The sequence below is a fragment of the Methylobacterium sp. Leaf94 genome, assembly GCF_001426045.1.
In the GTDB taxonomy this organism is placed as follows: Bacteria; Pseudomonadota; Alphaproteobacteria; order Rhizobiales; family Beijerinckiaceae; genus Methylobacterium.
The window spans coordinates 1-225491 of sequence record NZ_LMRM01000012.1 but is presented as its reverse complement, the minus strand read 5'-3'; the positions used below and the strand labels follow the sequence as shown (position 1 = coordinate 225491).

Annotated in this window: 215 protein-coding genes, 1 tRNA gene and 1 riboswitch (1 of these 217 running past the window's edge); of the genes, 102 read left to right on the top strand and 114 right to left on the bottom strand. The window is 70.1% G+C overall.

Features of this window, described 5'->3' with window-relative positions; genetic code table 11:
* The 3 genes from ASG63_RS09440 to ASG63_RS09430 form a co-directional block, all read right to left on the bottom strand.
* On the bottom strand, positions 1-127 hold the 5' portion of the coding sequence (locus ASG63_RS09440; RefSeq protein ID WP_055947626.1) for a hypothetical protein. The gene continues 68 nt to the left of window position 1, outside the view; only the first 127 of its 195 coding nucleotides appear in the window; it begins with the start codon at positions 125-127; its stop codon lies beyond the left edge, outside the window.
* Positions 128-301: 174 nt separating this feature from the next.
* Positions 302-664 carry a DUF6481 family protein gene (locus tag ASG63_RS09435; protein ID WP_274534727.1) on the bottom strand — a complete coding sequence of 121 codons (363 nt, stop codon included), beginning with the start codon at positions 662-664 and terminating at the stop codon, positions 302-304.
* A gap of 134 nt (positions 665-798) precedes the next feature.
* Positions 799-1008, bottom strand: a complete 210-nt coding sequence (locus tag ASG63_RS09430; RefSeq protein WP_055947623.1) for a cold-shock protein — start codon at positions 1006-1008, stop codon at positions 799-801.
* A gap of 582 nt (positions 1009-1590) precedes the next feature.
* On the opposite strand from ASG63_RS09430, the gene ASG63_RS09425 reads away from it, so the two are divergent.
* The gene (locus ASG63_RS09425; protein ID WP_056214913.1) at positions 1591-2487 is read left to right on the top strand and encodes a helix-turn-helix domain-containing protein; all 897 of its coding nucleotides are present in this window, start codon (positions 1591-1593) and stop codon (positions 2485-2487) included.
* Between the two features lie 18 nt (positions 2488-2505).
* On the opposite strand, the gene ASG63_RS09420 is transcribed toward ASG63_RS09425, so the two are convergent.
* Positions 2506-5136 (bottom strand): bifunctional acetate--CoA ligase family protein/GNAT family N-acetyltransferase, encoded by a 2631-nt coding sequence (locus ASG63_RS09420; RefSeq protein WP_056214910.1) that lies wholly within the window; start codon positions 5134-5136, stop codon positions 2506-2508.
* 166 nt (positions 5137-5302) lie between these two features.
* Here ASG63_RS09420 and ASG63_RS09415 point away from each other — a divergent pair, with 166 nt between their 5' ends.
* From ASG63_RS09415 to ASG63_RS09405, 3 genes are all read left to right on the top strand, one after another.
* Positions 5303-5986, top strand: coding sequence for a class II aldolase/adducin family protein (locus tag ASG63_RS09415; RefSeq protein WP_056214907.1), 684 nt, complete (start codon positions 5303-5305; stop codon positions 5984-5986).
* A gap of 582 nt (positions 5987-6568) precedes the next feature.
* Positions 6569-7063 carry a MucR family transcriptional regulator gene (locus tag ASG63_RS09410; RefSeq protein WP_056214905.1) on the top strand — a complete coding sequence of 165 codons (495 nt, stop codon included), beginning with the start codon at positions 6569-6571 and terminating at the stop codon, positions 7061-7063.
* A 363-nt stretch (positions 7064-7426) separates the two neighbouring features.
* Positions 7427-8245 carry a restriction endonuclease gene (locus ASG63_RS09405; protein WP_082514003.1) on the top strand — a complete coding sequence of 273 codons (819 nt, stop codon included), beginning with the start codon at positions 7427-7429 and terminating at the stop codon, positions 8243-8245.
* On the opposite strand, the gene zwf is transcribed toward ASG63_RS09405, so the two are convergent.
* From zwf to ASG63_RS09380, 5 genes are all read right to left on the bottom strand, one after another.
* The gene (gene zwf / locus ASG63_RS09400; RefSeq protein WP_082559239.1) at positions 8225-9751 is read right to left on the bottom strand and encodes a glucose-6-phosphate dehydrogenase; all 1527 of its coding nucleotides are present in this window, start codon (positions 9749-9751) and stop codon (positions 8225-8227) included. The two genes, ASG63_RS09405 and zwf, sit on opposite strands and share 21 nt — an antisense overlap.
* 137 nt (positions 9752-9888) lie before the next feature.
* Positions 9889-11385, bottom strand: a complete 1497-nt coding sequence (locus ASG63_RS09395) for an efflux transporter outer membrane subunit (protein WP_156394130.1) — start codon at positions 11383-11385, stop codon at positions 9889-9891.
* Positions 11382-14687: an efflux RND transporter permease subunit gene (locus ASG63_RS09390; protein ID WP_056214902.1), complete on the bottom strand. Its 3306-nt coding sequence runs from the start codon at positions 14685-14687 to the stop codon at positions 11382-11384. Before ASG63_RS09390 ends, ASG63_RS09395 begins: the two co-directional genes overlap by 4 nt.
* The gene (locus ASG63_RS09385; protein ID WP_056214898.1) at positions 14684-17809 is read right to left on the bottom strand and encodes an MdtB/MuxB family multidrug efflux RND transporter permease subunit; all 3126 of its coding nucleotides are present in this window, start codon (positions 17807-17809) and stop codon (positions 14684-14686) included. The genes ASG63_RS09390 and ASG63_RS09385 overlap by 4 nt, the downstream gene beginning before the upstream one ends.
* 4 nt (positions 17810-17813) lie before the next feature.
* Positions 17814-19310, bottom strand: coding sequence for an MdtA/MuxA family multidrug efflux RND transporter periplasmic adaptor subunit (locus ASG63_RS09380; RefSeq protein WP_056214894.1), 1497 nt, complete (start codon positions 19308-19310; stop codon positions 17814-17816).
* Positions 19311-20063: 753 nt separating this feature from the next.
* On the opposite strand from ASG63_RS09380, the gene ASG63_RS09375 reads away from it, so the two are divergent.
* The 3 genes from ASG63_RS09375 (at position 20064) to ASG63_RS09365 (ending at position 22929) form a co-directional block, all read left to right on the top strand.
* Positions 20064-21218 (top strand): aminotransferase, encoded by a 1155-nt coding sequence (locus tag ASG63_RS09375; protein ID WP_056214889.1) that lies wholly within the window; start codon positions 20064-20066, stop codon positions 21216-21218.
* 111 nt (positions 21219-21329) lie between these two features.
* Positions 21330-21770: a DUF4112 domain-containing protein gene (locus ASG63_RS09370; RefSeq protein WP_056214886.1), complete on the top strand. Its 441-nt coding sequence runs from the start codon at positions 21330-21332 to the stop codon at positions 21768-21770.
* A gap of 25 nt (positions 21771-21795) precedes the next feature.
* A complete protein-coding gene (locus ASG63_RS09365; RefSeq protein ID WP_056214883.1) occupies positions 21796-22929 on the top strand; it encodes an ABC transporter permease in 1134 nt (377 codons plus the stop codon).
* Positions 22930-22981: 52 nt separating this feature from the next.
* Here ASG63_RS09365 and ASG63_RS09360 read toward each other — a convergent pair whose 3' ends face one another.
* The 3 genes from ASG63_RS09360 to ASG63_RS25170 form a co-directional block, all read right to left on the bottom strand.
* Positions 22982-23320, bottom strand: a complete 339-nt coding sequence (locus tag ASG63_RS09360) for a hypothetical protein (RefSeq protein ID WP_056214880.1) — start codon at positions 23318-23320, stop codon at positions 22982-22984.
* A gap of 94 nt (positions 23321-23414) precedes the next feature.
* Positions 23415-24074, bottom strand: coding sequence for a transglutaminase-like cysteine peptidase (locus tag ASG63_RS09355; protein WP_056214877.1), 660 nt, complete (start codon positions 24072-24074; stop codon positions 23415-23417).
* Between the two features lie 82 nt (positions 24075-24156).
* Complete coding sequence (locus ASG63_RS25170; RefSeq protein ID WP_156394129.1) at positions 24157-24363, bottom strand: hypothetical protein; 207 nt, start codon at positions 24361-24363, stop codon at positions 24157-24159.
* 130 nt (positions 24364-24493) lie between these two features.
* Here ASG63_RS25170 and ASG63_RS09350 point away from each other — a divergent pair, with 130 nt between their 5' ends.
* Positions 24494-24880, top strand: a complete 387-nt coding sequence (locus ASG63_RS09350; protein WP_056214874.1) for a hypothetical protein — start codon at positions 24494-24496, stop codon at positions 24878-24880.
* 45 nt (positions 24881-24925) lie between these two features.
* On the opposite strand, the gene ASG63_RS09345 is transcribed toward ASG63_RS09350, so the two are convergent.
* Positions 24926-25324, bottom strand: a complete 399-nt coding sequence (locus ASG63_RS09345) for a DUF3775 domain-containing protein (protein WP_056214871.1) — start codon at positions 25322-25324, stop codon at positions 24926-24928.
* A 102-nt stretch (positions 25325-25426) separates the two neighbouring features.
* Here ASG63_RS09345 and ASG63_RS26420 point away from each other — a divergent pair, with 102 nt between their 5' ends.
* Genes ASG63_RS26420 through ASG63_RS09330 form a run of 3 tightly spaced genes read left to right on the top strand, consistent with a single transcriptional unit; the run spans position 25427 to position 27478 of the window.
* Positions 25427-26209 carry a DUF429 domain-containing protein gene (locus ASG63_RS26420; protein WP_056214867.1) on the top strand — a complete coding sequence of 261 codons (783 nt, stop codon included), beginning with the start codon at positions 25427-25429 and terminating at the stop codon, positions 26207-26209.
* 21 nt (positions 26210-26230) lie between these two features.
* Positions 26231-26746: an NUDIX hydrolase gene (locus ASG63_RS26415; protein WP_244479534.1), complete on the top strand. Its 516-nt coding sequence runs from the start codon at positions 26231-26233 to the stop codon at positions 26744-26746.
* 60 nt (positions 26747-26806) lie between these two features.
* Complete coding sequence (locus ASG63_RS09330; RefSeq protein ID WP_056214861.1) at positions 26807-27478, top strand: carbonic anhydrase; 672 nt, start codon at positions 26807-26809, stop codon at positions 27476-27478.
* A gap of 103 nt (positions 27479-27581) precedes the next feature.
* Here ASG63_RS09330 and ASG63_RS09325 read toward each other — a convergent pair whose 3' ends face one another.
* Positions 27582-28289: a DUF4142 domain-containing protein gene (locus tag ASG63_RS09325; RefSeq protein WP_056214857.1), complete on the bottom strand. Its 708-nt coding sequence runs from the start codon at positions 28287-28289 to the stop codon at positions 27582-27584.
* Between the two features lie 328 nt (positions 28290-28617).
* On the opposite strand from ASG63_RS09325, the gene ASG63_RS09320 reads away from it, so the two are divergent.
* The 7 genes from ASG63_RS09320 to nudC all read left to right on the top strand — a co-directional run bounded on the left by ASG63_RS09320 (position 28618) and on the right by nudC (position 33724).
* Complete coding sequence (locus ASG63_RS09320) at positions 28618-29475, top strand: universal stress protein (RefSeq protein ID WP_056214854.1); 858 nt, start codon at positions 28618-28620, stop codon at positions 29473-29475.
* A 94-nt stretch (positions 29476-29569) separates the two neighbouring features.
* Entirely contained in the window at positions 29570-30169 is a 600-nt protein-coding gene (locus tag ASG63_RS09315) for a hypothetical protein (RefSeq protein ID WP_056214851.1), read from the top strand.
* 96 nt (positions 30170-30265) lie between these two features.
* Positions 30266-30865, top strand: a complete 600-nt coding sequence (locus ASG63_RS09310) for a hypothetical protein (RefSeq protein ID WP_056214846.1) — start codon at positions 30266-30268, stop codon at positions 30863-30865.
* Between the two features lie 68 nt (positions 30866-30933).
* Complete coding sequence (locus ASG63_RS09305; protein WP_244479858.1) at positions 30934-31572, top strand: cytochrome b/b6 domain-containing protein; 639 nt, start codon at positions 30934-30936, stop codon at positions 31570-31572.
* A complete protein-coding gene (locus ASG63_RS09300; protein WP_056214839.1) occupies positions 31572-32351 on the top strand; it encodes a molybdopterin-dependent oxidoreductase in 780 nt (259 codons plus the stop codon). The genes ASG63_RS09305 and ASG63_RS09300 overlap by 1 nt, the downstream gene beginning before the upstream one ends.
* A 46-nt stretch (positions 32352-32397) precedes the next feature.
* Positions 32398-32814 (top strand): HIT domain-containing protein, encoded by a 417-nt coding sequence (locus ASG63_RS09295; RefSeq protein ID WP_056214836.1) that lies wholly within the window; start codon positions 32398-32400, stop codon positions 32812-32814.
* Between the two features lie 4 nt (positions 32815-32818).
* The gene (nudC, locus tag ASG63_RS09290; protein ID WP_056214833.1) at positions 32819-33724 is read left to right on the top strand and encodes an NAD(+) diphosphatase; all 906 of its coding nucleotides are present in this window, start codon (positions 32819-32821) and stop codon (positions 33722-33724) included.
* Positions 33725-33742: 18 nt separating this feature from the next.
* Here the strand turns inward: nudC and ASG63_RS09285 are convergent, their stop codons facing one another.
* Positions 33743-34699 carry a D-2-hydroxyacid dehydrogenase family protein gene (locus tag ASG63_RS09285; protein ID WP_056214830.1) on the bottom strand — a complete coding sequence of 319 codons (957 nt, stop codon included), beginning with the start codon at positions 34697-34699 and terminating at the stop codon, positions 33743-33745.
* A 160-nt stretch (positions 34700-34859) separates the two neighbouring features.
* On the opposite strand from ASG63_RS09285, the gene ASG63_RS09280 reads away from it, so the two are divergent.
* From ASG63_RS09280 to ASG63_RS09270, 3 genes are all read left to right on the top strand, one after another.
* Positions 34860-38183 (top strand): error-prone DNA polymerase, encoded by a 3324-nt coding sequence (locus ASG63_RS09280; RefSeq protein ID WP_056214826.1) that lies wholly within the window; start codon positions 34860-34862, stop codon positions 38181-38183.
* A gap of 136 nt (positions 38184-38319) precedes the next feature.
* Positions 38320-39306, top strand: a complete 987-nt coding sequence (locus ASG63_RS09275) for a sensor histidine kinase (protein ID WP_056214823.1) — start codon at positions 38320-38322, stop codon at positions 39304-39306.
* 29 nt (positions 39307-39335) lie between these two features.
* Positions 39336-39791 carry a hypothetical protein gene (locus tag ASG63_RS09270; protein ID WP_056214820.1) on the top strand — a complete coding sequence of 152 codons (456 nt, stop codon included), beginning with the start codon at positions 39336-39338 and terminating at the stop codon, positions 39789-39791.
* Positions 39792-39854: 63 nt separating this feature from the next.
* Here the strand turns inward: ASG63_RS09270 and fae are convergent, their stop codons facing one another.
* A complete protein-coding gene (gene fae / locus ASG63_RS09265; RefSeq protein WP_056214816.1) occupies positions 39855-40394 on the bottom strand; it encodes a formaldehyde-activating enzyme in 540 nt (179 codons plus the stop codon).
* A gap of 232 nt (positions 40395-40626) precedes the next feature.
* On the opposite strand from fae, the gene ASG63_RS09260 reads away from it, so the two are divergent.
* Positions 40627-40842 carry a hypothetical protein gene (locus ASG63_RS09260; RefSeq protein WP_056215381.1) on the top strand — a complete coding sequence of 72 codons (216 nt, stop codon included), beginning with the start codon at positions 40627-40629 and terminating at the stop codon, positions 40840-40842.
* On the opposite strand, the gene ASG63_RS09255 is transcribed toward ASG63_RS09260, so the two are convergent.
* From ASG63_RS09255 to ASG63_RS09215, 9 genes are all read right to left on the bottom strand, one after another.
* Positions 40839-41285 carry a hypothetical protein gene (locus tag ASG63_RS09255; RefSeq protein ID WP_056214814.1) on the bottom strand — a complete coding sequence of 149 codons (447 nt, stop codon included), beginning with the start codon at positions 41283-41285 and terminating at the stop codon, positions 40839-40841. The two genes, ASG63_RS09260 and ASG63_RS09255, sit on opposite strands and share 4 nt — an antisense overlap.
* Before the next feature lie 143 nt (positions 41286-41428).
* Entirely contained in the window at positions 41429-45181 is a 3753-nt protein-coding gene (gene metH, locus ASG63_RS09250) for a methionine synthase (RefSeq protein ID WP_056214812.1), read from the bottom strand.
* A gap of 137 nt (positions 45182-45318) precedes the next feature.
* On the bottom strand, positions 45319-46236 hold the full coding sequence (gene metF / locus ASG63_RS09245; protein WP_056214808.1) for a methylenetetrahydrofolate reductase [NAD(P)H]: 918 nt from the start codon (positions 46234-46236) through the stop codon (positions 45319-45321).
* A 76-nt stretch (positions 46237-46312) separates the two neighbouring features.
* Complete coding sequence (locus ASG63_RS09240) at positions 46313-47338, bottom strand: ArsR/SmtB family transcription factor (RefSeq protein ID WP_056214805.1); 1026 nt, start codon at positions 47336-47338, stop codon at positions 46313-46315.
* A gap of 75 nt (positions 47339-47413) precedes the next feature.
* Positions 47414-48313 (bottom strand): ROK family protein, encoded by a 900-nt coding sequence (locus ASG63_RS09235; RefSeq protein ID WP_056214800.1) that lies wholly within the window; start codon positions 48311-48313, stop codon positions 47414-47416.
* 24 nt (positions 48314-48337) lie between these two features.
* Positions 48338-49741 carry a dicarboxylate/amino acid:cation symporter gene (locus ASG63_RS09230; RefSeq protein WP_056214797.1) on the bottom strand — a complete coding sequence of 468 codons (1404 nt, stop codon included), beginning with the start codon at positions 49739-49741 and terminating at the stop codon, positions 48338-48340.
* 368 nt (positions 49742-50109) lie between these two features.
* Positions 50110-51033, bottom strand: a complete 924-nt coding sequence (locus ASG63_RS09225) for a hypothetical protein (protein WP_056215377.1) — start codon at positions 51031-51033, stop codon at positions 50110-50112.
* Positions 51034-51357: 324 nt separating this feature from the next.
* Positions 51358-51768: a peptide-methionine (R)-S-oxide reductase MsrB gene (gene msrB, locus ASG63_RS09220; protein WP_056214794.1), complete on the bottom strand. Its 411-nt coding sequence runs from the start codon at positions 51766-51768 to the stop codon at positions 51358-51360.
* Between the two features lie 119 nt (positions 51769-51887).
* Positions 51888-53042 (bottom strand): YihY/virulence factor BrkB family protein, encoded by a 1155-nt coding sequence (locus tag ASG63_RS09215; RefSeq protein WP_056214791.1) that lies wholly within the window; start codon positions 53040-53042, stop codon positions 51888-51890.
* Positions 53043-53507: 465 nt separating this feature from the next.
* On the opposite strand from ASG63_RS09215, the gene ASG63_RS09210 reads away from it, so the two are divergent.
* On the top strand, positions 53508-55205 hold the full coding sequence (locus ASG63_RS09210) for a methyl-accepting chemotaxis protein (protein ID WP_056214788.1): 1698 nt from the start codon (positions 53508-53510) through the stop codon (positions 55203-55205).
* Between the two features lie 53 nt (positions 55206-55258).
* Here the strand turns inward: ASG63_RS09210 and ASG63_RS09205 are convergent, their stop codons facing one another.
* From ASG63_RS09205 to ASG63_RS09195, 3 genes are all read right to left on the bottom strand, one after another.
* Positions 55259-56788 carry a malonate--CoA ligase gene (locus ASG63_RS09205; RefSeq protein ID WP_244479536.1) on the bottom strand — a complete coding sequence of 510 codons (1530 nt, stop codon included), beginning with the start codon at positions 56786-56788 and terminating at the stop codon, positions 55259-55261.
* Positions 56789-56910: 122 nt separating this feature from the next.
* Positions 56911-58317, bottom strand: a complete 1407-nt coding sequence (locus tag ASG63_RS09200; RefSeq protein WP_056214782.1) for a malonyl-CoA decarboxylase — start codon at positions 58315-58317, stop codon at positions 56911-56913.
* A 152-nt stretch (positions 58318-58469) separates the two neighbouring features.
* Complete coding sequence (locus tag ASG63_RS09195) at positions 58470-58670, bottom strand: hypothetical protein (RefSeq protein WP_056214779.1); 201 nt, start codon at positions 58668-58670, stop codon at positions 58470-58472.
* Between the two features lie 494 nt (positions 58671-59164).
* On the opposite strand from ASG63_RS09195, the gene ASG63_RS09190 reads away from it, so the two are divergent.
* A complete protein-coding gene (locus ASG63_RS09190) occupies positions 59165-60355 on the top strand; it encodes an MFS transporter (protein ID WP_056214775.1) in 1191 nt (396 codons plus the stop codon).
* 7 nt (positions 60356-60362) lie between these two features.
* Here the strand turns inward: ASG63_RS09190 and cobD are convergent, their stop codons facing one another.
* The gene (gene cobD, locus ASG63_RS09185; protein ID WP_056214771.1) at positions 60363-61367 is read right to left on the bottom strand and encodes a threonine-phosphate decarboxylase CobD; all 1005 of its coding nucleotides are present in this window, start codon (positions 61365-61367) and stop codon (positions 60363-60365) included.
* A 12-nt stretch (positions 61368-61379) separates the two neighbouring features.
* On the opposite strand from cobD, the gene cbiB reads away from it, so the two are divergent.
* Together cbiB and ASG63_RS09175 are read left to right on the top strand one after the other, a co-directional pair.
* Complete coding sequence (gene cbiB, locus ASG63_RS09180) at positions 61380-62381, top strand: adenosylcobinamide-phosphate synthase CbiB (RefSeq protein ID WP_056215374.1); 1002 nt, start codon at positions 61380-61382, stop codon at positions 62379-62381.
* Complete coding sequence (locus tag ASG63_RS09175; protein WP_056214768.1) at positions 62378-63520, top strand: DUF3616 domain-containing protein; 1143 nt, start codon at positions 62378-62380, stop codon at positions 63518-63520. The genes cbiB and ASG63_RS09175 overlap by 4 nt, the downstream gene beginning before the upstream one ends.
* Here the strand turns inward: ASG63_RS09175 and ASG63_RS25165 are convergent.
* The 5 genes from ASG63_RS25165 to cobU form a co-directional block, all read right to left on the bottom strand.
* Positions 63507-63644, bottom strand: coding sequence for a hypothetical protein (locus tag ASG63_RS25165; protein ID WP_156389707.1), 138 nt, complete (start codon positions 63642-63644; stop codon positions 63507-63509). The genes ASG63_RS09175 and ASG63_RS25165 overlap by 14 nt on opposite strands.
* A gap of 67 nt (positions 63645-63711) precedes the next feature.
* Positions 63712-65166 carry a cobyric acid synthase gene (locus ASG63_RS09170; protein ID WP_200957540.1) on the bottom strand — a complete coding sequence of 485 codons (1455 nt, stop codon included), beginning with the start codon at positions 65164-65166 and terminating at the stop codon, positions 63712-63714.
* The gene (locus ASG63_RS09165) at positions 65163-65879 is read right to left on the bottom strand and encodes a hypothetical protein (RefSeq protein ID WP_156394128.1); all 717 of its coding nucleotides are present in this window, start codon (positions 65877-65879) and stop codon (positions 65163-65165) included. Before ASG63_RS09165 ends, ASG63_RS09170 begins: the two co-directional genes overlap by 4 nt.
* Positions 65879-66478, bottom strand: a complete 600-nt coding sequence (cobO, locus tag ASG63_RS09160) for a cob(I)yrinic acid a,c-diamide adenosyltransferase (RefSeq protein WP_056214763.1) — start codon at positions 66476-66478, stop codon at positions 65879-65881. Before cobO ends, ASG63_RS09165 begins: the two co-directional genes overlap by 1 nt.
* Positions 66475-67008, bottom strand: coding sequence for a bifunctional adenosylcobinamide kinase/adenosylcobinamide-phosphate guanylyltransferase (gene cobU / locus ASG63_RS09155; RefSeq protein WP_200957539.1), 534 nt, complete (start codon positions 67006-67008; stop codon positions 66475-66477). The genes cobO and cobU overlap by 4 nt, the downstream gene beginning before the upstream one ends.
* Positions 67009-67093: 85 nt before the next feature.
* Positions 67094-67286, top strand: a riboswitch (cobalamin riboswitch).
* Between the two features lie 38 nt (positions 67287-67324).
* On the opposite strand from cobU, the gene ASG63_RS09150 reads away from it, so the two are divergent.
* From ASG63_RS09150 to cobJ, 9 genes are read left to right on the top strand one after another with little or no spacing between them, the layout of a single operon-like run.
* The gene (locus ASG63_RS09150) at positions 67325-67501 is read left to right on the top strand and encodes a CbtB domain-containing protein (protein WP_055947494.1); all 177 of its coding nucleotides are present in this window, start codon (positions 67325-67327) and stop codon (positions 67499-67501) included.
* A 27-nt stretch (positions 67502-67528) separates the two neighbouring features.
* Positions 67529-68299 carry a CbtA family protein gene (locus ASG63_RS09145; RefSeq protein ID WP_056214759.1) on the top strand — a complete coding sequence of 257 codons (771 nt, stop codon included), beginning with the start codon at positions 67529-67531 and terminating at the stop codon, positions 68297-68299.
* A complete protein-coding gene (locus ASG63_RS09140; protein WP_244479857.1) occupies positions 68292-68732 on the top strand; it encodes a DUF1636 family protein in 441 nt (146 codons plus the stop codon). The genes ASG63_RS09145 and ASG63_RS09140 overlap by 8 nt, the downstream gene beginning before the upstream one ends.
* On the top strand, positions 68729-69763 hold the full coding sequence (gene cobW, locus ASG63_RS09135; protein ID WP_056214751.1) for a cobalamin biosynthesis protein CobW: 1035 nt from the start codon (positions 68729-68731) through the stop codon (positions 69761-69763). The genes ASG63_RS09140 and cobW overlap by 4 nt, the downstream gene beginning before the upstream one ends.
* A gap of 9 nt (positions 69764-69772) precedes the next feature.
* Positions 69773-73126, top strand: a complete 3354-nt coding sequence (gene cobN, locus ASG63_RS09130) for a cobaltochelatase subunit CobN (RefSeq protein ID WP_056214748.1) — start codon at positions 69773-69775, stop codon at positions 73124-73126.
* Entirely contained in the window at positions 73123-74463 is a 1341-nt protein-coding gene (locus ASG63_RS09125) for a hypothetical protein (RefSeq protein ID WP_056214745.1), read from the top strand. Before cobN ends, ASG63_RS09125 begins: the two co-directional genes overlap by 4 nt.
* The gene (locus ASG63_RS09120; RefSeq protein ID WP_056214741.1) at positions 74460-75092 is read left to right on the top strand and encodes a precorrin-8X methylmutase; all 633 of its coding nucleotides are present in this window, start codon (positions 74460-74462) and stop codon (positions 75090-75092) included. The genes ASG63_RS09125 and ASG63_RS09120 overlap by 4 nt, the downstream gene beginning before the upstream one ends.
* The gene (locus ASG63_RS09115; RefSeq protein WP_056214737.1) at positions 75092-75883 is read left to right on the top strand and encodes a precorrin-2 C(20)-methyltransferase; all 792 of its coding nucleotides are present in this window, start codon (positions 75092-75094) and stop codon (positions 75881-75883) included. The genes ASG63_RS09120 and ASG63_RS09115 overlap by 1 nt, the downstream gene beginning before the upstream one ends.
* A complete protein-coding gene (cobJ, locus tag ASG63_RS09110) occupies positions 75880-76656 on the top strand; it encodes a precorrin-3B C(17)-methyltransferase (RefSeq protein WP_056214735.1) in 777 nt (258 codons plus the stop codon). Before ASG63_RS09115 ends, cobJ begins: the two co-directional genes overlap by 4 nt.
* Positions 76657-76676: 20 nt before the next feature.
* Here the strand turns inward: cobJ and ASG63_RS09105 are convergent, their stop codons facing one another.
* A complete protein-coding gene (locus ASG63_RS09105) occupies positions 76677-77408 on the bottom strand; it encodes a cobalt-precorrin-6A reductase (protein WP_156394127.1) in 732 nt (243 codons plus the stop codon).
* Between the two features lie 28 nt (positions 77409-77436).
* Here ASG63_RS09105 and ASG63_RS09100 point away from each other — a divergent pair, with 28 nt between their 5' ends.
* From ASG63_RS09100 to ASG63_RS09085, 4 genes are read left to right on the top strand one after another with little or no spacing between them, the layout of a single operon-like run.
* On the top strand, positions 77437-78675 hold the full coding sequence (locus tag ASG63_RS09100) for a bifunctional cobalt-precorrin-7 (C(5))-methyltransferase/cobalt-precorrin-6B (C(15))-methyltransferase (protein ID WP_056214728.1): 1239 nt from the start codon (positions 77437-77439) through the stop codon (positions 78673-78675).
* Positions 78672-79112: a cobalamin biosynthesis protein gene (locus ASG63_RS09095; protein ID WP_056215358.1), complete on the top strand. Its 441-nt coding sequence runs from the start codon at positions 78672-78674 to the stop codon at positions 79110-79112. Before ASG63_RS09100 ends, ASG63_RS09095 begins: the two co-directional genes overlap by 4 nt.
* Positions 79109-79891, top strand: a complete 783-nt coding sequence (gene cobM / locus ASG63_RS09090; RefSeq protein ID WP_056214725.1) for a precorrin-4 C(11)-methyltransferase — start codon at positions 79109-79111, stop codon at positions 79889-79891. Before ASG63_RS09095 ends, cobM begins: the two co-directional genes overlap by 4 nt.
* Entirely contained in the window at positions 79888-81198 is a 1311-nt protein-coding gene (locus tag ASG63_RS09085; protein WP_056214721.1) for a cobyrinate a,c-diamide synthase, read from the top strand. Before cobM ends, ASG63_RS09085 begins: the two co-directional genes overlap by 4 nt.
* 15 nt (positions 81199-81213) lie before the next feature.
* Here ASG63_RS09085 and ASG63_RS09080 read toward each other — a convergent pair whose 3' ends face one another.
* A complete protein-coding gene (locus ASG63_RS09080; protein WP_056214719.1) occupies positions 81214-81615 on the bottom strand; it encodes a helix-turn-helix domain-containing protein in 402 nt (133 codons plus the stop codon).
* 481 nt (positions 81616-82096) lie between these two features.
* Between ASG63_RS09080 and ASG63_RS09075 the strand changes: the two genes are divergently transcribed.
* Both ASG63_RS09075 and ASG63_RS09070 read left to right on the top strand, forming a co-directional pair.
* On the top strand, positions 82097-82432 hold the full coding sequence (locus ASG63_RS09075; protein WP_056214716.1) for an antibiotic biosynthesis monooxygenase family protein: 336 nt from the start codon (positions 82097-82099) through the stop codon (positions 82430-82432).
* A gap of 487 nt (positions 82433-82919) precedes the next feature.
* A complete protein-coding gene (locus ASG63_RS09070; RefSeq protein ID WP_056214712.1) occupies positions 82920-84422 on the top strand; it encodes an exopolysaccharide biosynthesis polyprenyl glycosylphosphotransferase in 1503 nt (500 codons plus the stop codon).
* A 40-nt stretch (positions 84423-84462) separates the two neighbouring features.
* Here the strand turns inward: ASG63_RS09070 and ASG63_RS09065 are convergent, their stop codons facing one another.
* On the bottom strand, positions 84463-84951 hold the full coding sequence (locus tag ASG63_RS09065) for a Fur family transcriptional regulator (protein WP_056214709.1): 489 nt from the start codon (positions 84949-84951) through the stop codon (positions 84463-84465).
* Positions 84952-85083: 132 nt separating this feature from the next.
* Here ASG63_RS09065 and ASG63_RS26805 point away from each other — a divergent pair, with 132 nt between their 5' ends.
* The 3 genes from ASG63_RS26805 to ASG63_RS09055 are packed head-to-tail and all read left to right on the top strand — an operon-like array spanning position 85084 to position 86960.
* Positions 85084-85215, top strand: coding sequence for a hypothetical protein (locus ASG63_RS26805; RefSeq protein WP_274534726.1), 132 nt, complete (start codon positions 85084-85086; stop codon positions 85213-85215).
* Positions 85216-85224: 9 nt separating this feature from the next.
* A complete protein-coding gene (locus tag ASG63_RS09060) occupies positions 85225-86097 on the top strand; it encodes a metal ABC transporter ATP-binding protein (RefSeq protein ID WP_056214706.1) in 873 nt (290 codons plus the stop codon).
* A 38-nt stretch (positions 86098-86135) separates the two neighbouring features.
* Positions 86136-86960: a metal ABC transporter permease gene (locus tag ASG63_RS09055; RefSeq protein ID WP_156389722.1), complete on the top strand. Its 825-nt coding sequence runs from the start codon at positions 86136-86138 to the stop codon at positions 86958-86960.
* A gap of 49 nt (positions 86961-87009) precedes the next feature.
* Here ASG63_RS09055 and ASG63_RS09050 read toward each other — a convergent pair whose 3' ends face one another.
* Positions 87010-87612 (bottom strand): exopolysaccharide biosynthesis protein, encoded by a 603-nt coding sequence (locus ASG63_RS09050; protein WP_274534725.1) that lies wholly within the window; start codon positions 87610-87612, stop codon positions 87010-87012.
* A 335-nt stretch (positions 87613-87947) separates the two neighbouring features.
* On the opposite strand from ASG63_RS09050, the gene bcsS reads away from it, so the two are divergent.
* A complete protein-coding gene (bcsS, locus tag ASG63_RS09045; protein WP_244479856.1) occupies positions 87948-88667 on the top strand; it encodes a cellulose biosynthesis protein BcsS in 720 nt (239 codons plus the stop codon).
* Here bcsS and ASG63_RS09040 read toward each other — a convergent pair.
* The gene (locus tag ASG63_RS09040; protein ID WP_443189784.1) at positions 88639-90288 is read right to left on the bottom strand and encodes a cryptochrome/photolyase family protein; all 1650 of its coding nucleotides are present in this window, start codon (positions 90286-90288) and stop codon (positions 88639-88641) included. The two genes, bcsS and ASG63_RS09040, sit on opposite strands and share 29 nt — an antisense overlap.
* 225 nt (positions 90289-90513) lie before the next feature.
* Here ASG63_RS09040 and ASG63_RS09035 point away from each other — a divergent pair, with 225 nt between their 5' ends.
* Both ASG63_RS09035 and ASG63_RS24090 read left to right on the top strand, forming a co-directional pair.
* Positions 90514-91380 (top strand): formyltransferase family protein, encoded by an 867-nt coding sequence (locus tag ASG63_RS09035; RefSeq protein ID WP_056214697.1) that lies wholly within the window; start codon positions 90514-90516, stop codon positions 91378-91380.
* Between the two features lie 50 nt (positions 91381-91430).
* Complete coding sequence (locus ASG63_RS24090; RefSeq protein WP_181017229.1) at positions 91431-91601, top strand: DUF2256 domain-containing protein; 171 nt, start codon at positions 91431-91433, stop codon at positions 91599-91601.
* Positions 91602-91712: 111 nt separating this feature from the next.
* On the opposite strand, the gene ASG63_RS25160 is transcribed toward ASG63_RS24090, so the two are convergent.
* From ASG63_RS25160 to ASG63_RS09015, 4 genes are read right to left on the bottom strand one after another with little or no spacing between them, the layout of a single operon-like run.
* Entirely contained in the window at positions 91713-92300 is a 588-nt protein-coding gene (locus ASG63_RS25160) for a nucleotidyltransferase family protein (RefSeq protein WP_056214692.1), read from the bottom strand.
* A gap of 5 nt (positions 92301-92305) precedes the next feature.
* The gene (locus ASG63_RS25155; RefSeq protein WP_056214688.1) at positions 92306-93331 is read right to left on the bottom strand and encodes a molybdopterin-binding protein; all 1026 of its coding nucleotides are present in this window, start codon (positions 93329-93331) and stop codon (positions 92306-92308) included.
* On the bottom strand, positions 93328-94029 hold the full coding sequence (locus tag ASG63_RS09020; protein WP_056214685.1) for an XdhC family protein: 702 nt from the start codon (positions 94027-94029) through the stop codon (positions 93328-93330). Before ASG63_RS09020 ends, ASG63_RS25155 begins: the two co-directional genes overlap by 4 nt.
* 9 nt (positions 94030-94038) lie before the next feature.
* Entirely contained in the window at positions 94039-94362 is a 324-nt protein-coding gene (locus ASG63_RS09015) for an XdhC family protein (protein ID WP_056214682.1), read from the bottom strand.
* Between the two features lie 195 nt (positions 94363-94557).
* Between ASG63_RS09015 and ASG63_RS09010 the strand changes: the two genes are divergently transcribed.
* The 3 genes from ASG63_RS09010 to ASG63_RS09000 all read left to right on the top strand — a co-directional run bounded on the left by ASG63_RS09010 (position 94558) and on the right by ASG63_RS09000 (position 97004).
* Positions 94558-95715 carry a branched-chain amino acid ABC transporter substrate-binding protein gene (locus ASG63_RS09010; RefSeq protein ID WP_200957538.1) on the top strand — a complete coding sequence of 386 codons (1158 nt, stop codon included), beginning with the start codon at positions 94558-94560 and terminating at the stop codon, positions 95713-95715.
* A 300-nt stretch (positions 95716-96015) separates the two neighbouring features.
* On the top strand, positions 96016-96288 hold the full coding sequence (gene infA, locus ASG63_RS09005) for a translation initiation factor IF-1 (protein WP_056178999.1): 273 nt from the start codon (positions 96016-96018) through the stop codon (positions 96286-96288).
* Between the two features lie 428 nt (positions 96289-96716).
* Positions 96717-97004, top strand: a complete 288-nt coding sequence (locus ASG63_RS09000; RefSeq protein WP_056214678.1) for a helix-turn-helix domain-containing protein — start codon at positions 96717-96719, stop codon at positions 97002-97004.
* 36 nt (positions 97005-97040) lie between these two features.
* On the opposite strand, the gene parC is transcribed toward ASG63_RS09000, so the two are convergent.
* Entirely contained in the window at positions 97041-99290 is a 2250-nt protein-coding gene (gene parC, locus ASG63_RS08995; RefSeq protein ID WP_056214674.1) for a DNA topoisomerase IV subunit A, read from the bottom strand.
* A gap of 53 nt (positions 99291-99343) precedes the next feature.
* The gene (gene recO, locus ASG63_RS08990; protein ID WP_056214671.1) at positions 99344-100084 is read right to left on the bottom strand and encodes a DNA repair protein RecO; all 741 of its coding nucleotides are present in this window, start codon (positions 100082-100084) and stop codon (positions 99344-99346) included.
* 129 nt (positions 100085-100213) lie between these two features.
* Here recO and ASG63_RS08985 point away from each other — a divergent pair, with 129 nt between their 5' ends.
* The 3 genes from ASG63_RS08985 (at position 100214) to ASG63_RS08975 (ending at position 103737) form a co-directional block, all read left to right on the top strand.
* On the top strand, positions 100214-100630 hold the full coding sequence (locus ASG63_RS08985) for a hypothetical protein (RefSeq protein WP_056214668.1): 417 nt from the start codon (positions 100214-100216) through the stop codon (positions 100628-100630).
* A gap of 104 nt (positions 100631-100734) precedes the next feature.
* Positions 100735-101454 carry a gamma-glutamylcyclotransferase gene (locus ASG63_RS08980; RefSeq protein ID WP_056214665.1) on the top strand — a complete coding sequence of 240 codons (720 nt, stop codon included), beginning with the start codon at positions 100735-100737 and terminating at the stop codon, positions 101452-101454.
* A gap of 285 nt (positions 101455-101739) precedes the next feature.
* Entirely contained in the window at positions 101740-103737 is a 1998-nt protein-coding gene (locus ASG63_RS08975) for a methyl-accepting chemotaxis protein (protein ID WP_056214662.1), read from the top strand.
* A gap of 403 nt (positions 103738-104140) precedes the next feature.
* Here ASG63_RS08975 and dnaE read toward each other — a convergent pair whose 3' ends face one another.
* The 23 genes from dnaE to ASG63_RS08865 form a co-directional block, all read right to left on the bottom strand.
* On the bottom strand, positions 104141-107650 hold the full coding sequence (dnaE, locus tag ASG63_RS08970; RefSeq protein ID WP_056214657.1) for a DNA polymerase III subunit alpha: 3510 nt from the start codon (positions 107648-107650) through the stop codon (positions 104141-104143).
* A gap of 410 nt (positions 107651-108060) precedes the next feature.
* On the bottom strand, positions 108061-108774 hold the full coding sequence (locus tag ASG63_RS08965; protein ID WP_056214652.1) for an ABC transporter ATP-binding protein: 714 nt from the start codon (positions 108772-108774) through the stop codon (positions 108061-108063).
* A 13-nt stretch (positions 108775-108787) separates the two neighbouring features.
* The gene (locus ASG63_RS08960; RefSeq protein ID WP_056214648.1) at positions 108788-110092 is read right to left on the bottom strand and encodes a lipoprotein-releasing ABC transporter permease subunit; all 1305 of its coding nucleotides are present in this window, start codon (positions 110090-110092) and stop codon (positions 108788-108790) included.
* An 8-nt stretch (positions 110093-110100) separates the two neighbouring features.
* Entirely contained in the window at positions 110101-111426 is a 1326-nt protein-coding gene (gene proS / locus ASG63_RS08955) for a proline--tRNA ligase (protein ID WP_056214644.1), read from the bottom strand.
* A 748-nt stretch (positions 111427-112174) separates the two neighbouring features.
* Positions 112175-112510, bottom strand: a complete 336-nt coding sequence (locus tag ASG63_RS08950) for a DUF1467 family protein (RefSeq protein WP_407067250.1) — start codon at positions 112508-112510, stop codon at positions 112175-112177.
* Between the two features lie 5 nt (positions 112511-112515).
* Positions 112516-112920 (bottom strand): methylmalonyl-CoA epimerase, encoded by a 405-nt coding sequence (mce, locus tag ASG63_RS08945; RefSeq protein WP_056214637.1) that lies wholly within the window; start codon positions 112918-112920, stop codon positions 112516-112518.
* Between the two features lie 273 nt (positions 112921-113193).
* Positions 113194-114867, bottom strand: a complete 1674-nt coding sequence (locus ASG63_RS08940) for a ribonuclease J (protein ID WP_056214634.1) — start codon at positions 114865-114867, stop codon at positions 113194-113196.
* A gap of 14 nt (positions 114868-114881) precedes the next feature.
* The gene (locus tag ASG63_RS08935) at positions 114882-115661 is read right to left on the bottom strand and encodes a biotin--[acetyl-CoA-carboxylase] ligase (RefSeq protein WP_056214630.1); all 780 of its coding nucleotides are present in this window, start codon (positions 115659-115661) and stop codon (positions 114882-114884) included.
* Positions 115662-115665: 4 nt separating this feature from the next.
* Positions 115666-117108, bottom strand: a complete 1443-nt coding sequence (gene nuoN, locus ASG63_RS08930; protein WP_056214627.1) for an NADH-quinone oxidoreductase subunit NuoN — start codon at positions 117106-117108, stop codon at positions 115666-115668.
* Between the two features lie 12 nt (positions 117109-117120).
* Positions 117121-118644, bottom strand: coding sequence for an NADH-quinone oxidoreductase subunit M (locus tag ASG63_RS08925; RefSeq protein WP_056214623.1), 1524 nt, complete (start codon positions 118642-118644; stop codon positions 117121-117123).
* A 31-nt stretch (positions 118645-118675) separates the two neighbouring features.
* Positions 118676-120769: an NADH-quinone oxidoreductase subunit L gene (gene nuoL, locus ASG63_RS08920; protein WP_056214620.1), complete on the bottom strand. Its 2094-nt coding sequence runs from the start codon at positions 120767-120769 to the stop codon at positions 118676-118678.
* Between the two features lie 148 nt (positions 120770-120917).
* Positions 120918-121223: an NADH-quinone oxidoreductase subunit NuoK gene (gene nuoK / locus ASG63_RS08915; protein ID WP_055947368.1), complete on the bottom strand. Its 306-nt coding sequence runs from the start codon at positions 121221-121223 to the stop codon at positions 120918-120920.
* Between the two features lie 43 nt (positions 121224-121266).
* Entirely contained in the window at positions 121267-121887 is a 621-nt protein-coding gene (locus ASG63_RS08910) for an NADH-quinone oxidoreductase subunit J (RefSeq protein WP_056214617.1), read from the bottom strand.
* Positions 121888-122104: 217 nt separating this feature from the next.
* Positions 122105-122593 (bottom strand): NADH-quinone oxidoreductase subunit NuoI, encoded by a 489-nt coding sequence (gene nuoI, locus ASG63_RS08905; protein ID WP_056214614.1) that lies wholly within the window; start codon positions 122591-122593, stop codon positions 122105-122107.
* A gap of 19 nt (positions 122594-122612) precedes the next feature.
* Complete coding sequence (locus ASG63_RS25150; protein WP_156394126.1) at positions 122613-122909, bottom strand: hypothetical protein; 297 nt, start codon at positions 122907-122909, stop codon at positions 122613-122615.
* Positions 122910-123932, bottom strand: coding sequence for an NADH-quinone oxidoreductase subunit NuoH (gene nuoH, locus ASG63_RS08900; protein WP_056214611.1), 1023 nt, complete (start codon positions 123930-123932; stop codon positions 122910-122912).
* Positions 123933-123944: 12 nt separating this feature from the next.
* Positions 123945-126026: an NADH-quinone oxidoreductase subunit NuoG gene (nuoG, locus tag ASG63_RS08895; protein ID WP_056214608.1), complete on the bottom strand. Its 2082-nt coding sequence runs from the start codon at positions 126024-126026 to the stop codon at positions 123945-123947.
* Positions 126027-126071: 45 nt separating this feature from the next.
* Positions 126072-127373 (bottom strand): NADH-quinone oxidoreductase subunit NuoF, encoded by a 1302-nt coding sequence (gene nuoF / locus ASG63_RS08890; RefSeq protein ID WP_056214605.1) that lies wholly within the window; start codon positions 127371-127373, stop codon positions 126072-126074.
* Between the two features lies 1 nt (position 127374).
* Positions 127375-128478: an NADH-quinone oxidoreductase subunit NuoE gene (gene nuoE, locus ASG63_RS08885; protein ID WP_056214601.1), complete on the bottom strand. Its 1104-nt coding sequence runs from the start codon at positions 128476-128478 to the stop codon at positions 127375-127377.
* Positions 128479-128497: 19 nt separating this feature from the next.
* Positions 128498-129688 (bottom strand): NADH-quinone oxidoreductase subunit D, encoded by a 1191-nt coding sequence (locus tag ASG63_RS08880; RefSeq protein ID WP_056214596.1) that lies wholly within the window; start codon positions 129686-129688, stop codon positions 128498-128500.
* Between the two features lie 16 nt (positions 129689-129704).
* Positions 129705-130352 carry an NADH-quinone oxidoreductase subunit C gene (locus ASG63_RS08875; protein WP_056214592.1) on the bottom strand — a complete coding sequence of 216 codons (648 nt, stop codon included), beginning with the start codon at positions 130350-130352 and terminating at the stop codon, positions 129705-129707.
* A gap of 15 nt (positions 130353-130367) precedes the next feature.
* Complete coding sequence (locus ASG63_RS08870) at positions 130368-130955, bottom strand: NuoB/complex I 20 kDa subunit family protein (protein WP_056214588.1); 588 nt, start codon at positions 130953-130955, stop codon at positions 130368-130370.
* A 60-nt stretch (positions 130956-131015) separates the two neighbouring features.
* A complete protein-coding gene (locus tag ASG63_RS08865) occupies positions 131016-131381 on the bottom strand; it encodes an NADH-quinone oxidoreductase subunit A (protein WP_055948771.1) in 366 nt (121 codons plus the stop codon).
* A gap of 425 nt (positions 131382-131806) precedes the next feature.
* Here ASG63_RS08865 and ASG63_RS08860 point away from each other — a divergent pair, with 425 nt between their 5' ends.
* Positions 131807-132940, top strand: coding sequence for a glycosyltransferase family 4 protein (locus ASG63_RS08860; RefSeq protein ID WP_056214584.1), 1134 nt, complete (start codon positions 131807-131809; stop codon positions 132938-132940).
* A gap of 160 nt (positions 132941-133100) precedes the next feature.
* Positions 133101-135431 carry an amylo-alpha-1,6-glucosidase gene (locus ASG63_RS08855; protein ID WP_056214582.1) on the top strand — a complete coding sequence of 777 codons (2331 nt, stop codon included), beginning with the start codon at positions 133101-133103 and terminating at the stop codon, positions 135429-135431.
* A gap of 192 nt (positions 135432-135623) precedes the next feature.
* On the opposite strand, the gene infC is transcribed toward ASG63_RS08855, so the two are convergent.
* Positions 135624-136145: a translation initiation factor IF-3 gene (gene infC / locus ASG63_RS08850; protein ID WP_238280755.1), complete on the bottom strand. Its 522-nt coding sequence runs from the start codon at positions 136143-136145 to the stop codon at positions 135624-135626.
* A gap of 186 nt (positions 136146-136331) precedes the next feature.
* Positions 136332-137564: a glycosyltransferase family 4 protein gene (locus ASG63_RS08845; protein ID WP_056214579.1), complete on the bottom strand. Its 1233-nt coding sequence runs from the start codon at positions 137562-137564 to the stop codon at positions 136332-136334.
* Positions 137565-137747: 183 nt separating this feature from the next.
* Between ASG63_RS08845 and ASG63_RS08840 the strand changes: the two genes are divergently transcribed.
* Entirely contained in the window at positions 137748-138539 is a 792-nt protein-coding gene (locus ASG63_RS08840; RefSeq protein ID WP_056214576.1) for an alpha/beta hydrolase, read from the top strand.
* Here the strand turns inward: ASG63_RS08840 and ASG63_RS08835 are convergent.
* Positions 138526-138810, bottom strand: coding sequence for a DUF1150 family protein (locus tag ASG63_RS08835; protein WP_056214573.1), 285 nt, complete (start codon positions 138808-138810; stop codon positions 138526-138528). The genes ASG63_RS08840 and ASG63_RS08835 overlap by 14 nt on opposite strands.
* Positions 138811-138884: 74 nt before the next feature.
* On the bottom strand, positions 138885-139322 hold the full coding sequence (locus ASG63_RS08830) for an Hsp20 family protein (protein WP_056214570.1): 438 nt from the start codon (positions 139320-139322) through the stop codon (positions 138885-138887).
* Between the two features lie 582 nt (positions 139323-139904).
* Here ASG63_RS08830 and ASG63_RS08825 point away from each other — a divergent pair.
* From ASG63_RS08825 to ASG63_RS25935, 7 genes are all read left to right on the top strand, one after another.
* Positions 139905-140306 carry a Tat pathway signal protein gene (locus tag ASG63_RS08825; RefSeq protein WP_244472724.1) on the top strand — a complete coding sequence of 134 codons (402 nt, stop codon included), beginning with the start codon at positions 139905-139907 and terminating at the stop codon, positions 140304-140306.
* A gap of 60 nt (positions 140307-140366) precedes the next feature.
* Entirely contained in the window at positions 140367-141056 is a 690-nt protein-coding gene (locus ASG63_RS08820; protein WP_056214567.1) for a MotA/TolQ/ExbB proton channel family protein, read from the top strand.
* 118 nt (positions 141057-141174) lie between these two features.
* On the top strand, positions 141175-141669 hold the full coding sequence (gene tolR / locus ASG63_RS08815) for a protein TolR (protein WP_056214562.1): 495 nt from the start codon (positions 141175-141177) through the stop codon (positions 141667-141669).
* Between the two features lie 3 nt (positions 141670-141672).
* A complete protein-coding gene (locus ASG63_RS08810; RefSeq protein WP_056214558.1) occupies positions 141673-142773 on the top strand; it encodes a TonB family protein in 1101 nt (366 codons plus the stop codon).
* A gap of 21 nt (positions 142774-142794) precedes the next feature.
* On the top strand, positions 142795-143325 hold the full coding sequence (locus ASG63_RS08805) for a metallophosphoesterase (protein ID WP_056214555.1): 531 nt from the start codon (positions 142795-142797) through the stop codon (positions 143323-143325).
* Positions 143326-143483: 158 nt separating this feature from the next.
* On the top strand, positions 143484-143795 hold the full coding sequence (locus ASG63_RS24075) for a hypothetical protein (RefSeq protein ID WP_056275209.1): 312 nt from the start codon (positions 143484-143486) through the stop codon (positions 143793-143795).
* 89 nt (positions 143796-143884) lie between these two features.
* Positions 143885-144025, top strand: a complete 141-nt coding sequence (locus ASG63_RS25935) for a hypothetical protein (RefSeq protein ID WP_181259622.1) — start codon at positions 143885-143887, stop codon at positions 144023-144025.
* Positions 144026-144043: 18 nt separating this feature from the next.
* On the opposite strand, the gene ASG63_RS08795 is transcribed toward ASG63_RS25935, so the two are convergent.
* On the bottom strand, positions 144044-144289 hold the full coding sequence (locus ASG63_RS08795) for a hypothetical protein (protein WP_056214547.1): 246 nt from the start codon (positions 144287-144289) through the stop codon (positions 144044-144046).
* A gap of 173 nt (positions 144290-144462) precedes the next feature.
* Between ASG63_RS08795 and flaF the strand changes: the two genes are divergently transcribed.
* Entirely contained in the window at positions 144463-144822 is a 360-nt protein-coding gene (flaF, locus tag ASG63_RS08790) for a flagellar biosynthesis regulator FlaF (RefSeq protein ID WP_056214542.1), read from the top strand.
* A gap of 82 nt (positions 144823-144904) precedes the next feature.
* On the opposite strand, the gene ASG63_RS08785 is transcribed toward flaF, so the two are convergent.
* A complete protein-coding gene (locus ASG63_RS08785; RefSeq protein ID WP_056214538.1) occupies positions 144905-145312 on the bottom strand; it encodes a flagellar biosynthesis repressor FlbT in 408 nt (135 codons plus the stop codon).
* Positions 145313-145555: 243 nt separating this feature from the next.
* Between ASG63_RS08785 and ASG63_RS08780 the strand changes: the two genes are divergently transcribed.
* Positions 145556-147220, top strand: a complete 1665-nt coding sequence (locus ASG63_RS08780; protein WP_056214534.1) for a flagellin N-terminal helical domain-containing protein — start codon at positions 145556-145558, stop codon at positions 147218-147220.
* 115 nt (positions 147221-147335) lie between these two features.
* Here the strand turns inward: ASG63_RS08780 and ASG63_RS08775 are convergent, their stop codons facing one another.
* The 5 genes from ASG63_RS08775 to ASG63_RS08755 all read right to left on the bottom strand — a co-directional run bounded on the left by ASG63_RS08775 (position 147336) and on the right by ASG63_RS08755 (position 150832).
* The gene (locus ASG63_RS08775) at positions 147336-147731 is read right to left on the bottom strand and encodes a hypothetical protein (RefSeq protein WP_056214531.1); all 396 of its coding nucleotides are present in this window, start codon (positions 147729-147731) and stop codon (positions 147336-147338) included.
* 148 nt (positions 147732-147879) lie between these two features.
* The gene (modC, locus tag ASG63_RS08770) at positions 147880-148992 is read right to left on the bottom strand and encodes a molybdenum ABC transporter ATP-binding protein (RefSeq protein WP_056214526.1); all 1113 of its coding nucleotides are present in this window, start codon (positions 148990-148992) and stop codon (positions 147880-147882) included.
* A gap of 4 nt (positions 148993-148996) precedes the next feature.
* Entirely contained in the window at positions 148997-149710 is a 714-nt protein-coding gene (modB, locus tag ASG63_RS08765; RefSeq protein ID WP_443189783.1) for a molybdate ABC transporter permease subunit, read from the bottom strand.
* A gap of 10 nt (positions 149711-149720) precedes the next feature.
* Entirely contained in the window at positions 149721-150542 is an 822-nt protein-coding gene (gene modA, locus ASG63_RS08760) for a molybdate ABC transporter substrate-binding protein (protein WP_056214523.1), read from the bottom strand.
* Between the two features lie 86 nt (positions 150543-150628).
* Positions 150629-150832, bottom strand: a complete 204-nt coding sequence (locus ASG63_RS08755) for a hypothetical protein (RefSeq protein ID WP_156389705.1) — start codon at positions 150830-150832, stop codon at positions 150629-150631.
* A 131-nt stretch (positions 150833-150963) separates the two neighbouring features.
* Here ASG63_RS08755 and ASG63_RS08750 point away from each other — a divergent pair, with 131 nt between their 5' ends.
* The 5 genes from ASG63_RS08750 to ASG63_RS08730 all read left to right on the top strand — a co-directional run bounded on the left by ASG63_RS08750 (position 150964) and on the right by ASG63_RS08730 (position 158227).
* Positions 150964-151902 carry a 50S ribosomal protein L11 methyltransferase gene (locus tag ASG63_RS08750; RefSeq protein ID WP_056214520.1) on the top strand — a complete coding sequence of 313 codons (939 nt, stop codon included), beginning with the start codon at positions 150964-150966 and terminating at the stop codon, positions 151900-151902.
* A 22-nt stretch (positions 151903-151924) separates the two neighbouring features.
* Entirely contained in the window at positions 151925-153751 is a 1827-nt protein-coding gene (locus ASG63_RS08745) for an aminopeptidase P family protein (protein WP_056214516.1), read from the top strand.
* A 154-nt stretch (positions 153752-153905) separates the two neighbouring features.
* The gene (locus tag ASG63_RS08740; protein WP_056214513.1) at positions 153906-156083 is read left to right on the top strand and encodes a protein-disulfide reductase DsbD family protein; all 2178 of its coding nucleotides are present in this window, start codon (positions 153906-153908) and stop codon (positions 156081-156083) included.
* Positions 156084-156238: 155 nt separating this feature from the next.
* On the top strand, positions 156239-157471 hold the full coding sequence (locus ASG63_RS08735) for an MFS transporter (RefSeq protein ID WP_056214508.1): 1233 nt from the start codon (positions 156239-156241) through the stop codon (positions 157469-157471).
* Between the two features lie 177 nt (positions 157472-157648).
* Positions 157649-158227 (top strand): hypothetical protein, encoded by a 579-nt coding sequence (locus ASG63_RS08730; RefSeq protein WP_056214504.1) that lies wholly within the window; start codon positions 157649-157651, stop codon positions 158225-158227.
* Positions 158228-158251: 24 nt separating this feature from the next.
* Here the strand turns inward: ASG63_RS08730 and tolB are convergent, their stop codons facing one another.
* From tolB to tolQ, 4 genes are all read right to left on the bottom strand, one after another.
* On the bottom strand, positions 158252-159571 hold the full coding sequence (gene tolB, locus ASG63_RS08725; protein WP_056214500.1) for a Tol-Pal system beta propeller repeat protein TolB: 1320 nt from the start codon (positions 159569-159571) through the stop codon (positions 158252-158254).
* Positions 159572-159736: 165 nt separating this feature from the next.
* A complete protein-coding gene (gene tolA, locus ASG63_RS08720) occupies positions 159737-161131 on the bottom strand; it encodes a cell envelope integrity protein TolA (RefSeq protein ID WP_056214498.1) in 1395 nt (464 codons plus the stop codon).
* An 11-nt stretch (positions 161132-161142) separates the two neighbouring features.
* The gene (locus ASG63_RS08715) at positions 161143-161589 is read right to left on the bottom strand and encodes an ExbD/TolR family protein (RefSeq protein ID WP_056214495.1); all 447 of its coding nucleotides are present in this window, start codon (positions 161587-161589) and stop codon (positions 161143-161145) included.
* Positions 161590-161616: 27 nt separating this feature from the next.
* Positions 161617-162333 carry a protein TolQ gene (gene tolQ / locus ASG63_RS08710; protein ID WP_056214491.1) on the bottom strand — a complete coding sequence of 239 codons (717 nt, stop codon included), beginning with the start codon at positions 162331-162333 and terminating at the stop codon, positions 161617-161619.
* A 394-nt stretch (positions 162334-162727) separates the two neighbouring features.
* On the opposite strand from tolQ, the gene ASG63_RS08705 reads away from it, so the two are divergent.
* Positions 162728-163981, top strand: a complete 1254-nt coding sequence (locus ASG63_RS08705; RefSeq protein WP_200957537.1) for a methyl-accepting chemotaxis protein — start codon at positions 162728-162730, stop codon at positions 163979-163981.
* 51 nt (positions 163982-164032) lie between these two features.
* Here ASG63_RS08705 and ybgC read toward each other — a convergent pair whose 3' ends face one another.
* Positions 164033-164479: a tol-pal system-associated acyl-CoA thioesterase gene (gene ybgC / locus ASG63_RS08700; protein ID WP_056214484.1), complete on the bottom strand. Its 447-nt coding sequence runs from the start codon at positions 164477-164479 to the stop codon at positions 164033-164035.
* A gap of 343 nt (positions 164480-164822) precedes the next feature.
* Between ybgC and ASG63_RS08695 the strand changes: the two genes are divergently transcribed.
* Complete coding sequence (locus tag ASG63_RS08695; RefSeq protein ID WP_056214479.1) at positions 164823-167576, top strand: bifunctional diguanylate cyclase/phosphodiesterase; 2754 nt, start codon at positions 164823-164825, stop codon at positions 167574-167576.
* A 123-nt stretch (positions 167577-167699) separates the two neighbouring features.
* Here ASG63_RS08695 and ruvB read toward each other — a convergent pair whose 3' ends face one another.
* Entirely contained in the window at positions 167700-168701 is a 1002-nt protein-coding gene (gene ruvB / locus ASG63_RS08690) for a Holliday junction branch migration DNA helicase RuvB (protein WP_056215338.1), read from the bottom strand.
* Between the two features lie 276 nt (positions 168702-168977).
* Between ruvB and ASG63_RS08685 the strand changes: the two genes are divergently transcribed.
* Positions 168978-169532, top strand: coding sequence for a Uma2 family endonuclease (locus tag ASG63_RS08685; RefSeq protein WP_056215333.1), 555 nt, complete (start codon positions 168978-168980; stop codon positions 169530-169532).
* Positions 169533-169572: 40 nt separating this feature from the next.
* Here the strand turns inward: ASG63_RS08685 and bfr are convergent, their stop codons facing one another.
* The 3 genes from bfr to ruvA all read right to left on the bottom strand — a co-directional run bounded on the left by bfr (position 169573) and on the right by ruvA (position 171279).
* The gene (gene bfr, locus ASG63_RS08680) at positions 169573-170070 is read right to left on the bottom strand and encodes a bacterioferritin (protein ID WP_056214475.1); all 498 of its coding nucleotides are present in this window, start codon (positions 170068-170070) and stop codon (positions 169573-169575) included.
* 62 nt (positions 170071-170132) lie between these two features.
* Positions 170133-170402 carry a (2Fe-2S)-binding protein gene (locus ASG63_RS08675; protein ID WP_056214472.1) on the bottom strand — a complete coding sequence of 90 codons (270 nt, stop codon included), beginning with the start codon at positions 170400-170402 and terminating at the stop codon, positions 170133-170135.
* 259 nt (positions 170403-170661) lie between these two features.
* The gene (ruvA, locus tag ASG63_RS08670) at positions 170662-171279 is read right to left on the bottom strand and encodes a Holliday junction branch migration protein RuvA (RefSeq protein ID WP_056215331.1); all 618 of its coding nucleotides are present in this window, start codon (positions 171277-171279) and stop codon (positions 170662-170664) included.
* 160 nt (positions 171280-171439) lie between these two features.
* Here ruvA and ASG63_RS08665 point away from each other — a divergent pair, with 160 nt between their 5' ends.
* Positions 171440-172123 (top strand): YceI family protein, encoded by a 684-nt coding sequence (locus ASG63_RS08665; RefSeq protein WP_244479855.1) that lies wholly within the window; start codon positions 171440-171442, stop codon positions 172121-172123.
* On the opposite strand, the gene ASG63_RS08660 is transcribed toward ASG63_RS08665, so the two are convergent.
* Together ASG63_RS08660 and ruvC are read right to left on the bottom strand one after the other, a co-directional pair.
* Positions 172107-172877 carry a hypothetical protein gene (locus ASG63_RS08660; RefSeq protein WP_056214467.1) on the bottom strand — a complete coding sequence of 257 codons (771 nt, stop codon included), beginning with the start codon at positions 172875-172877 and terminating at the stop codon, positions 172107-172109. The two genes, ASG63_RS08665 and ASG63_RS08660, sit on opposite strands and share 17 nt — an antisense overlap.
* An 80-nt stretch (positions 172878-172957) precedes the next feature.
* Positions 172958-173524, bottom strand: a complete 567-nt coding sequence (gene ruvC / locus ASG63_RS08655; protein ID WP_056214464.1) for a crossover junction endodeoxyribonuclease RuvC — start codon at positions 173522-173524, stop codon at positions 172958-172960.
* A 345-nt stretch (positions 173525-173869) separates the two neighbouring features.
* Between ruvC and ASG63_RS08650 the strand changes: the two genes are divergently transcribed.
* Together ASG63_RS08650 and ASG63_RS08645 are read left to right on the top strand one after the other, a co-directional pair.
* Complete coding sequence (locus tag ASG63_RS08650; protein WP_056214460.1) at positions 173870-174064, top strand: hypothetical protein; 195 nt, start codon at positions 173870-173872, stop codon at positions 174062-174064.
* A gap of 49 nt (positions 174065-174113) precedes the next feature.
* Positions 174114-175580 (top strand): methyl-accepting chemotaxis protein, encoded by a 1467-nt coding sequence (locus ASG63_RS08645; RefSeq protein ID WP_056214455.1) that lies wholly within the window; start codon positions 174114-174116, stop codon positions 175578-175580.
* A gap of 14 nt (positions 175581-175594) precedes the next feature.
* Here ASG63_RS08645 and ASG63_RS08640 read toward each other — a convergent pair whose 3' ends face one another.
* A complete protein-coding gene (locus ASG63_RS08640; protein ID WP_056214451.1) occupies positions 175595-176341 on the bottom strand; it encodes a YebC/PmpR family DNA-binding transcriptional regulator in 747 nt (248 codons plus the stop codon).
* Between the two features lie 227 nt (positions 176342-176568).
* On the opposite strand from ASG63_RS08640, the gene ASG63_RS26410 reads away from it, so the two are divergent.
* Entirely contained in the window at positions 176569-176796 is a 228-nt protein-coding gene (locus tag ASG63_RS26410) for a hypothetical protein (protein ID WP_056214448.1), read from the top strand.
* Positions 176797-176805: 9 nt separating this feature from the next.
* On the opposite strand, the gene ASG63_RS08630 is transcribed toward ASG63_RS26410, so the two are convergent.
* From ASG63_RS08630 to ASG63_RS08615, 4 genes are read right to left on the bottom strand one after another with little or no spacing between them, the layout of a single operon-like run.
* The gene (locus tag ASG63_RS08630; RefSeq protein WP_056214443.1) at positions 176806-177558 is read right to left on the bottom strand and encodes an HAD-IA family hydrolase; all 753 of its coding nucleotides are present in this window, start codon (positions 177556-177558) and stop codon (positions 176806-176808) included.
* Positions 177552-178238, bottom strand: coding sequence for a ribulose-phosphate 3-epimerase (gene rpe, locus ASG63_RS08625; RefSeq protein ID WP_056214440.1), 687 nt, complete (start codon positions 178236-178238; stop codon positions 177552-177554). The genes ASG63_RS08630 and rpe overlap by 7 nt, the downstream gene beginning before the upstream one ends.
* Positions 178239-178269: 31 nt before the next feature.
* On the bottom strand, positions 178270-179130 hold the full coding sequence (locus tag ASG63_RS08620) for a phosphoribulokinase (protein ID WP_056214436.1): 861 nt from the start codon (positions 179128-179130) through the stop codon (positions 178270-178272).
* A gap of 29 nt (positions 179131-179159) precedes the next feature.
* Positions 179160-180221, bottom strand: coding sequence for a class 1 fructose-bisphosphatase (locus tag ASG63_RS08615; RefSeq protein WP_200957536.1), 1062 nt, complete (start codon positions 180219-180221; stop codon positions 179160-179162).
* Between the two features lie 307 nt (positions 180222-180528).
* Between ASG63_RS08615 and ASG63_RS08610 the strand changes: the two genes are divergently transcribed.
* Together ASG63_RS08610 and ASG63_RS08605 are read left to right on the top strand one after the other, a co-directional pair.
* Positions 180529-181485 (top strand): LysR family transcriptional regulator, encoded by a 957-nt coding sequence (locus ASG63_RS08610; RefSeq protein WP_056214432.1) that lies wholly within the window; start codon positions 180529-180531, stop codon positions 181483-181485.
* Complete coding sequence (locus ASG63_RS08605) at positions 181482-182705, top strand: NAD(P)/FAD-dependent oxidoreductase (protein WP_056214429.1); 1224 nt, start codon at positions 181482-181484, stop codon at positions 182703-182705. Before ASG63_RS08610 ends, ASG63_RS08605 begins: the two co-directional genes overlap by 4 nt.
* On the opposite strand, the gene ASG63_RS08600 is transcribed toward ASG63_RS08605, so the two are convergent.
* On the bottom strand, positions 182702-183040 hold the full coding sequence (locus ASG63_RS08600) for a helix-turn-helix domain-containing protein (protein WP_056214425.1): 339 nt from the start codon (positions 183038-183040) through the stop codon (positions 182702-182704). The genes ASG63_RS08605 and ASG63_RS08600 overlap by 4 nt on opposite strands.
* Before the next feature lie 285 nt (positions 183041-183325).
* Here ASG63_RS08600 and ASG63_RS08595 point away from each other — a divergent pair, with 285 nt between their 5' ends.
* The 7 genes from ASG63_RS08595 (at position 183326) to ASG63_RS08570 (ending at position 188071) form a co-directional block, all read left to right on the top strand.
* Positions 183326-183835, top strand: a complete 510-nt coding sequence (locus tag ASG63_RS08595) for an META domain-containing protein (protein WP_056214419.1) — start codon at positions 183326-183328, stop codon at positions 183833-183835.
* A gap of 129 nt (positions 183836-183964) precedes the next feature.
* Positions 183965-184138 (top strand): hypothetical protein, encoded by a 174-nt coding sequence (locus tag ASG63_RS25140; protein ID WP_156389704.1) that lies wholly within the window; start codon positions 183965-183967, stop codon positions 184136-184138.
* A gap of 255 nt (positions 184139-184393) precedes the next feature.
* The gene (gene cysK / locus ASG63_RS08590; protein WP_056214417.1) at positions 184394-185371 is read left to right on the top strand and encodes a cysteine synthase A; all 978 of its coding nucleotides are present in this window, start codon (positions 184394-184396) and stop codon (positions 185369-185371) included.
* A gap of 206 nt (positions 185372-185577) precedes the next feature.
* Positions 185578-186846 carry a DUF2254 domain-containing protein gene (locus tag ASG63_RS08585; RefSeq protein ID WP_056214413.1) on the top strand — a complete coding sequence of 423 codons (1269 nt, stop codon included), beginning with the start codon at positions 185578-185580 and terminating at the stop codon, positions 186844-186846.
* A 23-nt stretch (positions 186847-186869) separates the two neighbouring features.
* Positions 186870-187106, top strand: a complete 237-nt coding sequence (locus ASG63_RS08580; protein WP_156394125.1) for a hypothetical protein — start codon at positions 186870-186872, stop codon at positions 187104-187106.
* 2 nt (positions 187107-187108) lie between these two features.
* Entirely contained in the window at positions 187109-187534 is a 426-nt protein-coding gene (locus ASG63_RS25930; protein WP_200957544.1) for a hypothetical protein, read from the top strand.
* Between the two features lie 198 nt (positions 187535-187732).
* Positions 187733-188071, top strand: a complete 339-nt coding sequence (locus ASG63_RS08570; protein WP_244479854.1) for a hypothetical protein — start codon at positions 187733-187735, stop codon at positions 188069-188071.
* A 10-nt stretch (positions 188072-188081) separates the two neighbouring features.
* On the opposite strand, the gene ASG63_RS08565 is transcribed toward ASG63_RS08570, so the two are convergent.
* Positions 188082-188312 (bottom strand): tautomerase family protein, encoded by a 231-nt coding sequence (locus ASG63_RS08565; RefSeq protein WP_056214407.1) that lies wholly within the window; start codon positions 188310-188312, stop codon positions 188082-188084.
* 359 nt (positions 188313-188671) lie between these two features.
* On the opposite strand from ASG63_RS08565, the gene ASG63_RS08560 reads away from it, so the two are divergent.
* Entirely contained in the window at positions 188672-189583 is a 912-nt protein-coding gene (locus ASG63_RS08560; protein ID WP_056214402.1) for a methyltransferase domain-containing protein, read from the top strand.
* Between the two features lie 128 nt (positions 189584-189711).
* Here ASG63_RS08560 and ASG63_RS08555 read toward each other — a convergent pair whose 3' ends face one another.
* On the bottom strand, positions 189712-190839 hold the full coding sequence (locus ASG63_RS08555; RefSeq protein WP_056214399.1) for an acyltransferase family protein: 1128 nt from the start codon (positions 190837-190839) through the stop codon (positions 189712-189714).
* Positions 190840-191258: 419 nt separating this feature from the next.
* Between ASG63_RS08555 and nhaA the strand changes: the two genes are divergently transcribed.
* A complete protein-coding gene (gene nhaA / locus ASG63_RS08550; protein ID WP_056214395.1) occupies positions 191259-192473 on the top strand; it encodes a Na+/H+ antiporter NhaA in 1215 nt (404 codons plus the stop codon).
* A gap of 275 nt (positions 192474-192748) precedes the next feature.
* Here the strand turns inward: nhaA and ASG63_RS08545 are convergent.
* The 5 genes from ASG63_RS08545 to ASG63_RS08525 form a co-directional block, all read right to left on the bottom strand.
* Positions 192749-192823 (bottom strand) — tRNA-Val (locus ASG63_RS08545).
* A gap of 14 nt (positions 192824-192837) precedes the next feature.
* Positions 192838-194574, bottom strand: a complete 1737-nt coding sequence (locus tag ASG63_RS08540) for an ABC transporter permease (protein WP_056214392.1) — start codon at positions 194572-194574, stop codon at positions 192838-192840.
* A 202-nt stretch (positions 194575-194776) separates the two neighbouring features.
* Entirely contained in the window at positions 194777-195814 is a 1038-nt protein-coding gene (locus ASG63_RS08535) for an extracellular solute-binding protein (protein WP_056214388.1), read from the bottom strand.
* Positions 195815-195950: 136 nt separating this feature from the next.
* Entirely contained in the window at positions 195951-197042 is a 1092-nt protein-coding gene (locus ASG63_RS08530; protein ID WP_056214383.1) for an ABC transporter ATP-binding protein, read from the bottom strand.
* Positions 197039-197755 (bottom strand): alpha/beta fold hydrolase, encoded by a 717-nt coding sequence (locus tag ASG63_RS08525; RefSeq protein ID WP_056214378.1) that lies wholly within the window; start codon positions 197753-197755, stop codon positions 197039-197041. Before ASG63_RS08525 ends, ASG63_RS08530 begins: the two co-directional genes overlap by 4 nt.
* A 96-nt stretch (positions 197756-197851) precedes the next feature.
* Between ASG63_RS08525 and ASG63_RS08520 the strand changes: the two genes are divergently transcribed.
* Positions 197852-200098 carry a primosomal protein N' gene (locus ASG63_RS08520; RefSeq protein ID WP_056214374.1) on the top strand — a complete coding sequence of 749 codons (2247 nt, stop codon included), beginning with the start codon at positions 197852-197854 and terminating at the stop codon, positions 200096-200098.
* Between the two features lie 53 nt (positions 200099-200151).
* A complete protein-coding gene (locus tag ASG63_RS08515) occupies positions 200152-200511 on the top strand; it encodes an STAS/SEC14 domain-containing protein (protein ID WP_056214370.1) in 360 nt (119 codons plus the stop codon).
* 194 nt (positions 200512-200705) lie between these two features.
* Here ASG63_RS08515 and ASG63_RS08510 read toward each other — a convergent pair whose 3' ends face one another.
* From ASG63_RS08510 to ASG63_RS08475, 8 genes are all read right to left on the bottom strand, one after another.
* Positions 200706-201101: a hypothetical protein gene (locus ASG63_RS08510; protein ID WP_056214366.1), complete on the bottom strand. Its 396-nt coding sequence runs from the start codon at positions 201099-201101 to the stop codon at positions 200706-200708.
* A 211-nt stretch (positions 201102-201312) separates the two neighbouring features.
* A complete protein-coding gene (locus ASG63_RS08505) occupies positions 201313-202308 on the bottom strand; it encodes an asparaginase (RefSeq protein WP_056214363.1) in 996 nt (331 codons plus the stop codon).
* Positions 202309-202322: 14 nt separating this feature from the next.
* Positions 202323-202529, bottom strand: coding sequence for a Trm112 family protein (locus tag ASG63_RS08500; RefSeq protein WP_056214359.1), 207 nt, complete (start codon positions 202527-202529; stop codon positions 202323-202325).
* Positions 202530-202556: 27 nt separating this feature from the next.
* A complete protein-coding gene (locus ASG63_RS08495; RefSeq protein WP_056214355.1) occupies positions 202557-203225 on the bottom strand; it encodes an LON peptidase substrate-binding domain-containing protein in 669 nt (222 codons plus the stop codon).
* Positions 203226-203253: 28 nt separating this feature from the next.
* Complete coding sequence (gene trxA / locus ASG63_RS08490; protein ID WP_056214352.1) at positions 203254-204153, bottom strand: thioredoxin; 900 nt, start codon at positions 204151-204153, stop codon at positions 203254-203256.
* Between the two features lie 184 nt (positions 204154-204337).
* A complete protein-coding gene (locus tag ASG63_RS08485) occupies positions 204338-204823 on the bottom strand; it encodes a hypothetical protein (protein WP_056215316.1) in 486 nt (161 codons plus the stop codon).
* Positions 204824-204888: 65 nt separating this feature from the next.
* Positions 204889-205866: a glutathione S-transferase family protein gene (locus ASG63_RS08480; RefSeq protein ID WP_056214349.1), complete on the bottom strand. Its 978-nt coding sequence runs from the start codon at positions 205864-205866 to the stop codon at positions 204889-204891.
* A gap of 44 nt (positions 205867-205910) precedes the next feature.
* Positions 205911-206891, bottom strand: coding sequence for an alginate O-acetyltransferase AlgX-related protein (locus ASG63_RS08475; RefSeq protein ID WP_082559237.1), 981 nt, complete (start codon positions 206889-206891; stop codon positions 205911-205913).
* Positions 206892-207024: 133 nt separating this feature from the next.
* Between ASG63_RS08475 and ASG63_RS08470 the strand changes: the two genes are divergently transcribed.
* The 4 genes from ASG63_RS08470 (at position 207025) to ASG63_RS08455 (ending at position 210328) form a co-directional block, all read left to right on the top strand.
* Complete coding sequence (locus tag ASG63_RS08470) at positions 207025-207555, top strand: 2'-5' RNA ligase family protein (RefSeq protein ID WP_056214345.1); 531 nt, start codon at positions 207025-207027, stop codon at positions 207553-207555.
* A 90-nt stretch (positions 207556-207645) separates the two neighbouring features.
* Positions 207646-208419: a phosphatase PAP2 family protein gene (locus tag ASG63_RS08465; protein ID WP_056214342.1), complete on the top strand. Its 774-nt coding sequence runs from the start codon at positions 207646-207648 to the stop codon at positions 208417-208419.
* 94 nt (positions 208420-208513) lie between these two features.
* Positions 208514-208885 (top strand): hypothetical protein, encoded by a 372-nt coding sequence (locus tag ASG63_RS08460; RefSeq protein ID WP_056214337.1) that lies wholly within the window; start codon positions 208514-208516, stop codon positions 208883-208885.
* A gap of 132 nt (positions 208886-209017) precedes the next feature.
* On the top strand, positions 209018-210328 hold the full coding sequence (locus tag ASG63_RS08455) for a Gfo/Idh/MocA family protein (RefSeq protein ID WP_056214333.1): 1311 nt from the start codon (positions 209018-209020) through the stop codon (positions 210326-210328).
* Positions 210329-210367: 39 nt separating this feature from the next.
* Here the strand turns inward: ASG63_RS08455 and ASG63_RS08450 are convergent, their stop codons facing one another.
* A complete protein-coding gene (locus tag ASG63_RS08450; RefSeq protein ID WP_056214330.1) occupies positions 210368-211798 on the bottom strand; it encodes a TAXI family TRAP transporter solute-binding subunit in 1431 nt (476 codons plus the stop codon).
* Positions 211799-211879: 81 nt separating this feature from the next.
* On the opposite strand from ASG63_RS08450, the gene ASG63_RS08445 reads away from it, so the two are divergent.
* The 3 genes from ASG63_RS08445 to ASG63_RS08435 all read left to right on the top strand — a co-directional run bounded on the left by ASG63_RS08445 (position 211880) and on the right by ASG63_RS08435 (position 215318).
* Positions 211880-212497: a regulatory protein RecX gene (locus ASG63_RS08445; RefSeq protein WP_056214326.1), complete on the top strand. Its 618-nt coding sequence runs from the start codon at positions 211880-211882 to the stop codon at positions 212495-212497.
* A 123-nt stretch (positions 212498-212620) separates the two neighbouring features.
* Positions 212621-213835, top strand: a complete 1215-nt coding sequence (locus ASG63_RS08440) for a putative DNA modification/repair radical SAM protein (RefSeq protein WP_056214321.1) — start codon at positions 212621-212623, stop codon at positions 213833-213835.
* Between the two features lies 1 nt (position 213836).
* Positions 213837-215318, top strand: a complete 1482-nt coding sequence (locus ASG63_RS08435; protein ID WP_056214318.1) for a UdgX family uracil-DNA binding protein — start codon at positions 213837-213839, stop codon at positions 215316-215318.
* A gap of 4 nt (positions 215319-215322) precedes the next feature.
* Here ASG63_RS08435 and ybaL read toward each other — a convergent pair whose 3' ends face one another.
* Positions 215323-217137 (bottom strand): YbaL family putative K(+) efflux transporter, encoded by a 1815-nt coding sequence (gene ybaL, locus ASG63_RS08430; RefSeq protein ID WP_056214315.1) that lies wholly within the window; start codon positions 217135-217137, stop codon positions 215323-215325.
* A 416-nt stretch (positions 217138-217553) separates the two neighbouring features.
* Between ybaL and ASG63_RS08425 the strand changes: the two genes are divergently transcribed.
* The 5 genes from ASG63_RS08425 (at position 217554) to ASG63_RS08405 (ending at position 223669) form a co-directional block, all read left to right on the top strand.
* Positions 217554-218711 carry a YihY/virulence factor BrkB family protein gene (locus tag ASG63_RS08425; protein WP_056214310.1) on the top strand — a complete coding sequence of 386 codons (1158 nt, stop codon included), beginning with the start codon at positions 217554-217556 and terminating at the stop codon, positions 218709-218711.
* 45 nt (positions 218712-218756) lie between these two features.
* Positions 218757-219053 carry a nucleotidyltransferase family protein gene (locus ASG63_RS08420; RefSeq protein WP_056214307.1) on the top strand — a complete coding sequence of 99 codons (297 nt, stop codon included), beginning with the start codon at positions 218757-218759 and terminating at the stop codon, positions 219051-219053.
* Positions 219043-219333 (top strand): HepT-like ribonuclease domain-containing protein, encoded by a 291-nt coding sequence (locus ASG63_RS08415; protein WP_244479853.1) that lies wholly within the window; start codon positions 219043-219045, stop codon positions 219331-219333. The genes ASG63_RS08420 and ASG63_RS08415 overlap by 11 nt, the downstream gene beginning before the upstream one ends.
* Before the next feature lie 103 nt (positions 219334-219436).
* Positions 219437-222529 (top strand): DNA polymerase I, encoded by a 3093-nt coding sequence (gene polA / locus ASG63_RS08410; RefSeq protein ID WP_056214303.1) that lies wholly within the window; start codon positions 219437-219439, stop codon positions 222527-222529.
* A gap of 423 nt (positions 222530-222952) precedes the next feature.
* The gene (locus tag ASG63_RS08405; RefSeq protein ID WP_056214300.1) at positions 222953-223669 is read left to right on the top strand and encodes a DUF4142 domain-containing protein; all 717 of its coding nucleotides are present in this window, start codon (positions 222953-222955) and stop codon (positions 223667-223669) included.
* 683 nt (positions 223670-224352) lie between these two features.
* On the opposite strand, the gene ASG63_RS08400 is transcribed toward ASG63_RS08405, so the two are convergent.
* Positions 224353-225378, bottom strand: a complete 1026-nt coding sequence (locus ASG63_RS08400) for an IS110 family transposase (RefSeq protein ID WP_056214297.1) — start codon at positions 225376-225378, stop codon at positions 224353-224355.
* Positions 225379-225491 lie beyond the last annotated feature (113 nt).

Here is a 225491-nt window from a genome sequence, read left to right as displayed (position 1 = left end):
GCTCGCCGGTCTGATCCTCGGGGACGAGGCGGACGATCTCGAAGACGTCGGAGATATCGCTCTTCGGGGCGGTGTAGCCGATCTGGGCGCGACGCACGCGCTGGCCGATCTTGAACTTGTGGGACATGGCGCTTGTCTCCTCAGTGGAGGTTCGGCGGACTGACGTCGCGCCTGAGGTGGGCCCGCCCGTCGCGGCGGCCCCGGTGATGCGGTCTCGTCCCGAGGGACGGAACCGTCGGGCGGATCCGCGCCGAATCCGCCGTGGGGTCGCGGGATCGAACGATCCCGGCGACGGAAACCGTCAGCGGCGCGCCTTGGCCTTGCGGGCGGCGTAGCGCGCATCGCGCTGAGCCTTCTGCTCCAGGCGTGCGGCAGCGGCCTGCGCCACCTTCTCCTCGGCGGCGCGAATTTCCTCGGCGGCCTGACGCTCGCGCTCGGCCTCGGCCTCCGCGGCGCGCTGCGCCTCGGCCTCGAGCCGGGCCTGCTCGCGGGCCGCGACGCGAATCTCGCGCTCCCGGGCGATCTGAGCCCGCTCGGCCTTGCGGGCGACCACGACCGGATCATCCGCGGCCGGGCGGTCACGGAAGCGGGCCAGCGCCGCGGCACGGGCTTCGGTCGCGGCCTTGAGGCGGTCGGTCATCGAGTTCGGGTTGAATTGGCTCACACAGGATCCTGTCATGCGGGAGGCCGCCGACGGCGCGCTCCCCTGGAATCGGGTCTCAGAACACAAGCAAGCCGCCTCCCATCCGGGAAGCGGCTCTCGAAACAGGTTGGGCTCCACACGGGAGCCCGCCGTGATCAAACGGTCTGGAGGCTGCCGGCGGACTGCTTGCCGCTGCGCTTGTCGGTTTCCATCTCGTAGGAGACCTTCTGGCCTTCCGCGAGGCCGCGCATGCCGGCGCGCTCGACGGCCGAGATGTGCACGAACACGTCGCTTCCGCCGTTATCCGGCTGGATGAAACCGAAACCCTTTGTCTCGTTGAACCACTTAACAGTACCGACAGCCATCGTATTCCTTCGCCCTTGCGGGCTTCATCTACCGGAGGTCCACGCGATCATGCGCGGCCGTCTCCGTCATCAGTTCAAGACAGAGTTCTCTGGCACACGATTTCATAACGAAACCGCGCCATCGAGGTTCAGCCGTTGAATTGATGGCTAATCTCTACGCGCTTCGCGGCCGATTAGCAAATCGAATTTCAAATCCCGCGGTACGGGACGCAAATTCCGCGGCCGAAATATCTGTGCCGGCCGGGTGTATCTCTCGCTTTCTTCGCGGAATATCCCCTCGAGATTCTGGTCCCGGGGCATCGTTCGCATGGGGTCCGTGGGGTCCAGATCCGTGGGCGCGGGTCGTGCCGACCGCAGCGCCTCCGGCAGGGCCGCGGCCCGCCGTAGGATCCGGTCGCCGGGGCGGAACCAGATGACGCCATTCCTATTAACGACATCGATCCCGCGCCCAACAGTCGTGACCCGGCCTTGCACGCTTCGCCATCCGTCCAACACCCTCCAGACGGGACTTTCCCACTCCGGAGCGTGCAGTTCTCAAGCGGCGATCACCCTCAGGAAGACGCCGCTCAGATCTATCAATTGATGTTTGCCAGCTCTGCGCTGGTGACGCCCCTGGCGACGCCCTTCCACGTGGAAATCACCAGTTTCTGGTCGGAACACCTGCGGTTTCATTTCATGGACGGCGTTCCGTTCCTCTTTCACCGGACGGCGCAGAAGCTCGGCTTCGATGGCCTCGACGCGATCGTTCTCCAACATGTCGAGACCGGCGACATCGTCGCCAACTTCGATGGCCGTGACGTGCGGACCGGGGCCGGGTCCGTCTACGCCATCGACTTCTCCCGGCCCGTGCTCATCCGCGACGCTCCGGACATCCCTCGGCAACGCCGCAATTTCGTCGGTATGCCGCGCGCCTTCGCCCGCCGCTGGTTCGGCCCCCTGGATGCGATCCACGGCCTCGTCATTCCGCCGGACATCGCCGCGCCCTACACCGCCCATCTCCTGCGCTTGCGCGACCGCCTGCCGCACTGGACCGCCCTCGACGCCGAGGCCGTCGCCCAGACCGCGACTCTGATGGCCCAGGCCATCACCGCCGCCCTGGGTCACGGCACGTCCCTCAGCGATCCGGCGCGGCTGCACCAGAAGGCCCGTCTCTATATCGAGGCGAATCTGGGCAATCCCGACCTGAGCGCCGCGGAGGTCGCGCGCAGCATCGGCGCCTCGCGCTCCAGGCTCTTCGCGATGTTCCAGCCCGTCGGCGGCGTCGAGTGCTTCATCCGCTCCGCCCGGCTGGAGCGCATCAAGGCGGCGCTCAGCGCGCCGGCGCAACCGCACCCCATCGCCGTGCTCGCCGAGGCGGTTGGGTTTCGCAGCTCGGCCCAGCTCAGCCGGCTTTTCCGGCAGCATTACGGGATGACGCCGTCGCAGTTCAGCGCCAGGGCCGATCCCGGCGGCGTCCGGCGGATCAGCGAGCGGGCGTGAAGCGGATCGGCGGACGCGCTACAAGGCGAGGGCGACCTTGACCACGGCGCCATCCTCCGTGTCGGGCCGGACCGTGAAGCCGAGCTGGCGACAGACCGCGAGCATGGGTCGGTTCTCGCGCAGGACCGTCCCCTCGACCCGGGAGAGCCCCTCAACCCGGGCCCAGTCGATCATCAGGCTCATCAGGGCGTGGCCGAGGCCTGTTCCCTTCCGGTCGCCGTGGATCAGGATGGCGTATTCGCCGCTCTCATGGTTGGCATCGGCGTGGAGACGGACGGCGCCGAGCATCATTCCGGTGGCCGCGTCGATCGCCACGAAGGCGATGGCGCGGGCGTAGTCGAGCTGCGTGAGCTTGGCGAGGAAGGCGTGGTTGAAGTCCCGCACCGGTGCGAAAAAGCGCAGGCGCAGGTCCTCGGCGCTGACCGACTGGAAGAAGGTGAGGAACAGCGCCTCGTCCTCCGGCCGCACCGGCCTTACCGTGACGGTCTCGCCCCGGAGGTGGAGGGTGCGCTCCCACTCCACCGGATAGGGTCGGATCGCGAAGCGCGGATGGTAGGCGCCCCGGGCGCGGCGGCCGGCCGCGGTCTCGGCCGCCACCATCACGCGGGCATCGAGGGCGAGGGCGCCGGTCTCATCGGCGAGGAGCGGATTGATGTCGAGCTCGCGTACCTCGGGACAGTCGGCCGCCAGTTGAGCCAGCTTCACCAGGACCAGCGCCACCGCGTGGCGGTTCACCGCCGGCACGTCGCGATAGGCGGCGAGACGCCGGGCGACGCGGGTCCGGTCGATCAGCTCCGAGGCGAGGCGCAGGTCGAGGGGGGGCAGGCCGAGGGCCCGGTCGTCGATGACCTCCACCGCCGTGCCGCCCCGCCCGAACACCACCACCGGCCCGAAGGTCGGGTCCTCGGCGAGCCCGGCGATCAGCTCGCGCTGCTTGCCGCGCCGGATCATCGGCTGGACCGCGAAACCGGTGATCCGCGCCTCCGGCGCCAGCCGCCGGGCCCGGGCGAGGATGTCGGCGGCGGCCGCCCGCACGTCGGCCTCGCTGGTGAGATCGAGGCGCACGCCGCCGACGTCGGACTTGTGCACGATGTCGGGCGAGACGACCTTGAGCGCCACGGCGCCGCCCTGCGCGATGATGGGCCATGCGGCCGTCGCGGCCGCATCGATGTCGGGCGCCAGCGCCAGCGGCACACTGTCGATGCGGTAGGCGGCGAGGAGGTCGGCCACGGCGACGGGGTCGAGCCAGGTCTGCCCCTGGGCCACGGCGCGTGCGACGACGGCGCGGGCCGCCTCGACGTCCGGCGAGAAGTCGCGCGGCAGCGAATCCGGCGTGCGCATCAGGTCGTCCTGCGCCTCGCGATAGCGCACGAGGTGCAGGAAACCCTCGACGGCGGCGTCCTCGGTGGAGAAGCGTGGAATGCCCGCGGCGGCGAGGCGTCCGACCGCCTCGGCCTCCTCACCGATCGTCACGGCGAAGACCGGCTTCTTGCGTGCGCCGTTCCGACGGATCCGGGTCACGGTGTCGGCGATCGCTCCGGCGACCTCCGTGCCGTCCGAGCGGGCCGTGGGCACGTGGACGGCGAGCACCGCGTCGTTGCCCGGATCCGCCAGCAGCGGCGCAAGGGCGTCGGCATAGGCCTCCGGTCCGGCGGCGACGCCGAGATCGACGGGATTGCCGAGCGTCCCGGCCGCCGCCAGGGTGCCGCCGCGATCCGCGAGCCGGTCGGCCGCCAGGGCGCCGATCCCGCGTCCGTTGCCCAGGATCGCGAGGCGATGCCCCGGGAAGGGACGCTGGCGCCCGAGCGTCTCCACCGCGGAGAACATCGCATCCAGGCTCTCCACCGCGAGCAGTCCGGCGCGGCGGAAGGCCGCCTCGTAGACGGTGTCGGGCCGGGCGAGCGCGCCCGTATGGGTTGCGGCGTGCCGGGCCGGAGCCCGGTGGCGCCCCGCTCGGAGCACCACGACCGGCTTGGCGCGCGCGGCCGCCCGCGCCGCCGACATGAACTTGCGCGCATCCACGACCGCATCGAGGGAAAGCAGGATCGCCCGGGTGCGGATGTCGGCCGCGAAGTGGTCGAGGCAATCCGCGACGTCGATATCGCAGGCGATGCCGAGGGACAGCACCGCCGAGAAGCCCACGTCCCGGCGGGCCGCCCATTCGACGATGCCGGCGGCGACGGTGCCCGACTGCGAGACCAGCGCCAGGTCGCCGGCCTTGGGGGGCCGGGCCAGGAGACTCGCATCGAGGTGGGCGCCGGGAACGGAGAGGCCGATGCTGCCGGGCCCGAGGAGGCGCAGGCCGTGGCGGCGCGCCTCCGCCCGAGCCGCCTCGCAGACCGCATCGCCGACATCCGGCGTCAGGATGACGGCACCGGCCGCGCCGCGCAGCCCGGCCTCCGCGATCTGCTCAGGAATCGCTTCGGCCGGGGTCGCCAGGATGACGAGGTCCGGCGCAACGGGAAGGTCGGCGAAGCGTGGAATCTGACCGGCGGCCGCATCGGAGCCGAGGCAATGGATCGGCCCCGGAAAGCCGCCGCGACGGAGATTGGCCAGGGCCGCCTCGGCCAGCCCATCCGGCCCGGCATCGAGACCGACCAGGGCGATCGCGCGCGGGGCGACCAACGCCTCGAAGCGGTACGTACTCATCGGCCGACCTGCCTCTGCTCGGGTGACGGGGCGGTCGCTCCTGAACCGTCCCGGCAGCAGGAGCGTCGCCGGCTTGGTAACCGGGTCGGATCGCGAACGCGTCCGGCAGGCGGTGTTATAGACCGCCTGCGCCCGACCGGTAGGGCGTTCGCGTCCGGAGACCCGCATGCCGTCCCAGCCTCACTCTCCCGCCACCGAATCGACGGACGGAGCGATCCGTGCCGACATCGTCGCCGCGATGCGCGACCTTCTCACGCTCGGTCTGAGCCAGGGCACTTCCGGCAACGTGTCGGTGCGGGCGGGCGACGGCTTCCTCGTCACGCCGTCCGGCATTCCGGCCGAGACGCTGCGGCCGGAGGATCTCGTGGCGATGCGGTTCGACGGCGGTTTCGCGCACCCGCTCGCCCCCTCCTCCGAGTGGCGCTTCCACCGCGACATCCTCGCGGCACGTCCGGAGGTGAACGCGGTGGTCCACGCGCATCCGACCCACTGCACCGCCTTCGCGATCTGCGGGCAGGACATTCCGGCGGTGCACTACATGATCGCGGCGGCCGGCGGACCGACCGTGCGCTGTGCCCCCTACGCGCCCTACGGCACCGAAGCCCTGTCGGCGGCGGCCCTCAACGCCCTGGAGGGACGGATGGCCTGCCTCCTGGCCAATCACGGCATGATTGCCGTCGGAACCGATCTTCGAAAGGCCCTCTGGCTCGCGGTGGAGGTGGAAGCGCTCTGCCGCCAATATGCGGTGGCGCTTCAGGTCGGAAATCCCGTGGTGCTGCCAGACGACGAGATCTGGAGAACGGTGGAACGGTTCAAATCTTACGGTCCGCGCAGCCGAACGGACGGGTGATCAGGTCTCGCACGGCCCGGGACAGGTGTCGAAATCGTCCGTTCCGGACCTTTCCGCGCGGACCTGCGTAAATTTTTACGCAGGTCCGCGCGTGGCCGCGGATAAAAACACGCGGCCTCCACAGTCTGTACGAGCCGGTTCGCGTCTAGATTTTGTATTCAAGAGCCATTTTAGCGCTCCGGCCGACTCTGCCGGTAATCGGCCCTAGAGGTCCGCTTTAGCTCAAATTTCGATGCAGACCTGGTCTGTAAGAGATCATATTTCCTCCCGTAGAAAATATTTTTCCGGTTCCCCGATCTGAACCGTGAGGCATTAGGGCACCCTGTCGCCCAGTCCGTGCAGGAACAGGCAAAATCGCGCAAATTTAGTCCAGTTCGTCGGAATGGCAGTGGTTGCTGGTCTATTCCAGTTCACCAGACATCGACCGGATGCGACCTATACGAGACCTGATGAGGCTCTTGCCTTTTGCTTTGCTTCATCATAGCAAGCAGCAAGTCACAACCATGACGCGGCAGCCAAACCTCCCAACCGGCACGACGCCCTCAGGGTGGGTGGTATTCAGAACGCAACGAGAGATTCAGAATGAGCACCGAGAACGGAATCCTGCCGGACTACATCGAACTCGCAGCCGACATCGTGTCCGCATTCGTGAGCAACAACTCGGTTCCGATCGCTGACCTGCCGGCGCTGATCGGCTCGGTGCACGCCACCCTGAGCAAGCTCAACCAGGTCGGGACCGAGGAGAAGGCGGAGCCTCTGACTCCGGCCGTGTCCATCAAGCGCTCGATCACGCCGGACTACGTCGTCTGCCTCGAGGATGGAAAGAAGTTCAAGTCTCTCAAGCGTCACCTGCGGACGCGCTACGAGATGACGCCCGAGCAGTATCGCACCAAGTGGAACCTCCCGAGCGACTATCCGATGGTCGCCCCGAACTACGCGGCCGCCCGTTCGGAGCTGGCCAAGAACATGGGTCTCGGCCAGCAGCGTCGGAAGCAGGAGAGCGTGGCCGTCGAGACCGAGGCCAAGGCGGAGTCGGCTCCGCGCGGGCGTCGGCCCAAGGTGGCGGCTCAGGCCTGACGCCAGGACGCGCAGGCTTGGCGCCGGATCGCGATTGACGCCGGAGGGATGACGAACGAGGCCGAGGCGCATCGCCTCGGCCTCGTTCGTCTTGTCCACAGTTTGTCGACTGCTCCTGCACTGATCTTGGCAGATCCGGTGAAACGACGCGTTTTACAGATCGGGTCGGTATTCGAACCGGCACGATGCCGCGGGAAGGTCGATCCGGCGCGCTAACCCGCAAGATCTCCGGGCATCCGGAGCACTTTCTCCCCTCCGCGACCCGGACGGCGTTAGAGAACGCGCAACCCTCCGCTGCCACGGTCGGGTCCACCGCGGTCGAGGGTCGAACGATCCCGGCCCTCTTCCGGTTGGGACCACCACATGTCGGGTCGATCGCAGCTCGTGGCGCGCCTGTTCTGGACGTCCGTGCTCGGAGGGGGCTGCGCCCTCTGGTTCGGGCAGCCCGGCGCCATCGGAGCCGGACTGGCATGGGCCGGTGTCGTCCTTCACCATCTCGACCGGCCGCGGCGCCTGCGCCGGCTGATCCGGAGGATCGCACGCCCCCATGCGCCGACCCTGGCCCTGCGGCGGCGACAGGAATGCTTCGTCGATGCCTACGGCAACCTGATCAGCGACGGCTGGGAGCGCGAGCGAACCTACTTCGCCGAGCGCACGGTGGTGCCGCAGTTGGAGGCCCGTGGCCGCGGCGACGAGATCGACGGAGCCTGGGACGACATCCTCGCCATCATCGAACGGGTGGCGGATGGAGTGCAATTGCCGGACGAGAGCGAGGCGCCCGAGGAGGGCATCGCCTACGAGCGTTACTGCGCGGGACGTCTGCGCGAGGCAGGCTGGAACGCGCGCGCCACCCAGGCCAGCGGCGATCAGGGCGCAGACATCGTCGCGGAGCAGGCCGGGACGCGTCTCGTGGTCCAGTGCAAGCGCTACGGGCGTCCGGTGGGCAACGGCGCCGTGCAGGAGATCGCTGCGGCGATGCGCTACTGGTCCGCCGACATGGCGGCGGTCGTCTCGAATGCCGGGTTCACCCCAGCGGCGCGCAAGCTCGCCGCCGCCACCGGCGTCCGGCTGCTGCACCACGACGCCCTCGCCGAATTGCAGCCCGCGCCGCCGGTCGCCCCGCCGCCCGGCGCCAAGCGACGCGCGGTTCGTCCCCCGCGATCATCCCTCGCCGAGCGGTAGCCAGCGATGGCTCTGCGCGGCCAGGAGCGCGGTGGCGCCCTCCGGCCCGTCGCTTCCGGCGGCGTAGGGCTCCACCGGCGCATCGGTCCAGGCCTTGAGCAGCGGATCCACCACCGCCCAGGCTGCCTCGATGCTGTCGGCCCGCTGGAACAGGGTCGCGTCGCCGATGAGGCAATCGTAGAGCAGCGTCTCGTAACCGACGCTCGGCGTCTCCCGGAAGAAATCCCCGTAGTCGAAGGCGGCGGTGACCCGGCCGAGATCCAGGCGTGGCCCGGGCCGCTTCGCGTTCATCTCGATGTCCATCCCCTGCTCGGGGTCGATGCGAAAGCGCAGGACGTCGGGGGTTACGGGCGCATCCGGCGTCGCGAAGGGCGAGTGCGCCGGCGGCCGGAAATGAAGGGCGATCTCGGTGACGCGGTCGGTCATCCGCTTGCCGGTGCGCAGGTAGAACGGAACGTCCTTCCAGCGCGGGTTGTCGATGGCGAGCTTCAGGGCGACGTAGGTCTCGGTGTGGGAATCGCGGGCGACGTCGGGCTCATTGCGATAGGCCGGCACCGCGTGCCCGTGCTCCTGACCCGCCCCGTATTGGCCGCGAACCGCCTGCGCGGGCTGGACCGGTTGCACCGCCTGGATGAGCCGGGCTTTCTCGTCGCGGACATCCTCGGCGTCGAGACTCTTGGGCGGCTCCATCGCCACCATGCAAAGCAGCTGGAACAGGTGGTTCGGCACCATGTCGCGCAAGGCGCCCGTGGGCTCGTAGAAGGCGCCGCGCGCCTCGACCCCAATGGTCTCCGCCGCGGTGATCTCAACGTGATCGACGTGGTCGCGATGCCAGACCGGCCCCAGCAGGCCGTTGCCGAAACGGATCGCCAGGATGCTCTGAACCGTCTCCTTTCCGAGGAAGTGGTCGATGCGGAAGAACTGGCTTTCGGTGCCCTGCTCGAGGATGCGTGCGTTCAGGGCGCGGGCCGATGCAAAGTCGCTGCCGAACGGCTTCTCGATGACGACGCGGCGGAAGACGCCCGCCTGCTCCTTCAGCAGGCCCACCTCCCCCAGGGCATCGACGATCGGGCCGAAGAAGCGGGCCGAGACCGCGAGATAGAAGATGACGTTGCCGGACAGCGCCTGAGCGAGGCCCGTGAAGGTCTCGGCGGCGGTGAAGTCCCCTTGGCGGAAGCTGAGGCGTTCGCTGACGAAGCCCCAGACCTTGGGATCGATGTGGTCGGGGTGGAATTCCGACGTCCGGTCCGTGGTGAAGGACTGCATCGTCTCGGAGAGGGCATCGCGCCAACCCTCGTCGGTGTTGGCGTTGTGGTCGACACCGATGATGCGGAACGCCGGGTCGAGCAGGCCGCCGGCCGCGAGGTTGTAGAGCGCCGGCATCAGCAGCCGCTTCGTGAGGTCGCCGGCGGCCCCGAAGATCACCAGCGTGCAGGGGGGGGCCGCCGGAACGGGCTGATGCTCGGGTGTCGCGGCGGGTGCTTTGGCGGGGGGTGTCTGGTCCATGGCCCACGGCCTCCACTCACGGTTGCGGCGCGGCGCGCCGGCAAAATCCGCTCGTCAACCTGCGGCGCCCGGCGACGTTCCGGCCAAGGTCGTGCCGGATCGCATGGGCTGACCCGACCGGGACGCGGGGCCGGTCCCTATTCGTCGGTGCGGACGGCCTGGCCCGAATCCACCGGCAGGCGGGCTTCCTTGAGGTCCTCCCCGCTCGGCAGGCTGCGCACGTCCCAGCCGCCGCCCAGCGCGCGGATCAGCGAGACCGCGGTGGTGAAACGGTTGAGGCGGATCTGCAGGGCGGCGACCTCGTTGTTCAGGGCGAGCGCCTGGGCCGTGACCACGGTGGTGAAGTTCTGCGTTCCGGCCCGGTACTCGTTCAGGGTGATCTCCACGGCGCGGCGGGCCGAGGCCACGGCCTCGTCCTGGGCCACCTGCTGCCGGGCAAGGATGCGCACGCCGGCAAGGCCGTTCTCGACCTCCGAGAAGGCGGTGAGCACGGTCTGGCGGTAATTGGCCACGCTGGCGTCATAGGCCGCGCGGGTGATGCGCAGGGCCGCCGCGCGGGCGCCCCCGTCGTAGAACACCTCCGTGCCGGCGGCCGCCACCGACCAGACCTGGTTGACGGCGGAGAGCAGGCCGTTGGCCGGGTTGCCCGAGATGCCGCCGGAGGCCGAGAGCGTCACGGTGGGGTAGAAAGCCGCCACGGCGACGCCGATCTGCTCGCTCTGGGCCTGGACGTTGCGCTCGGCCTGCGCGACGTCGGGGCGCCGCTCGAGAAGCGTCGAGGGAATGCCGACCGGCACGGCGGGCGGGCGCGCGGCGAGCGGCGCCACCGGCAGGCTCAGCTCCGACGGCGGCCGACCCACGAGGAGTGCGATGGCGTGCTCGAAGGTGGCGCGCTGCAGGCCGATGGCGATGGCCTGGGCCTGCGTGGTCTGGAGCTGCGTCTGGGCCGTGATCACGTCCGAGCGTGCGGCGACGCCGGCATTGTACTGGTTCTCGGTGATCGCGAGGCTCTTCTTGTAGCCTTCGATGTTCTCGTTGAGCACGCGCTGGAGCGAATCCTGGTAGCGCAGCGTCAGGTAATTGGTCGCAACTTCGGACTGGAGCGTCAGGCGCACCAGGGCGAGTTCGGCGGCGCTGGCCTGGGCCGTGGCGACCTCGCTCTCGATGTTGCGGCGGATGCGGCCGAACAGGTCGAGTTCCCAGCTGGCCTGACCCTGGAGCGAGACGTTGGTGCGCTCGATCCCGAGGGAGCGGGACCGCGAGACACTGGGGGCGCCGGTGACCGTGGGGAACAGGGCGGCGCGGGCCTGGGCGACGAAGGCGCGCGCCTGCTCGTAGGCGGCCACCTGGACCCGCAGGCTCTGGTTGTCGACATCCACGAGGCGGATCAGGCGGTCGAGGGTGGGGTCGCGGAACACCCGCCACCAGTCGCCGCGCTCGGCCCCGTCATTGGGCGCGGCCGGACGCCAGCCCTTGCGGCTCGCCACGTAGGCGGCGCTGTCCTCGCGGGTGCCCCCCTGCTTGAACGCCAGGGGCGTCTCCACCGAAGGACGCGCGTAGTCCGGCCCGACCATGCAGCCGGACACGAGCCCGGGCAGGCCCAAGAGGGCGAAGAGTCCGGGGCGCAGCCTCATTCGGCCGGGCTCAGGGCCGCGCCGGCCGCCGGCGCGCGGCGGCGCAGCCGGTCGAGATACAGGTACACGACGGGGGTGGTGTAGAGGGTCAGGATCTGGCTCACGATCAGGCCGCCGACGATGGCGATACCGAGGGGCCGCCGCAGTTCGGAGCCCTCCCCGCCGGCGAGGATGAGGGGCAAGGCGCCGAGCATCGCGGCGAGCGTTGTCATCATGATCGGGCGGAAGCGCAAGAGGCAGGCCTCGAAGATCGCCTCCTTCGGGGAGGCTCCGCGCGTGCGCTCGGCATCCAGGGCGAAGTCAATCATCATGATGGCGTTCTTCTTGACGATGCCGATGAGCAGGAAGACCGCGATCAGCGCGATGACGGTGAATTCGGTGCCGGATACGAGAAGCGCCAGCAGCGCGCCGATGCCGGCCGAGGGCAGCGTCGAGAGGATCGTGACGGGGTGGATGAAGCTCTCGTAGAGGATGCCGAGGATCGTGTAGACCGCCAGCAGCGCGGCCAGGATCAGCAAGGGCTGACGTGAGGACGATTCCTGGAAACTCTTGGCCGAACCCGCGAATTCGCCGTGGATGGTGGCGGGCAGGCGCAGGTCGGTGATGGCTTGTTCGATGGCGGCGGTGGCATCGGACAGGCTCTTGCCGGGCACGAGATTGAACGAGATCGTGGTGGCGACGAACAGGCCCTGGTGACTGACCTGCACGGGCGCGTTGCCGGTCTCCAGGCGGGCGAAGGCCGAGAGCGGAATCATCGTCTCCTTGGCGCTCGACACCGGCGCGCTCGACGAGGCGCCGCCCTTGCCGCCCGCGATGGCGTTGGCGGCGGCGTTGCGGGCCGAATCGGTGGCGATGGAGGCGGCACTGGCGTCGGCGGCCGCCGTCGCGCCGACGGCGCCGGTCGCCGCGGCTCCGGTCGGGGCGCCCGCCACCGTGCCGGCCACCGCGTTGGTGGTGGCCGAGCCCCGCGCCTTGCCGCCCGAGGTCGAGACGTAGAGCATCTTCAGGGTGTCGGGGCTCTGGAGGTAGCGCGGCGCGATCTCCATCACGACGTGATACTGATTCAGAGGGTTGTAGATCGTCGAGACCTGGCGCTGGCCGAAGGCGTCGTAGAGCGTGTTGTCGATCTTGTCCGGGGTCAGGCCGTAGCGGAAGGCGCTGGCCCGGTCGATCACGAGGCGGCTCTCGAGGCCGCCCTCCTGCTGGTCGGAGGTGACGTCGGCGAAGATCGGGTTCTTCTGCAGCGCCTGCACCAGCTTCGGCGCGGCGGCGTAGAGCTCCTCCGCCGTGTCGCCCTGGAGGGTATACTGATACTGGGCGAAGCTCTGCCGGCCGCCCATGCGCAGGTCCTGGCGCGGGAACAGGTAGAGGCGGGCGCCGGCGACCTGCGACAGCTTCGGGCGCAGGCGTGCCATCACGGCGGTGATCGACTCACGCTCACCCCGGGGCTTGAGGCCCACGAAGACGTTGGCCGAGTTGGTGCCGCGCCCGCCCGTGAAGCCCACGACGCTGTCGACGGCGGGATCGGCCTGCACGATGGCGGTGGCCTGTTCCAGCTTCTGCTTCATCGACTGGAACGAGATGCGCTGGTCGGCCTGGATGCCGCCCATCATCTGTCCCGTATCCTGCTCGGGAAAGAAGCCCTTCGGCACGATGACGTAGAGGTAGACGTTCAGGCCCACGGTCGCGAGCAGCGAGAGGGCGACCAGCCGACGATGGCGCAGGGCGATGCGCAGGGTGCGCTCGTAGCCCCTCAGCATCCCGTCGAACCCGGCCTCCAGGACGCGCACGAACCCGTTCGGCCGCACGGTCTCGTGGGGGGCCTCGCGCCGCAGGAGCAGTGCGCACATCATCGGCGTGGTGGTGAGCGAGAGCACCAGCGAGATCAGGATCGCCAGCGAGAGCGTGACGGCGAATTCCTGGAACAGGCGCCCGACGATGCCGCCCATCAGGAGGATCGGCAGGAACACCGCTACGAGCGACAGGCTCATGGAGATGACGGTGAAGCCGACCTCGCGCGAGCCGAGGAGCGCCGCCTCGACCCGGGGCCTGCCCTTCTCGATGTGGCGCTGGATGTTCTCCAGGACCACGATGGCGTCGTCCACGACGAAGCCCGTGGCGATGATGAGCGCCATCAGCGACAGGATGTTGAGGCTGTAATCGAGCAGGTACATCGCCGAGTAGGTCCCGACGATGGAGATCGGCACCGCGACGGCCGGGATCAGCGTGGCCCGTCCCGAGCGCAGGAACAGGAACACCACGAAGACGACGAGCACGACGGCGATGAGCAGCGTCTCCTCGGTTTCGGCCAGGGAGGCCCGGATGGTGGCGCTGCGGTCTCCCGTGACCATGAGGTCGATGTCGCCCGGGAGCGCCGCCGTCACCTGCGGAATCGCCGCCTTCAGCCCCCGGATCGTGTCGACGACGTTGGAGCCGGGCTGCTTGTAGATGAACAGGATCACGCCCGGCTTGCCGTTCACCAGGCCGAGGTTGCGCCGGTCCTCCACCGAATCCTCGATCGCGCCCACATCGGTCAGGCGTACGGCGGCGCCGTTGCGATAGGCCACCACGAGGTCGCGGTAATCGGCCGCCACCCGGCCCTGGTCGTTGGCGTAGAGCTGGTAGTGGCGCGTCTCCGTCTCGATGGCGCCCTTCGGCGAGTTGGCGTTGGCCGACGCGAGCGCCGCACGGATGCCCTCGAGGCCGATGCCGTAGTTGAAGAGCGCCGTGGGATCGAGTTCGACCCGCACGGCCGGCAGCGACGAGCCGCCGATGTCGACGTTCCCGACCCCGGGGAGCTGGGACATCTTCTGCTGCACCACCGTGGCGGCGGAATCGTAGAGTTGGCCCGGCGTCAGGGTGTTCGAGGTGAGGCCCAGGATGAGGATCGGCGCGTCGGCCGGGTTGAACTTCCGGTAGGTGGGATTCGACCGGAGGGCCGTCGGCAGATCGGCCCGCGCGGCGTTGATCGCGGCCTGGACGTCCCGGGCCGCGCCATCGATGTCGCGGTTGAGCCCGAACATCAGCACGAGGCGGACCGAGCCGAGCGAACTCGTCGAGGTCATCTCGGTGACGTCCGCGATGGCGCCGAGGCGGCGTTCCAGGGGCGCCGCCACCGTGGTGGCCATGGTCTCCGGCGAGGCGCCGGCCATCTGCGCCTGGACCAGGATGACGGGGAAATCCACCTGCGGCAGCGGCGCCACCGGCAGCTTCAGGAAGGCGAAGATGCCCGCGAGCAGCACGCCGATGGTCAGCAGCGTGGTGGCGACGGGCCGCCGGATGAACGGCTCGGAGACGTTCACGGCAGCGCCTCGACGCTGTCGGCGCCGCCGGCGCGGCGGCCGGAGAGGCGGCGCTCCAGGCGATCGAAGGCGAGGTAGATCACCGGGGTGGTGAACAGGGTCAGCACCTGGCTGACGATGAGGCCGCCCGCGATGACGATGCCGAGCGGCTGGCGCAGTTCGGATCCGACGCCGGTTCCGACGATGAGTGGCACCGCCGCGAACAGGGCCGCCAGCGTGGTCATCAGGATCGGCCGGAAGCGCAGGATGCAGGCCTCGTAGATCGCGTCGCGCGGGCTCATGCCCTCCTCGCGCTCCGCCTGGAGCGCGAAGTCGATCATCATGATCGCGTTCTTCTTCACGATGCCGATGAGCAGCACGATGCCGATGATCGCGATGATGTCGAGGGAGAGCCCGAACAGCATGAGCCCGATCAGCGCCCCGATGCCGGCCGAGGGCAGCGTCGACAGGATGGTGATCGGGTGGATGAAGCTTTCGTAGAGCACGCCGAGGACGATGTAGACGGTGACGATGGCGGCCAGCACCAGGAAGAGCTGGTTCGAGAGCGCCGACTGGAAGGCGAAGACCGAGCCCTGCGGCACCACGCGGAAGCTCGGCGGCAGGTCGATCGACCGGCGTGCCGCCTCCACCGCCCCCACCGCATCGCCGAGCGCCACGCCGGGCGCGAGATTGAACGACACGGTGGTGGCGGGGAACTGACCGAGATGGCTGATCAGCAGCGGCGCCCGCCGCTCGCTCACCTGGGCCACGGCCGAGAGCGGAACCTGGCCGGAGGCGACCGTGGAGGACGGCAGGTAGATGTGGTCCAGGCTCTCGATGGTCTTGTGCAGGTCCGGGTCGGCCTCGAGGATGACCCGGTACTGGTTCGACTGGGTGAAGATCGTCGAGATGATGCGCTGACCGAAGGCGTCGTAGAGGGCGTTGTCGACGGTGGCTGGCGTGATGCCGTAGCGCCCGGCGGTCGGGCGATCGATGGTGATGTAGGCGGCCAGACCGCTCGCCTGAAGGTCGCTCGCCACGTCCATCAGCAGCGGGGAGGCCTGCAGCGCTCGCACGAAGCGCGGCACCCAGGTCTCGAACTCGGTCAGGTTCGGGTTCTCCAGGATGACCTGGTACTGGGTCGCGCCCACCGCCGTATCGATGGTGAGGTCCTGCACCGACTGCAGGTAGAGGCGGATGCCCGCGACATCGGTGGTGGCCGCTTTGAGTCGTTCGATGATCTCGGGCGCGCGGGCGATGCGCTGATCCTGCGGCTTCAGGTTGATGAGGAAGCGGCCGGAATTCAGGGTGACGTTCTGGCCGTCGACCCCGATGAAGGAGGACAGGCTCTGCACGTCCGGGTCCTTGAGCACGACGGCGGCGAGCTTCTGCTGGCGCTCGGCCATGGCGGCGTAGGAGACGGTCTGGTCGGCCTGGGTGACGCCCTGGATGACGCCGGTATCCTGCACCGGGAAGAACCCCTTCGGGATCACCACGAACAGGTAGGCGGTGAGCGCGATCGTGCCGAGGGTCACGATCAGGGTCAGCGTCTGGTGGCGAAGCACCACCCGCAGCATGCGGCCGTAGGCGGCGATGATGCCGTCCATGCCCCGGCGCGCGGTGCGGGCGACGATCCCCTCGCGCCGGTCCGGGGCACCGGGCACGTGCGCCTTCAGCAGGCGGGCGCACAGCATCGGCACGAGGGTGAGCGAGACCACCGCCGAGATGATGATGGTGGCCGCCAGCGTGATCGCGAATTCGTGGAACAGGCGCCCCACCACGTCCCCCATGAACAGCAGCGGGATCAGCACGGCGATCAGCGAGACGGTGAGCGAGATGATGGTGAAGCCGATCTCGCGGCTGCCCTTCAGCGCGGCCTCGAGGGGGGAATCGCCCTCCTCCACGTGGCGGGCGATGTTCTCGATCACCACGATGGCATCGTCGACCACGAAGCCGGTGGCGATGGTGAGCGCCATCAGCGACAGGTTGTCGAGGGAGAAGCCGTAGAGGTCCATGACCGCCAGGGCGCCGATCAGGGAGAGCGGCACCGACAGGCTCGGGATCAGGGTCGCGGAGACGCTGCGCAGGAACAGGAAGATCACCAGCACCACGAGGCCGATGGCCAGCGCCAGCTCCACCTGCACGTCGTGCACCGAGGCGCGGATGGTGGTGGTGCGGTCGGTGAGCACGGTGACGCCGATGGCGGCCGGCAGGGTCGCCTGGAGCTGGGGCAGCAGCGCCTTGATCTTGTCGACGGTGCTGATGACGTTGGCGCCGGGCTGGCGCTGGATGTTCAGGATGACGGCGGGCGTCTCGTCCATCCAGGCGCCGAGCTTGGTGTTCTCGGGACCGTTGACCACGTCGGCCACGTCCGAGAGCCGGACCGGCGCGCCGTTCTTGTAGGCGATGATCGCGTCGTCATAGGCCTTCGGGTCGCGGATTTGATCATTGGCGTTGATGGAATAGGACTGCGTCGGCCCGTCGATGGTGCCCTTCGGCGTGTTGACGTTGAGGTTGGTGACCGTGGTGCGCAGGTCGTCGATGTTGAGGCCGTAGGCGGCCAGGGCGCGGGCGTTGAAGCGGATGCGCACGGCGGGGCGCTGTCCGCCGCCGGTGCTGACGAGGCCGACGCCGGCCACCTGGGAGATCTTCTGGGCCAGTCGCGTCTCGGCCAGATCGCGCACTTCGGTGAGCGGCAGGGTCTTCGACGTCAGAGCCAGGGTCAGGATCGGCGCATCGGCCGGGTTCACCTTGGCGTAGATCGGCGGGGCCGGCAGGTCCGAGGGCAAGAGGTTGCCCGCCGCGTTGATCGCGGCCTGGACCTGCTGCTCGGCGATGTCGAGGGCGAGATCCAGGCTGAACTGCAGGGTGATGACGGAGGCGCCGGCCGAGCTCTGCGACGTCATCTGGTTGAGGTTGGCGAGCTGTCCGAACTGCCGCTCCAGCGGCGCCGTCACCGCCGAGGTCATCACCTCGGGGCTGGCGCCCGGATAGAAGGTCTGGATCTGGATCGTCGGGTAGTCGACCGACGGCAGGGCCGAGACCGGCAGGTTCAGGTACGACACCATCCCGACGAGCAGGATCGCCAGCATGAACAGCGTGGTGGCGACGGGCCGCAGGATGAAGAGGCGGGACGGATTCATCGGCTCATTGCGCCTCGGCCGGCCGCTGCCGGCGGCGCTCGCGCTTCTGGCTCTCGGGCGCGACGGCATCCGCCTTGGCGGCGTCGGGCTTGGCCCCCTCCGTCACCGGCGCGGCGGCCGGCGTGCTCTGAGCCTCCGCCGGCGCGCCCCGACCACCGGCCGACTTGCCCTGCGCATCGGCCGCATGATCGCGGTGCGGGGCGCTCCGGGCCTTGCCGGCCTCCTCGGTGATGCGCACCGGTGCGCCGTCGCGCAGGCGGTCGGTCCCGTCCACGACCACGCGGTCGCCGATGTTCAGTCCCTCGGTCACCACCGTACGGGGGCCATCCGCCTCGCCGAGCTTGATCGGGCGGACGACGACCTTGTCGTCGCCCTGCAGCAGGTAGACGTAGGTGCCCGGCGTCCCGCGCAGGATCGCCGCCGTGGGGACGATCGGGGCGTCGCGCACGGTATCGACGACGAGCTTGGCGTTGACGAACTGGTTCGGAAAGAGGGCGTCGTCCTGGTTCTCGAAGATCGCGCGCAGCTTCACCGTTCCGGTGGTGGTGTCGATCTGGTTGTCCACCGTGTCGAGGACGCCGGTGGCGATCACGTTGGTGTCGCCCCGGTCGTAGGCCGTGACGATGAGCTTGGCGCCCGACCGCAAGCGGCGCATCACCCGCGCGACGTCGTCCTCCGGCAGGGTGAAGACCACCGAGATCGGATGCAGTTGGGTCACAACCACGATGCTGGTCGAGGCCGCCGTGATGTAGTTGCCCTGGTCGATCTGCCGCAGGCCGACGCGGCCTTCCACCGGCGAGACGATGCGGGTGTAGGTGATGTTGAGCTTCTGCTGGTCGACCAGGGCCTGATCGGCCGCCACCGTGCCCTCGTTCTGCTTCACGAGGGCCCCTTGCGTGTCGACGTTCTGCTTCGAAATCGAATCCTGCTGGGAAAGCCGCTGAAAACGGGCGAGATCGAGCTTCGAGTTCTGCAGCAGGGCCTGATCGCGCATCAACTGGCCCTGATACTGGGCGAGCTGGGCCTCGTAGGGGCGCGAATCGATCTGGGCGAGGAAATCGCCTTTCTTCACGGTCTGGCCCTCGCGAAAGCCGATCTCCGTGAGGTAGCCGCTGATCTGCGAGCGCACCGTGACGGTGGCGAGGGGCGTGACCGTGCCGAGGCCGGCCAGCACGATCGGGACGTCGCCCGCCGCGACCGTGGCGATGCCCACCGCCTGAGCCGGCTCGCCATGGCCGCCGCGCCCACCCGCTCCCTTGCCGCGCCCGGACGTGGCGGCGACCTGGGTCTCCGTTTTCGGCGCGAGGTAGAAGCGGTATCCGGCGTATCCGCCCCCCGCCAGGATCAGGAGAAGGACGAACCAGAGCCCCGCCCGGCTGCGACGGGCCGGTGGTGCGGTGCGCGACTCGCGCGGCAGCACATCGCCCGGACGCGCGTCGTCCCGGAGCGTCCCGGGGTATTCGCGCGCTGTCTCGGTGCGGATGGGAGAGGTTTCGTTCATGGCCTGACGATCATGGCGTGTTGCGGACGGCGTTGCGAGCGGAAGAACCGGCAGGCTCTCACGAGACCAACGGCCGCCGGCGCAACGCAATCCCGGTCCCCATGCCCGGTCGGCGCATGTCCGATCGACGCTTGGCCAGCCGGTGCTCGGCCAGTCGATGCTTGGCCGGATCGGCAGGAGCTGCCGATGGGGAGGACATAAGGTCCATGGGCGCTCCGGGACAGGATCGAGCGACGTCGCACCCTGCGCCCCGCATCGGCGGGTCTCGCCCGACCCTGGATCTGCTCCAAGCGAAACTCGACCCCGGCCGGTCCCAGGTCTCGAAGGCGGTCGCGGCACGGCATGGGAGACGCTCTAGGGAACCAATGCGACTCCAGTGCGGCCTTCGCGTTTCCACCGTATTGCTGTCGCGCCGGCACCCGGAAATCCCTGCCGAGACGCGCCCGGTTACGCGGCCAGCCCTCCGACAGACGAGAAAAGGCCGCCGCTGGGGGAAGCGACGACCTCTTCTTGGGAAGGACCGGAGCGGCGACGACACGTGTACGGAACGAGGGGGCGAAGTCCCGCGCTGGCAATCACCGCTCCAGCCGTGAGTCGAGAGTTACGTGATGGCTGATGAAAGTCAACAATCGTCAGGCCACCCGCCCGGAGGTGGTTCGGGCCGCGTGCGAGGACGCACATTTCACCGGGGCGAAGGGGCGTGCTACGCCACGGCTTGCCGCGCCCTTCCCCTTCCCCGAACCCCCGCTCTCCATGAATCCCGTCCTCGCCGATCTGCCGACGACCATCTTCACGGTGATGTCGGGCCTCGCCCGCGACCTCGGCGCGATCAATCTGGGTCAGGGCTTCCCGGACGATCCGGGACCGGAGGATGTCCGGCGCAGGGCCGCCGAGGCCGTGCTGCACGGCGACAATCAATACCCGCCGATGATGGGCTTGCCCAACCTGCGCCGGGCGATCGCGGCGCATTACGCGCACCACCAGGGGCTGGATCTCGAGCCGATGGCGGAGGTGATGGTGACGTCGGGGGCCACCGAGGCCATCGCCGCCGCCCTGTTCGCCCTGATCGCGCCGGGTGACGAGGTCGTGCTGTTCGCCCCCCTCTACGACGCCTACCTGCCGCTGGTGCGCCGGGCCGGCGGCGTCGTGCGCATCGTGCCGCTCCAGCCCCCGCAGTTCCGCCTCGACGCGGACGCCCTGGCGGACGCCTTCTCGGATCGGACGAAGCTCGTCGTCCTGAACAATCCGCTCAATCCCAGCGCCACGGTCTTCGGACGGGAGGATCTGGCGCTCCTCGCCTCCTTCTGTACCCGGCACGACGTGGTGGCGGTCTGTGACGAGGTCTGGGAGCATATCGTCTTCGACGGCGCACGACATTGCCCGCTGATGGCGCTCCCGGGCATGCGCGACCGGACCGTGAAGATCGGCTCGGCCGGCAAGATCTTCGGCCTGACCGGCTGGAAGGTCGGCTTCGTGATGGCGGCGCCGGCCCTGCTGCGGGTGGTGGCCAACGCCCACCAGTTCCTCACCTTCACGACGCCGCCCGCCCTGCAGGAGGCGGTGGCCTACGGGCTCGCCAAGGACGACGCCTACTTCACCGGCATGCGCGCGCGCTTCGCCGCCTCCCGCGACCGCCTGTCGGCGGGCCTCGCCGAACGCGGCTTCCGGGTGCTGCCTTCCCACGGCACCTACTTCCTCACCGTCGACCTCGCGCCCCTCGGCTGCGACGACGACGTCGCATTCTGCGACGACCTGGTGCGCCGGCACGGCGTCGCCGCGATTCCGATCAGCGCCTTCTATCCGGATGCGTCCGTGCGCCACCTCGTGCGGCTGTGTTTCGCCAAGGCCGACGACGTCCTCGACCGGGCCCTCGACCGGCTCTCCACCGTCGCGCGGCAGGCGGCCTGATGGGCGGGTTCGCAGGGGCGGCGCTTGCGGGCGCACGGGACCGGGGCCACATCCCGACGCATGACCACGCCGCGCCCTTCCCCCAGGCTGGACTTGCCCCGGAGCCCGACCATGGACTTCACCCAGACCGCCGGTGCCACGACCCGCTTCCGACCCAAGGCGGACGACCGCGAGGCAACGCTGCTGCGCCTGGAGGCGTTCGCACACCTCATGGATTCGGCCTTCGTGATCCCCGGCATCAACCGGCGGGTGGGCCTCGACGCCCTGGTGGGTCTCGTCCCGGTGGTGGGCGACGTCGCCGGCATGCTGCTGGCCTCCTACATCGTGGTGGAGGCGCGCCGGCTCGGGGCGCCGCGCTGGCTCATCGCCCGGATGGCCTTGAACATCGCGGCCGACGGGGCGCTCGGGGCCGTGCCCCTGGCAGGCGACCTGTTCGATGCGGCGTTCAAGGCCAACCGCCGCAACGTGCGCCTGCTGCGGCGTCACCTCGAGCGGCATGGCGGCTTGCGCCCGAACGAGATCGAAGGCACGGCGACGCACATCGACGGCTGAGATCCGACGCACGGGGGGGCGCCCGATGAACGAGGTCGCGCGTCCCGACAGCGCCTGGGCAGTCGCCCTGCCCCCGCCGGGGCGGGGCCTCTCGCCCTTGAACCGGCGGCGGCTCGCCAATTTCCGGCGCAATCGATTGGGCTACTGGTCGTTCCTGATCTTCACGGCCCTGTTCGTCACGAGCCTGTTCGCCGAGTTCATCGCCAATGACCGGCCGCTGGTGGTCTCGTACAAGGGCGAGATCCTGTTCCCGGTGGTCATCGACTACCCGGACGAGAAGTTCGGCGGCTTCTATGCCCGGCCCAACTACCGCTCGGCGGAGACGCGCAAGGAGATCGCCGACAACGGCTGGGCGATCTGGCCGCCGATCCCCTATTCCTACGACACGATCATCGACGGCCTGCCGACCCCCTCCCCCTCGCCCCCGACCTGGATGCTGACGGAGGCCCAGTGCCAGAGCGTCGGCAAGTCCTGCTCCGAACTCGAGACGCACTGGCTCGGGACCGACAACACCACCCGCGACGTGCTGGCGCGCATCATCTACGGCTTCCGCATCTCGGTGCTGTTCGGGCTGATCCTCGCCCTGATCTCCTCGGTGATCGGGGTGATCGCCGGGGCGGTGCAGGGCTATTTCGGTGGCTGGGTCGACCTCGCCCTGCAGCGCTTCATCGAGGTCTGGAGCGGCATCCCGACCCTCTACCTGATCATCATCATCTCGGCCTTCATCGAGCCGGGCTTCTTCGTGCTGCTGGGCATCCTACTGCTGTTCTCGTGGGTGTCCCTCGTCGGAGTCGTGCGCGCGGAGTTCCTGCGGGCCCGCAACTTCGAGTACGTGCGCGCCGCCCGGGCGCTGGGCCTCTCGAACATCCGCATCATGAGCCGCCACCTCCTGCCCAACGCGATGGTGGCGACGCTGACCTTCCTGCCCTTCATCCTCAACGGATCGATCGGGACGCTGACCTCCCTCGACTTCCTCGGCTTCGGCCTGCCCCCCGGCTCGGCCTCGCTGGGCGAATTGCTGGCCCAGGGCAAGGACAACATCCAGGCCCCCTGGCTCGGACTGAGCGGCTTCTTCGTGGTGGCGGTGATGCTGAGCCTGCTGGTCTTCGCCGGCGAGGCCGTGCGCGATGCCTTCGACCCGCGAAAATACTTCGCCTGACAGCCGTTTGCCGCCGCGGCGGGGAGCCTTGGGGGAGCCTTGAGAGAGCACTTCAGAGCGGGCGCTGGCGACCGCCGTCGAGCAGCCAGCCCCTGGCACGGAGGAGCAGGGCCGGCCGGACCCGGGCGACGTCGTCGCCATCGACAAGGGGGGAGGCCGCGAGGGCGGTGAGGTAGGCCTGTTCGCTGGGCCGGCAGGTGCGCAGGGCCGCGTCGGCGGCGATGACCCGGCGGGAGAGGACGACCTCAAGGGCGAAGTTGCGGTTGAGGCAGGCGCGCCAGGAGGCGTGGCGCTCGGCCACACTCGGAGCCTCCTGCGCCGCCGCGGACGCGACGAGCAGCATCAGCAGAGCGGGCGCAGCGGCGGTGCGGAGGTGATGGCGGAACGTCATGGCGGGGTATCCCGGAGCGGGATCACCCTCGCGTCGCCACGCTTAACCGCCCCTTAAAGGATCGGATTGTCCACGATCCCGCACGGGGACAGCGTCAGCGGTTGGCGGTGGTGACGGGCGAGGCGGCCCGGCCCAGGGACACCCAGGCGACGGCATCCTGGCTCTCGCGCTTAATGAAGGTGTAGCCGGTCTGACGCCAGGGCAGGATCGTGCTGGTCTTGTTGTCGAGGATGAGGTCGCCGCGATCCGTGATCAGGGTCAGAACGGCGTGCCCCTCGCCCTTCTCGTCGATCACGACCGTCATCCGCATCGCCCGGCGCGGCAGCCCGGCCTCGGCCAGGAGCTTGCGCTTGAGGAGCTGGAAATCCTCGCAATCGCCCGAGCCGTCCTCGGCGAGGTCCCAGCGGTCCGCGACGCGCAGGTGGTCCATGTCGGTGACGGCGACGAGGGACTTGTTTACCCGGCGGTTGACCGAGACGATGGTGTTCCAGATCGTCGGCGTCAGGGTGATCTGAGCCGGCTCGGCGCCGTTCACCGCACACTCCGTCGCGTAGGCGGCGCAGAAATCGACCCAGGCGGCGATCGGGCGGGTCTGGGCGCCGGCGCTGATGGCGCTCGGGACGGTGGGCAGGGCTGCCAAGGTCTGCGCCTCCGCCCCCGACAGGGCGGCGAGGCCCGCGAACAGCGTCGCGGCGCCGAAGGCGGCGAAGCGGGTCGTCAGAGCCGAGAACCGCTGGGAAAACCCGTACCGCATGACCGCCCTTGGCCCCGTTAAGCTTCTGTTAACGAATGTCCCACGGCCGGCGTTGCACCACAATCGGCGGGTTAAGAAAAGGTTAACGGTGTGGATGGCGGCGCTTCGGTTCGCCGTCATGGCGTTCGGTCGACGCACCGATCCACCGCGACACGCCCGAGATCGGCGGCGGGAACGACACCGTCCCCGTACGGCCGCGCAGCATTGCCGGACTGAATTTCATCGCGTGTCCGTGTTGCGGTCGAGGATTGTTTTGCCGGACGCCGAACAATCTCGGGTCGATCTGCATGCGACGGAGTCTCGGCTGGGCTCGCACGCCGCAAGTGTCCCGGGGTCGGGCGGAGGGACGCTTGTCACCGGATGAGGAGGCCCCATTTCCACCCGCGATGGCGCAATCAGACCGAGACGACGAGACTTCGATGATTGAGGCAGATCGACCCTTCCGGACCGCCCGGCTGGCCACGGCGCGGCTGGCGCTCGCCGCAGCCCTGGCGGCCGTGATGATCCCCGCCGCTCGGGCGCAGGAGATGCCCTACGTGAACCCGGAGAGCGGGACGTTCCTAATCCATGGCAATTACTGCGGACCGGGCAATCGCAGCCCGCGCCCGCCCATCGATGCCCTCGACCTCGCCTGCATGCACCACGACATCTGCTCGCCACCACGTGGGCAGATTGCCACCTGTGCCTGCAACGACCGCCTGCACGCGGAGGCCGAGGCGGTGTCGGCGGATTCGCGTCAGCCGCAGGGCCTGCGCGACACGGCCGGCTTCGTCGCCGACACCGCCCTCGCCCTGCCCTGCCGCTGACGCCACGCCCCGGGGCGCACCGCCCGCCTCGGGTTCCTGTTGGCCTTAGGCCTGGGGCAGGTCCGGCGTGATGCCGAGGTTGGACAGGCCCTCTTCGAGAAGGTCGCCCGCATTGGGGATGCCGAGGATCTCGTGGGCGGCCCCTTCGCCGACAGCCTCGCGCTCGCGGGCGAAGCGTACCGCCTCGGACCATTCCTCGGGCTCCATGTCGCCGCGCCCGATATAGAGGAGCGCCAGGAGGTCGGCGCGCTCGTCGTCGTTGAGGGCGCCGATCATCGACCGCAATTCTTCCTCAGTGGCGTCGTCCGTGCCCGAGACGAGCACGTCGGTGGCCCCGTCATCGGTGGGGTTGGAGCCGGAATCGGGGTCGGTCGCCCCTTCCTTCACATCGACGGCGCGCACGCGCAGGATGATCTCGGTGACCTTGTCGACGGCGATGTCCATGAACGCATTCCCGCTTCGGCGGCCGCCGGCAGCGGCGGTCCTGAGCAGCGACAACGGGCCAAGCCCGATCCGGTTCGCGCCGACCGCGTCCGGCCGACACCGATGACGCGCTGGATCGGGGGTCTCGACGGTTGCCGTGGGGCCTGGGCCGGGGTCCTTCTCGACCTCGACGACCCCGCCCGCTTCCGCGCCGTACGCGTCGCTCGGCCGGTCGACCTCCTCGACGGTCCCGAGGCGCCGATCCGCGTGGGGATCGACTGTCCCATCGGTCTGGAGGCACACGTGACCGGCGGTGGACGAAGTGCCGATCGGGCCGCACGCGCCGACCTGGGTGCCGGACGGGCCAGCGTGTTTCCGGTGCCGGCCCGCGCAGCGGTCTATGCGGCGACCTACGAGGACGCGAAGGCGCTGTCGCGGGCGCACAGCACGCCGCCCTTCGCGCCCTCGATCCAGTGCTGGAACATCCTGCCTGCCATCCGGGCGGTCGATGGGCTGCTGCGCGCCCGCCCGGATCTCATGGCGCGCCTTCACGAGGTCCATCCCGAGATCGTGTTCCGCTGCCTCAACGGCGGACGTCCCCTGGCGGCGGGCAAGAAGGGCCCGGCACGCCAGGCGGGCCTTTCCGAACGCCGCGCCCTGCTCGGACGCGCCGGCCTGCCCGAGGGCCTGATCGCGGGACGGCCATCCGGGGTCGGTGCCGACGACCACCTCGATGCGCTGGCCGCCCTCGTGGTCGCCCGCGATCTCGCCGAGTGCCGTGCCCGCCCCCTGCCCGATCCGCCCGACCGGGACGGCGAGGGCCTTCCCGTCGCGATCTGGATGCCGGCCGATCCGCCGGGCCACCCCCTGGCCGCCAGCGAAATCCCTGCTAGATCGGGGAGCTGAAGCGGGGCGGCGGGAATGGACATGAGGCAGGATCTGACCGTTCGCGACATCGCCCGGGCGCTGGTGTTCGATCCCGATCACCGCCTGTTGCTCATCGCCTACGAGTCCGTGCGCCCGATCGATCCGAGCAAGCCGGAAGACCGCACCTTCTGGTTCATGCCCGGGGGCGGGCTGGAGGCCGGCGAGACGCATGTGGAGGCCTGCCGACGCGAACTGTCCGAGGAAATCGGCGTGGCGGATGCCGAAATCGGGCCGCAGGTCGCGTCCTGCGACGGCCCCTTCCACCTGTTCCGGACCTCCCGCTACGCCCGCGAGCGCTACTTCGTCGTCCGCCTGCCCAACGCGACCGTGGACACGAGCCGCCTGGCCGAGACCGAGGACAACCCCGTCCTCGGCACCCGCTGGTGGACGCTGGCCGAACTCGCGTCCACCTCCGAGCGCATCGAGCCGAGGGGGCTGGTCGAGGTCGCCCGCGACATCGTTGCCGGGACGATACCGGCGGCGCCAGTCGTCCTAAACTGGCGGGAGCAACCGTAGCCATCCGGCGCGCCACGCGTTGGCGCGCCTTCCACGACACCCATGAGCGAGGATCAACCCATGTTTCCAGAGACGCTGAAGGCCGGCTACCGCTCCTTCATCGACGGACGCCTGACCGACGAGGCCAAGCGCTACGCCAAGCTCGCCGAGGGCCAGAGCCCCGAGGTCCTGATGATCAGCTGCTGCGACAGCCGCGTCTCGCCGGAGGTGATCTTCGATACCGGACCGGGTGAACTCTTCGTGATCCGCAACGTCGCCAACATCGTCCCCCCGCACGAGACCGGCGGCGATTATCACGGCACTTCGGCGGCGATCGAGTTCGCGGTGGAGGGCCTGGAGGTCAAGCACATCGTGGTGCTGGGGCACGCCACCTGCGGCGGCATCAAGGCCTACGCCAACCCCGCCAAGCCCCTCTCGAAAGGTGACTTCATCGGCAAGTGGGTCTCCCTGGTCGAGCCCGCCGCCAGCAAGGCCGGCGACACGGAGGCCCCGGACTACCTGACCCGCCTCGAATACGCGATGGTCGCGCAGAGCCTCGAGAACCTGATGACATTCCCGTTCGTGCGCAAACGTGTGGAAGGCGGGCAGCTGACCCTGCACGGAGCCCACTTCGGCATCGCGCGCGGTGAATTGCTCCTGCGCGACCCCGAGACCGGCGCGTTCAAACCCGCCATCGACCAGGCGGGACGCAGCCTGAGCCCGGCTTCGATGATCGGCTGCGCCGAGGCGTAAGCCCGCCCTGGAACGAAAAAGGACGCCAAGTCCCGAGGCTTGGCGTCCTTCTCGATCGTCGCACCACGCCGGGCGATGAAGCCCGACGTGGCACTGGTACGGTTCAGCGGGCGCCCGGGAGGCTCTGCGCCATCTGGTAATGGGCCTGCAGGACCGGCAGGGCCTGCTCCGCATGGGCGCGCAGGGCCGGGTTCGGGCCCGAAGCGGCGTAGGAGCGGAACATGCCGATGGTCATTTCGTGCGACTGGACCTGCATGCGGCCGTAGAGACGGTCGAAGCGCGGACCGGCGGGCGTCTGCGACAGCTCGGCGAGCATGGCCTGCTGCTGCGGGTTCGGCTGGATGATGGTGGTGCCGGCCGTGGTGTCCACGTCGCCGCGCAGGGCTTGGCTGCCCGTCGCCGCGCCGCGGGCCGCGCCCGAACCGATCCCCTCGACGCCCCCGATGGGACCGCCGCTCAGGGTGCCGCCCACTGCGCCGGCGGCGGCGCCCGTGGCCGCACCGACCGCACCACCCGCGACCGCGAGCGGGGCGGTGATCAGGCCGCCGAGACCCTCGTTGCCGCGCACCGCGGCGTAGTTGTTCTCGCCACCGGCCAGCGCGACGTTGGCGGCGCGGTGGTCACGGATTGCATCGCGGGCGAAGCGCAGCACCTGCGGGTTGCGGCTCTTGTTGATCGCAATCTGGCTCGACTGAATCTCGAAGGCGTTGGCCTGCATGGCGTCCATACGGAAATCGCCCATGCTCTGCGCGAAGGCGGGAGCGGACAGGGCGGTCATCAGGGCGGTGAGAGCGAGAGTTTTCTTGATCATGTGTTCCTCAAATCCGGCGAGACAGTGCAGCTCGAACGCACCAAGGCTATTTCTTCCCGACGCGAAGCCCGCCTGTCACGATTGGGGGGCCAACGAGGAAGTTCCGAAGGGGTTCCCAACTTGGACAAAGTCTTTTCTGAGCTTTTTCCGAAAGCGACTGACCTTTGAAATGGCCAAGCTTATCGATCGATTAGTCGGTGTGCCGTGCCTCTTGGTTTGGCGACGCAGAGGCCTCGGGAAAACTTCAGGCGGCCTCGGCCATCCTGTTTTCCGGGACCGCGTTTCGCACTAGCTTGGGCCCATCGTGCCGCTGCGAGGAAGGCTCCCGATGAAGACCCTGCTCGTTCCCGTCGCGTCCCACGACGCCCTGCCCTCGGTCTTCGAGACCGCGATCCTCACCGCCCGCCGGTTCGGCAGCCTCATCGAGGGCGTCTCCCTGCGGCCGGCCCTGGCCGAGTACGTTCCCGTCGACATGGTCGGCGGCATGACCTGGCTCCGTGACGAGGAGGCCGACAAGGTCGAGGCTGAGCGCGCCGGGCGGCAGTTCATCGACTTCATGACCCGGGCCGGCCTGCCGCTCGCGGCCGAGGGCCCGTGCAACCCGGAGGCCCTGGCCGCCGGTCCGCGCTACCGCTGGCGGGCCGACGTGCCGGCCGGCGACGGCTTCCTGGGCCAGTACGCGCGCCTGTTCACCGCCACGGTGGTGGGCCGGCCCGGCACGGAGGACGGCGCCCCGCGTATGACCACCTTCGAGACTGCCCTGTTCGAGAGCGGCCGTCCGATCCTGTTGGCGCCGCCGATCGCCCCGGCTACCCTGGGCGAGGCGATCCTGATCGCCTGGAACGGCTCCACCGAGACCGCCCGCGCCGTGGCCTTCGCAATGCCGTTCCTGCGGCAAGCCAAACGGATCCGCGTTATCAGCGTCGAGGGTGGGACGGTGCCGGGCCCGACCGCCGAGGAACTGGCCCGCGCCCTGGCCTGCGAGGGCATCGGCGCCGACTTCCGGGCCCATTCGGCCGGCCGGCGGACCCCGGGAGAGGTCTACCTAGCCGAGGCCGAAACCTTCGGGTGCGACCTCCTGATCAAGGGCGCCTACACCCAGAGCCGCCTGCGCCAGATGATCTTCGGCGGCCCGACGAGCCACCTCCTCGCCCATGCGGCGATCCCGATGCTGATGGCCCACTGATCGATCCGCATCGCGCGCAATTGACTTGCGCACGTAGAAGATCGGGAGCACCGTTCCGGCGGCCGGTTCGAACCGGTCGCCAGGAATCCTCTGCATGAAGTCGCTGACCCTTGTCCTCGCCCTGTCCGGCCTCGCTCTCGGCCTGCCGGCCATGGCCGACTCCCCCGTCGTCCGCATCCGAGGCACGATCGAGGCGGTGGACGGCACCAGCGTCACCATCAAGCCGCGCCTCGGCGCCCCGGTGCAGGTGAAGCTGGGCGACTCCGTCCGGGTCGCCACCGCCAACAGCGCCAAGATCAGCGACATCCAGCCCGACAGCTACATCGGGACCGCGGCCACGCCGCAGCCGGACGGAACCCTGAAGGCTCTCGAGGTCGCGGTGTTCGCGCCGAGCATGCGCGGGACCGGCGACGGCCACTATCCGTGGGATCTCGAGAAGGAAAACACCATGACCAACGGCGCGGTGGGGGCCCTCTCGGGGACCACCGACCGAACGATCCGGGTGACCTACAAGGGCGGCGAGAAGACCATCACGGTGCCGGAGGGCGTGCCGGTCGTGGCCCTCGCCCCCGGGGATGCCAGCAAGATCAAGCCGGGCGCCCGCGTGGTCGCCTTCACCAAAGCGGATGCCGGCGGCGTCGCGGTGGCCGATCGGATGATCGTGGGCGAGAACGGCACCGTCCCGCCGATGTGAGTGGAGGCGCAGCCAGCCCCATCGCCTGAAGACGCCCGGAACACCGGGTGGGGCGGGCGCCCCGCGCCCGCCCTCCAACACCTTAGGGAGAACGCCATGATGAAGACGCTGCTCACCGGCCTCACCGTCGGCCTCGCGCTCGCCGCCGCACCGGCGCGTGCCGCCGACGTGGTGCGCTACCGCGGCACCATCGAGTCGGTCGATGGTTCGACCGTCACGATCAAGCCCCGCATGGGCGAGACCAAGACCGTGGTCTTCGGGGACGACACCAAGATCCTGGCCGCCAGCACGGGCCAGCTCTCCGACATCAAGTCCGAGAGCTACATCGGCACCGCCGCGATCCCCCAGCCCGACGGCACCCAGAAAGCCCTGCAAGTGACGGTGTTCGCCTCCTCCCTGCGCGGCACCGCCGACGGCCACTATCCGTGGGATCTCGGCTCCAACTCCACCATGACCAACGGTGCCATCGGCAGCCTGTCCGGCACCGAGGGCCGGACCCTGCTGGTCAAGTATCAGGGCGGCGAGAAGAAGGTCGTGGTGCCGCAGGACGTGCCCGTGACCCTGGTCGATCCGGGCGAGAAGAGCATCGTGGTTCCGGGCGCCAAGGTGGTGGCCTTCACCAAGGCGGGCGCGGACGGCAAGCTCAACGCCGCCGTCCTGATCGTTGGCCGCAACGGCACCGTCCCGTCGATGTGATCCCCTCCCCGGCCCCTCCGCGATCGCGGATGGGGCCGGGATTTCCATCCCTAAATCTCGAGGTCCCGTTGGCGATCGTCCCCGAAACACCGTCGCGCCTCGTGGTGATTCACCCGCTCGTGGTGCGGATCACCCACTGGATCAACGCCGTCGCGGTGTTCTGCATGCTGTTCAGCGGCTGGGCGATCTACAACGCCTCGCCGCTCTTTCCCTTCGTATTTCCCAAATGGGCCACTCTCGGCGGCTGGCTCGGCGGCGCCCTCGCCTGGCACTTCGCCGCGATGTGGCTCTTCGCCCTCAACGGCCTCGCCTACCTCGCCTACGGACTCCTGGCCCGGCACTTCGCCACCAGCTTCCTGCCCCTGAGCCCGGGCGCGATCTGGCGCGACGCCCGCGCGGCCTTGCGACTGCGGTTGAGCCACCGGATCGGGCGCTACAACGCCGTCCAGCGCCTCGCCTACCTGATCGCCATCGTGCTCGGCCTCCTCCTCGTCGCCTCCGGCTGCGCCCTGTGGAAGCCCGTGCAGTGGCAGACCCTGGCCAACCTGTTCGGTGGGTATGAATGGGCGCGGCGGGTCCATTTCGGCGCCATGGCGGGTCTCGCCGGCTTCATCCTCCTGCACCTCGCCCTCGTGGTCATCGTGCCGAGCACGCTGCTGGCGATGATCACCGGGCGTGCCCGCATCACCGAGGAGACCTCCGCCTGATGTCCCGCGATCCCGAAACCGCCGCCCGCCTGAAGGCCCTGCGCAGGGACATCGCCCCGGACCTCGCCAGCCTGGAACGACGCATGCTCCTGCGGGGCAGCCTCTCGGTCGGCGCCCTGACGCTCCTGTCCGGCTGCGATCTCTCCACGGGGAGCAACGGCACCCTGGCCGACCGGGTGCTCTGGGCGATGTCGCGGGCCAACGACCAGGTCCAGCAATGGCTGTTCGACCCCACGACCCTGGCCCCCACCTACCCGGCCTCGATGATCGATACGCCGTTCCGCTTCAACGCCTTCTACCCGCCGGACAACATCCCGGAGATCGACGAGTCGACTTGGACGCTCGAGGTCTCCGGCCGGGTCGCCGACAAGACGCCCTGGACGCTGGCGAAGCTGCGCGCCCTGCCGCAGGAGAGCCAGATCACCCGGCACATCTGCATCGAGGGCTGGAGCCAGATCGGGCAGTGGAGCGGCGTGCCGCTGCGGACCTTCCTGGAACGGAGCGGCGCCGACCTGACCGCCAAGTATGTCGGCTTCAAATGTGCCGACCGCTATTACGGCAGCCTCGACATGCCGAGCGCCCTGCATCCCCAGACGATCCTGGCCCTCGATTTCGCCGGCCAGCCTCTCGCGCCCGAGTACGGCTATCCGCTCCGCGTCCGGGTGCCGACGAAGCTCGGCTTCAAGAGCCCGAAGCACATCGCGGCGATCTTCGTGACCAACGATTATCCAGGCGGCTACTGGGAGGACCAGGGCTACAATTGGTTCAGCGGGATCTGAAGCCGGCCCTCGCATCGGCCACGGTTGCGCGCTACATCGCAGCGGCATGGAACCCGACTTCGCCCTCGACCCGCAGCTCGCCGCCGACACCGTGCACGTGGGCGACCTCGCCCTCTGCAGCGTCCTCCTCATGGACGATGCCCGCTTCCCCTGGCTGATCCTGGTGCCGCGCCGGGCCGGCGCCAGCGAGATCACGGACCTCGCGCCGGAGGATGCCCGAAGCCTGATGGATGAGATGCGGATCGCCACCGGGGTGATGCTGGCGCTGGCCAAGCCCGACAAGGTCAATGTCGCGGCCCTCGGCAACGTGGTGGCCCAGCTCCATGTCCACGTGATCGGGCGCTTCCACTCCGATCCGGCCTGGCCGAAGCCCATTTGGGGCATCGGCACCGCGACCCCCTACCCGCACCATGCCCGCGCCCAGATGATCGAGCGCATCGGCGCCCTTTTCGCGGCGGCCTGAGGCGATGGTCGATGCCTCGGGCCAGCTCGGCTACGTCCACAGCCGCCTCGTGCGCCACTCCGCCGAGAGCGCGTCCGCGATCCCCGACCTCGACGCGCCCGGCGCGCGGATCGTCGTCCTGGCCGGCGACCGCGTCGTACTGGCCGGCGACACGGCACTCCTGACGCCGGAGGTGGCCGCCCGGACGGGCCCGCGCAGCCTGACGCTCTATCTCGGCCGCCTGGACGGCGACCCGGTCTTCGCCGCCGCCGTTCCGGCGGAGCTGGCCGAGGGCCTCGAGGCCGATCCGGGATTCCGGACCAACGACCTGCGCAGCCTCGCCGGCGAGGGCCGGATCGCGCCCCATGAACTCGGGCTCCTCGCCACGGCGAAGTCGCTGCTCGGCTGGCATGCGCGTCACGGCTTCTGCGCCCAGTGCGGAGCGCCGACGACCCTCGCGGCCGGCGGCTACCGCCGCGAATGCACGGCCTGCGGGACGCATCACTTTCCCCGCACCGACCCCGTGGTGATCATGCTGATCACCCGGGGCGATGCCTGCCTGCTCGGGCGCTCGCCGCGTTTCCATGAGGGCATGTATTCCTGCCTCGCCGGCTTCCTGGAGCCCGGCGAGACCGTCGAGGACGCCGTGCGGCGCGAGACCTTCGAGGAGGTCGGCCTGACCATCGGCACGGTGCGCTACCACGCCTCGCAGCCGTGGCCATTCCCGTCCTCGCTGATGATCGGCTGCGTGGCCGAGAGCCTCGACGCGACCATCACCCTCGATCCGGAGGAACTCGCCGACGCGCAATGGTTCTCGCGGGACACCGTCGCGGCGATGCTCGAGGGCCGCCATCCCGACGGCCTGACCACGCCGCCACCCCTGGCGATCGCCAACCTCTTGATGCGGGCCTTCGTCGCAGGGCGGGCCTGAGGCCCCGACCCGGCCGGCTCATCCCAGGACGCGGATCGGCGCCCCATCGAGGAAAGCACGGATGTCCTCCACGATCTCGGGGAAATAGGTGCGGTAGTTCCGCTCGGTCACGTAGCCGAGATGCGGCGTCGCCAACACGTTGGGCAGGGTGCGCCAGGGCGAATCCGGCGGCAGCGGTTCGATCTCGAAGACGTCGAGGCCGGCACCGGCGATCCGGTTTTCGGTGAGGGCGGCCAGGAGGGCGGCCTCGTCCACGATCGCGGCGCGGGAGGTGTTGATCAGGAACGCCTCGGGCCGCATCCGGCGCAGGGCCGCGTCGTCGACGAGGCCGCGGGTGTGCGCGCCGAGGACGAGGTGGATCGAGACCACGTCGCTCGCCGCCAGCAGCGCCGCCAGCGAGGGCGCGAGGGCGACGCCCTCGGCCGCGGCCCGCTCGGCCGTGAGATGGGGACTCCAGGCGCTGACCTCCATGCCGAAGGCCTGGCCGATCCGGGCGACCCGGGCGCCCGTCTTGCCGAGACCGACGAGGCCGAGACGGCGGCCGGCCAGGTCGCTGCCGACGCTCGACTGCCAGGGTCCGCCCGTCCGCAGGGCCTGCACCTCCGGCACGAGGTGGCGGGCGAGCCCGAGGATCAGCGCCCAGGTCAGCTCCACCGGCGGCTCGGGGTGGCTGGCGGTGCCGCAGACCGTGACGCCGTGCGCCCGCGCAGCGGCCAGATCGATCGAGGCGTTGCGCATGCCGCTGGTGAGGAGGAGCTTCAGCTTCGGCAGCTGCGCGAAGAGGTCGGCCGGGAACGGCGTGCGCTCGCGCATCATCACGACGATCTCGCAGTCCCGGATCGCGTCGACCAGCGCCTCCCGCGACGCGAAGGTGGTCCGCAGGTCGCGCAGGGTGAGGCGGTCCGACAGCCCAGACCAGTCGGCCATGGTGGGGCCGACGCCCTGGTAATCGTCGAGGATCGCACAAGTGAGCATGGGACATCCTGTCAGGGGAGGACCGGGCTAACGCACAGCGAACAGCTTGGCCAGCCGCCCTCGAGACTTTGACTCCGCGACGCGAAACCGGCACCCCGGGATCCGAAACGATCACGATTCGTTCTCGACTGCAGACGGGTGCAGCGGAGCCGGGAGGAAGATGGGGTCGATATTCGAACCGCCCGCCTATGCCGAGCTCGCCGTCACCACGAACTTCTCCTTCCTGCGCGGGGCCTCGCATCCCGGCGAGATGGTGGGGCAGGCCGCCGAACTCGGGCTCCACGCCATCGGCATCGCCGACCGCAACACCCTGGCGGGCGTGGTGCGGGGCCATGCCGAGGCGAAACGGCGTGCCGCCGCCGGCGAGCCCGGCATCCGCTTCCTGCCCGGCGTGCGCCTCGTGACCGAGGAGGGCTTCGAGGTCGTGGCCTACCCGATGGACCGGGCCGCCTATGGCCGCCTGTGCCGGCTGCTGACCCTCGGCAACCGCCGCTCCGAGAAGGGCCAGTGCCGGTTCGATTTTTCGGAGCTCCTGGCTGCCAGCGAAGGCCAGATGCTCATCGCGGTTCCGCCGGAGCGGCTCGGCGAGGACGACCCCTTCCTCGGCCATGTCCGCCAGCTCGCCGCCGAGGCCCCCGGCCGGGTCACCCTGGCGGGGAGCCACCGCCGGCGCGGCGACGAGCGTCGCCGCCTCGGCCGCCTGGCCGCCTGGGGCGAACGCCTGGGCGCCCCCCTGGTGGCGGTCTCGGACGCGCTCTACCACCACCCGGACCGGCGTCCCCTGCAGGACATCGTCGCCTGCATCCGCGAGGGCTGCACCCTGGCGGCTGCGGGCTATCGCCTGGAGGCCAATGCGGAGCGCCACCTGCGGCCGGCGGCCGAGATGGCGCGCCTCTTCGCCGATCATCCCGAGGCCCTGGCCCGCACGATCGAGATCGCGGAGACCTGCAGCTTCTCCCTCGACGAACTGACCTACGAATACCCCGACGAGCCGGTGCCGCCGGGTTTCACCGCACAGGGCTATCTGACCGACCAGGTGATGAAGCGCGCCCAATGGCGCTATCCCAACGGCATTCCCGAACAAATCGTGAACAGGATCCAGGATGAGCTGCGGCTCATCGAGAAGATGAACTATGCGCGCTACTTCCTCACCCTGTTCGACATCGTCGAGTTCGCGCGCAAGCGGGGCATCCTGTGCCAGGGGCGCGGCTCGGCGGCCAATTCCGTGGTCTGCTACTGCCTCGGCATCACGGCGGTCGACCCCACCGAGATCCGGCTGCTGTTCGCCCGCTTCATCTCGGAGAACCGGGCCGAGCCCCCCGACATCGACGTCGACTTCGAGCACGAGCGTCGCGAGGAGGTGATCCAGTACCTCTACGACCGCTACGGCCGCGACAGGGCTGCGATCTGCGCCACGGTGATCCACTACCGCCCGCGCAGTGCCATCCGGGAGGTCGGCAAGGTCCTCGGGCTGCCCCCCGACATCACCGGTGTGATGGCCGACACGGTCTGGGGCTCCTGGGGCAAGGACCTGCCCGACGCGCATATCCGGCAGGCCGGGCTCGACCCGGACAATCCGCGTATCCGGCAGGCGCTGGAACTCGCCCACGCGCTGATCGGCTTCCCGCGCCACCTGTCGCAGCATGTGGGCGGCTTCGTACTGACGCGCGGACGCCTCGACGAGACCGTGCCGGTGGGCAACGCCGCCATGGCGGACCGCACCTTCATCGAATGGGACAAGGACGACATCGACGTCCTCGGCCTGATGAAGGTCGACGTGCTGGCGCTCGGCATGCTGAGCTGCCTGCGCCGGGGCGTGGATTTCCTGGCACGCGATTACGGGCACGACTATCCGACGCTGGCCGACCTGCCGCGCGCGGACGAAGCCACCTACGCGATGCTGGCCAGGGCCGATTCGGTGGGCGTGTTCCAGGTCGAGAGCCGGGCGCAGATGTCGATGCTCCCGCGCCTGAAGCCGCGGGAATTCTACGACCTCGTGGTGCAGGTGGCGATCGTCCGGCCGGGGCCGATCCAGGGCGACATGGTCCACCCGTACCTGCGCCGCCGCCAGGGGATCGAACCGGTCGAATACCCCTCCCCCCATCCCGATCACGGGCCGGCGAACGAACTCGAGAGCGTGCTCAAGCGGACCTATGGCGTGCCCCTGTTCCAAGAGCACGCCATGCAGATCGCCATCACCGCCGCCGGCTTCGAGCCGCACGAGGCCGACGGCCTGCGCCGAGCCATGGCCACCTTCCGGCACAACGGCCAAATCGTGAACTTCCGCACCAAGTTCGTCGAGGGCATGGTGACGCGCGGATACCCGCGCGACTTCACCGAACGCTGCTTCAAGCAGATCGAGGGCTTCTCCACCTACGGCTTCCCCGAGAGCCATGCGGCGAGCTTCGCCCTGCTGGTCTACGCCTCGGCCTGGATGAAGTGCCGGCATCCCGACGTCTTCCTCGCCGCGATCCTCAACTCCCAGCCGATGGGCTTCTACCAGCCGGCGCAGCTCGTGCGCGACGCTCGCGCCCACGGGGTCGAGGTGCGCGGCGTCGACGTCAATGCGAGCGATTGGGACTGCACCCTCGAGCCGGCCCTGGAGCCCCCGCCCCCCGGCATCCCGCGGCGCTTCGCCGTGCGCCTCGGCCTGCGCCAGGTGAGCGGGGTGCCGCAGGCCGCCATGCACCGCCTCGTGGCTCTGCGGGGCAACGGCTATGCCAGCATCGAGGGCCTGCAGGCGGCCCTCGCCCTGCCCCGCAATGCCCTGGAGCGGCTGGCGGAGGCGGATGCGTTCCGCTCCCTCGATCTCGACCGGCGGGCCGCCCTCTGGGCGGTGCGGACCCTGGAGGGCACCTCCGCCCGCAAGGCGGCCCTGCGGACCGACGGCGACCGGCGGGCGCATCTCCTTGACACGCCGATGCCGCTCTTCGCCTTCCATGCCGATGACGGGCTGTTCCGGGCCGAACCCGCCGTGGCCCTGCCCGCCCTGGCGGCCTCGGAGCACGTGGCGGAGGACTACGCCGCCACCGGCCTCTCCCTGAAGGGCCACCCGGTGGCGTTCTTCCGGACGCGGCTCGCCCGGATCGGCGCGATCCCGGCTCGCGACCACCACGACGGGTCCCGCGTGGCGAACAATGCCCGCGTCACCGTGGCGGGGCTCGTCCTCACCCGGCAGCGGCCGGGCACGGCGCGCGGGACGGTGTTCCTGACCCTGGAGGACGAGACCGGGATCGCCAACGTCATCGTCTGGCGCGACGTGTTCGAGGCCAACCGCGCGACCGCCATGGGCGCCCGCTTCCTGGCGGTGCGCGGCCGGGTTCAGCGCCAGGGCCTCGTGGTGCACCTCCTGGCCGAACAGTTCCGCGACCTCTCGTCCGCCTTGCGCGACCTGCGCGCCGGCGGCCTGCGGCTACCGCCCGAGACCACCGATTTCGGCGCCCCGGAGGATCGACGAATTTACCGCAGCCGCGATTTTCATTGAGGCCGAATCGCGACTACGGGCCGAACCCGCTGGCCACTCGGCCTGCCCAAGACTAGAGCTGTTCCAAACCTCGACGAGACCCACGACGCTGCCCCACTCATCGACACACGCCCCCTGGTGGAAAGGCTGGCAGGTCGTGCATGCGACCGAGCGCCTGCGCGCGCGCGCATGGCTGGGCGAGGGGGCCGCCCTGACCGCTTCGGCCCTCGCCCTCGGCCTGCGCTTCGCCCTCGACGACATCCTGCCGCCGGGCTTTCCCTACCTGACGTTCTTCCCGGCCGTGATCCTCACGACCTTCTTCTTCGGCCTGCGGCCCGGCATCACCTGCGCGGCCCTGAGCGGCTTCGCCGCCTGGTACTTCTTCATCCCGCCCGCCAGCACCTTCCTCATCGACGGGCCGACCGCCCTGGCCCTGTGCTTCTACGTGTTCATCGTCGCGGTCGACATCGCGCTGATCCACGTCATGCACCGGGCGGGCGAGCGGCTGCGCACCGAACGGCAGGTCTCGGCGGGGCTCTACGAGCAGCAGCGCACGATGTTCCAGGAGCTGCAGCACCGGGTCGCCAACAACATGCAGTTCGTGGCCGCCCTGCTGACCCTGCAGAAGCGCAAGGTCGGCAACGATCCGAAGGCGGCGCTCACCGCCCTCGACGAGGCCCGGGTGCGGCTGGAGACGATCTCGCGGATCCATCGGCGCCTGTACGACCCGAGCAGCATCGAGCGCCCGGTGGGGCAGTACCTCAAGGAGCTCTGCACCGATCTCCTCGACGCCACGGGCGCCCAGAACATCGTCTGCCTCGTCGACACGCCGCCCCTGCGGTTCGATCTCACCCAGCTCACCACCCTGTCGCTCCTCGTGGTCGAGGTGGTGACCAACGCCCTGAAGCACGCCTTCCCGGACGGGCGGCGGGGCACCATCACGATCCAACTCGAGCAGCTCGATGCGGAGCGCCTGCAGCTCGTCATCGCCGATGACGGGCGCGGCATGCCCGCGGATTTCGACCCGGACGCCACGCGTAGCCTCGGCTTCCGCATCGCACAGGGCCTCGCCGGACAGCTCGGCGGCCAGCTCACCTACAGCAATGAGGGCGGCACGGTGGTCCGCCTGGCCTTCACGCCCTGAGGGGCCTCACCTCCCCGGACAGCCCGACCATGCGATTGCGCAGCGCCCTCCTCCCCCTCCTCCTCGGCGCGAGCCTGCTCGGACCCGGCCTCGCATGGGCCGACGCGTGCGACGACCTCGCCGCCCGGATCGCCAGCGCCATGGGTGGAAAGGTCGGCCGGCGCACCGGCCCTAGCATCGACCTGCGGGTCCCCGGCGGCCTGAAGCTCGACCTGACCTGCCGGGCGGAGCCCATCGTGCAGGCCGCCTCCTCCGACCCGACGCCCTCGGCCGCCTACTTCGCCGATCTCGCCCTGGCGGCCGAGATCGTGGTCGGCGAGGGTGCCGGTGCGGTCCAGGCCGCCATCGCCGCGGCGCACGCCACCGCCCTGAAGGAACGGCGCAAATCCTTCATCCAGCAGAACGGCTGGTCGGCGAGCTGCTACACCGACGCCAGCGGCTCGATCCGCACCCTGTGCTCGGTGGGACGGATCCCGCCGGGTTAGGAGGCTCCTTCTCCGGATGCGCGGATCACCCTGGATCCGCGCCCCGTCGCAGCTCCGAAAGGATCAGTACTCGATCACGTCTTCCAGGGCGTAGTGCTTCACCGTCTTCCGGTTGGCGATGAGCTCGTCGATGGTCGGCTCGCCCTTCATGGCGCGGCTGATCGCGAGCTTCGTCGCCTCGTAATTCGTCCGGTAGAGATCCTTGCGATCGACGTCCGGGTCGGATCCGCAGCGCTCGTCCAGCCAGATCATGATGATCATGCAAAGCTCGTCGAGCCCGTCCTTGGGCAGGACGCCCTCGATCACGCAGTCGATGATGGCATCCCCCGTGGCGGCCTGGACAACACCGCCGAGCAATTCGGCATACTCGGCGGTATGAATCGTGACCTTCGTGGTCATCATCGTGGCCGGGCGTACGAGCTGGTTGAGATCGCGCACCACGAACATCCGGGTGTGGCCCTGGACCTGGCCCATCATGCCGGCGAAGGCCTGGCCCACCGGGCCGCGGGTGGAACCGATCAGCACCTCCGGCATCGCGTCGGTGTACTGCCCTTCCGCCGCGAGCACGGTCGCCTCGCCGGTACGGAACCAGATCTCGGACATGGGGTCTTCCTTCCCTGAATGATCGCCGTGCCCCGGGGGCCGGGATGGGTCGGGGCGCACAAACACCAGAGGGCGGCACGGCGTCAATCGCGGGGCGGATCTTCCGGCCCCTGGCCTCACGCCATCGGATCGGTCATGCAGGATCAGTCATGCAGGATCGGTTATGCAAGATCGGCTATGCAGGACCGCCGGCGACCGGGAGGGTCGGGGGCACGGGAGAGGCGCAAAGCCCATGAGCGGAGAACGGGACTGGAGTATCGCGGTGGCGGCCGCGCCTGACGGGGTTCGGGTCGAGATCGGCCTGCCCGGTACGAACGGCGCCCCGGTCACGGCAATCCTCGCCCTCGACCGCGAGGAGGCCCGAACCCTGGCGCGGGCGCTGCTGGCGGCATCGGGCGACGCGATGGAGCGGACGTTTCCCCGCGCCTCGGGCTCCGGGGAACGCTAGAGACCGACGCGGTTGCTGCGGCCCGGCAGGGTCTGCACCTTGGCGTCGCGGGGCTCGATCGGCGCCGCGCAGGTGTAGGTGAACTCGGTCTGCAGGTCGGTGAACACGGTCTCGCCGCGGACCCGGCAATCCTCGCGCCCCGTCTCGTTCAGGTAGGTGCGCGCCGCATCGCGGAAGCGCTTGACCCGGGTCAGGGCCGGATCGCCGCCGGCGAACGCATCGTCGATGCCGCAGCCGGTGGTCTCGCGCAGGGCGTTGGAGACGATCAGCATCTTGCGGACCCGGCGCTGGTCGTAGACCTCGTAGGGGTCCTTGCAGCCGATGGTGACGACCTGGGGCGTCAGGCTGACATAGGTCTTGGAGATGTAGGCGAAGCCGGTGCAGCCCGAGGCGATCAGCCCGAGCGCGACGGTGGCGACGAGGGAGCCGGTGAGCCGGTACACGATTCAGACGCCCTTCGCTGGTCTCGGGCCATGGTCGGTCCGGATCGGCATTGAAGCGCAGGCGCGCCCACGGTCAAGCCTCCGCCGGCCACATCCCGGTGTGATTCGATCCCGCCCCGGCTTCCGGGACGGGATCGCGCATCCTACTCGGCGGCGGCCGCGAGGTAGCGGGCCGGATCGTAGTTCAGGATGGGGCCGAGCCAGCGCTCGACCTCGCGCACATCCATGTCCTTGCGGACGGCATAGTCCTCGACCTGGTCGCGCTCCACCTTGGCGACGCCGAAGTAATGCGCCTCCGGATGGGCGATGTAGAGGCCCGAGACCGAGGAGCCCGGCCACATGGCGTAGGACTCGGTGAGCTTCACGCCGATGCGCGATTCCGCCTTGAGGAGATCGAACAGCGTGACCTTCTCGGTGTGGTCGGGCTGCGAGGGATAGCCGGGCGCGGGACGGATACCGGCATATTCCTCGCGCACGAGGTCTGCCGGCGTGAAGGTCTCGTCGGCGGCGTAGCCCCAGAACTCGCGGCGGACCCGCTCGTGCATGCGCTCGGCCAACGCCTCGGCGATGCGGTCGGCGAGCGCCTTGACCAGGATCGAGCGATAATCGTCGTTGGCCCGCTCGAAGCGCTCGGCGATGCGCACCTCCTCCAGGCCCGCCGTGACGACGAAGCCGCCGACATAGTCGGCGATCCCCGTCTCGGCCGGCGCGACGAAGTCGGACAGGCAGGTGTTGGCGCGCCCGTCGCGCTTCGTCAGCTGCTGGCGCAGGCCAAAGAAGGTCGCGAGGGTCTCCGAGCGGCTCTCGCCGGTGAAGAGCGTGATGTCGTCGCCCAGGCTGTTCGCCGGCCAGAAGCCGATGATCGCCTTCGGGTTGAACCAGCGCTCGGAGACGATCTGGGCCAGCATCTCCTGGGCGTCGTCGAACAGGGCCTTGGCGGCCGGCCCCTGGTTGGGATCCTCGAAGATCGCCGGGTAGCGGCCCTTGAACTCGTAGGTCTGCAGGAACGGCGTCCAGTCGATGTAGGGCACGAGGTCCGCGACCTCGTAGGAGCTGTAGACCCGCACGCCGGTGAAGCTCGGCTTCTTCGGCTGGTAGCCCGACCAGTCGATCCGGAACGGGTTGGCGCGGGCTTTCGCCAGCGGTAGGCGCTGCTTGTCGAGCTCCGAGCGGGCATGGGCGTCCGAGACCTTGCGGTACTCGGCGCGGATGTTGGCGATGGTCGAATCCCGCGTCTCCTTCGAGAGCAGGCTGGAGACCACGCCGACGGCGCGGCTCGCATCGGTGACGTAGACGGTCTGGCCGCGATTGTAGGAGGGATGGATCTTCACCGCCGTGTGGACGCGGCTCGTGGTGGCGCCGCCGATGAGGAGCGGCACGTCGAAGCCCTCGCGCTCCATCTCGGCCGCGACGTGCACCATCTCGTCCAGCGACGGGGTGATGAGGCCGGACAGGCCGACGATGTCGACGTTCTCGCGCTTGGCGACGTCGAGGATCTTGGCCGCCGGCACCATCACGCCGAGGTCGATGATCTCGTAGTTGTTGCAGGCGAGCACGACGCCGACGATGTTCTTGCCGATGTCGTGGACATCGCCCTTCACGGTCGCCATCAGGATCTTGCCGGCGGCCTGGCGCTTGCCGTCGCCGCCGTTGGCGAGCTTCTCCGCCTCCATGAAGGGCTCGAGATAGGCGACCGCCTGCTTCATCACGCGGGCCGACTTCACCACCTGCGGCAGGAACATCTTGCCCGAGCCGAACAGGTCGCCCACCACGTTCATGCCGGCCATGAGCGGGCCCTCGATGACGTGGAGCGGACGCTCCACCCCGAGGCGGGCCTCCTCCGTGTCGGCGACGATGTATTCGGTGATCCCGTTGACGAGCGCGTGCTCGATGCGCTTCTCGACAGGCGCCTCGCGCCAGGACAGGTCGGCGGTCTTGGCCTGGACGCCGCCGCCGGACTTGAAGCGTTCGGCCGCCTCCAGCAGGCGATCGGTGGCGTCGTCGCGCCGGTTGAGGACGACGTCCTCGCAGAGTTCGCGCAGCTCGGGCGGCAGCTCGTCGTAGATCGCGAGCTGGCCGGCATTCACGATGCCCATATCCATGCCGACCTGGATCGCATGGTAAAGGAACACCGCGTGCATGGCCTCGCGCACCGGCTCGTTGCCGCGGAAGGCGAAGCTGAGGTTCGAGATGCCGCCCGAGATGTGGGCGTGGGGCAGGGTCTCGCGGATGGTCTTGGTCGCCTCGATGAAGGCGACGCCGTAGCCGTTGTGCTCCTCGATGCCGGTGGCGACGGCGAACACGTTCGGGTCGAAGATGATGTCTTCCGGCGGGAAGCCGACCTCTTCGGTCAGGACCCTGTAGGCCTTGGTGCAGATCTCGACCTTGCGCTCCAGCGTGTCGGCCTGGCCCTGCTCGTCGAAGGCCATCACCACGATCGCCGCGCCGTAGGAGCGGCACACCCGGGCGTCGTGGACGAACTTCTCGACGCCCTCCTTCATGGAGATCGAGTTCACGATCGCCTTGCCCTGGACGCACTTCAGCCCGGCCTCGATGACGTGGAACTTCGAGGAATCGATCATCACCGGCACGCGGGCGATGTCGGGCTCGGCGGCGACGAGGTTGAGAAACTCCACCATCGCCTTCTCGGAATCCAGCAGACCCTCGTCCATGTTGACGTCGATGATGCTGGCGCCCGCCGCCACCTGGTCGCGGGCGACGTCGAGGGCGGCGGCGTAGTCGCCGGCGGTGATGAGCTTCCTGAACTTGGCCGAGCCGGTGACGTTGGTGCGCTCGCCGACGTTCACGAAGGGGATCTCCTTCGTCAGCGTGAACGGCTCCAGGCCCGACAGGCGCATCAGGCGCGGCACTTCGGGAATGGCGCGGGGCTTCACGCCCTCTACGGCCTGCGCGATGGCGCGGATGTGGTCCGGCGTGGTGCCGCAGCAGCCGCCGACCATGTTGACGAGGCCGGCGGTGGCGAACTCGCCCACCAGCTTGCCCATGGCCTCGGGGCTCTCGTCGTAGAGGCCGAACTCGTTGGGCAGGCCGGCATTCGGGTAGGCGCAGACCAGGGTGTCGGCGATGCGCGACAGCTCCGAGATATGGCCGCGCATCTCCTTGGCGCCCAGCGCGCAGTTCAGCCCGATGGTGAGCGGGCCGGCGTGGCGGAGCGCGTTCCAGAATGCCTCCGGGGTCTGGCCCGAGAGGGTGCGGCCGGAGAGATCGGTGATCGTGCCCGAGATCATGATCGGCAGGGCCATGCCCCGCTCCTCGAACACCGCCCAGGCGGCGGCGACCGCCGCTTTGGCGTTCAGCGTGTCGAAGATGGTCTCGATCAGGATGAGCTCGGCGCCGCCATCCATCAGGCCGCGCACCTGCTCCTCGTAGGCCTGTTTGACCTCGTCGAAGGTCACGGCCCGGTAGCCGGGATTGTTGACGTCCGGCGAGATCGACAGGGTGCGGTTGGTCGGGCCGATGGCGCCGGCCACGAAGCGGCGGCGGCCGTCTTGGCGCTCGGCGAGCTGGGCGGCCTCGCGGGCAAGGCGCGCGCCTTGCGCGTTCAGCTCGTGGATGATCGATTCCATGCCGTAATCGGCCTGGGCGATCGTGGTGCCCGAGAAGGTGTTGGTCTCGCAGACGTCGGCCCCGGCCAGGAAGTAATCGAGGTGGATCTGCCGGATCGCGTCGGGCTGGGTCAGGATCAGGAGGTCGTTGTTGCCCTTCTGGTCGTGCGCATGGTCGCCGAAGCGGTCACCGCGGAAGTCCGCCTCGCCGTAGCCCAGGCGCTGGATCACAGTTCCCATCGCCCCGTCGAGGACGAGGATTTTCTCGCCAGCGCGCTGGCGCAGGGCGGCTTCGATCTCTTTTCCGTCGACGGGGCGCAGGTCGGTCATGGGTTTCTCACGCGTCGTTCCGGGACCGCGGCGCGGCACCCGGAACCCGGAACCGCGACGGGTCCGGACAGTGAAGTTCGACAGGGTCGGCGTGTCGGATCCCGGACTCGCCTTCGGCGCCCCGGGATGACGTTTGCTTATGCCGCCTTGGCGGCGACCTTGGGTGCCTGCGCCCGCAGGCCGAGCACGTGACAGATGGCGTAGACGAGGTCGGACCGGTTCATCGAGTAGAAGTGGAAGTCGTTGACGCCGTGGTCGACGAGGTCGAGCACCTGCTCGGCCGCCACCGCCGCCGCCACGAGGCGCCGGGTCTCAACGTCGTTGTCCAGCCCCTCGAACCGGGCCGCGAGCCAGTACGGCACCGAGGCGCCGGTCCGGCGGGCGAAGTTCGCCGCCTGCTTAAAGTTCTGCACCGGCAGGATGCCGGGGATGATCGGGATGTCGATGCCGGCGGCGCGCACCTTGTCGACGTAACGCAGGTAGATGTCGTTCTCGAAGAAGAACTGCGTGATCGCCTGGTCGGCGCCGGCATCGACCTTGGCTTTCAAGGCGTCGATGTCGGCATCGAGGGAGGAGGCCTCCGGGTGCTTCTCCGGATAGGCCGAGACCGAGACCTTGAAGTCGCCGATGCGCTTGATGCCGGCGACGAGATCGGAGGTCTGGGCGTAGCCGCCCGGATGCGGCCGGTAGGCCGTTCCGATTCCGTCCTGCGGGTCGCCGCGCAGGGCCACGATGTGGCGTACGCCGGCATCCCAGTAGGATTGCACGACGGCGTCGATCTCCTCGCGGGTGGCGTCGACGCAGGTGAGGTGGGCGGCCGGCTGGAGGCTCGTCTCCTTGACCATCCGCGCGACGGTGTTGTGGGTGCGCTCGCGGGTGGAGCCGCCCGCACCGTAGGTCACCGAGACGAATTTCGGCTGCAGCGGCGCGAGGCGCTCGATCGAGGACCAGAGGATCTTCTCCATCTCCTCGGTCTTCGGGGGGAAGAACTCGATGGAGACACGGATCGGACGATAGCTGTCGCGGCTGGCGCGATGGTGGGAGGCGGAAGGCATCGGGTCGTCCTCTCTGTCGATCGGTTCAGACGGTCGTCGATCAAGTTCGGGTGCAGGTGGAAACGGGCCGTCGCCCTCAGGCGACGGCCCGCTCCGGGATCATCTCGGGCGCGGGGGCCGCCCTCTCGGCCGCATCGGTGGCCAGCCAGAGGGTCACGGTCAACTGGTCCTCGACCTCGCCGGTGGGGGCGAGGTCCCGGGTGGTGACGGTGGGCAGGCCCGCATCGTTGAGCCAGCCCGTCACCTGCTCGGGCGCGAAGCCGAGACGGCGATGGGCCTGGGCCTCGCGCAGGAACTCGAGGTCGTGGGGGGCGAAGTCCACCACTAGCAGGCGCCCGCCGGGGGCGACGAGACGCGCGGCCTCGCGCAGGGCCCGGGTCGGATCGTCGAGGTAGTGCAGCACCTGATGGACGACGACGAGGTCGAACCCGCCGCGCCCGAAGGGCGGCGCGTGGATGTCGCCCTGGCGCAGGTCGACCCGCGACAGGCCGAGGCGTTCCAGGTTCGCCCGCGCCACCGAGAGCATCGCGTGGTTGGAATCGAGCCCGACCGCCCGGGCGGCGCGGCCCGCCAGGAGCCCGAGCATGCGCCCGGTGCCGGTGCCGAGATCGACGAGGTTCTGGATCGGCCGGTCGCCGAGCACGTCCAGGACCGCGGCCTCGACGATGGCCTCCGGCACGTGCAGCGAGCGCAGATGGTCCCATTTGGGGGCGAGACGGGCGAAGAAGGCCTGGGCGGCCTCGGCCCGCTGGGTGCGCACGGCCTCCAGGCGGGCGAAATCCTCCGAGAGCGGCGCCCGGGCGGCATCGAGCCCGGCCACCAGCGGCTCGACCAGGGAGGCCCGATCCTCCACGAGGCGGAAGAAGGCCCAGGCCCCCTCGCGGTGCCGCTCCACCAGACCCGCCTCCACGAGCAGCTTGAGATGGCGCGAGATGCGCGGCTGCGACTGGCCCAGAATGTCGGTCAGATCGGAAACCGAGAGCTCTCCGGCGGCCAGAAGTGCGAGGATGCGCAGGCGCGTCTCCTCGGCCGCCGCCCGCAGGATGGCGAGGGCGTCCGGAAACGGTAGGGCCGTGGCCGAGGAAGGTCCTGCGTTAGACATAAAGATATCTTTATGTGAAAACGAAAGCCCTGACAAGCGCCTCGGGCACCCCATTGGGATCGATCGCGCGGTCGTTCAGGGCCCGTTCCAGAGCCAGGCCGCCCCGCGGACACCGGAGGCGTCGCCGTGCCGGCTCGGGCGGATCGGCGTGTCGAACGCATCCGAGAAGACGTGCGGCGCCACGCGTTCGGGGAGGCCCGCGAGGATCTCCGGCACCCGCGAGAGGCCGCCGCCGATGACGATGACGTCCGGGTCGATCAGGTTGACCCCGTGGGCGATGCCGCGCCCGAGGCGATCCAGGTAGCGGTCGACGGTCGCCCGGGCCTCCGCGTCGCCCGCCCGCAGGGCCGCGATCACGCCCTCGCCCCGGGTCGCCGTACCGGTGCGGCGGGCGTGGTCGGCGGCCAGCGCCGGACCGGAGACCCAGGTCTCGAGGCATCCGTGCCGGCCGCAATAGCAGGCGGGGCCGGGACGCTCGTCGTCGCGGGGGGATGGCAGCGGGTTGTGGCCCCACTCGCCGGCGATCCGGTCACGTCCCGAGAGGGCACGGCCCCGAAGGGCGATCCCGGAGCCGACGCCGGTCCCCAGGATGATGGCCCAGACGACGGGCAGGCCGGCGCCGGCGCCGTCCACGGCCTCGGAGACCGCGAGGCAGTTGGCATCGTTCTCGAGACGCACCGGGCGGGCGAGACCTCGCTCGAGATCCTGCGCGAAGGGCCGGCCGTTCAGCCAGACCGAGTTCGCGTTCTTGACGAGTCCGGTCCGCGGCGAGATCGCGCCGGGCATGCCGATGCCGACCGTGCCGGGGGCTCCCGCTCGCGCCTCCAGGTCGCAGACCAGTCCCGCGATGGCCGTCAGCGTCGCGGCGTAATCGTCTCGCGGCGTGGCGATCCGCTGCTCGGCCCGCGTCGTGCCATCGGACGCGAGGGCGATCCCGGCGATCTTGGTACCGCCGAGATCGATGCCGATGCGCAGAGGTTCGGACAGGTCCGGGTCCCGTCAGCGCGCCGCGGCCGGGATCGGGGACGCCGCCGCGGCGGTAGCGCTCGACTCCATCTCGGGTGCGTGGTCGGAGATGTCGGTGCCGATGGAAACCGGGTGCGCCATGACCTGGCGCAGCTTCTCCGTGTCGAGCTCGCCCTCCCAGCGGCTGACCACCACGGTGGCGACGCCGTTGCCGATCAGGTTCGTGATGGCGCGGCACTCCGACATGAACTTGTCGACGCCGAGGATCAGGGTCATGGCCGCCACCGGCACGGGGTTGTTGGGGATGGCGCTGAGCGTGGCCGCCAGGGTGATGAAGCCCGCGCCGGTGACGCCGGACGCGCCCTTGGAGGTCAGCATCGCCACCAGGATGATCGTGGCGTACTGGCCGAAGGACAGGTCGGCCCCCACGGCCTGGGCCAGGAACAGCGAGGCCAGGGTCATGTAGATGTTGGTGCCGTCAAGGTTGAACGAGTAGCCCGTCGGGATCACGAGGCCCACCACCGAGTCCGACGCGCCGAGGCGGCGCATCTTCGTCATCATGTGCGGCAGCACCGTCTCGGAAGACGACGTGCCGAGGACGATCAGGAGCTCGTCCTTGATGTAGGCGAGGAACTTGAAGATCGAGAATCCGGCGACCCGGGCGATACCGCCGAGCACCAGAATCACGAACAGGAAGGCGGTGACGTAGAAGGTGCCGACGAGCCAGGCGAGGTCGATCACCTTGCCGATGCCGTACTGGCCGATGGTAAAGGCCATGGCGCCGAAGGCCCCGATGGGGGCGAGCTTCACCACCAGGCCGATGATGCGGAAGAAGATCTGCCCGGCCGTGTCGATGGCGTGGGTGATGGCCTCGCCGCGCTGGCCCATCCCGGTGACGACGACGCCGGTGAGGATCGAAATCAGCAGCACCTGCAGCAGGTCGCCGGTGGCGAAGGCGTCGAAGAAGCTCTTCGGGATCAGCGCCATGATGTGGCCGGTCACCGAATCGTCGGCGGCCATCTTGGCGTATTTCTCCACGGCCTTGGCATCGAGCTTGGTGACGTCGGCATTGAAGCCGGCACCCGGCCTGACGACCTCGCCCACGAGAACGCCGATGAGCAGCGCGATGGTGGAGACCACCTCGAAGTAGATGAGCGCCTTCAACCCGACGCGGCCGACCTTCTTCAGGTCGCCGATCGAGGCGATGCCGTGCACGATGGTACAGAAGATGATCGGCGCGATCATCATCTTGATCAGGGCGATGAAAGCGTCCCCGAGCCACTTGACCGACTTGCCCCATTCGGGCTGCAGCCAGCCGAGGAGCACGCCGAGGGCGATCGCGATCAGCACCTGGATGTAGAGCACCTTGTACCAGGGCTCCTTGACCGGACGTGGGACCGCGGCCGGTGCCGTTCCGTACGTCGTCGCCTGGGCCATGATCCCTCCCGCTGCGCTCTGCGCAACCCACCGATTGTTAATCCCGACGCTAGCCAGTTTATTCGCGTCGCTCAATCGCGGGCGGTGGGCTGCAATGACAAACCACGAGCGCTTACATGCCCTTCGCGGGAAAAAGTCCCGGCGGCGGGCAGGCAGACTGGCGCCGGGAGATCGCCAGTTTCGGCTCTCGGCGCGGATGCGGATCTTCGGCACGGGTGCGTGCCGGCGCTCGCGCGAGGGCCGGCTGGGTGGGACAGGCCTCGCCCCACGCGTCGCTGGCCGCGCGCGCCCATCGCACCGCGCCGACGCCCGTTCCGGCCCGGATCACCCGGAGGGCGGGGCGAACCGCCCTGTCCGGCGACGGTCGCTCAGGTCTGCTGCGTGCGACGGGGACGAACGGTCCAGCGCTCGAACTCGGCGGCGATGTCGTCCTCGCCGCGCGCGGCGCCCTTCGGCTGCGGGTTGCCGAGCGCCTGCGACAGGCTCTCGATCACGTCGTCGATGCGGGAGTCGATGGCTGGCGCGCCCTCGGCGGCAGGCTCGCTCGCGGGGTCCGGCTGTGCGTGCGCATCCCCCGCCTCGGGGACCGCGGCCGCCTGCGCCTCGACCGGAGCAGGCTCCTCGGCCGGAGGAGCGGGCGCGGGTGCTGCCTCGGCGGCGACCGGTGCCGCCGCCGCGCTTCCGCCCGCGACCCGGCGCAGCGCCTTCATCATCCCGTCGCCGTCACCGGCATTGGTCTTCGGGGCGCCGTAGCGGCCGAAGCCAAAGCGCGGCTCGATCAGGTCGAGAACGGCGTCGAGGGCGGCATTGGACAGGCCGATCTCGCTGGGATGCGGCACGCCCTGCAGGGCCACCGCGTGCCGGTCGTAGCTCGGATCGCCGGTGACCTCGGGACCGAACCAGGCCGGCACCGGGAAACCCTGGCCCTCGTCGGCGCCGTCGAAGGACACGCTCACGAGGTCGAACTCGCCGGGCGCCACGTAGCGGTCGATCAGCGCCTCGCGGCCGCCGCCGAGGGCGAGCGCCGTGCGGTCATAGGCGGCCTTGCCCGAGCAGACATCCATCAGCGCATCGCCGTGCGCGCGCGGCACATCGGTGCGCTCTTCGCTGGACGTTCCGTCCGGTGCGGTGGTCACCAGGACGAGGTGGCAGGCCTGCCCGTCGACCCGGACGTAGGAGACGCGGCCGGCCTGGGGGGCGAAGTAGCCCTCTGTGATCCGGGAACCTCCGCGCTCCTTGCGGATGAGGCGGACCAGGGCGGGGGCCACGAGAAACCGGCGTACGAGGCTCATCGACATTCTCCGCGATGTCGGTCGACCCGGCGATAGAGATCCGGGCGGACACTGACGTCAGGGCCGCCGACCTCCCGCGACGCGAGGTGGACAGACCGGCTTTCAGGTGGTTCCCCGCGCCGAGCCCGGCGGCCCTCCACGTGGAACAATGACATAGGATATGATCTGCGTTCGTTCCCCGCGTAGCCGGGGCAGATCGGTTAATAATTCTCGTTCCGGACTAAGCAAAACGACGGCGAAATCAAGACCATCCCCGCCGTCGCTCCCCCTCATCCGTCGATCCGTCCCCATCGAAACCCGATCCGTCCCTCGTGCCGATGCCCGTCAGGCCTCCGGCTCGAAGCGCAGGGAGAGGCCGTTCATGCAGTAGCGCAGTCCGGTGGGCGGCGGACCGTCATCGAAGACGTGGCCGAGATGGCCCTTGCAGTGGGCACAATGCACCTCGGTGCGGGTCATCCAGTGGCTGCGGTCGACGGTCGTCTCCACCGCGTCGTCGAGGGGATCGAAGAAGCTCGGCCAGCCGGTCCCGCTCTCGAACTTGGTACCGGTGACGAAGAGCGGGGCGTCGCAGCCGGCGCAGTGGAACACGCCCGGACGCTTCTCGGCGTTGAGGCAACTGGTCCCGGCCCGCTCGGTGCCGTGCTCGCGCAGCACGCGATACTGGTCCGGCGTGAGGATCTCGCGCCATTCGGCCTCGCTGCGGGTCTGGATCTCGTCCGCGGTGGCCGAAGACATGGAGGAAGAGGACGTGGGGGAAGAGGACGTGGGAGGCGAAGACATCGGGCCTGTGCTCCTCAGAGGCGGGGACGATGCCACTTAGATAGGCCCCCGACGCCCCCGTGGGGAGGCCGCCCTCAGGCGACGGCGCCGAGGGTGTCGGCCATGCGCGCCCGGCGGGCGCCCATGGGCCGCTCGGGGCCGGTGGTGGTGTCGCGCGCGGTCTGGTGCTCCATCTCGGCGTTGATCTCGCCACCCAGGAGGACGATCGTCGTGGAGATCCAGATCCAGGTCATGAAGCCGATCGCGGCGCCGAGGGAACCGTAGGTCTCGTTGTAGTTGCCGAAGCTGGAGACGTACCAGGAGAACAGGATCGACGCGAGGAGCCACAGCAGGCCCGCCACCGCGCCGCCGACCCCGACCCAGCGCCAGCGCGGCCGCTGGCGGCTCGGACCGTAGCGATAAAGCAGGGACAGGCCTCCGAGGAGGACGACCAGGAGCGCGGGCCAACGCAGCAGGGCGACGAGCCAGGCGGTGTCGCTCAGGCCCACGAACGTGAACACCACCGGCAACACGACGATGCCCGTGAGGGCCAGGATGGTGAAGACGAGCGCCCCGATGGTAAAGGTGAGTGAGCGCAGGTTCAGCATGATGAAGGAGCGCTTCTCCTCCTCCTCGTAGACCACGTTCAGGGCGTCGAACATCGCCTTCATGGCGGCATTGGCGCTCCAGAGGGAGAGCAGAAGGCTGGTGAAGAAGGTCAGGCCGAGGGTACCGTTGCCCTTGGCGGCGATGCGCTTGACCTGGTCGCCGATGATCTCGATGGCGCCGGAGGGCAGCACGCCCTGCATGCTCGCGAGATGCTCGTTGATCGAGCCGACATCCGCCACGAGGCCGTAGCAGGAGACGAGCGCGGCGATGGCGGGGAACAGTGAGAGCAGCGAGTAGAAGGTCACGCCCGCCGCCACCGACAGGACCCGGTCCTGATTGAACTCGAGATAGACCCGGTAGAGGATGTCCTTCCAGCCCGAGGCGGTGATCTCGGTGGGCGAGCCCGCGGCGCGCCCGCGCGCGACCTGCGTCGCCGCGACGTAGGCCGCCGCCGCTCCCTCGTGGGAGCGGGCGCCCGGCTCCGTGGAGGGCTGGGCGGGCTCGGCGGCGGGACGCGTCCGGGTCGCGCGCCGGGGTGCGGCGGCGAGCGCGATCAGCGCAGTCCCGAGCAGCAGCGTCCACAGGATGGAATTCGCCGCCTCACCATCGGGTACGGGACTGCGGCGGAAGGGAGATGGCATGGCAGGACCGGAACGGGATGGACGGTGCTTCGGCGCCGCGTCGTCTCGGCGCCCGGGATCAACGTGACGCAGGCTTGACCGTTCCGGCTCCGGCCACGCCTCCTCGGGCTTCCGCATCGCGCCCGATTTCGCAAGTTGATCGTCTCACGGCCCAATCTCGGCGCAACTAAAGCGACGGCGGACATGACCGAAACAAGCGGTGCGCTTCCCCGACCGCATCAGCACACCGCCTTGAACCTTAAAGACATCTCGACCGGACGCAGGCACGCCTCAGATCTCGCACAACCAATCGAACAAAACCTTGAAAGACAACATTTCTAGATCAATGATTGCTATACCGCGCATCTCTATTATTTTCGTCAAATATTAGAAGATCATAAAGGGTGTTTTAACCAAACAATACCAGTCTCCCGCATCACGGAAGCTCTCATATTCGATGGCTTTTCAACCCGCGGAGCCAAGCACGTGCGTTTCGTCAATCAAGCCAGCGTCCTGGCGAAGATCGCCCTTCCCCTGTTCGCTCTGGGCGCCCTCAGCATCGGGCTCGTCCTCTACGCCCGCGCGTCGCTGAACAACATCGCCGACCAGTCGCGGCAAGTGATCGAAGTTCTCAGCGCGCGGCAGGAAGCTTACCTCAAGGCGCAGCTGAAAATCGCGGAAGCGGCCCTGCTGACCCGGAACATCATCCTGGAAACCGAAGAAGTCCCGATGGCGCAATACAAGGCGCAGTATGCGTCGGCCACGGCCGGGGCGCTTGAGGTCATCGATACGCTGATCGCACTGGCCGAAACGCCGGAACGCCGCAAGATCGGTAAGGATCTGCGAAGCTTGGCTGAGGCCTATTTCGCGGTCCTGGCGCGGTCCATCGAGCACGGGCTCCGGAATGAGAATGCAGTCGCAGCCCAGATCGTCCAGCACGATGCGCAACCCGCCCGGCTCAATCTGAACAGGCTGGTAGAGCAGCGTGCGCAGCGGGTCGCCGAGGAGATGAAGGCCGGCAAGCAGGCGCTCGAAGCGGACATGTCGATCGCGATCGAACGGCTGATCACCGTCACCGCCATCGGTCTCGTTCTGGCTGCCCTCCTGTGCGGCACCATCGTGGTCTTCGGAATCACCCGGCCGCTGGGCCGTCTGGTCGTGATCCTGAACCGCATGGCCCAGGGCGAGATCGATGCAGACATTCCTGAGGCCCGGCGCGGCGACGAGATCGGCGCCGTCGGCAAGGCGGTGGACGGCATCAAGGCGATGGTCGCCCGGAAGAGTGCCGAGGAAGCGCAGATCCGCCGCATTGCCGACGAAGCCGCAGTGGCCGCACGCCGCGCAACGATGATCGAACTCGCCGACAGCTTCGAGGGTGCCGTGGGCGGCATCATCGGCATGGTCTCCGCGTCGTCGACCGAACTGCAGGCGACGGCGGGGACCCTGACCACCACCGCCCGCGAGACCGCATCGCAATCCATCACCGTGGCGACGGCCGCCGAGGAAGCCTCCGTCAACGTGAGCACCGTGGCGGCGGCCGCCGAGGAACTCGGCAACTCTGTGCAGGAGATCGGCCGCCAGGTCTCGAACTCCTCCCAGATGGCGCAGTCGGCCGTGACCGAGGCCGACACCACCTCGGCCCTGGTCCAGGAGCTGAGCGCCGCCGTGTCCCGGATCGGCGACGTGGTGAGCCTGATCTCGACGATCGCCGGCCAGACCAATCTGCTGGCCCTCAACGCCACCATCGAGGCGGCCCGCGCCGGGGAGGCGGGACGCGGCTTCGCCGTGGTGGCGGCGGAAGTGAAGGAACTCGCCAACCAGACCGCCCGGGCCACCGACGAAATCGGAAGCCAGATCGGGCATATCCAGGGTGCCACGGGCCACGCGGTCACGGCGATCGGCTCGATCACGACGCGCATCCGCGACATCAACACGGTGGCGACGGCGATCGCGGCGGCAGTGGAACAGCAGAGCGCCGCGACGCAGGAGATCGTCCGCAACGTGGCCCAGGCCTCGGTGGGGACCACGGACGTCACCAGCACCATCACGGGCGTCGCCCAGGCGGCCGAGGAGACCGGCGCAGCCGCCGCCCAGGTGCTCGGGGCCGCTGGGGAATTGTCGCGTCAGTCGGAGCACCTCAGCGCCGAGGTCCAGAACTTCCTCGGCACCGTCCGGGCGGCGTAGCGGACGGACCCAGCGAAGGCCGTCCCGCGCTGGGGCCCGCCGGCGGTGCCGCCTCAGGCGCCGCCGGGCGCGTAGAGGCCCGCATGGGCGTCCCGCAGCAGGTTCTTCTGGACCTTGCCCATGGTGTTGCGCGGCAATTCCTCGACGAAGAGGACGCGCTTGGGGCACTTGTAGCGGGCGAGCCGGCCTTCGAGCGTGCGCAGGATCGCGGCCTCGTCTGGCACGTCGGCCCGGCCGACCACCACCGCCGTGACGCCCTCGCCGAAATCGGCATGGGGCAGGCCGATCACCGCGGACTCGACCACGCCCGGGAGGGCGTCGATCTCGTTCTCGATCTCCTTCGGGTAGACGTTGTAGCCCCCCGTGATGATGAGGTCCTTGCCGCGCCCGACGATGTGGACGTAGCCGTCCGGGTCGATCTTGCCGAGGTCGCCGGTGATGAAGAAGCCGTCGGCCTTGAACTCGGCCGCCGTCTTCTCCGGCATCCGCCAGTAGCCCTGGAAGACGTTCGGACCCTTCACCTCGATCATGCCGACGGCATCGGCCGCCAGGACCGCCCCGGTCTCCGGGTCGACCACCCGCACGGCCACGCCCGGCAGGGCCGGGCCGACGGTGCCCGCCACCCGCGCGCCCGCGTAGGGGTTCGAGGTGTTCATGTTGGTCTCGGTCATGCCGTAGCGCTCGAGGATGGCGTGGCCCGTGCGGGCCTGCCAGTCGCGGTGCGTCTCGGCCAGCAGCGGCGCCGACCCCGACACGAACAGACGGATTCCGGCGGTGGCGTCCGGCGTCAGGCCGGCCTCCTTCAGCAGGCGGGTGTAGAAGGTCGGCACGCCCATCATGGCGGTGGCGCGCGGGAGAAGGGCGAGGACCTGGGTCGGATCGAACCGCCCCAGGAACAGCATCGTTCCGCCGCTGGCCAGCACCGTGTTGGTGGCGACGAACAGGCCGTGGGTGTGGAATACCGGCAGCGCGTGGAGCAGCACGTCCTCCGCCGTGAAGCGCCAGGCCTGGACGAGGGTGCGGGCGTTCGAGGCGAGGTTCTCGTGGCTCAGCATGGCGCCCTTGGAGCGCCCCGTGGTGCCCGAGGTGTACAGGATGGCCGCGAGGTCGTCCGGGCCGCGCGCCACGTCGGAGAAGGCTTCCGTCTCGGCATCGGCGGCCTCGGCCAGGGTGCCGTGGCCCCGCGCGTCGAGGGTGTGCACCACCGGCACGCCGGCATCCCGTGCCACGGGCGCGAGGGCCTCGTGCTTGGCCGGATCGCAGACGAACAAGGCCGGCTCGGCGTCGCCCAGGAAGTAGGCGATCTCGGTGGGGGTGTAGGCGGTGTTCAGGGGCAGGAACACCGCCCCGGCCCGAACCGCGCCGAGATACAGGAACAGGAATTCCGGGCTCTTCTCGGCCTGCACCGCCACCCGGTCCCCGGGCTTCACCCCGGCGGCCGCCAGGGCCGCGGCGTAGGCGCCCGAGCGCACGATAAGGTCCGCGTAGGAGTAGCGGGCGCCCTCGCCGGTCTCCAGGAACAGCTTGGCGGCGGGATCGGCCGGCAGGCTCTGGCGAACGAGGTCGAAGAGGTGATTGGTCATCGGCGTTTCGGACATGACGGGGACGGATACGCTGTCGATCGTCGGTTTCCTACGATCTTCGCTTCGCTCCATCGAGGTGGCGGGAAATGCGACGTCGCCCGAGGGCGGCGTGGGCGGACGGCTCAGGCCTCGGCCAGGGCCACCGCCCGCATCGGCGGCAGGTTGCTCCGGAGCTCGCGGCTCACCGCGCTGGAGGCGGCGACGGTGCCGAGATTGGCATAGGTCTCGTGGTTCTTCTCGATGGCTGAGAGGTCGTAGAGATAGTTGACCATCAGGCCGCGCGATTGGGCGAGCCCCTTGGGGGAGACGTCACCGAGGAAGTTCAGCCGCTCCAGCCGGGCGCCGTTGCCAAGATGGAACCGGGCGACGGGGTCGAGGGGCCGCCCGCGCTCGTTCTTGGCGCGCAGGAAATAGGCGGCCGCCGCCGGGATCATCGCCTTGCGCACGGCCTCGCACTTGGCCTTGTCGGTCTGCCAGTCCGGTTCGTCGATGATGCGCAGGGCCTCGACGTCGTCGCGGGTCAGCCCCTGCGGCGCGTCGGAGCGGCGCTCGCGGTCGAGCCAGGCGGAGAAGCCTGGGACCGGCGAGAGGGTGACGAAGGTCTTCAGGCTCGGGATCTCCCGGGCGAGGTCTTCGACCACCTGCTTGATCAGGAAGTTGCCGAAGGTGACGCCGGCCAGCCCCTTCTGGCAGTTTGAGATCGAGTAGAAAATCGCCGTGGTGGCGGCCTTCAGCGGCAGGGGTTCGCGCTCATGGGCCAGGATCGGCGCGATGGCGGGGGCGATGCCGGCGGTGAGCGCGACCTCGACGAAGATCAGCGGCTCGTCGACCAGGGCGGGATGGAAGAACGCGAAGCAGCGCCGATCCGTCGGCTCGATCCGCCGGCGCAAGTCGTCCCACCCGGTGATCTCGTGCACCGCCTCGTAGCGGATGATCTTCTCGAGGATGTGGGCCGGGGTCGTCCAGTCGATGTGGCGCAGGACCAGGAAGCCTCGGTTGAACCACGAGGCGAACAGGTGCTCGAAATCGCTGTCGAGGCTGTCGGCGGCGTCGATGAGGTCGGGGTCGGCCTCCTCCTGACGGAGCTCGCGGCGCAGCCCGAACAGGTCCTCGCGCATCCGCACCAGGGCGCGGGTCCCGTCCTTGGCGAGGTTCAGGCGGCGGATGAGTTCCTGGCTCCGCGGCTCGGCCGCATCGTGGAGAGCGCCCAGGGCCGCCCGGGTTGGATCGGCCCGGTAGGCCGCGATCGCCTCGTCCACGGCGGCATGGTCGGCGGCGAACTCGGTGGCGACGAGGCGCAGGAAACCGGTACGCTCGGGCCGGGCCAGGGCGGCGTAGCGTTCGAGGATCAGCCGGGCCAGGGCCACCCCGGAGGCCTCGCCGCGCCGGGAGATCAGATCCTCGCAGAGCTTGACCAGTTCCTGGGCGGTGGCACGGGCCGCCAAGTCACCCCGCCCGATGCCGATGAGATCCCGGCCCCGGTCGCTGATGGTCTGGAGCAGATCGCCGAAGAAAGAGATCGCCGCCATGGCACGCCGCCTGCCCCCTCACTGGCGCCCGACCTGGGCGCACCGGCGGCCCCACGCGTCGTGGGGTCCCGGCTTGGCCGCTACCTTAGGGCGGCTCCACGCGCAGGACCAGAGACCGTGGCCGTAAAGACGCGCAGGGCGGGGGCGCGGCCCTAATCCTGGCCGGAAGCCGGGGCGATCTCCGCCTGGTCCGCCCGCTCGCGCCAATCCACGACCCCGTGCTGCCGTGCGAAGCGCAGTTCGGCGGCGCGCAGCGCGCGCATCGGATCCCGGGCGCGGGTGATGTCCACCGAGCCGACCGTGAACGGCACACCCAGGATCTGCTTGGCAAAGTTGACGCGGTAGGTCGCCATTCGAAACTCCCTGGACGATGAGCGCGGCCTTGCAGGAGCGCCGACTTGACCTCCGCGAACGCCGCGACTCACCGGGTCCGATTTCAATCAGAGCGCAAGTTGCGCAGAATTCCAAGTGCAGGGTGCAGGAAGGAAAGCCGCAACACAGGTCGCCCATAACATTCGGTATATGGGACGACTGAAATTCCGCGCACATACCCCGCGACGACGTGGCCGAGCGGGTGGCGGCAAGACAAAGCCTCCGTGCGCGAAAGAGTAGGGTCCAGGTCGGGCCGGACGATCAGGGGCGACGAAGACCGATTCCCATCCCTCGTCCGACCGTTCCGGGTTGCCGAAGCCAGTGCGCAGGCCTAACCGGGCAGCGGATGCCCCCGTCGGCGCCCGGATCCCATCGCGGCCCCGGCTCCGCCGCCCCCCGAGATCCCGCGCATGACCCTCCAAGCCTGTCCGCCCCCCTGCCTGTCCGCGCGCGGAGTCGCCGGGGGCCGCCCCGCATGAGTGGCGGAGCACAGGCCGATCCGGCCGGACGCCACGGGTTCACGCCGCGGGCCCGGCTCGGGCTGACCCTGATCGCGGGCGGGGCCGTCGCCAACATCTACTACAACCAGCCCCTCCTCGGGCTCCTCGTCGGGGAGTTCGGCGAGCGTGCCGCCCTCTGGGTCCCGACCGCCTCCCTCGTCGGCTATGGGCTCGGCATCCTCGGCCTGGTGCCGCTGGGGGACAGCCTGTCCCGCCGGCGCCTGATCATCGGCCAGACCCTCGGCCTCGCCGTGGCGCTCCTGGCCGCGGCGCTGAGCCCGAACCTCACCTGCCTGGCCCTGTCCAGCCTCGTCATCGGCATCCTCGCCTCGGCGGCGCAGCAGGCGGTGCCCTTCGCCGCCGAGCTGGCGCCGGACGCCACCCGCGGCAGCGTGGTGGGCCAGGTGATGACCGGCCTCCTCACCGGCATCCTGCTGGCGCGCACGGCCAGCGGCCTCGTGGGCGCGCAGTACGGCTGGCGGGCGGTGTTCTTCGCCGCGGCGGTCGTGGCGCTGGGGATGACCGGCATCGCCGCCGCCACGCTGCCGAAGATTCCGCAGACCCGGCCCCTGCGCTACCGCGCCCTGATGCTGTCGATCCTCCACCTCGTGCGCAGCCAGCCGGTGCTGCGCCGGTCGAGCCTGTCGCAGGGGCTGCTCTTCGCCAGCTTCAACGCCTTCTGGGCGACCCTGGCCCTGCTGGTCGAGGCGCCGCCCTTCAACCTGACGGCGGCCGGGGCGGGGATGTTCGGCGTCATCGGCGTCGCGGGCGCCTTCGTGGCCCCGCTCTCGGGCCGCTTCACGGACCGGCGCGGCCCGCGCCCGATGGTGGTGGCCGGCGCCCTCTTCGTGGTCGCGGCCTTCGCGGTGCTGTGGGCGGGCGGCGCCTGGTCCCTGATCGCGGTGGGCCTCGGGGTCCTCCTGATCGACATCGGCCTCAACGCCGCCCTCATCGCCAACCAGACCCGGGTCTACGCCCTCGTTCCGAGCGCCCGCGGGCGGATCAACACCGTGCTGTTCACGGTGATGTTCGTATTCGGGGCGTTCGGGGCCTTCGCCGGTTCCCAGGCCTTCCTCATGGCCGGCTGGTCCGGCGTCTGCGCCGTCGGCATCCTCCTGGCGGGCGCGGGCTTCCTCGTGAACGTGCTGGAGCCGAGGGGCGCCTGATCGTCCCTTACCGGAGGATCCGCGACAGCCGGCACCAGGCCGCCTTGTCCGGCGGCAAGCCGAAGCGCAGGCGCGCGGGGGTCCCGGCGAAGCGCCGGACATAGATCCCGGCCGCGCCGAGGCGGTCGAACAGGCCGGGCGCGTCGGGAAAGTCGGCGGTGCGGAACAGGCAAGTGCCGCCGATGGGCGTCCCGCCGGCCCGCAGGATCATCCGGTCGAGGCGCGCGGCATCCGCGGCCCGGGCGATGGCGGCCTCCCGCCGCCAGGGCGCGTCGGACAGGGCGGCGCGCCCGATGGCCAGCGCCGGGCCCGAGACCGCCCAGGGCCCGAGCGCCTCCGCGAGGGCGGCGGCGAGGCCCGGTTCGCCGAGGGCGAAGCCGAGCCGGATGCCGGCGAGACCATAGGTCTTTCCGAAAGAGCGCAGGACCACGAGGCCCGGGCCGAGGGAGGGCCCCAGGGTCTCGATCGGCTCCAGGTCGGCGAAGGCCTCGTCGACGACGAGCAGGCCCCCGCGGCCCGCCAGGTCGTTGGCGAGCGCCCGCAGCGTTCCGGCCTCCCAGGTCCGTCCGTCCGGATTGTTGGGGTTCACGACGACGACCACGTCCGTGTCCCGGGCCGCCCCGAGCCCCGGTACGGTCACGACGGCGTGGCCGGCCCGGGCCCAGGCGGCGGCGTGCTCGGCATAGGTGGGCCCCACCACGGCAACGCGGGCGCGTGTCACGAGGCGCGGCAGGGTCTCGATCAGGATCTGGGTTCCGGGCGCGGCGACGATCCGGTCCGGATCGGCCACCCCGTAGGCGTCGGCGGCGGCCGCGCGCAGGGCGCCGAGGTCGGCGGCCGAAGGCAGGCGCCGGAAGGCGCTGGCGTCGAGGGCCAGACACGGATAGGGCACCGGATTGATCCCCGTGGAGAGATCCAGCCAGGGCTCGAGCGCTTGCGGGAAGAGGCGTCGAGCGGCATCGAGATCGCCGCCATGGGCGATTCCGTCACCCATCCCCGGGCCGCGCGCCATCACCGAGACCGCATGTCCTGGACCGCCCTCACCCATCCGCCCGATACGCTCATCGTCCTAGTGCTCGCCCTCGCCGTCGAGGCGACAGCCGGCTATCCGGACCGGCTCTACAGGGCGCTCGGCCATCCTGTCACCTGGATCGGCGCGCTGATCGCGACCCTCGACCGCCACTGGAACCGGGGGGCGCCGGTTCGCCGCCGGCTCGCGGGCGTGGCCGGGCTCCTCGTGCTTCTGGGGGTCGTCGGCAGCCTCGCCCTGGCCCTCACCGCCCTGGCCGGCGCCGCCGGCCTCCTGCCCGCGCTCCTCGTCCTCGCCCTGCTGGCGGCGAGCCTGCCGGCCCAGCGCAGTCTGCACAGCCACGTCGCCCGCGTGGCGGCCGATCTGCGGTGCGAGGGCCTCGCGGGCGGACGCCGCGCGGTGTCGATGATCGTCGGGCGCGATCCCGAGACCCTGGACGAGGCCGGCATCTGCCGGGCGGCCATCGAGAGCCTCTCCGAGAACTTCTCCGACGGCATCGTGGCGCCGGCCTTCTGGATCGGGGTCGGCGGCCTGCCCGGCGGCGCGCTCTACAAGGCGATCAACACCGCCGACAGCATGATCGGCCACCGCACCCCGCGCCACGAGGCCTATGGCTGGGCCGCCGCCCGCCTCGACGATCTTGTGAACCTTCCGGCCTCGCGGCTGACCGCCCTGCTCCTCGTCGCGGCCGCGGCCGTCCATGCCGGCGCTTCGCCCGGCCAAGCCTGGCGGGCGGTGCGGCGGGATGCCGGCCGCCACCGCTCGCCCAATGCCGGCTGGCCGGAGGCCGCCATGGCGGGGGCTCTCGGCTTGGCGCTCGCCGGCCCCCGAACCTACGGCACCACCCGCGTCGCGGATAGCTGGATGGGCGACGGGCGCACGGAGGCGACCCCGGCCGACGTGGAACGGGCGCTTGCGCTCTACCGCACGGCATGCGGATTCCTGTTCGGGCTCGCCCTCCTCCTCTTGGTCCTCCTCAAGGTCGCCCTCGCATGATCCGGTCGAAGACGACACGCCTCGGGCGACGGGGAGCCCTGGCGCTGGCCGCCCTCGGCCTCGCCGCTCCGACCCCCGGCCGCACCGCCGAGGGCCTGCCGACGCCCTACACCGTCACCCGCGATTTCGACGGCGAGACGAAGGGCGACGGGGCCTACGACCTCAGCGGCATGGCCTGCCGCCCGACCGACGCGGACGGCAGCCGCCTCTGCGTCGTGGTCAACGACGAGAACCGCGGCGCGCAGTTCGCCCGCCTCGCCGGCACCACGCTGACGCCCGGCGCCACCGCCTACGACCTCGGCACGGCGCCCTCGCCGGCCATCCGGGGCACGCCCCCCGCGCAGTCCCGATGCAGCGGCGGTCCGGGCAGGTTCGATCAGCTCGACGGCGAGGCCGTGGCCTATGCCGAGCCCTTCTTCTACGTCACCGGGTCGCACGGCTGCACCCGGGGCAAGCGCAGGTACAAACTGTCGTCGATGATCCTCACGCGCCTGCGGCCGAACGCCGACGGCACCGCCGCCGCGGAGACAGTGAGCACCTACCGCCTGTTCGACGCCCTGATGGCCTCCGCGCCCGTGCGCGACTCCGTGCTGCGCGACCTGGAATTCGATTGGAACGCCTTGCCGCCGGAGGGCACGCCGCAGCCGAACGGCCTGAACGTCGAAGGGCTCGCGGTCGTGGGCGGGCGCCTTTACGCGGGCCTGCGGGCACCGAGCCTCGCGGGCAAGGCCTTCCTCGTCTCCGTACCGGTCGAGGCGCTGTTCGCGGATGGAAACGCCGCCCTGTCGGCCGAAATCGGCACGATCCCCCTGGAGGCCGGACCCGATGCGGGCGTCCGCGACCTCACGATCCTGCCCGACGGACGGATGCTGGTGCTCACGGGCTCGTCCCGCAACGGCCTGCCCGTTCCCTTTCGGCTGTCCCTCGTCGACCTGCCCTCCGGCGCCCTGACCCCCGTCGCCACCCTCGCGCCGGTCCGCGGCGAGAACCAGAAGGGCAAGGTCATCGACGGCAAGGCCGAGGCCGTGGTCCCGCTCGGATCGGGCCGGGTCCTCGTCCTGTTCGACAGCCTTCGGAACGGGGCGCCGCACGCCTACGCGGTGCCGATCCCGGAGAGGGGCGCGCCTACGCCCCCCTGAGGCTCGGGCCGGCTTCCGCCGCGCCCCGGCGCGCGGCGTCGCGGCGGAGCGCCGAGAGCACGACGAACATCAGGCTCGCGCCGAGGCCGAGGCAGGGGTCGATCCGGGGCGGGGACGGGATCATGGAGGCTTCCTCGCCGCACCCGTCGCGAGGCAGGCGTTCCGGCGCCAAGCCTAAAACCGTCGGGACGCTACGAGGCCAGGGCGAGCAGCGCGTCGCAGGCGACATGCGCCTCGCAATGATCCGCGAGCCGGTCGAGTACCGCCTCGATGCCGGCCTCGTAGGCCAGCCCGCTCGGGGCCGCCCCCAGGCGGCCGAGCCAGGCGCCCCGCTGGCGGTCGTCGGCGAACAGGCCGTGCACGTAGGTGCCGGTGACGCGGCCGTCGGCCGAGACCGCGCCGTCGAGGCGCCCGTCCGCGAGCCGGATCGCCGGACGCGCGGTGTCCGGCCCGGTGGTGTCGCCCACATGCATCTCGTAGCCCGAGAACGGCACGCCGTCCGGCTGGCTCGTGCCGGTCACGGCGGCCAGATGCTTCACCGGCGTCATCACGGTCTCGACGTCGAGGAGCCCGAGACCCGGCACGGAGCGGGGCGCACCCTCGATGCCGTGCAGGTCGTCGATGCGCCGGCCGAGCATCTGGTAGCCGCCGCACAGCCCGAGCACCCGCCCGCCGCGCCGGACATGGGCGCGCAGGTCGATGTCCCAGCCCTCCGCGCGAAAGGCGTCGAGGTCGTCGATGGTGGTCTTCGAGCCCGGCAGGAGCACGAGGTCGGCCACCGGGATCGGCTCGCCCGGGCGCACCAGCACCACCGCCACGTCGGGCTCGGCCCGAAGCGGGTCGAGGTCGTCGAAATTGGCGATGCGCGGCAGCACCGGCACGGCAACGACCCTGCGCCGGGCCGATCCGGTGTCCGAGCCCGCGAGGCCGAGGGCGTCCTCCGCCGGCAGGCGCGCCGCGTCGGGAAAGTGCGGGATCAGCCCGAAGCTCGGCCAGCCGGTCGCCTGCGCGATGGTGGCCATGCCGTCGGCGAACAGGCTGGGATCGCCGCGGAAGCGGTTGACGAGGAAGCCCCGGATCATCGCGGCGTCCTCCGGGTCGATCACCGCCTTGGTGCCCACGAGGCTGGCGATGACGCCGCCCCGGTCGATGTCGCCGAGCAGGATCACCGGCGTGCCGGTGGCGCGGGCGAATCCCATATTCGCGATGTCGCCGGCCCGCAGGTTGACCTCGGACGCCGAGCCCGCCCCCTCCACCACCACGAGGTCGGCTTGCGCCTTCAGGTACGAGAAGCTCTCCAGCACGGAGGCGAGGAGACGCGGCTTCCAGGCCTGATAGTCCCGCGCCCTGGCGGTGCCGACCATGCGGCCCTGGACCACGACCTGGCTGCCGGTCTCGCTCTGGGGCTTCAGCAGCACCGGGTTCATGTGCACCGAGAGCGCCACCCCCGCCGCCCGCGCCTGCAACGCCTGGGCCCGCCCGATCTCGCCGCCATCGGCGGTGACGGCGGCATTGTTCGACATGTTCTGCGGCTTGAAGGGCCGCACGGCGAGCCCGCGCCGCGAGAAGACCCGGCACAGCCCGGCCACGATCAGCGACTTGCCGACATCCGAGCCGGTGCCCTGGATCATGAGGGCGCGGGTCATGGCTGCGGCCCGTCCGACGGGGATGCGGCGCAGGCCGGATCGGCGGGCCGCGCGGCGCGACGAAAGGCCAGGATGGCGGCCCCGTAGGTCTCGACCACCTCCGAGAACGGCACGCGCTCCGCCGTGAACAGCACGGCCCGGTGCCGGAACAGATGGTCGGGAATCGCGAGGTCGCCGCAGGTCGACGCCGGGGGCGGCGCCTGCTCCCACCCTTGCGGCAGGGGCTGCCACAGGAGTTCCGCCCCGATGGTCTGCCGCGTCGTGCCGAGGGCCTGGACCGCCCGGCCGAACGGCGTGTCGGTGGTCTCGAGCAGGCGGTTCATCTCCGGGGTCAGGCGCTCGGGCACGTACCAGTTGTCCGCCTCCGACAGGACGTGGTCGCCGCAGGCGAGCCGCACCTGACGGTAGCGGAGGACGGTGTCGGGGACGGCATTCAGGCGCCGGCGCGTCTCCTCCGAGGCGGGCTTGTCCGCGCCGCGCTGCCGATTCGCCGCGAGCCGCGGCGTCGCGGCCATGCCGTGCTCGGCGCACCAGCCTTCGAGGGTCGCGGTGGCGGAGCGGCTGGCGAGCAGCCGGGCGTTCAGGCCCTCCACCACCGCCAGGGCCTCGACGCGGCCGAGATAGCTGGCCGGCCAGGCCAGCGCGGTTTCAGCGTAGGCCGGATGGATGCCCGACAGGACAAGGAGCCCGACCGGGCCGAGGACGAAGCGCATCAGAATTCGATGCCCACCTGCGCCTTCACCCCGGCGGCGAAGTGATGCTTCACGACCGCCATCTCGGTGACGAGGTCGGCGGCCTCGATCAGGGCCGGCTTGGCGTTGCGGCCGGTGACCACGACGTGGAGGTCCGGTCGGCGCGCCCGGAAGGCCGCCACCACGGCCTCGAGATCCAAGTAGTCGTAGCGCAGGGCGATGTTGAGCTCGTCCAGCACCACGAGGCGGATCGTCGGATCGGCCATAAGGTCAAGGGCCTTGGCCCAGGCGTGCTCGGCGGCGGCGATGTCGCGAGCCTTGTCCTGGGTTTCCCAGGTGAAGCCCTCGCCGAGGGTGTGCCAGTCGATCCGGTCGCCGAAGGCCGTGAGGGCGTGCTTCTCGCCGGTGTCCCAGGCGCCCTTGATGAACTGCACCACGCCGACGCGCCAGCCGTGGCCCAGCGCCCGCAGGATCAGCCCGAGGGCCGCCGTGGTCTTGCCCTTCCCGGGCCCGGTGTTGACGATGAGGAGCCCCTTCTCGATCGTCTTCTCCGCCACCTCGGCATCCTGGACGGCCTTGCGCTTCTCCATCTTTTCGCGATGGCGGTCGGCGTCGGTCATGGGGTGGCTCCGGGTTGGGGTTTCACGACCAGGGGCAGGCCCGCCACCGTGAGGACGACGCGGTCCGCCTGGGCCGCGAGGCGCTGGTGCAGGCGCCCCGCCGCATCGCGGAAACGGCGGGCCAGCGCGTTGTCCGGCACGATCCCGAGGCCGACCTCGTTGCCCACCAGGACCACCGGGCCGGGGGCCGCCGTGCAGGCCGCGAGCAGCGCGGCGGTGGCGGCGTCCACGTCGGCCTCCGCCAGGATCAGGTTGGTGAGCCAGAGGGTGAGGCAATCGACCAGCACCGGCCCGGTCGCGGCGGCGACCGCCTCGGGCAGGGCGAGCGGCACGTCCTGCGTGATCCAGCCGTCCGGGCGGCGGGCGCGGTGGAGCGCGATGCGCTCGCGCATCTCGTCGTCCCAGGCCTGGGCGGTGGCGAGGTAGAGCCAGGGCCGAGGCTGCGCCTCGATCAGCCCCTCGGCATGGGCGCTCTTGCCGGAGCGCGCGCCGCCGAGCACGAGGGTCAGTCTGGGTGGAGGATGCGGCATGCGGCCTGCTGTGCCCGAAATCGAGGTCCCGGGTCAAAGGCGGGAATCCGATCCGGGCCGCGTTGTCAGCGGATCGGCAACCGCGTAGAAGCGTGGATCGGACGGTGCCCCGGCGACGGGGTGAAAAGGGAATGCGGTGAGGGGGCGACCTCGAAACCGCAGCTGCCCCCGCAACTGTGAGCGGAGACGGGACTGCCATCAGCCACTGGAGCGATCCGGGAAGGCGGCAGGACCAGCGACCCGCGAGCCAGGAGACCTGCCGTCCTCCCGCTCGATGCTTGACGGCCGCCGGCGGGGCGGCCAGGAGATGAACCCGATGTCGACCAACACCCTCGTCCTGACCGGCACCCGCACCAACGAGCGCCTCGGCGCCGTGCTCGTGGCCGCCTTCCTCGGCCTCGGCCTCGTGTTCATGGCGGGCTTCGCCCCCGCCATGGCGCTGCACAACGCGGCGCACGACTTCCGCCACAGCCAGAACTTCCCCTGCCACTGAGCGTCTCCGCTTAAGGCAGACAATCCCATGATCATCCGGCTCGTGTCGGCGGCCCTGGTCGCCGGCTTCCTCGCGGCCGTCGTCGCGACGGGCCTGCAGCTCGCGCTCACCTCGCCGCTCATCATCGCGGCCGAGCGCTACGAGACGCAGGCCTCCGCCGCCCCCGTTCGGCCGACCCCCGCCTCGCTGATCGTCCGCGTCCATGGCGGTCACGATCACGGCACCAAGGATCCCTCGGTGGCGGGCGGCGAGGTCGCGCCCGACTGGCAGCCCGGCCCCGGCCTGCCGCGCATGGCCTTCACCGCGCTCGCCACCCTGGTGGGCGGCGTCGGCTACGCGTTCCTGCTCGGTGCCGTGCTCCTGGCCTGCAACCGCGAGCCCAGCCCCGAGACCGGCCTGCGCTTCGCCATCGGCGGCTTCCTCGCGGTGGCGCTGGCCCCCGCCCTCGGCCTCGCGCCGGAACTCCCCGGGATGGAGGCCGCGCCGCTGGCCGACCGCCAGTTCTGGTGGGTGATGACCGCCGCGGCCACCGCCATGGGGCTCTACCTCATCGCGATCCGGCGGGCGCCGATCACCATCGCGGGCGGCATTGTGCTCCTCGTCGCGCCCCATCTCGCGGGTGCGCCGGAGGCGAGCCACGCCGCCTCGAACCTGCCGGCCTCCTACGCCGCGCAGTTCGCGGCGCGCTCGCTGGGCATCGCCTTCGTGTTCTGGGCGGTGATCGGGTTGGCCTATGGCTGGGCCTGGGGGCTGTTCGGCAAGACCCGGCCGACCCACGCGCGGCCGACCCATGCCTGACCACATGCCCGACCCGCGGCCTGACACGGACCACGCCGCCGTCACCCTCTACGTCTGCGCCACCTGCCGGACGGCCGGCGACGCCTCGGAGCCGCGGGCGGGCGCCCGCCTGCTCGCCGCGCTTCAGGACGCCGTGAGCGCCGGCGGCCACCCGGGCATCACGGTCGAGAGCGTCGAATGCCTCTCGGTTTGCAAGCGCCCCTGCACGGTGGCGGTGGCCTCGCAAGGCCGCTGGACCTACGTCTACGGCGATCTCGACCCGGTCGCGTCGGCCGGCACCATCCTGGACGGCGTGGCGCTCTATGCCGAGACGCCGGACGGCATCGTGCCGTGGAAGGCCCGGCCGCAGGAATTCCGCAAGGGCGTCGTCGCCCGCCTTCCCCCATTCCCGCCGCCCGTCGCGGCGCCCCCCCTTCCGGACGCCGCCGAATGACCCTCGTCGCCAAGATCCCCTGCACCATCGTCACGGGCTTCCTCGGGGCCGGCAAGACCACCCTGGTGCGCCACCTCGTGGAGAACGCGAACGGCCGGCGCCTCGCCATCATCGTCAACGAGTTCGGCGACATCGGCTTCGACGGCTCGTTCCTGGCCGCCTGCGGCATCGAGGGCTGCGGCGACGAGGACATCGTCGAGCTCGCCAACGGCTGCATCTGCTGCACCGTGGCCGACGATTTCGTGCCGGCTCTGAACAAGCTCCTCGACCGGGCCGATCCGCCCGAGCACATCCTGATCGAGACCTCGGGCCTCGCCCTGCCCAAACCCCTGGTCCAGGCCTTCCAGTGGCCGGCGATCCGCTCGCGGGTGACGGTGGACGGCGTGGTCGCGGTCATCGACGGCCCGGCCGTGGCCGCCGGCTTCTTCGCCGACGATCCGGCGGCGCTCGCCGCCCAGCGCGCGGACGACGCCAGCGTCGACCACGACAATCCCCTCGAGGAGGTGTTCGAGGACCAGCTCCTCTGCGCCGACCTCGTGGTGATGAACAAGGCCGACCTCCTCGACGAGGCCGGGCGCGCCAAGGTCCGGGCCGAGGTCACCGAACACCTGCCCCGCGCGGTGAAGATGGTGGAGGCCGAGCACGGCCGCCTCGACCCGCGCGTGATCCTGGGGATCCAGGCGGCGGCCGAGGACGACCTCGACGCGCGTCCGTCCCACCACGGCGAGGGCGAGGACCACGACCACGACGACTTCGATTCGGTGGCGCTGCCGGTGGCGGCCACGGCCTCGGCCGAGGACCTGGCCATCCGCGTCGCCCGCGCCGCCGAGACGGAGGGCGTGCTGCGCATCAAGGGCTTCGCCGAGGTTACCGGCAAGCCGATGCGCCTCGTGGTCCAGGGCGTCGGTGCCCGCATCGCCCACCATTACGACCGCCCCTGGAAGTCCAGCGAGCCCCGCGACGGCCGCCTCGTGGTGATCGGCCTCAAGGGGTTCGACCAGGCCGCCGTCGCCGCCGCCTTGGCGGGATAAGCGCCCGCCATGCACCTGATCCGCATCGATACGGTCTCCCTCGACGAGGGCGAAGCCGCGATCGATCTCGGTCAGGCGCCGGGGGACATCGTCTTCCTGTCCTTCACCGATTCGGATCTCTTCGGCATGGCTGGCGCCCACGCGGCGGTCTTCCCGCCGGGTTCGGCCGGAGGCCCGACCCTGCGGCTCGCCAAGCTCGCGAAACTTCGCCACCCGATGTCGGTCGACCTCTACGTCGAGTCGGTGATCGCCCAGGCGCGGATGGTGGTGATCCGCTGTCTCGGCGGCCTCGATTACTGGCGCTACGGCATCGAGCGCGCCAGCGCGGCCGCCCGCGCCGCCGGGGTGGCGCTCGTGGTGCTGCCGGGCGACGACCGGCCCGACCCGCGCCTCGACGCCTATTCGACGAAGCCGGAGCTCGCCCCCGACTTCGACGCCTATTTCCGGGCCGGAGGCACGGCGAACCTGCGCCGCCTGGTCGGGCGCATGGCCGCCGCGATCGGATATCCCGCGGCGGTCGAGGCGCCCCTGCCCCTACCCCGCGGCTTCGTCTGCTGCCCGGGCTGCGGCCCCGTCGCGGACGGGCAGGCCCGCGCCGCCGGACGACCGTTCCAGACCGCCCCGGCCGAGGCGCCGCTGGCGCTGGTCGTGGTCTACCGGTCCAGCGTGCTCTCGGGCGACACCGCGCCGATCGCCGCGTTGGGCGCCGCGCTCCAGGCGCGCGGCCTTGCGGTGCTGGCCGTGGCGGTGTCGAGCCTGAAGGACCCCGCCGCGATCGCGCCCCTCCGGGCGGCCATCGCGGCGCATCGGCCCGCCATCGTCATCGCCGCCACCGCCTTCTCGGCGCGGGAGGATGCCGGGTTCGTCCTCGATGCCGCCGATTGCCCGGTCCTACAGGCCTTCAGCATCGGCGCGGCGCGGGACGCCTGGGCCGCCTCCGCCCGGGGCATGGGTGCGGCCGACCTCGCAATGCAGGTCGCCCTGCCGGAATTCGACGGCCGGCTCTCCGGGTTTCCGATCTCGTTCAAGGAGGAGGGTCCGGAAACCGAGGGCTTCGCCGAGCGCCGTGCCGTGCCGCACCCGGAGGGCATCGCGGCCCTGGCCGAGCGTGCCGCCGCCTGGATCCGCCTTGCCCGGCTCCCCCGGGCCGAGCGCCGCCTCGCCCTGGTGCTTTCGGACTATCCCGCCCGCGGCGGCCGCGCGGGCTTTGCCGTCGGCCTCGACACGCCGGAGAGCGCGCGGGCGATCGTCGCGGACTTGGCGCAGGCCGGCTACGGCATCGGCGCATTGCCGGACGCCGAGGCACTGATGCGGGGTCTGACGCAGGGGCCGAAGGACTTCGCGGTCGACCTCGATGCCTACCGGGACTGGTTCGGCACGCTGCCCGAGACCGCGCGCGCGGCCCTCGACGCCGAATGGGGTCCGCCCGAGGCCGACCCGGTCTGCCGGGACGGCGCGTTCCGCTTCGCGAGCGTGGCCCCTGCGGGCGGGCGCCTCGCGGTCTTCCTGCAGCCCGATCGCGGGCGGTCGACGGACCGCAAGGCCGCCTATCACGACCCAGACGCGGTGCCGACCCACGCCTATCTGGCCTTCCACCTCGGGCTGCGCAGCCGGTTCGACGCCCTCGTTCACCTCGGCACCCACGGCACCGCCGAGTGGCTGCCGGGCAAGGCCGTCGCCCTTTCGCCGGATTGCTGGCCGGCCCGCGCCGTCGGGGCGCTCCCGGTGGTCTATCCCTTCATCGTCGACGATCCGGGCGAGGCCGCGCCCCTGAAGCGGCGCCTCGGGGGCGTCGCCCTCGGACACCTGACGCCGCAGACCGGCGTGACGGGGCTCGACCCCGACGCGGCGCGCCTGCGCGCGCTCGTGGAGGAATACTCCGCCGCCAGCGTCCTCGACCCGCGCCGCGCCGCGATCCTGGCGCGCACCATCCTGGACGAGGCGATGTCGGCCGGGCTGCTCGCCGGTGCCGGGATCGACGCCGACACGCCGATGCCGGACGCGCTCGCGGCCCTCGACGCGCATCTCTGCGACCTCGGCGAGGTGACCGCGCGCGACGGGCTGCACGTGTTCGGCCGGGCCGGGGCCGAGGCCTCGGAGGCGGTGGCCGCCTGCGCGGAGGGCGAGCGCCTCGGCCTGCTGCGTGGCCTCGACGGCCGCTTCGTGGCGCCCGGTCCCGCCGGCTCGCCGTCGCGCGGGCGCACCGACGTGATGCCCACGGGCCGCAACCTCGCCACCCTCGACCCGCGCAGCCTGCCGACCCGGGCCGCCACCACCCTGGGGGCCAGGGCCGCCGACGCCGTGGTCCTGCGCTACCTGCAGGACGAGGGCGAGTACCCGGCCCGGATCGTCATGGATCTCTGGGCTTCGCCCACCCTGCGCACCGGTGGCGAAGACATCGCCCACGCCCTGGCCCTGATGGGCGTGCGCCCGGTCTGGGACCACGCCTCCACCCGGGTCACCGGTTTCGAGGTGCTGCCGCTGGCGCTCCTCGACCGGCCGCGCATCGACGTGACGGTGCGGGTCTCGGGCGCCTTTCGCGATACCTTTCCCGAGACCCTGTCGCTCCTCGCCCGGGCCGCCGAGGCAGTGGCAGCGCGGGAGGAAGAGGATGACGAGAATCCGCTGGCCGCCGCCCGCCGCCGGGGCGAGGCGCCGGCCCGAGTCTACGGCGCGGCGCCCGGGCGCTACGGCGCGGGGGCCGGCGGCCTCGCCCTCGACGGGGCTTGGGACAGCCGCGACGATCTCGGGCGGGCCTATCTCGCCGCCACGTCGCACGCCTATGGGGGCGCGGCGGACAGCGAGGATGCGGGCTTCGCCGCCCGGGTGGCCGGCGCCGACGCCTACGTGCACGCCTTCGACGTCGCCGAGCGCGACCTTCTCGACGGCGACGCCGCCGTGGAGGCGATGGGCGGCTTCTCGGCCGCCGCCGCCCTGACGGGGGCGAGCCCCGCCCTCTACAGCCTCGACGTCGCCACGCCCGAGAGCCCGAAGGCGCGCACCGCCCGCGAGGACGCCGCCCGTCTGATCCGGGGCCGCCTCGCCCATCCGCGCTGGATCGCGGCGCAGCTCCGGCACGGCTATCGCGGCGCCCAGGAACTGGCACAGGGGATCGACGCGGTCTTCGTCCTCGCCGCCACCACGGACGCGGTCTGCGACGCCGACCTCGACCGGCTCTACGGGGCGATGATCGCCGACCTCGAGACCTTCGAGACCCTGCGGGCGGCCAATCCGGAGGCGGCCCGCGCCATCCTCGAGCGCTTCGACGAGGCCCGCCGGCGCGGCCTCTGGACCACCCGGCGCAACGCCATGGCGGCCGACGAAATGGCGGCCGACGAGCTGCTGCGCGAGGCGGCGGAATGACCGCGCCCCGCCGCGTCGCCCCGGAGGCGCCGAGCCGGCGCGGCTGGTGCCCCAGCCTCGCCCGGCCGATGCCCACCGGCGACGGCCTGCTCGCCCGCGTCCACCCGCCCCTCGGGCGCCTCACCCCGGCCCAGGCCCGGGCGGTGGCGGCGGGCGCGCGCCGCTTCGGCAACGGCCATGTCGACGTCACAGCGCGGGCCAACCTGCAGATCCGCGGGGTCACCGAGGCGACCCGCTGCGACCTCGCCGAGGCGCTGGCGGCCATCGGTCTCGGGGATGTCCGCCACGACGGGGGCCCGCAACGCCTGACCCTGACCACGCCGCTGGCCGGGCTCGAACCCGAGGCGGTCCCGGCCCTGGCCCAGGCCATCGAGGCGATCGGGCGGGTGATCCCGGGCCTGCCGCCGAAGTCGCTGGTGGCCGTCGAGGCGGCCACGCACGGGATCAGCCTCGGTTCGGCGGAGGCCGACCTTCACGCCGTCGTCACGCGCGCGGGTTTTGCCCTGCGCCTCGCCGGCGACGCGGCCTGGTGGCGCCTGCCCGACGGTGCGGCGCCGACCATCATCGAGGCGGCCCTGCGCCTGCTGGCGGCGAGCGGGCAACGGCGGATCCGCGATGTTCCGGCAGCGGCCCGGGCAGAGACCCTGGCTCGCTTCGGCCTGCAGCGCATCGCCGGGCCGGCCGAGTCGGCCGCCCTGAGCCCGGGCTTGCTGGCCCTGCCACCCCTAACTCTCCCGGACAGCGAGTCCCGGCGATCCCCGCCCCCGAGGGCGGAGGGGCGCGTCGCCCTCCTCGTCGACGCCCCCTTCGGCCGCTGCACCGCCGACGCCCTCAACGCGCTCGCCGACACGGCGGACGCCGTCGGCGGCGCGGACCTGCGCCTCTCGCCGACCCGCGGCCTCCTCCTCGTCTGCGCCGCCGCCGCCGTTGCCGAAGCCGCGCGGGAAACCCTGGCCGGGGCCGGCTTCCTGACGCGGGCCGACGATCCGCGCGGGGCGGTGGCGGCCTGCCCAGGCGCGCCGGCCTGCGCGTCGGGCTCGACCCCGACCCTGCACGACGCGGCCCGCCTGGCCGAGGCGTTCCGGCCCTTCGCGGCGCGCGGCCTGCGCGCCCATGTCTCGGGCTGCCCCAAGGGCTGCGCCCATCCGGGCGCCGCCGACCTCACCCTCGTCGGGCGGGACGGGTGGTACGACGTGGTGCTGTCCGGGCGGCCGGATGCCTCGCCGGCGACGCGCCTCCCTTTCGAGGCCGCGCTGGAGCGCGTAAGGAGGGCGGATTCGGCACATTCCCTCGCCCGTATCTTCCCAGAACACCCGCCAGGACCGCGACCGTCATGAGTTCCCGCCTCGACTACCTGCGCGACGGAGGGGCGATCTATGCCCGCTCCTTCGCGATGATCCGGGCCGAGGCCGATCTCGCGCGCTTCCAGGGCGCCGCCGAACGGGTCGTGGTGCGGATGATCCACGCCTGCGGCATGACCGACCTGCCGCGCGACGTGGAGGCCTCCCCCGACTTCGCGCAAGCCGGCGAGGCGGCCCTGAAGGCCGGCGCGCCGATCCTGTGCGACGTCCGCATGGTCGCCGACGGCGTCACGCGGGCGCGGCTGCCCGCCGACAACCGGGTGATCTGCACCTTGAGCGATCCGCGCGTGCCGGACCTCGCCGCCGCCATGAACACCACCCGCTCGGCCGCCGCCATGGAGCTCTGGCGCGAGCACCTGCCCGGCAGCGTCGTGGCGGTAGGCAACGCCCCGACCTCGCTGTTCCGCCTCCTCGAGCTTCTCGACGAGGGCGTGCCGCCCCCCGCCGCCGTCATCGGCATCCCGGTCGGGTTCGTCGGCGCCGCAGAGTCGAAGGAAGCCCTCGCCCGCGACGGTCGGGTGCCCTTCATCGTGGTCCATGGCCGGCGCGGCGGCAGCGCCATGACGGCCGCGGCCATCAACGCGCTCGCGCAAGAGATCGAGTGATGGATTCCGGCGAGCGCCTTCCCCCCGATGCGGCGGAGCGGACCGAGATCCCGCGCGCGGTGAGCACCGGCACCCTGTTCGGCGTCGGCATGGGCCCGGGCGAGCCGGACTACCTCACCGTGCGCGCCATGCGGGTGCTGGAGCGGGCCCCGGTGCTGGTGCATTTCTGCAAGAAGGGCCGGCGCGGCAACGCCCGCACCATCGCGGACGCCGTGCTCGCCGCCGAGCCGGGGCGCGAATGCCCCCTGGTCTACCCCTACACCACCGAGCTCCACCCGGAGCACCCGGACTACGTCGCGGCCCTCGCCGCCTTCTACGACGACGCGGCCGGGCGCCTTGCCGACCATCTCGGTGCGGGCCGGGACGTCGCCATCCTGTCGGAGGGCGATCCGTTCTTCTACGGCTCGTTCATGCACCTGTGGCGGCGCCTGAAGGACCGCTTCCCCGTGGAGGTCGTGCCCGGCGTCACCGGGATGTCCGGCTGCTGGACCCGCGCCGGCACCCCGATCACCTGGGGCGACGACGTGCTGACCGTGCTGCCCGCCACCCTGCCGCACGCCGCCCTGGTGGAGCGCCTGCGCGCCACCGACGCCGCCGTGCTGATGAAGCTCGGCCGCCACCTGCCGAAGGTGCGGGCGGCGCTCGCCGAGGCCGGCGTGCTGGAGCGCGCGGTCTATGTGGAGCGCGGCACCATGGCGGGCGAGCGGGTGATCGCCCTCAAGGACAAGCCCGACGACGAGGCGCCCTACTTCTCGATGGTGCTCCTGCCCGGCGAGGGACGCCGGCCGTGAGCGGCCCGACCTCGGCTTCCGGGTCCGTCGCGATCGTCGGCCTCGGCCCCGGCGATCCGCGCCTGCTGACGGCGGCCGCACAGGAGGCCCTGGCCCAGGCGCAGGATCTCATCGGCTACATTCCCTACGTCGCCCGCGTGCCCGAGCGGCCGGATCTCGTCCGCCACGCCAGCGACAACCGGGTGGAGGTCGACCGGGCCCGCCACGCCCTCGAACTCGCCGCCTCCGGCCGGCGCGTCGCGGTGGTCTCCGGCGGCGATCCCGGCGTGTTCGCCATGGCGGCGGCGGTGTTCGAGGCGGTGGAGGCCGGCGATCCGGCCTGGGCCCGGCTCCCCATCACGGTAGAGCCCGGCATCACCGCGATGCTGGCGGCCGCCGCCCGCCTCGGCGCGCCCCTGGGCGGCGATTTCTGCGCGATGTCCCTCTCGGACAACCTCAAGCCATGGGAGGTCATCACCGCCCGGCTGGAGGCGGTGCTGCGGGCGGATTTCGTGATCTCCCTCTACAACCCGATCTCCTCCGCCCGGCCCTGGCAGCTCGGCAAGGCCCTCGATCTGGCCGCCGAGATCCGGCGCGGCGACACGCCGGTGATCTTCGCCCGCGCCGTCTCGCGGCCCGACGAGGCGATCCGAGTGCTCACCCTCGACGAAGCGCGGACGACCACGGCCGACATGGCCACAATGGTGATCATCGGCGCCTCGGCCACCCGCCTGATCCCGCGCGGCGACGCCACGCCGTTCGTCTACACGCCGCGCAGCGTGCCGGCGGCGTGATGCGCGGGTCGGCGCGGGCCTCAGAGGGCGGCGATCCCCGCGAGGGCCGCCGCGACGTCCGGCACGCTCGGCACGTCCGGCTTCTCCGGGCGGTCGACCATCACGACCGGCAGCCCCAGCGCCCGCGCCGCGGCGATCTTGCCGTAGGTGGCGCCGCCCCCGGAATTCTTGCTGACCAGGACCTCGATCGCGCCCTCGGCCAGGAACGCCGCCTCGGCGGCCGCGTCGAAGGGGCCGCGCGCCTGGACCGAAGTCAGCCGCGGGACCGCCAGGGCGATGTCCTCGATGGCGCGCACGACGTAGTCGTGCTGCGGCGCGCCGGCGAAGGCCCCGACCTCCTGCCGGCCGATGGTGAGGAAGACCCGGCGCGGCGCGCGGCCGAGCGCCCGGGCGGCCGCCGCCATGTCGGGCACCGTCGTCCAGCGGTCGCCGGCCACCGGCCTCCAGGCCGGACGGCGGATCGCCAGCAGGCGCGTGCCGGTCCGGGTGCAGGCCTCGGCGGCGTTGGCGCTCATCCGGGCCGCGAAGGGATGCGTCGCATCAACCACGAGGTCGGTGCGGTCCTGGGCCAGCCACGCGGCGAGCCCCTCCACGCCGCCGAACCCGCCGATCCGCGTCGGCACGGGTTCCGGCTTCGGCCGGCTGGTGCGGCCGGCGAGCGACAGGGTGACGGCATCGCGCCGGCCCATGGCCAGGAGCCCGCGCACCAGGGCGCTCGCCTCGCCGGTGCCGCCCAGGATCAGTATCCGCATGCTCCCCCCACCCTCGGGGCCGTTCTCCATGACCGGTAACGCCGTGTCCACCAGCCCGCCGGCCGCCCCCTGGCTCACCATCGTGGGCATCGGCGAGGACGGACGCGCGGGCCTGAGCCCCGCCGCCGCCGCCGCCCTCGACGGCGCGCGCCTCGTCTATGGCGGACGCCGGCACCTGGCGCTGGCCGCGCCGCTCGCCGCCGAGACGCGGATCTGGCCGAGCCCCATGGCGGACGCCTATCCGGGACTCTTCGCCCGGCGCGGCACGCCCACCTGCATCCTGGCGACCGGCGATCCGTTCCACTACGGCATCGGGGCCGAGATCGCCCGCCTCGTCCCGGCCGCGGAGATGCGGGTCTTCTCCCAACCCTCCGCCTTCAGCCTCGCCTGCGCCCGCCTCGGCTGGCCCCTGGCGGAGACAGGCTGCCTCACCCTGCACGGCCGGGCGCTGCCCCGGCTGATCCCGCATCTCCAGCCCGGCGCCCGCCTCCTGGTCCTGACCTGGGACGAGACGACGCCGGCGGCGGTCGCCGCGCTCCTGGCCGAGCGCGGCCTCGGCGCATCCCGTCTCACCGTCCTGGAGGCCATGGGGGGCCCGCGCGAGCGCCGGCGCAGCGCGACGGCCGCGGGCTTCGACCTCGTGGGGATCGACCCCCTGAACACCCTCGGCATCGAGGTCGTCGGCGCGGCCGCGGCCCAGGTGGTCACCGTGAGCCCCGGCCTCGACGACGCCTGGTTCGAACATGACGGCCAGCTGACCAAGGCCGACATCCGGGCGGTGACGCTGGCAGCCCTGCGCCCCCGCGCCGGCCAGACCCTGTGGGACATCGGCGCCGGGGCCGGCTCCATCTCCATCGAGTGGATGCTGCGCCACCCGAGCCTGCGGGCCATCGCCGTCGAGGGCAACCCGGCCCGGGCCACCCGCATCGCCCGCAACGCGGCCCGCCTCGGGGTGCCCGACCTGCGCGTGGTGGAGGGTCCCGCCCCGGCGGCGCTGGCCGGCCTGCCGGCCCCCGACACCGTCTTCATCGGCGGAGGCGTCACCGCGCCGGGCGTCCTCGACGCGGCCGTCGCCGCCCTGCCCCCGGGAGGCCGCCTCGTCGCCAACGTGGTGACCCTGGAGGGCGAAGCCGTGCTGCTCGCGGCCTTCGCGCAGCAGGGCGGGAGCCTCAAGCGCCTGACGGTCGCCCATGCGGATCCGGTCGGGCACCTGCACGGCTGGCGCGGGGCGATGCCGGTGACGCAATGGGCCTGGGTGAAGGCATGAGGGGGGATGGCACGGCGCCGGTGGAACCCGGACCGGGCGACCTCGTCGCAGGAATCGGGTTTCGCCATGCGACCGCGCCCGCCGAGATCCTCGCCCTGGTCGCGCAGGCCTGCGACGCCGCCGGCCTGCCGCGCGCCCGCGTCGTCCGCCTCGCCACCGCCGGCGACCGGGCCGGGGAGCCGGCGATCCGCGCCGTCGCCCAGACGCTCGGCTGTCCCCTGGAGGCCGTCCCGCCCGAGGCCCTGATCGCCGTGGACGCCGAAGTGGCCACCCGCTCGCACCGGATCGAGGCCTCGCGCCGGGTCGGCTCGGTGGCGGAGGCCGCCGCCCTCGCCGCCGCCGGACCGGGTGCGACGCTGCTGCTGCGGCGAATCGCCAGTGCCGGGGCGACCTGCGCCCTTGCGCTTCGCGCACAATCCGTCACGCAGGAGCCATGACCGTACACTTCATCGGCGCCGGCCCGGGCGCCGCCGACCTCATCACCGTCCGTGGCCGAGACCTCATCGCGCGCTGCCCCGTCTGCCTGCATGCCGGGTCCCTCGTCGCGCCCGAGATCCTGGGCTGGTGCCCGCCGGGCGCCCGCATCGTCGACACGGCCCCCCTCGACCTCGACGCCATCGTGGCCGAATGCGCGGCCGCCCACGCGGCGGGCCAGGACGTGGCGCGCCTGCATTCGGGGGACCTCTCGATCTGGAGCGCCCTCGCCGAACAGACCCGCCGCCTCACCCAGGCCGGCATCCCCTTCACGGTGACGCCGGGCGTGCCGTCCTTCGCCGCCGCCGCCGCGCTCCTGCGGCGCGAGCTCACCGTTCCGGGCCTCGCCCAGTCCGTCGTCCTCACCCGCACCTCCGGGCGCGCCAGCGCCATGCCGGCGCGCGAGACCCTGGCGGCCTTCGCGGGCACCGGCGCCACCCTCGCCCTGCACCTCTCGATCCACGTCGTCGACGCGGTGGTCTCCGAGCTGACGCCGTTCTACGGCGCCGATTGCCCCGTCGCGGTGGTGTTCCGCGCCACCTGGCCCGACGAGCGGGTGCTCACCGGAACCCTGGCGACGATCGCCGGCCAGGTGGCCGAGGCTGGGCTGGAGCGCACGGCGCTGATCCTGGTGGGGCCCGCCCTCGACCCGGCGGAGTTCCGGGAGAGCGCCCTCTATTCCACCGATTACGACCGGCGCTTCCGGCCGACGGGCGAGCGCGCAAACGGAGACCGACCGTGAGCGTGCCCGGTCTCCTCGTCGCCGCGCCCCGTTCGAGCTCGGGCAAGACCACCGTGACCCTGGCGCTGATGCGGGCGCTGGCCCGGCGGGGCCTGGCCGTGCGCGGCGCCAAGTGCGGGCCGGACTACATCGACCCCGCTTTCCACCAGGCGGCCACCGGCCATCCGAGCTTCAACCTCGACAGCTTCGCCATGCCGGGGCCGATGCTCGACGCCGTGGCGGCCCTCTCGGCTCTGGGCGCCGACCTCGTGATCGCCGAGGGCTCGATGGGGCTGTTCGACGGCATCGTGGCACCGGAGGGGCGCACGGGCGCCAATGCCGACATTGCCGCGCGCTACGGCTGGCCGGTGATCCTCGTCCTCGACGTCTCCGGCGCCGCGCAATCGGCCGCCGCCCTCGCCCTCGGGTGCCGATCCTACGATCCGCGCATCCGCATCGCCGGGGTGATCCTCAACAAGGTCGCGAGTGCCCGCCATCGCCGCCTCGTGGAGGCAGGCCTCAGCCGCATCGGCATGCCGGTGCTCGGGGCGCTGATGCGGGATGCGAGCCTCGTCCTGCCCGAGCGCCATCTCGGCCTCGTCCAGGCCCGCGAGACCAACGACCTCGAGGCCCGGCTCGACCGGCTCGCCGACCTCGCCGAGGCCGGCCTCGACCTCGACGCGATCCTGGCCGCCGCGGCCGGCGCGGCCCCCGCCCCGGGCGCCGGCATCCTGCCCCGGCCGCCGGGCCAGCGCATCGCCATCGCGTCGGATGCGGCCTTCTCGTTCCTGTACCCGCACATGGCGGAGGGCTGGCGGGCGGCGGGCGCCGAACTCGTGCCCTTCTCGCCCCTGGCCGACGAGCCGCCCCCGGCCGATTGCGATGCCGGCTGGCTGCCCGGCGGCTATCCCGAGCTCCATGCCGGCGCCCTGGCGCAGGCCAGGCGCTTCCTCGACGGATTGCGGGTGTTCGCCCGGGGAAAGCCGGTGCACGGGGAGTGCGGCGGCTACATGGTCCTGGGCGAAAGCCTGGAGGATGCGCAGGGCGTCACCCACGCCATGGCGGGCCTGCTGCCGGTGGCGACCTCCTACAAGACCCGCCGCCTGCACCTCGGCTACCGCGTCGCGACGCTGCTGGCCGAGGGCCCCCTCGGGGGCGCGGGCGCACGCCTCGTCGGGCACGAGTTCCACTATGCCAGCGAGACGAGTGCGCCGCCGACCCCCGAGACGGGGCTCGCGGCGGTGACCGATGCGGAGGGCGTACCCCTCGGCCACGCCGGACACCGGCGCGGCGCCGTGACGGGCAGCTTCTTCCACTGGATCGGTTAGGGGCTCGGCGAGCCCCTAACCGGCGGCGGCGGGCTCGGGTGCCTGCTTGCCCATCTTCGCGGCCGTCCGCACGATGGCGAGCACGTCGCGGCGCAGTTGATCGTCCTCAATCAGCGCGTAGGCCCGCAGCAACTCGATCGCGCCCTGCGCGCTGAGGAAGCCGAAGACATCGGACTGGGTGCCGCCAACCTCGTCTTCCTCGAAGAAGGCCGAGACCGGAACTTCGAGAAGACGGGCGATCTCGCGCAGGCGCCCGGCACCGACGCGGTTCTGCCCCTTCTCGTACTTCTGGACCTGCTGGAAGGTCACGCCCACGGCGGTCCCGAGCGCGGTCTGGCTCAGGCCGCGCGCCTTGCGCAAAGCGGTGATCCTCAATCCGACGAGGCGATCGACGTCGGTAGTCTGCTTAGGCATCATCTCTCGATTCAGTCCCTATAGAAATTTTCAGCCCCCGCCCGGACCAGCCCCGGGGACGATGAGGTTGGAGCGCTTTCGTACGAAGGCGTGCAGGATTCCTTAAGTTCATTCGCCACGAAACCAAGGCAGTCGATCAACGATTGAACGTGGTGGTAGAGACTATCCTTGTCTGCAGTCGAACGCCACTAGATGTTTACTCCGCATGAGCATCGGAGGTGACCGTTCTGAGAGCTTGACCACAAAGCTGGCACGGATTGCAAGCGCGACGTTGCGATCGTCCCTCGCGAGTTTCGCTGCACCGCGAACGCACCCACGGCTCCGAATGCCTGACGAACCGGGCGCGGCCCGGCTTTCATCGGGCGGTCCGCGCCGGGCCGGAGCGCGGCGCATCCGCCGCACCGGATGGCTTTTCGTGCCCCTATGCCCCAGGTTAGAGGTGTCGCACGGGATCGTCCGAGACGCCGAAAAACCCAGGTGGATCATGTATATCGCAATGAATCGCTTCAAAGTCGTCAAGGACGCGACGGAAGACTTCGAGCAGGTTTGGCTCGGCCGCGACAGTCATCTCGGCGAGATGCCGGGCTTCGTCGAGTTCCATCTCCTCCGCGGTCCTGAAGGCGAGGACCACGTGCTGTACGCCTCCCACACCATCTGGTCGTCGAAGGCGGATTTCGAGGCCTGGACTCGTTCGGAGCAATTCCGGAAGGCCCACGGCCGCGTGCCGTCGACCAAGCCCCTCTACCTGGGCCATCCGCAGTTCGAGGGGTTCGAGACGATCCAGACCGTCGCACGGCCCGATTCGGACGCCGCCGCCTGATGCGTGGGGACCTCTCGCGGCAGCCGCGAGGCCGATCGGATCGACCCGGCGTGACGTGTCCCGGGTCGAGACGTGACGGGACAACCCGGCGAGGCGAGGCGAGGCCGGCCCGCCGCGCCGGCCGCGCCTGAACCAGGGGCGTCGGGCGGAGGCCGGGATCGATCCCCAGCGCCAGGGCGCTCCGGGTCGAACGATAGTCGTGCGCAACCCTCTGCGCGGGACCGACGTTGTGGGGCGGTATGCGCGACCGGACGGATCCGCAGGTCGCGGGACGACGCCTCAAGGGTCCACCGGAAGAGGTCCTTCGCGAAGCAACCTGTCGAACGCGCGACCCCGTCGCGGTCGAGACCCCGCGCCGCGCCGTCGGACGAGAGCAACGGACTCCGGGCCCGTGTCTTGCACCGATCGTCTCGGCATCCCTAACTGATCCGTGATTTCGGTTTAGTTTCGGACAGTCTTCGCATCAGGACGGGACAGAGCGCTCCAGATGTTTCATGACCGAATCCCAGCCGCTCTCGATAAGCTTCCGGTGTCGCGGGCGCGCCACGATGTCTGGGCGGCGCTTCTCCCCCGACGCAGCCGCACCGCGTTTCGGATCGGGCTCTCGGCCGCGACCGCCATTGCCGATATCCTCGTCATCGTCAGCGTCGCCGCGGGGATCGACGCCGCCTACCGGACGGCCTTCGACGTCACCGGGCCGGTGGCGGGACACAGCGGCAGCTTCGAGCTCGCCGCCCTGGTCGCCCTGTTCGTGCTGCTGACGAACCTCGTCCGCGAGGACTACCATATCGAGACGCTGCTCGCCCGCCGGCCGCACCTGCGGCGGGCGACGACGGTCTGGATCGGGGCCTGGGCCGTCGTGCTGCTGATCGGCTTCGCCACGAAGACCACCCATGAGTATTCGCGCCTGGTGTCCCTGGGGATGTTCGCCGGCGGCCTCCCGGCGATGCTGTTCGCCCGCGCGACGATGCTGCGCCTCGTCCGCAGCGCGGCGACATCGACATCAGGCAACACCAACCGGGTCCATCTGGTCGGCTACGAGGAGGATATCGCGCGCTTCTATGCCCACAACGACCCCGAGGCCCTCGGCCTGCGCGTGATCGGCACGAGTTATCTGCGTCAGGTCGACCCGACCGGCGACGCGGCGGCCCGGCACGCCCAGAGATCGGAGGATCTCGATCTCGCGGTCTCCGTGGTGCGCTTCCTGCGCCCGGACGATGTGTTCATCCTCCTGCCCTGGTCGGACGCCTCGGACATCGAGCGCTGCATCGACGCCTTCCTGCGGGTGCCGGCGGCCCTGCACCTGCGCCCCGGCTCGGTGATGGATCGCTTTCCGGACCTCGCCCTCGCCCGGGTCGGCCGCCTCTCAGGCATCAATATCGGGCGTCGCCCGCTCCAGGCCGGCGAGTTGTTCCTGAAGCGCAGCCTGGACCTGACCCTGGCCCTGATCGCCCTGGTGCTGCTGAGCCCGCTCTTCCTCGTGGTGGCGGCGCTGATCAAGCTCGACAGCCCGGGGCCGGTGTTCTTCCGGCAGAGGCGGTACGGCTTCAACCAGCAGCCCTTCGGCGTCTTCAAGTTCCGCAGCATGAAGGCCGCTCCGGAGGAGGTCTTCAAGCAGGCGACCCGCAACGACAGCCGCATCACGCCGATCGGCCGCGTCCTGCGGCGCTCGAACATCGACGAGCTGCCTCAGCTCATCAACGTGGTGCTCGGCGAGATGTCCCTCGTGGGGCCGCGCCCCCACGCCCTGGCGCATGACCGCAGCTTCGAGAACCGCATCGCCCTCTACGCGCGACGCCACAACGTGATGCCGGGCATCACCGGCTGGGCGCAGGTGAACGGCCTCCGGGGCGAAACCCTCACCGACCTCGACATGCAGCGGCGGGTCCAGCACGACCTGCACTACATCGACAACTGGTCGATCTGGTTCGACCTGCGGATCCTGTTCATGACCGTGTTCTCGCCCCGCGCCTACGAGAACGCGTGCTGAGCCGACGGGCGGCCCGGCGCGAGGCCGCGGGCGTGCCCGCTCACTCCGCGGTAGTCCGGCCGAGGCAGGCACCGCACTCGCCCTCGACCTCAAGGATGCGGCTCGTCGGCTTGAAGCCGGCCTTGGCCAGGGTCCGGCCGAGCTGATCCTCCACTTCCGGCGAGGTGGTCTCGTCGATGGTGCCGCAGTTCCGGCAGATCAGGAAGACGAGGCCGGCGCCCTCGGTGTGGGCGTGGCCGCAGGACACGAAGGCGTTGCGGCTGGCGATCCGGTGCACGAGTCCGTGCTCGGTGAGGAAATCCAGGGCGCGGTAGACCGAGACCGCCGCCACGCGCCGCCCCGGCTCGCTCAGGGTCTCGGCGATGTCGTAGGCGCCCATCGGCCGCGTCTGCCCCGCCACGGCCGCCAGCACGTCGCGACGCAGGCGGGTGAATTGCAGGTCGCGCTCGCGACACAGGCGCTCCGCCCGGGCGATCGCTTCTTCCGCCCCGCCGCAACCGTGGTCATGCGTCGCCGCATGGTCGTGCATGATCTGCCCCGTGAACCCGGCCCGTTGAACTGCCCGAGTGTTACAGTGTATCACCGCCAACATAAGCCGGCGCTCCCGTTCGGGCAAATGATCCATCGGTGACCCGAGCCCCGCCGTGACCCAAGCCCCGCCGTGATCCAAGCCCCGCGCCCCCCTGCCGCCCTCCGCCGCTCGCTGTTCCAGGCCGGCGCGTCCTTGCGCTTCGCGGTGGCGCTGGTCCTGACCCTCCTGCTCTGGGCCGCCATCCTGTGGGCCTCCCGATGAGTCGTGACCATGAGCTGTGATCTGCCCGGCGCCATCACGCTCCACGGGCTGACCCTGGGCTACGACCGCCACCCGGCGGTCCACCACCTCGACGGGGTCATTCCGCCCGGGGCCCTCCTCGCCCTGGTCGGGCCGAACGGGGCCGGCAAGTCGACCCTCCTGAAGGGCATCGTCGGTGAGATTCCGTGTCTCGAGGGCCGGATCGCCCGTCCGGGTCTCGAGGAGGCCATCGCCTACCTGCCGCAGGCGGCGGAGATCGACCGCAGCTTCCCCCTCAGCGTCCTCGATCTCGTGGCCATGGGCCTGTGGCGGCGCCTCGGCCCCTGGCGGAGCGCGCGCCGGCATCGGGCGACGCTGCTGGACGCCCTCGCCGCCGTCGGCCTCGCCGGATTCGAGGCGCGCCTGATCGGCACCCTGTCGGGCGGCCAGTTCCAGCGGGCCCTGTTCGCGCGCCTGATCGTGCAGGAGGCCCGCGTCCTCCTCCTCGACGAGCCGTTCACGGGGGTCGACGGACGCACCACGGCCGACCTCCTGGCCCTGGTCCGCGCCTGGCACCGGCAGGGCCGCACCATCGTGGCCGCCCTCCACGATCTCGGACAGGTGCGGAGCCACTTCCCGCACACGCTCCTGCTCGCGCGGGAGCGCGTGGCCTGGGGACCGACCGAGCGGGTGCTCACGCCCCAGAACCTCGCCCGCGCCCAGAGCCTGTCGGAGGCCTGGGACGAGGATGCCGCGGTTTGCGGCCGGCACGAGGAGCCGGGCCCGCCCCACGACCACGACCACGACCACAGTTCCGACCATGACCACGGCCCCGATGGGCGCCATGCGCATCCGCATGCCCACGACCATGGGGCGGTACGCGACCGGGGGCACGCCGCGTGATCGACCTCCTCTTCGGTCCCTTCGTCGAATTCGGCTTCATGCGCCGGGCCCTGGTCGGCTGTCTCGCCCTGTCGCTCTCGGCCCCGCCCGTCGGCGTGTTCCTGATGCTGCGGCGCATGAGCCTGATGAGCGACGCCATGAGCCACGCGATCCTGCCCGGGGCGGCGGCGGGCTTCCTGGTGGCGGGGCTGTCCCTGCCGGCCATGACCCTGGGCGGCTTGGCCGCCGGCCTCGCGGTGGCGCTGCTGGCCGGCTTCGTGACCCGATCCACCGTGATCAAGGAGGATGCGAGCCTCGCGGCCTTCTACCTGATCTCGCTGGCCGGCGGCGTCCTGCTGGTCTCCCTGCGCGGCTCGCAGATCGACCTGCTGCACATCCTGTTCGGCAGCGTCCTCGCCCTCGACGACCCGGCCCTCTGGCTCCTCGGCGGCATCGCCACCGTGACGCTGTTCGGGCTGGCGGCGATCTATCGGCCCCTGGTGATGGAATGCGTCGATCCGCTGTTCCTGCGCACGGTCAGCCGGGCCGGCGGCCCGGTGCACTACGCCTTTCTCGGCCTCGTGGTGATGAACCTCGTCGGAGGCTTCCAGGCCCTCGGCACACTGCTGGCGGTGGGGCTGATGCTGCTGCCGGCCATTGCGGCGCGGTTTTGGGCGGCGGACCTGTCGGGCATGATCCCGGTCTCGGTCCTGATCGCGATGCTGTCGAGCGTGGTCGGGCTCAGCGTGTCCTACCAGGCCGATCTCCCGACCGGGCCCGCGATCGTACTCGCGGCGGGCGGCTTCTACCTGGTCTCGATGCTGATCGGGCGCCGGGGCGGCCTGGTCCGCCGACTGGTGCGGGCGCGCCATCTCGAAGCCTGACGGGCGCAGCGACCCTCGGAGCGCGGCGATCCTCGGCGCGGTCCGTCCGTCAGAGAGCGAACAGGCTCATGAGGCCGGAGATGATCGCATAGACGAAGCCGGCATTGAGGAGGACACCCACGGCGCCGATGGCGAGGCCCCCCAGAACCACGACGCCGTCGCGCTCGACGAGGCCGAGGCCGACGAGGCAGATGGCGAGGCCGAGGGGGATCTGTCCCACGATCGGCGCGGCCACGATCAGGGCCAGCGACAGGGTGAGCAGGATGAGGCCGACGCCGCGCATGCCGAGGGCGGTCTCGAACAGGCTCATGCGCGGGCGCGACCAGTGCTCGAGGCGGCGCAGCAGCGGCACGGCCCGGCTGGCGGCCCGCTCGACGTCGCTGCGGGCGACGGACCGGCGCAGCAGCGCGCGGGGCAGCCAGGGCGAGGCCATGCCGGCTGTGATCTGAATCGCAACCAGCAGCAGCAGAAGACCGCAGACCAGGGGGATCGGCGGCGGCATCGGCAGGCAATTGGGCAATCCGAGTATGACGATGAGGAGCGCGAAGGCGCGATCCTTCAGGACGGCGACGATCTCGCCGACGGTCAGCCGTTCCCCTTCCTGCTCGGCGAGCACGGTGAGAACCTCGGAAGTTCTGGCAGCTGGTGACAAGAAAGCTCGGCCATTGGCGACGGTCCTGAGCCGGGCTGTAGCCGAGATGGGCGCCGAGGCCAAGCGGCGCATCCGCGCGCCGGGAAGGCCCCGAAATGCGGTCCTCGAACGGATCCACCCGGTCCTGGAAATCGACTCGCACCCAGATAATCAATCTCAGGTTGCGAAAGATCTCTATAGTTTCGATGAGGTATCTTGACCGGGATGTGTTCTGTGCAATGGGTCGAGAATACAATCAGAAGCTTATAATTTCTGTGATATGTCGATTCTAGATTGATTCCGGGGCCCGGCGCCATGACCGCCAGGGTGTCCTCGGGGTCGAACCTGGGACGCCCGTGCGCGCGACGACCACAGCCCTGTCCGAGGCGAAGCGAAAGCCCAGGCGGTTCGTCGTGCCGGCCGCCTGCGCCGCCGGTCTCCTCGGCACGCCGGCCCTGTCCTCCTCGCCGGCCTCGCTCGTCCTGTTCGGAAGCCTGGAGGCGAGCCCCTCCGTCTTCGTGACCACCGGGGCGAAGCTGGCGCTGGACCGGGTCGACCGGGAGGGATTCGTGGCCCTGGGGAGCCTCGGCGGCCAGCGCCGCCGCGAGGGCGCCGCCACGCGCGACACCGCGATCGGCGCCGTTGTGCTCGGCTACCAGTGGTTTCGCGACTGGGGTGTCGTGGCGGCCTATGCGGGGCCGGAGGGATCGATGGAGGTGGTGTCGGGCTGCGGCTGCGTGCAGGCCCTGCCGCCCCGCTTCGGCCTGCGCCTCCACGGCGAGGTGTGGGCCCACCCCACCGACGCGACCCTGTTCGCCGCCACGCTGGTCACCGGCACCACCCGCATGAGGACCTGGGGTCGCCTCGCCTGGGGCTATCGGCACTGGGGCGCCTATCTCGGACCCGAGATCGCCTTCTCCGGGGACGGGACCGGCTACCGGAAGTGGAACGTCGGCCTGCACGCGACGGATTTCGCCCTCGGCCGCTTCAGCCTGCGCCTCTCGGCCGGGCTGCAGCTCGCCGACGATCAGGACCCCGGCCCCTATCTCAGCCTTTCCGTCTGGACGCCCTGGTAACCGTGTCCCGGGCCGGATGGCGGGCCGGCTTCGACCGGGGCGGCGCCAGGGCGAGGGTGCCCTGGTCGGCCGGGGCGGCCGGCGGCGCCGCATCGAGCCCGTCGAGGAAGCGCGCCGCGTCGTCGACGATCGCGGCGCGCTTCGTCGGGTCCATCCGCGCCAGGGTACGGTAGGGCATGGCGAGGCGCGGATTGCCCGCCAGGCGCTCCGCGTGCCGGATGAGGAAGTTCCAGTAGAGATAGTTGAACGGGCAGGCCGATGGACCGGTCTTCTTGGCCACGTCGTAGGCGCAGCCACGGCAGTAATCCGACATGCGGTTGATGTAGGCGCCCGAGGCCGCGTAGGGCTTCGAGCCCATCACGCCGCCATCGGCCCAGAGCACCATGCCGTGGACGTTGGGCAGCTCGACCCATTCGTAGGCATCGGCGTAGACGACGAGGTACCATTCCTCCACCTGCTCGGGGGCCAGGCCGGCGAGCAGGGCGAAGTTGCCCGTCACCATCAGGCGCTGGATGTGATGGGCGTAGGCGTGGGTGCGGGTGGCGCCGATGCACTGCGCCAGGCAGTTCATCGCGGTCTCGCCGGACCAGTAGAACCACGGCAGATCGCGGGTGGCCTCGAGGGCGTTCGACGCCGCGTAGTCCGGCATCCGGGCCCAGTACAGGCCGCGCACGTATTCGCGCCAGCCGAGGATCTGGCGGATGAACCCCTCGACGCAGTGAAGCGGGGCCTCCCCGGCGCGATAGGCGCGCTCCGCCGCCCGGCAGACCTCCTCCGGCGTCAGCAGCCCGGCATTCAGCGCCGGCGCGATCAGCGCGTGGTACAGGAACGGCGCGTCCGCGCGCATCGCGTCCTGATAGTCGCCGAAGGCCGGAAGGCCGACGGCAAGGAAGTGCTTGAAGGCGGCGATGGCCTCGGCCCGGGTGACCGGCCAGGCGAAGGCGTCGGTCTCGCCGAAGTGATCCGCGAAGTCGCGCTCGACCAGGGCGATGACCTCCCGGGTCACGGCATCGGGCGGGAAGCCGACGCGCTCGGGCACGCCGTGGCCCTTCGGCAGCCCCTTGCGGTTCTCGGGGTCGAAGTTCCAGCGGCCGCCGGTCGGCTCGGTCCCCTCCATCAGCAGGCCGGTGCGGCGGCGCATGCCGCGGTAGAACGTCTCCATGCGCAGGCTCCGGCGGTCGCCGGCCCAGGCGGCGAAGTCGGCGCGGGGGCAGAGGAAGCGGTTGTCGTCGCGAATCTCCACGGGCGGGCCGAGATCGGCGCGCCAGCCCTCCATCATGGTCCAGACCCGCCACTCCCCGGGTTCGGTGACGACGACGCGGTCGACCGCGTGGCGCGCGACGGCGCGTTCCAGCTCGCCGGTGAAGCTGCCGGTGTTGCCCGGGGCATCGAGGCGGACATAGTCGACGGTGATGCCCTCCGCCTCCAGCTCCGCCGCGAAGTGGCGCATCGCCGAGAACAGGAAGGCGATCTTCTGCTTGTGGTGGCGCACGTAGGTGGCCTCGGCCCGCACCTCGACCATCAGGACGACGTCGTGGTCCGGATCGAGATCGGTGAGGGTGGCGATGCGGCGGGTGAGCTGGTCGCCGAGGAGGAAGCGGAGCGTGCGGATGGCGATCAGCCCTCGGCCTGCCGAAGGGCCCGCAGGGCGTCCCGCGGCGGGCGCCGGCCGGGCGCTCGTCCGCCCGCGTCGCCGATGACGATCTCCCGCCTCCTGCGCGCTCCCATATTCATGCCCGCTCCCAATTCGCTCCCGATGCGGTAGGTATGGCGGATGCCGGGGACGGGGAGCCGTCCCCGCGCGGGATCGACCGATCCGTGACGTCGCAGGACCGTCGGGAGCCGCATGAAGTTCGCCTTTGCCGGAATCGATTTCCTCGGCGGCGTGTTCGAGGCCCTGATCGGGGCGGGCTGGACGCCGATCAAGCTGTTCACCCGGCCCTGCGACGGGATCTACGACCACAACGAGGCGGTGGTGACGCAGGCCCGCCGCCACCGCGTGCCGATCCAGATCTCGCGGATGCGGCCGGAGGACCTCGCCGGGCTCGCGGAGGCGCAGGGCGGGGACTGGGCCCTGGTGGTGGCGGGCTATCCCTGGCTGATCCGGGGCTGGCGCGGGCGGTGCACCTACGCGCTCAATTTCCACCCCTCCCCGCTTCCCCTGGGCCGCGGACCCTACCCGCTCTTCAAGGCGATCTCCGACGGGCAGCCGGACTGGGGCGTCACCGCCCACGTGCTGGCCGAGGACGGCTTCGACACCGGCGACATCCTGGCCCAGGAGCGCTTCCCGCTCGCCGCCCTGGAATCGCACGAGACCCTGCTGGCCAAGTGCCAGATGGCGGCGCGCCGCATCGCCGCCGGCCCGATCGCCCGGGACCTGCCCGCCCTGTGGCGGACGCCCGCTCCCCAGGGCACCGGCTCCTACTGGCCGCGGGTGACGGATGCGGATCGCACCCTCGACTTCCGCGCCGAGGTCGAGGCGATCCTGCGCCGGGTCCGCGCCTTCGGCACGATCGAGACGATCGCCCGGGTCGGCGAGTCCCGGGTCTACGTGGCGGCGGCCGAGGGCTGGCGCGAGGCGCATCGGCATGCGCCGGGGACGGTGGTGCAGCGCTACCGCCGCCACGTCGTCATCGCCGCCCGCGACGGCTACATCCAGCTCACCCGCTGGAGCCCGGTCCCGGTCAGCGAGGCCGGACAGCTGGGGCGGTAGGCTGCCCTATATCGGAGCGACCCCTCCACGAAAGCGATCGAGCAGACCCCATGGCGCGGATGCGCAAGAAGGCCGATCTTCCCACCAAGATCTGCGTCCAGTGCGGCAAGCCCTTCGCGTGGCGCAAGAAGTGGGAGCGGGTCTGGGACGAGGTCCGCTACTGCTCGGACCGCTGCCGGGCCGAGGCCAAGCGCGCGCCGGCACGGGCGGCGCAGGACTGATACGGGCTCCGCCCGATCGGAGCGGTGCCCGTCTCGGCCAGCCTGCGCGGCGCTTGAGCGAGGCCCAAATCCGCCATCCCGAAGGGATCAAACGGATTTGTAGGAGCCCCCTCAGCGGAGGGCCGCGAGACCATCCGGCGTGTCGACGTCCAGGCGCACACCCGCATCCATCGCGCATTCGAGCACGTCGGCGCGTCCGGCGAGCAGCCGTCCGGCGCCCTGGTCACCCGAGAGACCGGCGAGGGCGGGAGCCAGGAGACCCAGGTTCAGGAGGACCGGGTTGCCACGCACGCCCGCATGGATCGGCACCACCGCCGCGGGGGCCGGCTCCGCCCGGCGGAAGGCGTCGGCCAAATCCTGGAGGTGGCGGGCGGTCACCCGCGGCATGTCGCCCAGCAGCACGAGCGCGCCGCCAACCCCCGCCGGCAGGGCCGCGAGTCCGGCCTGGAGCGAGGTGGCGAGACCGTCCGCATAGGCCGGGTTCACGACCCGGGCGAGGTCGAGCCCGTCGAGGGCGGCGCCGACCCGGCCGGCATGGGCGCCGAGGACCGCAACCACCGGGCCAAGCCCGGAGGCGATCGCGGCCTCCGCGGCGTGGCGAACGAGCGGCCGCCCGGCCAGCGGCTGCAGCAGCTTCGGCTCCGCGCCGAAGCGCGTCCCGCGCCCGGCCGCCAGGAGGATGAGACCGAGTTCAGGCATCGTTCTCAGGCATCGTCTTCGGCCGGGTCGCCGCCGGAGCGGGGCTGGGGCCGCGACCCGATCTCCATGAGGAGCCCGCCGACACCGAGGGCGACGATGTCGGCCCGGGTCACTTCGAGGCCGGCGAGCAGCCGGTGCAGCACCCAGTCAAAGCCGTTCTCCTTGGGCGAGCGCGCACAGCCCGGCGCGCCGATGACCGGCACCGCGGCGACCCGTCCGACCAGGAGGAGGTTGCCCGGGTCCACCGGCATGCCGAGATGCGCGACGTGGCCGCCCGCCGCCTCGATCCCGGCGGGGATCACGTCGCGCCGGTCGGCGATGGCCGAGGCGCCGAACACCACCACCAGCTCGGCGCGATCCTCCGTGACCGCGGCCCGGATCGCCTCGGCCACGGCCTCGCGGCGATGGGGCACCCGGGCTTCGGTGACGAGGGCGGCGCCCGTCGGGGCGAGGCGGTGGCGCAGGTTGGCGAGGGTCTTGTCGATGGTCGTGGGCTTCAGGCCGGGCAGCAGGGTCGAGACGACGGCGACCCGGGTCAACCGGTAGGGCGCCACCGCGAGCGCCCCCGCGGGCGCGGCACGGCAGGCCCGGTCGAGGGCCGCGCCCGGAACCGCATAGGGGATGATCTTGACCGTGGCGACCATCTCGCCGGCCACCACGGGCTTGTAGGGCGCGAGCGTCGCCACCGTGATCGCCTCGTCCACACCGTTGACGGCGTCGACGGCGGCCCGGTCGATGTGCAGGAGCCCGGCGGTCGCCGCATGGAGGTTGCAGCGGCCGGTGAAGGGCAATTCGCGGCGCAGGTGCGGACCGGCGAGATGCGCGGCGAGGCGTTCGGCCGCCGGATCCTCGGCCACGTCGCCCGGCTCGAGGGTGACGGCCACGAGTTCGGACAGCCCGGCGGCCGCGAGGCGCGCGGCGTCCTCGGCCGGGATGACCCGGCCCTTGCGCAGGGTCACGTCGTGGGAGCGCACCGTATGGGCGGCGATCAGCCCGGCAGCCTCGCGCGTCGGGACGGCCCCGAACTTCACGCGGCGGCTCCGGTGCGGGGGGTGCGCTGCGCGGCGATGATCTGCGCCAGGATCGAGACCGCGATCTCGGCCGGGCTGACGGCCTGGATGGAAAGGCCGATCGGCGCCGCGATCCGGCCGATCTCGGCCTCCGCGAACCCCGCCTGGGTCAGCCGGCCGACGCGGGCCGCGTGGGTTTTGCGCGAGCCGAGGGCTCCCACATAGAAGCACCCCGCCCGGAGGGCTGCGGCCAAGGCCGGATCGTCGATCTTCGGATCGTGGGTCAGGGCCGCCACGGCGCAGTAGCGGTCCAGGGGCGGGACCGGACCGGCCAGGGCGTCGTCCGGCCATTCGGCCACGAGGTCGATGCCGGGGAAGCGTTCCGGCGTCGCGAAGGCGGTGCGCGGATCGATGACGGTGACGGCGAGATCGAGGGCGCGCGCCATCGGGCACAGCGCCTGGCTGATGTGCACGGCGCCGATCACCACCAGGCGCACCGGGGGCGCCTGCACGGTGAGGAAGACCGAGCGGCCGCCCGCCTCGGCGAGGCCGCTCTTGCCGGAGGCGAGGTGGCGGGCGAGGAGGTCGCCCAGGGGATCGCCGGCGATCTCGGCCTCGCGCACCACCCGCTGGGCCCCGCCGTCGAGGTCGGTCACGAGGATGGCGGCGCGGCGCGCGGCGCGCTCGGCGTTGAGGATGGCGAGGGTCTCGAGCTGCATGCCGGCGCCTCAGGCCACGGACTCGACGAAGACGCGGATGCGCCCGCCGCAGGACAGTCCGACCCGCCAGGCGGTCTCGTCGGCCACGCCGAATTCGATGATGCGCGCCTGCCCGTCGGCAATCGCCTCCAGGCCCTCGGTGATCACCGCGCCCTCGACGCAGCCGCCCGAGACCGAGCCGAGGAAGTTGCCCTCGCCGTCGACCACGAGGTGACTTCCCACCGGCCGCGGCGCCGAGCCCCAGGTCTCGATGACGGTGGCGAGCGCCACCGCGCGCCCCTCGCGACGCCAGGCTTCGGCCGCGCCGAGAATGTCGTTGTCGGTGGAAAGCATGGTCCTGGCGAACTCCGGCGCGGGATCCGGCCCGCTGCGTGGAACTGAAATGAAAACCCGATAGACCGAGGTAAGGTCCCGCGCCGCCGTGGCAATGCGCACCGGGCGGCGCGGCCACCGGGGCGTGTCTTCCCGCACCGACCGGGCGCCCCTATCGTGGGGCCGCCTCACCCGCCTCGATGGAGCCCTGCCCCGATGCCCAGCCTCCGCGCCACCGCCTTCGCCTTCGCCTTCGCCGGCCTGCTGATGGGTTCGGCCTCCGGCTCCGCGGAAGCCCAGGTCCGCATCGGGCTGTCGGCGCCGCTGACCGGCCCGGATGCCGCCTTCGGACAGGGCCTGCGCCTCGGCGCCGAGCAGGCGGTGGCCGATCTCAACCGGGCCGGCGGTGTCGACGGGCAGCGCCTGGTCTTGGTGGTCGCCGACGATGGCGGCGAGGGCAAGCAGGGTCTCGCCGTCGCCCGGCGGTTCGCCGCCGAGCGGGTCGGCCTGGTGGTCGGCCCCTTCAATGCCGGCGTCGCGGGGCTGGCGATGCCGGTCTACGAGGAGGCCGGCATCGTCGCCGTGACGCCGGGCACCGGCTCTGCCGCGCTGACGGCCAAGGGCCTCTGGAACGTGTTCCGCACCGTGCCGAACGAGGCCGAGCAGGGGCGGCTCGCCGGCGCCTACCTCCTCGGCCGTCACGGCGGCCAGCGCATCGGCCTCGTGCACGACAAGAGCCCGTTCGGGCGCGGCCTCGCGGAGGGCGTGAGCCGCGTGCTCAAGGCCGCGGACCAGCCGGAGGCGGCCTTCGAGACCCTGACCCGCGGCGAGCGCGACGTCTCCGGACTGGTGGCGCGCCTGAAGCGGGCGCGGGTCGAGGTGGTGTATTTCGGGGGCCTCGCGCCGGAGGCGGCCGTGCTCCTGCGCGGCCTGCGCGACGCCGGCGTGACCGCGCCGCTGGTGGGCAGCGACGGCCTCCTCGATCCGGCCTTTCCCCAGGCGGCCGGCCCGGCGGCCGAGGGCACGGTGATGACCCTCACCGCCGACCCGCCGCGGCTGCCCGAGCCGAAGACACCCGATGCGAAGGCGACGAAGGGTCCCCGCAGCCCGGACGCGAACGCGGTGGCCGCCCAGGCCTATGCGGCCGTCGAGGTCCTGCGCCAGGGCGTCCTCGGCGCCGGATCGGCGGAGGGCCGGGCGGTGGCGGCCTACCTGCATGAGGGCCGGGCCCTGCGGACGGTTCTCGGCGACCTCGCCTACGATGCCCGGGGCGACCTGAAGCCCGATCCCCGCCGCCCGGCCACGGTCCTGCAGGCCTGGAAGCGGATGCCGGATGGGCGGATCGACTTTGCGGGCAACGACGTCACCCCGTGAGTCGAGTCTGCCCGCCGCCGCCGTCGCGCGTCCGGCCGGAAGCGCGACGGAGCGAAATCGCGGGCCAAATCTTGATCTTTCCGAATCCACGTCGGATCCGCGCGCGACTTGTGCCGGGTTCATCACCGGCCTGCATCGGGAAAAGCTTGCTTCCGGCCGATCCGGACATTATGTCGGGGCAACGCTCGCCGGTGTTGCGCATCCGATGGGATCGGACCCGCCGCCCGCCGCGTTTTGCCGAACGGCTTCGTTTTGTGTCCCGGGTCGCCCCTTTTCAGGCCGTCCGGCTGGAGAGTGTGGATGGCGAAAGAAGAGTTGATGCAGTTCGACGGTCTCGTGATCGAGATCCTGCCGGACGCGCGCTACCGCGTGCAGCTCGACCAAGGGCACGAGATCGTGGCCTACACGGCCGGCAAGATGAAGAAGAACCGCATCAAGACTCTGGCCGGCGACCGCGTCACCGTCGAGATGTCGCCCTACGACCTGGAGAAGGGCCGCCTCGTGTTCCGGCACAAGGACGAGCGCTCCTCCGGTCCGCGCCCGCCCATGCGGGGTCAGTTCCGCCGCCGCTGACTCAAGCGGCGCGACCCGGCTTCTCGACTTGTAGGGATTCCTGTGCGGCAAGACTCGGTTTCCCGGGCCTTGCCGTCTGTGTTTGGCCCGGTTGACGACTGTCTGCCGGTCCTTGACGGATCTCCACCGAGCTCCTCGACCTGTCTCCTGCCATTGACGGACATGCGCCAACGGCGCGGTCTTGGGCATGGCCAGCGTGCTCCCTACGGTCATCGAGACGAGGTCTATCTGCGCTCTGCCGAACGCGTCATGACCGACGTCGCGCGAAGTGCGGTGGTGGATTTCCTCGCGGCCCATCCGCAGGCGCGCGAGGTGATTCCGGGACCTAGCGGCCTTCGAAAGGTTCGCGTTCCCTTGACCGGGCGCGGCAAGCGCGGCGGCGCCCGCGTGATCTCGTTCTCTGGGGGCGATGAGCGAGGGACGACGCGATGTTCGCCGAGTTGACGCTGAGCCTGAAACAGGCGGTCGCCCATGCGCGCGGGGACATCGGAGCCGGGTTCGGCATCCACGTCCCGCAGGACATCGACGTCGCCGCGATACGAAAGGCGACGGATCTCTCACAGGATGCCTTCGCCCGTCGGATCGGTGTCGCCGTCGGCACCCTGCGGAACTGGGAACAGCGCCGTCGCCAGCCCGAAGGACCGGCCCGCATGCTCCTGGCGCTCCTCCAGCGAAACCCGCGCCTCGTCGAGGAAACGCTCGGCCAGACGCCCTGAAATTCGCGTCCAGGCGCCAGGGGCCGACCGCGCCTTCTACTTCCCGAACCGCTCGAACTTCGGGAAGCTCCGGGTCATCAGGGCGCCGGCGTCCGAGCGGTGGCCCAGCCATTTCTCCAGAATCCCCGCATTGGCGAGGCGCGCCTCGCCGCCCGCCTCGCGCCAGGGCAGCCCTTCGGCCAGGGGGAAGACATGGGCGTCGGTGAGCGTGGTCTGGCGGCAGCGCTGCAGGCGCACGCCCTTGCCGCGCACCATCTCGGGCAATTCGCTCAAGGGGAAGACCAGCATCAGCCGGTCGGCACTGCACACCGCCACGTGGTCGCCGGTGGCCGGCACCAGCACGGCGGCCGTCGCCGGCGCGTCGAGGCCCATGATGCCCTTGCCCTTGCGGGTGTTGGCCACGAGCGCATCGGCCGGCGCCAGGAAGCCGCGCCCGTCGGTGGCCGCGACCAGGACCTTGGCGCCCGGCTGGTAGGGGATGGCCGCGACGATCTCGGTGCCGTCGTCGAAATCCACCATCAGGCGGATCGGGTCGCCGAAGCCGCGCCCGCCCGGAAGCTTGGCCGCCTCCAGGGTGAAGACCTTGCCGTTCGAGGCCAGCACCAGGATCTTGGCCGTGGTCTCGCTGGGAAAGGCGAGCTTGAGGCCGTCGTCGCCCTTGAAGGCGACGCCCGAGAGGTCGGCCACGTGGCCCTTGAGGGCCCGGATCCAGCCCTTGTTGGAGACGATGACGGTGATCGGCTCGCGCTCCACCAGGGCGGCGGCGAAGTCGATGCCGGCGGTGTCGGGCGGGTTCTCCAGGGTGGTGCGCCGGGCGCCGATCTTGGTCTCGGGACCGAAGGTCTTCTTCACCGCGCGGATCTGCTTGGTGATGTCGGCCCATTGCAGCTTGTCGGAGCCGAGCAGCCCCTCGATCCCCTCCTTCTCCAGGGTCAGGGCGTCGAGCTCGCGCTTCATCTCCATCTCCTCGAGCTTGCGCAGCGAGCGCAGGCGCGTGTCGAGGATGGCGTTGGCCTGCACCTCGGTGAGTTCGAAGCGCTTCATCAGGGCGGGCTTCGGCTCGTCCTCCTCGCGGATGATGCGGATCACCTCGTCGAGGTCGAGATAGACGATGAGCAGGCCGCCCAGGATCTCCAGGCGGCGGTCGATCTGGCCGAGGCGGTGGCGCGACCGGCGCTGGAGCACGACGCGGCGGTGGTCGAGCCACTCGCGCAGGGCCTCGGCGAGGCCGATGACGCGGGGCACCAGCCCGCCCACCAGCACGTTCATGTTGAGCGAGATGCGGGATTCGAGCTCGGTGAGCCGGAACAGCGATTCCATCAGGATGACGGGATCGACGTTGCGGGCGCGCGGCTCCAGCACGATGCGGACGTCCTCGGCCGATTCGTCGCGCACGTCGGCGAGCAGGGGCAGCTTGCGCTCCTGCAGGAGCTCGGCGAGCTTCTCGATCAGGCGGGCCTTCTGCACGCCGTAGGGGATCTCCGTGACCACGATGGTCCAGGTGCCCCGCCCCAGATCCTCCTTGGCCCAGCGCGCCCGCACGCGGAAGCCGCCGCGCCCGGTGCGGTAGGCCTCGGTGATCGATTCGGCGCTGTCGATCAGGATGCCGCCGGTGGGGAAGTCCGGTCCCTTCACGAAGGTGAGGAGCTGGGCGGAGGTCGCCTCGGGATGGCCGATCAGGTAGAGCGCCGCGTCGCAGAGCTCGGCCGCGTTGTGGGGCGGGATCGAGGTCGCCATGCCCACCGCGATGCCCTGGGAGCCGTTGGCCAGCAGGTTCGGGAAGGCGGCGGGGAGCACCACCGGCTCCTCCTCCTGCCCGTCGTAGTTCGGGCGGAAATCCACCGAATCGTCGTCGAGGCCTTCGAGGAGGAGGCGCGCCACCTCCGTCATCCGGGCCTCGGTGTAGCGCTGGGCGGCGGCGTTATCGCCGTCGATGTTGCCGAAATTGCCCTGCCCGTCGACCAGCGGGTAGCGCTGCGCGAAGTCCTGCGCCATGCGCACCAGGGCGTCGTAGGCCGCCGTGTCGCCGTGCGGATGGTACTTGCCGATGACGTCGCCCACGATGCGGGCGCATTTCTTGAAGGCCGAGGTCGGATCGAGCTTCAGGAGCCGCATGGCGAACAGGATGCGGCGGTGGACGGGTTTGAGCCCGTCGCGGGCATCGGGCAGCGCCCGGTGCATGATCGTCGACAGCGCGTAGGCGAGGTAGCGATCCTCGAGCGCGGTCTTCAGCTCGACGCTCTCGATGCCATCGGGACTCGATGGCGGCTCGAAGGGCTGGCCCATCACGAACTCCCGGGCCTCAGACGACCCAATTCAGAACAAAACACGAACGGAATTTAGGCGCTTCCCGTGCCCAATGCAACGAAGCGCGCGCGCTCCTCGGGCACGGGGATCGCGCGCGGTCCCCAGATGTGCTGGTCGAGGAAATACCCCGTCAAGGTAAACCCCGCGGTAACGTCCCGGACGTCCGGCGTCATCGGCAGGGACGCACCCGGCGCCCGGGCCCGCAGGAAGTCCGGCAGCGCCAGGAGCCGGTCGCGATAGGGCTCGCCGGCCGAGGCGCTCACCGCCCGCCCGCTGCGGGGCGAGACGTAGATCAGCGCGTCGTTGCCCCCCGTGGCGGCGCAGGCCGCCAGGTCGAGCCCGAAGCCGAGCTCGGCCAGGATGGCGAGTTCGAAGCGGACCATCAGCGGCGGGGCGATGTCCGGGTCGTGCAGGTGCGCCACCAGGAGGCCGGCCGCCTCGAACAGTTCGGGATGGGGGTCGCGCTCGGGCAGCAGGCGGAGCAGGCCCGCGAGATGGCTCATGCCGTAGAGGGCGAGCCCCGACCCCATCAGCCGGGCGGCGACGGATTCGACGGGCTCCACCGCGAAGGCGCCCAGGCTCTCGTCGAGGCGCGCCCGCCAGGTGGCCTGCACCCGGTTGCCGGCCTGCAGCACCGGCTGCATCCGGCGCGAGCGCCCGCCATGCACGAGCCCGAGGTGGCGGCCGTGGGTCCGGGTCATGAGTTCGAGGATGACGCTGGTCTCGCCCTGGCGGCGCAGGCCGAGCACCAGGGCCTCGTCGGTCCATTGCATGCCCGTGTCTTACGGCGCCGTCGAGGCGATGCAAGCGCGCTGCGTCCATTCCGGTTGCAAGTGAACGCGGTTTCCCTCGAAGCGGGGAATCCGATAGGCTTGCAATTACTCCGAATCGAGCCTGCCCCGATGTCCCTGCCCGTGCGCGCGGCCCGCCGCCGCCCCGCCCTGGTCCTCGCCGCCCTGCTGCCCCTCGCGGCCTGCGGGCCGCGGGCGGGCATCCCGACGCCCGCCGCGACCGCGCCCCTGCGGGAACGGCTCGCCGCCTTCGCCCTCGGGCAGGCCGCGTTCGGCGCGGTCTCGCTGATCCCGGTGCGGTTCGCGCACAGCCGGGTCTCGCAGCCGTTCCAAGACGCCGGCCGCACGCTCTACTGCCTCTCGAGCCGGATGACGGGACGCACCTTCGGCCGCGCCGAGCGGCCGAAGATCGTCGTGCAGGAGGCCGGCGGCGTCCTTACCCGCGTCGACGAGGATCCGGAGATCTGCGAGGGGCACCGGACCGAGCCGTTGCCGGAACTGGAGGCTTTGGCGGCCGGCCGGGGCTGAGGCACGCCCCCCGGCGCGGCCGGTCTTGCGCTTCGGCGCGGCCGGTCTGGCGCTTCGGCGCAGCCGGTCTTGCGCCCCGGCCTGCCCGGTGGTTCGCTGGCCCCATGCCCGACCAGCCCCTCGCCCTGACCCTCGCCCTCATCGCCCGTGCCCATCCGACGCCGGTGGCGGACGACGCGACGGCCCTCGCGCTGCTGAGCGATGCCGAACTGGCCCCGGGCCTCGCCGCCGCCCTCGCCGCCCGGCCGATGCCCGCGGAGGGCTTGTGGGTGTTCGGCTACGGCTCGCTGATCTGGCAGCCGGAATTCGCCTATTCCGAGCGCCGGGTCGGCACCGTGCACGGCTATCACCGGCGCTTCTGCCTCCTCCAGCGCCGGTTCCGCGGCAGCGTGGACAATCCCGGCCTCGTCCTGGCCCTCGATGCGGGCGGCTCCTGCGAGGGGGTCGCCTTCCGGCTGACCGGTGCGGAGGCCGCCGAGACCCTGCTGCCGGTCTGGCGCCGCGAGATGCGCGGCAACGGCTATCTCGGGCGCTGGGTCCCGGTGGAGACGGCCGCCGGCACGATCCAGGCGCTGACCTTCCTGGTGAACCCCGAGAGTGACCGCTACACCGGCCCGATCCCGGACGACGCGATCGCGGACCAGATCGCCGCCGGGGCCGGCCATCTCGGGCCGAGCGCCGAGTACCTGTTTCGCACGGTGGCCGCCTGCCTCGAGGCGGGCATCCGCTGCCCGCACCTCCTCACCCTGCAGGCGATGGTGGCGGAGCGCCTGCGGGCGCGAGTCCGGGCCGGCACCGCCGGCCCGTCGGCGGCCGGCGCCTGACGCGCCCTTCGGACCCTCGACGCGCGGGTTCCGCCGGAACGACGGGGCGTGGCGCGCGGGTGGGACGTCGGGCGGTCCGTTCGTTCGACCCCGATCGACCGGACATGCCCGCGATCGGTGATCCGCGTGACGTTGCTGGCCCAAAAATGCTCACCTCGATTGTATAGATGGACAATATTAGTTCAGATAGATCTGACGATTTAGATAGATAATGTAATTTAAGACATTTTTATTGGTCAACACCTAGGAGACATGCACAAACCACGCAACGGATCAGGCCTCTCGATGACATACGGTATCCGCGCTCGCCTCTACGCCGGATTCGGCAGCCTGATCCTGATCACCGGCGGAATTGGCCTGACCGCGCAGTATCAACTCGGCTCCATCGTGGCCGAATACGCACGGGTCGCTCGCCTCGAGGAGGGGGCACGCAACGTCTTCGCGATGAACGGCCTCGCGGAGCGGCTGTCCGGGCAGGCTCTGGATCTGCAGTCGAGCCAGACGCCCGATCAGATCGAGCAGGTCGAGCAGACACGCCAGGCCATCACCACGGTGCTCCAGCGCCAGGTCGACATCGCGGTGTCGGAGGAGCGGCGCGCGATCTACGCCAGCATGCGGGACCAGTCTGCCGCCCTGAAGGACGATATCCAGCGCCTCGGACAAGCCGGTCTGGCGCTGACGGACAGCAAGACCAAGCTGTTCCGGACCGGCGACGAGCTGACGCGCGTGGCCGGCCTCCTGATCTCCGACATCCGTCAGAACGGCTCTGCGGCGCAGATCGCTCAGGTCGCGACGGTCGATAGCGCGGTGCTGCTGATGCGGGTCGCGAACTGGCGTTTCCTGGCCACCCGCGATCCCCAGGGTCCCGCGACCTTCGCCACGAACAGCCTCAAGGCCGACACCGCCATCAGGACGCTGAAGGAGCTCGACACGGGCGGCGCGTTCACGCGTCCGATCAAGCGGTTGCAGGACACGGTCGCCGCCTACATCGACGCCTTCAACGCGGCGGCAGCCGCCATCGAGGCGACGCGGGCGGCCCATGACGACACGCTCAAACCGCATGCGGCGGCCCTGATGCAGGCTGGCCTGGGAGTCCGGGCGAAGATCGAGTCGGCCGTGAGCGAGATCATCGCCGGCACGGACGCGAGCGTGAGCCGGGCCCGCGTCCTGCAGATGGCCTTCGTCGGCCTGGCGCTGGCGCTCGGCGGCGCCCTCGCCGTCCTGATCGCCCGCAGCATCATCCGGCCGATCTCCGGCATGACGGATGCGATGAGCCGCCTGGCCGCCGGCGAGACGGCCGTCACGGTCCCCTCGCAGACGGCGGGGGACGAGATGGGCGCGATGGCCAAGGCCGTCGACGTGTTTCGCCAGAACGCCATCGCGCGCATCGAACTGGAGGCGCAGCAGGTCGCCGCGCTGTCGGCGCGCCAGCGCCGGGCGGACCGGGTCGACGAGCTCGTCCAGAGCTTCGAGCAGACCATCTCGGGCAACATCGGCATCGTCACCTCCGCGGCGACCGAACTCGACGCCACGGCCCGGTCGATGACCCAGGTGGCGGAGAGCACCAGCGGGCAGGCGCTCGCCTCGAGCGCGGCCGCGCGGGAAACCGCGACGAACGTGCAGACCGTGGCCGCGGCCGCCGAGGAGATGGTCGCCTCCCTGCAGGAGATCGAACGCCAAGTTCAGCAATCGAACGCCGCCGCCGGTGCCGCGGCCCGCGAGGCGGAAGCGACGGACGCCAGCATGGGCAGCCTGATCCAGGCCGCCGACCGGATCGGAGAGGCCGTGACGATGATCTCCGGCATCGCCAGCCAGACCAACCTGCTGGCGCTCAACGCCACCATCGAGGCGGCGCGGGCCGGCGAGGCGGGACGCGGCTTCGCGGTGGTCGCCGCAGAGGTCAAGGAGCTCGCCGGCCAGACCGCCCGGGCCACCGACCAGATCGGCGGGCAGATCGCGGCGATCCAGCAGGCCACCGCCCAGGCCGTCGCGGCCATCCGCCAGATCGGCCAGACCATCGTGTCGGTGAACGCGATCACGGAAAGCATCGCCGCGACGGTGGTGGAGCAGACGGCGGCCACCGGCGAGATCTCCCGCAACGCGGCCGAAGCGGCCCGCGGAACCCAGGACGTCTCGACGAACGTCGCCCAGGTCCTCGCCTCCTCCGGCGACACCGGCTCCGCGGCCCAGCAGGTGCTGATGGCGGCGGGCGAACTCTCGGTCCAGTCGGTCACCGTGCGCCAGGAGGTCGAGGGCTTCCTCGCCGCCATCCGCGCGGCGTGAGACGGCTCCGCTTACTCAAACCGGGGCCTCGATCGGGCTAAGTCGGAGGCGCGCAGGACAGGCCCGCGCACCCCCTGATCGGAGCCCGGATCCGGCCTCCCGAAGCCCGGCATGCCGAAGGGATCGATCGGGTCCGATGCGAGAGGGCGTCCGCGCGATCCCTCAGGTGGGGTGGGTCGAAACAGGCCCCCGCTTTCATCCGGGAGAGGGTTGGGGTGAGGGGTTCGCCCCTCCGACGTGGTCACGCGCCTTACCCTGTTCCTCTCCCTCCAGGAGGGGGACCTGCGCGAGAGGCGCCGGAGGAATCCACCGAAGACCGTCCAAGACCGGATGAGCGGAAGCGTCGGTCGGGCTCCCGGCCCGGCCGATGCGAGGCCCCGTGCCCGAGGGCCGGGCCGGCGCCTCAGTTCACCTCGACCTGCACCACGCCCGGCACCGCCCGGAGCGCTCCGGCGATCTGGGGCGTCGCCTGGTACCGGCCCGGCAGCTTGACCTCGACCTCGCGGGCGCCGTCGAGGAGGAGGATCAGGGAGACCTCGCCCTCCCCCCGCACCTGCAGGCGCTGCTGCACGGATGGGATCGGGCGCTCGTCCTGCAGGTAGACGCGCATGCCCTTCTGGTGGCGGGCCACCGCCACGTCGAGGGGCTCGGCGGTCATGATGCGGGCGCGCACGTCCTCGCCCTCGAGGTTGGCCTGGAGCTGGAGCACCAGCGGCCGGCCCGGCTCGAGGATCTCGCGGTACTGGCCGAGGCCCTCCGAGAAGATGATCGCCTCGAAATGCCCGGTCTGGTCGGACAGGATGACGATGCCGAGCTTGTTGCCGGTCTTGGTCCGGCGCTCCGAGCGGTCGAGCACCGAGGCCGCCACGCGGCCGACGCTGGTGGTGCCGGCCCGGACGGCGCGGCAGAACTCGGCCCAGGTCTGGACCCGGAGCTTGCCGAGGAGGTCGCCGTACTCGTCGAGGGGATGGCCCGACAGGAAGAAGCCGATCGCCTCGTATTCCTTCTTCAGCTTGTCGGCCATCGGCCAGGGGTCGTAGGGCGGCACCCGCAGGGTGACGTCGGCGGCGGTGATGCCGCCGAACATGTCCTCGATGCCGGTGCTGGCCGCCTCGGCCGCCCCTTGCGCCAGCTTCATCATCGGTTCGATGGCGGCGCAGGCCCGGGCGCGATCCGGCTCGATGGTGTCCATGGCGCCGGCCGCCACGAGGTTCTCCAGGGTGCGCTTGTTGAGCATGCGCGGGTTGAGGCGGCGGGCGAGGCAGGCGAGATCCTTGAAGGGCCGGTCCCCCCGGGCCTCGATCAGGGCCTCGACCGCCCCCCGGCCCACGCCCTTGATCGCCGCGAGCGCGTAGTGGATGCGGCCCTCGCGCACCTCGAAGCCGACGCCCGAGGTGTTGATCGAGGGCGGCTCGACGGTGATCTTCAGGCGCTGGGCGTCCTGGCGGAACTCCGCCAGCTTGTCGGTGACGTCGATGTCGAGCTGCATCGCGGCGGCCAGGAACTCCACCGGATGGTTCGCCTTGAGGTAGGCGGTCTGGTAGGTCAGCAGGGCGTAGGCGGCGGCGTGCGACTTGTTGAAGCCGTAATCGGCGAACTTGGCGAGCAGGTCGAAGATCTCGTTGGCCTTGGCCTTGGTGAGGTCGCGCTCGATGCAGCCCTTCACGAAGCGGTCGCGCTGGGCGTCCATCTCGGCCTTGATCTTCTTGCCCATGGCGCGGCGGAGCATGTCGGCCTCGCCGAGCGAGTAGCCGGCCAGGACCTTGGCCACCTCCATCACCTGTTCCTGGTAGACGATGATGCCGAAGGTCTCCTTGAGGATCGGCTCCAGCTTCTCGTGCGGGTACCAGCTCGCCTCGTTGCCGGCATCGCGGCCGAGCTTGCGCTCGCAATAGACCGGGATGTTGGCCATGGGGCCCGGGCGGTAGAGCGCCACCAGGGCGATGATGTCCTCGAAGCGGTCGGCCTGCATCTCGACCAGGGCCTTGCGCATGCCGGCCGATTCCACCTGGAACACGCCCACCGTCTCGCCGCGCTTCATCGGCGCGTAGGTCGCCGGGTCGTCGAGGGGCAGCGAGGCGAGATCCACGATGATGCCGCGCCGGGCCAGGAAGTCCGTGCAGCAGCGCAGCAGCGTCAGGGTCTTCAGGCCGAGGAAGTCGAACTTCACCAGGCCCGCGGCCTCGACCCACTTCATGTTGAACTGGGTCACCCGCATGCCGGTCTTCGGGTCGCGGTAGAGCGGCACCAGCTGTTCGAGGGGACGGTCGCCGATGACCACGCCGGCGGCGTGGGTCGAGGCGTGCCGGTGCAAGCCCTCGAGCTTCTTCGAGATTTCCATGAGCCGGGCGACGATCGGCTCCTCCTCGATCGCCTGCTGGAGCTTCGGCTCGCCCTCGATGGCCTGGACCAGAGTGACGGGATTGGCCGGGTTCTGCGGCACGAGCTTGGTCAGCTTGTCGACCTGCCCGTAGGGCATCTCCAGCACGCGGCCAACGTCGCGCAGCACGCCGCGGGCCAGCAGGGTGCCGAAGGTGATGATCTGCGCCACCTGCCGCTCGCCGTAGCGCTGCTGCACGTAATTGATCACCCGCTCGCGGCCCTCGACGCAGAAGTCGATGTCGAAATCCGGCATCGAGACGCGCTCGGGGTTGAGGAAGCGCTCGAACAGCAGGCCGAAGCGCAGCGGGTCGAGGTCGGTGATGAGGAGCGACCAGGCCACCAGGGAGCCGGCGCCGGAGCCGCGGCCCGGCCCCACCGGGATGTCGTGGTCCTTGGCCCACTTGATGAAGTCCGACACGATCAGGAAGTAGCCGGGAAACTTCATGCCGACGATGACGTCGAGCTCGAAGGCGAGGCGGTCGCGATAGACCTGCTCGGACATGCCGGGCGCGGTGCCGTGCTGGGCGAGGCGCCGTTCGAGGCCGGCCTCCGCCTGCCGGCGCAGCTCCGCCGGCTCGTCGAGGGGGGGCGCCGCCGCGACTTCGGGGGTGCCCTCGGGGGCGGCGGCGTCGAGGGCGGCGACCACGCCGAAATTCGGCAGGATCGGCTTGCGGGTGCGCACGCGGTAGGCGCAGCGCATGGCGATCTCGACGGTGGCGTTCAGGGCGTCCGGCAGGTCGGCGAAGAGCGCGGCCATCTCGGCGCGGGTCTTGAAGCCGTGGCGCGGGGTCAGCTTGCGGCGGCGGTCGTCCGAGACGAGGCGGCCGTCCGCGATGGCCAGCAGCGCGTCGTGGGCGTCGTAGTCGCCCTCCCGGGCGAAGAACGGCTCGTTGGCGGCCACCACCGAGAGGCCGTTCGTGTCGGCGAGCCGCAGCAATTCCCGCTCGACCATGCGCTCGTCGGGCAGCCCGTGGCGCAGGATCTCGACGTAGAGGCCATCCTCGCCGAAGGCCGCGCGCAGCTGCGCCAGGCGGCCGGCGGCGAGTTCGGCCCGGCCCTGCCGCAGGGCGCTGTCGAGGGGCCCGGTGGAACCGCCCGTCAGGGCGATCAGGCCGGCGCTCGACTCGGCCAGGGCCTCGACGCCGACCCGGGGGGCGTCGCCCAGCGCCCCGTCGAAATAGGCGCGGCTCGCCAGACGCAGCAGGTTGCCGTAGCCGGTCTCGTCCTTCGCCAGCACGACGATGTTGGCGCAGCCGGCCTGGCCCTGCCCGACGCGCGCCATCGGATCGGGCGCCTCGAAGGCGACGGTGAGCTGGAGGCCCGGGATCGGCTGGAGGCCGGCGCCGGCGGCCTTCTCGGAGAATTCCAGCGCCCCGAACAGGTTGTTGGTGTCGGTGAGCGCCAGGGCCGGCTGCCGGTCGGCGAGCGCCGCCTTCACGATGTCCCCGACCTTCAGGGCCCCTTCCAGTAGGGAGAACGACGAGTGAACGTGGAGGTGGACGTAAGCCGGGTCTTTCAGGATGCGCGCCATGAGACCACCAGCCCGAGTCGTGGTTTCCAATCCATGAGAATTCGGGGCCCGGACGCGTTTCCCTGTGGACCGCGCGACCCCTGTGACCTCGTCGCAACGCTAACGCAAGGGCGCCAGTGCGACAGCCCAGGCGGCGATGGACATCGCCAGGAGCCCGAAGGCCGTGAACTCGACCGCACCCGTCAGGATCATCCGCTTGAACATGGGCCTCGCCTTTCGTTGACGCCCCGAGTTTTGTTCTTGTTTTGTTCTATGTAAAGCGAAACTGGTCGGCGCACCGCATCGTGGTTACGGCCCGGTAAATCCCGTCGCCTTGGCCAGCGGTCGCGGACCGGCTCCGCGTGCTCACGCGAAGGCGTCGGACCTCCGCGGCCCAGCGATCCGCCGCCATTGATACCCGTGCCCGGCCCTCAGGGCAGCTGCTCGATCAGCCCGTCCCGGATCGTCACGCGCCGGTCCATGCGGGCGGCGAGATCCATGTTGTGGGTGGCGATCAGCGCGGCGAGGCCGGAGGCGCGCACCAGCGCCACCAGGATGCCGAAGACGTGGGCGGCGGTGTGCGGATCGAGGTTGCCGGTGGGCTCGTCGGCCAGGAGCAGGCGCGGGCCGTTGGCGACCGCGCGGGCGATGGCGACGCGCTGCTGCTCGCCGCCCGAGAGTTCGGCCGGCCGGTGCTGGAGGCGCTCCTTGAGGCCGAGGAAGCTCAGGAGTTCGTCCGCCCGCGCCCGCGCCTCGCGCTGCGAGAGCCCGCGGATCAGCTGCGGCATCACCACGTTCTCCAGGGCCGAGAATTCCGGCAGGAGGTGGTGGAACTGGTAGACGAAGCCCATCTCCTCGCGCCGCAGGCGGGTGCGCTCGGCATCCACCATCGCGGCGGTCGGACGGCCGCCGATGTAGATCTCGCCGCCGTCGGGGCGCTCCAGCAGGCCGGCGAGGTGCAGCAGCGTGCTCTTGCCGGCCCCCGAGGGCGCCACCAGGGCGACGAGCTCGCCCGGCCAGATCGCGAAATCCGCCTGGCGCAGGATCTCGAGGGCGCCGGCCCCTTGGGCGTAGCGCCGCTCCACCTTGGCGAAGAACAGGGCCGGGACCGGCTGCGCGCCGGGCGCCTCGGCTGTCGTGGTCATGGATGCTCGGGCCTCAACCGTAGCGCAGGGCCTGCACCGGATCGAGCCGGGCGGCGCGCCACGAGGGATACAGCGTCGCGATCAGCGACAGGGCGATGGAGGTGACGACCACCACGGTGATCTCGTTGGCGTTCATCTCGGCCGGAATTTCGGCCAGGAAGCGCACCGTGGGGTCCCAGGCGGAGGGGAACAGCACCCGCTGGATCCCCTTGATGTTCATCGTGATCAGGATGCCGAGGGCCAGCCCGCTCAGGGTCCCCACCACGCCGATCAGCGCGCCGTTGATGAGGAACACCCGCATGATGGTGCCGGGGGTCGCCCCCATGGTGCGCAGGATGGCGATGTCGCTGGACTTGTCGCGCACGAGCAGGATCAGTCCCGAAATGATGTTCAGGGTCGCGACCACGACGATCAGGCTGAGGATCAGGAACATCACGTTCCGCTCCACCTCCAGGGCGCCGAAGAAGGTCCGGTTGCGCTGGCGCCAGTCGGTGAGGAGTACCGGGCGCTCGGCCGCCATCTCGAGGTCGGGCCGCATCGTGCCCACCGCCTCGGCATTGTCGAGGTAGATCTCGATCAGGCTGACATCGGCGTCCCGGTTGAAGAAGGCCTGGGACTCCGTCAGGGGCATGAACACGAAGGTCGAGTCGAACTCGGTCATGCCGATCTCGAAGATCGCCTTGATGGTGTAGCCCTTGGTGCGCGGCGCCGTGCCGAACGGCGTCGAGGCGCCCTTCGGCGTCAGCAGGTTGATCTGGTCGCCGGCCTGGACGCCGAGGGATTCGGCCAGGCGCCGGCCGATGGCGACGCCCGACCCGTCGTCGAAGCCCTCCAGGCTGCCGCCCTTGATGTTGCTCGCGATGGCGCCGATCTTGTCGAGGTCCTCGCCCCGGATGCCGCGGACCAGCACGCCGCTGCCGGCGCCGCCATAGGGCGAGGAGGCGAAGGCCTGCCCCTCCACCAGGGGGATCGCCGCCCGCACCCCGGCGACCTTCGACAGGCGCTCGGACAGGTCGGCATAGTCGGTGAAGAGCTTGTCGATCGGGGCGACGAAGACGTGGCCGTTGATGCCGACGATCTTCGACAGGAGCTCGGTGCGGAAACCGTTCATCACCGAGAGCACGATGATCAGCGTGGCGACGCCCAGGGCGATGCCGAGGAGCGAGAAGAACGCCACCACGGAGACGCCGCCGCCCCGGCGCCGGGCCCGCAGGTAGCGCCCGGCGATGATCCACTCGAACCCGGCGAAGGGGGGCGTGCTCCCGCGCCGGAACCGGGCGCGAAGGCCCGCAAGCCTGTCCGTGAGGGTCGCCGCCATGGGGCGCCTCAGAGCCGCTTCAGGCGGGCGAGCAGATCGATCGGGGCGATGCTTTCGCGCTCGCCGCCGGCCCGACGCTTCAGCTCCACCTTGCCCTCCGCGAGGCCGCGGGGGCCGACGATGACCTGCCAGGGCAGGCCGATGAGGTCGGCCGTGGCGAACTTGGCGCCCGGGCGCTCGTCGCGGTCGTCGTAGAGCACGCTGAGGCCGGCCGCCTCGAGGGTGGCCTGGATCTCGCCGCAGGCGGCGTCGGTGGCGGCATCGCCCGTCTTGAGGTTGATCAGCGCCACGTCGAAGGGCGCCACCGCGTCGGGCCAGATGATCCCGGCCTCGTCGTGGGAAGCCTCGATGATCGCCGCCACGAGGCGGCTCGGGCCGATCCCGTAGGAGCCCATGTGGACCGGGCGCTCGACGCCGTCGGGACCGGTGACCTTGGCGCCCATGGGCTCGGAATACTTGGTGCCGAAGTAGAAGATGTGCCCGACCTCGATGCCGCGCGCGGCCATCTGCTTGTCGGCCTGCACCTCGGCGAAGGCCGCCGGCTCGTGCATCTCGGAGGTGGCGGCGTAGAGCGAGGTCCAGCGGTCGACGGTGCCCTGGAGCGCGGCGACGTCCTCGAAGTCGGTGGTCACCGGCGGGACCTCGAAATCGAGGTACTGGCTGTCGCAGTAGACCTCGCTCTCGCCGGTCTGGGCCAGGATGATGAACTCGTGGCTGAGGTCGCCGCCGATCGGACCCGTGTCGGCCCGCATCGGGATCGCCTTCAGGCCGAGGCCCGCGAAGGTGCGCAGGTAGGCCACGAACATCCGGTTGTAGGCGTGGCGGGCGGCGGCCTGGTCGATGTCGAAGGAATAGGCGTCCTTCATGAGGAACTCGCGCGAGCGCATGGTGCCGAAGCGCGGCCGGACCTCGTCGCGGAACTTCCAGGAGATCTGGTAGAGGTTCTTCGGAAGGTCCTTGTAGGAGCGCACGCTGCCGCGGAAGATCTCGGTGACGACCTCTTCGGCGGTGGGGCCGAACAGCATCTCGCGGTCGTGGCGGTCGGAGATGCGGAGCATTTCCTTGCCGTAGGCCTCGTAGCGGCCGGATTCCCGCCAGAGCTCGGCCGACTGGATTGCCGGCATCAGGATCTCGATGGCGCCCGCCCGGTCCTGCTCCTCGCGGATCACCGCGCAGACCCTGTTCAGGACGCGCAGGCCCAGCGGCAGCCAGGCATAGATGCCGGCGGCCTCCTGGCGCACGAGCCCGGCGCGCAGCATGAGGCGGTGGGAGACGATCTCGGCCTCCTTGGGCGTCTCGCGCAAGGTCGGCAGGAAGTAGCGGGAGAGACGCATGAAAGGCCCTGGAAACAGCGTGCCAGCGGGTCGGCGGTACGCCGGGGCACACAACACATTGCATCGGGAAAACACAAGCGCGGAGGGGTGACACGGGTCCGCCGCGTGGCGTTTCGCCCTCAGGAGGCAGGGTGGTCCGGCCGAACGTTGCCCGCGAGCCAGGCTCCGCCCGCAAGCGCCACCTCCCATTCCGGTAGAAAAGCGCAGGAATGTCTCACGAAGCAGGTGACAATGAGAATTGTTGTTCCTATAAGCGCGTCCGTGATGGATGCGCCGCCCAAGCAGTGGCGCCACACGGTCCGAGTCTCGGGAGGAATTTCAGCCGCCACGCCGTCAGCAATGCGTGAGACAATCGAGGCTGAGCAAACGACCATCTTCATAAAAGCAAGGCTTAGGCCTTGCTTTTTTTATGTCTCGACGCTTGCGCGAGGCTGTCGCCACTGCGTCGCGGTCCGACCGACGTCTCACGCCGACGCGCCGTCATCCCGGGGCCGCGCAGCGGAACGCGGGATCCAGAAACACAGGTGGCGCAAGACCTTGCACCGTCGGCGGTTCTGGATTCCGGGCTCGCCTGCGGCGCCCCGGAATGACGCGGTGCTGTCACTGCGGCCGTGGTTCGATGTCCCGCGTGCGCGACGTCCGTTCTTCGCGGGGGCAGCGACGCGCCCGGTCTGGAAGACGACGGCGGCGTGACCTTACGTCCGTGCGCGGGCTCACGTCCGGTTCGACCGGACCACGCCGAACCCCCTCAGAGGCCGGCCAGCTCGAAGACCTGGATCGCCACCAGGAAGACGACGCTCGCCAGAAGCGAGGTCAAGATCGCCTTCTCGCGCAGGCGCGGGACGGCGGGCGCCCCGGGATCCTGGCCGGGCACGATCCGCTCCGGGTCGGTCTCCACCTGGTTGCGGAGGGGCAGGATGACGAAGAGCAGGGTCCACCAGACCACGAAGTAGAGGGCGAGCGCGCCGAACACCGAGAGCTTGAACAGGCCCACCGCGAGGGCGACCACCCCGGCGAGCACCACCACCATCACGCCGACGGTGCGCAGGGTGGAGGCTGCCAGGGCCTGGAGGACGGCGCCCATCCGGCTCAGACCTGTTCCAGCTCGACGAGGGTGCCGAGGAAGTCCTTCGGGTGGAGGAAGAGAACGGGCTTGCCGTGGGCGCCGATCTTCGGCTCGCCGGTGCCGAGGACGCGCGCGCCCTGGGCCTTGAGCTTGTCGCGGGCGGCGATGATGTCGTCGACCTCGTAGCAGACGTGATGGACGCCGCCGTTAGGGTTGCGCTCGACGAAGCTCTCGATGGGCGAGCCCGCGCCCAGCGGCGCCATCAGCTCGACCTTGCTGTTGGGCAGGTTGACGAACACCACGGTGACGCCGTGCTCGGGCTGCGGCAGCGGCTCCGTCACGGTGGCCCCGAGGGTGTCTCGGTAGATGGCGCAGGCAGCGTCGAGATCGCGGACCGCGATGGCGACATGGTTCAGGCGTCCGATCATGGTGTCCTCCCCTTCCTTCCCTCAATCCCGACCGCCACCCCTCCCCCGTCGAAGCGGGCGATATCGATGGCACCGCGGCGTCATTCCGGGGCGCCGCAGGCGAGCCCGGGAATCCAGAGCCGCCGACGGTGCCGGACGCGACGAAACCTATGGTTCTGGATCCCGGGCTCCGCTGCGCGTCCCCGGGATGACGGTGTGCTGCGCGCCGACGTCCCGCGCAACCCACCCGCATCGGCGACACCCCTCCCCCGCAGAGGGGGGAAGGTTCGCCCATTAGACCTCGACCACCTGCACGTGGCAGGCGGGCTTCTTGCCCCAGACCTCGTTCACCGCGGAGCGGATCGCGCGGTCGACGGCCTTCTCGACGCCCTCGGCGTCCTTGCGCTTGGGCTTCGACAGCCCCGAGAGCGTGCGCGACACGCACTCCACGACGACGTCGAGCATCGCCTGGCCGGTCCGGCCGCGATTGGGCAGGCCGATGATGTCGATCGCGGGCTCGCCCAGGATCTCGCCCTGGACGTCGATGGCGATGGCCACCGAGACGAGGCCGGCCTGCGAGAGCTTGCGGCGCTCGGGGATGGCCCGGTCCTTGGCGTCGATCAGGACGTTGCCGTCCTTGAACAGGCGCCCGGCCTTGACGTGGTCGACGATCTCCGGCGTGCCGGGCGCGAGGCGCACGACGCTGCCGTTGCGGGCCTTGACGATGTTCGGAACGCCCTGGTCCCGGGCGAAGCGGGCGTGCTCGTCGAGGTGCAGCGCCTCGCCGTGGACCGGGATCGCGGTCTGCGGCCGGGTCCAGGCATACATCTCCGCCATCTCGTCGCGCCGGGGGTGGCCCGAGACGTGGACGAGCTTGGTGCGGTCGGTGACCACCTCGATGCCGGCATTGACGAGGTCGTTGATGATCGCGCCCACCGCCCGCTCGTTGCCGGGGATCGCCCGCGAGGAGAAGATGACGCGGTCGCCGGCGGCGAGGGTGATGTCCGGATGGTCGTCGCGCGAGACGCGGGCGAGCGCGGCCCGCTCCTCACCCTGCGAGCCGGTGAGCAGGGCCACGACCTTGTCGCGCGGCAGGTAGCCGTAGCTGTCCGACGACCGGAACTCGGGCAGCCCGTCGAGGAAGCCGCACTCGCGGGCGACCGCGATGACCCGGTCCATGGCGCGGCCGACCGCGACGACCTCGCGGCCGCAGGCCTGGGCGGCCTCGGCCACGGCCCGCATGCGCGCGACATTGGAGGCGAAGGTCGTCACCGCGACCCGGTGGGGGGCGTCGGCGATGAGCTCGCGCAGGGTGGCGGCGACCTCCGCCTCGCTCGGGGAACGCCCCTCGCGCACGACGTTGGTCGAATCGCTGATCATCGCCAGGATGCCCTCGTCGCCGAGCGCCCGGAAGGCGGTCTCCGAGGTCACGTCGCCGAGGATCGGGGTTGGATCGAGCTTCCAGTCGCCGGTGTGGAGCAGGAGGCCGTGCGGCGTCCGGATGGCGACCGCGTTCGACTCGGGGATCGAGTGCGAGACCGGCACGTACTCGATCTCGAACGGACCGACCTGCACCCGGCGGCCGGCCTGGATCTCCTTGAGGATCACCTTGGGCGCGCCCGGCTCGCTGAGGCGGCGGGCCTCCAGAAGGTTCTTGGCGAAGCGCGTCGCGTAGACGGGCGCCTTGAGCTTGGGCCACAGCTCACCGATCGCGCCGATATGGTCCTCGTGCGCGTGGGTGATGAAGATGGCGAGGAGGTCGTCCTTGCGCTCCTCGATGAAGCTGAGATCCGGGAACATCAGGTCGATGCCGGGGAATCCCTCCTCGCCGGCGAAGCCCATGCCGCAATCGACCATGATCCATTTGCGCCGCTTCGGGGGGCCGAAGCCGTAGAGCGCCGCGTTCATGCCGATCTCGCCCACGCCGCCGAGCGGCACGAAGACGAGTTCGTCTTGCCCTGTCGTCATTGTCCGTCCAAACCTCAAGCCGCCGTCGCGGCCGTTCCCAGATGCACCTCGCCCGCCGTCACGGTCCGTCGCGTCCCATCCTCCGATCGGACCACGAGCCGCCCTGCCTCGTCGATCGTCTCGAAAATTCCTTGTACGGACGTGTCGCCCAGGCGCACCGAAACCGGCGCGCCGATTCCGGCCGCGTCCGCGATCCAGCGCTCGCGGATCCTCGCGAATCCGTGGCCACACGCCCAAAGCCGCGCGGCGTCGACGATTCCGTCCGTCAGGTGGACGAACAGATCCTCGGCGCGCGTGTCGTACCGCATCTGCCTGAGGCACGTGGCGCGATAAGGCAAGCCCTGCGGCGTCGCAGCGACATTGACACCGAAGCCCATCACCACCGCACGGCGCCCGCCGGGCCGGCTCTCGGCCTCCAGCAGGAGCCCCGCCAGCTTGGCGCCCGAGGCCAGGACGTCGTTCGGCCACTTCAGGCGGCACCCGGTGACGCCGGCCGCCGCGAGGGCGGAGACCAGGGCGAGGCCGGCGACGAAGCCGAGGGTCGGCACCTGGCCGGGTTCCACGTCGTCCACGGGCCAGAGCAGGCTCGCGGTCAGGTTTCCGGGCTCGGACAGCCAGCTGTTGCCGCGCCGGCCCCGTCCGGCCTCCTGCCGCCGCGCCACCACCCAGAGCGGGCCGGCCTCGCCGTCGCGGAAGCGCGCCAGCGCCTCGGTGTTGGTGGAGCCGAGGCTTTCGTGGACGTGGAGGCGGTGCCCCTCCCCCCGCGCCCGGGTGCCGAGGACGTAGCCGCTCAAGGACCTAGAACAGCGACTTGGCGGCGGCACCCGCGGCGCCGACGATGGGACCCGGCACGATCCCGAGCAGCACCACGACCAGGCTCGCCAGGGCGAGGACGATGCGGGCCCCCGGCGGCATCGGCTCGTAGGCGGCGACCGGCTCGTCGAAATACATCACCTTGACGAGGCGCAGGTAGTAGAACGCGCCCACCACGCTGGTGACCACGCCGATGATCGCCAGGGCGACGAGGCCCGATTTGATGGCCGCGAGGAAGACGTAGTACTTGGCGAAGAACCCGGCCAGCGGCGGGATGCCGGCTAGCGAGAACATCATCGCGGCCAGGCAGAAGGCCATGACCGGATGGGTGCGCGACAGCCCGGCGAGGTCGTCGACGGATTCGAACATCCGGCCGCCGCGGCGCAGCGACAGCAGCACCGCGAAGGCCCCCAGCGTCATCGCCAGGTAGATGATCATGTAGACGACGACGCCGCTGATGCCCTCCTGCGAGCCGGCGGCGAGGCCCACCAGGGCGTAGCCGACATTGCCGATGGAGGAATAGGCCATCAGGCGCTTGAGCGAGCGCTGGCCGATGGCGGCGAAGGAGCCCAGCGCCATCGAGGCGATCGCCACGAAGACGATGATCTGCTGCCAGATCGCGGTCACGTCCGGGAAGGCGCCGATGAAGAGGCGCACCGTCATCGCCATGGCGGCCATCTTGGGCGCCGAGGCGAAGAAGGCGGTCACGGGGGTCGGCGAGCCCTCGTAGACGTCGGGCGTCCACATGTGGAACGGCACCGCCGCGAGCTTGAAGGCGACGCCGGCCGCCACGAAGACGATGCCGAGCACGATGCCGAAGCCCGCGGTGCCGTCCAGCGCCGCGACGATGCCGGGGAACGAGACGGTGCCGGTGAAGCCGTAGACCAGGGAGGCGCCGTAGAGCAGCATGCCCGAGGAGAGCGCGCCGAGGACGAAGTACTTCAGCCCGGCTTCCGTCGACTTCAGGTTGTCGCGATGGAAGGCCGCGATGACGTAGGCGGCGAGCGACTGCAGCTCCAGGCCGAGATAGAGCGCGATCAGGTCGTTGGCCGAGGCCATGACCATCATGCCGATGGTGCAGAGGATCAGCAGGATCGGGAACTCGAACCGGTCGATGCGCTCCCGCTGGAAATAGTCGCGCGAGAGCAGGATCGTGGCCGCAGAGCCCAGCAGGATCAGGGCCTTCATCACCTTGGAGAAGTTGTCGACGATGAAGGAGCCGTTCAGGGTCGTGACCTTGGCGCCCGACTGGGACATGACCGCGAACAGCGCCACCACCAGCAGGATCAGGGCCCCGACGTTGACGCCCTCGGCGGAGCGCTCGCCCCGGAACGCACCGTAGAGGATCAGCACCAGCACGCCGACGCTGAGGATCAGCTCCGGCAGGGCGGGCCCGAGCGCGGGCAGGACGATCTGAGCGGCGTTCATCGGGTCAAGCCTTCAGCGCGACGCGGGCGGCAGGGTGGCCGCGGCGGTCTGCGTGTTCGAGAGCGCGGTCCGCATGCTCTGCATCAACGCGTCCGTGGAGGGCGCGAAGGTGTCGAGCACGGGGGCCGGGTGGACGCCGTAATAGATCGTCAGGGCGACGAGCGGCGCGATGATGATCTTCTCGCGCAGGTCCAGGTCGAGGATGCCCTGCAGGTTGGGCTTCTCGAGCTTGCCGTAGATCACGCGGGCATAGAGCCAGAGGGCGTAGCCGGCCGACAGGATGATGCCGAAGACCGAGAAGAACGCCACCGTCGGGTTGGCCCGGAAGGCGCCCATCATGGCGAGGAACTCGCCCACGAAGCCGGAAGTGCCGGGCAGGCCGACATTGGCCATGGTGAAGACCATCATGGCCGCCGCGTAGAGGGGCATCCGCTTCACGAGGCCGCCATAGGCCGCGATCTCGCGGGTGTGCATCCGGTCGTAGACCACGCCGACGCAGAGGAAGAGCGCGCCCGACACGATGCCGTGCGAGATCATCAGGAACAGCGCGCCCTGGATGCCCTGCTCGTTCATCGTAAAGAGACCCAGCGTCACGAAGCCCATATGCGCCACCGAGGAGTAGGCGATGAGCTTCTTGATGTCGGTCTGCATCAGGGCGATCAGCGAGGTGAAGATGATCGCGATCACCGAGAGGGCGAACACCATCGGGGCGAAGGCGTGGCTCGCGTCCGGGAACATCGGCAGCGAGATCCGGATGAAGCCGTAGCCGCCCATCTTCAGGAGGATGCCCGCCAGGATCACCGAGCCGGCGGTGGGCGCCTCCACGTGCGCGTCGGGCAGCCAGGTATGGACCGGCCACATCGGCATCTTCACCGCGAAGGAGGCGAAGAAAGCCAGCCAGAGCCAAGTCTGCAGTTCCACGGGGAAGCGGGTGTGCAGCAGGGTCGGGATGTCGGTGGTGCCGGCGTGCCAGTACATCGCCATGATGGCGAGCAGCATCAGCACCGAGCCGAGCAGGGTGTAGAGGAAGAACTTGAAGCTGGCGTAGATGCGCCGCTTGCCGCCCCAGATGCCGATGATGAGGAACATCGGGATCAGGCCGGCCTCGAAGAACAGGTAGAACAGCACCAGATCGAGGGCGCAGAACACGCCGATCATCGTCGTCTCAAGGACGAGGAAGGCGACGAAGTACTCCTTCACCCGGACGTTCACCGAGAGCCACGAGGCGCCGATGCAGAACGGCATCAGGAAGGTGGTCAGCAGGATCAGCGGCATCGAGAAGCCGTCGACGCCGAGCTTGAACCGGGTGGCCTCGCTCAGCCAGGCATGGGTCTCGACGAGCTGGAAGTTCGCCGTGGTCGCGTCGTAGCGGCCCCAGGCCACCAGCGAGAGCAGGAAGGTGGCGAGCGTGGTGATGAGTGCGGCCCAGCGCGCGTTGCGCTTCGCGGCTTCCGTCTCCTCGCCCAGGGTGAGGATGAAGGCCGCGCCGCAGAGCGGCACGATGAGCAGGCCGGACAGGATTCCGAGGCCTAACATGAGCGGGCGCTCCGATACGTGACGGCGGCCATCAATGGGCGACCTTGGGCAAGCCGGTCAGCATGTACCAGCTGATGAGGGCGGCGACGCCGACGAGCATGACGAAGGCGTAATGGTAGACGTAGCCGGTCTGGAAGCGGACCACGCCGCGGGTCACGTCGAGGACGCGGGTGGCGATGCCGTCCGGGCCCATGCCGTCGATGACGCGGCCGTCGGCCTCCTTCCAGAGGAACTTGCCGAAGTCCTTGGCCGGGCGGACGAAGATCCGGTCGTAGAGCTCGTCGAAGTACCACTTGTTGAGGAGGAACCGGTACAGGCTCGGCTGCTGGGCGGCGAGCTGGCCCGGCAGTTCCGGCCGGCGGATATACATCCAGTAGGCCAGCACGAAGCCGATCAGCATCATGATGAAGGGCGAATAGACCACCAGCGCCGGCACCGCGTGGATGTCGTGCATGATGTGGTTGTCGGGGCCGTGGCCGAGGGCGTGGCCCCAGAACGAGTCCATGCCCTCACCGATGAACCGGTTCTTGAAGATCAGGCCGGCGAAGAGCGCGCCGAAGGCCAGGATGCCGAGGGGGATCGTCATCACCAGCGGGCTCTCATGCGGGGTGTGCGCATGGTCGTGGTGCTCGATGGCGCTGTGCGAGGCCGGCTCGACGTCGTGGCCGTGATCGTCGTGGGCGACGCCCTCGTGGTGGCCCGGGGCGCCGTCGGCCTGGGTCGAGGCGGCGGCATGCGCCACCGCGTGGGCGTCGTCGTGGTGCGCCCCGTGGCCGGCCCAGCGGGCCGGTCCCTCGAAGGTCATGAAGAACAGGCGCCAGGAATAGAACGAGGTCATCAGCGCGGCGACGACGGTGCAGATGAAGGCCAGGGTGTGCCCGGGCCGCGTCGAGGCGTAGGCCGCCTCGATGATGGCGTCCTTCGAATAGTAACCCGCGGTGAAGGGGAAGCCGATCAGCGCCAGGGTGCCGATGGTCATCATCGCCGAGGTGAAGGGAATGTAGCGGCGCAGGTTCCCCATGTTCCGCATGTCCTGCTCGTGGTGCATCGCGTGGATGACCGAGCCGGCCCCGAGGAACAGCAGCGCCTTGAAGAAGGCGTGGGTGAAGAGGTGGAAGACGGCCGCCGAGTAGGCGCCGACGCCGAGCGCCACGAACATGTAGCCCAGCTGCGAGCAGGTCGAGTAGGCGATCACGCGCTTGATGTCGTTCTGCACGAGGCCGATCGTGGCCGCGAAGAACGCCGTGATGCCGCCGATGACCGTGACCACGACGAGGGCGTTGGGGGCGAGCTCGAACAGCGGCGACAGGCGCGCCACCATGAAGACACCGGCCGTCACCATGGTGGCGGCGTGGATCAGCGCGGAGACGGGGGTCGGCCCCTCCATCGCGTCCGGCAGCCAGGTGTGCAGCAGGAACTGGGCCGACTTGCCCATGGCGCCCATGAACAGCAGCAGGCAAGCGAGGGTCAGGGCGTTCCAGTCGTAGCCCAGGAAGTGGAAGGTCGCGTCCTTGATCTCGGGCGCGCGGGCGAAGATGCCGTCGAAGGCGATCGAGCCCGTCAGCACGAAGACGAGGAAGATGCCAAGCGAGAACCCGAAATCGCCGACGCGGTTGACGATGAAGGCCTTCATGGCCGCGGCGTTGGCGGAAGGCTTCTCGTACCAGAACCCGATCAGCAGGTAGGAGGCGAGGCCGACGCCCTCCCAGCCGAAGAACATCTGCACGAGGTTGTCGGCCGTCACCAGCATCAGCATGGCGAAGGTGAAGAGCGACAGGTAGGCGAAGAAGCGCGGCCGGTGCGGATCCTCCTCCATGTAGCCGATGGAATAGAGGTGCACGAGGGTCGAGACCGAGGTCACCACCACCAGCATGATCACCGTCAGGGTGTCGATGCGGAAGGCCCAGTCGACCACGAGGTCGCCGGCGGTGAACCAGGTCGCCACCTGCACGCGGGTGGCGTGCTCGGTGCCGGGCACCTCCAGGAAGGCGCCCCAGGACAGCAGCGCCGAGAAGGCGAGGAGGCCGGTGGTGATGCCCTCGCTGAGCTTCGGGCCGAGCTGGCGGCCGAACAGGCCGGCGAGCAGCGCGCCGACGAGCGGGAGGAAGACGATCGCGTGATACATCGCTGGCTTGTCCGGCCTCCTGGGTGCGCCCGGTCCCCGCGCGCTGCGCGGGGAGCCCGAGCGGCGCCCTGTGGGGTTCGTGTCACCGCCCCGGCGGCGCGCGCACCGCGCTGCCGGGCGTCGAATCGGGTGGCGTCGCGGTCCCGCGTCAGCCCTTCATCATGTTGACGTCCTCCACCGCGATCGAACCACGGTTTCGGAAGAACACGACGAGGATGGCGAGGCCGATGGCCGCCTCCGCCGCCGCGACCGTCAGCACGAACAGGGCGAAGACCTGGCCGGTGATGTCGTTGAGGTGGGTGGAGAAGGCGACGAGATTGATGTTCACCGCCAGCAGGATCAGCTCAACGGACATCAGGATGACGATGACGTTCTTGCGGTTCACGAAGATGCCGAGCACCCCCAGCGTGAACAGGATCGCGGCGACCGTCAGGTAATGGCTCAGGCCGATCATCGGATGTGGCTCCCGGTCTCTGCCGTTCGAGGTCCGCCGGCCATCAGACTTCCACGCCCTGGCGCGAGGGCACCTTGCGGGTTTCCACCGCCATGGTCTGCGTGCGCGCGTTCTGGACGGCGATGTTCTGGCGCTTGACGCCCGGTCGGTCGCGCAGGGTCAGCACGATGGCGCCGATCATCGCGACGAGCAGGATCAGGCCGGCGAGCTGGAAGAAGAAGACGTAGTCCGTGTAGAGCACCCGGCCCAGCGCTTGGGTGTTGGTCACCGCCTCGGCGCTGGCGACCGGACCGAGGGGCGCCTGCACGAGGCCCGGATCGATGGTCCAGGAGCCCACCACGAGCAGCAGCTCGATCAGGAAAACCGCGCCGATCAGCGCGCCGATGGGCAGGTATTGCTGGAAGCCCTGGCGCAGCTGGGCGAAATCCACGTCGAGCATCATCACGACGAACAGGAACAGCACCGCCACCGCGCCGACGTAGACGACCACCAGGATCATCGCCAGGAACTCGGCGCCCATCATCACGAACAGCCCGGCGGCGTTCACGAAGGCCAGGATGAGGAAGAGCACGGAGGCCACGGGATTGCGCGAGGCGATCACCATGAAGCCCGAGGCGATGGTCACACCTGCGAACAGGTAGAAGAAGGCAGCGGCTGCACTCATGCGATTCTAGAGATCAGCCGTCCCGAGGACGGCCCCTTCTGCCGAAATTGTGCCACGGCCCACCGGCCGCCCGTCTATAGAACCCGCCCCTGCGGCGCACAACCGCCTCGGCGGGGTCCGGCCGACTCCGTGGGAACGGAATCGCCCCTGATGTCTCATCCACGGGCCGCGCGAAGGATGCGCCCGGCAAGAGGATCCGCCCGGCGGGAGCGCGCGCTCAGCGGTAGGGCGCGTCCACCGCGAGGTTGCGGGCGATCTCGCGCTCCCAGCGGTCGCCGTTGAGGAGGAGCTTCTCCTTGTCGTAGAGGAGCTCCTCGCGGGTCTCGACCGAGAACTCGAGATTCGGCCCTTCCACGATGGCGTCCACCGGGCAGGCCTCCTGGCACATGCCGCAATAGATGCACTTGACCATGTCGAGGTCGTAGCGGGTCGTGCGGCGGGTGCCGTCGTTGCGGCGCGGACCGGCCTCGATGGTGATGGCCTGGGCGGGGCAGATCGCCTCGCACAGCTTGCAGGCGATGCAGCGCTCCTCGCCGTTGGGGTAGCGGCGCAGGGCGTGCTCCCCCCGGAAGCGCGGGCCGCGATGGCCCATCTCGAAGGGGTAGTTGATCGTGGCCTTCGGCTTGAAGAAGTACTTCATCGCCAGGATGAACCCGGACGCGAACTCCTTCAGCAGCAGACCCTGAGCGACCTGATCGAGCTTCATGGTCGTTACATGCCTGTCATCATGACTTGGTGGTCGGATACGTGAAAGCTAACGCAAATGACACAAGGAGAACGAGTCCTGCAGACACCCACATCAACCAACGCTTGAAGAATTCGATTTCGCGGACGTCCGTGCTGGTTTCACGCATCTTATGCTGCGTGGCGGCCCGGACTGCGAACAAGAGAGCACCACTGACAATCAATCCGATGAGAAATCCCGTCAGAGAAAAACTTCCAGTCCAGCGCTCGCGAATCTGAATTGCGATCGCCACGAAGGCCAGAAGCGGAAAGACCAGACGCCCGAATTTCTTCCACATTCAGGCGCCCGGCGCGAGGCCGGTGAGCTTGAGGACAAAGGCGACGACGATGACCGAGACGAGCGAGAGCGGCAGGAACACCTTCCAGCCGAGGCGCATGAGCTGGTCATAGCGGTAGCGCGGCACCATGGCCTTCACCATGGCGATCATGAAGAAGAGGAAGCTGGCCTTCAGGGCGAACCAGATCAGGCCCGGCACCCAGGTGAAGGGCGCGAACGGGATCGGCGAGAGCCAGCCGCCGAGGAACAGCACCGTGCCCAGCGCGCACATGGTCATGATGGCCACGTACTCGCCCAGCATGAACAGCAGGTACGGCGTCGACGAATACTCGACCATGTAGCCGGCCACGAGTTCCGATTCGGCCTCCGGCAGGTCGAAGGGCGGGCGGTTCGTCTCGGCCAGGGCCGAGATGAAGAACACCACGAACATCGGGAACAGCCAGAGCCAGTACCAGCCCAGGATGCCGAGGCTGGTGTCCTGCGCCATGACGATGCGCGAGAGGTTCAGGGAGCCGGCGCACAGGAGCACGCAGATGATGACGAAGCCGAGGGAGACCTCGTAGGAGATCATCTGCGCCGCCGAGCGCAGCGCCCCCAGGAAGGCGTATTTCGAGTTCGAGGCCCAGCCGCCCATCAGGACGCCGTAGACGCCCAGCGACGAGATCGCGAAGATGTAGGTGATGCCGACGTTGAGGTCGGCGATGGCCCAGCCCTCGGCCAGGGGAATCACCGCCCAAGCGGCCAGCGCCAGGGTGGCGAAGACCAGGGGCGCCAGCAGGAACAGCGCCTTGTTGGCGCCGGCCGGGATGACCGGTTCCTTCAGGACGAACTTCAGGAGATCGGCGAAGGACTGGAACAGGCCCCAGGGCCCGACCACGTTCGGGCCGCGCCGGAGCTGAACCGCCGCCCAGATCTTGCGGTCGGCCAGCAGCGCATAGGCGATGAAGACGAGCAGCAGCGCCAGGAGCACGAAGCTCTTGAGCGCCAGCAGCAGGACGGTGCCGAGGATTTCCCAGAAGGTCATCGCAGGAGATCCTTATTCGGCCGCTTCGAGGCCGCGCACCCGGGCGAGGCTCGAACACTCGGCGAGCACCCGCGAGGCGCGGGCGATCGCGTTGCTGAGGTAGAAGTCCGGCACCGCCGACGCGAAGGCCGCGCGGGTCGGCTCGCCGCCCAAGGTCGACAAGGTCTCCAGGGTGGCGACCGCATCGTTCGGGGCGATGGCGTCGAGGGCCGCGAAATGCGGATGCTCGGCATAGAGCGCCCGGCGCAGGGCCCCCAGCGAATCGAAGGCCAGGCGCTTGCCCAGCACGTCGGACAGGGCGCGCAGGATCGCCCAATCCTCGCGGGCATCCCCCGGCGGGAAGCCGGCGCGATTCGTGGTCTGGACCCGTCCCTCGAGGTTAACGTAGGTGGCGCTCTTCTCGGTATAGGCCGCCCCCGGCAGGACGACGTCGGCCCGGGTGGCGCCCTGGTCGCCGTGGGTGCCCTGGTAGATCACGAACGCACCCGGTCCCACCGCGACCTCGTCGGCACCGAGGTTGTATACCACGTCGAGATTGCCGCCGTTCGCGATCCCGGCGAAGTCGAACCCGCCCTCCCCCGGCACGAAGCCGAGATCGAGGGCGCCGACCCGGGCCGCCGCGGTCTGGAGCACGCCGAAGCCGCTCCACTCGGGCGTCACGGCGCCGATGTCCCGGGCGAGCGCCGCCGCCGCCGCGAGGATCGCGGCGCCGTCCGGCCGCGCCAGCGCGCCGGTGCCTACGATGACGAGCGGCCGGCTCGCCGCCTTCAGCGCCTGGGCAAAGCTGTGCTGGCCGGAGGCGAGGTCGGCCAGGGTCTCGGGTCCGGCGCCCAGGTAGGTATGCGGATAGGTCAGGTCGACGGGCTCGCCGATGAGGCCGACCGCCAGGGGGCCCATGCGCCAGCGCTTGCGGATGCGCACGTTGAGCAGCGAGGCCTCCAGGCGCGGATTGGTGCCGATGAGGAGGATCGCGTCCGCCTCCTCGATCCCGGCGATGCCGGTGCCGAGGGTGTAGGCGGCCCGGCCCCAGGCCGGGTCGATCGCCTCGCCGGTCTGGCGGCAGTCGAGGCTCGTCACCCCGAGGGAGGTCATCAGCGCCTTCAGCGCGTAGATCTCCTCGACGCCGGCGAGATCGCCCACCACCGCGCCGATGCGCTTGGGGTCGGTGCCCTTCACCTTCGCCGCGATGGCGGCGAACGCCTCACCCCAGGACGCAGGGCGCAGGCGGCCGTTCTCCCGCAGGTAGGGCCGGTCGAGGCGCTGGGTGCGCAGACCATCCACCGCGTGGCGGGTCTTGTCGGAAATCCACTCCTCGTTGATTTCCTCGTGCACGCGCGGCTCGATCTGCATGACCTCGCGCCCGCGGGCATCGACCCGGATGGCGCAACCGACGGCGTCCATCACGTCGACGGATTCGGTCTTCGACAGCTCCCACGGCCGCACCTCGTAGCTCTGCGGCTTGTGGACGAGGGCGCCCACGGGGCAGAGGTCGGCGACGTTGCCCTGAAGCTCCGAGCCCATGGCGGATTCGAGGTAGCTCGTGATCTCCATGTCCTCGCCGCGCCCGATGGCGCCGAGATCCGGCACGCCGGCGACCTCCGCCAGGAAGCGGACGCAGCGGGTGCAGTGGATGCAGCGGTTCATGGCGGTCCGCACCAGCGGGCCGATGTACTTCTCCTCGACGGCGCGCTTGTTCTCCCCGTAGCGGGTCGAGTCGACGCCGTAGGCCATTGCCTGGTCCTGCAGGTCGCAATGGCCGCCCTGGTCGCAGATCGGGCAGTCGAGCGGGTGGTTGATGAGGAGGAACTCCATAACCCCCTCGCGGGCCTTCTTCGTCTGGCCCGAGCGCGTCAGCACCTCCGGCGGCTCGCCGTTGGGTCCGGGCCGGCAATCCTTCACCGCATAGGCGCAGGAGGCCACCGGCTTCGGAGCGCCCTTGAGCTCCACAAGGCACATCCGGCAATTGCCCGCGATGGACAGCCGCTCGTGGAAGCAGAAGCGCGGAATTTCCGCGCCTGCGGCCTCGCAGGCCTGGAGCAGCGTGTACTCCGCCGGAACATCGACCTCGGTGCCGTCGACGACGATCTTGGTCATGCGTGGGTCTCGGTCTCGAAACTTAAGGGCGGCGCGAGGGGCGGATCACTCCGCCGCCATCGGCACCGGATCGGAATGCGGGTTGGCGCTGTAGCGGTCGATGCGCTTCTCGATCTCAGGACGGAAGTGCCGGATCAGACCCTGGATCGGCCAGGCGGCCGCGTCGCCGAGCGCGCAGATGGTGTGACCCTCGATCTGCTTCGTCACGTCGAGGAGCATGTCGATCTCGCGGCGCTGGGCCCGGCCCTCCGCCATGCGCAGCATCACGCGCCACATCCAGCCCGTTCCTTCGCGGCAGGGCGTGCACTGGCCGCAGGACTCGTGCTTGTAGAAGTAGGCGATACGGGCGATTGCCGAGACGATGTCGGTGGACTTGTCGAGCACGATGACCGCCGCCGTGCCGAGGCCGGAGCCGAGGTTCTTAAGCGTGTCGAAGTCCATCTTGGCATCGATGATCTGCTCGGCCGGGACCAGGGGCACCGAGGAGCCGCCGGGAATCGAGCAGAGCAGGTTGTCCCACCCGCCACGCATGCCGCCGCAATGCTTGTCGATGAGTTCGCGGAAGGTGATCCCGAGTTCCTCCTCGACGTTGCAGGGTTTGTTGACGTGGCCCGAGACGCAGAACAGCTTGGTGCCGGTGTTGTTCTTGCCACCGAGGCCGGCGAACCAGGCGCCGCCGCGGCGCAGGATGGTGCCCGCCACCGCAATGGATTCGACGTTGTTGACCGTCGTGGGGCAACCATAAAGACCCATATTGGCGGGGAATGGAGGCTTCAGGCGCGGCATCCCCTTCTTGCCTTCGAGGCTCTCCAGCAGCGCCGTTTCCTCGCCGCAGATATAGGCGCCGGCGCCGTGGTGGACGTAGATGTCGAAGGGATAGCCGTGGACATTGTCCTTGCCGACGAGGCGGGCCTCGTAAGCCTCGTCCACCGCCCGCTGGAGGGCGTGCTTCTCGGCGACGTACTCGCCGCGGATGTAGATGTAGCAGACATGCGCGGCCATCGCGAAGGATGCCAGCATGCAGCCCTCGATCAGGAGATGCGGATCGTGCCGCATGATCTCCCGGTCCTTGCAGGTGCCCGGCTCGGACTCGTCGGCATTGACCACGAGGTAGTGCGGACGCCCGTCGGACTTCTTGGGCATGAATGACCACTTAAGGCCTGTGGGGAAGCCAGCGCCGCCACGGCCCCGCAGGCCCGACTGCTTCATCTCGTCGATGATCCAGTCGCGGCCCATTTCCAGCAGGAATTTGGTGCCATCCCAGGCGCCGCGCTGCTTGGCGGCCTCGAGCCCGGGAGAATGCAGGCCGTAGAGGTTCGTGAAGATGCGATCCTGATCGGCGAGCATGTCAGTTCCCCTTCTTTGGGGCGGAAAACCCGGGTGTCTCCGGCCTCGTCGTTGAAGCCTTCGTCGATGAGGCCTCGGTGCCGGCCGACTGAGGGTCTTTGACGTCCGCGCTGGCACCCGTGGCCGCTGGCTGGGGCGGTGGCTCGTTGCGCGGCAGGCTCGACTGGGTACCGGCTTCCGCACCTGCGGCTTCCGACTTCGCGATCATCTCCGGAGCCGGCGCGGTCGGCGAGGCTGGCTGCGCCGTTGAGTTCGTCCCGTCGGCGGCATCCATCTTATCGCTCGCCTTCACGGGAGACTCTCCGGCCGCAGCCCGCTGGGCAGGCCCGTCGGTCGCCGACGTCCCAACGGCCCGACCCGCATCGGGACGGGCGGGCTTCGGGTCCCCGGCGGCGCGCTGTTCGGACGAAGCCGCCTCGGCCTTGCCCTGCTCGCTGCCACCTTCGGCCTCTTTCTGCTCGAAGCGCTTGCGCCAGGTTCCCACGCGCGATCCGTCGAATAGGTTCGCATCGGTGAGTGTATCGGCGCCCCCGAGCGGCTCGGACGAGGTCCGTCCGACTTGCGAGCCGACCTTCACCGGCCGGCCAGCGGCGAGGTCGTCCATCAGCTTGCCGAGGAGGTCGGGTGTCAGGTCCTCGTAGTAATCCTGATTGATCTGCGCCATCGGAGCATTGCAGCAGGCGCCCAGGCACTCGACCTCGAGCCAAGAGAAGTCACCGTCAGCACTCACGTGGCCGGGCGCTCCGAGACGGTGGTGCAGGTAGTCTTTCAACTCGCGCGCGCCACAGGAATCACACGGCACGGTTCCGCAAAGCTGGATCCAGAACTTACCGACAGGCTCCAAGGCGAACATCGTGTAGAAGGTCGCGACTTCGAGCACGCGGATATGGGGCATGCCAAGTTCGTCGGCCACCGCCTCAATGGCCTTCTGCGGCAGCCAGCCGCCATTCTGCTCCTGCGCCTTCCAGAGCAGCGGGATTACCGCCGAGGCCTGACGGCCCTCAGGATACTTCTCGATTTGGCCCTTCGCCCAATCGGCGTTCTCGGACGAGAACGTGAAGGTGGCGGGCTGCTCGGCAGCGGAGGCGAGTCTGCGGTTGGCCATCAGTTTCGAACCTTGATCCTCACCGGTCCACTTCGCCGAACACGATGTCCAGCGTGCCAAGCACGCAGGACACGTCGGCCAGCATGTGGCCGCGGCACATCCAGTCCATCGCCTGAAGGTGGGCGAAACCCGGAGCGCGGATCTTGCAGCGGTAGGGCTTGTTGGTGCCGTCGGCGACGAGATAGACGCCGAACTCGCCCTTGGGTGCCTCGACGGCGGCGTAGACCTCGCCGGCCGGCACGTGGAAGCCCTCAGTGTAGAGCTTGAAGTGGTGGATCAGCGCTTCCATCGAGCGCTTCATCTCGCGGCGTGGCGGCGGAGCAATCTTGCCGTCCGTAGCTGAAATCGGCCCCTGGCCCGCCGGCTGGCGCAGCTTGATGCAGCACTGCTTCATGATCTTGGCCGATTCGCGCATCTCTTCCATGCGGATGACCTGGCGATCGTAGGTGTCGCCGTTCCTCCCCACGGGGATATCGAAATCCATCTCCTCGTAGGCCTCGTAGGGCTGCGACTTGCGCAGGTCCCACGGGATGCCGGAACCACGGACCATCACGCCGGAGAAGCCCCAGGCCATCGCCTCGTCCACGGTGACGATGCCGATGTCGACGTTGCGCTGCTTGAAGATGCGGTTGCCCATGACGAGGTTGTCGAGATCATCGACAACCTGCAGGAACGGATCGATGAACGCTTCGATATCGTCGATCAGTGCGGGCGGCAGGTCCTGATGGACGCCACCGGGCCGGAAGTAGTTGGCGTGGAGCCTTGCGCCCGATGCACGCTCGTAGAAGATCATCAGCTTCTCACGCTCTTCGAAGCCCCAGAGCGGCGGCGTCAGGGCGCCGACATCCATGGCCTGCGTGGTGACGTTGAGAAGGTGGGAGAGAATGCGCCCGATCTCGCAGAACAGCGTGCGGATCAGCTGCGCCCGCCGCGGCACCTCGAGCCCGAGCAGCTTCTCAATGCCGAGGCAGAAGGCGTGCTCCTGGTTCATCGGCGAAACATAGTCGAGCCGGTCGAAGTAGGGCGTCGCCTGGAGGTAGGTCTTGTGCTCGATGAGTTTTTCGGTGCCGCGATGGAGCAGGCCGATGTGGGGATCGACCCGCTCGACGATCTCCCCGTCGAGTTCCAGCACGAGACGCAGCACGCCGTGAGCCGCCGGATGCTGCGGTCCAAAATTGATCGCGAAGTTGCGGATGTTGTGCTCGGTCATGGCCTCGCTCCGCTGCTCAAGCCGACGTCTTCTCATCGCCCAGGAGCACGTACTCGGTGCCCTCCCACGGCGAAAGGAAGTCGAAGTTTCGGAATTCCTGGGTGAGCTTGACCGGCTCGTAGACCACGCGCGCCTCGTCCTGGTCGTAGCGGACCTCGACAAAGCCGGTGAGCGGAAAGTCCTTGCGCAGGGGGTGCCCTTCGAAGCCGTAATCAGTGAGCAGCCGACGCAGGTCCGGGTGGCCCGAGAACAGGATGCCGTAGAGGTCGTAGGTCTCGCGTTCGAACCAGTTCGCGGCCGGAAAGACCTCGATTACGGAGGGCACCGGCGTCTGGTCGTCGGTCTGCACCTTCAAGCGGATCCGGGAATTATGGCGCAGCGAGAGCAGGTGATAGACCACGTCGAACCGCTTCTCCCGGGCCGGATAATCGGCGCCGCAGATGTCGATGAAGCAGCGAAAGGCGCAGGTTGGGTCGTCGCGCAGGTAGGTCAGCGCGTAGACGATGTCGCTGGCCTGCACCACGAGGGTGAGTTCGCCGAAGGCGATGGTGCGGGAGACGATCGCGGGCCCGAGCGCACAGGCGACATGGTCGCTGATCCGCTGCAGGGCGCCGACGCCGGACTCCGGCGCGGTATGGGCAAGGATGCTGATGCCATTGGTCATGCCGGGCGTCCTTCCTCAGCGCTCGATCGTACCAGTGCGGCGGATCTTCTTCTGGAGCAGGAGCACGCCATACAGCAGCGCCTCGGCCGTGGGCGGGCAGCCCGGGACGTAAATATCCACCGGCACCACCCGGTCGCAGCCGCGGACCACCGAGTAGGAATAGTGGTAGTAGCCTCCGCCGTTGGCGCAGGAACCCATCGAGATGACGTAGCGAGGCTCCGGCATCTGGTCGTAGACCTTGCGCAAAGCCGGAGCCATCTTGTTGGTCAGCGTGCCGGCGACGATCATCACATCGGACTGACGCGGGCTCCCGCGTGGCGCAAATCCGAAGCGCTCGCAGTCGTAGCGCGGCATTGACATCTGCATCATCTCAACGGCGCAGCAGGCGAGGCCGAAGGTCATCCACATCAGCGAGCCGGTGCGGGCCCAGTTGATCAGATCATCCGTGGACGTGACGAGAAATCCGCGATCGGCGAGTTCGTCGTTGATCGACAGGAAGGTCGGATCATTGGCGCCGATCGGAAGGCCCGTGCTGGGATCGATGATGCCCTTGGGGGCCTGGGCGATCGCCGGGGCGCGGGAGAGGTCGGGGCTGAAGGCCATCGGTTTCTCGGGATCAGGCTTCGGATGGGCGGACTTCGTGGACGGCGCGATTCGGGAACACTAGTCCCATTCGAGGGCGCCCTTGCGCCACTCGTAGACGAAGCCGACGGTCAGAACGCCGAGGAAAGCCATCATCGACCACATGCCGAACCATCCAAGCTCACCGAAGGAGATTGCCCACGGGAACAGAAACGCGACCTCGAGGTCGAAGATGATAAAGAGGATCGCGACGAGGTAGAAGCGCACGTCGAACTTCATGCGCGCGTCGTCGAAAGCATTGAAGCCACACTCGTAGGCCGACAGCTTTTCCGGATCGGGGCTATTGTAGGCGACCAGGAAGGGCGCAACCAGCAGGGCCGCAGCAATGAACACAGAGACGCCGATAAAGACGATGAGGGGCAGATAGTCTGCCATCAGGCCGGACATGCGGGACCTCTCGTATTGGCAGGCGATTGGGACGCCTTCGACGCCTTAGGCCACATGGAATTGCTCCAATGCCAGACTGCGCCGGCGCGAGGCTTAGACGACCCCCCGGAGTGAAACAAGGGCATCGTGCGTCGCACAAAATCGGCCATGCGCCTGAGGTAGTTCTTCCCCCGTTCCGAACAACACGACCGATGCGCGCAGGGGGTCGTTCGGCCGGTTTCCTACAATTCCTGCCATGGACTTGTCTGGCATGCCAGACGGCATCGAACGCGGGGATAGCGGGGACATCTTAGTCCGTTTGTCAGAGAGTTCTGGCGTAGCTCAAGGGCCGGGAACCATAACCTTGGCCGTCCGTTTCGTTCATGTCCCACTCAGGCCGGATCGCGTTAGGTCGGCGCAACATTCGACCTCATAGGAGACGCTTCGTGCGCATTGCCCAGATTGCTCCGCTTTCGGAGGCCGTACCCCCGAAGTTCTATGGTGGTACCGAGCGCGTGGTGTCATGGATCACCGAGGAACTGGTCCGCCAGGGCCACGATGTGACTTTGTTCGCTAGCGGTGATTCGGAGACCTCGGCCAAGCTTGCAGCCTGCACGCCCGAGGGCCTGCGCCTCCTCGGCTATCGGGATCACACTGCGAGCCACCTTGCCATGTTGCACCACGTGCACAAGCGAGCGCACGAGTTCGATATCCTCCACTTCCACATCGATCTGCTTCAGTATCCGATGTTCGAAGATCTAAATCACAAATGCCTCACAACGATGCACGGGCGCCTCGACGTGCCGGACTTCATGCCGGTCTACCGCACCTTCACGGGTATGCCTCTGGTGTCGATCTCGGACAATCAGCGTGATCCGATGCCCGAGAACGTCAACTGGCTCTCGACCATCCACCACGGTCTTCCGGCCCAGAACTGCCCGTTCTATCCGGAGTCGAAAGGCGGCTACCTTGCCTTCCTCGGCCGCATCTCCCCGGAAAAGCGTCCCGACCGTGCGATCGAGATGGCGATCCGTTCCGGCATACCGCTGAAAATCGCCGCAAAAGTCGACAAGGCCGACCAAGATTATTGGGACGAGGTCATCGAGCCGATGATCCACCATCCCCTCGTCGAGTTCATCGGCGAGATCAACGAGGAGCAGAAGAAGGACTTCCTCGGCAACGCCCTCGCCCTTGCCTTCCCGATCGACTGGCCGGAGCCCTTCGGCCTCGTGATGATCGAGGCGATGTCGGCCGGCACGCCGGTCATCGCTTTCCGGAACGGTTCCGTGCCGGAGGTGATCGCGGATGGTGTCTCTGGCGTCCTGTGCGACTCGATGGATGACGCGGTGGCGGCGGTCCACGCAGTGAAGTCGATGAGCCGTACTGGCGTGCGCAGGCACTTCGAAGGTAATTTCACCGCCGAGTGCATGGTGCGTAAGTACGTTGCCGCCTACGAGCGATTGCTCGCCGGCGCGAACTCGGTGATCAAGCTACCGCATGCCGGCGCTTTCTCCTCGCACTATGGCGAGATGAACGGCTCCGCCCTGCCCCAGATCTCCGTCGCTGCGATGCCTGCCTGATACTGTCCGAGCCGGGCCCCGCCCGGCATCGGATTTGCTCGCCGCCGAGCAGGCTGGCGCCGCAAGATTGCCGCACTACCTCTGCCACTGAGGGCCGCCGCGCCGCATCATGCGACCGGCGGCCCTTTTGATTCGACACCCATTTCGGAGACGCTCAGGCATGGCAGCGGATACACTGAAGGCGACCTCCGAGCCCGCGACCGAAACGCGGATTCCCCGGGGCTTCCAGGATGCCGACGAAGTCCTGCCGCAATATCACATCGAGGCGCAGACCTCACTTGTCGAGCGCCCGCTGCGCTCGCTGAAATACGGCGAGGCTTTCGCGGTTCTCGACAGCTACGGCGATATCGGCGTGCTCCCCGGTCCCGAGGGCCTCTACTTCCAAGACACGCGCTACCTCTCACGTCTGCATGTCACCATCGAGGACCAGCGACCGCTGCTGCTGTCCTCGGTGATGCAGGACGACAACGGCGCGCTCAGCGTCGACATGACGACGCCCGACATCCGCATCGACGCTCATGACGAGACCACGATCCCCCGCGAACTGATCGCGATCGAACGCACCAAGTTTCTCTTCAAGGGCGCGTGCTACGATAGGATCGGCCTCCGCAACTATGATTCCCGGCACTGGCATCTGAAGGTTGCCGTCACCTTCGACGCCGATTTCCGGGATCTCTTCGAAGTGCGCGGCATGGACCGCCCTGTGCGCGGCAAGCGCAGCGTTCAGGTGGCGAGCGAATCCGAGATCCAGTTTCGCTACGCCGGCCTCGACGAGGTCGTGCGCACCACGAGCCTGTATTTCGGGCCGACGCCCAAGCACATCGAGCCGGGCCGCGCCGAGTTCGTCGTCTCCCTGCCGCCAGGCGGACGCGCTTCGCTGTTCCTGAGAGCGGTCTTCGAATCACACCGCGCCTTCACCAGCGCTCCCGCTGCCGAGCGGGTCGGCGAGGATGCAGCAGCCGGCCTGTCGCGCGCCGCAGGGAGTTCCGCTGCTCCGCGCCACCCGAAGGGTCTCGCCGAGGGTGTCATTTTCGCTCGGGCCTATCGCGACTCCCGTCGCGACCTGCGCCAGCTCACTGCCGGCATCACGACGATCATTTCGTCGAACGACCAGTTCAACGAAGCCGCCTGTCGCGCCACCGCTGACCTCTACATGCTGGCAAGCCGGACGCCGGAAGGCATCTACCCCTTCGCGGGCATTCCCTGGTACTCCACGGTATTCGGGCGCGACGGGATCATCACCGCCATGATGGCGCTTTGGATCGACCCGAACTTCGGGAAGGGCGTCTTGCGCTACCTCGCCTCGACCCAGGCCCAGGCCGTCGACCCGGCCGCCGACGCGCAGCCCGGCAAGGTTCTGCACGAAACCCGGCGCGGTGAGATGGCCATGCTCGGCGAGGTGCCGTTCCGGCACTACTACGGCACCATCGACGGCACGCCGCTCTTCGTGATGCTGGCCTGGGAGTACTATGCCGTCACCGGTGACCTGGAGACAATCTCGGGGATCTGGCCTGCTCTGGAACTCGCCCTTACCTGGATGGACGAGTACGGCGACCGGGACGGCGATGGGTTCGTTGAGTATGCCCGCGACACCGACAAGGGCCTTGAGAACCAGGGCTGGAAGGACAGTCACGACTCCATCTTCCACACCGACGGCGATCTGGCGAAGGGCCCTATCGCTCTCTGCGAAGTCCAGGGCTACGTCTATGCCGCCAAGAACGGGGCGGCCAAGCTCGCCTCGCTTCTGGGCCATGACACCCTGGCGCAGCGTCTCGGCGAGGAGGCGCAGACCCTGCGCGACAATTTCGACAAGGCATTCTGGTGCGAGGCGATCGGCACCTACGCCCTCGCCCTCGATGGCGAGAAGCGGCAATGCGCCGTACGCTCGTCCAACGCCGGCCATGCGCTTTTCACCGGCATCGCGCGGCCGGAGCGCGCAGCGAGCGTCGCCGCAAACCTCCTGTCGAAGGACGGCTTCAACGGCTGGGGCGTGCGCACGATCGCCCGCGGCGAAGCTCGCTACAATCCGATGTCGTACCACAACGGCTCGATCTGGCCGCACGACAACGCACTGATCGCCCTCGGACTGGCGCGTTACAACCTGAAGCCGGAAGCGTCGCGGATCTTCGAGGGCATGTTCGACACGGCTCTCTATCAGGATCAGAAGCGGCTGCCGGAGCTGTTCTGTGGTTTCATGCGACGCCACCAGCGCGGCCCCGTCTCCTACCCCGTGGCCTGCTCACCACAGGCCTGGGCCGCAGCGGCGCCGTTCGCCTTCCTGGCGGCCTGCCTCGGGTTGGAGATCGACCACGACCGTAACCGGGTCCGCTTCCGCAATCCGACCTTGCCGCCGTTCCTCGATGGCGTCTCGATCTTCAACCTGAAGATTGGCACCTCACGCGTGGACCTGCGCCTGCAGCGCTACGGCGAGGACGTCACGGTTAATGTCCTCCGGCGGACCGGCGATGCGCAGATCTCTCTGCTGAAGTAGGCCTCGAAGAGCGGGCAGCATTCGCGCGCGGGATGCTGCCCGTTGGGCGAAAACGCCCTCTACTTGAAAGACCACCGGTCGACACACCGACGCGTCGTCGACCGGGTCCATGCAGATGTGGAAAGTGAAAAACACCGCCTGCCGAGAGGAAGGCGGTGCATTTTCTGCGTCAGGCGCTCAACCGGGAGCGGCTCAGCGCGGAGCCAGAATCATGATCATCTGGCGGCCTTCGAGCATCGGCTCGCTCTCAACCTTAGCGATCTCCTGGGTCTCGTTCTTCACCCGCTCGAGCAGGCGCAGGCCGATGTCCTGGTGGGCCATCTCACGACCGCGGAAGCGCAGAGTCACTTTGACCTTGTCGCCTTCCTCGAAGAACCGGATTACGGCCTTCATCTTTGTATCGTAGTCGTGCTTGTCGATCCCGGGGCGGAGTTTGATCTCCTTGACCTCGACCGTCTTCTGCTTCTTGCGCGCTTCGTTCTGCTTCTTCTGTTCGTTGAAGCGAAAACGGCCGTAGTCAAGAAGCTTACAGACGGGAGGGACGGAGTTCGGTGCGATCTCGACGAGGTCGAGACCCGCCTCCTCGGCCATTGCGATGGCGTCGAAGAAGGCGACGACGCCACGGTTCTGTCCGGTGTCGTCGATGAGCTGCACTTCGCGGACGCCGCGGATGTCCCGGTTGGCGCGCGGCCCGTCCTTCTGCGGGGCCGGCATAGCTCTCATAGGTCTACGAATGGCTTTGGTCTCCTAATGAAACGACGAAACGGCAGCCCGCGAACTCAAACCCCGTTTGGGGTCGATCCTGGCCACCCATCGCTCGCGAAATTCGGTGCGACACCTTGGCTAAACTCTCGTGCAAGTCAACACGGTCGTCGCAGTTTGGTTCATTGGACGCAGCGATCACCCGCGTGCGGCCACGGCCCGGCTGACGATGAGGTCGGCATAGACGGCAAGTGTGTCGCCGACCATGCCTTCGAGGGAGAAGTGCGCCTCGACATGCGCTCGGCCGCGCCGGGTCATCGCATCGCGTGCGCTGGCCCCAAGGGACAGCGCGTCCGACAGAGCGTCGGCCAGAGCACCGGCATCACCCGGCGGAACCCGCCATCCCGTCCGCTGGGACGGCGGAACTTCGGGAGGCGCCAACACCGTTTCCGGCACGGCTCCAAGATCCGACACCACCACAGGGGTGCCCAGGGCCTGGGCCTCCACGGCGGAACGGCCGAAAGCTTCGGGCTCCACGGATGGTACCGCCACGACGGAGGCCGCCCGGAAGGCCGCCGGCATATCGGTGCAGTGCCCGACCCGGTGCACGATCGCCTGAAGGCCGCGCGCCGCGACTAACGCGTCGAGTTCGCGCTCGTAGGCGACGCGTCCCTGCGGATCGCCGGCGAGGACAATGGCAACGTCGGTGATGCCGCGATCGCGCATCAGCGCCGCCGCCTCGATCAGGACCCGCTGACCCTTCCAGCCCGTCAGCCGCGCGGCGAGCAGCACCACGCGCTCATGCGGGGCGACGCCCCAGGCACGGCGCAGGGCTTCGACCCGCGTCGGCAAGACCGCCGCGGGCGTGAACTGCGCCAGATCGGTGCCGCGATGGATGACCCGAACCCGGTCGCCCGCCTGTTCCGGGTGCAGGGTGCGGATCAGGTCGGCCGTGTAGTGCGAGTTGGCGATGACCACGTCACCCCGTGCCATCACGGAGTTGTAGAGGACTTTTACCCCCGTACGGCCGGAATAGCTGCCGTGATACGTCGTCACGAAGGGAAGCTTCACGCGGCGCGCGGCACCCAGGGCGACCCAGGCCGGGGCCCGCGAGCGAGCGTGGACGACGTGCACGCCCTCGCGTCGGCACAGGCGGGCGAGGCGCCCCACATTTAAGGCCATGGCAAGCGGATTCTTCGAAGCCGCCGGAAACGGGAGCCAGATGCCGCCCTTGGCCTGCAATTCGCCGATCAAGCGGCCGCCCTCGGTGGCCACCAGCGCCCGGGCGCCGGCCGCAGCCAAGGCGGCGGCGACATCGACGGTGGTGCGTTCGGCGCCGCCGGCATCGAGCTCCGGAATGATCTGCAAGATGGTCGCCCCTGCGAGCGGCGCACGCTCGGACGGAAAGCTGCCGCGCACGTCGCCGTTCATGACGGGCAAGCCGGAATGGCCCACGGCCCGGGATCGAAGCTCGGGTCGCGTACCCAAGGAAAACAGCGTCCGTCTTGCGTGTCGGTCATGGCCGTGAGCTTGAACGCCGCGCTTTACGGCCCGGTAAACGAAATGCAAAGGCGATGCATTCAGTTCGATGCATCCCAGGGTGAGGGTTAACGAATGACGTCTGCGCAGGATGGGGCGCTGGAGTTCCTTGAGGTCGGGACCGGATCGGCGGCACGGCAGATCGCAGTGCGACGGAGAGCCGGCGAAGGCCCTCCACTGGTCTGGCTCGGCGGCTTCCGCTCAGATATGGGCGCCACCAAGGCGATGACGCTCGATGCCTGGGCCAAGCGGCAGGGCCGACCTCTGGTTCGGTTCGACTACACTGGCCATGGCGAATCGACCGGCGTGTTCGCCGAGGCCACGATCTCAACTTGGCTCGCGGATGCACAGGCGGTCGTTGCTGCCTACGCGCCCGAGAACCCGATCCTGGTGGGTTCGTCGATGGGCGGCTGGATCGCATGCCTGGTGGCCTGTGCGCGCGCAGGCAACCGCCGGACGGCGCCGTCAGGCCTTGTCCTCATCGCGCCGGCCCTGGATTTCACCCAAAGCCTCCTCTGGGACCGGTTCACGCCAGAAATCCGGGCGCAGATCGAACGGGACGGCGCCTGGCTTCGGCCAAGCGCCTATGATCCGACGCCGGTCCCGATCACTCACGCGCTCATCCAGGACGGTCAGCGCCATTGTCTGCTCGGAGCGAACTTCGATCCCGGCTGCCCAGTCCATATCCTGCAGGGCATGGACGACCCCGACGTTCCCTATATGCACGCCTTGCGCGTGGTGGAGAGACTTCCGAAGGCCGGCACCCTCCTCACCCTCATCGCGGACGGCGACCATCGTCTGTCCCGGCCGCAGGATCTGCAACGGCTTCTGACGACGGTCACCGAATTCCAGGTCAGTGCAGACTGACCGTGTAGAGGTCGTTGGCGGCCGCATTGGCCACCACGGCATCCCGAGAGTCGGCGAGCAGGATCGGTGCACCGCTGGCCGAGAGAAGCGCGAACAGGTCAAGACCAGGCGTCAGGTCAGGTGCCTGCGGAAAGATGCGCTTTACCTCGTCGGAGCGGATCGCGCGCACATAGGCGATATGTCCTTCGCCGAGCGCAGCGAGATCAGCCACATTGAAGTCGGCCGGGTCGAGATCGGCCTGGGTGAGCGGATTGGTGTTGAACTCGGTCATGGACTGCCCTCCTTCTTGGCAGAGCGGAACACCGGGAACGGGCCCGGCGGTCGATGTGAGCCGAAGCCCTGGCATCAGGCCTCGTCGCGGGACGCGATGGCAATCTTGCGGACGATTCTGTCCGGCTCCGGCCGAGTCAGGTCGATCGACAAGAGACCGTTCGAGAGATCGGCGCCCATCACCTCCATGCCGTCCGCGAGCAGAAATGCGCGCTGGAACTGACGCGCAGCGATACCGCGGTGGAGGAACTGCCGGGTCTTGTCGTCCACCTGCCGGCCACGCACCACCAGTTGGCTCTCCTCGAGCATCACGTCGAGCTGATCGCGGGTGAACCCCGCGACAGCCAGAGTGATGCGAAGGCGCTCCGGCTGATGCTCGGTCCGCGCCAGACGCTCGATATTGTAAGGCGGATACCCATCGTTGGCGGCCTTCGACACCCGGTCGAGAGCCTGTTCGATCTCATCGAATCCGAGGAGAAAGGGATGTCCAAACGGAGAGGGCCGAGTCGTCACGAACGCATATCCTTCCAGCGAAGCCCGAAACAGAGTTTCATGAGGCACTTCGGTGATCGGGGCCCGCCTTCGCAGCACCCCTCCCGGCATTCGATCGCCAGTCATCGCGATATGGAGGCGGGCTCGGAACGCATCAAGGGCGAGGCCGCCCCGACACATTGCCCCATCAGCCTCCGAGCACCCGTTAGCCCCTGAGGGCTCAGGCGCTTTCGGCATCCAAAGGCGGGACGGTTCGGCAGATCGCAAGCTAGACCGCTTCTGTGTCCCGAGTAACAGTTTGGAATTCCTCTGATATTCCGCCCTGCGCTTGATCTGCGGTCGCGTCCTCGGATATGCCCACCCCGCGTAGGGCAGTCCCTGGATCGTGGTTCTCAGACCGCGCGCTGGGGTGCTCACCGAAATCGATGCCGGGCCAAGCAGGGCTGTCGAGACATCCTGTCGAGACACGCGATCGCGCTGGAATCCGGTTGCGTCGCGCTGAGCGACGGTACTTTAGCGGGAGTGCGCGGCGTGAGCGAAGACGGGTCCTTGCGTAGGAATAAGACCATCGTGGCGAAGCATGTCGTTGCCGGCCTCGCGTCCCTGGCGATACTCACGAGCCTTGCCGCACCGGTCACCGCGCAGGACGGCAAGACCGCGCCGATCAAGCTGGAACTCAATCGCCTGGAACCCGCCGGCGACGCCTGCCGCACCTATCTTCTCGTGGACAACAGCCGCGGCCCAGCGTTGAAATCCCTGAAGGTCGACCTGTTCGCCTTTGATACCGAAGGCATCGCCCAGAAGCGCTTGTCCGTGGAGCTGGGACCGGTGCAAGACCGCAAGACGATGGTCCGCCTCTTCGACTTCCCGGGGATCGCCTGCCCAAAGATCGGTCGCCTGCTCCTCAACGACGTCCTGGCCTGCGAGGGCGGCGAGGCCAGCCGTGAGACCTGCCTCGACCGCATTGAGACCGAGAGTAAGACCTCCGCGGCCTTCGTGCGCTGATCAGCGCATTCGAGATCCGATATCGAAGCCCGCACACCGTACGCACTGAGAGAGACCATCATGGACCCGACCGCAGCGCAGGCCGAAGTCACGCACGACTTTTCCTTCATCGGACTGTTCCTGCAGGCGGATCCGATCGTGAAGGGCGTGATGATCCTCCTCGTGATCGCCTCGATCGCGTGCTGGACCGTCGTCTTCGAAAAGATCGTCCGGATTGCCGCCGCCAAGCGTCAAGCCAAGGCGTTCGACGTGCTGGTGCGGTCCGGTGGAGCGCTCGAATCATCCGGCGGCGGCATGGACGCTCAGATCATGGGAGCGGCCGCAGAGGCTTGGCGGGATCAGGATTCCAGCGAGACCCGGGCCGAGCGGCGCGACCGCATCGAGCGCGCGATGCGCGCGGCCCTGACCAGCCGGATCAAGCGTCTGCAAACCGGCCTGCCTCTCCTGGCCACCGCTGGCTCGACGGCGCCCTTCATCGGGCTGTTCGGGACGGTCTGGGGCATCATGAATTCCTTCTCGTCCATCGCCAAGAGCCAGGACACCTCGCTGGCGGTGGTCGCCCCAGGGATCGCCGAAGCCCTGTTCGCCACGGCCATCGGCCTCATCGTCGCGATCCCTGCCGTGATGGCCTACAACAAGCTTATCAACGATGTCAGTCGGATCCAGTCCAGTTTCGTCTCCAGCATCGGCATTCTCGGCAATCGCCTCGCCCGCGACCGAGCCGTGCATGGCCGTGCCGCCGCCGAGTGAACGCTCCTATCTGACCAAGGCACGCTCCGGCGCCGCGCGAGCGCCGATTCCTGACAGCAACCTGTGCGGCGGACCGGCCTGATCGCCCTTCGCCCTGGCCCTGGAGGGCCGCTTCACGATGGCAATGGGTTCGATCCGCGCCGGCGGCGGCGATGACGATGATGGTCTCGACGCAGCGCCGATGTCCGAGATCAACGTCACCCCGATGGTCGACGTTATGCTCGTGCTGCTGATCATCTTCATGGTGGCCGCTCCCCTGATGACCACGGGCGTGCCTGTGCAGTTGCCCAAGACCACCGCCCAGAAAGTCGCCCAGGCCAAGAAGCCGCTCGAGATCTCCATCGACAAGGACGGCAGGCCCTACCTCGCCAAGGAAGAACTCACGCCGGATGCGATCCTGCCCCGCCTGCGCGCATTGGCGGCCCAGGACCCGACCCAGGTGATGCTGGTGCGTGGCGACCGCGACGTGCCCTATGGCAAGATCATGGAGGTGATGGGCCTCGTCGGCCAAGCCGGCTTCACGAAGGTCTCGTTGATCGCCCAATCGCCCGGCGGTGCGCTGCCCGCTTCGCCGGCCGCCGCTCCGGCCCCTGTCAGCGGAACGCCGCAGTAATCCATGAACGCCCTGCATCCCAACAGCGCCTTCGCGACACCGGTCGAACCGGAACAGCGCGGTCCGTCCGGGCTCGCCGCGGCGTTCCTCGTTGCGCTGGCCCTGCACCTCGCAGCGCTGGTCGGCATGGCACTGTTCGGCACGGCGCCAACCGCGCCTCCGGGCGAGAATATCGTGACGATCGATCTCGCCCCGCAGATGACAGAGGCGAACACCCAGGCGCCCGCCGAGCAGGCAGCCCAGGCACCCGCCCCGCCTGAAGCGAATCCGGTGGAAACGCCAGAGGCGGTTCCGGTCACGAAACCTCTTGAGACGACCGAGGTGGCGCCGCCCGAAGCCACCGTCCCGCCGCCGCCGGACGCGGCACCGATCGCCCCCGAAGCCACCACCATGGCCGAGCCGCCTGAGGCACCGGTCACGCCTCCGACCGAAGCGGTCGTCGAACCGCCGCCCGAGGATCAGGTCATCACCTCGACGGGACAGGAAGCGCCCGCCCTGGCGCCGCCCCCGCCCACGATCGCGGAGGCTCCCAAGCCTTTAGAGGTGGAGAAGCCGAAGCCGGATATGGCCAAGATCCTCGAGGCCAAGCGTGAGGCGAAGCGGAAGGCCGATCGCGAGGCCCGCCTGAAGGTCGAACAGGAGGAGCGCCGCGAGGCCATCGCCGAGGCCCGTCGCGAAGCTGCCAAGGAAGCCAAGGCAAAGGCTGCCAAGGAGGCTGCACGCCGCGCGGCGGCCGCGGCGAGCGAAGGGCGTGCCCAGCAGAATTCGGCTTCCGCTTCGCGGCAGAGCAGTGCGGGCTCAGCCGCTGGCGGGAACGATCCGAATGCGCTCAGGGCATGGCAAGGCATGCTGAGCTCGGCGATCCGGGGGCGAATGAACGCGAATGCGGCGGCTGGCACCAGCGGCGGCGTGGCCGTCGTTCGGTTCACGGTGTCCCGCTCCGGTCAGGTGCTGAGTTCGGGGCTGGCGAGCAGCAGCGGCGTCGGCGCCATCGATAGCGCGGCCTTGGCGACCGTTCGTGGCTCACTCCCCGCAGCACCCGCCGGGATTAGTCTGAGCAGCCTCGCCGTTACCGTGCCGCTGCGCTTCAGTCCCGGACGCTGATCGCGGCGCGGGCAGCCAACTGTGGCCGTGTGGTTCACCAGCGACACGCATTTCGGCGATCCGCGCATCCTGCGGATCGACAAGCGGCCCTACGCCGATCTAGCGACACACGACGCCGCACTCATCACCGCCTGGAATGCGGTCGTCGGGCCCGAGGACGACGTCTGGCACCTCGGCGACTTCGCCCTCGGTTCCTCCGACAGCCGCATTGCCGCGATCCTGGGAAGCCTGTCAGGCACCAAGCACCTCATCATCGGAAACAATGACGGGGCCGGGACACTGCATGCGCCCGGATGGGCTACGATCGCCCATTATGCCGAGATTACCGTCGATGCGCGGCGCTTGGTACTCTGTCACTACGCGTTCCGGACTTGGAACGGAATCGGTCGCGGTGCCGTCAACCTGCACGGTCACTCGCACAACAAGTTGAAACCGATTCCCCGGCAGTACGATGTCGGTGTCGATGCGCAGGGCCCCGCCCCGATTTCTCTGGCCGCAATTCTGGTTTCCCGGCGCCGGCGGACGACGCCATGGGCCAGCGTGGAACCTTAACGACAGGTTCGCCGTTTCTGGAACCTGCACGCAATATGAGTGCTGCTCCTCCGATGCATTATCGGAGAGTTCAGTACTGATCTTGCGGACACTTTCGAACGCTCGATGAATTCTGTTCACCGGCGGCACGTCCAAGTGTCCCCATCTCAGGTGTCCCCATGCGTCAACCCCTTCAACTGACTCTTGCCGCCGGCCTCGTGATGGCTCTCGTGACGCCAGCCCTCGCCGCCCCCGCCTGTCTCGACGCGCAACGCAAGATCGATGAGGCCAATGCCCTCCGCTACCAGTTCCGTCAGGAGGCGCGGATCGGCCATCACGACCGTGCCTGTGACACTCTTGACGAGATCGGTGACCGTTATGCCGATGCGCGTGATGCCTTCGAGGATTGCGGCGCTGGCGTCGTCGCCATCGATCTGCGCAGCGAGTCGCGGGCTCTTCGGGCGGCCAAGCGCGCCAATCGTTGCGATTGATGGGGTGTGGGCCCGCACGCCCGCCCGCCAAGCTTCGTTTCACTGTCAACCCGCACGCGACAGATGAGTCGCCGCTAAGGTCAGCCATCATGAACACCACCGCCGCCCTCGACCTGAAGACCACAGATCGCAGCTTCTCCACCGGCCCCTCCTTCGCGGCCGCCCTCTGCGGGTTCGTCAGCACCACCGTGGCGACCACGATGGTGATGTTCCTGATCAGCAGCCTCTGAGTCTTACGGATCGTTCGCTCAGGGAGCGACGAACCAGAACCGTCGCTTTGAGAACAGCATGTCCGGTTGTCCTACCGTCGCGGTCTGACGGCATGGCGGATCTAGGCGAGATGCCTCCGGCGTCTTCGCCGATGGCATCAACAGCGCAGTGGACACGGGAAAAAGGCCCAGCTTGGCCTGCACGACCGGTTGGCGGACGGCGGAAATCGTGACGAGCCCGACCAGCAATCCGCCCGCGACAGTGCCCAGAATGAAATTCATCATGGTGGCGGTAATCCAACACCCTGCGCGTGATCCGCGTGGGCGCGCGCTCTCCGTCGTCGCATATCCGGGCATGATTACGGCACGGCGTGATATTACGGTCCCTTAACAATCGGATGCCTAAGTTCGGCCCGCGCCCCGAATCGGGTCTGCACACCTTGAGGGAGGATCGAGCGATGTCGTACGGGGCCAGCGCCTATGCCCGGGTTGCACAGACTGCACTGTCGCCGCGCGAGGCAGAGGCTGCCGTCTTGATCAAGGCTGCGACACGTCTGCAGGCGATCCAGACCGATTGGACCAATCAGTCCCCTGCCCTGAACGACGCCCTGAACTTCAATCAGAAGGTCTGGACCATCATCGCCGGAGCGGCCACGGCTCCCGAGAGCCCGTTGCCGGTCGAGATCAAGAACAACATCGCGGAACTCTCGACCTTCGTCTTCAAGCGGATGATCGACACGCTGATCGAACCGAGAGCCGAGAAGCTATCCGCCCTCATCAGCATCAATCAGAACATCGCCGCCGGCCTGCGCATGTAGCTTCCGAACCACAAGCCTCCATCGAAAGAGCCCGCCGCTGGGAAGCGGCGGGCTCTTTCGATTCAGCCTCGGTATCCCTGCATCAACCGCGGGACGCCGTGGGCGGTGCCAGCCGCTCGGCCAGCGATTGCTCGTAGTGGATCAACTCCTTGCAGCGCTTCAGAGCACGATAAAGTTCGCGCTCGGCGATGAAATCATGGATGTCGCGCAGGTAGGGCGCCATGCTGGGCGCTGCCGCGATCAGGGCATTGGCCTGCGTGATGAAGAGATCCTCTGTCTCCGAGGTCACCTCGGCGAGGTACATTACCGTGAGGGTGAGATAGAGGCGCTTGCAGGCGGTGTCCGCCTCGCTCTCCAGGATGATGTCGCTCTCGCGCAGAAACTTCGTCACGGTCTCGATGACGAAGCTGGAACGCCGTGAGCCGTTGCGAATCGCGGTGCCCCCGATCAGCAGACGTTCGAACGGCTTCAGTTCGATCTTCAGGGGCATGGCGATCCTCGTTGCTAACCTCACAGGCATATTGGCCGGCCTTGGTTAACAGGATCTCAATAACGATCCCGACCCACACCGTCAACATATTGATAAAAAACATCTTTTTCAAAATCGATGGCAATTGATCTTTCCCGTCAAGCTTTCGTACGACGCGTGTCTTAAGTCGATCGCAACGGATGGGTGCTCATGTGACCTTGCCTCCAAAAACGGAGGCGCACCGATCAGAATGGATCGAACAGCATGTCCTCAGGCATCACCCTTACCGCCGCGACCCGCCAGAACCTGCTCTCGCTGCAGGGCACGGCCGACCTTCTCTCCAGCACCCAGAACCGGCTCTCGACCGGCAAGAAGGTCAACTCGGCCCTCGATGACCCGACGAGCTTCTTCACCTCGCAGTCGCTGTCCGGCCGCTCGGGCGATCTCGGCTCTCTCCTCAACGGCATTTCGAACGGCGTCCAGACCATCCAGGCCGCCAACCAGGGTATCACCTCGATCCAGAAGCTGGTCGACTCCGCAAAGTCCACCGCCAACCAGGCACTGGCCGACAAGAGTGCTGTCTCCAGTGGAACCCCTGCTACTGCCGCAATCCTCACAGCGGTGACTGGCTTTCAGGGCACCACCACGGCTGCCACCGATGGTACGCAAGACTTTTCGGGCACCCGCAACGCCACTTTCACTCTTGGTGACGGGACCAACGCCACCACGATCACGCTTGATGCGACGACTCTGAGCGGTGTTACCAGCAATGTCGCGAAAGCGACTGCCGACGACGTCGTGAAGGCGATCAACAATCAGCTTGCCAACGATACGACCAATCCGGCAGCGGTCTCCGCGTCCAAGACCACCGACGGTCGTATTGTCTTCACCTCGACGGCAACGGGTTCGGCAGCCTCCGCGGTTGTCACCAACACCGCTGGCAACGAAGTGGATATTGGGTTCGGCACGGCGGTCGCTGCGCAGACTGCCACGGGTGCCGCTGCTAAGAGCACGGCAACCGCTGCGATCGCAGTTGCCAATACGGCTGTAGCGACGACCCTTGATCTCTCCGGCGCCAACACGGCTGCGTTCAACATCCAGTTGGGCAGCGGTCCGACCAAGACTATCACGGTGGCGGCAGGTGCGACACCCGCTGCGACGACGAAGACCGAGATCCTTGCCTCGATCAACAGCCAGCTTTCATCTGATACTGGCTTCAAGGGCCAAGTCACTGCAAGCTTCGACACCAACAACAAATTGACCTTCACGTCGACTGCGACCGGCTCATCTCAGAAGATCACCATCGACAACTCCGCCGGCGGCAACACGGACCTCGGCTTCGGCGTTGCCGGTACCACGACCAAGGCTGTCGTCGCCTCGGGCTCTGGTTCGGCCAGTGGTACGAACTCTACCCGGACTGCGCTGGCCAAGCAGTTCAACGACCTGTTGACCCAGATCACGCAGCAGGCCCAGGACTCCAGCTACAACGGTATCAATCTGCTGTCCCGCTCGGGCAGCGATCCAAGTGAGAACTCGCTGAAGGTTACTTTCAATGAGACCGGTTCTTCGAGTATCACGATTGCCGGCGCGAAGCTCGACGCCGATGGTCTAGGTCTCAACTCCATCACCGGCGGCTTCCAGTCGGATGATGAGATCAACTCGGCCCTGACGGCCATCACTGCCGCCACCAGCCAGCTTCGCGCCCAGTCCTCGACCTTCGGCTCGAATCTCACGGTGGTGCAGAACCGTCAGGATTTCTCGAAGAACCTGATCAACATCCTCGACACCGGCTCGGCCAACCTGACGAACGCGGACCTCAACGAGGAAGCCGCCAACTCGCAGGCCCTGTCGACCCGCCAGTCGATCGGCATCTCGGCCCTCTCGCTCGCCAACACCGCGCAGCAGGGCATCCTGCAGCTCCTCCGCTAAGGGGAAGCCGGCCGCCGGCCTTCGGGCCGGCGGCTTTTTTCAGGTTCGAGTGGACGTCAAAAAAGAAGGCCGGGGCGCACCGCCCCGGCCTTCTCTTCGTTTCGCTCGCTGCAGCTTAGGCGGTACGGTCGAAGGGGCGGGCCACGGGCTTGGCGCGGGCCTCGGCGGCCTCCGCATAGGCGCGGGCCTTGAGTACCACCGGGTCGGGCAGCTGCACCACGACGTCGCCCGAATTCGGATCCACCTCCTGGTAGACCACCGCCTTGGTGTCCTGGTCGATCCGGATGCGTGGCTCCATCACGGTCTGGGTCGCCTTCGCGTCCTGCTCGGGCGTGGGTGTCCGGACGGTGCCTGCACGCGGATCGGCTCCCGGGTCCTGGCTGCGAATCTCCACCCGCACGGCCGGTGCGAGGGGCGCCGGGGCCTGAACGGGCTGAACCGGGGGACTGGGAGCCGGCGTGGCGCCGGTGACGCGGGCCGGAAGCACGGCGCCGAGGCTAGTGATCGACATGGCACGCTCCTGTTCGCGGCTTTCGCGGTCTCCAGCCAGACAAGGCTTGCGGCGTGAATGGGATCTTAAGGAATCGGTTCCGCCACCGGCTTCTTGGCCGACAGGCTCAAGGCAATGCCAAGGCGATGCATCGAATCTTAACGATCGGTCAGATCTCGACGGCGCCGGCCGCCCGTCCCATCCCGTGCGGATCGAAGGCGACGCTCTTGACGATGGCGAAGACCGGCCGTCCGGGGACGAGGCCGAGTTCGTGCACGGAGGCGCGGGTCAGGCGTGCGGAGAGCACGGCGCCGCCGCAATCCACCTCCACCAGCACCGTGCCGTCCGCCTGAGGATGCAGGGCAAGGACTTGCCCGCTCAGGCGATTTCGGGCGCTCAAGCCGATGGGCTCGTCGAGGGAGAGCAGGACGTCGCGGGCGGGAACGTGGACGCGGATGCCGGTGCCGACCGCCCGATTGAGGCGCGGCACGAGGAGGCGCCCGGCCCGCCCGGAGAGGAGCGTCAGGCCGGAATTCGGGGCGTCGGCCTCCACCACCATGTCGAGGAGGGCGCCGGCTTCGGCCGCGTGGAAGGCCCCGAGATCGCCCCGGCGCAGGATGCCCTCGGCGGGTCCGGCGGCAGCGACGCGGCCCCCTTCGAGCACCACGATGGTGTCGGCGAGGCGCGCCACCTCGGGCACCGCATGGCTGACGTATACCAAGGGGATCGCGGCCACGTCACGCAGGCGCTCGATCAGCGGCAGGATCTCGGCCTTGCGCTCGGCATCGAGGGCGGCGAGCGGCTCGTCCAGGAGCAGGAGGCGGGGCCGCGACAGCAGCGCCCGGCCGATCGCCACGCGCTGGCCCTCGCCGCCGGAGAGTCCGGCCGGCCGCCGGTCGAGGAGGTGGCCGATGCCCAGGAGCGCGATGACCGCCTCCGGTTCCAGGCCGGCTCTGTCCCGGCGGCCGCGGGCGAACCAGCGCCCGTAGGCGAGGTTCTGCCGGACCGAGAGGTGGGGCATCAGCCGCGCCTCCTGGAAGACGGTGCCGATGCGGCGGCGATGGGCGGGTACCGCGCGGCCGCGCTCGGTGTCGAGCAGGGTCTCGCCGTCGAGGGCGATCCGGCCCCGGTCGGGCCGGGCCAGACCGGCGAGGCAGGCGATCACCGTGCTCTTGCCCGAGCCCGAGCGGCCGAACAGGGCGGTGAGGCCCGGCGGAGCGGTGAAGGCCACGTCGAGGCGGAAGGCGCCGCGCGCCAGGGCGAGATCGACCGCGAGCGTCATCGGCTCACCCCGCCCCGATCCGGCGCCCGACCCGGCGGGCCAGGAGTTCGGAGACCAGCAGCGCCGCCATCGAGATCGCCACGGAGACCAGGGTGAGGCGCAGGGCCCCCGCCTCCCCGCCGGGCACCTGGGTCAGGGTGTAGATCGCCGAAGGCAGGGTCTGGGTCTCCCCGGGAATGTTCGACACGAACGTGATGGTGGCGCCGAATTCGCCCATCGCCTTCGCGAAGGCCAGCACCGCGCCGGCCAGGACCCCCGGCAGGGCGAGGGGCAGCGTCACGGTGAGGAAGACCGCGCAGGGTCCGGCGCCGAGGGTCGCGGCGGCCTGCTCGACGCGGGCATCGACGGCCTCCAGGGAGAGGCGCATCGCCCGCACCATCAGGGGAAAGCCCATCACCGCGCAGGCGAGCGCCGCCCCGGTCCAGCGGAACGAGAGGACGATGCCGAGATCGGCCAGGACGGCCCCGAAGGTCCCGCGCCGGCCGAAGGCCAGGAGCAGGAGGTAGCCCGTCACCACCGGGGGCAGGATGAGGGGGAGATGGACCAGCCCGTCGAGGAGCGCCCGGCCGGGGAAGCGCCGACGCGCCAGCACCCAGGCGACGGCCAGCCCCGGGCCGAGGCTCGCCAGGGTGGCGACCCCGGCCACGCGCAGGCTGAGGGCGATGGCGGACCATTCCTCCGGCGAGAGGCCGAGCCGGTCCAGGATCGCGGGACTCAAGGCCGGACGATCAGGTCCGGTCCTCGGCGCCGATCACCGAGAAGCCCTGGCGCTCGAAGAACACCCGGGCGGCGGGGCTGCGCAGGTAGGCGAGAAGCGCGGCCGCATCCGGGTTGGTCGACTCCTTCGTGAGCGCCACCGGATAGATCACCGGCGGGTGGCTCGCGGCCGGGAAGGTGGCGACCACCCGGACGCTGGGGTCGGAGACCGCGTCGGTGGCGTAGACGATGCCGAGCGGCGCCTCGCCGCGGGCCACGAGCAGGAGGGCCGCCCGCACGTTCTCGGCCTGGGCGAGGCGGTCCTTCACGCCCTCCCAGGCGCCGAGGCTCTCCAGCGCCGCCTTGCCGTACTTGCCGGCCGGGACCGCCGCGACGTTGCCCATGGCGATGCGACCGTCGCCCAGCGCCTTGGCGAAGGTCGCGGCGAGGTCGGGGCCGGGCTTGAGCGCCAGGGCAACGGCCGAATCCTTGGGGGCGATCAGCACGAGGGCGTTGCGCAGGAGGTTCGAGCGGGTGCCCGGCTTGAGGCCGTCCTTGCCCGCCACGTCGTCCATCCAGGCGAGATCGGCCGAGAGGAACAGGTCGGCCGGCGCCCCGGCCTCGATCTGTTTGGCCAGCGCGCTGGAGGCCGCGTAGGAGATCCGGGCGGTCTTGCCCGTCTCCGTCGTCCAGGCGGCGGTGGCCGCGTCGAGGGCGTTCTTCAGGCTGGCAGCGGCGAAGACCACCACGGGCGTCTCGGCCCGCACGGGCGTCTCGGCCCGCGCCGGCGTCACGCCGGCCCAGATCGCCAATCCCAGCACCGCCCCGAGCCACGTCCGCCGCGTCGGAATCATCGATCAGCCCTTCGTCTGCGGCCGGCACGACCCGGGAGAGGCCGCCGGCGCCGGAGCCGCCATAGCACGGATCGGGGCGGGGCTCGTCAGGCGCCCCGCTCCTCATCCTCGACGGGCGGACGCTCCGAGCGGTGCAGACGGCTCAGGAGCACCAGCATCGGTCCGGGCAAGGGTCCCGTCAGCGTCTCGGCATCGGTGAAGCCCCCGCGATCGCGCACGAGGCGACGGCGGGCCTTGGACTTTTCCGCGAGAACGACCGGCGTTCGTCCGCCGGCTCTTCTGATTTTCATACGCACAACGCACGCTCCGACATCGACGCGAGCCTGGAGAAGCCACAGCAAACGCGGATCCGGCGGTTCCGTTCCGGCCAAGCTTGCGCGCGAGGTGGCGGCGGGACGTCGCGGGTGATAGAGCCCCGATCATGCTCGAAGGCCTGCCTCCCCACCGTCCGACCCATGTGCTGCGCCTCCTCACCGACGAGGGGTCGGCGCGCGCGATGACCGACCTCCTCGGCGAGATGTTCGACCCGACCCAGACGGCCGTGGCCGCCTTCGAGGCCGAGGACGGCCGGACCTGGCGGCTCGAGGCCTACTTCGCGGATGCGCCCGACGAGGCGATGATCCGCGACCTGATCCGCCCCGTGGTCGGCGCGCAGGCGGACGTTGCCACCTTCGAGACCATCGACCAGCAGGATTGGGTGCGCGCCTCCCTGGAGGGCCTGAAGCCCGTGCGGGCCGGCCGCTTCCTCGTCCACGGCAGCCACGACCGCGACACGGTCCGGGCCAACGACCTCGCCATCGAGATCGAGGCGGCGCTGGCCTTCGGCACCGGCCATCACGGCACGACGCTGGGCTGCCTCCGGGCCTTCGCGGGGATCCTCAAGCGCGGGCGCCCGGCCCACGTGCTCGACGTCGGCACCGGCACCGGCATCCTCGCCTTCGCGGCGGCGAAATACCTGCACACGCCCGTCATCGCCGGCGACCTCGACCCGGAGGCGGTGACCACCGCCATCGGCAATGCCCGTCTCAACGGCCTCGGGCCGGTCCTGCGGCTCTACCAGGGGCCGGGGGTGCGCCACGCCCTTGCCGACCGGCCGCGCCGCTTCGACGTGGTCTTCGCCAACATCCTGGCGCGGCCCCTGAAGGGGCTGGCGCCCTCGCTGACGGCGGTCGTCGCCGACCGCGGGGTGCTGATCCTCTCCGGCCTCATCGAGCGCGACGTGCCGGGCGTCCTCTCCACCTATCGGCACCGGGGCTTCCACCTCGCCCGGCACGGGCTGATCGAGGGCTGGGCGACGCTGGTGCTCACGCGCGGCGGCGCGGCGGCGCGCCCGCGCCGGACGCGGTTGCGGCCCCTCTGAGCCCGGCGTAACCCTGGGCGCCATGACCCGCGCCCGCTTCCAGACCTTCGACGATCCGAGCCACCGCCACGGGGCCGACCGCATCCGGGCCCTGCGCGCGGCCCTGCGCGACGCCGGCCTCGACGGCTTCGTGGTGCCCCGCGCCGACGAGCACCAGTCCGAATACGTGCCGCCCCAGGCCGAGCGCCTGGCCTGGCTCACGGGCTTCACCGGCTCGGCCGGCACCGCCGTGATCCTGTCCGAAGAAGCCGCCCTCGTCGTCGACGGGCGCTACACCCTGCAGGCGCCGGCCCAGGTCGACACCGCCCTCATCACCCCGGTGCCCCTGGCCGAGACCAGCGTCGCGGCCTGGATCGGCGCCCACATCAAGGCCGGCCAGGTGCTGGCCTACGATCCCTGGCTGCACACCCCCGACAGCGTGGCACGCCTGGAGCGCGCGGTGGCCAGGGCCGGCGCGCGCCTGCAGGCGGTGGACCGGAACCCCGTCGACGCGGTCTGGACCGACCGGCCGGGGCCGCCGGCGGGGCCCGTCGTCGCCCATCCGCCGGAGCTCGCCGGCGCGTCCGCCGCGGACAAGCTCGCCCGCATCCGCACGGCCCTGGCCGAGGCGGACGACGCCGCCCTGGTGATCTCCGATCCGCACAACCTCGCCTGGGCGTTCAACCTGCGCGGCAGCGACGTGGCCCACACCCCCCTGGCGCTGGGCTACGCCCTGGTGCCGCGGGACGGCCGCGCGGCCCTCTACCTGACCTCGCCCGCCGTGAGCCCGGAGCTGCGCGCCGCCCTCGCGCCGCTCGCCGACCTCCACCCGCGCGCGGCCTTCGCGGACGGCCTCGCGGCGCAGGCGGCGAACGCCGCGCGCCTGCGCCTCGACGCCGCCACCGCCGCATACGCCCTCAAGCAGCGGGTCGAGGCGGCCGGAGGCGTCGCCGATCTCGGCCCCGACCCGATCACGGCCATGAAGGCGGTGAAGAACGCAGCGGAGATCGTCGGCACCCGGGCGGCGCATCTGCGCGACGGCGTCGCCGTGACCCGCTTCCTCGCCTGGCTCGCGGACCAGGGCGAGACGCTGACCGAGATCGCCGCCGTGGAGGCCCTGGAGGATTTCCGCGCCGCGGGCGGCCTGCTGCGCGACGTCTCGTTCCCGACGATCTCCGGCAGCGGCCCCAACGGCGCCATCGTCCATTACCGGGTCAGCCGCGAGACCGACCGGCGCATCCGGCCCGGGGAGCTGTTCCTGGTGGATTCCGGGGCGCAATACCGCGACGGCACCACCGACATCACCCGGACGGTGGCGATCGGCACGCCCTCCGAGGCGATGCGCGACCACTTCACCCGCGTGCTCCGGGGGCATATCGGCATCGCCCGGGCGGTGTTTCCGAAGGGCACGACGGGCGCGCAGATCGATGCCTTCGCCCGCCTGCCCCTCTGGGAGGCCGGCCTCGACTTCGACCACGGCACCGGCCACGGCGTGGGGTCCTTCCTGTCGGTGCACGAGGGGCCGCAGCGCATCGCCAAGACCGGAACGGTCGCCCTCGAGCCCGGCATGATCCTCTCCAACGAACCGGGCTACTACCGGCCCGGCGCCTACGGCATCCGCCTGGAGAACCTCGTCCTGGTCGAGGCCCGCGACGTGCCCGGCGGCGAGCGCCCGATGCTCGGCTTCGAGACCCTGACGCTGGCGCCCTTCGACCGTCGCCTGATCCGCCCCGAGCTCCTGAGCCCGGAGGAGACGGCCTGGATCGACGCCTATCACGCCCGCGTGCGGGAGGCGCTGGAACCGGACCTCGACGGGGCGACGCGGGCCTGGCTGGCGGCGGCGACCCGGCCGATGGCGGCGTCGGTCTGACCCCGGCCCGGCCGGAGCGCCGGACGGCCCTTGCGACCATCCTGCGCCTTTCGGCGGCGCGGAAAGGCGGGGACAAGGGATCTCGCGGCTTCGGGATTTTGCGCTCCGGCCGAACGGACGTAACCTGCCCGCCTCCATCTCCGAACAGGATTCTATGATCCGGCTTCTCGCCCTGGCGCTCGCGCTGTTCGGCCTCGCTCTGCCCATCGCCTCCGCGCAGGGCTTCAAGGTGCCGGCCGACCTCGTGAAGGCGAGCCTCGTCGGGGAGCCCGCCGCGATCCGGCCGGGCGAGCCCTTCACGGTGGGGATCCGCCTGGTGATGCGGCCGCACTGGCACGTCTACTGGCGCAATCCCGGCGATTCCGGCCTGGCTCCGGAGGTCGCCTGGACGCTGCCGCCCGGGTTCTCGGCGGGGCCGATCCAGTGGCCGAGCCCGAGCCGCATCCCGGTCGCCCACCTGATGAACTACGGCTACGAGGACGAGGCCGTCCTCCTGGCGCAGGTGACCCCGCCGGCCACGCTGGCCTCGGCCAAGCCGGTGACGCTCCAGGCCAAGCTGACCTACCTCGTCTGCGAGCGCGAATGCGTGCCGGGCTCGGCCGAGCTGCGCCTGACCCTGCCGGTGGCGCAGACCGGCACCAGCACCGGCGTCGCGCCCGGATCGATGATGCTGTTCGAGGCCGCCCGCGCGGCCCTGCCCGCGCCCGCCCCCTGGCCGGTGCGCTACGGCGCCGAGAACGGGCGTCTGCAGGTGCACCTCGCCGCGCCGGCCGGGCTCGCGGCGTCCGACGTCGCCTATTTCCCCTATGCGGAGACCGCCATCGAGAACGCGGCGCCCCAAGAGGCGCGCAGCGACGCGGATGGGCTGCACATCGACTTGGCCCGCGGCGACACCTCCGCAGCGGCCCCCGCGACCCTGCCGGGGGTGCTGACCTTCGCGGAGGCGACGCCGGACGGACCCGTGCGCCGCGCCTACGCCGTCGGGGAGGCCCCGGACGTCACCGCCGTCGCGACGGCCTCGGCCGCGACCACGAACGCGGCGATGGCGCCCACACCCGCGCAGGCCCCGGCCGAGAGCCTGACCCTCTGGAGCGCGGCCGGCCTCGCCTTCCTGGGCGGCCTCCTCCTCAACCTGATGCCCTGCGTCTTCCCGGTCCTGTCCATCAAGGTCCTGAGCCTCGTGCGGCATTCCGGCGAGCCGGCGGGCCGGGTCCGGCTGCACGGCCTCGCCTACACGGCGGGCGTGCTCGCGTCCTTCCTGGCCCTCGCCGGCCTGCTGATCGCCCTGAAGGGGGCCGGCGCCGGCATCGGCTGGGGCTTCCAGCTGCAATCGCCCCTGGTGGTGGCGGGCCTCGCCTACCTGCTGCTCGCCATGGGACTCAGCCTGTCGGGCGTCGTCCATCTCGGCGCCGGCATCGCGGGCCTCGGGGACGGCCTGACCCGGCGGGCCGGCCTGGAAGGCTCGTTCTTCACCGGAATCCTCGCCACCGTGGTGGCCACCCCCTGCACCGCCCCCTTCATGGGCTCGGCGGTGGGCTTCGCCCTGACCCAGGAGGCCGGCGTGAGCCTCGCGGTCTTCGCGAGCCTCGGCCTCGGCCTCGCCCTGCCCTTCCTCGCGCTGACGATCTGGCCCGCGGCCCTGCGGCGGCTGCCCCGCCCCGGCGCCTGGATGGACACCCTGAAGGGGGCGCTGGCCTTCCCGATCTACGCCACCGTGGCCTGGCTGGTCTGGGTGCTGTCGCAGCAGGTGGGCTCGGCCGGGCTCCTCGCCGCCCTGGTCGGCCTCGTCCTCGTGGGCCTCGCCGCCTGGGCCTGGGAGCGCGGGCACGGGGCCGGCCCGGCCGGCACCTGGGTCGCGCGCGGCACCGCCGTGGCGGCGCTCGCCGCCCTCGCGATCCTCACCCTCGGCCTCGACCGGGACCGGGCGGGGGCCGACGCCGCGCAGGCCGATGGTAGCGCCTTCACCCAGGCGCGCCTCGACGGGCTCCTGGCCCAGGGCAAGCCGGTCTTCGTGAACATGACGGCGGCCTGGTGCATCACCTGCCAGGTGAACGAGCGCGTGGCCCTGCGCGCCGAGGCGGTCCAGGCCGGGCTGAAGGCGCGGGGCATCACCGCCCTCAAGGGCGACTGGACCAACCAGAACCCCGAGATCACCCGCCTGCTGGAGCGCCACGGCCGCAGCGGCGTCCCGCTCTACCTCCTCTACGCCGGTGCGGGCGAGCCCACGGTCCTGCCCCAGATCCTCACGCCCGGCCTGGTGCTGGAGGCCCTGCAGGCGGTGCCCCTCGCGGCCGCGGACCGGAGTGCGGCCCTGACCGAAGTGCGGCCCTGACCGAAGTGCGACCCTGACCGAAGTGCGGCGCTGACGAAGGTCTCCGCCGGCGGGCCGGTCGCGCCGCGGACGGTCGAGCCCCGCGGCTGCACGGTTCAGTCCGCCCCGTCATCCTTGCGCTTGACGCGCAAACCGCCCTGCCCCAGCACGGCCGCATGAGCACCGATGCCGCGCCGCGCTGGGACGTCTTCCGCAACGGCGATTTCCGCCTCTTCGGAGCGGCCCGCTTCCTCACCGGCCTCGCCTTCCAGATGCAGGCGGTGGCGGTGGGGTGGTTCGTCTACGACATCACCCGCTCGGCCCTGGCCCTGGGCCTCGTGGGCCTGGCGAGCTTCCTGCCCGCCATGCTGTCGGCCCTGGTGACGGGCCACGTCGCCGACACCTACGACCGCCGCCGCGTGGCGGCCCTGGCCTACGCGACCCTTGCGTCAGCGGATCTCGGCCTGCTCCTGGCGGCCTGGCTCGGCACCACGACCCTGTGGCCGATCTACGGGCTCGTCGTCGTGATCGGCACCTGTCGCGCCTTCGCCAACCCGGCCCTGCAGGCCCTGCTGCCGACCCTGGTGCCCCGCCCCCTGTTCGGCTCGGCCATCGCCTGGAACGCCTCGCTCTGGCAGAGCGCCTCGATCCTCGGCCCGGCCACCGGCGGCTTCCTCTACGCCCTCGGACCAGCGGTGGTCTTCGGGGCGGCCGCCGTGAGCTTCGCGCTCGCCAGCGCCCTCATCCTGGCGATCCGGTTCCGGCCCGCCCCCATCGCCGAGCGCCCGCCCGTGACCTGGGAGACCCTCTCGGCCGGCCTGACCTACATCCGCACGCATCCGGTGGTGCTCGGCGCCATCAGCCTCGACCTCGTGGCGGTGCTCCTCGGGGGCGCCACCGCCCTCCTGCCGATCTTCGCGGCGGAAGTGCTGCATGTGGGCCCCCTCGGCCTCGGCGTCCTGCGCAGCATGCCGGCGGCCGGCGCCGTGCTCACCGCGATCGCCCTCGCCTACCGGCCGCTGCAGCGCCGGGCCGGCCTGCGCATGCTCCAGGCCGTGGGGATCTTCGGCCTCGCCACGGTGGGCTTCGGCCTCTCGACCTCCCTGCCCCTCTCCATGGCCTGCCTGTTCGTCACGGGGGCGGCCGACATGATCAGCGTGTTCGTGCGCCAGACCTTCGTGCAGGGCGAGACGCCCGATTCCATGCGCGGCCGGGTCTCGGCAGTGAACTCGGTCTTCATCGGCGCCTCGAACGAACTCGGCGAGTTCGAATCCGGCACCCTGGCGGCCCTGATCGGGGCCGTCCCGGCCGTGGTGGCGGGCGGCCTCGCCACCCTCCTCGTCGCGGCGCTCTGGGGCCGGGTGTTTCCCGCGCTGCGGGCCCGGGACCGGCTCGTGCCGGCGGAATGAAGGGCGGATTTATCCCTTAGCCGCCCGATTCGCTGCACACCAGGGATAAAGCCTGCGTAAACAGTGCCTTACACGATGTCTCGGAGCCCCGTTGCCGATCCATCGCGCCGGCACGGCCGAGCTTTTCGACATGACAGCGGCCTGCACGCAGGCGTAGAAATCCTGCAGGAGGCTGCAATGGCTGACATCAAGGTGGTTGCCGGAAATTGCGGAAGAGGCAGAGGCACCTATGAGTCGGGCGTTCTGACCAGCCCGGACGGTATCGAGCGCTCCGTCGAGAGCATCCTCGCCGTCGAGGCGCACGGAGAAATCGCGGGCAACCGGAACTGGGGCGGGCAACTTCTCGAAGGTCTGAAGGGAAGTCTCGCCCTCGCATCGAACATCGATCTGAGCGGCACGGCGCTGCTCGCCGCGACCGCCCTGACCTCGGTGTCGGCCGAGGAATCCCAACCTCAGACGCTGCTGGAAATCACGTTCCAGGACGCAGGCCTGCTGATCGCCCTGGCCGACCCGCGGCTTCCGGCGCTGATCAGCAACGATCGGGAAGTACTGCGACGGGGGTTCGCTCGGGCCTCACAGCGGATGACCCAGACGGTCGACGGACCGGGACACGCGGATTCGTCCCTGGCGACGACAGCGAGCGAGGCAGCTCAGGCGGCAGTCGGTGCCGTTCAGGCCGTGACCGGCGCCGCCGGCGCATCGCTGAGCTCGGCTTTCAGCTTCGTGCGCCGAACCACGGGCTACGAGCGCGGCTGACACGGCCGCCGCGCGCGTCCCGTCCTACTTCCCCGACAGCAGCGGCGACCAGGTCGGGTCCGAGGCGTAGGACGGGGTCGGGACCGGCTGCTCCACCTTGCCGGTGATGTCGACCATGTAGAGCTTGCCGCCGCCCTGGCCGCCCGGATCGCGGAAGAACAGCACGTACTGGCCGTTCGGCGCGAAGGTCGGGCCCTCGTTGTGGAAGCCTTCCGTGAGCACGCGCTCGCCCGTTCCGTCCGGCTTCATCACGCAGATGGCGAAGCCGCCCTTGCGCTGGCGCGTGAAGGCGATGAGGTCGCCGCGCGGCGACCAGGCCGGCTGCGAGGCGGAGCCCTCGCCGAAGGAGAGGCGGGTGGGCGTCCCCCCCGAGGCGCTCATGACGTAGATCTGCTGCGAGCCGCCGCGATCGGACTCGAACACGATCTGGCTGCCGTCGGGCGAGAAGGTCGGCGAGGTGTCGATGGCATTGCCGTTGGTGACCGGCGTCTGCGCCTTCGAGGCGAGGTCCATGATGACGATGTCGGCGTTGCCGCCCTCCTGGACGCTCATCACGAGACGACGGCCGTCGGGGGAGAAGCGCGGGCTGGTGCTCATCGAGCCGGACTTGCCGAGGGCCTGCCGGCTGCCGGTCTCGAGGTTGATGACCTGGATGCGCGGCTGCTGGCCGGTGGTCTGGGTCATGAAGGCGATGTCCTGGGTCGCCGGCGAGTAGCGCGGCGCGACCACGGCGTTGTCGCCATTGGTGAGCGCCCGCACGTTGGCGCCGTCCTGGTCCATCACCATCAGGCGCTTGCGCCGGTTTTCCTTCGAGCCGGACTCGTCCACGAAGGCGATGCGGCTGTCGAACCAGGGGCCGAGGCCGGTGATCTTGGTGTAGACCGCGTCCGAGATGAGGTGGCCGGTGCGGCGCGCATTGGCCGGATCGGTGCCGTATTGCTGGCCGGTCATCTGCTGGCCCGAGGTGACGTCCCAGAGGCGGAACTCGACCTTGAGCTTGCCCGAGGCGTCACGGGCCACCCGCCCGGTGATCAGGGCCTGAACGCCCGCCGCCTTCCACTTCTCGAAACCCGGGACCGCATCGAAGCCCGGGGCCTCGGGGAACTTCGCTTTCTCGACGGGCGTGAAGTAGCCCGACCGGCGCAGGTTGTTCGTGACCACGCTGGAGACGAGGAGGCCCAGGCTCGGATCCCCCGAGAAATCCGTGACCGCGATCGGCATCGGCTGGAACGACCCGCCGCCGATGCGCAGGTTGAGCTGCGCCGCAGCCGGGTTCAGGCCGCACAGGACGAGGGCCAGGAGGGCGAGGAGCGACGTCAGGCCCTTGGGAAGACTGGGATGCATGATCGATTCCGTGGTCGTGGGAATGCGAGGATCGTCGATGTGGTCGGAGGGGAGCGTGGCTGCGGATCTGCGCCTGTCCTGGCGGATCGGGCCGAGGGCTTGCCTCGACCCCCGTGAACGCCGGGCATCCGCACGCTTCGACGCGGTCACGCTCCGACGGGCCTATCACACCCGCGAGAACTCGAACTCCGCGTTGATGGCTTTCCAGTCGTTGTAATACGGCGCGTACTGGGCCGGGATCTTGTAGGGCGCGCAGCGACGCACGGCGCGCTGAGCCGCCTCGGCGATCGACCGATCGACCGCGTTGGCGCCGCCCCGCATGATGCGCGGTTCGGAGGTCAGCGTGCCGTCCGGATTGAGCCGGATGTCGAGCATCGGCAGCACCACGCCTTGGGTGGCACCGGGCGGCGCCACGTAGCAGCGCTCGATCTGCTGCTGGAGCATGCCCACGAGGGCATCGCGCAGGGAGGGCGACAGGCGCTGGGCGTTGCCGGAGGCCGCGCCCAGGGATGCGGTGCGCTGCACCTCGCGGCCGGTGGCGCCGGTGGATTGCGAGGGCGCCTTCGAGGCGAGGAGCGAACGGATGTCGCCCGCGCTGAACTTGTCGGCGAGTTCGGCCTGCTTCTTGGCCTTCGCTTCCCCATCCGCCTTCGCCTTGGCGTCGGCCATCGCCTTGGCCTTCGCCTTGGCGGCGGCCTCGGCCTTGGCCTTCGCGGCGGCCTCGGCCTTGGCCTCGGCGTCCGCCTCCGCCTTGGCTTTCGCCTCCGCGACCGCCTTCGCCTTGGCCTCGGCTTCCTTCTCGGCCTTCGCCTCGGCGTCGGCCTTCGCCTTGGCCTCTGCCCGTGCTTTGCGGGCCGCCTCCGCCTTCGCCTCGGCCTTCGCAGCCTCGACCTTGGCGGCGGCTTCGGCCTTGGCCTCGGCTTCCGCCTCCTGCTTCTCGATGAGTTCGGCGAGTTGCTCGCGCTTGACGGCCTCGGCCTTGGCCTTCGCGGCGGCGGCTGCCTTGGCTTCGGCCGCCGCGGCTTTGGCCTCGGCAGCGGCGGCAGCCTTCGCCTCGGCAGCGGCGGCAGCCTTCGCCTCGGCGGCGGCGGCGGCCTTGGCTTCGGCGGCGGCCGCAGCCTTCGCGGCGTCCGCCTTCGCGGCCTTTTCCGCCGCTTCGGCCTTGGCCGCTTCCGCCTTGGCGGCTTCGGCCTTGGCGTCCTGCGGATCGGGCTCGCTGGAGCGCAGCGGCATCTCTTCGGCGCTCGCCACCTTCATGTCGGCGGGGCGCTTCGGCGGGGCCGGGGCATCGACCTTGGCGTTCTCGGGCTCGCGCTCCTCGAACTTTTCGGCGACGCGGTCGGCACGCGGCTTGGCGTTGGGCTGGGGCGCATCGGCGTTGCGCTCGCCCTTGGTCAGTTCCGAATATTGCTGCTCGGTCATCACCTCGACGGGCACGCCCTCCTGCGCGTCCGGTAGGGCGGGCGCCGCCACCGAGAGCAGGGCGACCGTCAGCAGGCCGACATGCGTCGCCGCCGAGACCCAGACGCCCGGTTCACTGCGCTTGAAGGGAATCCGCACCGCCGGGCCCGCTACTTCTGGTCCGGCTCGGTGACCAGGGCGACCTTCTTGAAGCCGCCGCCGGTCACGATCGCCATCACCTGGGCGACGCGGCCATAATCGACCCGCTTGTCGCCACGCACGAACACGCGCTCCTCGAAGCCGGCCTTCGAGCTCTCGGTGAGCTTCGGGACGATGGTGTCGTCGGAGAGTTCGCTCTCCCCGAGGAAGACCTGGCCCGACTGCCGGATCGACAGGGTCACGGGCTTGGTGTCGGAATTGAGCGGGCTCGCCTTGGATTGCGGCAGGTCGAGGGGCACGCCCACCGTCATCATCGGCGCCGCGACCATGAAGACGATCAGCAGCACGAGCACGACGTCGATGAACGGCGTCATGTTGATCTCGTTGATGGCCGCGTGCCGGCGTCCCCGCCGACGCCGTCCGCCGCCACCCTGCGCTGCTCCGTGGGCCATGCCCATGATCGTTCCTCGGGTGTGGGGGTGGGGTCAGGCGACGAGCGAGAGGCGCTCGTCGATCTGCCGCGAGAGGATGGCGGAGAACTCGTCGGCGAAGCCTTCGAGGCGCGACTGGTTCTTGGCCACCGTGGACTGCAGCTTGTTGTAGGCGAGCACCGCCGGAATGGCGGCGAACAGGCCGATGGCGGTGGCGAACAGCGCCTCGGCGATGCCCGGCGCCACCACGGCCAGCGAGGTGTTCTTGGAGGCGGCGATCGACGTGAAGGCGGTCATGATGCCCCAGACCGTGCCGAACAGGCCGATATAGGGACCGGCCGACCCGATGGAGGCGAGGAAGAGCAGGCGCGACTCGAGGCGCTCGACCTCGCGCTGGATCGTCACGTCCAGCACCTTGTCGATGCGCTGGGACAGGCTCTGGATCTGGCGCCCGGAGCCCTCGAAGGAGCGCTTCCACTCGCGCATCGCGGCCACGAACAGGGCGCCCTGCCCCACCGGCTGCCGGTCGTTGAACGAGCGATAGAGCTCCTCCAGGGAGCGGCCGGACCAGAAGGCCTCCTCGAAGGCGTCCATCTCAGCCTTGGTGCGGCGGAACAGGAGGGTCTTGTCGACGATGATCGACCAGCACCAGATCGAGGCCCCGATCAGCCCGAGCATCACGATCTTGACGACGAAATGCGCCTGCAGGAACAGGCCGAGCAGGGTCATGTCGGGGGCCGGCATCGCCTGCATGGCATCGGCTGGGTTCATGACATGATCCTCGAAAAACCCCGCGCGGAGCCGTCACGGAACCGGTGGTCCGTCCTGCGCGCTTCAACCGGAACTTTGAGCGATTTCAAGGCTCAATGGCCCGCGAATCTGTCGAAAGTATGAGCCGGCCGTGTGCAGTGCACCCGTCCGGCCCGAGGGCAGTTAAGCACCCGGCAGGGTTAACATTCCCTTGCGGCCCGCGCGGGCGGAGCCCCGGAGGGGGCCGAGGGATCGGGATGTCCGCCGCGCGTCCTCGGCGAAGGCCGCCGGAGAACAACATTTGTCCAGAGGCTGAACACGAACGGCTCAACTGCGCTTTAACGAAATTTTAAGCATCATCACAGATAAAACTAGATCATTGCTATCGAAGACCGAATTCCGGCGGGTCGCTACGATGAAAACCCAGAGAACGATACTGGACGCATGGCGCCGCCCCCACGCCGAGAACCGGGCCAAGGTCTCGCCGCAGATGGATCTGGAAGCGGTCCTCGATGCGCTGCCGGTCAACGTGCTCGTCGTCGATCCCGTGAGCGCGAACATCACGTTCGCCAACCGGCGCAGCATCGAGACCATGCACGCGCTGCGGCGAGACCTGCCCCAGGACGTCGATCCCGACCGCATGGTCGGAACCTCGATGGATGTGTTTCACAAGACCCCCCAGCACCAGCGCAGCATCGTGGCGGACCCGTCGCGCCTGCCCTGGCACACGAAGATCCGCCTCGGCCCCAAGACGCTCGACCTGCATGTCTCGGCGGTGATGGCGCAGGGCGCCTACATCGCCGCCGTCCTGTCCTGGGCCGACGTGACACCGTTCGCCGACGCGATCACGGCCTTCGACGGGGCCATCCGGGCGGCCCTCGACGGCGCCGGCGGTGCCACCGACACCCTGCGCCACGCGGCCAACCAGGTCCTGGAGAAGACGGGCGAAACCTCCGCGGCCGCCGCGACGGCGTCGCGCGGCGCGTCCGGCACCTCTGCCAACGTCCGGACGGTGGCCCGCGCCGTCGAGGAACTCAACACCGCCAATGCCGAGATCACGCAGCAGATGGACCGCTCCCGCTCCGTGACGGGCGAGGCGGTGGAGGAGGCCCGCGAGGCGGTGACGCGCGTGCGCGCCCTCACCGAGAATTCCGGCCATATCGGCCAGGTCGTCGGGATGATCGGGCAGATCGCCAGCCAGACCAACCTCCTCGCCCTCAACGCGACCATCGAGGCGGCCCGCGCCGGGCCGGCCGGACGCGGCTTCGCCGTCGTGGCCAGCGAGGTCAAGGAGCTCGCGGCCCAGACCGCCCGGGCGACGGACGACGTGTCCCGTCAGGTCGCGATGATCCAGGCCGCGACGACGTCCACGGCCTCCACCATCGAGCGCATCGCCGGCATCATCGGGAGGATCGACGAGAGCGCCATCTCCATCGGCTCGGCCGTCGAGGAGCAGTCGGCCACCGCCACCGAGATCCGCCGCAGCGTCGAGGAGGCCTCGGGCCGGACCGAGACGGTGAGTTCCAGCGTCGCCGCCGTCGCCACGAGCGCGACGGATTCGGCCGACGCGGCCCAGAGCATGCTGCGCGCGACCGCGGATCTCAATCGCGAGATCGAGGCGGTGGCGGGCGCGGTCAAGCTCTTCCTGGGCGAAGTCCGCAAGATCTGACGCGGACGCGGCCACCTCCGGGCGCGGGACCGGACGTCGGCACAGGCCCCGCTACGATGACCGGGGCGTGGGATCGGGGTCGTCGCGCTCCGGGGACAGGAGCCGCCGCAGGCTGTCGGGCAGGCGGATCGCGCGACCGTCGCGCACGCAGGCGACGACGACCTCGGCCTTCACCAGCACCGCGCCGTCCCGCCGGACCTCCTGGGCGAGGTGCATCGAGGCGCCCTTCATCGCGGTCGTCCAGGTCCGGACCTCGAGGAGGTCGTCCATCCGCGCCGGCTTGGCATAGTCGATCACCATGCGGCGCACGACGAAGTGCAGGCCGGCCGCGTCCCGGTGCAGGTCGGACTGGTCGCCCGCGAGCCCGCGCAGGAGTTCGGTGCGTCCCCGCTCCATGAAACGCAGGTAGCTCGCGTGGTAGACGAAGCCCGAGAAGTCGGTGTCCTCGTAATAGACGCGCACCGCGAGGGCGTGCACGCCGGGTTCGGGCTGGGTCAACGTGGCGGCTCCCGGATTCGTGATGAACGCCCCCCCCGCGGCCCGCAGACCGCCCGCCGAGGCCTCCGCGACGGGGTGCGCAGCGTCCGCGAGCGATGGGCCGCTCTAGCAGATTCCGAGGGGCGAGCAACGCGGTCCCGCGGGAGGCCGCGCGTCGACGGCACGGGTTTCGGCGCGGGCGGAGCAAAGATTCCGCCGGAAAGCACGGACGGAAAATTAAGGCGTTCCCACGTTGATCCACCGGAAGGCGCTGGAGCGCCGAGCACTTGGCGCCCCCCGGGAAGCAACGCCGAGTCGCTCCGGGGCGATGTCTGTGCCGCCGTGGCGGTACAAGGATAGGAACATGCTTACGGCCAGCGTTCGGAAGCGATCGGCTCATCTGATCGCCCTGGCGAAAACCCTTCACGCCGGCTCCATCGTGCTGCTCGCATCCGCGGGTGGCGTTCTCGGCCTGGCGATCGCCGCGGGGGCGGGGCTCTTCATCGCGGACCTGCACGGCCGGGCCGTCGCCGATACCGAGCAGAACCTCGTCAGCCTCGCCACCGTCCTGGCGGACCAGGCCGACCGGGCCCTGCAGGCGATCGAGCTCGTGCAGGACGCCCTCATCGACGAGATCCGCGCCGCCGAGATCGCCACGCCCGCGGCCTTCGCGGCCCAGGTCTCGACGCGCGCCATGCACGAGTCCCTGCGCGCCCGCACGGCGGCCCTGCCCCAGGTCAACGCCGTCACGGTGGTCGATCACACCGGGACCCTGCGCAACTTCACCCGGTTCTGGCCCATCCCGGACGTCAACATCGCCGACCGGGCCTACTTCAAGGCTCTGGCCTCGGACCCGCTGCTCCAGCGCTTCGTCAGCGAGCCGGTGCAGAACCGCGGCAACGGAACCTGGACCCTGTACATCGCCCGCAAGATCTCCGCCCCGGACGGGACGTTCCTCGGGCTCGTGCTCGGCGCGGTCGAGCTGGAGTACTTCGCCGGCCTCTACGGCCAGATCGCGCCACAGCCCGATTACGTGATCTCGCTGTTCCGCACCGACGGCGTGCTGCTGGTGCGCCATCCGCACCGGGACAACGCGATCGGACGCGGGTACACCACGACCGGGGCCGCCCTGATCGCCCTGCAGAACAAGGCCGGCGGCGTCACCCGGACCGTCAGCCCGATCGACCAGCAGGACCGGCTCATCGCGACCCGGGCCCTCTCGACCTATCCGGCGACCCTGAGCGTCAGCCGCACCACCGCGGCGGCCCTGGCGCCCTGGCGCCGCCAGGCCACGGTGCTGGGCGCGGCCGCCGGCCTCCTCGACCTCGGGCTCGTCGGGCTCTTCGTGCTCGGCCGGCGCCAGGCCGGCGGCCAGGAACGGCTCCTGCGCGCGGAGGAGCGGGCCCGCAGCGAGCACGCGCTGCGCACGCAATATGCCCGCTTCGGGGTCGCCCTCGACACCATGACCCAAGGGCTCTGCCTGTTCGACCAGGACAACCGGCTGATCGTGATGAACGCGCGCTACGTCGCGCTGCACGGCGTCCCGCCGGACCTGCGCCAGCCCGGCACGACGCTGGCGGCCATCCGGTCCTATCTCACGGCGAGCAACGGCGATCGCGCTCCGCCCTGGCCCGCCCCGGAGGAGGCCGCGCGATCGCCGGCCTCCTTCACCTGGGATCTCGCCGATGGGCGAGCCATCGCCGTCAAGCACGTTCCGATCCGGGGCGGCTGGCAATGCACGCACGAGGACGTCACGGAGCGCCGCCGGAGCGAGGCGCAGATCGTCCGGATGGCGCGCCACGATGCGCTGACCGGATTGCCCAACCGGGCCTTCCTGCGCGAGCACATGGCGGGCGTGCTCGCCGGCCGCGGCGGCAGGCGGACGGCGGTGCTCTACCTCGACCTCGACGGCTTCAAGGGGGTCAACGACACCCTGGGTCATCCGGCCGGGGATGCCCTCCTGTGCCTGGCGGGGCAGCGCCTGCGGGAATGCCTGCGCCCGTCCGATTTCGTCGCGCGCCTGGGGGGCGACGAGTTCGCCATCGTGCAGTCCGGGATCGTCGCGCCCGGGGAGGCGGCCGATCTCGCCGCGCGCCTCGTCGCGATGCTCCAGATGCCCTTCGCGGTCCAGGACCGGGAGATCGTCATCGGCACCAGCATCGGCATCGCCCTCGTGGAGCCGACGGACACCGAGAGCGACGCCGTCCTGCGCCGTGCCGACGTGGCCCTGTACCAGGCCAAGGCGGCGGGTCGGGGCACCTGGCGCTTCTTCGAGACCGACATGGACGTGGACATCCAGCGCCGGCACCAGCTCGGGACCGAGCTGCGGCGCGCCCTGGCGGCCGGGCAGTTCGAGCTGCACTACCAGCCCCTCGTCGCGGCCGGGACCCGGACCCTCAAGGGCTTCGAGGCGCTGCTGCGCTGGCGCCATCCCCAGGAAGGCCTGATCGGTCCGGCGACCTTCATTCCCCTGGCCGAGGAGATGGGCCTGATCCGGTCGATCGGCGCCTGGGTCCTCGCCCAGGCCTGCCGCGACGCGGCGACCTGGCCGGACACGCTCACGATCGCCGTCAACCTCTCCTCCGTGCAGTTCCTCCGCGGCGACCTCGTCGAGGACGTGACGCGGGCGCTGATCGGCGCCGGACTCGTGGCGAGCCGGCTGGAACTGGAGATCACCGAATCCGTGCTCCTGCGCGACCACGCCGACACCTTCCGGATCCTGCATCGCCTGAAGAGCCTCGGTGTCCGGATCGCGATGGACGATTTCGGCACGGGCTATTCGAGCGTCAGCTACCTGCGCCGGTTTCCCTTCGACACGCTCAAGATCGATCAGTCCTTCGTCCGCACCCTCGGGCAGGACGGGGGCGCCATCGCCATCGTCCGGGCCCTGGTGGGCCTCGGCAAGGCCTGCAACATGGGCGTCGTCGCCGAGGGCGTCGAGACGGCCGAGCAGGCCGCCCTCCTCGAGGCGGAAGGCTGCGACGCGCTGCAGGGCTTCCTCTTCAGTCGGGCCCGGCCGGCGCCCGACCTCACGGACATCCTGACCCGCCGGACCTTCGCCCTGCCGGATCGCGCGGACGCGCGGTCCGACCGGACGCACCAGCGCGACGCGGCCTGATACGGGGTCCGCTCGAGCGAAGCGGGCCCGGATCGGCAAGCCCGCGCGGCGCTCGAGCGAAGCCCAAATCCGCCATCCCGTAGGGATCGGAAGGATTTGGTACGTTCCCCGGCCGCACGCCGTTCAGGCGTCCGGGTCGCCGGCGTTGAACAGGCCGAACTGCCCGCTCGGTTCGCGCCGGGGCTCGGGAAAGCCCATGTGGCGGAAGGCGTGGGGCGTGAGCATGCGCCCGCGCGGGGTGCGCTGGACGAACCCCTTCTGGATCAGGAACGGCTCGATGATGTCCTCGATCGCGTCGCGGGGCTCCGACAGCGCGGCCGCGATGGTCTCGATCCCGACCGGCCCGCCGTTGAAGGAGCTCGCGATCATCGTCAGGTACTTGCGGTCCATCACGTCGAGGCCCGCCGGATCGACGTCGAGGAGTTGCAGCGCCCGGTCGGCGATGGCGCGAGTCACCGTGGGCGCATCGGCCACGATGGCGAAGTCGCGCACCCGGCGCAGCAGCCGCCCGGCGATGCGGGGCGTCCCCCGGGCGCGCTTGGCGATCTCGTTGGCGCCCTCCGGCGACATGCCGAGGCCGAGCACCCGGGCGCCCCGGCTGACGATGAGCTCGAGCTCGTCGACGTCGTAGAATTCCAGCCGGATCGGAATGCCGAACCGGTCGCGCAGGGGCGTGGTCAGCAGGCCGGCGCGGGTGGTGGCCCCGACCAGGGTGAACTTGGGCAGCTCGATCTTCACCGAGCGGGCGGCCGGCCCCTCGCCGATGATGAGGTCGAGCTGGTAATCCTCCATCGCCGGATAGAGGATCTCCTCCACCGCCGGATTGAGGCGGTGGATCTCGTCGATGAAGAGCACGTCGCGCTCTTCCAGGTTCGTCAGCTGGGCGGCGAGGTCGCCCGCCTTGGCGATGACCGGGCCGGAGGTGGAGCGGAAGTTCACCCCGAGTTCGCGGGCGACGATCTGCGCCAGCGTCGTCTTGCCGAGGCCGGGCGGCCCGACGAACAGCACGTGGTCCAGGGCCGAACCGGTCTTCTTGGCCGACTCGATGAAGATGCTCATGTTGGCGCGCGCCGCCCGCTGTCCGATGAATTCGGACAGGCTCAAGGGCCGGATCGACTGCTCCAGGTCGTCCTCGCGCCGCTCGGGCGTGAGGAGCGATTCGGGAAGCGGATGGAGGGTCGGCGATTTGGGCGCCGATGCCTTCGAGGTGGGTCTCGCAGGTTTGCTCACACGGATTCTCGGTGGGGGCCGGGGCCAGCGTCCATCATCTGTTCTCCTGGCGGATGTCGCATAACGGCGCCGTTCGCGCTACATTCCCGTCGCGGCGCAGGGTGTGTGGGGCGCTGGTTCGTCGCAGCCGGAGAGCTTCCCGTGGGCGGTGCGTCGCAGGAATTCGAACGGATGGCCCTCGACGACTTCGAGGAGTTGCTGGCCGACAAGCCCCGTAACGAGCGCTGGGAGCTGATCGGGGGACGCGTGGTCCGGATGATGGTCGGCGCGCGCTGGGAGCATGCGCGGATCGTCCAGAACATCGCCCTGGGCCTGGAAGTCGGTTTTCGCGCGAAGGGATCGTCCTGCCAGACCTTCACCGAAACATTCTACATGAAGAGCAAAACCCTGGAGGCCGCGATGCTTCCGGATGTGCTCGTCGTCTGCGGCGACATCGAACCAGGCGCAACGTCTGTTGAGAATCCCACGGTCCTGGTCGAGGTGCTCTCACCTGGGACCGAGGCCCGGGATCGCTTCGAGAAGTGGGCCGTCTATCAGCAGCTCGCCTCACTTCAGCACTATGTGCTGGTGGCGCGGGACCGGCCGCATCTCGAGATCTTCGACCGCATCGAAGGACGCTGGAGCGGGTATCGGGTGATCGATGGCCTCGATGAGGTCCTCGATCTTTCGACGATCCAGGCGGTGCTGCCCCTGCGCGATATCTACTTTCGGGTCCTATCCGTTTGAGCGCCGGGCCTCGAAGCCCGGCGCCCCATCATTCCTACCTTTATTCGGCTTCGGGAGCGATCGGCTCCAGGCCGCCGATGTGCTTCTGGGCGTAGAGCGGCAGGCCGATCTGGCCGATCAGCTCCAGCTGCGTCTCGAGGAAGTCGATATGGCCCTCCTCGTCCTCGGCCAGATCCTCGAACAGGCGCTTCGACACCCGGTCGTTGATCGAATCACAGTACTTGGCCGCCTCGAGGTACAGCGCGCGCGCCTCGTTTTCGGCGGCGAGATCGCACTCGATGATCTCCTGGACATTCTGACCGATCCGCAGGGGATCGAGTTCCTGCAGGTTCGGGAAGCCGTCGAGGAACAGGATCCGGTCGACGAACCGATCCGCGTGGTTCATCTCCTCGATGGATTCCTTGCGCCAGAACTTGGCGAGCTCGATGTAACCCCAGTCGTTGAGCATGCGGAAATGGAGCCAGTACTGGCTGACCGCCGTGAGCTCGCTGCGCAGTCCCCGATTGAGGTACTCGACGACCTTCGCATCACCCTTCATCCGCCCAATCTCCCTTGAGGCACGTTCAGCCGGAGGGGAGCTTCAGCACCCGGAATGGGCGCTCAGGCGGCGATCCCCTCCTCCGCAGCCTGGACCTTGACCAAACTACAGGAGCTCGCGCAAGTCGCCGTGCACGCATGCGCGGCCTCATCGCGGGCATTTTCGAGGGCGTTCTGCAGGATGCCGCGGATGGTCCGGGCGCAGCGCCCGCATTTCGGGCTGCACCCGAGGCAGGCCTGGACCTGGGCCGGCGTGCGCGGACAATCCGGGCCGCGATGCAGGCAGGCGCGCACCGCGCGATCGGACAGGACGTTGCAGGAACAGACGATCATGCGGGACCGTGACTCGTGCGTGGCTCGCGTGTCGGGTAGAGGCCGCCGGGTGGGGGTTTCACCCGGCTACTTCGTCGAATCTGAGGCGGTGCTGACGCCAGAGCGCAAAAGCTGAGCCCGTGCATCGGATTGGCGCGTAGATTAGAACAATTGAAAACTGCTTTACTTTCAGCAGGTTAGCTGTCTCCTTCCAAACTGGCAACGGGAATGGCGAGCGTCAAGGGCACAATTCCGTCGCGCCCCAACGATCGACGGGCCGTCACCGGGCGAGTTCGCGCAATCCCAGCCGGATGAGGGTCTTGGCCTCGGCGCCCTCGCCCGCGTTCTTGAGGGCCTCGGCGATCGCCGCGGAGGCCTGGACCGGGGCGTAGCCCAGATTGACGAGGGCCGAGATGGCGTCGGCGACGGGCTGCGGCGCCGTGCGGGCTTCCACCGCACCGGACAGGGCGATCACCGCGGGATCGATGGGCGCGAAGGCCGGCGCCTTGTCCTTCAGCTCCGCCACGAGGCGGGCAGCGAGGCGCGGGCCGACACCGGGGGCCCGCGCCACCGCGCCCTTGTCGCCCATGGCGATGGCCGAGGCGAGAGCCCCGGGCTCGAGCACCGAGAGCAGGCCGAGGGCGACCTTGCTGCCCACGCCCTGCACGGTCTGGAGCAGGCGGAACCACTCGCGCTCGGCATCCGAGCGGAAGCCGTAGAGCCGGATCATGTCCTCCCGGACATGGGTCTCGATGGCGAGGTCCGCCGCCTCGCCGATGCCGGGCAGGCGCTGGAGCGTCCGGGCGGAGCAGTGGACCACGTAGCCGACGCCCTGCACGTCGAGGATCACGAAATCCTCGCCATAGGAATCCACCACGCCCTTCAGCTTGCCGATCATCGCCTCGCCCATCCCTCGCGCCGCCGGATGCCCATCCGTCGGCGGATTGCCTACAGGCCGGCGCGCCCGAGCGCCATGTGCTCCGTCGCGACGGCGGCCGGCCCGCCTTGAGGCCGCGCGGCGTTCGTGAAATCAAAGGCGCCCTGCCCGACACACACGGATGACCGTCTCGATGCGCCAGACCGCGCTGCTCCTCGCCTCCGGGCTCCTGTTCACCGCCGGCGCGGCCCGGGCGGCCGAGACGCCGGCACCGGCACCGACCCCGCCGGCACCGGCCACGCCGGCACCGGTCATGCCGGCCGCGCCCTCCAGCGATCCGACCCAGGTGCGTCCGGGCGCCTACGTGCTCGATTCCGCCCACGGCAAGATCACCTGGTCGGTGAGCCACCTCGGCTTCTCGACCTATTACGGCCAGATCACCGACGTGACCGCGCAGGCGGTGCTCGACCCGAAGGAGCCGGCCAAATCCACCCTCACGGTCACCATCGGCACCGACAGCGTCAACGGCCTCGACGACCGGCTCAACCAGCACCTCAAGGCGCCGGATTTCTTCGACACCGCAAAGTTCCCCAAGGCCACGTTCACCGCGACCAGCATCGAGCCGACGAGCCCCGCCACCGCGCGGGTCAACGGCGACCTGACGCTCAAGGGGGTGACGCGGCCGGTGGCCTTCGACGCCACCTTCAACCAGGCCGGGACCAACCCGGTGAACCAGGCCTACACGGTCGGCTTCGACGGACGGGCGGTGATCAAGCGCTCGGATTTCGGCATCAACGCCTTCCTGCCGCTCCTCGGCGACGAGGTGTCCCTGCGGCTCGAGGGCGAGTTCAAGGCCGTGGAGTGAGGCCGCGCCCCGACGGCCCCAGGCGCCGGTAGATCGCGGCGAGGAGGGCCGTCACCAGGACGAGCAGCGCCATGTCGATCAGGCTGGAGGCGAGGATCCGGACGGCCAGGACGACGGGGGGCAGGTCGGCCCCGGAGCGCTCGGGCGCTTGCAGCATCCGGTCCACGAGGCCGAGCGGCAGGATCGTGGCCACGAGGATCACGCCGATCCGGGCGGCCGATCCGCGGGTCATCGCGAGCACGCCGCGCAGGGTCGCCTCGGGAGCGCCGACCGCCAGGGCCGGCGCGAGCAGGCTGGTCCAGATCTGCAGGAGCAGGAGGGCGATCCAGGCGAGCAGGCCGACGATCAGCGGACCCGGACCGAGCCGCTCCGGCGAGAGGCCCCGGTCCAGCACCCCGCTGACCAGGAGCCAGAACAGCTCGAGGGCGAGGAAGTCCTGGAACGGCCCCGCCCGGCCCGCCACGACCGCCCGCACGGAGCCGTCGGCCCCGAGGAGGAGCCGGAATATCGCCATCCAGTAGGGGGCGAGCAGGATCGTGCAGAGGCCGTCGACCAGGAAGAGGTCGTCCTGGAAGCGCGCGGGCCGCGTCGGGTCGCCCATCAGCGTGTGGGCCGCCTCCTTGGCCAGGACGACGAGGAACGCCGCGGTGGTCGCCGAGCCGAGGGCGCGGATCGCCGGAAGCGCGGACCGCACGCCCTCCCGCAGCGTCTCGCCGACCGGCAGCGCCGGCCGCGTCGTTCCCTGGTGGGCCATTCCGTTCGATCTCCGCCCCGCGCGCGTCGCGCACAGAGGCACTGCACAAGCGCCCGGGCGGAGTCCAGGGCGCGGCGCGGTCAGGTGCGCGCCAGGGCCGCCGCGATGCGGGCCGCCGCCAGGCTGCTCGTCCCGGCCACGGGGGCGTGCTGGCGCTTGAGGGCATGGGCGCCCCGGTGGCTGTTGTGGGTGATGGCGATGGCGAGCGCATCCGCCGCGTCGGCCACCTTGAACTCGGCCTTCGGCAGCAGGAACTTCACCATGGCCTGGATCTGGACCTTGTCGGCATGTCCCGAGCCCGCGACCGTCTTCTTGATCAGGTTGGCGGAATACTCGAACACCGGCATGCCGGCGAGCGCCGGGACCAGCAGCGCCACCGCGCGGGCATGGCCGAGCTTCAGCGTCGCCTGCGCGTCCTTGTTGACGAAGGTCTCCTCGACCGAGACCTCGTCCGGCTGGAAGGCCCCGACGATGCGGGTGATGCCCTCGTAGAGCTCGCGTAGGCGCAGGGCGAGCGGCAGGTCCCCGTCCGAGGTGACGACGCCGCAATCGACGTAGGCGAGCTTGGTCCCCGTGGCCGTGACGACGCCCCAGCCGGTGCGCCGCAGGCCCGGATCGATGCCGAGGATGCGAACGGGAACGGTCATGCGGACTGGGTCATGGCTGGCGCGGCTCCGGGCGCGAAGATCGCGCCGTCCGAGCGTTAGGGACATACCGTGAACGGAGCGTTATGCCAATCCGCGCCGCAGCGATGGCGGCCGCGGTGGCGCGACGGACCGAACAAACCCGTCGCAAGGAAATCCGGACCTCTCGTCGGACCAAACGGAGGTGATGCGTCCGCGCGGGGCGGTCGTTACGAAGGACGCGGATCGATCGGACGAGACAGGCAGACCGGCGCGGGGACCTCCCCGATCCCAGACGGCCCTGTAACCGCTCCTTAGACTGTTCGCCCGTATTCTCACAGGACACCATTCAGGCGGACGGGTTTCCTCGTGATCGACGCCCAGGCCCATCGCCCGAACCGGCTCCGCGGACCCGTGGCGATCCTCGCGACTTCGATCCTGCCGGCCGGCCTGGCGGCGCGCGCCGGATCCTCCGACCGCGTCTCCCGGCTCGACGCGTCCGGAGCCCGGCTCGTCCCCGACGCCCGGTTCGCGACGGGCTGCACGCCCGCCTCGCGAACCTGATCGCTCCGACCCGAAGACCCCGACGCTCCCCTCTGGATCCGACCCGGCGATGACGACCCTCGACACCCTTCGGCAGCGTTTCGGCCGCTTCCTCATCGGCCTCCTCTGGCTGCACCTGCCGATCGTCGTGCTCGCCGCCTGGATCGCCGGCAATCCGATGCTGGTGCCGGTGTCGGTCGCCGGCGCCCTCGCCGGCCTCAGCACGCTGATGTGGCGGCGCTCCGCCATCGGCCCGGCGACCCGGCTGGTGAGCAGCCTGTCCCTGATCGGCATGGCCGCGATCCTGCTCTCGGCCTTCGCCGGGCATCCGTGGCAGGTCGACCTGCACATGTATTTCTTCGCCGGCCTGGCGGTGAGCGTCGCCTGGTGCGACTGGACCATCCTGGTGGCCTGCGCCGCCGCCGTCGCCGGGCACCACCTCACCCTGAACCTCGCGATGCCGGCCCTGATCTTCTCCGGCGCCGCCCAGCGCTCGGACCTCGCCCGCGTGATGCTGCACGCGGTCATCCTGATCCTCGAAACGGGCGTGCTGGCCTGGGTCGCCCGCACCCTCGCGACGGCCTTCGCGGCGCAGGCGGCCTCCGAGGGCGCCATCCGCGCCCAGATGGAGCGCATGCAGGCTCTGGAATCGGAGACCGCGCTGGCGCGGGCGGGCGCCGATGCGCAGCGCAGGGCCACCCTGCGGCAGACCGCCCGGTCCTTCGAGTCGACGGTGAGCGGCATCCTGAGCCGGGTCACGCAGGCGGCGGGGGCGCTGCAGGGCAGCGCGCAGACCATGACGGGAACGGCAGAGGGCACGGCGGGGCGCGCCGGGTCCGTGGTCGGCGCCGCCGAGATGGCCGCGCAGAATGTCGGTCGGGTGGCCGGTGCGGCCGAGGAACTCGGCGCCACCGTCGCGGAGATCGGCCGGCAGGTCGCGGATTCGGCCCGGATGGCCCAGGGGGCGGTGGGGCAGGCCGATGCCACCGGCCGCCTGGTTCACGCCCTGAGCACGGGCGCGGCCCGGATCGGGGACGTCGTCGGCCTGATCTCGGGCATCGCCGGCCAGACCAACCTGCTCGCCCTCAACGCGACGATCGAGGCGGCACGGGCCGGCGAGGCCGGTCGCGGCTTCGCCGTTGTGGCCGCCGAGGTCAAGGAACTCGCCAGCCAGACCGCCCGGGCGACGGAGGAGATCACGCAGCAGATCCACGCGATCCAGGGGACGACCGGCGAGGCGGTGACGGCCATCGAGGCCATCGCCGCGCAGATCCGCACCATGAGCCGGACCGCGGACGCCATCGCGGCGGCGGTGGACCAGCAGGGCTCCGCGACCCGGGAGATCATCCGCAACGTGGGCGCGGCGGCGACCGGCACGGGGGCGATCACCGACACCATCGGGGGCGTCGCCCAGTCGGCCGAAGCGACGGGTGCCGCGGCCGCCTCGGTTCTCGTCTCGGCCTCCGCGCTGGCGCAGGAGGCCGATCAGCTCGGCACCGAGGTGAACCGCGTCCTCGAAACCCTGAAGGCCGCCTGACGGGCCGGCTTCGATCAGCCCTGGAGCTTCTCCATCAGGGCGTCCGAGAGCGCGAAGTTCACGAAGACGTTCTGGACGTCGTCCTGGTCCTCGATCACCTCGACGAGGCGGATCAACTTCTCGCCGGTCTCGTCGTCGACCTCGATGGTGTTCTGCGCCTTCCACACGAGGGCCGTGCGGCGCGGCTCGCCGAAGCGGGCCTCCAGGGCCTTCGAGACCTCGCCGTAGGCCTCCTGCGCGCAGGTGATCTCGTGGCCGGATTCGTCCGAGCGCACGTCGTCGGCGCCGGCCTCGATGGCGGCCTCCAGCATGGTGTCGGCATCCGCCACCTTGGCGTCGAACTCCACCACGCCGACATGGTCGAACATGAAGGAGACGGCGCCCGTCTCCGCCAGGCTGCCGCCCGACTTCGTGAAGGCCGAGCGCACGTCGCTGGCCGTGCGGTTGCGGTTGTCGGTCTGCGCCTCGACGATCAGGGCGGCGCCGCCGGGGCCGTAGCCCTCGTAGCGGATCTCGTCGTAGCTCTCCGCATCGGCCCCCTGCGCCTTCTTGATCGCGCGCTCGATGTTGTCCTTGGGCACGTTCTCGGCGCGGGCCGCGATGATGGCGGCGCGCAGACGCGCATTCATCGCCGGGTCCGGCAGCCCGAGCTTGGCCGCGACGGTGATCTCGCGGGCGAGCTTGCCGAACAGCTTCGAGCGGACCGCGTCGACGCGGCCCTTCCGGTGCATGATGTTCTTGAACTGGGAATGGCCGGCCATGACGTGACCCTAGACTGGTAGGAACGAGACCGGATCGCGGGGGCCAGGTGCCGGGGCCATGTGCAGGGGCCATGTGCCGGGGCGGCGGGTCCGCGAAGCCGGACGGAAACGGGGTTGGCCGGCTTATAGGCCGCGGGCCGCGCCCCTGACAACGCTGCGCCGCAGCGTGCGCGGCCGCGGGCGGTATCCCCCATGACTATCCGGGGGACAGGGACTATCCTGGGGCGATGACACAGCAGGCCATCGATCGGGCACGGCCCGAAAGCTCCGGCAGGGATTTCCGCGCCCGGCCCGGGCCGGACGCGCAGACCCATCGGGACGCGCCGACGACACCGCGCTGGCTCAAGCTCGGCCTCGCGGGCGCGCTCGGGATCGTCGCCGGCGCGATGCTGTTTCCGACCCGCGCCGAGGGCGCGCCGCCCGGACGCGGCGGGACGCGGCGCCCCGGGCCCTGACGTCCGCTGTCAGCCGGTGACCCGCGCGTGCCAGTCGCGCAGGGCGGCCACGGTCACGACGCCGTCCGGCCAGGCATATCCGGACAGGTGCCGGTGGGGGGCACCGGGCTCGCCGAGATCGGAGACCGCCGAGAACGCCCCGTCGAGGCGGTGGCTCTCGGTGTAGCGGCTGCGCGTGGCGATCACCGGCAATCCGGCATCGAGGGCCGAGCGGATGCCGGCGGCGGAATCCTCGAAGGCGATCGCCTCCGAGGCCGAGACCTCGAGGCGCGCGAGCGCGAGATCGAAGACGTCGGGGGCCGGCTTCTTGCGCGGCGCCTCGTCGCCGCAGGCGATGACGTCGAAGGGGACGTCGCCCGCGGGAAAGTTGATCCGCAGCAGGGTGTCGACGTTGGGTCGGCTCGTCGTGCTGGCCACCGCGAGCTTGAGCCCGGCCGCCCGCGCCTCCGCGATCAGGCGGCCCACCCCGGGGCGCAGGGCGAGGCTGCCGCCCTCCACGAGGTCGCCGTAGCGCCGGGTCTTGCGGTCGTGGATGTCGCCCAGGCGCGGGCGCAGGGTCTCGACCGCGTCGGCGTGCTCGGTCTCGACGTAGTGGCGCAGGCGTTCCTTGCCGCCCATCACCGTCAGAAGATCGGCGTAGCGGGCCGGGGACCAGGACCAGGGCAGGCCGAGATCCGCGAAGGCGCCGTTGAAGGCCTGCCGGTGGAGGTCCTCCGTCTCGGCGAGCGTCCCGTCGACGTCGAAGATCAGCGCCCTCAGCATGAGAGGGGACCGCCCCCGACCGCCGCAGCGCCCGCGCGGATCGCCGCGATCCGGTCCGCGTAGCCGGCCGGCCCGCCTTTGAACACGGCATTGCCGGCCACGAAGGCGTTGGCGCCCGCGCGGGCGGCCAGGGCCACGGTCTCGGGGCCGATGCCGCCGTCGACCTCGATGTCGATCGCGCGGCCGGCGGTCATCGCCCGGATCCGCCGGATGGTCTCCAGGGTCGAGGGAATGAAGCTCTGGCCGCCGAAGCCCGGATTGACCGTCATCACCAGGACGAGGTCGACGAGGTCGAGGAGCGGCTCGATCGCCGAGGCCGGCGTCCCCGGATTGAGGGCGATGCCGGCGCGCTTGCCCAGATCCCGGATCGCCTGGAGCGAGCGGTGGATGTGCGGGCCGGCCTCCACATGCACCGAGATCGCATCGGCGCCGGCCTCCGCGAAGGCCGCGAGGTAGGGATCGGCCGGGGCGATCATCAGGTGCACGTCGAAGGGCTTGGTCGAGTGCGGCCGCAGGGCCTTGATCACCGCCGGGCCGAAGGTGAGGTTGGGCACGAAGTGTCCGTCCATCACGTCGAGGTGGATCCAGTCGGCCCCGGCCTCGGACACCGCGCGCACCTCCTCGCCGAGCGCGGCGAAATCCGCCGAGAGGATCGAGGGCGAGATGATCGGGCCGTTCATGGTGGGTTCCTCCGGAGCCTCGTGACCGCGCTCAGGCCATGCGGCGCTTGCGCTCGACGAGCTGCATGATGATCGGGGTCAGGATGAGCTGCATGGCAAGGTCGAGCTTGCCGCCCGGGATGACGATCGAATTGGCGCGGCTCATGAAGGAGCCCTGGATCATCGAGATCAGGTAGGAGAAGTCGATGCCCTTGGGGTCCTTGAAGCGGATCACCACCAGCGATTCGTCGGCCGTTGGGATCCAGCGGGCGATGAAGGGGTTCGAGGTGTCCACCGTCGGCACCCGCTGGAAGTTGATGTCCGTCCAGGTGAATTGCGGGCAGATGGTCTGCACGTAGTCGGGCATCCGCCGCAGGATCACGTCGGTGACGGCCTCGGTGGAATAGCCCCGGAACGAGCGGTCCCGGTGCAGCTTCTGGATCCACTCGAGGTTGATCACCGGCACCACGCCGATCTTCAGGTCGGCGTAGCGGGCCATGTCGACGTTGTCGTCGACGACGCAGCCGTGCAGGCCCTCGTAGAACAGCAGGTCGGATCCCGGCGCGAACGCCTCCCAGTCCGTGAAGGTGCCGGGCTCGGTGCCGTAGAGCGCCGCGTCCGCCGCATCGTGGGCGTAGTGCCGGGTGCGGCCGCCCCCGGATTCGCCGTAGGTGCGGAAGACCTCCTCCAGCTCCGGCAGGAGATTGGCGCGCGGCGCGAAGTGGCTGAGGTTCGGCTCAGCGACCATCATGCGGCGCATGGTGTCGCGATCGTAGGCGTGAAACGCATCGCCCTCGATGTAGACCGCGCTCACGTCCTCGCGGCGGAAGATCTGCTCGAAGGTGTTGCGGACCGAGGTGGTCCCGGCCCCCGAGGAGCCGGTGACCGAGATGATGGGGTGACGCGCCGACATCTGTATGCGTGCTGTCCCGTGCGGGCGCGCTAGCTGCGCATCAGGCCGCGCTGCCCGAACAGGGGCGAGCGACCGGCGGCGGCGTTGCGGCCATCGTAGTACTTGGCCACGCAGGCGACCTCGTCGAGGGAGCCGAAGATCAGCGGCACGCGCTCGTGGATGCCGGTGGCGCGGATGTCGAGGATCCGACGCTCGCCGTCGATGGCCCCGGCCCCCGCCTGCTCCATCAGCATGGCGATCGGGGCGGCCTCGTAGAGGAGGCGCAGGCGGCCCTGCGCGTAGCCCTTCCGGTTGTCGCCCGGATAGAGGAACACGCCGCCGCGCAGGAGCACGCGCTGGGCGTCCGCCACCAGCGAGCCGAGCCAGCGCATGTTGAAGTCCTTGTCCAGCGGGCCTTCGGAGCCGCGCAGGCAATCCTCGATATAGGCCTTCACCGGGCCGTCCCAGTTCCGGGCGTTCGAGGCGTTGATCGCGTATTCCTTGGCCGCGGCCACCACCTCGATGCGCGGATGCGTGAGGCGGAAGGTCCGCGTCGCCCGGTCCAGGGTGTAGATCTGGGTGCCATGGCCGAGGGTGATCACCAGGGAGGTGGCGGGCCCGTAGGTGACGAAGCCGGCGGCGATCTGCTCGGAGCCCGGGGTGGTGAAGGCGGCGATCGAGTCCGCGGCACCGGCCACGACCGGGCGGATGCCGAAGATCGAGCCCACCGCCATGTTCACGCCGATGTTCGACGAGCCGTCGAGGGGATCGATCGCCACCGCGAGGGGGGCGCCGGGATTGAGCGGCATCATGCCCTCGGCCTCCTCCGAGGCCACCACCGCCACGGGGGCGCCGCGCAGGGCTTCCGTGAAGCGCTCGTGCGCGAGGACGTCGAGGGCCTTCTGGACGTCGCCGTCGCTGTTGTGGTCGCCGGTGGCGGCGAGGTCGGCACCGCCGAGCATGCCCCGGCCGATCACCTCGCTGACATCGACCGCCGCTTCGGCGCAGGCCGCGATCACGGCCGCCGCGTCGGCGAGCCGCCCATCGGCCGCCACGGTCTTCGCGAGGCAGTCCGCCAGGGTGGACCCGAACTCCAGAGACACCGTCGACATGAATGTCCGTCCTTCTTCCATTCCTGGCCGGGGGTCCGGCCGACTTGACTGCCCGGGTCGACTTGATTGCCCGAGCCGTCTCGGCTGCCGGCCGCCTTGCCGTCCCGGAGGTTCGGCCTGCCCGACCGTGACGTCTCAGGTCGGAGCGCCGCCCGGGACCGACCCGCCCTCGCATCCTGCCCTTGGCACGAGTGCCCCCGCGGGCACCAGTGCCCGCGGCGCATCCATGCCGCGCAGGCCCCTATGGTATCACCGAAAGAATTCTGAAAAAACTTGCGAGCGATTCCAAAAAAACTAGAAAAGCCTGATGCGCAACCTCTCTCTCAAACAGCTCCAGGCGGTCGCCGCCGTCGCCCGCCTCGGCACCATGACGCGCGCCGCCCAGGAGCTCAACGTCACCTCGGCCGCGCTCTACGCCCGCATCCGCCAATTGGAGGAGGAGGCGGGCCTCATGCTGTTCGACCGGACGCCCACCGGGCTGAAACCCACGGATGCGGGCCGCGAAATGCTCTGGGCGATCAACAGCATCAACACGGTGCTGGAGACCTGTGCCGACCGCCTGGAAACCCTGAAGGGCGGCAGCAGCGGTCGCGTGGCGATGGGCGTGGTCTCCACGGCCAAGTACTTCGCCCCAGGCGTGATCGCGGGCTTCATCGGGCTGCACCCGGCGGTGGAGATCAACCTCACGGTGGGAAACCGCGGCAACATGGTCGAGGCGCTGCGCAACTACGAGATCGATTTCGCCATCATGGGGCGTCCGCCCCGGGATTTCGCCATCGAGGCCGAGATCTTCGGCCCGCACCCCATCGTGATCATCGCCGGCCCGCATCACCCCCTCGTGGGCCGAACCGGGCTGACCCGGGCCGAACTCGCCCAGGAATCGTTCCTGGTCCGCGAGGAGGGCTCGGGCACGCGCACGGTGTTCGAGGAGTTCATGGCCGGGGTCATGATCAAGCGCGCCCGGCTCGGAATCGATTCCGGTTCGAACGAGACCATCAAGCAGGCGGTGATGGCGGGGCTCGGCATCGCCCTCATCTCCGCCCACACGGTGGCGGCCGAGCTCGAGAGCGGGCGCCTCGCGGTCCTCGACGTCCAGGGCCTTCCGATCCGGCGCGACTGGTACGCGGTGCGCCGGGCCGACAAGGTGCTCGGGCCGGCGGCGGCGGCCTTCTGGGACTACATCGCCCAGGATGGCGGGCGCTGGCTGCCCCAGCTCCGGCTGTCGCCGAACCCCTCCCCCGTCACCGCGGAGTTCGAGGCATGAGCGCGGCCGGTGTCGTCATCGTCGGCGCCGGCCAGGCCGGCTTCCAGGTCGCGGCCTCCCTGCGCGAGGCGGGCTTCACCGATCCCGTCACGCTCCTGGGCGACGAGGGCCTGCCCTATCAGCGGCCGCCCCTGTCGAAGGCCTACCTCGCCGGCAAGACCGATGCGGTCGGCCTGTGCCTGCGACCCGGCGCCTACTTCGACGAGCACCGCATCGCGCGCCGATCCGGCGTGTCCGCCACGGCGATCGACCGGGCGGCCCGGCAGGTGCGCCTCAGCGACGGCGCCACCCTGGCCTACGATCACCTCGTCCTGGCCACCGGCGCGCGCAACCGGAGGCTGCAGGTGCCGGGCGCCGACCTGCCGGGGGTGCACCAGTTGCGCTCCCTGGCCGACGCCGATGCGCTGAAGGCCGCCCGCGGGGCCGCGCGCGCCATCGCCATCGTGGGCGCCGGTTTCATCGGGCTGGAATTCGCCGGCCTCTGCGCCGGATCCGGCCGCCCCGTGACGGTGATCGAGGCCGCGGACCGGCCCATGGCGCGGGCGGTCTCGGCCGAGACCGCCGGGTTCTTCACGCAGGCGCACAACGCTGCCGGCGTCACCTTCGCGTTCGGGGCCGGGGTCCAGGCGCTGGAGGGCGAGGCGGGCCGCGTGGCCCGGGTCCGGCTCGCCGACGGATCGGCAATCGATGCCGATCTCGTCCTCGTCGGCATCGGCGTCGTCCCGAACCAGGACCTCGCCGAAGCGGCGGGCCTCGCCGTCGGCGACGGGATCCACGCCGACCCCTTCCTGGCGACCTCCGATCCGGCGATCTCGGCCCTGGGCGACTGCGCCCGCGTGCCGAGCCGCTTCGCGGACGGGCAGCCCGTGCGCATCGAATCGGTGCAGAACGCCGTGGATCAGGGCCGGTGCCTCGCCGCCCGGCTCACCGGACGCCCGGTCGCCTACGCGGCCGTGCCCTGGTTCTGGAGCGACCAGGGCCCGCACAAGCTGCAGATCGCCGGCCTGACCCGGCCCGATGATGCCAGTGTCGTCCGCCCCACCGAGGGCGGCCTGTCGGTGTTCCGCTTCCGCGACGGGCACCTGAGCGGCGTCGAGACCGTGGACCGGCCCGCCGACCACATGGCGGCCCGGCGCATCCTGGGCCTCGGCCTTCCGCTGACGCCGGAGGCGGCCGCCGATCCGGCCCGGGACCTCAAGGCGCTCGTCAAGGGCGCCTAACGGTCGTTCTCGGTGTTAAGGGCGTCCAGCCGCGTACCCTCGCCGCGTCCCTGCCCGCTGAGGCGGACCCCGTCCGACCCGCCCTCCTGGCTGAACACCACGCCATGGGTCATGAACGTGCTGCGCAGGGCCTCGATCTGGCCGGAGGGCTGCTCCCGGCCGCCCGATTCGAAGTCGCGCACGAAATCCGCTCCGAGCCCGAGCCGGCCCGCGAGATCGGCCTCCGACCAGTTCAGAAGGGCGCGGGCCGCCCGCGACTGCGCCGGGGTGATGGTGTTCGGACCCGCGGCCTCGGGCTGCAATCCGCTTGGGGTTCCCTCGTCCGATCCCGTCACCGCATCAACTCCCTGCTCTATGCTCTGCCGGTCAACGGAAACCCGGCCGGTTCGTTCAACGCAAACCGGTCCGCCGGCCGGTTAACGGGGGATCGCGGCGGCGTCCCGTCGAATCCCGGGCCCGCGGCCTTGACCATATTTGTGCTGGAATCTTATCCGATTGGCCGCAGGGCCCGTCCTGTTCCGAGCGGTTCCGTGCGCACCAGCCGCGCCGAGCGCCGAGACAGGCCGGCAGGGTTGCAACGTTCGACGCGACGCGAAGCGCGCTTGTGAGGGGGCCAGACGATGAGAGCGATCCGAATCGCCATGGTGGCCGGCGCCATCGCGGCCGGGGCCATGACGGGAGCCATGACCACGGCGGCGACCGCCCAGATGGGGAACAACGTCACGGGCTTCGGCCGCGAGGGCCGCGAGAAGCCCGAGAAGAAGCAGTACGTTCCGGCGGCCAAGCCCCAGGAAAAGATCTTCCCCCTCGATGCCACCTGGACGGCGGTGAGCCTGAACGGCAAGCCCTTCGGCGGCAACGACCGCCCGAGCTTCACTATCGACAAGCAGTACCGGGCCCGCGGCTACGGCGGCTGCAACACCTTCGCGGCCACCGCCTTCCCGCTCAAGGAGCAGCACCTCGCGGTCGGCCCGCTCGCCCTGACCAAGAAGCCCTGCGACAAGGGCCTCGGCGCCAGCGAGCAGGACTTCTTCATCGCCCTGCGCACCGCCGGGCAGTGGGACCTCGTCGGATCTCAGCTGGTAATCAAGAGCCAGAAGGGCGAGCTGCGCTTCGACCGCGCCCTCTGAGCCGTCCGACGGTTTTAAGCTTCCATTGACGACGATCCGCGGTCGCGGCCGCGGATTTACCCGCCCTTCAAGCCCCACCGTGCCTCCTGAGCCCGGCCGCCGAGCGTTTCGGCGGATGGGGAGAACGCGATGGGCACCAGGGTGGAATGGACCACCGGCAGCAACGGCCTCCGGCCCGGGCTGCGCGAGGAGACCCGCTACACCTGGCCCCAGGGGCTCCATGCGGGCGCCGCGATGATCGTCACCGCCAGCCCGGTCGTCGCCACGATGGTGATGCTCTGCGCCGCCCTGTTGACGCACTGATCCCGGCCGCGCGCCCGGCAGATCGCCGGACGAAGAAATAACTTCTCCATTTCTCGACCACCGCAGGTGAAGACTACTCCAAGTCGGCAGCTTCGTTGCCGACGGAGAAGGATTGTCTTTGATCTCGGGTCTTTGTCGATTGCCTCGACAGAAACGACACGATATCTCCCGGCCCTGAGTTCGTTCCAGGGGGGATCCGGCACGCCCTTGCGCCGGCCTCCGGGACGCAATCCGCACGCTGTTCAGGAGAGATCTATGGCCGAGTCCCAGAGCCCCGCCTCGCCCCGCACGCCGGGCCACGGCCACATCTTCGGCTCGATCACCGAGACCATCGGCAACACGCCCCTGGTCCGTCTCAACCGGATCACCAAGGAGCACGGGGTCGATGCCGAGATCCTGCTCAAGCTCGAGTTCTTCAACCCGATCGCGAGCGTGAAGGACCGCATCGGCGTCAACATGATCGACGCCCTCGAGGCCTCCGGCAAGCTGAAGCCGGGCGGCACGCTGGTGGAGCCGACCTCCGGCAACACCGGCATCGCCCTCGCCTTCGTGGCGGCCGCGCGCGGCTACCGCCTCATCCTGGTCATGCCCGAGACCATGTCGCTGGAGCGCCGCAAGATGCTGGCCTTCCTGGGCGCCGAGCTCGCCCTGACCCCCGGCCCGCAGGGCATGAAGGGCGCCATCGCCAAGGCCGAGGAACTCCTCAACGAGATCCCGGGCGCGATCATGCCCCAGCAGTTCTCGAACCCGGCCAACCCCGAGATCCACCGCAAGACGACGGCCGAGGAGATCTGGAACGACACCCAGGGCCATCTCGACGCCTTCGTTGCCGGCGTCGGCACGGGCGGCACCATCACGGGTGTCGGCTCGGTCCTGAAGCCGCGCCTGCCCGGCCTGAAGATCGTCGCCGTCGAGCCCACCGACTCGCCGGTCATCTCCGGCGGCCAGCCCGGGCCCCACAAGATCCAGGGCATCGGCGCCGGCTTCATCCCCGACAACCTCGACAAATCGATCATCGACGAGGTCATCACGGTCTCGAACCAGGAGGCCTTCGACACCGCGCGTCAGCTGTCGCGTCTCGAGGGCATTCCCGGCGGCATCTCCACCGGCGGCAACGTGGCCGCGGCCCTGAAGCTCGCCGCACGCCCCGATTTCCGCGGCAAGCGCATCGTCACCGTCGCCTGCTCCTTCGCCGAGCGGTACATCTCCTCGGCCCTGTTCGACGGCCTCTGATACGGGGTCCGCTCGATCGAAGCGGTGCCCGGATCGTCGAACCGGCGCGGCGCTTGATCGGAGCCCAAGTCCGCCATCCCGTGGGGATCAAGCGGATTTGGGATCAGAACCGCACGGGCGCTCCGGGCCTCGCTCCCGGAGCGCCCGAAGGTCGCGTATCCGGCTCGCGAGCCCTGCCCCGCGAGGCTCGCCCGAGAGCCGCCGTCATGTCCACCGCCCTCTATGCCCTCCGCCGCTGGGGGCGGCGCCCCTTCATCCGCGTCGGCGCCTTCAGCGTCGGCGGCGTCGGGGCCGCCCTGGTCTCGGCCGTCCTGGCGCCGATGGTGCCGGCGGACCTCGGCGCCTCGATCGGTGCGGACGCCGTCGACCAGATCCTCTCCGTCCTGGCGACCAGCATGCTGCCGGTGGCGACGTTCTCGCTCTCCACCATCGTGCAGGCCTATGGCGGGGCCACCAACACCGTGACGCCCCGCGCCGTGACCCTGCTGATGCGCGACACCCGTGCGCAAACGGCCGTCGCGAGCTTCATCGGCGCCTTCGTCTACAGCGTCGTCGGCCTCATCGCCCTCAAGACCCATGTCTACGGCAGCCAGGGACGGGTGATCCTGTTCGGCCTGACCCTGCTGGTCCTCGTCAGCGTGGTGGCGACGCTGGTGCGCTGGATCGACACCCTGTCGCATCTCGGCCGGGTCGGCGAGACCATCGGCGCCATCGAGGCCGCGGCCGGCGATGCCCTGGGGCGGCGCGCCGCGGCGCCCCATCTCGGCGGCCTGCCCTGGCAGCCGGCACCGCCCGGCGCGACCCGGATCGCCGCCGCAGCGACGGGCTACGTCCAGCACGTCGATGCGGCCCGGCTCGACGCGCTGGCCGGGGCCCACGGCCTCACCCTCCACCTCGCGGCCCTGCCGGGCGCCTTCGTCCACCCCGGACGCCTCCTGGTGGCGGTCGATGGCGCCGTCGACGACGGCCTGCGGGACCGGATCACCGAGGCCTTCGTCGTCGGCGACCGGCGCAGCTTCGACGACGATCCGCGCTTCGGGCTCATCGTCCTCGCGGAGGTGGCCCAGCGCGCCCTGTCGCCGGCGGTCAACGATCCCGGGACGGCCGTCGCTGTCATCGGCACCCTGGTGCGCGTGCTCGGCCTCTGGGACGCGCGCCGCGCCGTCGCGCCCGAGGCGCGGATCTATCCGCATCTGCGCGTGCCCGGCCTCGGCGCCGACGACCTTCTCGCGGATGCCTTCGACCCCATCGCCCGCGACGGCGCGTCGGACGTGACGATCGGCCTGCGGCTGCAGAAGGCCCTCGCCGCCCTCGCGGATCTCGGGAGTCCGGCCGTCCGGGCGGCCGCCCACGCGCAGGCCGACTTGGCCCTCCTGCGCGCCGAGGCGGCGCTGCCGCTCGAGGCCGACCGGGCCCGCCTTCGCGAGGCCCGCGCCGCCTGGAGCGAAGCAACCTCGGGGCTGGCGCCGGGTTGAGCCTGCAACAGCAGGAGGAGATCATGACCGACGAGCCGCGCGCGGGCAGCGCGCCGAAGGAGATGGACGCCGACCGCCACGCCGGGACGCCGACGCAGGGCGCGCCCCCCGGATCCGAGCCTGCGGTGCAGGGCGGCGAGGCGCCCCCCGCGACCGTGGAGGAGATCGGCGCGGCCGCGCGGAAGACCGAAACCTCGGGCGCGGCCCGCGAGGCCATCGACCGCGCCACCGCGCCCAACGGCCAGGATGCGGGGGCGTAGGCATGCCGAACGATCACATCCCCATCGTGGGCACGCGCAAGCCCGATTCCGATGTCGGAAAGCCCGGCGACCCGGCCGTCGCCGGCGGCGGCCAGTCGGCCGATCAGGCCGCGATCACCCGGCAGGGCCCCGGCGGTCAGACGGATACGGCCCGCAACGCCGCCTGGGACGGCGCTCCGAAGGGGCGCAATCCCACGCCGGCCGGCGGTTCGTCCGACGGACAGTCCGACCGGCCCCATTCCCCCCTGCCACCCCCGAGGAGTGACGCGATGACAGGCTCCGACGACAAGGATCCGCCCAAGGACAAGCCGGCCAACACGGCGCCGGACGCGGTGATGGATCCCAACGAGAAGACCGACGGCAAGCCCGGAAAGGGTCCGAAGGGCGGTGCGCAGCCGGACGGCGAGACCGATCCTGGCGGCGGCTAGGACACGTCCCCCGGCCGGCGGGCCTGGGTCGGACGCTGCGCGAGCCTGAACCCGGCTCCTGGGTTCGGGCCTTCGTCGCCCGGCGCGGCGGAAATGCCGCCGTCGGAACTCAACGAACTGGTGAGAAACGCGCGGTATACAGGGCCTGACATGCGCGACGCGCGTCGAAGTCGCGCGATCCAGACAGGGAGATTGCGGGTGAGTGCCGCTCCAGCGTCATCGATCCGGGCCGGGGCGCCCCCCGACCGGCTGCCCGAGCTGTCGCGGCTGGCCGCCCTCTTCGCGCGGACCGTGCTCGACGCGCAGATCCAGGGCCGTCCCGTCCCGGACGACCAGATCCGCTTCCTGCTCGATGCGGCCCTGCTCTTGAACGAGTACGGCGCCGAGCTGCCCTCTCCCCTCGATCAGATCATGCAGGATGCCAGCGCGCCGAAGGCCTCCGAGCCGTCGGCCGACCGGCCGGCGCCGGACGCCCGGGACGACGATGCCGGCCGCCTCGCCTGGCTGCTGCGCCCGTTCCAGGGATCGAAAGGATGAGGGCCGGGGCTCAGGGCAGGGTGTAGCCCGGCTTCTTGAACAGGGTCTCGGGCCGGCCGACGATCTCGGGGCGGTAGACCTGCGCCTCCCAATCCGCCTGGGCCACGTCCTCGATCGACACCGAGATCGCCCGCTCGGCGGTTCCGGCACTGGCCATCAGGGCGGCCGCGATGGCCTCGGCCATCTCCGTCTTCTCGGCGTCGGTCTTGCCCGGGTACATCTTCACGGTCACGTGCGGCATGGCGATTCGGTCCTGACGGCGGCTGGACGGACGGGAGACCGCCCGTCGCGGGGTCCATGCCAGGACGGGGGCGGGCGGACAAGGTCCGGATGCTCCCGTCCGCGGCCTCGTGCCGATCGGAAGGTCCGGCATCGACCGGTCCGTGATGTTGGGCCCCTGATGCTCCGACCTCCCTGCGACCGGATGCGGGACGGGAAACGGGCCCTCCAGCAAGGGCGCCGATCGCCGACACAACCCTGACTCATGTCTTCAGCCAGAACGCTCAGCGCAGGTTGTGCGAGATCGCGGACGGGTTCATGGTCACCCGGAATCAGGCCGCTCCGGCGGTAGCGCGATTCTCCCAAGTGGACCGAGGCACCATGAACTATCACGGCTACCTGGACAAATTCGCGGTCGTCGGACGATGCCTGTATGCCGAGGGCTGGGCCAACAGCTTTCAGCCGGAATTGTATTATGATGGCGCGTTACTGAAGACCGAGCATCAGACCGTCCTGCGGCCGGACCTTGTGACCGTGTTCGGACCGGACTCCGTCAATTGGGGCTTCGTCCTCGTGGCCATCGTCCCCCACCTACACGTTGATCGGACGAAGTTCACGCTGCGATTCAGCGAAGGCTTCGTCTTGAAAGACCCGTCCGGAGGGTTCTCCAACCCTGGCGATCGGCTTTTCCAGGTGATGGTGGATCGCTTCTGCGGGGAAGTTGCCGAGCGTCGGGGAAGCATGCTGGAGATCGGCAGTCGGGCGCGCAGCGGCGTCAGCTACCGTTCCTGGTTTCCGGCCGACATCGAACACCTGGGAATCGACATCACGGATGGGCCGAATGTCGACACCGTCTGCGATGCGCATCATCTCAGTCGGCGCGTCGACCGAACCTTCGACTTCGCTTTCTCCATGGCGGTGTTCGAACATCTCCTCATGCCGTGGAAAGTGGCATTGGAGATGAACAAGGTGCTTCGTCAGGGCGCCCTGGGGCTCATCATCTCGCACGCCGCGTGGCCCCTGCACGAGGAGCCCTGGGACTTCTTCCGCTTCTCGAAGGAGAGTTGGCGGGGTATCTTCAACGCACATACCGGCTTCGAGGTCGTGGACGCGCAGTATCGCTATCCTGCCTCCATCGTGCCGGACTACATCAACGATACGAATTTCCAACAGATGAGTCTTGGGCCGACCTACCTCCTCAGCGGATGCATCATCCGGCGAACCGGTCCCGCACGGGTGGAGTGGAACGCGGAGGTCGCGGATGTCTACGACTTATCCTACTCGCATGCCTGAGATGGCCCGTCGGGCAGGCCGAGCGCCATCACCCGGGGCGCGCCTCCCCGGCGCAACCGTTCTCCGGGAGGGATCGTCCCGCTGACGGACAGGGCAGAGGGCCTCGCCGCGTCGCCCCGGCGGCGGGCTCAGATCTCGGAGCGTCCGAGCAGCGGAGCGACCGGGGGGCGCGCGTCCCGCCCTGCGTCGGAGGTCGACAGGAGGTGGCGACGGATGACGTGGCGGCCCAGCGCGATGGCGGGCGCTTCGATCCAGCGATAGACCAGCGCCGCGACCGCGACGGTCGCGAGTGCCGTCGTGGCCGCGAACAGGTGGATCGGGACGACCGGCGCGTACCCGGCCAGCGCATGCTCGAGCACCCCTTGGACCACCGGCCCGAACAGGTAGATCGAGTAACTGATGGCGCCCAGGTAGGTGAACAGCCGCCCCTCGATGCGCAGCGTCAGGGACAGCAGGGCGAACAGCGCCATCGCGGCCCAGTAGGTGACGAGGTACTTCACCCAGTTCTCGTGAAAGCCCATGTCGCGCCCGTAGGCCAGCACGGACGCCAGCGGGATCGCACAGACGAGGGCGCCGGTGACCACGGCGAGCGCGGTGCCCCAGCCCGGCCGGCGCTCGAGGACGTGGTAGCGCAGGCAGAGTCCCCAGAACATCACCGCCAGGGACAGGGGCACGGCCACCGGGAATTTCCGCTCGAGGACGAAGCGCAGGGCGGCGAGGCCGAGGGCGGCCGCGATCAGGGCCAGGGCCGACAGCACGACGCCGACGGCATCGTCGAGACGCCCGAGGACGAAGAGCCCGACGCAGAGGCCGTAGAAGATCAGCTCGATCTGCAGGGTCCAGTACAGGGCGATGATGTTCTCCACGCCGAGGAACTGCTGGAGCATCGTGATGTTGGCGGGCACGAGCACGGCGGGGATGTCACGGCCCGGCCACACGAACAGGACCAGCAGCCCGCAGGGGATCGAGAGCCAGTAGGCGGGGTAGAGGCGGAAGAACCGCGACACGGCGAAGGCGAGGATCGGCCGGTCTCCCCCCTTGAACAGCGAGAAGGGCACCACGAAGCCCGACACCGCGAAGAACAGCGTCACGGCGATCTTCCCGACATCGATGTACTCGGTCAGCCCGGACAGGACGAGGCGCTCGAGGGGAAACGGACCGAGCTGCGTCTTCAACCCGAACTCGACGGTATGGGCGTAGATGACCGCCAGGGCGGCCAGACCACGGATCGAGTCGATGCTGTGCAGGCGGCGCATGGCGACAGTCGGTGTTGCGCCCCGATCATCGAGGGCCCTGCAGGGATTGCAGGTGGCGTCCGTTTCGACAAGGTCCTTCGCGCCCCTTGGTAAACGCACGGCGCGTCTTGGCGGGGTCCTGCGTCCGGGAGAGATTGCGGACGACCCACGCTTTCTCTGAACGCAACTGTCTTCGGGGACCCAGCACAGGACAAGCGCCAGGGATAAATACGTGCATTCCAAGTATCCCGGAGCTCAAGGACCCGGGAGACAGAGCCGAGGAGGCGTGGAGCGATGGGGCGTGGCCGAGGGCCGTTCGGGGGATCCGGCATGCTCGCGCCCCACGAGCCTCGGCGCAGGGGGACGGGGGCGCCGAGGCGTTCATCGGTTCACCGGCGGCCGCGGTTGTGTCCCGGCCCAGGTGTCGTAAGGAAAGAACCATGCAAGCTCCTGCCCCGCTCCGCCGGCCGTTCTCGGCCTTCCGGTCGATGCTCACCTCCGAGGCGGGCGGCGGCCTCGTCCTGATGGCGAGCGCGGTGCTCGCCCTCGTGGTGGCGAATTCGCCCCTGGCGGAGCGCTACTTCGCGGTCCTGCAGACCAAGGTCGGGGGCTTGAGCGTCCTGCACTGGATCAACGACGCCCTGATGGCGCTGTTCTTCCTGCTCGTCGGTCTCGAGATCAAGCGCGAGATGCTGGATGGGCGCCTGCGGACCTGGCCGGACCGGATCCTGCCCGGCCTCGCCGCCCTCGGCGGCATGGCGGCGCCGGCCCTGGTCTACGTGGCGGTGAACCGGCACTCGCCGGAGACCCTCCGCGGCTGGGCGATTCCCGCCGCCACCGACATCGCCTTCGCCCTCGGCATCCTGGCCCTGCTCGGCTCCCGGGTGCCGGTCTCGCTCAAGGTGTTCCTCACCGCCCTGGCGATCCTCGACGACCTCGGCGCGGTGCTCATCATCGCGCTGTTCTACACCGCCGACCTGTCCCTGCCGATGCTGGGCGGGGCGGCCGCGACCCTGGCGGTGCTCTACGGCCTGAACCGGGCCGGCATCAGCCGCCTCGCGCCCTACCTCGTCCTCGGCGCGGTGCTGTGGGTCTTCGTCCTGAAATCCGGGGTGCACGCCACGGTGGCGGGCGTGCTCCTGGCCCTGACGATCCCCCTGCGGCTCAGCATCGGCCGGCCGGACGATCCGACCTCGCCCCTGCACCGGCTGGAACACGCGCTCCATCCCTGGTCGGCCTACCTGATCCTGCCGATCTTCGGCTTCGCCAATGCGGGCGTGTCGCTGGCGGGCTTCACGCCCGCGATGCTGCTCGACCCCGTGACCCTCGGGGTCACCCTCGGTCTGGTCGTCGGCAAGCAGCTCGGCGTGTTCGGCTTCGTCTTCGCGGCGGTGAAGCTCGGGCTCGCCCAGCGGCCGGCGGGGGCCGGATGGATGCAGGTCTACGGGGTCTCGCTCCTCTGCGGCATCGGCTTCACCATGAGCCTGTTCATCGGCCTCCTGGCCTTCGCCGACGCGCCGGACCTCGAGGCCGAGACCAAGGTCGGCGTGCTGGCCGGATCGATCGTCTGCATGGCGGCCGGCGCCCTCGTCCTGCTGGTCGCGCCCCGCCGCCGGGTCGGAGCTCCGAAGACCCGATCCGTCGAGGTCGCCTGAGACGCCCCGAGCGCTCCCGGATCCCGCACCCGAGCGCCGCAAGGCGCGCGGAAAGCGTCGGCCCCCGTCCCGGTCGTCGCCCCTGGGGGCTGCCTGAGGAAGAGGGGAGCCAGCCATGCCCGTCCTCGTCGCCGCGGGCGTCCCGAATATGGTCCAGGCGGGGGCGAGCCCTCCGTCGCGGGCGTGTCCTGGACCGGCGGCGCCATGGGCGGCCTCGGACTCGTGTCGGTGTTTGGGATTGGGTCGCCGAAGCAGCGGGGAGGCTTCGAGGGAAATGGTGGGCGCGACAGGGATCGAACCTGTGACCCTTCGCGTGTGAAGCGAATGCTCTCCCGCTGAGCTACGCACCCGGACCGAGGGCCTTCTAGGGCGAGGGGCGCGGCCGCGTCAAGCGCTGATCGGCAGGTTCTGCGTCGGCTTCGCGGCGCGGGGTCCCGAGGCGGAGCAGGATCACCACCGGCACGAGCCCGACGGCGACGATGAGGAGGGCCGCCACCGTACCGTCCTCGTAGGTGCCGCGCGCGGCCTCGCCGTAGAGATGGGTCGCCAGGGTCTCGACGTTGAGGGGCCGCAGCAGCAGGGTCGCGGGCAGTTCCTTGACGCAGTCCACGAAGACCAAGAGCGCGCCGCTGAGCACCGCCGGCCAGGCCAAGGGCAATTGGACCCGCCACAGGGTCGCGCCCGGCCCGCGCCCCAGCATCCGCCCGGCATCGGGCAGGCTGCGGGGCACGCGGGCCAGCCCGGCCTCGCAGGTGCCGATGCTGACCGCGAGGAAGCGGACGAGGTAGGCGGTGACGAGGGCCCCGCCGGTGCCGAGGCCGATCAGCGCCGGGGCGACGCCGAAGAGCCGCGTCGTCCCCGCCGACAGAGTGGCGTCGGCCCAGGCCAGGGGCCCGAGGAGACCGATGGCCAGGATCGCGCCGGGGAGCGCGTAGCCGAGGCTCGCCACCCGGATCAGCGCCTCGCCCCAGCGCCGGGCAACGAGGCGCGGCCCCGCCGCCACCACGAAGCCCAGGGCGGCGGCGATCACGGTCGCGGCGCCCGCATACAGCAGGGTGTGGCCGATCTCCGCCAGGATCGTCTCCGGCAGCCCGCTGCGCCACACCCGACGCAGGGCGGCCTGCACGAGGTAGGTCGCGGGAATCGCGAAGCCGACGGCCACGGGCACGAGGCCGAGGGCCAGGGCGGACGCGGCGCGCAGGCCCCTCAGCCGCTGCCGGGCGAGGCGGCGCGGGCGCTGGGCGCCGCTCGAGAAGCCGCGCCCGGCCCGGGCCCAGCGCTCCAGGGCCACCAGGGCGACGACGGCCACCAGCATGACGAGGGCGATCTGGGCCGCACCGGCGAGATCCGAGCGGTTCACCCAGGTAGCGTAGACCTGGACCGTCAGGGTGCGCACCCCGAGGAATTCCGCCGCACCGATGTCGTTCAGGGCCTCCATCAGGGCGAGGCTCGCGCCCAGGGCGATGGCCGGCCGCGCCATCGGCAGGGCGACCCGCAGGAAGGTGGCGGAGGGCCGACGCCCGAGCATCCGCGCCGCCTCGATGAGGTTGGCGGCCTGCATCAGGAACAGGGCCCGGGTCGGCAGGTAGACGTAGGGGTAGAGCACGAAGCCGAGGAGGAGGATGCAGCCGGGCAGCGAGCGGATCTCCGGCAGCACGAAATCGCGCGGGCGGGTATAACCGAGGAGGTCGCGCAGGGTGGTCTGCACCGGGCCGATCGGGTGCATCAGGTCGAGATACGCGAAGGCGACGATGTAGGTCGGCACCGCCATCGGCAGGAGCAGCCCGGCCTCCAGCAGGCGCCGGCCGGGGAAGTCGTAGGCCGCCACGAGCCAGGCGGAGCCCGCCCCCAGCACCACCACCAGCACGCCCACCCCGGCGAGCAGCAGGGCGGTGTCGCGCAGGGCCTGGGGCAGCACGTGGGCGACGAGGTGGGGCCAGAGCGCGGCGCCGCCCGCCCCCGCTCCGCTTCCGTCGCCCGCCGCAAACACGAGGGCGACGACCGGGCTCAGCACCAGGGCGCAGAGCAGCAGGGCGGCGACGCCCCAGGCGAGGCCGCGGGGATGGGCGATGGGCGGGAGGGCGGGGGCGACCCCGGTCATGCTGGTCTCAAGGACGTTTTCCGTTGGATCGGCCGACGGTGTGGGCGCTCCTCCCGCAAGGACCGACCGGCTCACGCGCCGTAGCGGTCATGCGCGCGTCCCTCTCCCCTCCGCGGGAGGGGGTGGCCCGCGTCGGCGGGTCGGGTGGGGGAGCGACCGCTCCGGAGGGGGCGCCCCCTCACCCGCCTGCGCCGCAGGCTCCTCAGTTGTCGAAACCCACCGTGTCGAGGAGGAGGCTCGCCGCCTTGCGGTTGCGGGCGATCTCGACGAGCGGCACGGAATCGATGGTCAGGGGGCCCAGCGCCGTGAGGAGCGGGTCGATCGGCGCGCCGGCCTTCACCGGATACTCGTAATCGGCCTTGGCGTAGAGCCCCTGGGCCTCGTCGGAGACGAGGTATTCGAGGAGCTTGACCGCCTCGTCGCGGTTGGGGGCGTTCCTGGCCACCACCGCGCCGGAGATGTTCACGTGGGTGCCGCCGCCCGCGAAGGTCGGCATCACCACCTTGATGCCCTCGCCCCACGTCCGCTGCTCGGGGCCGCCGCGGCCGGAGCGCATCAGGCCGACATAGTAGGAATTGCCGAGGCCGATCTTGCAGGTGTCGGCGAGGATGTCGCGGGCGACGTCCCGGTCGCCGCCGGCGGGCTTGCGGGCGAGGTTGGCCTTCAGGGCCCGCAGCCAGGCCTCGGTCTTCTCCGGGCCGTGCTTGACGAGATAATGGGCGATGAGCGCCGTGTTGTAGGGGTGCTGGCCCGCGCGCAGGCAGAGGCCGCCCTTCCAGGTCGGGGCGGCCAGCCCCTCGTAGGTGATGGCCGTGAGGTCGGCGAGGTCCTTGTCGGCGTAGAGCACCCGGGCCCGCATGGAGAGGGCGAACCAGCGGCCCTCGGCGTCGCGCAGGGTAGCGGGCACCGCCGCCTCCAGCACGCCCGAGCGCACCGGCTGGGCGAGGTCGCGGTCGACGAGGTCGATGAGGTTGCCGACATCCACGGTCATCAGCACGTCGGCCTTGGCACGGGCGCCCTCGGCCGCCACGCGCTCGGCGAGGCCCTTCTCGACGAACACCGTATTGACGGTGACGCCGCTCTTGGCGGTGAAGGCGTCGAGCAGGGGCCGGATCAGGCCGGGTTCGCGGGTGGTGTAGAGGTTGACCTCGGCGGCCGACGCCGTCCCGACGAGGGCCGCGAGGGCCAAACCCGTCAACGCGCAGCCAGCGAACCCGATTGCCTTGATCCCACCCGCCATGGCCGACACCCTTCCGTCAGAACGTGGCGGGTGTTCAGAAGCATCGGCGAGAAAAACACAAGCGCGATGTTTTGGACTTAAAACAATTCGAAACTATTACCCCGGATCGAGCGCAAGCTCGGCCCGGGCCTGTGTTTTAATCCATCTCGTTCGCAAAAATAAACCCGCGGTCCGGATCGAGGCTCAGGCCGACCGCATCTCCCGGCTCGCGCGGGTCGTCCGCCGGCACGGGCAGGTGCAGGGGCTCGGGCAACCCGTCCGCCGACAGGCTCAGGAGGGCGGCGGCCCCGAGGAAGCGGCGCGCCCGCACCACGGCCCGGAGGGACGCCCCCGCCGCGCCGAGGCGGATCGCCTCCGGGCGCAGGCACAGGGTCACGGCGGCCCCCTCGGCGTGGCCCGGCGCGGGAACCAGGCCGAACGGCGTCGCCACGGTGCCGGAGCGGCAGGTCCCGTCGATCTCGACGAGGTCGCCGAAGAAGCGGGCGGCGAAGCGCGTGGCAGGGCGGCAATACAGGTCCGGCCCGGTGCCGACCTGCACGATGCGCCCCCGCCGCATCAGGGCGATGCGGTCGGCGAAGCCCAGGGCCTCCTCGGGGTCGTGGGTGACGAGGAGCGTCGTGGCGCCGCTGGCGCGCAGGACCGCCAGGGTGTCGTCGCGGACCCGGTCGCGGGTGCGCCGGTCGAGGTTCGAGAAGGGTTCGTCGAGGAGGAGGACGCGCGGCCCCGGGGCCAGGGCGCGGGCCAGGGCCACGCGCTGGCTCTCGCCGCCCGAGAGGGTGCCGGGATAGCTCTTGGCCCGGTCGGCGAGGCCGACCTGCTCCAGCCGCGCCTGCACCAGGGCGCGGGCCTCGGCGGCGGACCTGCCCTGGACGCTTTTGCCGTGAAGGCCGAAGCGGACGTTCTCCGCCACGGTGAGATGCGGAAACAGGGCATAGTCCTGGAACATCAGACCGACGCCGCGCGCCTCCGGCGGGACGCCGCGGCCGTCCTCGCTCAGCAAGGTGCCGTCGAGGCGGATCGTGCCGGTCTCCGGCTGCTCGAGACCGGCGATGGCCCGCAGGAGCGTACTCTTGCCGCAGCCGGAATCGCCGAGCAGAGCCAGGATCTCGCCGGGCCGGACCTGGAAGGCGATGTCGGCAAGCGCCTGCACCGCGCCGAAGCGCAGGCCGATGCCACGCAACTCGAGGCGCGGCGGCACGGGGTCGGGCGGGGGCGCATCGAGGCTCATGCGCGCCTTGTGTCACCGCGGGCGGACGGCGAAAACCCTCCGGTGCGCAGGAAGCGCAGGGTCTCGGCGATGACCGCGGGATTGCGCATCATCAGGCCGTGGCTGGTCGGCAGGGTGATGTGGTCGGCCATCCCGGCGACCCGGGTGCGCGCGACGGTGACCCGGCCGTCATCGGGACCCGGCAGCATCAGCCAGGATTCCAGGGGATAGAGCGTGCGGTCGCCCGCGATGATCCCGAGGGGGAAATCGACGGGGCCGAGGCAGTTGCGCAGGCTTTCGTCCGGTTTGGTGGTCAACTGGGCGCCGGCCGGGCCGAAGACCCGGCGATAGGCGCGCAGGGTGTGAAGGCGGTCGGCGACCTCGCTGCCACCATTCGGCGGCCCCAGCATCACCACCCGTCCGAGATTGGCCGGCCGGTCTTCGCGAAGCCAGGCCCGGGCGAGCAGCCCGCCCATCGAGTGGGTGACCACGTGGAGGGTCCGTACCCGGGCCGCGAAGGCGGCGACGGGCGGTCCGATGATGCCTGCGAGATCCGCGAGATCCGCCTTGCGGGAGGGATAATCGAGGTTCAGCGTCACGAACCCGGCGGCCCGGACGGCGCGCTCCAGCCGGGCCAGGGACGCGGCCCGCCGGGCGAGGCCATGCAGGAGCAGCACCCCCTCGGGGGCCGGATCGCCGGCCGTGCCGGAGGCCGGGGGTTCGGGTCCGTCCATCCTGGGTCGCCTCCGGGCAATGATCGGCGGCACGGCGGTCGCGCATTGCCTCCGGCATGCTTATATTCCGGTTATGTTCCGTCAAAGCCCCGCCCGATGCCCTGCGTCGCCGAGATCCTGATCCCGCTGGCGCTGGACAGCGCCTACAGCTATGCCGTGCCGGCCGGGCTCGACCTCTCGGTCGGCGAGGTCGTGCAGATCCCCCTCGGGCCGCGCGAGACGGTGGGGGTGGTGTGGGGCGTGCGCCAGAGCCCCGGCGGCTCGAACCTGCGGCCGGTGACCGGCCGGGTCGACGTGCCGGCCCTGCCGGACGCCTTGCGCGAACTCGTCGACTGGCTCGCCCGCTACACCCTGGCGCCGAAGGGCTCGGCCCTGGCCATGGCCCTGCGGCTGCCCGACGAATCGGCCCTGAGCGAGACCGTGCGGGTCGGGGTGCGGGCCTCCGGCAAGGCGCCGTCCCGGCCGACCGCCGCCCGCACCAAGGTGCTGGCCGTGGCGGCGGACGGGGCGATGCGGGCCAAGAGCGCGCTCGCCAAGGAGGCGGGCGTTTCGTTGAGCGTGGTCGACGGCCTGATCGACGACGGCGCCCTCGAGGCCCTGGCCCTGGCGCCCGAGCCGGTCGCCCTGCCGCCGGACCCGGACCACGCCCGCGTGCCCCTCTCGGAGGCGCAGGAGGCGGCGGTGCGGGAGCTCGACGCGCTGATGAACCCCGGCCCCGCCGAGCCCGCGCCGACGGACGCGATCGGCGATCCCCTGCCGGCCGACGGCAAGGTCGCGCCGCCCGGCGTGGCGCACAAGGCGCCGACCGTGCTGCTGGAGGGCGTCACCGGCTCGGGCAAGACCGAGGTGTATTTCGAGGCAGTGGCCGATTGCGTCCGGCGCGGCCACCAGGCGCTGATCCTGATGCCCGAGATCGCCCTGACGGCGCAGTTCCTCGACCGCTTCGCCGAGCGCTTCGGCGTGCGTCCGGCGACCTGGCACTCGGGCGTCGGGGGCAAGCGCCGCGAGCGCATCCGCGCCGGGGTCACGGCGGGCGAGATCGCCGTGGTGGTGGGCGCCCGCTCGGCCCTGTTCCTGCCCTTCGCGGATCTGGGGCTCATCGTGGTCGATGAGGAGCACGAGGCCGCCTACAAGCAGGAGGACGGGGTGCACTACCACGCCCGCGACATGGCGGTGGTGCGCGGGCGGATCGAGAACTGCCCGGTGGTGCTGGCCTCGGCCACCCCGTCGATCGAGACGCGGGTCAATGCCGAGCGCGGGCGCTACCTCCGGGTCGCCCTGCCCGAGCGCTTCGGCGGCCGGCGCCTGCCCGACATCGCCGCCATCGACATGCGCGCCGACAAGCCCGAGCGGGGCCGCTTCATCGCCCCGGCCCTGGTGGCGGCGGTGCGCGAGACCGTGGAGTCCGGCGATCAGGCCCTGCTGTTCCTCAACCGGCGCGGCTACGCGCCCCTGACCCTGTGCCGGGCCTGCGGCCACCGCTACCAGTGCCGCAACTGCTCGACCTGGCTGGTGGAGCACCGCTTCCGCCGGGCCCTGGTCTGCCACCAGTGCGGCTATGCCGAGCGGCGCCCGGATTCCTGCTCGGAATGCGGCACCTTCGACAACCTCACCCCCTGCGGCCCCGGGGTGGAGCGCATCGCCGAGGAGGTGGCCGAGCTCTTCCCGGACAAGCGCGTCATCGTGCTGTCGAGCGATTTTCCCGGCGGGGCCGAGCGCCTGCGGGCCGAGCTCCAGACCGTGGCGGAGGGCGGCTGCGACATCGTCATCGGCACGCAGCTCGTGGCCAAGGGCCACAACTTCCCGCACCTGACCCTGGTGGGCGTCCTCGACGCCGATATCGGCCTGACCTCCGGCGATCCCCGCGCGGCCGAGCGCACCTTCCAGCTTCTGCAGCAGGTCACCGGCCGGGCCGGGCGCGGCGAGAAGCCGGGCCGCGCCCTGCTCCAGACCTACCAGCCCGACCATCCGGTGATTGCGGCGCTGCTCTCGGGGGATTCGGAGCGCTTCTACGAGGAGGAGATCGGCGCCCGCGAGGCCGCCGGCCTGCCGCCCTTCGGCCGGTTGGCCGCCCTCATCGTCTCGGCGAACGAGCGCGAGGTGGCCGAGGCCCACGGGCAGGCCCTGGCGCGGGCCGCCGAGCCGCCGGAGGGCGTGATGGTGCTGGGGCCGGCCGAGGCGCCGCTCGCGCTGATCCGCGGGCGCTACCGCTTCCGGCTACTGGTGAAGACCGAGCGCACCGTCGACCTGCAGACCTACCTGCGCGAGTGGCTGGCGCGGGGCCCGAAGGTTCGCGGCAACGTGAAGGTCGCCATCGACGTGGACCCGCAGAGTTTCCTATAACGCTGGCCCGACGTTCGCTTGGGTAGCGTTCGATCCCCTGAGGAGTGCCCCACGTGCTGACCTACACCAAGAAGCCGGATTCGAGCGTCGCCGAGATCGTGGTCGACGGACAGATCACCGATGCGGACATGAACACCGTCATCACCGCCATGCAGGCCGACCTCGACAAGGGCGGCAAGATCAAGCTCCTGGAAGACGTGCGCGACTTCAAGGGCATGGAGCCGGCCGCGTTCTTCAAGGACCCGCGCTTCGGCCTCGCCATGATGAAGGGCGTCAGCCACGTCGCCCTGGTGACCGACGCCTCGTGGCTGCGGATGATCGCCGACACCTTCGGCAAGGTCTCGCCGGCCCAGATCAAGACCTTCGACCGCGCGCATATCGAGGAAGCGCGCCAATGGCTCGCGGCCGCCTGAGGCCCTGAACCGACGGCCGGAACACGCATCCGGCCGGCTCGTCCCTCTCCCCCTGTGGGGAGGGGTGAGGCGCGGGGGCCCTGGGGCCCCGTCAGCCGCGGATCGACCGCCGGTCGCGGTCGTCCCACAAGCGCGACGAGAGTCCCTTCAGGCCCGCGAGCTGCCGGGGAAGCGGGCCGCGTCCGACTCGAACCCTACTCCGCCTGGGCGGTCCGGGTGGTGTGGCGCCGGGCCGTCCAGCGGCCGGAGCACAGGGAAGAGACCTTCCAGGTGCCGCCGCCGCTCTGGGCCTGGAGGCGGCCCGAGACCGCACCCGAGGCGGTGCCGTTCGAGACGTTGAGACCGACCGTGCCGTCCGGCCCGACGCGGCCGTTCAGGGTGGCGCCGGCCGCCGCGGAGGTGAGGCGCACCTGCCCCTCCTGCACCGACACCGCATAGGTGTAGCGGCTGTCGCAGACCATGCCGCTCTCGGTGACCAGTTCCACCGACCAGGCCCCGTTGAAGTTTCCGCCGTCGCGGGCCGCGGCCGGGATCATCGCGGGCGAGGACAGGCCGGCTCCGAGCGCCAGAACCACCGCAACTTTGGACATGCATCATCCTTCGGCAAAACAGCGTCCGTCCGAGCCGCGGCCACAGGATGGCGCACCGGCGGTTCAAGCAGACGATCAAGTGAGAGTGCGCTGAGCATACCCGCCGAAGCGGCAGGATTGTGACAAGCGCCGCAATCGATGGATGAGACTTATTGCCGAACGTGTCTGAACGGGCCATGACCATGGCCCAGGACCAAGCCGAAGCTTGGCGTTACCGGTCGTAATACGCTTGCAATGCTTGGCGGTCCCGGGTGATCGGCAGGGCGAGGAGCGCCAGGACCCGGGCCTTGTCCGGCGAGAGGTCGTCGGCGAAGACCGCGCCGGCCGCCCGCAGCGTGCTGCCGCCGCCCTTGAAGCCGTAGACGGGCAGCGCCCGGCCGTGCGGGACCTGGCTCGCCACCACGATGGTGACGCCGGCGGCGATGGCCTCGACCACCGCGTCGTAGAGGGCCTCGTTGACGTTGCCGAAGCCGTAGGCGGCGACCACCACGCCCTCGGCCCCATCCGCCACCGCGTGGCGGAGCTGGCGCCCGTCGTCACCGGCCGCCATTGCCACGAGCGCGACCCGGGCGAGCCGCTTGGGGAGCGGCAGGGTCTGGCGCCGCAGGGGCTTGCGGGCGAACACGACCCGGTCCTCGTCCACCTGCCCGAGGAAGCCGGCCTCGCCGGAATTGAAGGTCTCGACGTTGTTGGTGTGGGACTTCCGCACCGCGCGGGCGGCGTTGATGTTGTGGTTCAGCGTCACCGTCACCCCCAGCCCACGCAGATCTTCGCGCGCGCCCTGGGCCAGGATCTGGCGGACCGCATTGAGGAGGTTGCGCGCGCCGTCGGCATCCGCCTCGGAGGCGTTGCGCTGGGCGCCCACCATCACCACCGGCTTGTCGCTCGCCAGCGTCAGATCGAGGAAATAGGCGGTCTGGTCGAGGGTGTCGGTGCCGTGCAGGACGATGGCGCCCGCGATGTCCGGCCGCGCCAGCAGGTCCGCCACCGTGCGGCTGAGGCCGGGCCAGAGGTCCGGGCCCATATAGGCGCTCGGCACGTTTGCGAACTCCACCACCGCGATCCGGGCGAGGTCGGCCAGGCGCGGCACCGCGGCGGCGAGGTCGGCCCCCGTCAGGGCGGGGACCGGAGCCCCCGTGACGGGATCGTGCTTCATCGCGATGGTGCCGCCGGTGGCGACGAGGGCAATGGTCGGGCGATCGGTCATGCCGGCGCGGCCGATCAGTCGGTGAGCGCCCGCGCCTCTTCCGGCAGCATGATCGGGATGCCGTCGCGGATCGGATAGGCGAGGCGGGCGGAGCGGCTCACCAGCTCCTGGCGGCCGGCATCGTATTCGAGGGTGTCCTTCGTCAACGGGCAGACGAGGAGCTCGAGGAGCTTGGGGTCGACGCGGGTGGCCTCGACGGGGCCCGGGGTGTCATCGGCCATCTGGGGCGTATCCTTCGCGGGAAAAAACTATTGCAGCGTGGGCTCGGAGCCCGACCCGCGCACCAACTCCATTTCGGTCACCGCAATCAAGACCTCGGCCCGCGTCTTGAGGTCCGGCGCCTCCAGCATGGCCTGCTTCTCGCGGGCGCCGAAGGGACTCATCATGCAGAGGGCGTTGACGAGGGCCTCGTTGGGCGCCTCCTCGATGCCGGCCCAGTCGACCTTGAGGTCGTTGACCTCGACGAAGTCGCGCAGGGCCTTGAGCACGCCCTCCCGGTCCACCGCCGCCTCACCCGCCCGCGCCTCGAAATCCGTGGCGAAGTCGTCGTAGGAGACCTGGCAGCGGCGGTAGCGGGTGGTGGTGGCGAGCTCGCTCTCCACCCGGAACCGGGCGATGCCGGTGAGCGAGATGAGGTAGCGCCCGTCACCGGTCTCGGCGAACTGGGTGATCCGCCCGGCGCAGCCGACGCGGAAGAGTTTCGGCGTCATCGGCGACGAGCCCGCCTCCACGTCGGGCTGGATCATGCCGATGATCCGGTCGTTCCGCAGGGCATCGTCGATCATGGCGAGGTAGCGCGGCTCGAAGATGTTCAGCGGCATCTGTCCGCGCGGCAGCAGCAGCGCACCGGGCAGCGGGAAGACCGGAATCACTCCGGGGCAGTCGGCCGGTCCCTTGTAGCCCGCATGCGTGCTCATCGTGTTCCCCTGCGGTTCGTTCGCGGCCTCACGCGAAGACGAGCGTCGACAGGCGTCGCCGCCCGCGGATCGAGGCCTTGTCCATCAGGCCCCAGGCCTCGAAGAAGGTGAGGAGCTGCTTGCGCGCCGCGCCCTCGTTCCAGGTGCGGTCCCGGCGCTCGATCTCGATGAGCTGGTCCACCGCCTCGTCGCGCAGGTTGCGGCCGTTGAGACCGAGCGCGAGGTCGAAGCGAGCCTGGAAATCGTTCGGGTCTGCCTCGATCCGGGCCTGAAAGGTACCGAGGTCGCCCAGGGCCGCCGCCTGCTCGGCGAGCTCGATCGCCGCGCGCACGCTGGCGAGGCCGGCATGGGACGCCGTCTCGGGCGGCGCCATGGCGACGAGCTCCTTGGCGTTCTCGATGTCGCCGGCGTCGAGCTGGATCTTGGCCAGGGCCGCGATCGCGTCGACGTTCGCGGGCTCCTCGGCGAGCACGGCGGCGTAGAGCTGCGCGGCCTGCGCCACGTCGCCGACCCCGAGGAGGGCCTCGGCCTCGGACAGGGCCTCCTCGATCGGCGTCGGACCGGCGGGGCCGGCCAGGCGCGTGATGAAGTCCTTGATCTGGGCCTCGGGCACCGCGCCCATGAACCCGTCGACCGGCTGGCCCTTGTCGAACGCGATCACGGCGGGGATCGACTGGATGCCGAGCTGGCCGGCGATGGAGGGATGCTCGTCGATGTTCATCTTGACGAGCTTCACCTTGCCGGCGGAGCCCGCGACCACCTTCTCCAGCACGGGGGCGAGCTGCTTACACGGGCCGCACCACGGGGCCCAGAAGTCGACGAGCACGGGCTGCTGCATCGACTCGGCGATGACGTCCTGGCGGAAGCTCGCCGTGGTCACGTCCTTGGTGGGGGTGGGGCCGCCCGGCACCGGCGCATCGTTCAGCATAACGTCCTCGAGGCCTTCGTTTGGATCCGTCGGAGGGTCCGGGTCTGTCCACCCGTTCCGTCCTGCGTCAAGAGATGGGAACTCCGCGCGCTCGGACCAGAGCGGACGTCCACACGCAATCGCCCCCGGGTCATCGGCGGATCCCGCTTCGACACGACCCGCCCACCGGAGGAAGCCCGCGCTCCTAGCGGGGGGCGCTGCCGCCGGCCTTGCCCGCATCCGGTGCCTTGGCATCGGTCACGAAGACACCCTGGTAGGTTCCCTTGGCGGCGCTCGCCTCGCAGGTGATCGTCGTCTTGCCCGGCTCCGGGGTGCTGAAGGCGCAGGAGCCGACGGCGACCAGAGGGCCCTGGACCACGCCGTCCTTGGTGGTCTCGCTCGGGATCACGAGGTTGATCGGCTGGAGCGGGTCGGTCTCCTCCGTCCGCTCCTGCTGGGCGCCGTTGCCGCTGAAGCTCAGGGACCGGCCCTCGGCAGCGAAGTCGAAGCTCGTGCGGTTGCGCGAGACCGTGTTCATCAGGGTGTTCTTGCAGGTGGCCGAGACGTCCTGGCCGGCGATCACGAGCTTCTCGCAGCGCCCCTCGAGCTTGACGGCCGTCTGGGCGAAGGCGGGCGCGGCCGTGAGCAGCGGGGCAGCGAGAAGGACGAGGCGGGTGGTCGAGAGGCGCATCATGATTCCGATGTAAGGCTGCGGGTCGGTTCGTCGAGGGGCTGCGGGCGCGCAGGGCTCCGGGCTCAGGCGGGAAAGCGGGCGGCGCGGTCGTTCGGGGCGTCGAAGTCGAGGGCCGGCCCGAGGGGCACGATCCGGGTCGGATTGATGGTCGGGTGGCTCTCGTAATAGTGCCGCTTGATATGGGCGAGGTTCACCGTGCCGGCGACCCCCGGCAGGGCGTAGAGGTCGCGCAGATAGTTCGACAGATTGGGATAGTCGGCGATGCGCTGGCGGTTGCACTTGAAATGCCCGACATAGACGGCGTCGAACCGCACCAGGGTGGTGAAGAGGCGGAGATCCGCCTCGGTCAGCCGGTCGCCGCAGAGGTAGCGCGCCGTGTCGAGGCGGGCCTCCAGGGCGTCGAGTTCGGCGAACAGCGCGGTGAAGGCCTCCGCGTAGGCGGCCTGCTCGGTGGCGAAGCCCGCCTTGTACACCCCGTTGTTGACGGCGTCGTAGACCCGGGCGTTGACCGCGTCGATCGTGCCCGCGAGGTCGGCCGGGTAGAGGTCCGGCCCGGCGGTCCCGAAGGCGCCGTTCAGCATCCGGATGATCTCGGCCGACTCGTTCGACACGATGGCGGCGCGCTGCTTGTCCCACAGCACCGGCACGGTGACGCGGCCGGTGAAGCCGGGATCGTTCTTCAGGTAGACCTCGTAGAGGCGGGTCGCGCCGTTGACCGTGTCGGGCGTGGCGCCGGGCGAATCGCCGAAGACCCAGCCCTCCGGGCCCATGTGCGGATCGACCACAGAGACCGAGATCGCCGCCTCCAGGCCCTTCAGGGCCCGCACGATCAGGGTGCGGTGGGCCCAGGGGCAGGCCAGCGACACGTAGAGGTGGTAGCGCCCGGCCTCCGCCGGGAACCCGCCCTCCCCGCTGGGACCGGGGGATCCGTCGGCGGTGATCCAGTTCCGGAACTTGGCGTCGGTACGCTTGAAGCGGCCGCCGGTCTCCTTGGTGTCGTACCAGGTATCCTGCCAGACGCCGTCGACGAGCAGCCCCATGATCGTTCCCTCCCGCGTTTGCGTGTCCGCGGAAAGATGGGCGCTCAGGCCTCGGCGGACAGCCCCTCCGGCGTGGGGGCCTCGGCCGGGGGGGCCGCGACGGCGGGCGCGGCGGCCGCGAGGTGCTCGCCCTTCTGGTAGGTGGCGATGTCGAAGGTGTCGTCCGGCAGGCGCGTGACGAAGCGCTCGGCCATCTCGAAGACCAGGAGGTCGGGCCGCACCCGCTCGACGTAGCCCCAGTCGATGCTCGACGACCAGACGAAGTGCACCTCGCGGAAGCTCTCCGCCAGGATGCCGGTGAGCATGATCGGCGCGAAATGCGCGTAGGAATCGCCGAACAGCACCAGGGTGCGCGGATCGACGTCCGGCCGGTCGTTCCGGAAGCAGACATGGGCGCCCACATGGAGATCCGGGGCGCGGCCGGCGGCCTCGTAGGCGGCCACGAGCGGGCTCGCGTAGGTCCGGCGGGCGTCGCGGTCGAGCACCGCATGGCTCGCCGTCTCGATCGGCTTCTCCGGAATCTTCTCGCCCAGATCGCGCACCCGGGTGGTCTCGTAGCGCTCGCGGGCATCGAGATCGGCCGGGGGCACCGCGCCGCAGGCCCGCATCAGCACGCCGTAGGCCAGCCGGCAGCCCTCGTAGTTCCAGTGCGTGTCGGTGCGGTAGTAGAGCGGCACCGCGCCGTCGCGCGCCGCCCGCATCGGCGCCAGCAGGTCGACGTAGTGGGGATTGTTGATCAGCCGCCGGGCCAGCACGCGGGTGGGCGCCTGGCGCGGATCGAAGCGCAGATCCTGGGTCCGGTCGTCGTAGACCGACAGCTTCTCGGGCACGACGACGTGCACGTAGCGGATGCCCAGCGCCTGGGCCCGGGCGGCCCGCGCCGCGACGAGCTTGACCCAGCCGCGCAGGCGCCACCACCGGGACAGGCTGGCGCGATACTGCTCGAGGACACCGTTCGTGCCTCCGATCAGGAAGAGCCAGCCCTCGCGCCCCACATGGACGATTTCCCGGTGTTTGCGCCGCATCGGGGCTCTCTACCCGGCCCGGACCGCCCTGAACAGGCCGGGCGGCGGCGGCCACGCCGCGGACCGTGGCGGCGCCCGGCCCTGGACGCAGCTCCCGCCCGCGCCATCTCCCTGCCTCACGCCGGATCGGACCATGACAGACCACACCCCCACGCCCGACCCGCTGATCCTCACCCTGGGGATGGATCCCGACACCTTCGCGCGGTTCGACGGCCTGCGCCGCCGGCACTTCCCGCAGGCGCTGAACCACATCCCGGCCCACGCGACCCTGTTCCACCACCTGCCGGGCCCGAGCGAGCCGGGCATCGTCGAGACCCTGTCGGCGATGACCCGGACCCAGGCGCCGCCGGAGGTGGCGGTGACCGGCCTGCGCTTCACCGGGCGCGGCGTCGCCTACGTGCTCGCCTCCGACGCCCTCTCGGCCTTCCGGGCGCGGCTCGCCGACCCGTTCGAGGCTTTGGGCGAGGGCCTGACCGCGCAGGATCGGCGGGGCTGGCGCCCGCACGTCACGGTGCAGAACAAGGTCGATCCCGGCACCGCCCGGACGCTGCACGCCGAGCTGGAGGCGGATTTCACGCCCTTCCGGTTCACGGCGCCGGGCCTTCTGCTCTGGCGCTACCTCGGCGGTCCCTGGGAGCGTCGCGCCAGCTTCGCGTTCGGGTAACGCCGCGTCCGCCCGGATGGAGGACGCCCCGCCGATCCGCTATGCCGGGAGCCCCCAGCCCCCCATCGACCAGTTCGCGAAGACGCCCGCATGAAAGCCCTGCCCTCCGGCTACCGCAACAATCCGCTCGTCACCCGGGCGAACGCCCTGCGCCTGGCCCTGCGCCTGAACGAGGTCGGCCCGGTCCTCGCGCTGCTGGCGGTGAGTCTCCTCGGCTACGGCTTCTTCGCCCTGGCCAACGAGGTCGGCGAGGGCTCGACCGCCGCCCTCGACCGCAAGATCCTCCTCGCCCTGCGCAATCCCGCCGATCTCTCCGACCCGATCGGGCCGCGCTGGCTCGAAGAGACCATGCGCGACATCACCGGGCTCGGCAGCGTCTTCACCATCGTGTTCGTGACGGCAGCGGCCTGCGCCTATCTGGCGATGACGGGGCGCCGGCGCATCGCCGTCTTCGTGGTCGCGGCGATCGGCGGCGGCGAGATCGCCTCGACGGTGCTCAAGATGTTCTACCAGCGCCCCCGCCCGGACCTCGTGCCCCACGGGATGGAGGTGTTCACCGCGAGCTTCCCCAGCGGCCACGCCATGATGTCGGCCATCGCCTACCTGACCCTGGCGAGCCTGATCGCCCGGGTGGACCGCCAGCGCGGGGTGAAGATCCTGGTGCTCATCGTCGGGGTGTCGATGACGCTGCTGGTGGGGCTCAGCCGCATCTATCTCGGGGTGCACTGGCCGAGCGACGTGGTCGCCGGCTGGTGCGTCGGAGCCGCCTGGGCCGCCCTCTGCTGGTTCGTCGCCCTGGTTCTGCAGCAGCGCGGCGACGTCGAGGCCCCGACCCGTCACGGAGAGCCGGAGCGGACGCCTTAACCCTACCGGACGATGAATCGCTCCGGCGCTTTCGCCCACCGGCACCGGGAGGCCACAACCCTGTTACCCCAATGCCACTTCTGAAGAGGGTCACATGGGTTCGATCACCCGCGAGCGTCGACAGGGCAACCGGCTGCGGAGCCTCCTCGGCGCCGAGATCCGCATCGCCCCGCACGCCTCCGACACGGCCTGCCTGATCCGGGACTGCGGTCCCGATGGCTTGCGCCTCGCGCTCAGCGACGGCGTGCCCCTGCCGGAGATCTTCGACCTCCACATCCGCAAGACCCGGCAGATGCGACCGGTACGCCTGATCTGGCGGGGCGACGATTGCGTCGGCGTCCAGTTCGTGCCGGACCCGCCCGCCGCGGTGCCCATCCCCATCGGACTCATGCGCGACCTTCGGGCGGCGCGCTCGGAGATCGCGTCCCTGCGGGCCCGCCTGGCCGCGCGGGGCGACGAGGCCTGAGGGCGGCAGCGATCCGGTGGCGCAGGCCGTCGGATCGCCGGAACCGCGTTTCTCGCCGTGACGTTCCCGAAGGAGCAGGCCGGCGGTTCTCCATCCGCGGCCCCTGTCCCGCCGGAACCGACAGCGAGCTTCATGACGGATGACATCCCCCTCTCCCGCCGCAACGTCCTGCGCGCGGGCAGTGCGACTCTGACCGGCCTCGCCCTCGGGGCGACGGGCGCGGGCGCGCAATCGGGCCCGCCCGGCCCCTCGGTCCCGGCCGATACCGGCGCGGTGCAGGGCGGCAAGGTCATGTTCCCGAACTGGCGCGGCCCCGGGGACCGGGCGCCCCCGCCGCCCCCCGCCCCGATGCCGCCGGGCCAGCGCGTGGGCTTCGCCATCGTGGGCCTCGGACGCCTCAGCCTGGAAGAGATCCTGCCGGCCTTCGGCGAGACGAAGCGGGCCCGCGTGGTCGCTCTGATGTCGGGCACCCCTGCCAAGGCGAAGCTCGTGGCCGAGCAGTACGGGATCGCGCCGGAGGCGGTCTACGGCTACGACGAGTGGGACCGCCTCGCGCAAAACCCCGCGGTCCAGGCCGTGTACGTGGTGACGCCGAACGCCGTCCATCGCGGGGACGTGCTGGCCGCGGCCAAGGCCGGCAAGCACGTGCTCTGCGAGAAGCCGATGGCGAATTCCTCCGCCGAGGCCCGGGACATGATCGCGGCCTGCGCGGCGGCCAAGGTCAAGCTGATGATCGCCTATCGCTGCCAGTACGAGCCCTACAACCGCGAGGTGGCGCGTCTCGCCCGCTCCGGTGAGGTCGGCCGGACGCGCCTGATCCAGGCCTTCAACGGCCAGACCACCGGCCTGCCCCAGCAATGGCGCCTGAAGAAGGCCCTGGCCGGCGGCGGTGCCCTGCCGGATATCGGGCTCTACTGCCTGAACGGCGTGCGCGCCCTCACCGGCGAGGAGCCCGTCTCGGTGGAGGCACAGATCCATTCGCCGGAAGGCGATCCGAAATTCGCCGAGGTCGAGGAGTCGGTCTCCTTCACCCTGCGCTTCCCCTCGCAGGTCATCGCGCAGTGCCTGACGAGCTACGGGGTTCACGAGTCGCGCCGGCTCCAGGTCCATACCGACCGGGCCGCCATCGACCTGCAGAACGCCTTCGCGTATCGCGGCCAGCGCCTGGTGATCGCGCGACCGGACGGGCAGGCGGAATCGCAGGACACCCGCATCCTCGCGCAGAAGAACCAGTTCGCCCTGGAGATCGACCACATGGCGCGCTGCATCCAGGAGGATCGGCGCCCGCGCACCCCCGGCGAGGAGGGCCTGCAGGACCAGGTGCTGATGGAGGCGATCTATGAGGCGGCCCGCACGGGCCGGCCCGTCACGGTCGGCCCGCCGCCGGGCGCACCGAGCGGCCTCGACGTCACCCGCGGCCCCGAACTCGACGCGGCGGGCTGATCCCGGGCGTCCGCCGCGTCGCGATCGGGTCTCGGCCGACTACTCCGCCGCCGGCGTGTGGAGCGAGAGGAGGCGGGCCGTGCGGGCATGGTCCACCGCCCGCCCGCTTTCGATGTCACCCGCGCCGAGATTGCGGCGCTCGTCGTTGATCGCCGCATGGACCGCGTCGATGGCCAGGATGAGGGCGCTCACGGTGCGGTTGTCGATGTTGCGCTCGCGGGCATGCTGGACGACGTCGGCCACAAGGTCGTCGGTCTCGCGCACGAGGCCGTCGAGGTCGGCCTTGCCGGTGGCGGCGCGCACCTCGCGCAGGATGTCGAGGAGCCGGTCGAGGACGATGTCGATGCGCTCGCGCCGCTTTCGGGCGAGGCGCTGGGCGACCCAGGCGACACCAGAGCCGACGGTGCCGCCGAAGAACGCCAGCAGGTAGATGTAGTCCTCGTAGCGCTCGAACATCGTCTGCTGTTCGCGCTCGAAGTAGTCCACCGCGCCGGGATGATTCGGCAGGCGAGCGCTCGTGGCCGCGACGGTGGAATCGAAGTCCGGCGCCTTCATCAGGTTGGCGATCGGCGCCAGGGGCGCCAGCTTCGAGCGCCACTCGAACAGGTGCTGGGTCACCGAGGCGACCGTGAAGCGGCTGACGCCGCCGCGGGCCATCAGCCGGTAGGAGGCGCCCACCGTCTTCACGTCCTCGTCCGGGCGCTTCGGGCGACCGCCGAAGGTGCCGGCCGGGATCGTCACGGATTGCAACTCGGGCATCCGCTGGATGATCGCCCCGCCATCCGGCACGGAGACGAAATTGATCTTCTTCTCGGTCGAGGCCGCCTCGACGGCACGCACCGTCGAGATCGCCGCCTTCGAGGCCGGAGCGGCGATGACCGCCACCGCGTCGACGCGGCCCTCCGCGATGGCGCTGGTGACCTCCTGGGGAGTGAGCGGCACGAGGGCGATCCGGGCCGGGCCGAGCCCGGTTTCGGGGACCGGCTCGGCCGCCGGCTGGGCGGAGAAGTCGTAGAAGGCGAGGAGGTTCGTCAGGAACGGCATGTCGGCGGCGTGCCGCTCGACCACGCCGAGGCGCTTGCGCGCGAGGTCGGGGAAGTTCTCGATGCCCGCCGCTTCCGGCGCGGCGATCAGCAGGGCCTCGTCGTGCAGGATCGCCAGGGTGAGCCCGTTCTCGGGCAGGAGGACGTCGGGCCGGACCACGGCGAGGTCGGCCTTGTTGCGCTGGAGCGCCTCGGCGCTGTCGCGCACGTCATCGTAGAAGTTCAGCTTGAGGCGGACATCCTCGCGACCGCGGGCCAGAGCCTGGGCGTAGGTCTGAAGCAGGGTCGCCTCGGCGCCGTCCCGGGGACCGACCGCCACGGTCAGGGTGGTGGGACGCGACAGGTAGACCAGCATCCCCGCCACGACGGCGAAGCCGAGCGCCAGAAGGACGAGAAGCCACTCGCGTCTCACGAGAAATGCCGGCATGGCAGGAACGAGCCTTTGTCCAGCGGGATCACCATATCTGCGAGACCGACCCCCGAACCCCGTCCGGATCGTGAAGAACCGATGACACCGCGAAACGTTGCGTCCCGCCGCCCCACCGGAGCCGCACCGGATGACCGGGCCGAGGTCAAACCGCCCCCGCCCGTCACCCCCGCCTATCTCGAGCGGGCGGCCCTGCATTACCTCGAACGCTACAGCGCCTCCGTGGCGATGCTGCGGCAGACCCTGAAGCGCCGGGTCGACAAGCGCTGCCGCCTGCGCGGGGAGGAGGCGAGCGCCTTCGCCGAGGCGATCGAGGCCACGGTCGCCCGCGCGGTCGGCGCCGGCCTCGTCGACGACGCCCGCTTCACCGCCGGGCGCCTCGCGGCCCTGCGCCGGCGCGGTGCCTCCGCCCGGGCCCTGTCGGCCAAGCTCGCCGCCAAGGGCGTGTCGCGCGAGCAGGTGGCGAGCGCGATGGAGGCCGAGCGCGAGACGGTGGAGGCGGGCGTCGACCTCGAGGCGGAAGCGGCCCGGGCCTATGCCAAGCGGCGGCGCCTCGGACCCTGGCGCCGGCCCGGGACGCGCGAGGCCCATCGCGACCGGGATCTCGCCGCCATGGCCCGCGCCGGCTTCCCGTACGGCCTCGGCCGACGGGTGATCGAGGCCGATCCCGACGCCGAGCCCCTCGACCACGAGGCTTAGCTCCGGGACCGGGCTCCGGGCTTTGGTTCCCAGCTATAAGGCTGCGACATCGCGGCGGCGGAGAAAGCCCGAATCCGTGCGCGAAAACTTGAACGAAGCGCGAACGAGGCGCATTTCTCGTCGATGGACGAAATGCTCGCGAAGAAGCTGCGCATCCTCGCCGATGCCGCCAAGTACGACGCCTCTTGCTCGTCGTCCGGGGCGCCCAAGCGCACGGCCGGCAAGGGCGAGCTCGGCTCGACCACCGGCGCCGGCATCTGCCACGCCTACACGCCGGACGGGCGCTGCATCTCGCTCCTGAAGATCCTGCTGACGAATTACTGCCTGTTCGACTGCGCCTACTGCGTGAACCGGCGCTCCTCCAACGTGCAGCGGGCGAAGTTCTCCGTCGAGGAGGTCGTGACCCTCACGGTGGAGTTCTACAAGCGCAACTACATCGAGGGCCTGTTCCTCTCGTCGGGCATCATCAAGTCGCCCGATCACACCATGGAGCTGCTGACGCGGGTGGCGAAATCGCTGCGGCGCGACCACGGCTTTCGCGGCTACATCCACCTGAAATCGATCCCGGAGGCGAGCCCCTGGCTGATCGAGGAGGCGGGCCTCTACGCCGACCGTCTGTCGATCAACGTCGAGCTGCCCACCGAGGCGAGCCTGGAGCGCCTGGCCCCCGAGAAGGACGGCGCCGTCATCCAGAACGCCATCGCGCAGATCGGCGAGCGCATCGCCGAGGCGAAATCCGAGAAGCGCCGGTTCTCGCCGGCCGGGCAGTCGACGCAGGTCATCGTCGGGGCCGACGCCACCACGGACGAGGCGCTGATCCGCAAGAGCGCCCTGCTCTACGGCTCCTACAACCTCAAGCGGGTCTACTACTCGGCCTTCAGTCCGATCCCGGACGGGTCCACCATCCTGCCGCTGACTGCGCCGCCGCTCCAGCGCGAGCACCGCCTGTACCAGGGCGACTGGCTGCTGCGGTACTACGCCTTCACCCCCGACGACGTGGCCGATGCCACCGACGACGGGATGCTCTCCCTCGACATCGACCCGAAGCTGGCCTGGGCCCTGAAGCACCGGGCGCGCTTTCCCGTCGACGTGAACGCCGCCGACCGCGAGATGCTGCTGCGGGTGCCAGGCCTCGGCGCCCGGGCGGTGGACAAGATCATCCGGGCCCGCCGGCACACCCGCCTGCGCCTCGACGACGTCGCCCGCCTGACCTCGGCCCTGAAGCGGGCGCGGCCCTTCCTCATCGCCGCCGACTACCATCCGGCGGGCGGCCTCACCGACCGGCTCGACCTGCGGGCACGGCTCGCCGACCCGCCCAAGCAATTGTCGCTGTTCTAGGATGGCGGGCGCACACCGATCGGCTCCTCCCTCCCCCGCGGAGGGGACAGGGTTCGGGCGCGGCGCGCTCGAAGCCGTCGACCTCTCCCCGGGCGCCGACCTCGAGGGCTTCCGGGCCGCGGCCCGTCGCCTCGCCGGCCGGGGCATCCCGCCGGAGCGGGTGCTGTGGTCCATCGGCGAAGCGTCCGGGCTGTTCGGGGCGCCGCCCCCCGCGCCCTCGGAGGAAGCTCCCTTGAGCCTGCCGCGCGGGGTGGGCGAGATGGTCGCCCGGGTGGTGCTGCACCGCGACCCTGAGCGCTACGCCCTGCTCTACGATCTGATCTGGCGCATCCAGTGCGGCGAGCGGCGTTTGCTGGAGATCTCGAGCGACCCGCTGGTCCATCGCCTGGAGCGGATGCGCAAGGCCATCGCCCGCGACCTGCACAAGATGCACGCCTTCCTGCGCTTCCGCCGCGTGGAGGGCGATGGGCCGGAGCGCTTCGTCGCTTGGTTCGAGCCGGACCACCACATCCTGGGGGCCGCCGCCCCGTTCTTCGTCGATCGCTTCTGCGGACTGGACTGGACCATCCTGACGCCGGAGGCCTCCGCCCGCTGGGACGGCGATGTCCTCGCGTTCGGACCGCCAGGGCGACGCGAGGACGCACCGGCACAGGACGGATTCGAGGCCGGCTGGCGCGATTACTACGAGAGCACGTTCAACCCCGCCCGGACGAACCTCGCCGCGATGCGGGCGGAGATGCCGAAGAAGTACTGGCGCAACATGCCCGAGACCGCCGCCATTCCGGGCCTCGTCCGGCAGGCTGCGGCGCGGACCGGCGCCATGATCGAGAGGACGCCGCAGATGCCGGTCAAGCGCAATCCCGCCCGGGCCGTCGCGGCCATGGCGGACCAGGCCCCGGATTCGCTGGAGGCGCTCAACGCCCTCATCCGGCGCTCGGAGCCGCTGGTCCCCGGCGCGACCCAGGCCGTCCTCGGCGAAGGACCGCTGGGCGCGTCCATCGCCTTCGTGGGTGAGCAGCCGGGCGACCAGGAGGACCGCCAGGGGCGCCCCTTCGTCGGCCCAGCCGGGCAACTGCTCTCACGGGCGATGGCCGAGGCCGGGATCGCGCGAGGCGAGGCCTACCTCACCAATGCGGTCAAGCACTTCAAATTCGAGGAGCGGGGCAAGCGCCGCATCCACCAGAAGCCCACCGCCGGCGAGGTCAGCCACTATCGCTGGTGGCTCGACCGGGAGCTCGATTTCGTCGCGCCGAAGCTCGTGGTGGCGCTCGGCGCCACCGCCGTGCTGGCGCTGACGGGCAAACAGATCCCGATCACCCGGGCGCGCGGCCCGGCGGATTTCGAAAAACCCTATGCGGGGTTCATCACCGTGCACCCGTCCTACCTGCTGCGCCTGCCGGACGAGGCGAAGGCGGAGGCCTACGCGGCCTTCGTGGCCGATCTCCGCCGCGTCCACGACCTCGGGCGCTCCCTGGCCGCCTGACGCCTCACGCCCCCTCCTCCTTGTGGGGGCGCAGCTCCGGCGTGACCTGGTCGATCGCGGTCTCGATGGGGGCGGAGCGGCTCTCGACCCGGGTGCTGTCGACGAAGATGCGGGCCTCGCCCTCCTTCAGGCCGAGGCTGCGCAGGGCGTAGAGGGTCATGCCGAAGGCCAGTTCGCGCTCGGCCATCAGCACGAGTCCGACGCCCTGCTCCTCGAAGTGGCGGCGCTCGCCGTCGTTGTGGGTGCGCACCAGGGTGTCGATGCCCGGATGGATCTCCCGGGCGAGTTCGACGATGCGCCGCGTCGTGTGGGCCTCCGGTGTCGCGACCACGATCAGGCGGGCCTGGGCGATGTCGGCGGCCTGCAGGATGCCCGGCGCCGTGGCGTCGCCGAACACCGCCTCGATGCCCTCCTGGCGCAACTCCAGGACCCGGCGGCGGTCGCGGTCGAGGACGATGTAGGGGAGGTCCCAGGCCTTGAGCGCCTGGCCGATGGTACTGCCGACCCGACCATAGCCGATGAGGATCGCGTGGCCCCGATGCGGCGGGCTCTCGCTGGTGACCGCCAGGGCCGCGGCGCCCTGGCGCTCGAAGCGGGCGGCCAGGGCCGGACGCTCGGCGACCTTGCGGCCGACCCAATCGGTGAGCGCGAAGAACAGCGGGTTGAGGGTGATCGACAGGATGGCGCCGCCGAGGATGAGGTCGCGCCCCTCCTCCGGCAGGAGCTTCAGGGACAGGCCGAGGCTGACGAGGATGAACGAGAACTCGCCGATCTGGGCGAGGCTCGCCGCGATGGTGAGGGCGGTGCCCAGCGGATGCCGGAAGGCCAGCACGATCGCCACCGCCGCCAGGGACTTGCCGATGAGGATGACGCCGAGCACCGCCAGCACCGAGAGCGGCTCGCGGATCAGGATGCCGGGGTCGAACAGCATGCCGACCGAGACGAAGAACAGCACCGCGAAGGCGTCCTGCAGCGGCAGGGAATCGGCCGCCGCCTGATGGCTGAGGTCGGATTCGGCGAGCACCATGCCGGCGAAGAAGGCGCCGAGCGCGAACGAGACGCCGAAGAGCTCCGCCGAACCGAAGGCGATGCCGAGCGCCAGGGCCAGCACCGCCAGGGTGAAGAGCTCGCGCGAGCCCGTGCGTGCCGCCTGGTCGAGGAGCCAGGGCACGAAGCGGCGCCCGCCCACCAGCATCACGGCGGCGAAGATCCCGACCTTGGCCAGCGTCAGCCCCAGGGTCAGCCAGATGTTGCCGTCCCCGGCATGGTGCGCGACGCCCGCCCCGTCGCCCCCGAGGGAGGGGGCCAGCGCCGGCAGCAGCACGAGGGCCAGCACCATGGCCAGATCCTCGACGATCAACCAGCCCACCGCGATGCGGCCCTTGTCGCTGTCGAGGAGCCGACGCTCCTCGAGCGCCCGCAGCAGCACCACCGTGCTCGCCACCGACAGGGCAAGGCCGAAGACGAGCCCCGCCCCGAGGCCCCAGCCCCAGGCCAGCGCCAGCGCGCCGCCCATGGCGGTGGCCGCCAGGATCTGCACGATGGCGCCCGGCAGCGCGATGGTGCGCACCGCCATCAGGTCCTTGATCGAGAAATGCAGGCCGACGCCGAACATCAGCAGGATCACGCCGATCTCGGCGAGCTGGCCGGCGAGCTGGCTGTTGCCCACGAAGCCCGGCGTGTAGGGGCCGACGAGGACGCCCGCGAGGAGGTAGCCCACGAGGGGCGGCAGGCGCAGGCGCTGCGCCAGCATTCCGCACACGAAGGCGAGCACGAGGCCGAGGGCGATGATGGCGATCAGCTCTGTCGCGTGCGGCACGGGTCGGGAGTCTCCGGGTCGAGGTTTTGGGGTCGAGGTTTTGGGGTCGAGGTTTTGGGGTCGAGGTTTTGGGGTCGAGGTTTTGGGGTCGAGGTTTTGGGGTCGAGGTCTGGGGCTCCCTCGGCCGTGCCGCGTGGCGCCCGCGAGGGCAAGCCGCGATCGGCCCTCACGTCCAGGCTGGCCCCGAAATTCCGCACCGCGCGTCGCTTCGCGTGCCCCGACGCACAACGTCGGCCCTCGGACGGGGGTTTCGCGGAATAAATCCGGCTGGGCCGCCGCGTCGCCCGCGCTCGCTTTTCCGTGAACCGGAAGGAAACTCTTGGCCGTCACCTCCCGTTGTCGAACCAACGTTTGTTGCGTCGAGCAACGCCAGCATCACCTTGCGATTACGATTCCTTCGGCGGAACGGACGATCGATGACCTCACCGAACGAGCATTCGACTGCACCCAATGCAGTCGAGACCCGAAATTCGACCCTCTGGACCGTGGCCCTCGCCACCGCACTTCTCGGCTTCGTCGCGCTCCCGCGTCGGGCCGGAGGGACGGCACCGGCCCGGGCGATGCCGAAGGATCCGACCCGCCAGCCCTCCCCGTCCCATGCCGGCACCGAGGCCCACCGGGTGGCCAGCGCCGAGCCCGAGCGTGGCCGCGGCGCGCGCACGCCGTCCGACATCCCGGCGAAGGGCTGGAAGGATATCGGGATGCGGGCATTCCACGACGTCTCGGAGAACAACATCGTTTCGGTCGCAGCCGGCGTGACCTTCTACGTGCTCCTGGCGATCTTCCCCGCCATCGCCGCCCTGGTCTCGTGCTACGGGCTCGTGGCGGACGTGGCCACCATCAACGAGCACCTGCAGAGCCTGCAGGGTGTCATCCCCTCCGGGGCCCTCGACATCGTCGGCGAGCAGGTCAAACGCATCGCCGCCAAGGGCGACACCACCCTCGGCTTGACCTTCTTCACCGGCATCGTGCTGTCGCTGTGGAGCGCCAACGGCGGCATGAAGGCGGTCTTCTCCGCCCTGAACATCGTCTACGAGGAACGCGAGACGCGCAGCTTCGTCTGGCTCAACCTGCGCTCGCTGGCCTTCACGGGCGGCGCGCTGCTGTTCATCATCCTGGCGCTGGTCGGGATCGTGGTGGTGCCGGCGGCGATCAACATCATCGGGCTGAGTTCGGAGGCCTGGTACATCGCCCTGCTGCGCTGGCCGGTGCTCCTCGCCGCGGTGCTCGGCGGCCTCGCCCTTCTCTACCGCTACGGCCCGAGCCGCGACGCCCCGCGCTGGCGCTGGGTGACCTGGGGCAGCGCCCTGGCCGCCGTGGCCTGGCTCATCACCTCGCTGGGCTTCTCCTGGTACGTGGCCAATTTCGGCAAGTACAACGAGACCTACGGCTCGCTGGGTGCCGTGATCGGCTTCATGACCTGGATCTGGATCTCCACCACGATCGTGCTCATCGGCGCCGAAATCAACGCCGAGATGGAGCACCAGACCGAGGCCGATACCACCCGCGGCCCCGAGCAGCCGCTCGGCACCCGCGACGCCCGGATGGCCGATACGGTGGGGGCGGCGACGTGAGGGGGAGCCCTTCAGCTCAGATCTGATTTCGAGTACGGTCGCGGTATGGATCGCAGCACCGCCCTCGAGATTCTTCGTGCGCACGAGGCCGAGTTGCGCGAACGGGGCGTTCTGCATGCCGCCCTATTCGGTTCCGTCGCGCGTGGCGAGGCGCATGCGGCAAGCGACCTCGATGTCATGATCGACATCGACGAGACCACCATCCGGAATGTCTACGGGTACGTCGGCGTCGTCGGGTTCATCGCCGATCTGTTCCCTGTCGAAGTGGATGTCGCAACCCGCTCGATGCTGAAGCCTCCCGTACGCCCCGGAGCCGAGCGCGACGCGATCCATGCTTTCTGAGCGGGGCCGCCGCGCCCTGCTCGGCATCATCGAAAATGTTGAAGCGGCTCAGGATTTCACTGCGGACCTGAGCTTCGAAGATTTCGCCAGCAACCGGCTTCTACTCTACGGCGTGACGCGCTGCCTGGAGATCATCTCGGAGGCGAGTCGGCGCGTCGACGAGGAAACCCGACTCCGGAACGTCCATATCCCATGGCGGCAGATCGCGGACTCGGGGAACGTCTATCGGCATCGATATGAGCGTGTCTCGGCAAAGCTTCTGTGGGGGGACCGTCCATGAGGCATTGCCTGACCTACTCACGGTATGCCGGAACGAACTACGGGCCGACCAATGATCTTCGCGGCGACGTCGCCATTTGCCCCCTCCTTTCGTTGATCGATCGATGACCGCTTCCTCCTCTGAAAAGCCCGTCGGCCCCGGCGATCAGCTCATCCTGGTCGACGGCTCTTCGTTCATTTTTCGCGCTTATTTTCAATCGATCAACCAGGACCAGAAGTACAACACCCGGCCGTCGGACGGCCTGCCCACCGGGGCGGTGCGGCTGTTCTGCACCAAGATCGCCCAGTTCGTGCAGGAGGGTGCGGCCGGGGTGATGCCGACGCATCTGGCCATCGTGTTCGACAAGTCGGAGGGCTCGTTCCGCAAGGAGCTGTTTCCCGACTACAAGGGCCACCGGCCGGACGCGCCGGACGACCTCAAGCGGCAGATGCCGCTGATGCGCGATGCCGTGCGGGCCTTCGGCCTGCAGCCGATCGAGCTCATCCGCTACGAGGCCGACGACCTCATCGCCACCTATTCGCGCCAGGCCGAGGCGCGGGGCGCCGGCGTCATCATCGTGTCCTCCGACAAGGACCTGATGCAGCTCGTCGGCCCCCTGGTGCGGTTCTACGACTTCGAGTCCGGCGCCAAGGGCAAGCCCGGCTACCGGCCCGAGCGCAACCTCGACCGCGAGGCGATCATCGCCAAGTGGGAAGGCCTCACCCCCGAGCAGATCGGCGACGCCCTGGCGCTGATCGGCGACGCCTCGGACAACGTGCCGGGCGTGCCCGGCATCGGCCTGAAGACGGCGGCCGCGCTCATCAAGGAATACGGCAGCCTCGACGCGCTGCTCGATCGCGCCGCCGAGATCAAGCAGCCCAAGCGCCGCGAGACCCTGCTCGCCAGCATCGATCAGGCCCGGCTCTCGCGAAAGCTGGTGGCGCTGGAGGAGAATGTGCCCCTCCCGGTGCCGCTGGACGACCTGCGCCTGCCCAAGCCCGATCCGCAGAAACTCGTCGGCTTTCTCAAGGCGATGGAGTTCAACACCCTGACCCGGCGCATCGCCCAGATGCTCCACGTGGACCCGGAGGCGGTGCAGCCCGACCCGGCGCTGCTGCCGAACCGCGAGCCCGCGCCCGACGCCCCGTTCTTCCCCGATGCCCACGGTGATCCCGTGCCGGTCGATCCCGAGACCGCGTCCGGCGCGCCGAGCGGCGAGGTCGATCCCTTCGCCGATCTCGGCCTGCCCGACGTCGCGCCCAAGCCCCGCGGCCCCTCCGAGCCGACCCCCGCCGGCCTCGTGGCGGCGCGGGCGGCGGAGGCGGTGAAGCCCTTCGACACGGCCGCCTACGAGACGATTCAGTCCGTCGAGCAACTCGACGCCTGGATCGCCGAGGCCGAGGAGGCCGGCGTCATCGCCGTCGACACCGAGACGGATTCGCTGGACGCCAACCACGCCAACCTCGTGGGCGTCTCCCTCTGCGTCGCGCCGGGACGGGCGGCCTACATCCCGCTCCGGCACCAGGAGCCCGTCAAGGGCGCGGACGGAGACCTGTTCGGCGACGCCAAGGCGGCCTCGGAGGCGTTCCAGCCGGCGGCGGGCCAGATCGACGCGAAGGTGGTGCTCGAGCGCCTGAAGCCGCTCCTTGAAAATCCCGGCGTGCTGAAGGTCGGCCAGAACCTGAAATACGATCTCGCCGTCCTGTCCCGCTACGACATCCGCGTGACGCCCTTCGACGATACCATGCTGATCTCCTACGTGCTCGATGCCGGTAAGGGCGGACACGGCATGGACGAGCTCGCCCGCCGCCATCTCGGACACCAGCCCATCACCTTCTCGGACGTGGCCGGCACCGGCCGGGCCAAGATCACCTTCGACCGGGTGGCGCTGGACAAGGCCACCGCCTACGCGGCCGAGGATGCCGATGTCACCCTGCGCCTCTGGCGGATGATGAAGCCGCGGCTCGTGGCCGAGAAGCGCGTCGCCGTCTACGAGACCCTGGAGCGCCCGCTCGTGCCGGTGATCGCCCGGATGGAGGGGCAGGGCATCCGCGTCGACCGCAACATGCTGAGCCGCCTGTCCGGCGACTTCTCCCAGATCCTGGTGCGCCTGGAGGAGGAGATCCAGGAGGATGCGGGCGAGAGATTCCAGGTCTCCTCGCCCAAGCAGATCGGCGACATCCTGTTCGGCAAGATGGGCTTGCCCGGCGCCAAGAAGACGCCCTCGGGCCAGTGGGCGACGCCCGCGACCCTGCTCGAGGAGCTGGCCCAGGCCGGGCACCCCCTGCCGAAGAAGATCCTCGAATGGCGCCAGCTCGCCAAGCTGAAATCCACCTACACGGATTCGCTGCAGCAGCATGCGGACCGCGAGACCGACCGGGTCCACACCTCGTTCTCGTTGGCCGCCACCACCACCGGCCGGCTCTCCTCCTCCGAGCCGAACCTGCAGAACATCCCGATCCGCACGGAAGAAGGGCGCCGCATCCGCCGCGCCTTCGTGGCGGCGGAGGGCAACCGCCTGATCTCGGCCGATTACAGCCAGATCGAACTGCGCCTCCTCGCCCACATCGCCGACATCCCGCAGCTGCGCCAGGCTTTCGCGGACGGCATCGACATCCACGCGGCCACCGCCAGCGCGATGTTCGGTGTGCCGCTGGCCGAGATGACCGCGGACCTGCGCCGGCGCGCCAAGACCATCAATTTCGGCATCATCTACGGCATCTCGGCCTTCGGCCTCGCCGACCGCCTCGGCATCGGCCGCGAGGAAGCCGGGGCCTTCATCAAGCAGTATTTCGAGCGCTTCCCCGGCATCCGCGCCTATATCGACGACACCAAGCGCCGGTGCCGGGATCTCGGCTACGTCACCACCCTGTTCGGCCGGGTCTGCCACTACCCGCAGATCCGCTCGAATAACCCCAACGAGCGCGCCTCCGTCGAGCGTCAGGCCATCAACGCCCCGATCCAGGGCTCGGCCGCCGACATTATCCGCCGGGCGATGATCCGCATGGAGGAAGCGCTCCGGGCCGAGCGTCTCAACGTGCGCATGCTCCTGCAGGTGCACGACGAGCTCGTGTTCGAGGCGCCCGAGGACGAGGTCGAGAAGGCCCTGCCGGTGATCACCCGTATCATGGTCGACGCCCCCGCCCCCGCCCTGACCCTGCGGGTGCCCCTGGTGGTCGAGGCCCGGGCCGCCCTGAACTGGGAGGAAGCGCACTGAGAGGTGCCTCGCTCCGCCTCGGGTCCGGCCGAGGCCGGCGGCGAGATCGGCGACACGGACCAGGAGCCGGTTTGGCGGCGATCCGTACGACGGGCCAGGCCCCCCGGTTGATCCGCAGCTGCCGCGCGACGGTCGGTCCGTCGAACCGGTAGTGGACCATGGCGTCCGAGTCGCCGGTCTTGATCGCGGAGGGCGGCGCGCTGCGGTGCCCCGCGCCGGCGGACGCGACATCCGACGGGCGCACCGGCATGCCCCCCTCGGGGAACGGGGCCGCTTTGGAGTCGGGCGGGCGGAATGACACCCCTCCGAACGCAATGCTCCAATGCGACGCAGGGTGGAACGCCCGCTTGGGCCGCGTGTTGCCGCACCGCAAACGATCAACAAGAACGGCGCCGTTCGGGCGCCCCGGAAAGAGACCCTGCCATGACCAAGTCCCTCCTCGCCGCCCTCGGCCTGTCGGTCGCCGCCCTCGCCACTCCGGCGCTCGCCCAGGAGCCCCTGTCGTTCCGCGTCGCGCCGCAATTCGGCGACAACCAGCCGACCGTGACCGACACCTCCGACTTCCGCGCCGCGGCGCTGCGCTCGGATGCCGTCAGCATCGAGTCGAGCCGCATCGCCCTGGAGCGCTCGCGCAACCCGCGCGTCCGTCAGTACGCCCACAACGTTCTGGTCGAGCGTAAGGCCACCACCCAGGCGCTGCTGCCCGAGGGCACCTCGCTGACCGCCGGCGGCACCGTCGTGTCCGACACCCAGCCCTTCGAGACCCGCCTCGACAACCCGATCGGCGTCGTCCTCGCCCCGGTGACGATCTCGGCCACCATCGCCCAACGCGTCGTGGGCGGCGTCCTCGGCGGCGTCGGCCTCGTCGACAACAGCCCCTCGGAGCCGGGCCGCCGCGTCGCCATCGGCGCCGAGGGCCAGGGCCGCATCGACCGTCTGAAGTCCGCCCGCGCGGGCCGCGACTTCGACCGCACCTACGTCGACCAGCAGGCCAACTCGGACGCCCGCACCCTCGGCCTCTACGCCTCCTACGCCCGCAACGGCGACAACGCGCAGGGTCGTGAGTTCGCCAACCAGGCGCTGCCGTACATCGCTGGCGAGCACGCCCACTCGGCCAACCTCGCCGACCGGATCAACTGACCGGCACGCCCACGTCGGAATGAGAGAGGGCCGCCCCGTGGGGCGGCCCTCTCTATTGGGTGTTTCAGGTCAAGAGGGATTATCGCCAACCTGCTCTCGTCCGTGTTGGCGGATCAATTCGTTCAGGGCGTCTTCGTCGGATTCAAGGTCTTACTTGGTCGGGTCGCCGCCCCACTNTCTCTATTGGGTGTTTCAGGTCAAGAGGGATTATCGCCAACCTGCTCTCGTCCGTGTTGGCGGATCAATTCGTTCAGGGCGTCTTCGTCGGATTCAAGGTCTTCCGTGCCTTTGAAGCGCGAGAACTCGACGTGACCATCCTCGAAGCCATCGATCCCCAGGCGCTCGCCGACTACAGTGACGGTGATCATCACAGTGTCGTCGCGGTGCCGGTCCACCCGGAATTATAGCCCCTGCTCTTCGAGGAGGCGCAAGATTCGGTAGAGCGGATGGGTCAAGGAGACCTCCTGTCCTTCAGGGCGATCTTAGCTCGACTGTCCCACCAGGTCTCTGGCTTCTCTCCGAAGTCGGCACACCGGCCGCTTCATGGTTGGGTCCGACAGGAGGTGGATCAAGCTTTTTCGCGAAGTCGCCCGAAGGCCCTTCAACCCGCCCGCGATCTCACCGACCTTCGGTCCCTGGAGGGACACCGCTCCGCCTCGCGGCGGATTTCTACGACAGGTCGATTACGCCATCGCCGCCTCGATGCGGAACGGCGTTCCATCGACCCACATCCGGTGGAGGATCACCGCCAGCCGCCGTGCCACCGCGACCCTGGCCTTGGCCGTCCCGCGACGCTTGGCGAGCTTCAGGCCCCATGCCTTCAGCGGCGAAGGCTTCGAGCCCGGCCGCAGCAGCACCAGGGCTGCCTCGAACAGCGCGGCGCGTAGGGTCTCGTCGCCGTTCTTGGTGATGGGCCCGCGCCGGTCCAACTCGCCCGACTGGTGGGTTCGCGGCGCCAGTCCGAAGTGCGCGCCGACCGCGCGGGACTGGCGGAAGCGGGCCGGCTCGTCGACCGCCGCGCGATAGGTCAACGCGACGAACGGGCCGACACCGGGCGCACTCATCAGCAGGCGGCAGGGCTCGTCCGCGCGAGCCAGCGCCAGCATCCGCTTGTGTAGGAGCACGTATTGCTCGCGCACCACGCGGCGCACGGTCAGCATCGGCTCGATCACGGCGATCAACCCGGCTCGGCCGTCCGTCAGTTCGCGGATGCGTTCCTCGTAGCGGGCGCGGGTCACGGTCCCGACCTTCAGGCCGAAGTTGCGCAACAGCCCCCGGATGCTGTTCTCGATGTCCATGAGCTTGGCCTGCAAGGCCCGGCGCCCGCCGAGCAGGGCACGGATCTCCTGGCTGGCCAGGGTCTTCACGTGAACCGGCTTGTAGAGGCCGACCCGCATCATCTGGGCGATGCCGCGCGCGTCGTTGCGGTCGGTCTTGTTGACCTGAGCGCTCAGCACCGCCTTGGCGTGACGCGTCTCGATGCACACCACCGGCAGGCCCGCCTTCGCCAAGCCGGCATAGAGCCACTGGCAGAGCGGACCGGCCTCGATCCCGACCCGCCCGTAGGCCAGGCCGCGACCGCCCAGAAACGCCACGATGGCTTCCGGCTCGCTCTCCACCTTGCCCTCGCGCACGACCTGACCGGACGCGCTCAGGATGCAGATGCTCGTGCTGCGCACCGAGACATCGAGGCCGACATAGTGGTCCATCGCTCATCTCCCTGATCCGCCTGGGCTAGATCGGAGAACCGTAAGTCCCACTCCGGTCACCGTCACACCCGCTGCGTCGGACACGGCGGGAGCCCAATGACCCATCCTTTTTC

Bases quoted from the DNA above. Each gene is read 5' to 3' on its own strand.
- ASG63_RS09430 (WP_055947623.1), bottom strand. From the start codon at position 1,008: ATGGCTGTCGGTACTGTTAAGTGGTTCAACGAGACAAAGGGTTTCGGT.
- ASG63_RS09425 (WP_056214913.1), top strand. From the start codon at position 1,591: ATGTTTGCCAGCTCTGCGCTGGTGACGCCCCTGGCGACGCCCTTCCAC.
- ASG63_RS09420 (WP_056214910.1), bottom strand. From the start codon at position 5,136: ATGAGTACGTACCGCTTCGAGGCGTTGGTCGCCCCGCGCGCGATCGCC.
- ASG63_RS09415 (WP_056214907.1), top strand. From the start codon at position 5,303: ATGCCGTCCCAGCCTCACTCTCCCGCCACCGAATCGACGGACGGAGCG.
- ASG63_RS09410 (WP_056214905.1), top strand. From the start codon at position 6,569: ATGAGCACCGAGAACGGAATCCTGCCGGACTACATCGAACTCGCAGCC.
- ASG63_RS09405 (WP_082514003.1), top strand. From the start codon at position 7,427: ATGTCGGGTCGATCGCAGCTCGTGGCGCGCCTGTTCTGGACGTCCGTG.
- zwf (WP_082559239.1), bottom strand. From the start codon at position 9,751: ATGGACCAGACACCCCCCGCCAAAGCACCCGCCGCGACACCCGAGCAT.
- ASG63_RS09395 (WP_156394130.1), bottom strand. From the start codon at position 11,385: ATGAGGCTGCGCCCCGGACTCTTCGCCCTCTTGGGCCTGCCCGGGCTC.
- ASG63_RS09385 (WP_056214898.1), bottom strand. From the start codon at position 17,809: ATGAATCCGTCCCGCCTCTTCATCCTGCGGCCCGTCGCCACCACGCTG.
- ASG63_RS09380 (WP_056214894.1), bottom strand. From the start codon at position 19,310: ATGAACGAAACCTCTCCCATCCGCACCGAGACAGCGCGCGAATACCCC.
- ASG63_RS09375 (WP_056214889.1), top strand. From the start codon at position 20,064: ATGAATCCCGTCCTCGCCGATCTGCCGACGACCATCTTCACGGTGATG.
- ASG63_RS09370 (WP_056214886.1), top strand. From the start codon at position 21,330: ATGGACTTCACCCAGACCGCCGGTGCCACGACCCGCTTCCGACCCAAG.
- ASG63_RS09365 (WP_056214883.1), top strand. From the start codon at position 21,796: ATGAACGAGGTCGCGCGTCCCGACAGCGCCTGGGCAGTCGCCCTGCCC.
- ASG63_RS09360 (WP_056214880.1), bottom strand. From the start codon at position 23,320: ATGACGTTCCGCCATCACCTCCGCACCGCCGCTGCGCCCGCTCTGCTG.
- ASG63_RS09355 (WP_056214877.1), bottom strand. From the start codon at position 24,074: ATGCGGTACGGGTTTTCCCAGCGGTTCTCGGCTCTGACGACCCGCTTC.
- ASG63_RS25170 (WP_156394129.1), bottom strand. From the start codon at position 24,363: ATGCAGATCGACCCGAGATTGTTCGGCGTCCGGCAAAACAATCCTCGA.
- ASG63_RS09350 (WP_056214874.1), top strand. From the start codon at position 24,494: ATGATTGAGGCAGATCGACCCTTCCGGACCGCCCGGCTGGCCACGGCG.
- ASG63_RS09345 (WP_056214871.1), bottom strand. From the start codon at position 25,324: ATGGACATCGCCGTCGACAAGGTCACCGAGATCATCCTGCGCGTGCGC.
- ASG63_RS26420 (WP_056214867.1), top strand. From the start codon at position 25,427: ATGACGCGCTGGATCGGGGGTCTCGACGGTTGCCGTGGGGCCTGGGCC.
- ASG63_RS26415 (WP_244479534.1), top strand. From the start codon at position 26,231: ATGAGGCAGGATCTGACCGTTCGCGACATCGCCCGGGCGCTGGTGTTC.
- ASG63_RS09330 (WP_056214861.1), top strand. From the start codon at position 26,807: ATGTTTCCAGAGACGCTGAAGGCCGGCTACCGCTCCTTCATCGACGGA.
- ASG63_RS09325 (WP_056214857.1), bottom strand. From the start codon at position 28,289: ATGATCAAGAAAACTCTCGCTCTCACCGCCCTGATGACCGCCCTGTCC.
- ASG63_RS09320 (WP_056214854.1), top strand. From the start codon at position 28,618: ATGAAGACCCTGCTCGTTCCCGTCGCGTCCCACGACGCCCTGCCCTCG.
- ASG63_RS09315 (WP_056214851.1), top strand. From the start codon at position 29,570: ATGAAGTCGCTGACCCTTGTCCTCGCCCTGTCCGGCCTCGCTCTCGGC.
- ASG63_RS09310 (WP_056214846.1), top strand. From the start codon at position 30,266: ATGATGAAGACGCTGCTCACCGGCCTCACCGTCGGCCTCGCGCTCGCC.
- ASG63_RS09300 (WP_056214839.1), top strand. From the start codon at position 31,572: ATGTCCCGCGATCCCGAAACCGCCGCCCGCCTGAAGGCCCTGCGCAGG.
- ASG63_RS09295 (WP_056214836.1), top strand. From the start codon at position 32,398: ATGGAACCCGACTTCGCCCTCGACCCGCAGCTCGCCGCCGACACCGTG.
- nudC (WP_056214833.1), top strand. From the start codon at position 32,819: ATGGTCGATGCCTCGGGCCAGCTCGGCTACGTCCACAGCCGCCTCGTG.
- ASG63_RS09285 (WP_056214830.1), bottom strand. From the start codon at position 34,699: ATGCTCACTTGTGCGATCCTCGACGATTACCAGGGCGTCGGCCCCACC.
- ASG63_RS09280 (WP_056214826.1), top strand. From the start codon at position 34,860: ATGGGGTCGATATTCGAACCGCCCGCCTATGCCGAGCTCGCCGTCACC.
- ASG63_RS09270 (WP_056214820.1), top strand. From the start codon at position 39,336: ATGCGATTGCGCAGCGCCCTCCTCCCCCTCCTCCTCGGCGCGAGCCTG.
- fae (WP_056214816.1), bottom strand. From the start codon at position 40,394: ATGTCCGAGATCTGGTTCCGTACCGGCGAGGCGACCGTGCTCGCGGCG.
- ASG63_RS09260 (WP_056215381.1), top strand. From the start codon at position 40,627: ATGAGCGGAGAACGGGACTGGAGTATCGCGGTGGCGGCCGCGCCTGAC.
- metH (WP_056214812.1), bottom strand. From the start codon at position 45,181: ATGACCGACCTGCGCCCCGTCGACGGAAAAGAGATCGAAGCCGCCCTG.
- metF (WP_056214808.1), bottom strand. From the start codon at position 46,236: ATGCCTTCCGCCTCCCACCATCGCGCCAGCCGCGACAGCTATCGTCCG.
- ASG63_RS09240 (WP_056214805.1), bottom strand. From the start codon at position 47,338: ATGTCTAACGCAGGACCTTCCTCGGCCACGGCCCTACCGTTTCCGGAC.
- ASG63_RS09230 (WP_056214797.1), bottom strand. From the start codon at position 49,741: ATGGCCCAGGCGACGACGTACGGAACGGCACCGGCCGCGGTCCCACGT.
- ASG63_RS09225 (WP_056215377.1), bottom strand. From the start codon at position 51,033: ATGAGCCTCGTACGCCGGTTTCTCGTGGCCCCCGCCCTGGTCCGCCTC.
- msrB (WP_056214794.1), bottom strand. From the start codon at position 51,768: ATGTCTTCGGCCACCGCGGACGAGATCCAGACCCGCAGCGAGGCCGAA.
- ASG63_RS09215 (WP_056214791.1), bottom strand. From the start codon at position 53,042: ATGCCATCTCCCTTCCGCCGCAGTCCCGTACCCGATGGTGAGGCGGCG.
- ASG63_RS09205 (WP_244479536.1), bottom strand. From the start codon at position 56,788: ATGACCAATCACCTCTTCGACCTCGTTCGCCAGAGCCTGCCGGCCGAT.
- ASG63_RS09200 (WP_056214782.1), bottom strand. From the start codon at position 58,317: ATGGCGGCGATCTCTTTCTTCGGCGATCTGCTCCAGACCATCAGCGAC.
- ASG63_RS09195 (WP_056214779.1), bottom strand. From the start codon at position 58,670: ATGGCGACCTACCGCGTCAACTTTGCCAAGCAGATCCTGGGTGTGCCG.
- ASG63_RS09190 (WP_056214775.1), top strand. From the start codon at position 59,165: ATGAGTGGCGGAGCACAGGCCGATCCGGCCGGACGCCACGGGTTCACG.
- cobD (WP_056214771.1), bottom strand. From the start codon at position 61,367: ATGGCGCGCGGCCCGGGGATGGGTGACGGAATCGCCCATGGCGGCGAT.
- cbiB (WP_056215374.1), top strand. From the start codon at position 61,380: ATGTCCTGGACCGCCCTCACCCATCCGCCCGATACGCTCATCGTCCTA.
- ASG63_RS09175 (WP_056214768.1), top strand. From the start codon at position 62,378: ATGATCCGGTCGAAGACGACACGCCTCGGGCGACGGGGAGCCCTGGCG.
- ASG63_RS25165 (WP_156389707.1), bottom strand. From the start codon at position 63,644: ATGATCCCGTCCCCGCCCCGGATCGACCCCTGCCTCGGCCTCGGCGCG.
- ASG63_RS09170 (WP_200957540.1), bottom strand. From the start codon at position 65,166: ATGACCCGCGCCCTCATGATCCAGGGCACCGGCTCGGATGTCGGCAAG.
- ASG63_RS09165 (WP_156394128.1), bottom strand. From the start codon at position 65,879: ATGCGCTTCGTCCTCGGCCCGGTCGGGCTCCTTGTCCTGTCGGGCATC.
- cobO (WP_056214763.1), bottom strand. From the start codon at position 66,478: ATGACCGACGCCGACCGCCATCGCGAAAAGATGGAGAAGCGCAAGGCC.
- cobU (WP_200957539.1), bottom strand. From the start codon at position 67,008: ATGCCGCATCCTCCACCCAGACTGACCCTCGTGCTCGGCGGCGCGCGC.
- ASG63_RS09150 (WP_055947494.1), top strand. From the start codon at position 67,325: ATGTCGACCAACACCCTCGTCCTGACCGGCACCCGCACCAACGAGCGC.
- ASG63_RS09145 (WP_056214759.1), top strand. From the start codon at position 67,529: ATGATCATCCGGCTCGTGTCGGCGGCCCTGGTCGCCGGCTTCCTCGCG.
- ASG63_RS09140 (WP_244479857.1), top strand. From the start codon at position 68,292: ATGCCTGACCACATGCCCGACCCGCGGCCTGACACGGACCACGCCGCC.
- cobW (WP_056214751.1), top strand. From the start codon at position 68,729: ATGACCCTCGTCGCCAAGATCCCCTGCACCATCGTCACGGGCTTCCTC.
- cobN (WP_056214748.1), top strand. From the start codon at position 69,773: ATGCACCTGATCCGCATCGATACGGTCTCCCTCGACGAGGGCGAAGCC.
- ASG63_RS09125 (WP_056214745.1), top strand. From the start codon at position 73,123: ATGACCGCGCCCCGCCGCGTCGCCCCGGAGGCGCCGAGCCGGCGCGGC.
- ASG63_RS09120 (WP_056214741.1), top strand. From the start codon at position 74,460: ATGAGTTCCCGCCTCGACTACCTGCGCGACGGAGGGGCGATCTATGCC.
- ASG63_RS09115 (WP_056214737.1), top strand. From the start codon at position 75,092: ATGGATTCCGGCGAGCGCCTTCCCCCCGATGCGGCGGAGCGGACCGAG.
- ASG63_RS09105 (WP_156394127.1), bottom strand. From the start codon at position 77,408: ATGCGGATACTGATCCTGGGCGGCACCGGCGAGGCGAGCGCCCTGGTG.
- ASG63_RS09100 (WP_056214728.1), top strand. From the start codon at position 77,437: ATGACCGGTAACGCCGTGTCCACCAGCCCGCCGGCCGCCCCCTGGCTC.
- ASG63_RS09095 (WP_056215358.1), top strand. From the start codon at position 78,672: ATGAGGGGGGATGGCACGGCGCCGGTGGAACCCGGACCGGGCGACCTC.
- cobM (WP_056214725.1), top strand. From the start codon at position 79,109: ATGACCGTACACTTCATCGGCGCCGGCCCGGGCGCCGCCGACCTCATC.
- ASG63_RS09080 (WP_056214719.1), bottom strand. From the start codon at position 81,615: ATGATGCCTAAGCAGACTACCGACGTCGATCGCCTCGTCGGATTGAGG.
- ASG63_RS09075 (WP_056214716.1), top strand. From the start codon at position 82,097: ATGTATATCGCAATGAATCGCTTCAAAGTCGTCAAGGACGCGACGGAA.
- ASG63_RS09070 (WP_056214712.1), top strand. From the start codon at position 82,920: ATGTTTCATGACCGAATCCCAGCCGCTCTCGATAAGCTTCCGGTGTCG.
- ASG63_RS09065 (WP_056214709.1), bottom strand. From the start codon at position 84,951: ATGCACGACCATGCGGCGACGCATGACCACGGTTGCGGCGGGGCGGAA.
- ASG63_RS09060 (WP_056214706.1), top strand. From the start codon at position 85,225: ATGAGCTGTGATCTGCCCGGCGCCATCACGCTCCACGGGCTGACCCTG.
- ASG63_RS09055 (WP_156389722.1), top strand. From the start codon at position 86,136: ATGCGCCGGGCCCTGGTCGGCTGTCTCGCCCTGTCGCTCTCGGCCCCG.
- ASG63_RS09035 (WP_056214697.1), top strand. From the start codon at position 90,514: ATGAAGTTCGCCTTTGCCGGAATCGATTTCCTCGGCGGCGTGTTCGAG.
- ASG63_RS24090 (WP_181017229.1), top strand. From the start codon at position 91,431: ATGGCGCGGATGCGCAAGAAGGCCGATCTTCCCACCAAGATCTGCGTC.
- ASG63_RS25160 (WP_056214692.1), bottom strand. From the start codon at position 92,300: ATGCCTGAACTCGGTCTCATCCTCCTGGCGGCCGGGCGCGGGACGCGC.
- ASG63_RS09020 (WP_056214685.1), bottom strand. From the start codon at position 94,029: ATGCAGCTCGAGACCCTCGCCATCCTCAACGCCGAGCGCGCCGCGCGC.
- ASG63_RS09015 (WP_056214682.1), bottom strand. From the start codon at position 94,362: ATGCTTTCCACCGACAACGACATTCTCGGCGCGGCCGAAGCCTGGCGT.
- ASG63_RS09010 (WP_200957538.1), top strand. From the start codon at position 94,558: ATGCCCAGCCTCCGCGCCACCGCCTTCGCCTTCGCCTTCGCCGGCCTG.
- infA (WP_056178999.1), top strand. From the start codon at position 96,016: ATGGCGAAAGAAGAGTTGATGCAGTTCGACGGTCTCGTGATCGAGATC.
- ASG63_RS09000 (WP_056214678.1), top strand. From the start codon at position 96,717: ATGTTCGCCGAGTTGACGCTGAGCCTGAAACAGGCGGTCGCCCATGCG.
- parC (WP_056214674.1), bottom strand. From the start codon at position 99,290: ATGGGCCAGCCCTTCGAGCCGCCATCGAGTCCCGATGGCATCGAGAGC.
- recO (WP_056214671.1), bottom strand. From the start codon at position 100,084: ATGCAATGGACCGACGAGGCCCTGGTGCTCGGCCTGCGCCGCCAGGGC.
- ASG63_RS08985 (WP_056214668.1), top strand. From the start codon at position 100,214: ATGTCCCTGCCCGTGCGCGCGGCCCGCCGCCGCCCCGCCCTGGTCCTC.
- ASG63_RS08980 (WP_056214665.1), top strand. From the start codon at position 100,735: ATGCCCGACCAGCCCCTCGCCCTGACCCTCGCCCTCATCGCCCGTGCC.
- ASG63_RS08975 (WP_056214662.1), top strand. From the start codon at position 101,740: ATGACATACGGTATCCGCGCTCGCCTCTACGCCGGATTCGGCAGCCTG.
- dnaE (WP_056214657.1), bottom strand. From the start codon at position 107,650: ATGGCGCGCATCCTGAAAGACCCGGCTTACGTCCACCTCCACGTTCAC.
- ASG63_RS08965 (WP_056214652.1), bottom strand. From the start codon at position 108,774: ATGACCACGACAGCCGAGGCGCCCGGCGCGCAGCCGGTCCCGGCCCTG.
- ASG63_RS08960 (WP_056214648.1), bottom strand. From the start codon at position 110,092: ATGGCGGCGACCCTCACGGACAGGCTTGCGGGCCTTCGCGCCCGGTTC.
- proS (WP_056214644.1), bottom strand. From the start codon at position 111,426: ATGCGTCTCTCCCGCTACTTCCTGCCGACCTTGCGCGAGACGCCCAAG.
- ASG63_RS08950 (WP_407067250.1), bottom strand. From the start codon at position 112,510: ATGGGCGCCGTCCTCCAGGCCCTGGCAGCCTCCACCCTGCGCACCGTC.
- mce (WP_056214637.1), bottom strand. From the start codon at position 112,920: ATGATCGGACGCCTGAACCATGTCGCCATCGCGGTCCGCGATCTCGAC.
- ASG63_RS08940 (WP_056214634.1), bottom strand. From the start codon at position 114,867: ATGACGACAGGGCAAGACGAACTCGTCTTCGTGCCGCTCGGCGGCGTG.
- nuoN (WP_056214627.1), bottom strand. From the start codon at position 117,108: ATGAACGCCGCTCAGATCGTCCTGCCCGCGCTCGGGCCCGCCCTGCCG.
- ASG63_RS08925 (WP_056214623.1), bottom strand. From the start codon at position 118,644: ATGTTAGGCCTCGGAATCCTGTCCGGCCTGCTCATCGTGCCGCTCTGC.
- nuoL (WP_056214620.1), bottom strand. From the start codon at position 120,769: ATGTATCACGCGATCGTCTTCCTCCCGCTCGTCGGCGCGCTGCTCGCC.
- nuoK (WP_055947368.1), bottom strand. From the start codon at position 121,223: ATGATCGGCCTGAGCCATTACCTGACGGTCGCCGCGATCCTGTTCACG.
- ASG63_RS08910 (WP_056214617.1), bottom strand. From the start codon at position 121,887: ATGAGTGCAGCCGCTGCCTTCTTCTACCTGTTCGCAGGTGTGACCATC.
- nuoI (WP_056214614.1), bottom strand. From the start codon at position 122,593: ATGAAGCTCGATCAGGTCGCTCAGGGTCTGCTGCTGAAGGAGTTCGCG.
- ASG63_RS25150 (WP_156394126.1), bottom strand. From the start codon at position 122,909: ATGTGGAAGAAATTCGGGCGTCTGGTCTTTCCGCTTCTGGCCTTCGTG.
- nuoH (WP_056214611.1), bottom strand. From the start codon at position 123,932: ATGACCTTCTGGGAAATCCTCGGCACCGTCCTGCTGCTGGCGCTCAAG.
- nuoG (WP_056214608.1), bottom strand. From the start codon at position 126,026: ATGACCAAGATCGTCGTCGACGGCACCGAGGTCGATGTTCCGGCGGAG.
- nuoF (WP_056214605.1), bottom strand. From the start codon at position 127,373: ATGCTCGCCGATCAGGATCGCATCTTCACGAACCTCTACGGCCTGCAT.
- nuoE (WP_056214601.1), bottom strand. From the start codon at position 128,478: ATGGCCAACCGCAGACTCGCCTCCGCTGCCGAGCAGCCCGCCACCTTC.
- ASG63_RS08880 (WP_056214596.1), bottom strand. From the start codon at position 129,688: ATGACCGAGCACAACATCCGCAACTTCGCGATCAATTTTGGACCGCAG.
- ASG63_RS08875 (WP_056214592.1), bottom strand. From the start codon at position 130,352: ATGACCAATGGCATCAGCATCCTTGCCCATACCGCGCCGGAGTCCGGC.
- ASG63_RS08870 (WP_056214588.1), bottom strand. From the start codon at position 130,955: ATGGCCTTCAGCCCCGACCTCTCCCGCGCCCCGGCGATCGCCCAGGCC.
- ASG63_RS08865 (WP_055948771.1), bottom strand. From the start codon at position 131,381: ATGTCCGGCCTGATGGCAGACTATCTGCCCCTCATCGTCTTTATCGGC.
- ASG63_RS08855 (WP_056214582.1), top strand. From the start codon at position 133,101: ATGGCAGCGGATACACTGAAGGCGACCTCCGAGCCCGCGACCGAAACG.
- infC (WP_238280755.1), bottom strand. From the start codon at position 136,145: ATGCCGGCCCCGCAGAAGGACGGGCCGCGCGCCAACCGGGACATCCGC.
- ASG63_RS08845 (WP_056214579.1), bottom strand. From the start codon at position 137,564: ATGAACGGCGACGTGCGCGGCAGCTTTCCGTCCGAGCGTGCGCCGCTC.
- ASG63_RS08840 (WP_056214576.1), top strand. From the start codon at position 137,748: ATGACGTCTGCGCAGGATGGGGCGCTGGAGTTCCTTGAGGTCGGGACC.
- ASG63_RS08835 (WP_056214573.1), bottom strand. From the start codon at position 138,810: ATGACCGAGTTCAACACCAATCCGCTCACCCAGGCCGATCTCGACCCG.
- ASG63_RS08820 (WP_056214567.1), top strand. From the start codon at position 140,367: ATGGACCCGACCGCAGCGCAGGCCGAAGTCACGCACGACTTTTCCTTC.
- tolR (WP_056214562.1), top strand. From the start codon at position 141,175: ATGGCAATGGGTTCGATCCGCGCCGGCGGCGGCGATGACGATGATGGT.
- ASG63_RS08810 (WP_056214558.1), top strand. From the start codon at position 141,673: ATGAACGCCCTGCATCCCAACAGCGCCTTCGCGACACCGGTCGAACCG.
- ASG63_RS24075 (WP_056275209.1), top strand. From the start codon at position 143,484: ATGCGTCAACCCCTTCAACTGACTCTTGCCGCCGGCCTCGTGATGGCT.
- ASG63_RS25935 (WP_181259622.1), top strand. From the start codon at position 143,885: ATGAACACCACCGCCGCCCTCGACCTGAAGACCACAGATCGCAGCTTC.
- ASG63_RS08795 (WP_056214547.1), bottom strand. From the start codon at position 144,289: ATGATGAATTTCATTCTGGGCACTGTCGCGGGCGGATTGCTGGTCGGG.
- flaF (WP_056214542.1), top strand. From the start codon at position 144,463: ATGTCGTACGGGGCCAGCGCCTATGCCCGGGTTGCACAGACTGCACTG.
- ASG63_RS08785 (WP_056214538.1), bottom strand. From the start codon at position 145,312: ATGCCCCTGAAGATCGAACTGAAGCCGTTCGAACGTCTGCTGATCGGG.
- ASG63_RS08780 (WP_056214534.1), top strand. From the start codon at position 145,556: ATGTCCTCAGGCATCACCCTTACCGCCGCGACCCGCCAGAACCTGCTC.
- ASG63_RS08775 (WP_056214531.1), bottom strand. From the start codon at position 147,731: ATGTCGATCACTAGCCTCGGCGCCGTGCTTCCGGCCCGCGTCACCGGC.
- modC (WP_056214526.1), bottom strand. From the start codon at position 148,992: ATGACGCTCGCGGTCGATCTCGCCCTGGCGCGCGGCGCCTTCCGCCTC.
- modA (WP_056214523.1), bottom strand. From the start codon at position 150,542: ATGATTCCGACGCGGCGGACGTGGCTCGGGGCGGTGCTGGGATTGGCG.
- ASG63_RS08755 (WP_156389705.1), bottom strand. From the start codon at position 150,832: ATGAAAATCAGAAGAGCCGGCGGACGAACGCCGGTCGTTCTCGCGGAA.
- ASG63_RS08750 (WP_056214520.1), top strand. From the start codon at position 150,964: ATGCTCGAAGGCCTGCCTCCCCACCGTCCGACCCATGTGCTGCGCCTC.
- ASG63_RS08745 (WP_056214516.1), top strand. From the start codon at position 151,925: ATGACCCGCGCCCGCTTCCAGACCTTCGACGATCCGAGCCACCGCCAC.
- ASG63_RS08740 (WP_056214513.1), top strand. From the start codon at position 153,906: ATGATCCGGCTTCTCGCCCTGGCGCTCGCGCTGTTCGGCCTCGCTCTG.
- ASG63_RS08735 (WP_056214508.1), top strand. From the start codon at position 156,239: ATGAGCACCGATGCCGCGCCGCGCTGGGACGTCTTCCGCAACGGCGAT.
- ASG63_RS08730 (WP_056214504.1), top strand. From the start codon at position 157,649: ATGGCTGACATCAAGGTGGTTGCCGGAAATTGCGGAAGAGGCAGAGGC.
- tolB (WP_056214500.1), bottom strand. From the start codon at position 159,571: ATGCATCCCAGTCTTCCCAAGGGCCTGACGTCGCTCCTCGCCCTCCTG.
- ASG63_RS08715 (WP_056214495.1), bottom strand. From the start codon at position 161,589: ATGGGCATGGCCCACGGAGCAGCGCAGGGTGGCGGCGGACGGCGTCGG.
- tolQ (WP_056214491.1), bottom strand. From the start codon at position 162,333: ATGAACCCAGCCGATGCCATGCAGGCGATGCCGGCCCCCGACATGACC.
- ASG63_RS08705 (WP_200957537.1), top strand. From the start codon at position 162,728: ATGAAAACCCAGAGAACGATACTGGACGCATGGCGCCGCCCCCACGCC.
- ASG63_RS08695 (WP_056214479.1), top strand. From the start codon at position 164,823: ATGCTTACGGCCAGCGTTCGGAAGCGATCGGCTCATCTGATCGCCCTG.
- ASG63_RS08685 (WP_056215333.1), top strand. From the start codon at position 168,978: ATGGCCCTCGACGACTTCGAGGAGTTGCTGGCCGACAAGCCCCGTAAC.
- bfr (WP_056214475.1), bottom strand. From the start codon at position 170,070: ATGAAGGGTGATGCGAAGGTCGTCGAGTACCTCAATCGGGGACTGCGC.
- ASG63_RS08675 (WP_056214472.1), bottom strand. From the start codon at position 170,402: ATGATCGTCTGTTCCTGCAACGTCCTGTCCGATCGCGCGGTGCGCGCC.
- ruvA (WP_056215331.1), bottom strand. From the start codon at position 171,279: ATGATCGGCAAGCTGAAGGGCGTGGTGGATTCCTATGGCGAGGATTTC.
- ASG63_RS08665 (WP_244479855.1), top strand. From the start codon at position 171,440: ATGACCGTCTCGATGCGCCAGACCGCGCTGCTCCTCGCCTCCGGGCTC.
- ASG63_RS08660 (WP_056214467.1), bottom strand. From the start codon at position 172,877: ATGGCCCACCAGGGAACGACGCGGCCGGCGCTGCCGGTCGGCGAGACG.
- ruvC (WP_056214464.1), bottom strand. From the start codon at position 173,524: ATGACCGTTCCCGTTCGCATCCTCGGCATCGATCCGGGCCTGCGGCGC.
- ASG63_RS08645 (WP_056214455.1), top strand. From the start codon at position 174,114: ATGACGACCCTCGACACCCTTCGGCAGCGTTTCGGCCGCTTCCTCATC.
- ASG63_RS08640 (WP_056214451.1), bottom strand. From the start codon at position 176,341: ATGGCCGGCCATTCCCAGTTCAAGAACATCATGCACCGGAAGGGCCGC.
- ASG63_RS26410 (WP_056214448.1), top strand. From the start codon at position 176,569: ATGACACAGCAGGCCATCGATCGGGCACGGCCCGAAAGCTCCGGCAGG.
- ASG63_RS08630 (WP_056214443.1), bottom strand. From the start codon at position 177,558: ATGCTGAGGGCGCTGATCTTCGACGTCGACGGGACGCTCGCCGAGACG.
- rpe (WP_056214440.1), bottom strand. From the start codon at position 178,238: ATGAACGGCCCGATCATCTCGCCCTCGATCCTCTCGGCGGATTTCGCC.
- ASG63_RS08620 (WP_056214436.1), bottom strand. From the start codon at position 179,130: ATGTCGGCGCGTCACCCCATCATCTCGGTCACCGGCTCCTCGGGGGCC.
- ASG63_RS08615 (WP_200957536.1), bottom strand. From the start codon at position 180,221: ATGTCGACGGTGTCTCTGGAGTTCGGGTCCACCCTGGCGGACTGCCTC.
- ASG63_RS08610 (WP_056214432.1), top strand. From the start codon at position 180,529: ATGCGCAACCTCTCTCTCAAACAGCTCCAGGCGGTCGCCGCCGTCGCC.
- ASG63_RS08605 (WP_056214429.1), top strand. From the start codon at position 181,482: ATGAGCGCGGCCGGTGTCGTCATCGTCGGCGCCGGCCAGGCCGGCTTC.
- ASG63_RS08595 (WP_056214419.1), top strand. From the start codon at position 183,326: ATGAGAGCGATCCGAATCGCCATGGTGGCCGGCGCCATCGCGGCCGGG.
- ASG63_RS25140 (WP_156389704.1), top strand. From the start codon at position 183,965: ATGGGCACCAGGGTGGAATGGACCACCGGCAGCAACGGCCTCCGGCCC.
- cysK (WP_056214417.1), top strand. From the start codon at position 184,394: ATGGCCGAGTCCCAGAGCCCCGCCTCGCCCCGCACGCCGGGCCACGGC.
- ASG63_RS08585 (WP_056214413.1), top strand. From the start codon at position 185,578: ATGTCCACCGCCCTCTATGCCCTCCGCCGCTGGGGGCGGCGCCCCTTC.
- ASG63_RS08580 (WP_156394125.1), top strand. From the start codon at position 186,870: ATGACCGACGAGCCGCGCGCGGGCAGCGCGCCGAAGGAGATGGACGCC.
- ASG63_RS25930 (WP_200957544.1), top strand. From the start codon at position 187,109: ATGCCGAACGATCACATCCCCATCGTGGGCACGCGCAAGCCCGATTCC.
- ASG63_RS08565 (WP_056214407.1), bottom strand. From the start codon at position 188,312: ATGCCGCACGTGACCGTGAAGATGTACCCGGGCAAGACCGACGCCGAG.
- ASG63_RS08560 (WP_056214402.1), top strand. From the start codon at position 188,672: ATGAACTATCACGGCTACCTGGACAAATTCGCGGTCGTCGGACGATGC.
- ASG63_RS08555 (WP_056214399.1), bottom strand. From the start codon at position 190,839: ATGCGCCGCCTGCACAGCATCGACTCGATCCGTGGTCTGGCCGCCCTG.
- nhaA (WP_056214395.1), top strand. From the start codon at position 191,259: ATGCAAGCTCCTGCCCCGCTCCGCCGGCCGTTCTCGGCCTTCCGGTCG.
- ASG63_RS08540 (WP_056214392.1), bottom strand. From the start codon at position 194,574: ATGACCGGGGTCGCCCCCGCCCTCCCGCCCATCGCCCATCCCCGCGGC.
- ASG63_RS08535 (WP_056214388.1), bottom strand. From the start codon at position 195,814: ATGGCGGGTGGGATCAAGGCAATCGGGTTCGCTGGCTGCGCGTTGACG.
- ASG63_RS08530 (WP_056214383.1), bottom strand. From the start codon at position 197,042: ATGAGCCTCGATGCGCCCCCGCCCGACCCCGTGCCGCCGCGCCTCGAG.
- ASG63_RS08525 (WP_056214378.1), bottom strand. From the start codon at position 197,755: ATGGACGGACCCGAACCCCCGGCCTCCGGCACGGCCGGCGATCCGGCC.
- ASG63_RS08520 (WP_056214374.1), top strand. From the start codon at position 197,852: ATGCCCTGCGTCGCCGAGATCCTGATCCCGCTGGCGCTGGACAGCGCC.
- ASG63_RS08510 (WP_056214366.1), bottom strand. From the start codon at position 201,101: ATGTCCAAAGTTGCGGTGGTTCTGGCGCTCGGAGCCGGCCTGTCCTCG.
- ASG63_RS08505 (WP_056214363.1), bottom strand. From the start codon at position 202,308: ATGACCGATCGCCCGACCATTGCCCTCGTCGCCACCGGCGGCACCATC.
- ASG63_RS08500 (WP_056214359.1), bottom strand. From the start codon at position 202,529: ATGGCCGATGACACCCCGGGCCCCGTCGAGGCCACCCGCGTCGACCCC.
- ASG63_RS08495 (WP_056214355.1), bottom strand. From the start codon at position 203,225: ATGAGCACGCATGCGGGCTACAAGGGACCGGCCGACTGCCCCGGAGTG.
- trxA (WP_056214352.1), bottom strand. From the start codon at position 204,153: ATGCTGAACGATGCGCCGGTGCCGGGCGGCCCCACCCCCACCAAGGAC.
- ASG63_RS08485 (WP_056215316.1), bottom strand. From the start codon at position 204,823: ATGCGCCTCTCGACCACCCGCCTCGTCCTTCTCGCTGCCCCGCTGCTC.
- ASG63_RS08480 (WP_056214349.1), bottom strand. From the start codon at position 205,866: ATGGGGCTGCTCGTCGACGGCGTCTGGCAGGATACCTGGTACGACACC.
- ASG63_RS08475 (WP_082559237.1), bottom strand. From the start codon at position 206,891: ATGCGGCGCAAACACCGGGAAATCGTCCATGTGGGGCGCGAGGGCTGG.
- ASG63_RS08470 (WP_056214345.1), top strand. From the start codon at position 207,025: ATGACAGACCACACCCCCACGCCCGACCCGCTGATCCTCACCCTGGGG.
- ASG63_RS08465 (WP_056214342.1), top strand. From the start codon at position 207,646: ATGAAAGCCCTGCCCTCCGGCTACCGCAACAATCCGCTCGTCACCCGG.
- ASG63_RS08460 (WP_056214337.1), top strand. From the start codon at position 208,514: ATGGGTTCGATCACCCGCGAGCGTCGACAGGGCAACCGGCTGCGGAGC.
- ASG63_RS08455 (WP_056214333.1), top strand. From the start codon at position 209,018: ATGACGGATGACATCCCCCTCTCCCGCCGCAACGTCCTGCGCGCGGGC.
- ASG63_RS08450 (WP_056214330.1), bottom strand. From the start codon at position 211,798: ATGCCGGCATTTCTCGTGAGACGCGAGTGGCTTCTCGTCCTTCTGGCG.
- ASG63_RS08445 (WP_056214326.1), top strand. From the start codon at position 211,880: ATGACACCGCGAAACGTTGCGTCCCGCCGCCCCACCGGAGCCGCACCG.
- ASG63_RS08440 (WP_056214321.1), top strand. From the start codon at position 212,621: ATGGACGAAATGCTCGCGAAGAAGCTGCGCATCCTCGCCGATGCCGCC.
- ASG63_RS08435 (WP_056214318.1), top strand. From the start codon at position 213,837: ATGGCGGGCGCACACCGATCGGCTCCTCCCTCCCCCGCGGAGGGGACA.
- ASG63_RS08425 (WP_056214310.1), top strand. From the start codon at position 217,554: ATGACCTCACCGAACGAGCATTCGACTGCACCCAATGCAGTCGAGACC.
- ASG63_RS08420 (WP_056214307.1), top strand. From the start codon at position 218,757: ATGGATCGCAGCACCGCCCTCGAGATTCTTCGTGCGCACGAGGCCGAG.
- ASG63_RS08415 (WP_244479853.1), top strand. From the start codon at position 219,043: ATGCTTTCTGAGCGGGGCCGCCGCGCCCTGCTCGGCATCATCGAAAAT.
- polA (WP_056214303.1), top strand. From the start codon at position 219,437: ATGACCGCTTCCTCCTCTGAAAAGCCCGTCGGCCCCGGCGATCAGCTC.
- ASG63_RS08405 (WP_056214300.1), top strand. From the start codon at position 222,953: ATGACCAAGTCCCTCCTCGCCGCCCTCGGCCTGTCGGTCGCCGCCCTC.
- ASG63_RS08400 (WP_056214297.1), bottom strand. From the start codon at position 225,378: ATGGACCACTATGTCGGCCTCGATGTCTCGGTGCGCAGCACGAGCATC.